Origin of the sequence: Polynucleobacter sp. MWH-HuK1, from assembly GCF_018881815.1 — a bacterium.
In the GTDB taxonomy this organism is placed as follows: Bacteria; Pseudomonadota; Gammaproteobacteria; order Burkholderiales; family Burkholderiaceae; genus Polynucleobacter.
This window is the reverse complement of the sequence record NZ_JACVPP010000001.1, coordinates 170,749-398,978: the sequence shown is the minus strand read 5'-3', so window position 1 is coordinate 398,978 and position 228,230 is coordinate 170,749. Positions and strand designations below refer to the sequence as shown.

The 228,230-nt window shown below is 45.4% G+C and carries 232 protein-coding genes, 9 tRNA genes, 3 rRNA genes and 4 pseudogenes (2 of these 248 only partly in view); 177 read left to right on the top strand and 71 right to left on the bottom strand.

Annotation, left to right across the window (positions count from 1 at the left end; genetic code table 11):
- Positions 1-616, bottom strand: partial view of an AAA family ATPase gene (locus ICE93_RS02065; protein ID WP_216185030.1) — the 5' portion only. The gene continues 50 nt to the left of window position 1, outside the view; 616 of the gene's 666 nt are visible here — the first part of the coding sequence; it begins with the start codon at positions 614-616; the stop codon falls past the left edge of the window.
- 69 nt (positions 617-685) lie between these two features.
- Positions 686-1,498, bottom strand: a complete 813-nt coding sequence (locus ICE93_RS02060) for a hypothetical protein (protein WP_216185027.1) — start codon at positions 1,496-1,498, stop codon at positions 686-688.
- Positions 1,499-1,728: 230 nt separating this feature from the next.
- Between ICE93_RS02060 and ICE93_RS02055 the strand changes: the two genes are divergently transcribed.
- The 4 genes from ICE93_RS02055 (at position 1,729) to ICE93_RS02040 (ending at position 4,197) form a co-directional block, all read left to right on the top strand.
- The gene (locus ICE93_RS02055; RefSeq protein WP_216185024.1) at positions 1,729-2,559 is read left to right on the top strand and encodes a hypothetical protein; all 831 of its coding nucleotides are present in this window, start codon (positions 1,729-1,731) and stop codon (positions 2,557-2,559) included.
- 99 nt (positions 2,560-2,658) lie between these two features.
- On the top strand, positions 2,659-3,135 hold the full coding sequence (locus ICE93_RS02050; RefSeq protein WP_216185021.1) for a hypothetical protein: 477 nt from the start codon (positions 2,659-2,661) through the stop codon (positions 3,133-3,135).
- A complete protein-coding gene (locus tag ICE93_RS02045; RefSeq protein ID WP_216185018.1) occupies positions 3,132-3,557 on the top strand; it encodes an EVE domain-containing protein in 426 nt (141 codons plus the stop codon). The genes ICE93_RS02050 and ICE93_RS02045 overlap by 4 nt, the downstream gene beginning before the upstream one ends.
- Positions 3,550-4,197, top strand: coding sequence for a hypothetical protein (locus ICE93_RS02040; RefSeq protein WP_216185015.1), 648 nt, complete (start codon positions 3,550-3,552; stop codon positions 4,195-4,197). Before ICE93_RS02045 ends, ICE93_RS02040 begins: the two co-directional genes overlap by 8 nt.
- A gap of 4 nt (positions 4,198-4,201) precedes the next feature.
- Here the strand turns inward: ICE93_RS02040 and ICE93_RS02035 are convergent, their stop codons facing one another.
- The 10 genes from ICE93_RS02035 to def all read right to left on the bottom strand — a co-directional run bounded on the left by ICE93_RS02035 (position 4,202) and on the right by def (position 14,273).
- On the bottom strand, positions 4,202-5,425 hold the full coding sequence (locus ICE93_RS02035) for a DNA methyltransferase (protein ID WP_216185012.1): 1,224 nt from the start codon (positions 5,423-5,425) through the stop codon (positions 4,202-4,204).
- Positions 5,426-5,441: 16 nt separating this feature from the next.
- Entirely contained in the window at positions 5,442-6,698 is a 1,257-nt protein-coding gene (locus tag ICE93_RS02030; RefSeq protein WP_255554444.1) for a tyrosine-type recombinase/integrase, read from the bottom strand.
- Between the two features lie 126 nt (positions 6,699-6,824).
- Positions 6,825-6,900: transfer RNA gene (locus tag ICE93_RS02025), tRNA-Phe, on the bottom strand.
- Positions 6,901-6,993: 93 nt separating this feature from the next.
- Positions 6,994-7,677 (bottom strand): response regulator, encoded by a 684-nt coding sequence (locus ICE93_RS02020; RefSeq protein ID WP_216185009.1) that lies wholly within the window; start codon positions 7,675-7,677, stop codon positions 6,994-6,996.
- Between the two features lie 2 nt (positions 7,678-7,679).
- On the bottom strand, positions 7,680-9,989 hold the full coding sequence (locus tag ICE93_RS02015; protein ID WP_216185006.1) for an ATP-binding protein: 2,310 nt from the start codon (positions 9,987-9,989) through the stop codon (positions 7,680-7,682).
- Positions 9,986-10,567 (bottom strand): DUF4390 domain-containing protein, encoded by a 582-nt coding sequence (locus tag ICE93_RS02010; protein ID WP_255554443.1) that lies wholly within the window; start codon positions 10,565-10,567, stop codon positions 9,986-9,988. The genes ICE93_RS02015 and ICE93_RS02010 overlap by 4 nt, the downstream gene beginning before the upstream one ends.
- Positions 10,564-11,880 carry a 16S rRNA (cytosine(967)-C(5))-methyltransferase RsmB gene (gene rsmB, locus ICE93_RS02005; RefSeq protein ID WP_216185004.1) on the bottom strand — a complete coding sequence of 439 codons (1,317 nt, stop codon included), beginning with the start codon at positions 11,878-11,880 and terminating at the stop codon, positions 10,564-10,566. Before rsmB ends, ICE93_RS02010 begins: the two co-directional genes overlap by 4 nt.
- Position 11,881: 1 nt before the next feature.
- The gene (gene htpX, locus ICE93_RS02000) at positions 11,882-12,748 is read right to left on the bottom strand and encodes a zinc metalloprotease HtpX (protein ID WP_216185001.1); all 867 of its coding nucleotides are present in this window, start codon (positions 12,746-12,748) and stop codon (positions 11,882-11,884) included.
- Positions 12,749-12,750: 2 nt separating this feature from the next.
- Positions 12,751-13,749: a methionyl-tRNA formyltransferase gene (gene fmt / locus ICE93_RS01995; RefSeq protein WP_216184998.1), complete on the bottom strand. Its 999-nt coding sequence runs from the start codon at positions 13,747-13,749 to the stop codon at positions 12,751-12,753.
- Positions 13,750-13,757: 8 nt separating this feature from the next.
- Complete coding sequence (gene def / locus ICE93_RS01990; protein WP_216184996.1) at positions 13,758-14,273, bottom strand: peptide deformylase; 516 nt, start codon at positions 14,271-14,273, stop codon at positions 13,758-13,760.
- Between the two features lie 71 nt (positions 14,274-14,344).
- Between def and dprA the strand changes: the two genes are divergently transcribed.
- Together dprA and ICE93_RS01980 are read left to right on the top strand one after the other, a co-directional pair.
- A complete protein-coding gene (dprA, locus tag ICE93_RS01985; RefSeq protein WP_216184994.1) occupies positions 14,345-15,022 on the top strand; it encodes a DNA-processing protein DprA in 678 nt (225 codons plus the stop codon).
- 220 nt (positions 15,023-15,242) lie between these two features.
- On the top strand, positions 15,243-17,921 hold the full coding sequence (locus ICE93_RS01980; protein ID WP_216184992.1) for a DNA topoisomerase III: 2,679 nt from the start codon (positions 15,243-15,245) through the stop codon (positions 17,919-17,921).
- On the opposite strand, the pseudogene mnmC reads toward ICE93_RS01980, so the two are convergent.
- From mnmC to rpmH, 7 genes and pseudogenes are all read right to left on the bottom strand, one after another.
- Positions 17,891-18,982: pseudogene (gene mnmC / locus ICE93_RS11360) on the bottom strand (FAD-dependent 5-carboxymethylaminomethyl-2-thiouridine(34) oxidoreductase MnmC); the annotation flags it as partial. The gene ICE93_RS01980 and the pseudogene mnmC overlap by 31 nt on opposite strands.
- Before the next feature lie 48 nt (positions 18,983-19,030).
- On the bottom strand, positions 19,031-20,896 hold the full coding sequence (locus tag ICE93_RS01975) for a phosphoenolpyruvate carboxykinase (GTP) (RefSeq protein ID WP_216184990.1): 1,866 nt from the start codon (positions 20,894-20,896) through the stop codon (positions 19,031-19,033).
- A 90-nt stretch (positions 20,897-20,986) separates the two neighbouring features.
- Positions 20,987-22,348, bottom strand: a complete 1,362-nt coding sequence (gene mnmE, locus ICE93_RS01970; RefSeq protein ID WP_216188209.1) for a tRNA uridine-5-carboxymethylaminomethyl(34) synthesis GTPase MnmE — start codon at positions 22,346-22,348, stop codon at positions 20,987-20,989.
- A gap of 42 nt (positions 22,349-22,390) precedes the next feature.
- Positions 22,391-24,064, bottom strand: coding sequence for a membrane protein insertase YidC (yidC, locus tag ICE93_RS01965; protein ID WP_216184988.1), 1,674 nt, complete (start codon positions 24,062-24,064; stop codon positions 22,391-22,393).
- A 10-nt stretch (positions 24,065-24,074) separates the two neighbouring features.
- Positions 24,075-24,296, bottom strand: a complete 222-nt coding sequence (gene yidD / locus ICE93_RS01960) for a membrane protein insertion efficiency factor YidD (protein ID WP_216861292.1) — start codon at positions 24,294-24,296, stop codon at positions 24,075-24,077.
- Positions 24,297-24,315: 19 nt separating this feature from the next.
- Positions 24,316-24,633: a ribonuclease P protein component gene (rnpA, locus tag ICE93_RS01955; RefSeq protein ID WP_255554442.1), complete on the bottom strand. Its 318-nt coding sequence runs from the start codon at positions 24,631-24,633 to the stop codon at positions 24,316-24,318.
- 8 nt (positions 24,634-24,641) lie between these two features.
- Positions 24,642-24,776 (bottom strand): 50S ribosomal protein L34, encoded by a 135-nt coding sequence (gene rpmH, locus ICE93_RS01950; RefSeq protein WP_011903922.1) that lies wholly within the window; start codon positions 24,774-24,776, stop codon positions 24,642-24,644.
- A gap of 222 nt (positions 24,777-24,998) precedes the next feature.
- On the opposite strand from rpmH, the gene dnaA reads away from it, so the two are divergent.
- The 26 genes from dnaA (at position 24,999) to priA (ending at position 51,721) form a co-directional block, all read left to right on the top strand.
- Positions 24,999-26,423 carry a chromosomal replication initiator protein DnaA gene (gene dnaA / locus ICE93_RS01945; protein ID WP_255554441.1) on the top strand — a complete coding sequence of 475 codons (1,425 nt, stop codon included), beginning with the start codon at positions 24,999-25,001 and terminating at the stop codon, positions 26,421-26,423.
- A gap of 263 nt (positions 26,424-26,686) precedes the next feature.
- Positions 26,687-27,802 (top strand): DNA polymerase III subunit beta, encoded by a 1,116-nt coding sequence (gene dnaN, locus ICE93_RS01940; RefSeq protein ID WP_216184982.1) that lies wholly within the window; start codon positions 26,687-26,689, stop codon positions 27,800-27,802.
- Positions 27,803-27,813: 11 nt separating this feature from the next.
- Positions 27,814-30,312, top strand: a complete 2,499-nt coding sequence (gene gyrB / locus ICE93_RS01935; protein WP_216184978.1) for a DNA topoisomerase (ATP-hydrolyzing) subunit B — start codon at positions 27,814-27,816, stop codon at positions 30,310-30,312.
- 2 nt (positions 30,313-30,314) lie between these two features.
- Positions 30,315-30,809 (top strand): SET domain-containing protein, encoded by a 495-nt coding sequence (locus ICE93_RS01930; RefSeq protein ID WP_216184975.1) that lies wholly within the window; start codon positions 30,315-30,317, stop codon positions 30,807-30,809.
- Between the two features lie 7 nt (positions 30,810-30,816).
- Positions 30,817-31,032 carry a DUF3717 domain-containing protein gene (locus tag ICE93_RS01925; protein WP_216184972.1) on the top strand — a complete coding sequence of 72 codons (216 nt, stop codon included), beginning with the start codon at positions 30,817-30,819 and terminating at the stop codon, positions 31,030-31,032.
- A 106-nt stretch (positions 31,033-31,138) separates the two neighbouring features.
- The gene (locus ICE93_RS01920; RefSeq protein ID WP_216184968.1) at positions 31,139-31,906 is read left to right on the top strand and encodes an ABC transporter ATP-binding protein; all 768 of its coding nucleotides are present in this window, start codon (positions 31,139-31,141) and stop codon (positions 31,904-31,906) included.
- On the top strand, positions 31,903-32,607 hold the full coding sequence (locus tag ICE93_RS01915) for an ABC transporter ATP-binding protein (RefSeq protein WP_216184965.1): 705 nt from the start codon (positions 31,903-31,905) through the stop codon (positions 32,605-32,607). Before ICE93_RS01920 ends, ICE93_RS01915 begins: the two co-directional genes overlap by 4 nt.
- A 22-nt stretch (positions 32,608-32,629) precedes the next feature.
- Positions 32,630-33,856, top strand: coding sequence for an ABC transporter substrate-binding protein (locus tag ICE93_RS01910; protein WP_216184962.1), 1,227 nt, complete (start codon positions 32,630-32,632; stop codon positions 33,854-33,856).
- A gap of 16 nt (positions 33,857-33,872) precedes the next feature.
- Positions 33,873-34,793 (top strand): branched-chain amino acid ABC transporter permease, encoded by a 921-nt coding sequence (locus ICE93_RS01905; protein ID WP_216184960.1) that lies wholly within the window; start codon positions 33,873-33,875, stop codon positions 34,791-34,793.
- Between the two features lie 2 nt (positions 34,794-34,795).
- Positions 34,796-35,725 (top strand): branched-chain amino acid ABC transporter permease, encoded by a 930-nt coding sequence (locus tag ICE93_RS01900; RefSeq protein ID WP_216184957.1) that lies wholly within the window; start codon positions 34,796-34,798, stop codon positions 35,723-35,725.
- Positions 35,726-35,849: 124 nt separating this feature from the next.
- Positions 35,850-36,587 (top strand): TSUP family transporter, encoded by a 738-nt coding sequence (locus ICE93_RS01895; RefSeq protein ID WP_216184954.1) that lies wholly within the window; start codon positions 35,850-35,852, stop codon positions 36,585-36,587.
- 106 nt (positions 36,588-36,693) lie between these two features.
- The gene (mnmG, locus tag ICE93_RS01890; protein ID WP_216184951.1) at positions 36,694-38,616 is read left to right on the top strand and encodes a tRNA uridine-5-carboxymethylaminomethyl(34) synthesis enzyme MnmG; all 1,923 of its coding nucleotides are present in this window, start codon (positions 36,694-36,696) and stop codon (positions 38,614-38,616) included.
- Positions 38,609-39,277, top strand: coding sequence for a 16S rRNA (guanine(527)-N(7))-methyltransferase RsmG (gene rsmG, locus ICE93_RS01885; protein WP_216184947.1), 669 nt, complete (start codon positions 38,609-38,611; stop codon positions 39,275-39,277). The genes mnmG and rsmG overlap by 8 nt, the downstream gene beginning before the upstream one ends.
- A 19-nt stretch (positions 39,278-39,296) precedes the next feature.
- Positions 39,297-40,067, top strand: a complete 771-nt coding sequence (locus ICE93_RS01880) for a ParA family protein (RefSeq protein WP_216184944.1) — start codon at positions 39,297-39,299, stop codon at positions 40,065-40,067.
- A gap of 23 nt (positions 40,068-40,090) precedes the next feature.
- The gene (locus ICE93_RS01875; protein ID WP_216184941.1) at positions 40,091-40,981 is read left to right on the top strand and encodes a ParB/RepB/Spo0J family partition protein; all 891 of its coding nucleotides are present in this window, start codon (positions 40,091-40,093) and stop codon (positions 40,979-40,981) included.
- A 68-nt stretch (positions 40,982-41,049) separates the two neighbouring features.
- Positions 41,050-41,544: an ATP synthase subunit I gene (locus ICE93_RS01870; protein WP_216184939.1), complete on the top strand. Its 495-nt coding sequence runs from the start codon at positions 41,050-41,052 to the stop codon at positions 41,542-41,544.
- A gap of 40 nt (positions 41,545-41,584) precedes the next feature.
- Positions 41,585-42,460, top strand: coding sequence for a F0F1 ATP synthase subunit A (gene atpB / locus ICE93_RS01865; protein WP_068320055.1), 876 nt, complete (start codon positions 41,585-41,587; stop codon positions 42,458-42,460).
- Positions 42,461-42,505: 45 nt separating this feature from the next.
- Positions 42,506-42,772, top strand: a complete 267-nt coding sequence (atpE, locus tag ICE93_RS01860) for a F0F1 ATP synthase subunit C (RefSeq protein ID WP_012357116.1) — start codon at positions 42,506-42,508, stop codon at positions 42,770-42,772.
- 63 nt (positions 42,773-42,835) lie between these two features.
- Positions 42,836-43,306 (top strand): F0F1 ATP synthase subunit B, encoded by a 471-nt coding sequence (locus ICE93_RS01855; RefSeq protein WP_068320057.1) that lies wholly within the window; start codon positions 42,836-42,838, stop codon positions 43,304-43,306.
- A 1-nt stretch (position 43,307) separates the two neighbouring features.
- Complete coding sequence (locus ICE93_RS01850; RefSeq protein WP_216184936.1) at positions 43,308-43,844, top strand: F0F1 ATP synthase subunit delta; 537 nt, start codon at positions 43,308-43,310, stop codon at positions 43,842-43,844.
- 45 nt (positions 43,845-43,889) lie between these two features.
- Positions 43,890-45,431: a F0F1 ATP synthase subunit alpha gene (gene atpA, locus ICE93_RS01845; RefSeq protein ID WP_215400575.1), complete on the top strand. Its 1,542-nt coding sequence runs from the start codon at positions 43,890-43,892 to the stop codon at positions 45,429-45,431.
- Between the two features lie 17 nt (positions 45,432-45,448).
- Complete coding sequence (gene atpG / locus ICE93_RS01840; RefSeq protein ID WP_216184934.1) at positions 45,449-46,318, top strand: F0F1 ATP synthase subunit gamma; 870 nt, start codon at positions 45,449-45,451, stop codon at positions 46,316-46,318.
- Between the two features lie 55 nt (positions 46,319-46,373).
- Complete coding sequence (atpD, locus tag ICE93_RS01835; RefSeq protein ID WP_068947672.1) at positions 46,374-47,774, top strand: F0F1 ATP synthase subunit beta; 1,401 nt, start codon at positions 46,374-46,376, stop codon at positions 47,772-47,774.
- Positions 47,775-47,786: 12 nt separating this feature from the next.
- The gene (locus ICE93_RS01830) at positions 47,787-48,203 is read left to right on the top strand and encodes a F0F1 ATP synthase subunit epsilon (protein WP_215400578.1); all 417 of its coding nucleotides are present in this window, start codon (positions 47,787-47,789) and stop codon (positions 48,201-48,203) included.
- 9 nt (positions 48,204-48,212) lie between these two features.
- Entirely contained in the window at positions 48,213-49,331 is a 1,119-nt protein-coding gene (gene hemE, locus ICE93_RS01825; RefSeq protein WP_216188203.1) for a uroporphyrinogen decarboxylase, read from the top strand.
- 266 nt (positions 49,332-49,597) lie between these two features.
- Positions 49,598-51,721: a primosomal protein N' gene (gene priA / locus ICE93_RS01820; protein WP_216184931.1), complete on the top strand. Its 2,124-nt coding sequence runs from the start codon at positions 49,598-49,600 to the stop codon at positions 51,719-51,721.
- A gap of 3 nt (positions 51,722-51,724) precedes the next feature.
- On the opposite strand, the gene gcvH is transcribed toward priA, so the two are convergent.
- Positions 51,725-52,117, bottom strand: coding sequence for a glycine cleavage system protein GcvH (gene gcvH / locus ICE93_RS01815; protein ID WP_255554440.1), 393 nt, complete (start codon positions 52,115-52,117; stop codon positions 51,725-51,727).
- A 91-nt stretch (positions 52,118-52,208) separates the two neighbouring features.
- On the opposite strand from gcvH, the gene ICE93_RS01810 reads away from it, so the two are divergent.
- Positions 52,209-52,853: an MBL fold metallo-hydrolase gene (locus ICE93_RS01810; RefSeq protein ID WP_216861290.1), complete on the top strand. Its 645-nt coding sequence runs from the start codon at positions 52,209-52,211 to the stop codon at positions 52,851-52,853.
- A 20-nt stretch (positions 52,854-52,873) separates the two neighbouring features.
- On the opposite strand, the gene ICE93_RS01805 is transcribed toward ICE93_RS01810, so the two are convergent.
- The 3 genes from ICE93_RS01805 to ICE93_RS01795 form a co-directional block, all read right to left on the bottom strand.
- Positions 52,874-53,059, bottom strand: coding sequence for a hypothetical protein (locus ICE93_RS01805; protein ID WP_041396810.1), 186 nt, complete (start codon positions 53,057-53,059; stop codon positions 52,874-52,876).
- Positions 53,060-53,099: 40 nt separating this feature from the next.
- On the bottom strand, positions 53,100-54,251 hold the full coding sequence (locus tag ICE93_RS01800) for a fatty acid desaturase (RefSeq protein WP_370624618.1): 1,152 nt from the start codon (positions 54,249-54,251) through the stop codon (positions 53,100-53,102).
- A gap of 73 nt (positions 54,252-54,324) precedes the next feature.
- Positions 54,325-54,400: transfer RNA gene (locus ICE93_RS01795), tRNA-Arg, on the bottom strand.
- A 103-nt stretch (positions 54,401-54,503) separates the two neighbouring features.
- On the opposite strand from ICE93_RS01795, the gene ICE93_RS01790 reads away from it, so the two are divergent.
- Positions 54,504-54,995 carry a cytochrome c5 family protein gene (locus ICE93_RS01790; protein WP_216184928.1) on the top strand — a complete coding sequence of 164 codons (492 nt, stop codon included), beginning with the start codon at positions 54,504-54,506 and terminating at the stop codon, positions 54,993-54,995.
- 51 nt (positions 54,996-55,046) lie between these two features.
- Here ICE93_RS01790 and rsmI read toward each other — a convergent pair whose 3' ends face one another.
- Positions 55,047-55,940 carry a 16S rRNA (cytidine(1402)-2'-O)-methyltransferase gene (gene rsmI, locus ICE93_RS01785; protein WP_216184925.1) on the bottom strand — a complete coding sequence of 298 codons (894 nt, stop codon included), beginning with the start codon at positions 55,938-55,940 and terminating at the stop codon, positions 55,047-55,049.
- Between the two features lie 103 nt (positions 55,941-56,043).
- On the opposite strand from rsmI, the gene ICE93_RS01780 reads away from it, so the two are divergent.
- The 3 genes from ICE93_RS01780 (at position 56,044) to ICE93_RS01770 (ending at position 57,701) form a co-directional block, all read left to right on the top strand.
- Complete coding sequence (locus ICE93_RS01780; RefSeq protein ID WP_216184923.1) at positions 56,044-56,646, top strand: phosphoheptose isomerase; 603 nt, start codon at positions 56,044-56,046, stop codon at positions 56,644-56,646.
- Positions 56,647-56,679: 33 nt separating this feature from the next.
- On the top strand, positions 56,680-57,330 hold the full coding sequence (locus ICE93_RS01775) for a BON domain-containing protein (protein WP_216184920.1): 651 nt from the start codon (positions 56,680-56,682) through the stop codon (positions 57,328-57,330).
- 77 nt (positions 57,331-57,407) lie between these two features.
- Positions 57,408-57,701, top strand: a complete 294-nt coding sequence (locus ICE93_RS01770) for a c-type cytochrome (protein ID WP_255554439.1) — start codon at positions 57,408-57,410, stop codon at positions 57,699-57,701.
- A gap of 11 nt (positions 57,702-57,712) precedes the next feature.
- On the opposite strand, the gene ICE93_RS01765 is transcribed toward ICE93_RS01770, so the two are convergent.
- A complete protein-coding gene (locus tag ICE93_RS01765) occupies positions 57,713-58,369 on the bottom strand; it encodes a GNAT family N-acetyltransferase (RefSeq protein ID WP_216184915.1) in 657 nt (218 codons plus the stop codon).
- Positions 58,370-58,861: 492 nt separating this feature from the next.
- Here ICE93_RS01765 and ICE93_RS01760 point away from each other — a divergent pair.
- The 53 genes and pseudogenes from ICE93_RS01760 to dsbD all read left to right on the top strand — a co-directional run bounded on the left by ICE93_RS01760 (position 58,862) and on the right by dsbD (position 98,951).
- A 16S ribosomal RNA gene (locus tag ICE93_RS01760) occupies positions 58,862-60,394 on the top strand.
- Positions 60,395-60,452: 58 nt separating this feature from the next.
- Positions 60,453-60,529, top strand: a tRNA-Ile gene (locus ICE93_RS01755).
- Between the two features lie 28 nt (positions 60,530-60,557).
- Positions 60,558-60,633 (top strand) — tRNA-Ala (locus ICE93_RS01750).
- A gap of 267 nt (positions 60,634-60,900) precedes the next feature.
- A 23S ribosomal RNA gene (locus tag ICE93_RS01745) occupies positions 60,901-63,774 on the top strand.
- Positions 63,775-63,882: 108 nt separating this feature from the next.
- Positions 63,883-63,996, top strand: a 5S ribosomal RNA gene (rrf, locus tag ICE93_RS01740).
- The 16S, 23S and 5S rRNA genes sit together here with 5 tRNA genes alongside, the layout of an rRNA operon.
- Before the next feature lie 104 nt (positions 63,997-64,100).
- Positions 64,101-64,185 (top strand) — tRNA-Tyr (locus tag ICE93_RS01735).
- Between the two features lie 5 nt (positions 64,186-64,190).
- Positions 64,191-64,264 (top strand) — tRNA-Gly (locus ICE93_RS01730).
- A gap of 21 nt (positions 64,265-64,285) precedes the next feature.
- Positions 64,286-64,360: transfer RNA gene (locus ICE93_RS01725), tRNA-Thr, on the top strand.
- 64 nt (positions 64,361-64,424) lie between these two features.
- The gene (gene tuf / locus ICE93_RS01720; RefSeq protein ID WP_216184887.1) at positions 64,425-65,615 is read left to right on the top strand and encodes an elongation factor Tu; all 1,191 of its coding nucleotides are present in this window, start codon (positions 64,425-64,427) and stop codon (positions 65,613-65,615) included.
- 11 nt (positions 65,616-65,626) lie between these two features.
- Positions 65,627-65,702: transfer RNA gene (locus tag ICE93_RS01715), tRNA-Trp, on the top strand.
- 20 nt (positions 65,703-65,722) lie between these two features.
- Positions 65,723-66,100, top strand: coding sequence for a preprotein translocase subunit SecE (secE, locus tag ICE93_RS01710; protein WP_216184912.1), 378 nt, complete (start codon positions 65,723-65,725; stop codon positions 66,098-66,100).
- Between the two features lie 10 nt (positions 66,101-66,110).
- On the top strand, positions 66,111-66,683 hold the full coding sequence (gene nusG / locus ICE93_RS01705; RefSeq protein ID WP_216184909.1) for a transcription termination/antitermination protein NusG: 573 nt from the start codon (positions 66,111-66,113) through the stop codon (positions 66,681-66,683).
- 167 nt (positions 66,684-66,850) lie between these two features.
- Positions 66,851-67,282, top strand: coding sequence for a 50S ribosomal protein L11 (rplK, locus tag ICE93_RS01700; protein WP_216184906.1), 432 nt, complete (start codon positions 66,851-66,853; stop codon positions 67,280-67,282).
- Between the two features lie 2 nt (positions 67,283-67,284).
- Positions 67,285-67,986, top strand: coding sequence for a 50S ribosomal protein L1 (gene rplA / locus ICE93_RS01695; RefSeq protein ID WP_216184903.1), 702 nt, complete (start codon positions 67,285-67,287; stop codon positions 67,984-67,986).
- Between the two features lie 233 nt (positions 67,987-68,219).
- A pseudogene (rplJ, locus tag ICE93_RS01690) lies at positions 68,220-68,729 on the top strand (50S ribosomal protein L10); the annotation flags it as partial.
- A 162-nt stretch (positions 68,730-68,891) separates the two neighbouring features.
- Positions 68,892-69,269 carry a 50S ribosomal protein L7/L12 gene (gene rplL, locus ICE93_RS01685; protein ID WP_216184897.1) on the top strand — a complete coding sequence of 126 codons (378 nt, stop codon included), beginning with the start codon at positions 68,892-68,894 and terminating at the stop codon, positions 69,267-69,269.
- Between the two features lie 227 nt (positions 69,270-69,496).
- Complete coding sequence (gene rpoB, locus ICE93_RS01680) at positions 69,497-73,597, top strand: DNA-directed RNA polymerase subunit beta (RefSeq protein WP_216184894.1); 4,101 nt, start codon at positions 69,497-69,499, stop codon at positions 73,595-73,597.
- Position 73,598: 1 nt separating this feature from the next.
- Positions 73,599-77,861 carry a DNA-directed RNA polymerase subunit beta' gene (gene rpoC, locus ICE93_RS01675; protein WP_216184892.1) on the top strand — a complete coding sequence of 1,421 codons (4,263 nt, stop codon included), beginning with the start codon at positions 73,599-73,601 and terminating at the stop codon, positions 77,859-77,861.
- Between the two features lie 176 nt (positions 77,862-78,037).
- Positions 78,038-78,418 (top strand): 30S ribosomal protein S12, encoded by a 381-nt coding sequence (gene rpsL, locus ICE93_RS01670; protein ID WP_068320100.1) that lies wholly within the window; start codon positions 78,038-78,040, stop codon positions 78,416-78,418.
- Positions 78,419-78,579: 161 nt separating this feature from the next.
- Positions 78,580-79,050, top strand: coding sequence for a 30S ribosomal protein S7 (gene rpsG / locus ICE93_RS01665; protein WP_068320103.1), 471 nt, complete (start codon positions 78,580-78,582; stop codon positions 79,048-79,050).
- Between the two features lie 27 nt (positions 79,051-79,077).
- A complete protein-coding gene (fusA, locus tag ICE93_RS01660) occupies positions 79,078-81,180 on the top strand; it encodes an elongation factor G (RefSeq protein WP_216184889.1) in 2,103 nt (700 codons plus the stop codon).
- Between the two features lie 46 nt (positions 81,181-81,226).
- Positions 81,227-82,417, top strand: a complete 1,191-nt coding sequence (gene tuf, locus ICE93_RS01655; protein ID WP_216184887.1) for an elongation factor Tu — start codon at positions 81,227-81,229, stop codon at positions 82,415-82,417.
- 122 nt (positions 82,418-82,539) lie between these two features.
- Positions 82,540-82,851 (top strand): 30S ribosomal protein S10, encoded by a 312-nt coding sequence (gene rpsJ / locus ICE93_RS01650; RefSeq protein ID WP_011901899.1) that lies wholly within the window; start codon positions 82,540-82,542, stop codon positions 82,849-82,851.
- 197 nt (positions 82,852-83,048) lie between these two features.
- On the top strand, positions 83,049-83,705 hold the full coding sequence (gene rplC, locus ICE93_RS01645) for a 50S ribosomal protein L3 (protein ID WP_216188198.1): 657 nt from the start codon (positions 83,049-83,051) through the stop codon (positions 83,703-83,705).
- A gap of 11 nt (positions 83,706-83,716) precedes the next feature.
- Positions 83,717-84,337, top strand: a complete 621-nt coding sequence (rplD, locus tag ICE93_RS01640; RefSeq protein WP_114639433.1) for a 50S ribosomal protein L4 — start codon at positions 83,717-83,719, stop codon at positions 84,335-84,337.
- Positions 84,334-84,648 carry a 50S ribosomal protein L23 gene (rplW, locus tag ICE93_RS01635; RefSeq protein ID WP_068947693.1) on the top strand — a complete coding sequence of 105 codons (315 nt, stop codon included), beginning with the start codon at positions 84,334-84,336 and terminating at the stop codon, positions 84,646-84,648. The genes rplD and rplW overlap by 4 nt, the downstream gene beginning before the upstream one ends.
- Positions 84,649-84,650: 2 nt before the next feature.
- Entirely contained in the window at positions 84,651-85,481 is an 831-nt protein-coding gene (gene rplB / locus ICE93_RS01630) for a 50S ribosomal protein L2 (protein WP_216184885.1), read from the top strand.
- Between the two features lie 19 nt (positions 85,482-85,500).
- A complete protein-coding gene (rpsS, locus tag ICE93_RS01625) occupies positions 85,501-85,779 on the top strand; it encodes a 30S ribosomal protein S19 (RefSeq protein WP_011901904.1) in 279 nt (92 codons plus the stop codon).
- A 7-nt stretch (positions 85,780-85,786) separates the two neighbouring features.
- Positions 85,787-86,119 carry a 50S ribosomal protein L22 gene (gene rplV, locus ICE93_RS01620; RefSeq protein WP_197713907.1) on the top strand — a complete coding sequence of 111 codons (333 nt, stop codon included), beginning with the start codon at positions 85,787-85,789 and terminating at the stop codon, positions 86,117-86,119.
- An 8-nt stretch (positions 86,120-86,127) separates the two neighbouring features.
- Positions 86,128-86,955 carry a 30S ribosomal protein S3 gene (rpsC, locus tag ICE93_RS01615; RefSeq protein ID WP_216184883.1) on the top strand — a complete coding sequence of 276 codons (828 nt, stop codon included), beginning with the start codon at positions 86,128-86,130 and terminating at the stop codon, positions 86,953-86,955.
- A gap of 2 nt (positions 86,956-86,957) precedes the next feature.
- Positions 86,958-87,371, top strand: coding sequence for a 50S ribosomal protein L16 (gene rplP / locus ICE93_RS01610; RefSeq protein ID WP_011901907.1), 414 nt, complete (start codon positions 86,958-86,960; stop codon positions 87,369-87,371).
- Positions 87,372-87,385: 14 nt separating this feature from the next.
- Complete coding sequence (gene rpmC, locus ICE93_RS01605) at positions 87,386-87,580, top strand: 50S ribosomal protein L29 (RefSeq protein ID WP_216184881.1); 195 nt, start codon at positions 87,386-87,388, stop codon at positions 87,578-87,580.
- Between the two features lie 12 nt (positions 87,581-87,592).
- On the top strand, positions 87,593-87,862 hold the full coding sequence (gene rpsQ / locus ICE93_RS01600) for a 30S ribosomal protein S17 (protein ID WP_216184879.1): 270 nt from the start codon (positions 87,593-87,595) through the stop codon (positions 87,860-87,862).
- A 184-nt stretch (positions 87,863-88,046) separates the two neighbouring features.
- A complete protein-coding gene (gene rplN, locus ICE93_RS01595; protein ID WP_072582069.1) occupies positions 88,047-88,415 on the top strand; it encodes a 50S ribosomal protein L14 in 369 nt (122 codons plus the stop codon).
- Between the two features lie 9 nt (positions 88,416-88,424).
- Positions 88,425-88,733: a 50S ribosomal protein L24 gene (gene rplX, locus ICE93_RS01590; RefSeq protein ID WP_015420242.1), complete on the top strand. Its 309-nt coding sequence runs from the start codon at positions 88,425-88,427 to the stop codon at positions 88,731-88,733.
- Between the two features lie 16 nt (positions 88,734-88,749).
- A complete protein-coding gene (gene rplE / locus ICE93_RS01585) occupies positions 88,750-89,292 on the top strand; it encodes a 50S ribosomal protein L5 (protein ID WP_046329383.1) in 543 nt (180 codons plus the stop codon).
- A 9-nt stretch (positions 89,293-89,301) separates the two neighbouring features.
- The gene (gene rpsN / locus ICE93_RS01580; protein ID WP_071464445.1) at positions 89,302-89,607 is read left to right on the top strand and encodes a 30S ribosomal protein S14; all 306 of its coding nucleotides are present in this window, start codon (positions 89,302-89,304) and stop codon (positions 89,605-89,607) included.
- A gap of 24 nt (positions 89,608-89,631) precedes the next feature.
- Positions 89,632-90,027: a 30S ribosomal protein S8 gene (gene rpsH / locus ICE93_RS01575; protein WP_068947700.1), complete on the top strand. Its 396-nt coding sequence runs from the start codon at positions 89,632-89,634 to the stop codon at positions 90,025-90,027.
- 10 nt (positions 90,028-90,037) lie between these two features.
- Positions 90,038-90,571 (top strand): 50S ribosomal protein L6, encoded by a 534-nt coding sequence (gene rplF / locus ICE93_RS01570; RefSeq protein WP_216184877.1) that lies wholly within the window; start codon positions 90,038-90,040, stop codon positions 90,569-90,571.
- Between the two features lie 13 nt (positions 90,572-90,584).
- Positions 90,585-90,938: a 50S ribosomal protein L18 gene (rplR, locus tag ICE93_RS01565; protein WP_216184875.1), complete on the top strand. Its 354-nt coding sequence runs from the start codon at positions 90,585-90,587 to the stop codon at positions 90,936-90,938.
- An 18-nt stretch (positions 90,939-90,956) separates the two neighbouring features.
- A complete protein-coding gene (rpsE, locus tag ICE93_RS01560; protein WP_011901917.1) occupies positions 90,957-91,475 on the top strand; it encodes a 30S ribosomal protein S5 in 519 nt (172 codons plus the stop codon).
- A gap of 24 nt (positions 91,476-91,499) precedes the next feature.
- The gene (gene rpmD, locus ICE93_RS01555) at positions 91,500-91,688 is read left to right on the top strand and encodes a 50S ribosomal protein L30 (RefSeq protein WP_216184872.1); all 189 of its coding nucleotides are present in this window, start codon (positions 91,500-91,502) and stop codon (positions 91,686-91,688) included.
- 27 nt (positions 91,689-91,715) lie between these two features.
- The gene (rplO, locus tag ICE93_RS01550) at positions 91,716-92,156 is read left to right on the top strand and encodes a 50S ribosomal protein L15 (protein WP_068320126.1); all 441 of its coding nucleotides are present in this window, start codon (positions 91,716-91,718) and stop codon (positions 92,154-92,156) included.
- Positions 92,157-92,173: 17 nt separating this feature from the next.
- On the top strand, positions 92,174-93,511 hold the full coding sequence (gene secY / locus ICE93_RS01545; protein WP_068320128.1) for a preprotein translocase subunit SecY: 1,338 nt from the start codon (positions 92,174-92,176) through the stop codon (positions 93,509-93,511).
- Positions 93,512-93,515: 4 nt separating this feature from the next.
- On the top strand, positions 93,516-93,734 hold the full coding sequence (gene infA / locus ICE93_RS01540) for a translation initiation factor IF-1 (RefSeq protein WP_068320132.1): 219 nt from the start codon (positions 93,516-93,518) through the stop codon (positions 93,732-93,734).
- A 34-nt stretch (positions 93,735-93,768) separates the two neighbouring features.
- The gene (gene rpmJ / locus ICE93_RS01535; protein WP_012357167.1) at positions 93,769-93,885 is read left to right on the top strand and encodes a 50S ribosomal protein L36; all 117 of its coding nucleotides are present in this window, start codon (positions 93,769-93,771) and stop codon (positions 93,883-93,885) included.
- 23 nt (positions 93,886-93,908) lie between these two features.
- Positions 93,909-94,274 (top strand): 30S ribosomal protein S13, encoded by a 366-nt coding sequence (gene rpsM, locus ICE93_RS01530; RefSeq protein WP_215308697.1) that lies wholly within the window; start codon positions 93,909-93,911, stop codon positions 94,272-94,274.
- A gap of 18 nt (positions 94,275-94,292) precedes the next feature.
- Positions 94,293-94,700: a 30S ribosomal protein S11 gene (rpsK, locus tag ICE93_RS01525; RefSeq protein ID WP_216184869.1), complete on the top strand. Its 408-nt coding sequence runs from the start codon at positions 94,293-94,295 to the stop codon at positions 94,698-94,700.
- 118 nt (positions 94,701-94,818) lie between these two features.
- A complete protein-coding gene (rpsD, locus tag ICE93_RS01520) occupies positions 94,819-95,442 on the top strand; it encodes a 30S ribosomal protein S4 (protein ID WP_068320135.1) in 624 nt (207 codons plus the stop codon).
- 23 nt (positions 95,443-95,465) lie between these two features.
- The gene (rpoA, locus tag ICE93_RS01515; RefSeq protein WP_068320137.1) at positions 95,466-96,446 is read left to right on the top strand and encodes a DNA-directed RNA polymerase subunit alpha; all 981 of its coding nucleotides are present in this window, start codon (positions 95,466-95,468) and stop codon (positions 96,444-96,446) included.
- A gap of 16 nt (positions 96,447-96,462) precedes the next feature.
- On the top strand, positions 96,463-96,858 hold the full coding sequence (gene rplQ / locus ICE93_RS01510) for a 50S ribosomal protein L17 (protein ID WP_114637458.1): 396 nt from the start codon (positions 96,463-96,465) through the stop codon (positions 96,856-96,858).
- Between the two features lie 69 nt (positions 96,859-96,927).
- Positions 96,928-97,278 carry a divalent-cation tolerance protein CutA gene (cutA, locus tag ICE93_RS01505; protein WP_216184866.1) on the top strand — a complete coding sequence of 117 codons (351 nt, stop codon included), beginning with the start codon at positions 96,928-96,930 and terminating at the stop codon, positions 97,276-97,278.
- Complete coding sequence (gene dsbD, locus ICE93_RS01500) at positions 97,275-98,951, top strand: protein-disulfide reductase DsbD (RefSeq protein WP_216184863.1); 1,677 nt, start codon at positions 97,275-97,277, stop codon at positions 98,949-98,951. Before cutA ends, dsbD begins: the two co-directional genes overlap by 4 nt.
- 32 nt (positions 98,952-98,983) lie before the next feature.
- Here the strand turns inward: dsbD and hemB are convergent, their stop codons facing one another.
- Both hemB and yihA read right to left on the bottom strand, forming a co-directional pair.
- A complete protein-coding gene (gene hemB / locus ICE93_RS01495) occupies positions 98,984-100,003 on the bottom strand; it encodes a porphobilinogen synthase (RefSeq protein WP_216184860.1) in 1,020 nt (339 codons plus the stop codon).
- Positions 99,987-100,652, bottom strand: a complete 666-nt coding sequence (gene yihA, locus ICE93_RS01490) for a ribosome biogenesis GTP-binding protein YihA/YsxC (RefSeq protein WP_216184857.1) — start codon at positions 100,650-100,652, stop codon at positions 99,987-99,989. Before yihA ends, hemB begins: the two co-directional genes overlap by 17 nt.
- Positions 100,653-100,766: 114 nt before the next feature.
- Between yihA and ICE93_RS01485 the strand changes: the two genes are divergently transcribed.
- Complete coding sequence (locus ICE93_RS01485; RefSeq protein WP_216184854.1) at positions 100,767-101,483, top strand: cytochrome c; 717 nt, start codon at positions 100,767-100,769, stop codon at positions 101,481-101,483.
- Between the two features lie 95 nt (positions 101,484-101,578).
- Here the strand turns inward: ICE93_RS01485 and lysA are convergent, their stop codons facing one another.
- The gene (gene lysA, locus ICE93_RS01480; RefSeq protein WP_216184852.1) at positions 101,579-102,877 is read right to left on the bottom strand and encodes a diaminopimelate decarboxylase; all 1,299 of its coding nucleotides are present in this window, start codon (positions 102,875-102,877) and stop codon (positions 101,579-101,581) included.
- Positions 102,877-103,068 (bottom strand): lipoprotein, encoded by a 192-nt coding sequence (locus ICE93_RS01475; protein ID WP_216184849.1) that lies wholly within the window; start codon positions 103,066-103,068, stop codon positions 102,877-102,879. Before ICE93_RS01475 ends, lysA begins: the two co-directional genes overlap by 1 nt.
- Before the next feature lie 17 nt (positions 103,069-103,085).
- Here ICE93_RS01475 and cyaY point away from each other — a divergent pair, with 17 nt between their 5' ends.
- Positions 103,086-103,493 carry an iron donor protein CyaY gene (gene cyaY, locus ICE93_RS01470; RefSeq protein ID WP_255554435.1) on the top strand — a complete coding sequence of 136 codons (408 nt, stop codon included), beginning with the start codon at positions 103,086-103,088 and terminating at the stop codon, positions 103,491-103,493.
- Here the strand turns inward: cyaY and aroB are convergent.
- From aroB to ICE93_RS01450, 4 genes are all read right to left on the bottom strand, one after another.
- On the bottom strand, positions 103,490-104,572 hold the full coding sequence (aroB, locus tag ICE93_RS01465; RefSeq protein ID WP_255554675.1) for a 3-dehydroquinate synthase: 1,083 nt from the start codon (positions 104,570-104,572) through the stop codon (positions 103,490-103,492). The genes cyaY and aroB overlap by 4 nt on opposite strands.
- 16 nt (positions 104,573-104,588) lie before the next feature.
- A complete protein-coding gene (locus ICE93_RS01460) occupies positions 104,589-105,113 on the bottom strand; it encodes a shikimate kinase (RefSeq protein ID WP_216184843.1) in 525 nt (174 codons plus the stop codon).
- Between the two features lie 12 nt (positions 105,114-105,125).
- Positions 105,126-106,172: a secretin and TonB N-terminal domain-containing protein gene (locus ICE93_RS01455; RefSeq protein WP_216184840.1), complete on the bottom strand. Its 1,047-nt coding sequence runs from the start codon at positions 106,170-106,172 to the stop codon at positions 105,126-105,128.
- 62 nt (positions 106,173-106,234) lie between these two features.
- The gene (locus ICE93_RS01450) at positions 106,235-106,930 is read right to left on the bottom strand and encodes a hypothetical protein (protein WP_216184837.1); all 696 of its coding nucleotides are present in this window, start codon (positions 106,928-106,930) and stop codon (positions 106,235-106,237) included.
- Positions 106,931-107,071: 141 nt separating this feature from the next.
- Between ICE93_RS01450 and ICE93_RS01445 the strand changes: the two genes are divergently transcribed.
- The 16 genes and pseudogenes from ICE93_RS01445 (at position 107,072) to hisD (ending at position 125,606) form a co-directional block, all read left to right on the top strand.
- A complete protein-coding gene (locus ICE93_RS01445; RefSeq protein ID WP_216184835.1) occupies positions 107,072-109,408 on the top strand; it encodes a penicillin-binding protein 1A in 2,337 nt (778 codons plus the stop codon).
- A gap of 12 nt (positions 109,409-109,420) precedes the next feature.
- Positions 109,421-110,125, top strand: a complete 705-nt coding sequence (locus ICE93_RS01440) for a transposase (RefSeq protein ID WP_216184832.1) — start codon at positions 109,421-109,423, stop codon at positions 110,123-110,125.
- Between the two features lie 194 nt (positions 110,126-110,319).
- Positions 110,320-115,065: a glutamate synthase-related protein gene (locus ICE93_RS01435; protein WP_216184830.1), complete on the top strand. Its 4,746-nt coding sequence runs from the start codon at positions 110,320-110,322 to the stop codon at positions 115,063-115,065.
- A 41-nt stretch (positions 115,066-115,106) separates the two neighbouring features.
- Positions 115,107-116,570 carry a glutamate synthase subunit beta gene (locus tag ICE93_RS01430; RefSeq protein WP_216184828.1) on the top strand — a complete coding sequence of 488 codons (1,464 nt, stop codon included), beginning with the start codon at positions 115,107-115,109 and terminating at the stop codon, positions 116,568-116,570.
- 10 nt (positions 116,571-116,580) lie between these two features.
- Positions 116,581-117,435, top strand: a complete 855-nt coding sequence (locus ICE93_RS01425; protein ID WP_216184827.1) for an ABC transporter ATP-binding protein — start codon at positions 116,581-116,583, stop codon at positions 117,433-117,435.
- Positions 117,432-118,220, top strand: a complete 789-nt coding sequence (gene mlaE, locus ICE93_RS01420) for a lipid asymmetry maintenance ABC transporter permease subunit MlaE (protein ID WP_216184825.1) — start codon at positions 117,432-117,434, stop codon at positions 118,218-118,220. The genes ICE93_RS01425 and mlaE overlap by 4 nt, the downstream gene beginning before the upstream one ends.
- Before the next feature lie 21 nt (positions 118,221-118,241).
- Positions 118,242-118,724 (top strand): outer membrane lipid asymmetry maintenance protein MlaD, encoded by a 483-nt coding sequence (gene mlaD, locus ICE93_RS01415; protein ID WP_216184822.1) that lies wholly within the window; start codon positions 118,242-118,244, stop codon positions 118,722-118,724.
- Positions 118,721-119,473: a VacJ family lipoprotein gene (locus ICE93_RS01410; RefSeq protein WP_255554434.1), complete on the top strand. Its 753-nt coding sequence runs from the start codon at positions 118,721-118,723 to the stop codon at positions 119,471-119,473. Before mlaD ends, ICE93_RS01410 begins: the two co-directional genes overlap by 4 nt.
- A gap of 70 nt (positions 119,474-119,543) precedes the next feature.
- Complete coding sequence (locus ICE93_RS01405) at positions 119,544-120,185, top strand: phospholipid-binding protein MlaC (protein ID WP_216184819.1); 642 nt, start codon at positions 119,544-119,546, stop codon at positions 120,183-120,185.
- An 18-nt stretch (positions 120,186-120,203) separates the two neighbouring features.
- Complete coding sequence (locus ICE93_RS01400; RefSeq protein ID WP_216184816.1) at positions 120,204-120,461, top strand: lipid asymmetry maintenance protein MlaB; 258 nt, start codon at positions 120,204-120,206, stop codon at positions 120,459-120,461.
- Positions 120,461-121,150 (top strand): annotated as a pseudogene (locus ICE93_RS01395) (ABC transporter ATP-binding protein); the annotation flags it as partial. The gene ICE93_RS01400 and the pseudogene ICE93_RS01395, both read left to right, overlap by 1 nt.
- Before the next feature lie 65 nt (positions 121,151-121,215).
- Positions 121,216-122,004, top strand: a complete 789-nt coding sequence (locus ICE93_RS01390) for an ABC transporter permease (protein ID WP_216184811.1) — start codon at positions 121,216-121,218, stop codon at positions 122,002-122,004.
- 32 nt (positions 122,005-122,036) lie between these two features.
- A complete protein-coding gene (locus ICE93_RS01385; protein ID WP_068320176.1) occupies positions 122,037-122,285 on the top strand; it encodes a BolA family protein in 249 nt (82 codons plus the stop codon).
- Between the two features lie 50 nt (positions 122,286-122,335).
- Positions 122,336-123,610: a UDP-N-acetylglucosamine 1-carboxyvinyltransferase gene (gene murA, locus ICE93_RS01380; protein WP_216184808.1), complete on the top strand. Its 1,275-nt coding sequence runs from the start codon at positions 122,336-122,338 to the stop codon at positions 123,608-123,610.
- A 20-nt stretch (positions 123,611-123,630) separates the two neighbouring features.
- On the top strand, positions 123,631-124,257 hold the full coding sequence (hisG, locus tag ICE93_RS01375) for an ATP phosphoribosyltransferase (protein WP_216184805.1): 627 nt from the start codon (positions 123,631-123,633) through the stop codon (positions 124,255-124,257).
- 26 nt (positions 124,258-124,283) lie between these two features.
- A complete protein-coding gene (gene hisD, locus ICE93_RS01370; protein WP_216184802.1) occupies positions 124,284-125,606 on the top strand; it encodes a histidinol dehydrogenase in 1,323 nt (440 codons plus the stop codon).
- A 35-nt stretch (positions 125,607-125,641) separates the two neighbouring features.
- On the opposite strand, the gene hisC is transcribed toward hisD, so the two are convergent.
- Complete coding sequence (gene hisC / locus ICE93_RS01365) at positions 125,642-126,709, bottom strand: histidinol-phosphate transaminase (protein WP_216184799.1); 1,068 nt, start codon at positions 126,707-126,709, stop codon at positions 125,642-125,644.
- A 116-nt stretch (positions 126,710-126,825) separates the two neighbouring features.
- Here hisC and hisB point away from each other — a divergent pair, with 116 nt between their 5' ends.
- From hisB to tatC, 10 genes are read left to right on the top strand one after another with little or no spacing between them, the layout of a single operon-like run.
- The gene (gene hisB / locus ICE93_RS01360; protein WP_216184796.1) at positions 126,826-127,413 is read left to right on the top strand and encodes an imidazoleglycerol-phosphate dehydratase HisB; all 588 of its coding nucleotides are present in this window, start codon (positions 126,826-126,828) and stop codon (positions 127,411-127,413) included.
- Positions 127,414-127,462: 49 nt separating this feature from the next.
- On the top strand, positions 127,463-128,119 hold the full coding sequence (gene hisH / locus ICE93_RS01355) for an imidazole glycerol phosphate synthase subunit HisH (protein WP_216184794.1): 657 nt from the start codon (positions 127,463-127,465) through the stop codon (positions 128,117-128,119).
- An 18-nt stretch (positions 128,120-128,137) separates the two neighbouring features.
- Complete coding sequence (gene hisA / locus ICE93_RS01350; protein ID WP_216184790.1) at positions 128,138-128,899, top strand: 1-(5-phosphoribosyl)-5-[(5-phosphoribosylamino)methylideneamino]imidazole-4-carboxamide isomerase; 762 nt, start codon at positions 128,138-128,140, stop codon at positions 128,897-128,899.
- A complete protein-coding gene (gene hisF, locus ICE93_RS01345; RefSeq protein WP_216184788.1) occupies positions 128,899-129,657 on the top strand; it encodes an imidazole glycerol phosphate synthase subunit HisF in 759 nt (252 codons plus the stop codon). Before hisA ends, hisF begins: the two co-directional genes overlap by 1 nt.
- A gap of 52 nt (positions 129,658-129,709) precedes the next feature.
- Positions 129,710-130,132 carry a phosphoribosyl-AMP cyclohydrolase gene (gene hisI / locus ICE93_RS01340; RefSeq protein ID WP_216184784.1) on the top strand — a complete coding sequence of 141 codons (423 nt, stop codon included), beginning with the start codon at positions 129,710-129,712 and terminating at the stop codon, positions 130,130-130,132.
- A 37-nt stretch (positions 130,133-130,169) separates the two neighbouring features.
- Entirely contained in the window at positions 130,170-130,571 is a 402-nt protein-coding gene (locus ICE93_RS01335; protein WP_216184781.1) for a phosphoribosyl-ATP diphosphatase, read from the top strand.
- A 24-nt stretch (positions 130,572-130,595) separates the two neighbouring features.
- Entirely contained in the window at positions 130,596-130,952 is a 357-nt protein-coding gene (locus tag ICE93_RS01330) for a histidine triad nucleotide-binding protein (RefSeq protein ID WP_216184778.1), read from the top strand.
- A gap of 16 nt (positions 130,953-130,968) precedes the next feature.
- A complete protein-coding gene (tatA, locus tag ICE93_RS01325; RefSeq protein ID WP_114689154.1) occupies positions 130,969-131,190 on the top strand; it encodes a Sec-independent protein translocase subunit TatA in 222 nt (73 codons plus the stop codon).
- Between the two features lie 48 nt (positions 131,191-131,238).
- Positions 131,239-131,715 carry a Sec-independent protein translocase protein TatB gene (gene tatB, locus ICE93_RS01320; RefSeq protein WP_216184775.1) on the top strand — a complete coding sequence of 159 codons (477 nt, stop codon included), beginning with the start codon at positions 131,239-131,241 and terminating at the stop codon, positions 131,713-131,715.
- A gap of 39 nt (positions 131,716-131,754) precedes the next feature.
- Entirely contained in the window at positions 131,755-132,537 is a 783-nt protein-coding gene (tatC, locus tag ICE93_RS01315) for a twin-arginine translocase subunit TatC (RefSeq protein WP_216184772.1), read from the top strand.
- Here the strand turns inward: tatC and ICE93_RS01310 are convergent.
- Complete coding sequence (locus ICE93_RS01310) at positions 132,534-133,997, bottom strand: tetratricopeptide repeat protein (protein ID WP_216184769.1); 1,464 nt, start codon at positions 133,995-133,997, stop codon at positions 132,534-132,536. The two genes, tatC and ICE93_RS01310, sit on opposite strands and share 4 nt — an antisense overlap.
- A 208-nt stretch (positions 133,998-134,205) precedes the next feature.
- Here ICE93_RS01310 and ICE93_RS01305 point away from each other — a divergent pair, with 208 nt between their 5' ends.
- From ICE93_RS01305 to ICE93_RS01285, 5 genes are all read left to right on the top strand, one after another.
- Positions 134,206-135,495 carry a porin gene (locus tag ICE93_RS01305; protein WP_216184766.1) on the top strand — a complete coding sequence of 430 codons (1,290 nt, stop codon included), beginning with the start codon at positions 134,206-134,208 and terminating at the stop codon, positions 135,493-135,495.
- A 136-nt stretch (positions 135,496-135,631) separates the two neighbouring features.
- A complete protein-coding gene (locus ICE93_RS01300; protein WP_216184763.1) occupies positions 135,632-136,540 on the top strand; it encodes an amino acid ABC transporter substrate-binding protein in 909 nt (302 codons plus the stop codon).
- Positions 136,541-136,543: 3 nt separating this feature from the next.
- Positions 136,544-137,335: an amino acid ABC transporter permease gene (locus ICE93_RS01295; RefSeq protein WP_216184762.1), complete on the top strand. Its 792-nt coding sequence runs from the start codon at positions 136,544-136,546 to the stop codon at positions 137,333-137,335.
- On the top strand, positions 137,336-138,004 hold the full coding sequence (locus tag ICE93_RS01290) for an amino acid ABC transporter permease (RefSeq protein ID WP_216184759.1): 669 nt from the start codon (positions 137,336-137,338) through the stop codon (positions 138,002-138,004).
- Positions 138,005-138,028: 24 nt separating this feature from the next.
- Positions 138,029-138,763 carry an amino acid ABC transporter ATP-binding protein gene (locus tag ICE93_RS01285; RefSeq protein ID WP_216184756.1) on the top strand — a complete coding sequence of 245 codons (735 nt, stop codon included), beginning with the start codon at positions 138,029-138,031 and terminating at the stop codon, positions 138,761-138,763.
- A 33-nt stretch (positions 138,764-138,796) separates the two neighbouring features.
- Here ICE93_RS01285 and ICE93_RS01280 read toward each other — a convergent pair whose 3' ends face one another.
- The 3 genes from ICE93_RS01280 to mscL are packed head-to-tail and all read right to left on the bottom strand — an operon-like array spanning position 138,797 to position 142,658.
- Positions 138,797-139,984, bottom strand: a complete 1,188-nt coding sequence (locus ICE93_RS01280; protein ID WP_216184753.1) for a Do family serine endopeptidase — start codon at positions 139,982-139,984, stop codon at positions 138,797-138,799.
- A 12-nt stretch (positions 139,985-139,996) separates the two neighbouring features.
- Entirely contained in the window at positions 139,997-142,234 is a 2,238-nt protein-coding gene (locus tag ICE93_RS01275; protein WP_216184749.1) for a tetratricopeptide repeat protein, read from the bottom strand.
- Position 142,235: 1 nt separating this feature from the next.
- On the bottom strand, positions 142,236-142,658 hold the full coding sequence (gene mscL / locus ICE93_RS01270; RefSeq protein ID WP_216184747.1) for a large conductance mechanosensitive channel protein MscL: 423 nt from the start codon (positions 142,656-142,658) through the stop codon (positions 142,236-142,238).
- Positions 142,659-142,795: 137 nt separating this feature from the next.
- Between mscL and petA the strand changes: the two genes are divergently transcribed.
- From petA to ICE93_RS01235, 7 genes are all read left to right on the top strand, one after another.
- Complete coding sequence (gene petA, locus ICE93_RS01265) at positions 142,796-143,398, top strand: ubiquinol-cytochrome c reductase iron-sulfur subunit (protein ID WP_216184745.1); 603 nt, start codon at positions 142,796-142,798, stop codon at positions 143,396-143,398.
- A 10-nt stretch (positions 143,399-143,408) separates the two neighbouring features.
- Positions 143,409-144,809 (top strand): cytochrome bc complex cytochrome b subunit, encoded by a 1,401-nt coding sequence (locus tag ICE93_RS01260; RefSeq protein ID WP_216184742.1) that lies wholly within the window; start codon positions 143,409-143,411, stop codon positions 144,807-144,809.
- A gap of 31 nt (positions 144,810-144,840) precedes the next feature.
- Positions 144,841-145,614, top strand: coding sequence for a cytochrome c1 (locus ICE93_RS01255; RefSeq protein ID WP_370624579.1), 774 nt, complete (start codon positions 144,841-144,843; stop codon positions 145,612-145,614).
- Positions 145,615-145,708: 94 nt separating this feature from the next.
- On the top strand, positions 145,709-146,320 hold the full coding sequence (locus ICE93_RS01250; RefSeq protein WP_068320223.1) for a glutathione S-transferase N-terminal domain-containing protein: 612 nt from the start codon (positions 145,709-145,711) through the stop codon (positions 146,318-146,320).
- Positions 146,321-146,349: 29 nt separating this feature from the next.
- Positions 146,350-146,757, top strand: coding sequence for a ClpXP protease specificity-enhancing factor (locus tag ICE93_RS01245; protein WP_216184739.1), 408 nt, complete (start codon positions 146,350-146,352; stop codon positions 146,755-146,757).
- 18 nt (positions 146,758-146,775) lie between these two features.
- Positions 146,776-146,851 (top strand) — tRNA-Thr (locus tag ICE93_RS01240).
- Between the two features lie 140 nt (positions 146,852-146,991).
- Positions 146,992-148,497: a tetratricopeptide repeat protein gene (locus ICE93_RS01235; RefSeq protein ID WP_216184737.1), complete on the top strand. Its 1,506-nt coding sequence runs from the start codon at positions 146,992-146,994 to the stop codon at positions 148,495-148,497.
- On the opposite strand, the gene ICE93_RS01230 is transcribed toward ICE93_RS01235, so the two are convergent.
- The gene (locus ICE93_RS01230; RefSeq protein WP_216184735.1) at positions 148,494-149,819 is read right to left on the bottom strand and encodes an MFS transporter; all 1,326 of its coding nucleotides are present in this window, start codon (positions 149,817-149,819) and stop codon (positions 148,494-148,496) included. The two genes, ICE93_RS01235 and ICE93_RS01230, sit on opposite strands and share 4 nt — an antisense overlap.
- A gap of 186 nt (positions 149,820-150,005) precedes the next feature.
- Here ICE93_RS01230 and ICE93_RS01225 point away from each other — a divergent pair, with 186 nt between their 5' ends.
- A complete protein-coding gene (locus tag ICE93_RS01225) occupies positions 150,006-150,590 on the top strand; it encodes a phasin family protein (RefSeq protein ID WP_216184733.1) in 585 nt (194 codons plus the stop codon).
- Positions 150,591-150,714: 124 nt separating this feature from the next.
- Here the strand turns inward: ICE93_RS01225 and ICE93_RS01220 are convergent, their stop codons facing one another.
- The 5 genes from ICE93_RS01220 to hemA all read right to left on the bottom strand — a co-directional run bounded on the left by ICE93_RS01220 (position 150,715) and on the right by hemA (position 155,700).
- Positions 150,715-151,989 carry a DNA recombination protein RmuC gene (locus ICE93_RS01220; protein ID WP_216184730.1) on the bottom strand — a complete coding sequence of 425 codons (1,275 nt, stop codon included), beginning with the start codon at positions 151,987-151,989 and terminating at the stop codon, positions 150,715-150,717.
- Between the two features lie 30 nt (positions 151,990-152,019).
- On the bottom strand, positions 152,020-152,328 hold the full coding sequence (grxD, locus tag ICE93_RS01215; protein WP_216184728.1) for a Grx4 family monothiol glutaredoxin: 309 nt from the start codon (positions 152,326-152,328) through the stop codon (positions 152,020-152,022).
- Between the two features lie 106 nt (positions 152,329-152,434).
- Positions 152,435-153,277 carry a peptide chain release factor N(5)-glutamine methyltransferase gene (gene prmC, locus ICE93_RS01210; protein WP_216184726.1) on the bottom strand — a complete coding sequence of 281 codons (843 nt, stop codon included), beginning with the start codon at positions 153,275-153,277 and terminating at the stop codon, positions 152,435-152,437.
- Between the two features lie 26 nt (positions 153,278-153,303).
- Positions 153,304-154,383 carry a peptide chain release factor 1 gene (prfA, locus tag ICE93_RS01205; RefSeq protein ID WP_216184723.1) on the bottom strand — a complete coding sequence of 360 codons (1,080 nt, stop codon included), beginning with the start codon at positions 154,381-154,383 and terminating at the stop codon, positions 153,304-153,306.
- Positions 154,384-155,700, bottom strand: coding sequence for a glutamyl-tRNA reductase (gene hemA, locus ICE93_RS01200; RefSeq protein ID WP_068320239.1), 1,317 nt, complete (start codon positions 155,698-155,700; stop codon positions 154,384-154,386).
- Between the two features lies 1 nt (position 155,701).
- Here hemA and ICE93_RS01195 point away from each other — a divergent pair, with 1 nt between their 5' ends.
- Positions 155,702-155,998 (top strand): hypothetical protein, encoded by a 297-nt coding sequence (locus tag ICE93_RS01195; protein WP_255554433.1) that lies wholly within the window; start codon positions 155,702-155,704, stop codon positions 155,996-155,998.
- Here the strand turns inward: ICE93_RS01195 and ICE93_RS01190 are convergent.
- Genes ICE93_RS01190 through ICE93_RS01175 form a run of 4 tightly spaced genes read right to left on the bottom strand, consistent with a single transcriptional unit; the run spans position 155,987 to position 160,465 of the window.
- Complete coding sequence (locus ICE93_RS01190; protein WP_216184721.1) at positions 155,987-156,742, bottom strand: uracil-DNA glycosylase; 756 nt, start codon at positions 156,740-156,742, stop codon at positions 155,987-155,989. The two genes, ICE93_RS01195 and ICE93_RS01190, sit on opposite strands and share 12 nt — an antisense overlap.
- A gap of 6 nt (positions 156,743-156,748) precedes the next feature.
- Positions 156,749-158,530 (bottom strand): M61 family metallopeptidase, encoded by a 1,782-nt coding sequence (locus tag ICE93_RS01185; RefSeq protein ID WP_216184716.1) that lies wholly within the window; start codon positions 158,528-158,530, stop codon positions 156,749-156,751.
- A 5-nt stretch (positions 158,531-158,535) separates the two neighbouring features.
- Positions 158,536-159,252 carry a DsbC family protein gene (locus ICE93_RS01180; RefSeq protein WP_216184713.1) on the bottom strand — a complete coding sequence of 239 codons (717 nt, stop codon included), beginning with the start codon at positions 159,250-159,252 and terminating at the stop codon, positions 158,536-158,538.
- The gene (locus tag ICE93_RS01175; protein WP_255554432.1) at positions 159,245-160,465 is read right to left on the bottom strand and encodes an FAD-dependent monooxygenase; all 1,221 of its coding nucleotides are present in this window, start codon (positions 160,463-160,465) and stop codon (positions 159,245-159,247) included. The genes ICE93_RS01180 and ICE93_RS01175 overlap by 8 nt, the downstream gene beginning before the upstream one ends.
- A gap of 94 nt (positions 160,466-160,559) precedes the next feature.
- On the opposite strand from ICE93_RS01175, the gene ychF reads away from it, so the two are divergent.
- Positions 160,560-161,654 carry a redox-regulated ATPase YchF gene (gene ychF / locus ICE93_RS01170; RefSeq protein ID WP_216184706.1) on the top strand — a complete coding sequence of 365 codons (1,095 nt, stop codon included), beginning with the start codon at positions 160,560-160,562 and terminating at the stop codon, positions 161,652-161,654.
- 77 nt (positions 161,655-161,731) lie between these two features.
- Here the strand turns inward: ychF and ICE93_RS01165 are convergent, their stop codons facing one another.
- Positions 161,732-162,082, bottom strand: coding sequence for a hypothetical protein (locus ICE93_RS01165; protein ID WP_216184702.1), 351 nt, complete (start codon positions 162,080-162,082; stop codon positions 161,732-161,734).
- A gap of 110 nt (positions 162,083-162,192) precedes the next feature.
- Here ICE93_RS01165 and ICE93_RS01160 point away from each other — a divergent pair, with 110 nt between their 5' ends.
- Entirely contained in the window at positions 162,193-162,762 is a 570-nt protein-coding gene (locus ICE93_RS01160; protein ID WP_216184699.1) for a hypothetical protein, read from the top strand.
- Here ICE93_RS01160 and trpC read toward each other — a convergent pair.
- The 5 genes from trpC to rpe are packed head-to-tail and all read right to left on the bottom strand — an operon-like array spanning position 162,743 to position 167,383.
- Positions 162,743-163,546 carry an indole-3-glycerol phosphate synthase TrpC gene (trpC, locus tag ICE93_RS01155; protein WP_216184697.1) on the bottom strand — a complete coding sequence of 268 codons (804 nt, stop codon included), beginning with the start codon at positions 163,544-163,546 and terminating at the stop codon, positions 162,743-162,745. The two genes, ICE93_RS01160 and trpC, sit on opposite strands and share 20 nt — an antisense overlap.
- Positions 163,547-163,556: 10 nt before the next feature.
- Positions 163,557-164,582: an anthranilate phosphoribosyltransferase gene (gene trpD, locus ICE93_RS01150; RefSeq protein WP_216184694.1), complete on the bottom strand. Its 1,026-nt coding sequence runs from the start codon at positions 164,580-164,582 to the stop codon at positions 163,557-163,559.
- Positions 164,583-164,602: 20 nt separating this feature from the next.
- Positions 164,603-165,169, bottom strand: a complete 567-nt coding sequence (locus tag ICE93_RS01145; protein ID WP_216184691.1) for an aminodeoxychorismate/anthranilate synthase component II — start codon at positions 165,167-165,169, stop codon at positions 164,603-164,605.
- Positions 165,153-166,658 carry an anthranilate synthase component I gene (gene trpE, locus ICE93_RS01140; protein WP_216184689.1) on the bottom strand — a complete coding sequence of 502 codons (1,506 nt, stop codon included), beginning with the start codon at positions 166,656-166,658 and terminating at the stop codon, positions 165,153-165,155. The genes ICE93_RS01145 and trpE overlap by 17 nt, the downstream gene beginning before the upstream one ends.
- Complete coding sequence (gene rpe / locus ICE93_RS01135; RefSeq protein WP_216184687.1) at positions 166,658-167,383, bottom strand: ribulose-phosphate 3-epimerase; 726 nt, start codon at positions 167,381-167,383, stop codon at positions 166,658-166,660. Before rpe ends, trpE begins: the two co-directional genes overlap by 1 nt.
- Before the next feature lie 49 nt (positions 167,384-167,432).
- Here rpe and apaG point away from each other — a divergent pair, with 49 nt between their 5' ends.
- The 3 genes from apaG (at position 167,433) to ICE93_RS01120 (ending at position 169,874) form a co-directional block, all read left to right on the top strand.
- On the top strand, positions 167,433-167,807 hold the full coding sequence (apaG, locus tag ICE93_RS01130; RefSeq protein ID WP_216184684.1) for a Co2+/Mg2+ efflux protein ApaG: 375 nt from the start codon (positions 167,433-167,435) through the stop codon (positions 167,805-167,807).
- 133 nt (positions 167,808-167,940) lie between these two features.
- Positions 167,941-169,071, top strand: a complete 1,131-nt coding sequence (locus tag ICE93_RS01125) for a murein transglycosylase A (protein ID WP_216184682.1) — start codon at positions 167,941-167,943, stop codon at positions 169,069-169,071.
- A gap of 26 nt (positions 169,072-169,097) precedes the next feature.
- A complete protein-coding gene (locus ICE93_RS01120) occupies positions 169,098-169,874 on the top strand; it encodes an enoyl-CoA hydratase (RefSeq protein ID WP_216184680.1) in 777 nt (258 codons plus the stop codon).
- A 22-nt stretch (positions 169,875-169,896) separates the two neighbouring features.
- On the opposite strand, the gene ICE93_RS01115 is transcribed toward ICE93_RS01120, so the two are convergent.
- The 4 genes from ICE93_RS01115 to bioA are packed head-to-tail and all read right to left on the bottom strand — an operon-like array spanning position 169,897 to position 174,443.
- Entirely contained in the window at positions 169,897-171,093 is a 1,197-nt protein-coding gene (locus tag ICE93_RS01115; protein ID WP_216184677.1) for a M20 aminoacylase family protein, read from the bottom strand.
- A 56-nt stretch (positions 171,094-171,149) separates the two neighbouring features.
- Positions 171,150-171,869 (bottom strand): dethiobiotin synthase, encoded by a 720-nt coding sequence (gene bioD / locus ICE93_RS01110; RefSeq protein ID WP_216184675.1) that lies wholly within the window; start codon positions 171,867-171,869, stop codon positions 171,150-171,152.
- Positions 171,862-173,100, bottom strand: a complete 1,239-nt coding sequence (locus ICE93_RS01105; protein WP_216184672.1) for an 8-amino-7-oxononanoate synthase — start codon at positions 173,098-173,100, stop codon at positions 171,862-171,864. The genes bioD and ICE93_RS01105 overlap by 8 nt, the downstream gene beginning before the upstream one ends.
- Positions 173,097-174,443 carry an adenosylmethionine--8-amino-7-oxononanoate transaminase gene (gene bioA, locus ICE93_RS01100; protein WP_216184669.1) on the bottom strand — a complete coding sequence of 449 codons (1,347 nt, stop codon included), beginning with the start codon at positions 174,441-174,443 and terminating at the stop codon, positions 173,097-173,099. The genes ICE93_RS01105 and bioA overlap by 4 nt, the downstream gene beginning before the upstream one ends.
- Positions 174,444-174,532: 89 nt before the next feature.
- Between bioA and bioB the strand changes: the two genes are divergently transcribed.
- The 19 genes from bioB to lpxC all read left to right on the top strand — a co-directional run bounded on the left by bioB (position 174,533) and on the right by lpxC (position 195,573).
- On the top strand, positions 174,533-175,582 hold the full coding sequence (gene bioB, locus ICE93_RS01095) for a biotin synthase BioB (RefSeq protein WP_216184667.1): 1,050 nt from the start codon (positions 174,533-174,535) through the stop codon (positions 175,580-175,582).
- 12 nt (positions 175,583-175,594) lie between these two features.
- Entirely contained in the window at positions 175,595-176,224 is a 630-nt protein-coding gene (coq7, locus tag ICE93_RS01090; protein WP_216861286.1) for a 2-polyprenyl-3-methyl-6-methoxy-1,4-benzoquinone monooxygenase, read from the top strand.
- Positions 176,225-176,526: 302 nt separating this feature from the next.
- Positions 176,527-176,955 (top strand): division/cell wall cluster transcriptional repressor MraZ, encoded by a 429-nt coding sequence (gene mraZ / locus ICE93_RS01085; protein ID WP_216188189.1) that lies wholly within the window; start codon positions 176,527-176,529, stop codon positions 176,953-176,955.
- Between the two features lie 12 nt (positions 176,956-176,967).
- The gene (rsmH, locus tag ICE93_RS01080; protein ID WP_216184664.1) at positions 176,968-177,918 is read left to right on the top strand and encodes a 16S rRNA (cytosine(1402)-N(4))-methyltransferase RsmH; all 951 of its coding nucleotides are present in this window, start codon (positions 176,968-176,970) and stop codon (positions 177,916-177,918) included.
- Positions 177,915-178,181, top strand: coding sequence for a cell division protein FtsL (gene ftsL, locus ICE93_RS01075; RefSeq protein WP_216184662.1), 267 nt, complete (start codon positions 177,915-177,917; stop codon positions 178,179-178,181). Before rsmH ends, ftsL begins: the two co-directional genes overlap by 4 nt.
- Entirely contained in the window at positions 178,178-179,950 is a 1,773-nt protein-coding gene (locus ICE93_RS01070; RefSeq protein ID WP_216184659.1) for a penicillin-binding protein 2, read from the top strand. The genes ftsL and ICE93_RS01070 overlap by 4 nt, the downstream gene beginning before the upstream one ends.
- Positions 179,947-181,497, top strand: a complete 1,551-nt coding sequence (locus ICE93_RS01065) for a UDP-N-acetylmuramoyl-L-alanyl-D-glutamate--2,6-diaminopimelate ligase (protein ID WP_216184657.1) — start codon at positions 179,947-179,949, stop codon at positions 181,495-181,497. The genes ICE93_RS01070 and ICE93_RS01065 overlap by 4 nt, the downstream gene beginning before the upstream one ends.
- Positions 181,497-182,945, top strand: a complete 1,449-nt coding sequence (gene murF / locus ICE93_RS01060) for a UDP-N-acetylmuramoyl-tripeptide--D-alanyl-D-alanine ligase (protein ID WP_216184655.1) — start codon at positions 181,497-181,499, stop codon at positions 182,943-182,945. The genes ICE93_RS01065 and murF overlap by 1 nt, the downstream gene beginning before the upstream one ends.
- Entirely contained in the window at positions 182,936-184,105 is a 1,170-nt protein-coding gene (gene mraY / locus ICE93_RS01055; protein ID WP_216184653.1) for a phospho-N-acetylmuramoyl-pentapeptide-transferase, read from the top strand. The genes murF and mraY overlap by 10 nt, the downstream gene beginning before the upstream one ends.
- A 52-nt stretch (positions 184,106-184,157) precedes the next feature.
- Complete coding sequence (gene murD, locus ICE93_RS01050; RefSeq protein WP_216188188.1) at positions 184,158-185,741, top strand: UDP-N-acetylmuramoyl-L-alanine--D-glutamate ligase; 1,584 nt, start codon at positions 184,158-184,160, stop codon at positions 185,739-185,741.
- Positions 185,738-187,009: a putative lipid II flippase FtsW gene (gene ftsW, locus ICE93_RS01045; RefSeq protein WP_216184651.1), complete on the top strand. Its 1,272-nt coding sequence runs from the start codon at positions 185,738-185,740 to the stop codon at positions 187,007-187,009. The genes murD and ftsW overlap by 4 nt, the downstream gene beginning before the upstream one ends.
- The gene (gene murG, locus ICE93_RS01040; protein ID WP_216184648.1) at positions 187,006-188,079 is read left to right on the top strand and encodes an undecaprenyldiphospho-muramoylpentapeptide beta-N-acetylglucosaminyltransferase; all 1,074 of its coding nucleotides are present in this window, start codon (positions 187,006-187,008) and stop codon (positions 188,077-188,079) included. Before ftsW ends, murG begins: the two co-directional genes overlap by 4 nt.
- Positions 188,076-189,512, top strand: a complete 1,437-nt coding sequence (gene murC, locus ICE93_RS01035) for a UDP-N-acetylmuramate--L-alanine ligase (protein WP_216184646.1) — start codon at positions 188,076-188,078, stop codon at positions 189,510-189,512. The genes murG and murC overlap by 4 nt, the downstream gene beginning before the upstream one ends.
- Positions 189,505-190,521, top strand: a complete 1,017-nt coding sequence (locus ICE93_RS01030) for a D-alanine--D-alanine ligase (RefSeq protein ID WP_216184643.1) — start codon at positions 189,505-189,507, stop codon at positions 190,519-190,521. Before murC ends, ICE93_RS01030 begins: the two co-directional genes overlap by 8 nt.
- Complete coding sequence (locus ICE93_RS01025; protein ID WP_216184640.1) at positions 190,514-191,371, top strand: cell division protein FtsQ/DivIB; 858 nt, start codon at positions 190,514-190,516, stop codon at positions 191,369-191,371. The genes ICE93_RS01030 and ICE93_RS01025 overlap by 8 nt, the downstream gene beginning before the upstream one ends.
- A 9-nt stretch (positions 191,372-191,380) precedes the next feature.
- Positions 191,381-192,610 (top strand): cell division protein FtsA, encoded by a 1,230-nt coding sequence (gene ftsA, locus ICE93_RS01020; RefSeq protein ID WP_216184637.1) that lies wholly within the window; start codon positions 191,381-191,383, stop codon positions 192,608-192,610.
- Positions 192,611-192,660: 50 nt separating this feature from the next.
- Positions 192,661-194,001 (top strand): cell division protein FtsZ, encoded by a 1,341-nt coding sequence (ftsZ, locus tag ICE93_RS01015; protein WP_216184634.1) that lies wholly within the window; start codon positions 192,661-192,663, stop codon positions 193,999-194,001.
- A 112-nt stretch (positions 194,002-194,113) separates the two neighbouring features.
- Complete coding sequence (locus tag ICE93_RS01010; protein WP_216184633.1) at positions 194,114-194,614, top strand: peroxiredoxin; 501 nt, start codon at positions 194,114-194,116, stop codon at positions 194,612-194,614.
- Positions 194,615-194,658: 44 nt separating this feature from the next.
- Positions 194,659-195,573: a UDP-3-O-acyl-N-acetylglucosamine deacetylase gene (lpxC, locus tag ICE93_RS01005; protein WP_216184630.1), complete on the top strand. Its 915-nt coding sequence runs from the start codon at positions 194,659-194,661 to the stop codon at positions 195,571-195,573.
- Positions 195,574-195,596: 23 nt separating this feature from the next.
- Here lpxC and ICE93_RS01000 read toward each other — a convergent pair whose 3' ends face one another.
- Positions 195,597-196,124, bottom strand: a complete 528-nt coding sequence (locus tag ICE93_RS01000) for a hypothetical protein (protein ID WP_255554427.1) — start codon at positions 196,122-196,124, stop codon at positions 195,597-195,599.
- A 24-nt stretch (positions 196,125-196,148) separates the two neighbouring features.
- On the opposite strand from ICE93_RS01000, the gene secA reads away from it, so the two are divergent.
- The 9 genes from secA (at position 196,149) to ICE93_RS00955 (ending at position 205,851) form a co-directional block, all read left to right on the top strand.
- Positions 196,149-198,914, top strand: a complete 2,766-nt coding sequence (gene secA, locus ICE93_RS00995) for a preprotein translocase subunit SecA (protein ID WP_216184628.1) — start codon at positions 196,149-196,151, stop codon at positions 198,912-198,914.
- Between the two features lie 164 nt (positions 198,915-199,078).
- Positions 199,079-199,555, top strand: coding sequence for a 4Fe-4S dicluster domain-containing protein (locus ICE93_RS00990; protein ID WP_216184626.1), 477 nt, complete (start codon positions 199,079-199,081; stop codon positions 199,553-199,555).
- Positions 199,556-199,576: 21 nt separating this feature from the next.
- Complete coding sequence (locus ICE93_RS00985; RefSeq protein WP_216184624.1) at positions 199,577-201,424, top strand: aldehyde ferredoxin oxidoreductase family protein; 1,848 nt, start codon at positions 199,577-199,579, stop codon at positions 201,422-201,424.
- Between the two features lie 10 nt (positions 201,425-201,434).
- Positions 201,435-202,691 (top strand): NAD(P)/FAD-dependent oxidoreductase, encoded by a 1,257-nt coding sequence (locus ICE93_RS00980; protein WP_216184622.1) that lies wholly within the window; start codon positions 201,435-201,437, stop codon positions 202,689-202,691.
- A gap of 9 nt (positions 202,692-202,700) precedes the next feature.
- Positions 202,701-202,955, top strand: coding sequence for a MoaD/ThiS family protein (locus ICE93_RS00975; protein WP_216184619.1), 255 nt, complete (start codon positions 202,701-202,703; stop codon positions 202,953-202,955).
- A gap of 18 nt (positions 202,956-202,973) precedes the next feature.
- The gene (locus ICE93_RS00970) at positions 202,974-203,270 is read left to right on the top strand and encodes a hypothetical protein (RefSeq protein WP_216184616.1); all 297 of its coding nucleotides are present in this window, start codon (positions 202,974-202,976) and stop codon (positions 203,268-203,270) included.
- A gap of 42 nt (positions 203,271-203,312) precedes the next feature.
- A complete protein-coding gene (argJ, locus tag ICE93_RS00965; protein WP_216184613.1) occupies positions 203,313-204,548 on the top strand; it encodes a bifunctional glutamate N-acetyltransferase/amino-acid acetyltransferase ArgJ in 1,236 nt (411 codons plus the stop codon).
- 15 nt (positions 204,549-204,563) lie between these two features.
- A complete protein-coding gene (locus ICE93_RS00960) occupies positions 204,564-205,421 on the top strand; it encodes an ATP-binding protein (RefSeq protein WP_216184611.1) in 858 nt (285 codons plus the stop codon).
- A gap of 13 nt (positions 205,422-205,434) precedes the next feature.
- Entirely contained in the window at positions 205,435-205,851 is a 417-nt protein-coding gene (locus ICE93_RS00955) for an NUDIX domain-containing protein (protein WP_216184607.1), read from the top strand.
- Here ICE93_RS00955 and zapD read toward each other — a convergent pair.
- The 6 genes from zapD to ICE93_RS00925 are packed head-to-tail and all read right to left on the bottom strand — an operon-like array spanning position 205,848 to position 211,155.
- Positions 205,848-206,600, bottom strand: coding sequence for a cell division protein ZapD (gene zapD / locus ICE93_RS00950; protein WP_216184604.1), 753 nt, complete (start codon positions 206,598-206,600; stop codon positions 205,848-205,850). The genes ICE93_RS00955 and zapD overlap by 4 nt on opposite strands.
- Before the next feature lie 11 nt (positions 206,601-206,611).
- The gene (gene coaE, locus ICE93_RS00945) at positions 206,612-207,298 is read right to left on the bottom strand and encodes a dephospho-CoA kinase (protein WP_216184601.1); all 687 of its coding nucleotides are present in this window, start codon (positions 207,296-207,298) and stop codon (positions 206,612-206,614) included.
- Entirely contained in the window at positions 207,253-207,753 is a 501-nt protein-coding gene (locus ICE93_RS00940) for an A24 family peptidase (RefSeq protein WP_216184598.1), read from the bottom strand. The genes coaE and ICE93_RS00940 overlap by 46 nt, the downstream gene beginning before the upstream one ends.
- Positions 207,753-208,799, bottom strand: a complete 1,047-nt coding sequence (locus tag ICE93_RS00935; protein WP_216184595.1) for a type II secretion system F family protein — start codon at positions 208,797-208,799, stop codon at positions 207,753-207,755. Before ICE93_RS00935 ends, ICE93_RS00940 begins: the two co-directional genes overlap by 1 nt.
- Positions 208,796-209,869, bottom strand: coding sequence for a GspE/PulE family protein (locus ICE93_RS00930; RefSeq protein WP_216184593.1), 1,074 nt, complete (start codon positions 209,867-209,869; stop codon positions 208,796-208,798). The genes ICE93_RS00935 and ICE93_RS00930 overlap by 4 nt, the downstream gene beginning before the upstream one ends.
- Positions 209,866-211,155, bottom strand: a complete 1,290-nt coding sequence (locus tag ICE93_RS00925) for an HlyC/CorC family transporter (protein WP_216184591.1) — start codon at positions 211,153-211,155, stop codon at positions 209,866-209,868. The genes ICE93_RS00930 and ICE93_RS00925 overlap by 4 nt, the downstream gene beginning before the upstream one ends.
- A gap of 116 nt (positions 211,156-211,271) precedes the next feature.
- Here ICE93_RS00925 and ICE93_RS00920 point away from each other — a divergent pair, with 116 nt between their 5' ends.
- Complete coding sequence (locus tag ICE93_RS00920; RefSeq protein ID WP_216184588.1) at positions 211,272-211,784, top strand: methylated-DNA--[protein]-cysteine S-methyltransferase; 513 nt, start codon at positions 211,272-211,274, stop codon at positions 211,782-211,784.
- A 4-nt stretch (positions 211,785-211,788) separates the two neighbouring features.
- Here the strand turns inward: ICE93_RS00920 and ICE93_RS00915 are convergent, their stop codons facing one another.
- Entirely contained in the window at positions 211,789-212,763 is a 975-nt protein-coding gene (locus ICE93_RS00915; RefSeq protein ID WP_216184586.1) for a squalene/phytoene synthase family protein, read from the bottom strand.
- A gap of 119 nt (positions 212,764-212,882) precedes the next feature.
- Here ICE93_RS00915 and ICE93_RS00910 point away from each other — a divergent pair, with 119 nt between their 5' ends.
- On the top strand, positions 212,883-214,298 hold the full coding sequence (locus ICE93_RS00910; protein ID WP_216184584.1) for a sodium:solute symporter family protein: 1,416 nt from the start codon (positions 212,883-212,885) through the stop codon (positions 214,296-214,298).
- Positions 214,299-214,397: 99 nt separating this feature from the next.
- The gene (locus ICE93_RS00905) at positions 214,398-215,417 is read left to right on the top strand and encodes a 2-dehydropantoate 2-reductase (RefSeq protein WP_216184581.1); all 1,020 of its coding nucleotides are present in this window, start codon (positions 214,398-214,400) and stop codon (positions 215,415-215,417) included.
- A gap of 74 nt (positions 215,418-215,491) precedes the next feature.
- Here ICE93_RS00905 and ICE93_RS00900 read toward each other — a convergent pair whose 3' ends face one another.
- Positions 215,492-216,259, bottom strand: coding sequence for a fumarylacetoacetate hydrolase family protein (locus ICE93_RS00900; protein WP_216184578.1), 768 nt, complete (start codon positions 216,257-216,259; stop codon positions 215,492-215,494).
- Positions 216,260-216,315: 56 nt separating this feature from the next.
- Here ICE93_RS00900 and ICE93_RS00895 point away from each other — a divergent pair, with 56 nt between their 5' ends.
- Positions 216,316-217,251 carry a glycine/betaine/sarcosine/D-proline family reductase selenoprotein B gene (locus ICE93_RS00895; protein ID WP_216184575.1) on the top strand — a complete coding sequence of 312 codons (936 nt, stop codon included), beginning with the start codon at positions 216,316-216,318 and terminating at the stop codon, positions 217,249-217,251.
- Here the strand turns inward: ICE93_RS00895 and ICE93_RS00890 are convergent.
- Entirely contained in the window at positions 217,248-218,252 is a 1,005-nt protein-coding gene (locus ICE93_RS00890; protein WP_216184571.1) for a polyprenyl synthetase family protein, read from the bottom strand. The genes ICE93_RS00895 and ICE93_RS00890 overlap by 4 nt on opposite strands.
- A gap of 75 nt (positions 218,253-218,327) precedes the next feature.
- On the opposite strand from ICE93_RS00890, the gene rplU reads away from it, so the two are divergent.
- The 4 genes and pseudogenes from rplU to proB all read left to right on the top strand — a co-directional run.
- Positions 218,328-218,639 (top strand): 50S ribosomal protein L21, encoded by a 312-nt coding sequence (gene rplU / locus ICE93_RS00885; protein WP_011902040.1) that lies wholly within the window; start codon positions 218,328-218,330, stop codon positions 218,637-218,639.
- A gap of 18 nt (positions 218,640-218,657) precedes the next feature.
- Positions 218,658-218,918, top strand: coding sequence for a 50S ribosomal protein L27 (rpmA, locus tag ICE93_RS00880; RefSeq protein WP_216184569.1), 261 nt, complete (start codon positions 218,658-218,660; stop codon positions 218,916-218,918).
- An 87-nt stretch (positions 218,919-219,005) separates the two neighbouring features.
- The gene (gene obgE, locus ICE93_RS00875; RefSeq protein ID WP_216184567.1) at positions 219,006-220,094 is read left to right on the top strand and encodes a GTPase ObgE; all 1,089 of its coding nucleotides are present in this window, start codon (positions 219,006-219,008) and stop codon (positions 220,092-220,094) included.
- Positions 220,095-220,115: 21 nt separating this feature from the next.
- Positions 220,116-220,892 (top strand): annotated as a pseudogene (gene proB, locus ICE93_RS00870) (glutamate 5-kinase); the annotation flags it as partial.
- Between the two features lie 13 nt (positions 220,893-220,905).
- On the opposite strand, the gene ICE93_RS00865 reads toward proB, so the two are convergent.
- Both ICE93_RS00865 and ICE93_RS00860 read right to left on the bottom strand, forming a co-directional pair.
- The gene (locus ICE93_RS00865; protein ID WP_255554423.1) at positions 220,906-221,463 is read right to left on the bottom strand and encodes a CNP1-like family protein; all 558 of its coding nucleotides are present in this window, start codon (positions 221,461-221,463) and stop codon (positions 220,906-220,908) included.
- Positions 221,464-221,480: 17 nt separating this feature from the next.
- Positions 221,481-222,071, bottom strand: coding sequence for an RNA pyrophosphohydrolase (locus ICE93_RS00860; RefSeq protein ID WP_216184561.1), 591 nt, complete (start codon positions 222,069-222,071; stop codon positions 221,481-221,483).
- Between the two features lie 48 nt (positions 222,072-222,119).
- Between ICE93_RS00860 and ICE93_RS00855 the strand changes: the two genes are divergently transcribed.
- The gene (locus ICE93_RS00855; RefSeq protein ID WP_216184559.1) at positions 222,120-223,862 is read left to right on the top strand and encodes a proline--tRNA ligase; all 1,743 of its coding nucleotides are present in this window, start codon (positions 222,120-222,122) and stop codon (positions 223,860-223,862) included.
- Between the two features lie 46 nt (positions 223,863-223,908).
- Here ICE93_RS00855 and ffh read toward each other — a convergent pair whose 3' ends face one another.
- A complete protein-coding gene (gene ffh / locus ICE93_RS00850; RefSeq protein WP_216184557.1) occupies positions 223,909-225,291 on the bottom strand; it encodes a signal recognition particle protein in 1,383 nt (460 codons plus the stop codon).
- A gap of 20 nt (positions 225,292-225,311) precedes the next feature.
- Between ffh and ICE93_RS00845 the strand changes: the two genes are divergently transcribed.
- The 3 genes from ICE93_RS00845 to ICE93_RS00835 all read left to right on the top strand — a co-directional run.
- Positions 225,312-226,160: an inner membrane protein YpjD gene (locus ICE93_RS00845; protein ID WP_216184555.1), complete on the top strand. Its 849-nt coding sequence runs from the start codon at positions 225,312-225,314 to the stop codon at positions 226,158-226,160.
- Between the two features lie 3 nt (positions 226,161-226,163).
- Entirely contained in the window at positions 226,164-226,982 is an 819-nt protein-coding gene (ampD, locus tag ICE93_RS00840) for a 1,6-anhydro-N-acetylmuramyl-L-alanine amidase AmpD (protein WP_255554421.1), read from the top strand.
- A 332-nt stretch (positions 226,983-227,314) separates the two neighbouring features.
- A protein-coding gene (locus ICE93_RS00835; protein ID WP_370624617.1) for a ribonucleoside-diphosphate reductase subunit alpha crosses the window boundary here: on the top strand, positions 227,315-228,230 show its beginning. Its footprint extends 2,009 nt past the window's final position; 916 of the gene's 2,925 nt are visible here — the first part of the coding sequence; its start codon is at positions 227,315-227,317; its stop codon lies off the right edge, out of view.

Here is a 228,230-nt window from a genome sequence, read left to right as displayed (position 1 = left end):
CGTCTAACGCACGATAGTAGGCACGATTGTCGTAATCGTTTTCATAGACCGTGTCTAACACATCACGCAACACGCTGTCGTCCAAATCAACGCCCTCACTGCGCAAGATATGCTGTGCTCGATTAAAAAAACGGTCAGGTGGAGCTGGAAGCACCTCTACTACTTCTGCTCTACTCAGCAAACCTCTATCAATCTTTTCTACTTCATTAGTAGTGAAGATAAACAACTCGCGCTCTGCCATTCCATCTAAGCACACACGAAGCGCCCCCTTTGCTTTGGGGTCGAAATTAACCTCCTCTACAACCGTGTAATTATTCTTTTGCCCATCTGTGCTGAATAAGCGGTCGTATTGAGTTGAGCGAAAGAACTTTTCTCGCACTTCCTTTGCGCTATTCAATTCTTCCGCATTGACATAGTTAATTGATACTGCGTCGCCATCTATTGCTTTAGGTATTAGCTCTGCTAGCAAACTTTTACCTGTCCCATACTCGCCGTGTAAAACTAACGGCAACATCGATTTACCATCCGCATATCGTTTGATTTGAGTTTCTAATTTTGGAGTTGCGAAAACAAACTCGTCAATTGTTTTAGGTCGATACTTGTAATTCGTGTTCATATATACTATCCTTATGTTGTGGGTTGAGTGCGCCAACACCCAACCCAAGTTTTAAAAACATTTTGTTAATTAAGCAGCCAACAATTCGCCTACCGTTTCGGTGGGCGTTTTGTTTTTTGCTGCGGACTTTGCTGCTGTTAGTGCTGCGTCTTTCTGCTTAGCATTTCCGTCTTTCTTTGCCTGTGCTTGCTGCTGACTTAAAAACAGCGCCATTTGTTGCTTAGCCCACTTAGTCATACCTGCCGAATAAGCAGGCACAGCACCCAGCGCCTTAATGTTGCCCTGCTTGTCGGCTTTACCAATCACAAATACAAAGTCTTTGTCATAGGTCTGCGCTACAAACTTGTTAGGCACTTTAAATGTTGCTAACGGCTTTGCTATTGCGTCAGCTAGTGTTTCTTCTACCAAAGTCATTGTGTTAGCAATCATTGTTTCTTTTACTACCACTTTTGATGACTTAGTAAAGCGCTTTTTACATTGCTCTACACCGCCACAATCTTCAATAAACTGCGCTAGCTGACCCGCACTAATGCCCTGCTGTAAAGCTGCTTGTAATGTTCTGCTGTAATTCATACTGCGCTGCCTATCAGTGCGAAACACATAACGCACAAATAGTGTTAGTGCTAGCGTATTAGTTTGAACACGCACCTTACAAACCTCTAAATTTAGCTTCATTTGCTTAATCGTTTCAGTTAAAAGCGTTTTACTAGTTATTGCTTGTTCATACATTGCTAAAACTTCAGCCAAAATTTCATACAAACGCTTGTTGCTGCGTGCGTATTCATTTTGCTCAAAGTGTTCGCGCTGCTTTACTAAACCGTCTGCTTTATTAACGATTGCTTGTGCCGACATAATTGATTTACTACTTACTGACTTAGCCATAATGTTTCCTTTCGATATAAATGGCGTTAATAAATGTGTGTTTGCGAAATTGCCCACACACTTCCTGCTACAAGCGTAAAAAATATTGACGCTTGCTTTACTGCTACTACATAACTTTGCTAATTTTTAAAGAGGGATACGCTGTGCTTGCCGTATCGATAGTTCTATGATACGCTGTATTAACGCGAATTATTATTACGACTTATTCTTCTTATTCTTGTTAATATTAAATGGCTAATTTAGGACGCAAACCACTTCCCCGCCTCATTAGATTGGGCTCAGATTTTGATAAAAGCGGTATTTCTGTTAAGCCCGATTTACGCTATGACTTAGTCTGCGACTACCTAAAAGCTAGTCCAAGTTATGACGCTGTAATGCGTAAGCTAGCGAATCAAAAATCGCCCTACCCATTGCCTAAAGACTACAAAGTCGTTGCTAAAGTAGTTAAAGACTTTGGTGCGATTTACAAAATGAAAGAAGCGGATTGGTGGGATAGGATAGGCAAGCAGTTATACGGCATTAGTGCGCCTTTGCCTGTTGTAAATATAGTAGGCACATTAAAAAGCACAAATAAACAGCAAATTAGCAATTGGACGGGCGTAGATTCAGTAGTTGCTGAGCTACCACTTAATCTAACTTTGCCACAGGCACTAAATCAGTTGCGTAAGCAGCTATCCAACTATCAGTTTTCTACCGTATTACCTAAACAGACTGCGCCCACATACCAACTATCGAATAGTAAGCTGCGGATTGAAACCCTTCAAAACGGACTGAGGGCATTAAAACTTTACAAACGAGGACTTCCGCTATGGAAGATAGGCAATGATCTGAGATTAATACCCGCTCAGTCATTTATTGAAAAGGATATTGATGTAAATGATCCTAATTTGGCTGATAGAAAAGAATTGCTCAGCATAGCAGCTAGTAGATTGATTAAGACTGCGGCATTGGTAGCAGAGAACGCGGCACGCGGAATGTTTCCAACAAACAAACAACATAAAGACGCAATTACAACTCCATATAAACGCAAGGCTGGCCGTCCATATAAAGTAAAAAATTAGAAATCAGCACAAATCTTTTTTATCTTTTTTTTCAATTTAGTTATTCAATTTCATTTGTTATGGTAAAACAATATTTTAAATTTGATAAGCCTAACAAAAATGCTAAAACCGCACGGAATTCTTACTTGGGATCTAAATCAAATCTCTGATTCATTAAAGCTGACACCACAAGATACAAAAGACTATTTCACAGATGGAAGAAGAGTTTCTTTTGTTTTAGAAAGGCGCTTAGCATTTGAGGTTTTAGGCGGAATACTTGCTCCTAGCGAGGGTGCTGGATTTGATTTGATAGATAAAGACGGAAAGAAATGGGAAGTTCGCTCAATTACTCGCGGCGGAATTTATTTTTGCCCGAGCTATATGGTAGGTAGCGGGAGGAGTTTTGAAGAGCAAGGCTTTTTAAATAAATTAAATGATATTGAGGGCTACATTGTTTCTGACATAGAGTGTTTTCCTAAAATACCTTTTTGGAAAATTTCTAAAACAACCGTTCAACATTGGTATTCCACTAACCAATTAGGCAGCGGCACAAAAATTTCGCGCGTTAAAGCCCTCTCATTACTGGAAAATGTATGAAATACTGGATAGGTGTAATAGGCTCACAACTTACTGCTGAAAGGTTCTCAGGCGGTTCTGATACCTGGTTTTGTATGCCAAAGTCTTGCGAGGTTAATGATTTTGTTCTTATGTATGCTTCACAAAAAGCTGCGGGCGTTAGGAGTGGAATTTTCTCTGTTTATCAAATTAGCAATAAAGATGAGTCAAAGGATGCCGAATGTCGGCGGTATGGTATTTTTTCGGGCACAGGAGAGCGACCCGTTTATGTCGATTTAAAATTATTCAACAAATTTCCAAAGCCTTTGGCATTTCAAAAAATTAAAGCAGACAGATTTCTTAGCTCCTTTTCGTATGTGCGTAGAAACTTCCAAGCCACTTACTTTCAGATTTCTGAAAAAGAATATAAGGCATTTGTAGCCTTAGGGTCAAAAGTTGAGTAATAACGATAACTTTGATTGGAATGAGTTTGAGGGCGCTATTCAATTTCTCAAAACTGGAATTAGCTCACTCTACTTTAGAGATGTTATAAAAGCTGCCACAGGTTATCAAATTGAACCTTTTAATGAAGATTCATTAAAGGTTATAACCATAATTGATAATTGGTTAAAAAATAATCTAAATCATTTATCTAATTTTGCTCAAACAACTTACATTGGGAGAGCAAATGAATTAGGTAATACGATTGAAGACGAGCTTAGAAAGAGTCTTTCAGCTATTCCAAACCTAAAATGCGCAAAACCATACCTAGCTAATGGAAACCTTCAAGCTACCGGATATCCAGATTGCCTGATTGAGATGGGAGAAGTTAAGATTTATGCGGATGTTAAAACTTTTCAAACAAAAACAATTGAATCAACTTTAAGAAGTTTTTTTTATCAGCCAACCAATAAAAGTAAGATTCACTTCAATGCTCCTCATATCATCATTGGTTTTGAAACGGAATCACTGGGGGGCGATAACAAATCTCCATTTAAGCTTGTAGGCTATAAACTAATTGATCTCTATGAGCTTAAGGTCAAATTTAAGGCAGAATTTAATGCTGGCAATATTGAAATTTACTCTCTAAAAAAACTACCTTAGTTATTTATTTTTTAAATACGACAATTCTGTTGCTGTTAGTTCCAACTTCATTATTACTTACACCCCAAATATTTGAGGTTTTAGTAAAAACCTGACTATTAATCATTACATATTCACAACTCAAACCGACCTCAATACCTAATGGCAAAATTACTTCATCTAATTTAATTTTTCCATTTCTAATCTCGCCAACCTCAAAGGCAATAATTCCGTCTTTTTTCAAAACCCTGTGAAGCTCAGACAAAACACTTTTCATTTGAGAAGCCCAAACATCAACGGTTCTTGCCATTGTTATACCTTTTCCAACTTCCTCACTATCTATTCCATTAAACCAACAGCGAAGCCAATTGTCGTCTTTATATTGAACAATATCTAAAAATGGTGGCGATGTAACTACTAACGATACCGTGTTATCTTTAATTTCATTTGTGCTATTGGCTGGCTTATTTAGATATAAAGCGCTCTGAAAAGCGTTGTGTAAATTATTAGTCTCTTCTTTAGTCAATCCACTAAGTAATTGTTTAGTTTTTTTTATGATAATTTTTTTTGTATCTCTGTATGTCGGCGTCTGTTTTCTTTTTTCATTAATTCTAATTTGACTTACAGCACTCACCGCCTGATTTGGCGGCATTGTATAAACAGAAAAGAATCCGCTTGAATGTCCTGTGAGTCTATTTGTTGCGACCATTCTTATCCAAGCATCAACGGTATCAAATGTTCCACTCTCTTCTTTATTTGAAAAATATTTTCTTAAACTAAGAATTTCATTGAATGTTTGTTCTTCATAAAACATTGAAAGATCAATATCACTTTTTAGATTTTTTTCAATCTTAATTTCAGCTAGCCTATCCTCTACTTGTCGTAAATTTGGAACAGCAAGTCTTCCAGCGGAGAAGATTGTTGAAATTGGATTAATGTCATTTTGAATTATTTTACGACCCATCAATGCTGCTTCAACAGCTGTTGTTCCCCGCCCACCAAATGGGTCATAAACAACATCGCCTTTACTGGTATATCTATTAATAAAATAATTTGGTAATTGTGGCTTAAAGCAAGCTCTATATGATATCTCCTGTATGGATGATGCCTGCCTTTGCTTGCTAGTCCAAAATTCACCAATAACTTTTTTTACCTCCAAATCACCGACGCTCATTTTCTCTTCAATGAATGAGTTATTTCTCTCAACCTCTTCATTTGGAAACATTTTTAATTGTTCAATTTTTTTCATTTAATTACTTTATTAATTAGGCTAGTTTTTCTGCCATCATTGTAGCTGTTAGCTTGCTATAGTGCCGCTCAATCATTGCGGCACTATTTCCCATTTGTTTTGCTAGCGTATGTATATCTGTTCTATTTTCAACGAGCTCTATCGTTGCGTAAGTATGACGCAGGCTATAAAGAGTTCTAGTTTGTCCTTCATTATTTTTCTCTAATCCAGTATCACGCATCAATCTTCTGAATGTTCCATTTAAACTTGGTGGTTGATATCCATCGCTGAAACGAAATAATTTATGCGGTAATCTAGTCTTCAATAATATTTCAAACTCAATATCTTTAATGTCTGCTTGTCGTTGATGTAGTCTCCGCAGCACATCTACTGCCCTATGTTTAGCAATTAACCAGCGCCCACCTGTTTTACCGCTTACCCACAAGCGTAAATATTTTTTACCCTCGTGTGTGTGCCACTCGATATTTCGCCACTCTAAGCCCATAGCCTCAGTGCCGTGTCGCATACCCGTTAGTAGCAGCAGTTCAACATAGTCTCGTAGTAAGGGGCGCATTTCTCGTTCTACTGCCAATCTGCCCGTCTGCGACCACTTGACTATATATTCAAGCAGGCAATCAATTTCTTCCCTACTAAATGCGGGACGAGGTTTGCTTTTTAAGCCACCACCACTTAGTTTGGGCACAGGCGCGCTCCCGCTTATCCAGCCTTTATTTACGGCAGTTGCTATAAGCCGATTCCACGCACTCGAAAAATTATTCAATGTGCTAGCTTTAGGCAACTTTCCCATTTGCCTATTACGCCATAGTTCAAATTCAGTTATATCGTTGTGCGTGAGTTTTTCTAAATACTTGTCTGAAAAGTAAGGTATGAAATATTTTTCAATACAACTGACATAGGAATGAAAGGCTGTCTTTCCTTTTCCCAAATCAATTTGCTGTCTCAATTCTTTTAGCGTTGCTTCAGCAATATGTGCGAAATTTTGTGTTGTGTGTGCTAAGCCTAATCGTTGCCTGTATCTTGCTTCGTCATATAAATCACAAGCAACGGCTACAGCGCCCTCTAAGCTGGCTTTGTGTGTGCTGACTCTTACCCAACCCTTATCAGCTAACTTAAAGCGGCACTGATATATTGGTGTGGAAGATCGCTTGTATAAAACAACTTCGCCATCGCGCAAATAAATTAAATTTGGCGTTGCTGAAATTAACTGCTGTAGATTTTTTTCGTGTGGCTGCGGTTGCTGTGTGGATTGTGCCGTGTCCAGTTCTTTATACATATAACAACAAAGGAACTAGCATTTGATAAAGTGCGGTGAGCGTAGATTATTTTTACGCACGCAAAGAGCAAAAGTTTGTACAAGCACAAAAGAAAACACCGCAGTCTTTCGACTACGGTGTATATATGGTGGCCCGGGGCGGAATCGAACCACCGACACAAGGATTTTCAATCCTCTGCTCTACCGACTGAGCTACCAGGCCAAGACATGGAATTATAACGAATTTGCTTTAAGCGCCCTTGATTTGGGGGATTTGCTTAATTTCATGGGCTGCACGCCCATGATTATCAGGGGTCTAGCCCTCGCCTTTATTTCGTGAGGTATCTATTCCAAGCGCCTTGAGCTTGCGATACAAATGGGTACGCTCAAGGCCTGTGTACTCAGAAATCTTGGTCATGCTACCGCCCATGATTTGCATTTGATGCTCAAAATACGCTTTTTCAAAGAGATCTCTAGCCTCTCTTAATGGCAGGTCAAAATACGTTTTTGCTATTCCACTGATGTATTCACCCTCAGCAGGTACAGGAGTCGATTCGACAAGTGCTTGCTTTGGTGGTGCTACTGGATTGGTATTGGCCTGAACTACGCGCTCTTGTTCGGGCTCGACATACTTAGGAGAAATCTCTAAAGCCTTGCTAACAGTCTTCAAAAGCTTTTGCAAAGCAATTGGCTTTTCTAAAAAGTTTAAGGCGCCAATTCGGGTTGCTTCTACAGCGGTATCAATTGTTGCATGGCCAGACATCATGACCACAGGCATCGTGAGTTGGCCGGTATTGGACCACTCTTTTAGCAAAGTAATCCCATCGGTATCGGGCATCCAAATATCTAGCAGAACTAGATCCGGACGCATTTGTTCGCGAATTGTGCGAGCTTGTATCGCACTCTCTGCGGCGTACACAGTATGGCCTTCATCTGTCAGGATCTCATTGAGAAGCTCACGAATTCCCATCTCATCATCAACAACCAAAATACTAGCCATGCTTAGGCTGCCTCTTTTGCTAGATTCATATACAATATTGATACCTGCGCACCAACCACTTCATCGCCCTGCATACGATTTCTAATTTCAATTTTCGCAGCATGGTCATCAACAATTTTCTTCACTACTGCTAAGCCCAATCCAGTGCCCTTGCTCTTAGTTGTTACATATGGCTCAAAGGCTCTTGCCAATATCTTAGCTGGAAATCCAACTCCACAATCACTTATTGTTAAACGCACTGCATTTTGAACTACGCCATTATGCTCACCATAAGGCACCAACTCTGTTTTTACCTCTACTGGACTGGTAGGATTTGGGCCCTCAAGAGTGGCATCTTGAGCGTTTTGGAGTAAGTTGTGAATTACCTGCCTCAGTTGGGTTGGGTCACCCATAATATTTGGGCAAGCTGGATCCAATTTCGTTTTCAATGGGCTGCCTTCATACAGACCCAAAATCTCTGAAGTAAGTGTATTAATGGATACCGGCTTCAATTGAGGGGTTGGTGTCTTAGCAAAATCTCTAAAGTCATTCACCATCTCTTTCATGGCTTGCACTTGGCCAATGATGGTTTCAGTACTTCGATTAATCATTTCTTCTTGCTCAGGACTCAACTTACCAGCAAGCTTATGTTGCAGCCTTTCAGCGGAGAGCTGAATGGGTGTTAGAGGATTTTTAATTTCATGGGCAAGGCGCCTTGCTACCTCACTCCAGGCAATCGATCTTTGTGCGCTCACTACGTCGGTAATATCATCAAAAACAACCATTCGTAAATCACCAGTCAACTCTGTGCCGCGCACGAATAAAGTAACGCCTAATTCATTTTCAAACTCATTTGTGCTGTGTAGCTGGATTTGTTTTTGCCATACGGGTGGGCCTGTTTGACCGGTGTTTTGCTCTGCATTACCATCACTAACTACAGCAAGCTTCATGGTGGCAAATCCCTCTTTAATGGCGCCCTCAAACTCTTGTAAAGCCGGGCTGCTACTTAAAGGTTTTCCGTCAAGCTCGGTTAGGTCTTGATCAAAAATTCGGTCGGCCCCCGCATTACTAGAAACGACGTTGTAGTTTTTATCAAAAATACATACGCCTGCGGTCAGGCTTCCCAGCACACGCTCCAAGAATGCCTTAGATTCTTGCAAAGAGGTCCGAGTATCTGCCAGCTGCCTTGTCATGACATTAAATTGGCGCGTCAGCATGCCTAACTCATCGCCAGTATCAAGCTCGGGCTTAGGAGATAAATCGCCCTGGGCAACCGCTTGCGTACCTCTCAACAACATGAGGAGTGGGCGGGCGAGCTGCCTACCCAACATGAGCGCCAGGGTAATTGCAACAAATACCGCAAAGAAGAGAGTGAGGGTTAAGGTTCCGACGAACATCTTGCGTAAGCCTGTTCGCCCTAGCGATTTTTCTTGATACTCGCTATAGGCAGATTCAACAGCAAAAATGTTCTTTGCCAGCGGAGTTGGAATATATCGCACCAGCTGTAAAAAATACTTATCGTCTGTATCTTTGCCTGAATCTAATTTGCTATGAATAGGTTTTTTACGAACAATAGGAACAATCGCCCTAATGCGATAACCACGCTGCCCACCATCCACCTCAATTTGATCTAAAAAAGTAATGCCCTTCTTTTTAAAGGCCTCGGCAACCACCTCAGCACTAGGGGCAGGAAAATATTTCTTTGGCCTTACCTCACTAGTGATAATCAAATTACGCTGTATATTGAAGAGGCTTACTTCTTGAATACCAAATTGATTGCGAATCTTCATGATTGTGGCGCCAACCTGATCGGCTGTTGCGCCTGAGGGGGCTTGCACTATCTGCTCGGCAATAAAATTGCCTTCACCCAAAATTTCTTCTTGAGCAACCCGCAAAGTCACTCGTCCTAGCTCCAAGCCAGAATTGAGCGCCGACTCTACCTTCACATCAAACCAAGTTTCAATACTGCGAGATACGAACTGCAAAGATACGCCGTACAAAATTAATCCGGGAACAATGCCAACCAAAGCAAAAATCATCGCTAGCTTAGCAATCAAACGCGTACCAAAATGACCTCGATACCAACGCACCGCAATCACGCCCACCAGGGTCAAAATAACCAAAGTCAGACAAATTCCAATAACGACATTTGCGGCATATAGCCAAATGAAATAGTTATCAAAAAACTCGGTATTGGATGAGGCTATTGCAAGTAGCACCAAAAGCAATAAAGCAAATACGCCAATTAAACCAATTGTGATTGGTATGACTTTTTTACCCAATACTTTTGATGTAAAAAAGCCCGAGTCCAGCAGGGATGCTATAGATCTCATCGTTTAATCAGATTGGGGCCATTTGAAGAGAACGGAAAGCGATACCAATCGCTAGAAACATTCCAATCACGGCTGTTTAGCGCGTTGACCTGAAATGGTTTTGGTAACTTACTGAGGTCTAGGGTCATGCGCATGCTAGCCACATAGGATTTACCTGGGTCTAGTTGTGAATTTTCCATTACACGCCACCCACCAATACTACCTACCGCTTGCAGTGCCTCAGACATTGATTTGGCTGAGAAAGTAAAACCCTCTGAAGCAATGCGGTACTGCTGCGTTAAGGGTTGATATGACAAACGGGTTTGTCTTTGCACAAAAGCTGGCTTTTCATCAAACCAATACCAGCGCGATCTCGTTAAATCAAACTCAGTCTGAAAATACAGCACCACCCCTTTTTGGACTGCATCTTCGAGACCCGGGGATAATTCAATCTGAAACGTGGCGCTCAAAAGCCAGTCGTTATCAGACCTCTCCAACTCAAAGGATTTGATCTTGATACCTTCTGCACTTACAGTGGTTGAGAAAATTCCCAAAACCATCAAGAACAAAAAGAGGAATTGTTTAATTCTTTGGCTCATGGCCCATTTTTCTTAAACAAAGCATAGTAAAAACCGTCGTTTAGTTCACCAGGCAAAAGTTGGCCTGGAGCGCCTAATCGTACCGCATCGGGGTACTGCCCAGCAAACCAAATAGCCTGATCTTCACCCTCCTCAACAAATATTGAACATGTGACATATAGGAGGGTGCCGCCTGGTTTGAGCATCTTCCAAGCCTGCTTCAGAATGCCACGCTGCCTTTCTTGCAGGGCTCTTACATCAGCCTCACGCCTTAAAAAAGGTATGTCTGGGTGGCGAGACACAATACCCGAAGCAGAGCAGGGGGCATCGAGCAAAATTTTGTCAAAAAGAATGCTGTCCCACCATGCGGCTTTAGAGGCGTCGCCACGAAGCACTTTTACCTTGTCAGAGTGCAAACGAAGGCGATCTAAATTACTGCCAATTTTTCCAATCCGCTCACCATCTAACTCCAAGGCCTGCATTGAGCAATCAGCAAGTTCTAATAAGTGCGCTGTTTTGCCACCAGGTGCTGCGCAGGCATCTAACACTAACTCGCCAGCTTGAGGGTTTAACAAAATCGCAGCAAGCTGAGCTCCCGCATCTTGAACAGATACAGCGCCACTATAAAAACCGGGCAAATCAGAAACAGGCACGGCTTCTGGAATTAAAAGTGCGCCAGGCAAAACAATGCCAGCCACCTCATCAATTGGTTTTGATGCAATACCGGCATCAGACAATAACGATTGATATTGCTCGCGTGTATATTGCCGTTGATTAACGCGCAAAATTAATGGTGCGCGCTTAGCCTGCCGAAACAAAATGGATTGCCACTGTTTAGAGTAATTGCGCTTCAAATTAGCGCGCCACCATGGAGGCACATGCATAGGAATAGGGTCGGGCGGGTAACGTTTCTCGCCTTCAGGCGGCTGCACCAAGAGGCTGACTTTACGCAGGACTGCATTCACCAATCCCTTGGCATACATGGTCTTATCGTATTCGCCGCACGCCTTTACGGCCTGATCAACAATGGTGTGCGCTGGATAACCCTTACCTTCTGTTGCATCCTGCAAAAATAAAGCGATTGCCACGCTTAGCAAATGATCAGTTTCAGGCGGCGGAGTCTTTGGAATAAGTTGCCTGATTAACTCATGCGAGCGCGCCCACTTTCGTAGCGCATCAAAACTAAGACTTTGAACGATTGGTCTCTCATGCGGCTCAAGCTGATCCAAGACTTCCGTAAGTGATCTTCCACTCACTACCTCGCTGATTGCTTGTGCCGCAATAGTGATTGCTTCTGAAAGCGGGAGACTGCGTGGTGTTTTTTTGTCGGTCAAATTAATTTGCTCCGGGGTATACCCCGTTTTTAGCCATGCGCATTAAACGTGCCACCCGCTCTTCAGTGGGAGGGTGGGTTGAGAAAAGTTGCGCAAGGCCACCAGCAGCAAGAGGATTCAGAATCATCATCTGCGCTGTTTCTGGGTGTTGCTCGACAGCCTGAAATGGAATGCCCTGAGCATAGTTATGAATTTTTTCTAGTGCGTGTGCAAGGGCCTCTGGATCAGAGCTAATTTCTGCACCACCACGATCAGCCTCATATTCCCGTGCGCGCGAAATGCTCATCTGAATCAAACTTGCTGCCATTGGCGCCAATATCGCCACCATCAAACTCGCTATTGGATTGTTAGGTCTGCCCTCTGAATCGCGACCTCCAAAAAACATCGCAAAATTTGCTAATGCAGAAATTGCCCCTGCCATAGTTGCAGCAACTGTTGAAATCAAAATATCGCGATGACGAACATGTGCAAGCTCATGCGCCATAACGCCGCGCAGCTCACGATTCGAGAGAATTTTTAGAATGCCAGTTGTAGCGGCAACGGAAGCATTATCTGGATTGCGTCCTGTTGCAAATGCATTTGGCGCATCTTCATTAATCAAAAATACTTTGGGCATCGGCAGGCCCGCCTTCTCAGACAACTCTTTCACCAATCCATAAAACTGGGGCGCAGATCTCTCGTCAACCTGTTGTGCATTGGTCATCTTCAACACCATAGTGTCAGAAAACCAATAGCTGAAAAAATTCATGCCGACAGCCATCAATAAAGCCATCAACATCCCTTGCTCGCCGCCGAGCATGCCTCCAACCACAATAAATAATGCAGTAATGGCTGCCATCAAAACAGCAGTCTTTGCAAAATTAAACATTTCTACTCCTTTGACAGAAAATGCAACTGTTTTTGACCAACACCAATTGACTGTAAGCAGGTTTTAGCATCCATTTTTTTGCCTCCAGGTTTTTGCATCTGCAAAACCTCGATAACACCATGACCACACTGAATATATACGCCATCACCACTAAACCCAAGCACATCACCAACGCTTCCGGATAAGCCCATTACTCCGATTTCCGGGATTCTGGAATTCCAAAGCTTCAACACTAGCCCGTCAACCTGACCAGTAGCGCCAGGGAAAGGATTAAATGCCCGAATACGTTGATCAATTTCTTTCGCACTTAAGGACCAATCAATTTCTGCTTCGCTCTTTAGTATTTTTTCAGCATAAGTAATGCCTTGCTTTGGCTGTGGCACCCGGTTCACATCTTTACGTTGCTGCATGGTACTTAAGACGCTCACGATCGAATCGGCGCCAAGTTGCGCTAATCGATCATGCAAGCTTGCGCTTGTTTCATCGGGGGCTATATCAAGACTAGAAATTAAAACGGTATCCCCAGTATCAAGATCGGCATCCATTTGCATAATGCAAACACCAGTCTTAGCATCTCCAGCTTCAATCGCCCGCTGAATTGGCGCAGCACCACGCCAACGTGGAAGTAAAGAGGCGTGAATATTAAAACTCCCAAATCTTCCGGGTCGCTCGCTTATGTCTAAAATTTCTTGGGGCAAGATCAGGCCATATGCAACAACAACCATGGCATCAAACTCGATTGAGGAGAGACGCTCATAGGCCTCATCAGCTTGTGCTTTTTTTTGTGGATCGGCACTAGTGCGTCTTAGGGTTTCTGGCTGCAATACCGGAATATTATTTTCTAAAGCAAACTCTTTAACCGGACTTGCTTGCAAATGCATGCCCCTACCAGCACGGCGGTCAGGCTGAGTGAAGGCTAAAACAATTTCATGCCCAGCAGCGTAGATTGCACGCATGGCTTGGGCAGCAAACTCTGGGGTTCCAGCAAAGACAATTTTCATTGGGGCGCTTAGCGCTGACCTACTAATTCTTTAGCACGCTTCTTCATTTTTTGCGAGATACGAGTTCGCTTGAGAATTGATAAATATTCGACAAATACTTTTCCCTGCAAATGATCTAACTCGTGCTGCAAACAAACTGCCAACAAACCATCGGCATTTAATTCAAACTCTTTGCCGTCAATATCTAATGCCTTAACTCGAATTTCTGCCGGCCTTTCAACTTCGTCATAAAAATCAGGAACAGACAGGCAACCTTCGCGCCAAGATTTCATTTCAGTGCTTGCCCAAACAATTTCCGGATTAATAAAAACCATCAACTCGTTTTGCTCATCAGATACGTCGATCACTACGATGCGCTCATGTATGTTTACCTGGGTTGCTGCCAAGCCAACACCGGGAGCCTCATACATAGTCTCAGCCATATCAGCGACAATTTTTTTAATGCGAGCGTCAACCTGCGCAACCGGTTTTGCAACCTTATGCAGGCGAGGATCTGGATAACAAAGGACGTTTAACAAAGCCATATAAGAATTATCCAACAGAGCTATCAGTCTGTCCTGATTGTTCTAATTCCCCTATGGCACAAAATTGATTTATGCAATTAACGCCCGTAACGACTAACGCCATCCGCATCGATCGTAAAAATGCCGACTATCCTCGCGGTCTTCAGGATTTGTATGACCCTCCAGACTCGCTCTATATATATGGAGATGCCAGTCTTTTAAAGAAGCCCATGATTGCCATCGTCGGCTCAAGAAACGCCAGTCCAGAGGGTTTAAAAAATGCTCGCTACCTTGCACAGGATCTAGCCAGGGCGGGGGCACTCATTGTTTCTGGGATGGCAATGGGCATCGATAGCGCAGCCCACCATGCGGTTATTGAACTTGGGTCGGGCCACTTTACCGCCGCCATACTAGGCACCGGCTTAGACATTATTTATCCCCGTCAAAACATCAACCTCTCCAGGGCCATTGGACAACAAGGACTTCTGATATCCGAGTTACCTATGGGGACAGGCCCAAAGGCATGGCACTTTCCCAGGCGAAATCGCATTATTGCAGCCCTGTCACTCGGCGTTGTAGTCATAGAAGCAGCAAAAAGGTCAGGCTCCCTCATTACGGCACGCTTAGCTGCAGAGCTGGGAAGAGAGGTTTTTGCCCTTCCTGGCCCTATAAGCAACCCCAATTCAATTGGTTGTCACATGCTGATTCAACAAGGTGCAAAACTGGCCTTTAGGACGAGTGACATACTTGAGGAACTCGATTTTTGCTGAAAAACCCCATTTAAATAGCCTTAAAGCAAGGTTTTGCTATAAAAATAGGCAATCTGTTGCATCCAAAATAGGCAAAAAATTGGGGTTTTTGGACTTTTCTTGATTTATCGGTTAATAATAAAAAAGGGGTATGTAATTGGCTGGGTCCTATTTAGGCATTAATCGACCCCCTGTTTTACCCAATAAAACATCATTTTTAGCTCAAATTTAGGCAAAACGCGTGGCGACTAAAGCAACTACCAAAAAAAGCAGCTCGAAGACTTCCGCCGGGGATAACCCAAAGGCGCTCATCATTGCGGAGAAGCCCTCTGTTGCCAATGACATTGCTAAGGCCCTAGGTGGCTTTACAAAATATGAAGATTATTTTGAAAGCGATGAATTTCTGATTTCTTCTGCAGTGGGTCATTTATTAGAGATCGCCGCTCCAGAAGAGTTTGACGTAAAACGTGGCAAGTGGTCTTTTGCCAACTTGCCAGTGGTGCCTCCTTATTTTGATTTGCGCCCAATTGCTAAAACTGAGTCGCGCTTAAAAGTTTTACAAAAGCTTATTAAGCGTAAAGATGTCACCGCACTTATTAATGCATGCGACGCGGGGCGCGAAGGCGAGTTGATTTTCCGTTTGATTGCACAACATGCAAAAGCATCGCAATCCATCAAGCGCTTGTGGCTGCAATCGATGACGCCAGCCGCAATTCGTGAGGGCTTTGCGAACTTACGAACTGATGAAGATATGAAGCCGCTTGCAGATGCTGCGCGTTGCCGCTCTGAAGCAGATTGGCTGGTTGGCATCAATGGCACTCGCGCTATGACTGCGTTTAATAGCAAGAGTGGTGGCTTCTTTTTAACCACGGTCGGTCGTGTTCAAACCCCAACACTCTCAATTGTGGTTGAGAGAGAAGAGCTCATTCGTAAATTTATTTCCAAAGACTATTGGGAAGTAAAAGCTGAATTCATTGCTGCAGCAGGCGTCTATGAAGGCCGTTGGTTTGATCCGAAATTTAAAAAGGATGCTTCCGAACCAGATGCGCGAGAGAATCGCTTATGGAGCGAAGCCGCTGCACAAAGCATCGTAGCGGCATGTCGTGACAAAAAAGCAAACGTAACCGAGGAAGCTAAGCCAGCCACGCAGCTTGCCCCTCAACTATTTGACTTAACTAGTTTGCAGCGCGAAGCAAATGCACGCTTTGGCTTCTCCGCAAAAAATACATTAGGTCTTGCACAGGCTTTATACGAGCGTCACAAAGTATTAACGTATCCGCGTACTGATGCAAAAGCTCTGCCAGAGGATTATCTCGATACGGTTAAACAAACCATGGAGAATCTTTCTGAGCACTCGCAAGAATATCGTGTGTTTGCAAAACAAATTCTGCAAGGTGATCCTAAGGATCCAAAAGCCAAAGCAGGCTACGGATGGATTAAACCGAACAAGCGTATTTTCGATAACTCCAAAATTTCCGATCACTTTGCGATCATTCCAACACTAGAAACGCCGAAGAGCTTGAGTGAGCCCGAAGCAAAACTCTATGATTTGGTGGTGCGCCGATTCTTAGCAGTGTTTTATCCTGCCGCAGAATTCCGTGTTACTACGCGTATTACAGAGGCTTCAGGACACCACTTTAAAACTGAGGGGCGCGTGCTCGTAAACCCAGGCTGGCTAACGGTCTACGGCAAATCCAATCAGGCAGATGATGAACTCGTTCCGGTCCAAGAGGGCGAATCAGTCCAAACAGAAACTATTACTGCTGTGCCATTAAAAACAAAACCACCAGCACGCTATACAGAAGCAACATTGCTCTCAGCAATGGAAAGTGCTGGCAAGTGGGTGGATGATGATGAGATGCGTGAGGCTATGGCCGAAAAAGGTTTGGGCACTCCAGCAACACGCGCGGCAATTATTGAAGGCCTGCTGGCAGAAAAATATATCGTGCGGGAAGCACGCGAGCTGATACCAACAGCAAAAGCGTTCCAGCTGATGACCCTGTTGCGCGGCTTAGATGTTGAAGAATTAACACGCCCCGATTTAACTGGTAGCTGGGAGAATAAACTTTCTCTCATCGAGCAAGGCAAAATGAATCGCGATACCTTCATGCAAGAGATCGCGCAGATGACCCAGCGCATTGTGAAGCGCGCCAAAGAATACGATAGCGACACTATCCCTGGTGACTATGCCACTATGACCACGCCATGCCCGCACTGTAAGGGTCCGGTAAAAGAAAACTACCGTCGTTTTGCTTGCGAAAAGTGCGGTTTTACTATCAGCAAAACACCGGGTGGCCGTGCATTTGAATACCCTGAAGTTGAAGAGTTACTACGTGAAAAAACAATTGGGCCTCTGCAAGGATTCCGCAGCAAAATGGGGAGACCGTTTGCGGCAATTATCAAGTTAAGTGAAATTCCAGAGGATGACAAAGACTATCCAAATGCTGGTTTCAAACTTGAGTTTGATTTTGGTAACGCACAAGATGATGAGACTGAAGCGGTTGATTTCACTGGACGCCAAGCTCTAGGAGTTTGTCCTAAATGCTCTGGCGCTGTTTATGAAGATGGCATGCGCTATGTTTGCGAAAACAATACTGGTCCGAGCAAGTCGTGTGACTTCAAAACAGGGAAAGTTGTTTTGCAACAAGAAATATCTGCAGAACAGGTTCAAAAGTTATTGAAAGAAGGCAAAACCGATCTTCTGACCAACTTCAAGTCGAACCGCACTGGGCGTGGGTTTAAGGCTTATTTAGCCTTAGATTCAGCAGGCAAAATCGGTTTTGAATTTGAGGCCAAAGCCCCCAAAGCAGAGGGCGCTGCTAAAGCCCCTGCGAAGAAACGGGCTGGCGCAAGTGCAGCAACTAAATCAGCCGCAAAACCCAAGCGCGCCAGCAAAGCAAATTCATCCTCTAGTAGCTGAGCGGTAATAAGCTTGGCTGCTAGAGCGGACCATAAAATTCCACGCGACCCCAAGGCGGTAGCCAAAAATATTCCTGGGCGCTGAGTGAGTGCGCCGATGATAGGCAAGCGATCACCGGCAACACAGCGAACGCCAACAAATTCACTGGCCTTCACTAACGAGCGAGCATCGCCCTCTTCATAAGCCAACAGGCCCTTTGCCTGTTGGCGATTGAAGTCATCACTTTCACCTCTTGGCTCCAGATCGTCTTGACCCTCATCAAAGCTCGAGCCCACAATCCATTGATAGCTGCCATCCTCTAAACAAGTCGCAGGCAAACAATAACCATCACCAGAAACACCAACTCTTGGCAACCTTTCAACCCAAGGATCCCCTTCTTTAACCGAGAAAATACTGAGCTGTCCGCGCACAGGCCTCAAAGGCAGGCGGATATCAATGCTTTTCATTAAAGACTTGGCATCCATGGCACAAGCAACGACCACCTTGTCGGCCGAAACAAGCATCTCATTTTTTGCGTCGAATAAATGCCAAGATTTAACACCCTTTTCAAGGCGCGTAATACGTGCATTCCAAACGCAAGTCAACCGATCATGATTCTTCAAGAGCTGTTTGCTTGCTTCGTATAAATTTAAACCGGCACCTCGCGGTAACCAAACACCGCTTTGCTCAATTCCACAAACCCGCTGTGCCTCTTTAGCATCCATAGCCATTGCCATATCGACATCAAGATCTAGGGAGCGAAGATGCTCCATCACTTGTGTGCGATCAAATACCTTATCTTTTTTGGTCGGCTGAAATATGCCATGTTGGTGCCATGTATTTTTCCAGCGCGCTTCTGCAAGCAAAAATGCAATGCGTGTTAGACGCAGTAAGCGTGGAGAGCCTTTGCCAATATGGGGATGAGCAATGGCATAAGCATGGCTTGAACAGGCGGTAGCTGGAGATGCGGCGGCGTCAATAATACAAACTGGTTTGCCGCGCTCGAGCAACTCATTTGCAATGGTTGCCCCACAAATGCCCGCCCCAATCACCACTATTTCATGGTGTTGGGGTTTAGTCATTTAATAAAACTATATAAAACGTTTGTGATTACTAAAGACTAATCAGCATTAAGCATTCAAACGTTGTTCGATCTTAGAGCGAGTTTCTTTCAACTCTTTTGGCAAACGATCGCCAAGGTGTTCGAACAATTCTGTATGAAGTTTAAGTTCATTCTTCCAGTCTTCAATTCCAACATTGATTGCTTTCATGAACTTCTCTGCTGAGTAGTCAAGCCCACCCCAGTGCATATCTGCGTACTCTGGGGTAATGCCAAACGGCGTTTCTTTGCCATTGGCCTTGCCTTCGGCTCGATTCAAAATCCAAGAGAGAACGCGCATGTTCTCGCCAAAGCCAGGCCATACAAACTTGCCATTTTCATCTTTACGGAACCAATTCACACAGTAGATCTTCGGCAATACAGCGCCTTCAGCTTCTAGCTTCTTACCAATATTTAACCAGTGTTGGAAGTAGTCGCTCATGTTGTAACCAGCAAATGCGATCATTGCAAATGGGTCACGGCGCACAACGCCAATCTGTCCTGTAATCGCTGCTGTAGTTTCTGAGCCCAGTGTTGCAGCCATGTAAACACCCTCAACCCAATCACGTGCTTCGCTAACCAAAGGCACAGTATTTGAACGGCGACCACCGAACAAGAAAGCATCAATTGGAACGCCCGCAGGATCATCCCAGTTTGGATCAACCGCTGGGTTATTGGTTGCAGCAACGGTGAAACGTGAGTTTGGATGTGCGGCTTTACGACCAGCAGCACCATCAGCAGGAGTCCAGTCTTTACCTTGCCAGTCGATCAAGTGTGCTGGTGGAGTTTCTGTTAAGCCCTCCCACCAAACATCACCATCATCAGTCAAACCAACGTTAGTGAAAATCACGTCTTGGTTCAATGAGTCGATACAGTTTTGGTTTGTTTGGCGATTAGTTCCGGGAGCTACGCCAAAGTAGCCAGATTCAGGGTTGATCGCAAATAAACGGGTTTTGCCGGTGACAGGGTCTTTGCGTGGCTTGATCCAAGCAATGTCGTCACCAATAGTAGTTACTTTCCAACCATCAAATCCTGCAGGAGGAATCATCATGGAGAAGTTGGTTTTGCCACACGCAGATGGGAACGCTGCAGCGATATGGTATTTCTTACCTTCGGGTGAAGTGACACCCAAAATCAACATATGCTCAGCGAGCCAGCCTTGGTCACGGCCCATGTTCGATGCGATACGCAAGGCAAAACATTTTTTGCCCAACAATGCATTACCGCCGTAGCCAGATCCAAAGGACCAGATCTCACGAGTTTCTGGGTAATGAACAATATATTTGTTCTTGTTGTTAGGCCATGCAACGTCTTTTTCACCGGCAGCCAAAGGCTTGCCAACTGTGTGGATGCAAGGAACGAACTCGCCGTCAGTGCCCAACTGATCAATAACCGCCTTACCCATACGAGTCATCAATTTCATATTGATAGCAACGTAAGGACTATCAGACAACTCCACGCCAATGTGTGCAATTGGTGAGCCAATTGGGCCCATTGAAAATGGCACAACATACATTGTTCTGCCACGCATGCAGCCATCAAATAATGGGTTCAATGTTGCACGCATCTCGCTAGGCTCCACCCAGTTATTGGTTGGACCAGCATCTTCTTTCTTGGCAGAGCAAATAAAGGTGCGGTCTTCAACACGCGCCACATCTTCGGGATCGGATAATGCTAAAAAGGAATTTTTACGTTTGGCAGGGTTAAGGCGCTTAAATACACCGGCCGAAACCAACAACTCGCAAAGCTCATCGTACTCAGCCTGTGAGCCATCGCACCAACGAATAGCGTCAGGCTTAGTCAGAGCGGCAACTTCGCCAACCCACTCAATTAAACGCTTGTTTTTTACGTAAGCTGGCGCATTCACATTGATTTGGCCACTGGTAGTTGAAGTCATATGTTTCCCTATGAAGATTGAATTTTTTAATCCGACAATTTTATCATTTTGGGTGAATTTTTACCCCCAGCCCCACACCGCACAAACCCTTTACTTGCCAATACAAAATTGACTGAAGATTTTGCCCAAAAGGTCATCAGGGAGCACCTTGCCGGTGATTTCGCCAAGGTGTTTTTGTGCTAAAGATAGCTCTTCTGCAAATAACTCCAGCGAATTGTTGCCATTTGCAGCAAACTGCTCAGATTTTTCAATATGTTCAGCAGCCCGCTCTATGCAGTCTAAATGTCTTCTACGAGCCAAAATTGTGCCCTCTTGAGGCCCATCCCAGCCTACAACTTCCAAAATCTTCTGTTTCAACCGATCTATTCCCACTCCAGTTTTGGCGGAAACCAGCAAGACTTGGTCGGACGGCAATTTTTGAGGGTCTGTCAGCAAATCCATCTTATTAACCACCTCAAGCACAGCGCATTTAGGGGGTAATTCCTTCAAAATCTGGGCTTTTAGCCCATCTTCTTGATTGCCCGCCTGGGCATCAATCAAAAAAATCACCATATCAGCAAGGCGAATGGCGTCCCAAGATCTCTCAATCCCCTTTGCTTCGACTATGTCGGACGTTTCTCTCAAGCCTGCGGTATCAATAATATGCATTGGCACACCATCAACGGTGATGCTTTCCTTTACTCGATCCCGGGTAGTTCCGGCAATTGGGGTAACAATAGCCACCTCTTCGCCAGCCAAACGATTTAACAGGGAGCTTTTCCCTACGTTCGGAGCCCCAGCCAAAACCAACTGGATTCCATCTCGCAGAATTTTTCCCTGTTTGGCACCGGCACGTAAAGTTTGTAACTTTTCTTTAACGGCTGCCAGGCGTTGACGCGCTTGGGCGTTTTCCAAAAACTCAATCTCCTCCTCTGGAAAATCTAGAGTCGATTCAACCAAAATTCTAAGTTGAGTAATTTCTTCGATGAGATTGTTAATGTCATCAGAAAAAGCGCCTTGCAAAGAACGCGCCGCACCGCGCACAGCCGCCTCACTTTGCGCATCAATCAAATCAGCAATTGCTTCGGCTTGGGTCAAATCGATCTTGTTATTAAGATAGGCGCGCAAAGTAAATTCGCCAGGCTCCGCGATTACAAGCCCCTCATTTTTTCCCAACTCTAGGCAGCGCTTTATTACCAGCTCAAGTAGTTGTGGCCCACCGTGACACTGAAGCTCTAAAACATCTTCACCCGTAAATGAGGCCGGTCCAGCAAAGTAAATGGCAATAAGCTGATCAATAGCATCGCCATGTTCGTCACACAACGTTAATAAGTAGGCTTGACGTGGAGAAAGTTTTTTTTGAAAGAGGGTGTTTGCGATCGGTTGCAGGTTTTGTCCACTAATGCGAACAACACCCACCCCAGCTTTACCCTGTGCGGTTGCAACAGCAATGATGGGCAATTTTCTCGTCATCATTGCTGTCTACTTATTACAAAGTTTTATGCCGCTCGCACATTACTTGGCGGGCTTTTTTCCAAACATTTGGTTAATCTGCCACTGCTGTGCAATTGATAGTAAGTTATTCACGACCCAGTACAAAACTAAACCAGCAGGGAAGAAGAAGAACATAACCGAGAAAACAATTGGCATGTACATCATGATTTTTGCCTGAACTGGGTCTGGTGGTGTTGGGTTCAACTTAGTTTGCACAAACATTGAAGCGGCCATAATTACCGGAAGGATGTAATACGGGTCTGGAACCGAAAGATCATGAATCCACAATACCCATGGCGCCCCACGCATCTCAACCGAGGACAATAAAACCCAATACAAGGAGATAAACACTGGGATTTGAATAAGCACGGGGAGACAGCCTCCCAACGGGTTAATCTTTTCCTTGCGATACATCTCCATCATGGCTTGATTGAGTTTTTGTGGCTCGCCTTTGTACTGCTCTTTCATGGCCACCAAGCGAGGTTGTACTTCCTTCATGCGCGCCATTGATTTATAGCTTGCGGCAGAAAGCGGGAAGAACACCAACTTAATTAAGATGGTCAAAAGAATAATTGACCAACCCCAGTTGCCAACATAAGAATGAATATTGTCTAGCAGCCAAAAAATTGGTTTGGCCAGAATTGTTAAGTAGCCATAGTCTTTCAGCAACTCAAATCCAGGGGCAATAGTTTCTAAAACACGCTCTTCTTGTGGACCAACAAATAACTTCGCTTTTTCCACAACAGAAGATCCCGAGGCAACCACTCCAAGGGGGGTTTGCATACCAATTCGATAGAGGCCGTTGTCAATTCTGCCGGCGTAAATATCGCGCACAACCTTGTCGCCCGGAATCCACGCGCTTGCGAAATAATGTTGGACCATTGCAATCCAGGCTGGCTCACCAGCCGCTACTTGAGTGGGGATGGTGATCTTGTTTTTATCAATTGCCGTGAACTCAAGCTTATTAAATTTTTCTTTGTCGGTGTAAGCAGCAGGTCCGGTAAAGGTACTAGCAGAAAAGGCGCCGTCGAAGGGGCCGATTTTTTGCTCTTGTGATGCATCACGCACAATCTCTGTGTATAGAACAAGTGGGTTTGGGTTGTTTGATGATTGGGTAACGCGATGCCCTACATCCACAACATAGCTGCCTGGATTAAGAATGAATGTTTTTTCCAACTTAACACCATTGCGCTCGCTAACAAAAACGGCAAACGGCCTGCCCGAACCATCTTTGCCGGATTGAGCCAGCTTAAATGTACTCGTATGGTTTGGAAGATCATTATTTCCGAGGGAAATTAATCCTGAACGTGCAAAGTATTTATGTGTTGGTGTGTATTGGAACAATTCAACCGGCTTATTTTCTGCGGTTAAAGATTTCAGTAGTTTTGCGTCAACAACGTTTGCGCCGCTTGCACTTATCTCTAGCACCAAAACGTCGTTTTGTAATGTGAATTTTTCTGCGCTCTCAATGGCGCCGCTATTAATAGTAGGGGTCGCAGCAACAGCCGGCGAACTGGAAATTTGTGCAGGAATATCAACCTTGCTGGCGGCAACCGCTTTATCGGCAGCCGCTGGGGCACTTGCTGGTACTCCACCAAATAAAGATGGCTTGCCTTCATGAACCTGCCAATTGTTGTAGAGCATAAGACCCGACATCGAGAATACAGCCCAAAGAATTGTTTTTTTAAAGTCCATTTACATTCACTTAAGTTGATGTTTTTGTATCTTTTAAAGCGGGATCATAGCCACCGTGTGACCATGGGTTGCAACGCAAGATACGCCACACCATTAATCCAAGGCTTTTCAAAAATCCATAATGACTAAAGCAGTCACAAGCATATTGCGAACAACTGGGCACGTATTTGCAGTGCATTCCTACATACGGGCTTAATGTTAGTTGGTAAATTTTTACCAACTTTATTGCCATATTGTTTAAAACGCGCACTTTAAATTAACCCTGAAATTTGAGAGCGCAGAATTTCTTTTTCTTTTTTTCTAAGTCTGCCTCGTGTTTCGCGACCAATGGGTTTTTTAAGCTTTACTACAACATCCTTTTTTAAGGTGTTGGCTTGGGCCGCCCAAACCAATTCGCGAATCATTCTCTTGAGACGATTTCGATCAACCGCTCTTTTGGCCAACTTCTTTGCTACAGCAACCCCCAAGTCAGGCTTGGCGCCCCCTTGGGTGGGTGCAGCATATACACCCCAGCACAAACTTGTCTGTGGGCGTATTTTTAGTAATTCAGAAATCCTAGCGCTATTCAATGGCTAAATTAAACAGCCAAACGCTTACGGCCTTTTGCACGACGTGCATTTAAAACCGCGCGTCCGCTTTTGGTTTTCATCCGAATGCGAAAGCCGTGAGTGCGCTTGCGACGTGTTACTGAGGGTTGGTAAGTTCTTTTCATGTTCGATCCCTGGAAAACCAAATATTTTCCTTGTTGCGGAGCAAAAGGTCAATCTATCTTGATGAATATGTAGGTGTTTTTCTTTATTTTTGGCTAAATTTCTCTTAAATCATTAATTTAAATAGAGAATTTTCCATTATTCACAAGTTATCCACAGGTTTTCCACGTTTTTGTAGCTTGTGGATAACTTTATGGGATCGCTACAATGGATCCTCCAAAAATATGAGCAACTTACATAATCCCCCCGCCTTGAATTCAATCAGCCCACTGGGATTTTGGGATGATGCTATTGGCATCTTATCTCGCGAACTGTCGCCCCAACAGTTTAAAACATGGATTCAACCCCTAACCTTATTATCTTTTATTGAAAGTGATGACTCACTAACAATAGGAGCCCCAAACCGCTTTAAGTTAGATTGGATTAAGAAAACTTTTGCCGACCGCTTTCAAGAGTTGGCGTCCCAGTATTTTGGTCGCCCTATAAATGTAGGATTTACATTGGCGACCGAGGCAAGTCCGGGGAGCAAAACAACCATTACACCCGAAGAGGCGCAACAAAAAGTGGTTGCTACAGAAGTTGTGGAGCCTGTAATTTCCATTGAAGAGGGGGGCTTTGAGATTGAGGACCACTCAAAACTAAACCCAAACCTTACATTCGAAACATTTGTGACCGGTAAAGCAAACCAATTGGCAAGGGCTGCCTCAATTCAGGTGGCCCATAATCCGGGCACCTCTTATAACCCCATGTTTTTATATGGTGGTGTCGGCCTTGGTAAAACCCATTTGATTCACGCGATCGGGAACCACCTTCTTAAAGATAAGCCCAACGCCCGAATCCGTTACATTCATGCAGAACAATATGTTTCCGACGTGGTACGAGCTTATCAACAAAAGGCTTTTGACCGATTTAAGCGCTACTACCATTCGTTAGATCTTTTATTAATTGACGATATCCAGTTCTTTAGCGGGAAATCCAGGACTCAGGAAGAGTTTTTCTATGCTTTCGAGGCCCTATTAAGCAATAAGTCGCAAGTCATTATTACTAGCGACACATACCCCAAGGAGATGGCTGGTATCGATGATCGACTTATATCCCGCTTCGATTCAGGCTTAACCGTCGCAATAGAGCCGCCAGAACTTGAAATGCGCGTTGCTATTCTGATGAAGAAAGCAATTAATGAGGGCATCCCCATGAGTGAGGATGTGGCTTTCTTTGTGGCAAAACACCTTCGCTCAAACGTTAGAGAGTTGGAGGGGGCTTTAAGGAAAATTTTGGCTTTTGTCCGCTTTCACGGCAAAGAGGTAACTATTGAGGTTGCTAGAACAGCGCTGAAAGACTTACTTTCAATTCAAAACCGACAAATTTCTGTGGAAAATATACAAAAGGCCGTTGCTGATTTCTATAGTATTAAGGTTGCTGATATGTACTCAAAGAAACGCCCAGCAAATATAGCCAGACCCCGCCAAATCGCCATGTTTATGGCTAAGGAGTTGACACAAAAGAGCCTGCCCGAAATTGGGGAGTTATTTGGTGGTAGGGATCACACAACGGTTTTACATGCGGTTCGGAAGATTGCAGATGAGCGAGCTCACGACAGTCAGTTGAACCATGAAATTCACGTTATTGAACAAACCTTGAAAGCTTAATTCTGGGTTGTGGATAAGGTTGTGGAGAACCCCGGGGATAAGTTTGGGGGTTACATGTGGATAAATTGTGGAAATCCTTCGCTTCATGCAAAAATAGGGTATTGGTAAAAAGTTATCCCCGTTTTATGCAGTGTTTATACAAAAGTTTTCCACAGGTTTTTTAGCGTTTAAGGTGTTGTTTTATAGAGAGTTTTTGACTTATCCACGTAAGTCCGGGCCCTTACTACTACTACTACTAAGATATATACAAGGATTTAAAAGCAATGCAACTCGTTAACACTTCACGCGATAACTTACTAAAACCTCTTCAGGTTGTTAGTGGAATTGTTGAACGCAGACATACATTACCAATTTTGGCAAATCTATTGTTTAAAAAGGTTGGTGAAAAAGTTTCTTTTATATCCACAGATATTGAAATACAAATTACAACTAACGCCAATTTTGGTGTTAGTTCTGAAGATGTAACAACTACTGTTGCCGCAAGAAAATTATTGGATATTTTGCGCGCCTTACCTGAGGGGCCGGTTTCCTTAAATCTTAAAGATAATAAGATGGTGGTGCAGAGTGGTAAGAGTCGCTTTTCTCTACAAACATTATCTGCAACTGAGTTTCCTGTGATGCAAAGTGTTGGCGAAGTTACTGCTGCATGGAGGATGTCTCAGAAGAGTTTCCGTCAATTAATTAGTCAAGTGCACTTTTCAATGGCACAACAAGATATTCGTTACTACTTGAATGGTATGTTGCTGGTGATTGAGGGTAAGGATGTTGTTGCTGTTGCAACAGACGGGCATCGTCTTGCGTATTCGCAAATGGAGTTAGCTGAGGCGCCATCTGGATCAGGTCAAAAACAAGAAATCATTATTCCGCGTAAAACAATTTTGGAGTGTCAGCATTTGTTGGAAGATTCTGAAGAGACTCTTGAGATTGGTTTGACCGCAAATCAAGTGAAGTTTTCTTTTGGTGATATTGAACTAATCTCAAAGTTGGTTGAAGGTAAATTCCCAGACTTCCAAAGAGTGATCCCTAAGGGACAGAAAAACTCGTTAGTGGTTGGTAGAGACGCATTGCAATCTGCTCTTCAACGTGCTGCCATTTTGACAACCGATAAATTTAAAGGTGTTCGTTTCTCTTTATCCCCTAATCGCATCACAATTCAATCAACTAATGCTGAGCAAGAAGAGGCGCAAGAAGAGATTGAAACTGAGTACGCAGGTGATGCGGTTGAGATTGGATTTAACGTAAGTTACTTACTTGATGTTTTATCAAACCTCAAGAATGACAAGATTCAAATTAGTTTGGGTGATGCGAATAGTAGCGCTGTAGTTACTCTGCCTGGCTCAGAGAGTTTTAAGTATGTTGTGATGCCAATGCGTATTTAACTTAGAAAAAAATGACTGAAGAAAAAAAAGTAGTAGAGCAGTACGGCGCTGCATCGATTCAAATCCTAGAGGGTCTTGAGGCTGTTCGTAAACGTCCTGGTATGTACATCGGAGACACTTCCGATGGAACCGGCCTGCATCATCTCGTTTTTGAGGTGTTGGATAACTCAATAGATGAAGCCTTAGCCGGGTATTGCTCTGAAATTACTGTAGTCATTCAAACTGATAACTCCATTTCTATCGTTGATAACGGACGAGGTGTTCCTACAGGTATTAAGTACGACGATAAACATGAGCCTAAGCGAAGTGCTGCTGAAATCGTTATGACCGAACTGCACGCTGGTGGTAAGTTCGATCAAAATAGCTATAAAGTTTCTGGTGGTTTACATGGTGTGGGCGTTAGTTGTGTAAACGCATTATCCAAATGGTTAAAATTAACTATTCGTCGTGATGGTAAAACGCATTACATGGAGTTTGCACGCGGCGTTATTCAAAACCGTAATGTTGTTGATGAAAGCGGTGTTTTGATTTCTCCAATCACTGTTACAGGTGATACAGAGCTTTCTGGAACAGAAGTTCACTTTTTAGCGGACGAAGAAATCTTTGGAAATATTGAATTCCATTATGAGATTTTGGTTAAGCGTATCCGCGAGCTCTCATTCCTAAATAACGGTGTTCACATCAAATTAATTGATCAGCGCACAGGCCAAGAAGAAGACTTCGCCTTCTCTGGTGGTGTTAAAGGGTTTGTTGAGTACATCAACCAAACTAAAAACGTACTTCACCCAAATATTTTTTATGCAGAAGGGGTTCGGCCTTCTGATCTCGGTGGGCAAATTACTGCTGAAGTGTCTATGCAGTGGAATGACAGTTTTAGCGAACAAGTTTTGTGTTTTACTAACAACATTCCGCAACGCGATGGCGGAACCCACCTAACTGGTTTGCGCGCAGCAATGACTCGTGTCATTAATAAATATATTGATGAAAACGAAGTTGCCAAGAAGGCAAAAGTAGAAATTTCTGGTGATGATATGCGGGAAGGTTTAGCCTGTGTTTTGTCAGTTAAAGTTCCGGAACCAAAATTCTCCAGTCAAACCAAAGACAAACTGGTTTCAAGCGAGGTTCGTGGACCGGTAGAAGAAATTGTTGCTGAAGCTTTAAGTGCATATTTGCAAGAGCGTCCAGCAGACGCAAAGATTTTGTGCGGCAAGATTGTTGATGCTGCGCGTGCTCGTGAGGCGGCGCGCAAAGCGCGAGACATGACCCGTCGCAAGGGTGCATTAGATGGTTTGGGTTTGCCTGGAAAATTGGCTGATTGCCAAGAAAAAGACCCATCAAAATCTGAATTATTTATTGTTGAGGGTGATTCTGCGGGTGGATCTGCTAAACAGGGGCGCGATCGTCGCTTCCAAGCAATTCTGCCTCTAAAAGGCAAAATCCTCAACGTTGAAAAAGCTCGGTTTGACAAAATGCTTGCAAGCCAAGAAGTGGTTACCTTAATTACCGTTCTTGGCACAGGTATTGGCATTGAAGAATACAAAGCTGACAAACTTCGCTATCACCGCATCATCATCATGACCGACGCGGACGTTGATGGAAGCCATATTCGCACGCTTTTATTAACCTTCTTCTATAGACAGATGCCTGAGTTAATTGAGCGCGGCCACATCTATATTGCTCAACCACCACTTTACAAAGTGAAGTTTGGTAAGAGTGAGCAATACATTAAAGATGACAACGAGCTAAATCAACTGTTATTGAAGATAGCTCTTGAAACAGCTTCTCTTCAAACACCTTCGGGCGAGGTTATTGAAGGCGACGCATTAAATGAGTTGGCAAAACACTATCAATTGATTCAATCGATTGTTGATCGACTTTCACGCACTATCGACGAAGATGCTCTGCGCGCCATTGCTTCTGGTACCTCATTAAATTTAGATACTGAAAAAGCAGCAAATGAGTCTGCTGATCGCTTACGTCAAGCGCTTGCGGATTCTTTAAACCCGCTAGCTGTAGCACCAGAAATTATTGTGCAAAAAGAAGACCGCACAGAGCGATTCCGCTTGCTGTTGTCTCGCCGCATTCATGGAAATCTCAAATTATCAGCCATTAACTCTGACTTTGTGCATGGCGACGATTATCAAAGCTTGGCAAATGCAGCTTCCGTTTTGTCTGGCAAGGTTGTTTCGGGATCTAAAGTTCGTCGTGGCGACCCAGACAAAAACCAAAAAGAGCAAACCGTCGGAGACTTTAGAGCTGCTTTCGCTTGGTTGCTATCTGAAGCAGAGCGCGTACTAAGTCGTCAACGTTATAAAGGTCTTGGTGAGATGAATCCATCACAGTTGTGGGAAACCACAATGGATGCAAGTTCAAGAACACTTTTACAGGTAAAGATCGAAGATGCGATTGCTGCAGATCAGGTCTTTACAACCCTAATGGGTGATGAGGTCGAACCTCGTAGAGTGTTTATTGAAAAGAACGCCCTGATTGCTCGTAACTTAGACGTATAAAAATGGCTAACAAAAAATTAAAACCACCCAAGGTGGACAGATCTTCTATTGTTGTTAAGTCCTCACCAATTCACGGCAAAGGCGTTTTTGTTGTAAAGCCAATTAAAAAAGGTCAGGCAATCATCGAATACAAGGGCGAACGCATAAGTTGGAAATTGGCCGAAAAACGCCATCCACATGATCCCAGGGATCCTAACCACACCTTTTACTTTTCGCTAGAGGATGGTCGTGTTATCGATGCGAAGTATGGTGGCAATGCTGCCCGCTGGATCAATCATTCATGCAAGCCTAGTTGCGAAACCCGTGAAGATACTTTTGACGGCGAGCCAAGGGTGTTTGTTTATGCAAAGCGCGCCCTCAAGGTTGGTGAAGAGTTGTTTTATGACTACTCACTAGATATCGAGGGGAAAATTACCAAACAAATGAAAAAAGATTACGAGTGCCGGTGTGGTGCGAAAAAGTGTCGCGGCACTATGTTGGCAACAAAAGATAAGTAAAAATTTTATGTTGTTTGTAACAATTCAAGAGTTGGAGGCAGCAATTAATTATTGGCGCAGCCAATCTCCATCAGAGGGCGATGAGTTGCGCCTTTGCCCTGAGGCCTCAGCACTAGCCAAGCCGTATGCATTAATGATTGTGCAGGGTGCCCAACGAGTCCCGGTGGATGTTCTTGATGACTTGGCCTGTTCTGCAATTCAACAATTTCAAAAAACAGCTTAAACATTTTTTGTCTATCTTCCCCGAGTTGTTTAGGGTTATTGCTATACATAGCAAAGCTATCTTGGAGTATTCTCATATCCTTGCTCCCAAGTAGGGGGTAGAGGGTATGAGATTGCAAGAAACAATATTAAAAACAATTGGACTGGGAAAATCCTTTAAGGGCTTTTCTGCAGTCACCGATGTGAACTTGGAAGTTACCCGGGGAACCATTCACGCTTTAATTGGTCCGAACGGCGCTGGTAAAACCACCTGCTTTAACTTGCTTACTAAATTTTTAGAGCCTAGTAGCGGTCAAATCTTATTTAATGGTTTTGATATTACCAATGAGGCTCCAGCACAAATTGCGCGGCGCGGCGTTATTCGATCTTTTCAAATTTCAGCGGTTTTCCCTCACCTAACGGTTATCGAGAATGTTCGTGTTGCACTGCAGCGAGGATTGGGAACCGAGTTTCATTTTTGGAAGTCCGGCAACTCTTTAAATGTCTTAAACGGGCGTGCCCTAGAGCTTCTTCATGAGGTTGGGCTAGAAGAATTCGCGCACGAAGAAACCTTAAATTTGGCTTATGGTCGCAAGAGGGCGCTTGAAATTGCAACCACGTTGGCTATGGAGCCAGAGCTAATGCTCTTGGATGAGCCAACCCAGGGCATGGGTCACGAAGACGTAGAGCGTGTAACAGAATTAATTGATCGTGTTGCCAAAGGGCGGACGATTCTCATGGTTGAGCACAACATGAAGGTTGTATCTTCTATTGCAGATCGAATCACCGTGTTGCAACGGGGTTCAGTTTTGGCTGAAGGGTCTTATCATGAGGTTTCTAACAACCCATTGGTTGTTGAGGCCTATATGGGAAGCCATGGGGGAGACAACCTATGAGCACCATGGCGTTGGAGGTTAAAAACCTAGAGTCTTGGTATGGCGAGTCACATATTTTGCACGGTGTAAATTTTGCTGTTCGAGATGGAGAGGTTGTCACCCTGCTTGGAAGAAACGGCGCCGGAAGAAGCACCATTCTGAAAACGATTCTTGGCTTAACCAGCAAAAGAACTGGATCTGTAGAGGTTTATGGCGAACAAACGATTGCAATGCCTACTTACAAGATTGCGCGCTTAGGTGTTGGATATTGTCCGGAAGAAAGAGGGATTTTTGCAAGCTTAAGCACCGAAGAGAATTTGTTGCTTTTGCCGGACATTGCTCCTGGTGGTATGGGTTTGGATGAGATTTATGAAATGTTCCCCAATCTATACGAAAGAAGAAACAGCCCCGGCACCCGCCTTTCTGGTGGTGAGCAACAAATGTTGGCAATGGCGCGAATTTTAAGAACGGGCGCCAAGCTTCTGTTGCTTGATGAAATTACCGAAGGTTTGGCCCCAGTCATTGTGCAAAAGCTTGGCGAGGTTGTAACTAGCCTCCGCAGTAAAGGGTTCACCATTGTGTTGGTTGAGCAGAATTTCCGTTTTGCGGCACCTTTGGCTGATCGCCACTATGTTGTTGAACATGGAAATGTGGTTGAGGTTGTAAATCAGAATGAGCTTGCTGAAAAAGCGGCTTTATTAAATGAGTATCTTGGTGTTTAGTGGATTTCTATAGGAGATGGCAATGAAGTTAAAGCAAATAACCGCGTGTCTGGTTGCGGCGACCATGTTTGGTTCAAACCCAGTGTTTGCGCAAAGCGCACCGAAGGTTAGTGGCGATGTTATTAAGATTGGTGTGTTGACCGATCTTTCCTCAACCTATTCTGACTTGGCTGGTCCAGGCGCTGTAATTGCTGCAAAGATGGCGATTGCGGATTTTTCTAAAGATGGAACTGTAATTGGCAAGAAGATCGAGTTAGTTAGTGCTGATCACCAGAACAAGGCTGATATTGCTGCAAACAAGGCTCGTGAGTGGTACGACAAAGATGGTGTAGACGTCATTGTTGAATTGGTTTCAACTAACGTTGCTTTGGCTGTAATGGAAGTTGCTGAACAAAAGAATAAGATTACTTTGGTTTCTGGCGCAGCTTCTTTGCCAATCACCAATGAGAAGTGTACTGCCAATAACGTTCATTGGACCTATGACACCTATGCGCTTTCAAATGGCACAGCTAAGGCTGTTGTAAAGCAAGGTAAAAAGAATTGGTACTTCCTTACTGCTGACTACGCTTTCGGCGCAGCTTTAGAGAAAGATTCAACCAATGTTGTTAATGCTAATGGTGGGAAGGTATTAGGAACCAGTAAGCATCCTTTCCCTAATAGTGACTTTTCATCCTATCTCCTGAAGGCGCAAGCTAGCGGGGCCGATGTTGTTGCTTTGGCAAACGCCGGCCAAGACACCATTAATAGCGTCAAGCAAGCTTCAGAGTTTGGTATTAACAAAAAGCAAACTGTTGTTCCTTTGTTGATGTTTATTACTGACGTTCACTCTTTGGGTTTGAATGCTGCTCAAGGCATGTACCTTACAGAGGGTTTCTATTGGGATAAAGACGACAAGACTCGTGCTTTTGCAAAACGCTTCATCTTGCAACATAAGCGCATGCCTTCTAGCGTTCAGGCAGGCGTTTATTCATCCGTTCTGGCTTACTTAAATGCCGTACAAAAAGCTGGCACTGATGACACTCAGGCTGTTATGAAGGCCTTGAAGTCTACTAATATTGACGATGGTCTTTTCAAAGGCAAGATTCGTGCTGACGGCAAGTTTGAGCATGACATGTATTTGCTCGAAGTGAAGAAGCCGGCAGACTCTAAGAGCCCATGGGACTATTACAACGTCAAGGCGGTGATTCCTGCTGCCGAAGCGACTCAACCACTTTCATTGTCAAGATGCAAGCTGGTTACTAACAAGTAATTGATCTCTATTAAGTATGTTTGAACTTCTTGGAATTACCCCTCAAGGGCTGGTAGCCCAGCTCTTGGTGGGGCTTATTAATGGCTCTTTCTATGCCATATTGAGTTTGGGATTGGCCATCATCTTTGGCCTTCTCAACATCATTAATTTTGCGCATGGTGCTCAGTACACCATGGGTGCATTTATTGCTTGGATTGGTTTAACTCAAATCAGCCAATGGCTTGGCTTTCCTGAACTATCAATCAATTATTGGTTTGCTTTAATTATTGTCCCGTTGGTTTTGGCGGGTTTCGGTTTAATTCTTGAGCGCACGATGCTGCGCCGTCTGTATCACTTAGACCATTTATACGGTCTTCTGCTGACCTTTGGTTTGGCGCTCATTATTGAGGGCATGTTCCGTCATTGGTACGGAATCTCTGGTGAGAGCTATCCAGCCCCAGAGATGTTGCAGGGCGCCATTCCACTGGAGTCTCTTGGTATTATTTTGCCGAAGTATCGTGTGTGGGTGGTGATTATTTCTTTGGTGGTTTGTTTCTCTACCTGGTACGTGATTGAAAGAACAAAGTTGGGCGCCTATTTGCGTGCTGGAACCGAAAATCCTAAATTACTACAGGCTTTCGGTATTAATGTCCCCCTAATGATTTCGTTGGCTTACGCCTATGGCGTTGGCTTGGCTGGTTTTGCTGGTGTTTTAGCTGCTCCTATTTTTCAAGTAAATCCATTAATGGGCTCCAATCTCATCATCGTTGTTTTTGCGGTGGTGGTCATTGGCGGCATGGGCTCCATTATGGGCGCCATTTTGACTGGTTTAGGTTTGGGCTTGATTGAGGGTCTTACTAAAGTCTTTTACCCAGAAGCTTCTGGCGTTGTGATTTTTGTGATCATGGCAATTGTTTTGTTGGTTCGTCCTGCTGGACTGTTTGGGCGGGAGAAATAAGCATGAACCCAAAAACAAAATTACTTTACGGAATTTTGGTCCTTATTGGACTGTTATTGCCGTTCCAAGATTTTATTTATCTTGTGTTTGCGATGAAGGTTTTGTGTTTCGCATTGTTTGCATGCGCATTTAATTTGCTTCTGGGTTTTACAGGCCTGCTATCTTTTGGTCATGCAGCATTCTTTGGAACGGCCGCCTACATCACTGCTTACTTTTGTAAGGAGGCCGGCCTTTCCCCTGAGCTGGGTATTATTTTGGGAGTTGCTGGCTCCGGAGTTCTAGGTTTCTTAATCGGCTCCTTGGCGATTCGCAGGCAAGGCATTTACTTTGCGATGGTGACCTTGGCGCTTTCGCAAATGATTTACTTTTTAGCCGTTCAACTGCCTTTTACTGGTGGTGAGGATGGTATTCAAGGCGTACCTCGTGGAATATTATTTGGCTTTATTGACCTAAAAAATGATGTGGCGATGTATTACTTTGTGTTGGCCGTTTTCTTATTTGGCTTCGCTTTGATCATGCGTGCGGTTCACTCCCCGTTTGGCCAGGTGCTCAAAGCTATTCGCGAGAATGAGCCGCGGGCAATTTCTTTGGGTTATGACGTCGATCGATTTAAATTAATGTCGTTTGTTATTTCTGCGGCATTAGCTGGTCTTGCTGGATCGATGAAGTCTTTGGTGTTTCAGTTGGCAACGCTCACTGACGTTCATTGGCATATGTCGGGTGAAGTTGTATTGATGACTTTGCTTGGAGGAATGGGCACCATTCTTGGTCCGGTGGTTGGCGCAGGAATTGTTGTGGGTTTACAAAACTATCTGGCTAATATTGGCTCTTGGAGCACAATTGCCACCGGATTTATTTTTGTAATTTGCGTTCTAGCCTTCCGTCGCGGTGTTGTTGGTGAAATCGCTGCGCACTTCAAAAACAAAAACTAATTTTTGTTTTTTCCTTTTATTATTTGGTTTCTGTGTGACGTCAATTTTTAATTGCGTCACACCCATTTAATTAAAAGAGACTCTCATCGAATTTTCAATTTATATCTGGCCATTGCTTTTAGCAATGGCTTTTTTTGCCGGCCTGGTTGATGCGGTGGCTGGTGGGGGCGGCCTAATTCAGGTTCCCGCCCTTTTTGCGGCCTATCCAGAAGCGCCCCCTGCAACCCTGCTATCGACCAATAAAGTGTCTGCAGTTGGGGGAACGCTCAATGCCGCGCGTAAATATTTGCGGCATGTGTCTTTGCCATGGGCTGTTGTTGGGCCCGCAATTGTTGCGGGTTTTGTTGGTTCATTGTTGGGCGCTAATGCGGTAAGCAATTTTCCGGCAGAACCACTTCGCAAGGCTTTGCCATTTGTACTGTTATTTCTGTTGTTGTACACCTGGTTTCAGCCCTCTCTTGGCGAGGCTCACGCGCCAAAAATTATTGGGCGCTTTCAACAGACCAAGGGGGTAATTCTTGGTTTAACCATTGGTTTTTATGATGGCTTCTTTGGGCCTGGAACCGGCAGTTTTTTATTGTTTGGATTTGTGCGGTTTTTTGGCTTTGATTTTTTGCATGCATCTGCCGCAACAAAGTTGGTAAATGTTGCAACAAACTTTGCTGCTATTTTGATGCTGGCCAGCTTGGGCCAAATTAATTGGCCCTTGGGCTTGGTTATGATGGCGGCCAATATTGCGGGTAGCCAGTTCGGAAGTCGTCTAGCAATTAAGCATGGCAGCACTTTTGTTAGAAAGGCTTTTCTGCTTATTGTGAGTGTGCTAATTTTGAAGTCCGCCTGGGACGCCTATTTTTTCAATTAAATCAATTACTTAGAAATTTACCTTTTAGTTTTCTAGATATTTGTGGTGTTTTGTTTCACGTGAAACAAACAAAATGCTATGATCATCGCCCTATCTGAGGCAAATCATGCGTTATTCCAAAAATTTCGATGTCATTGTGGTTGGCGGCGGTCACGCTGGGACTGAGGCTGCCCTTGCCTCAGCACGCATGGGTTGCGATACGCTTCTTATTACCCATAGTATCGAAAACCTAGGCGCAATGAGCTGCAACCCCTCCATTGGCGGGATTGGTAAAGGCCACCTAGTAAAAGAAATTGATGCGATGGGTGGCGCAATGGCTGCTGCCACTGACGAGGCCGGCATTCAGTTTCGAATCCTTAATTCAAGCAAAGGACCTGCCGTGCGGGCTACCCGCGCCCAGGGCGATCGCGTTCTATATAAGGCGGCAATTCGCCGTCGTTTAGAAAACCAGCCTAATTTAAGCCTATTTCAGGCCGCGGTTGATGACCTGTTGGTAAACGGCGATGATGTGCAGGGTGTTGTTACCCAAATGGGCCTGGAGTTTATGGCTAAAAAGGTAGTGCTTACAGCGGGCACCTTTTTGGATGGAAAGATCCACGTTGGATTAAATAATTATGCTGGTGGTCGCGCTGGTGATCCGGCAGCAGTTTCTTTGTCTGCGAGGTTAAAAGAGTTAAAGCTTCCTCAGGGCAGACTTAAAACCGGTACCCCGCCCCGCATTGATGGCAGAACGATTGATTTCTCGGTAATGTTGGAGCAACCTGGGGATTTAGACCCTGTTCCAGTGTTTTCGTATTTGGGTCGTCCCGAGCAGCATCCCAAACAGGCCCCTTGCTGGATTTCCCATACGAATGAGAGAACTCACGACATTATTCGCAGTGGTTTAGACCGTTCACCAATGTATACCGGGGTGATTGAGGGTGTTGGACCGCGCTACTGCCCCTCTATCGAAGACAAGATTCACCGCTTTGCCTCTCGAAACAGTCATCAGATATTCCTCGAGCCTGAGGGCCTTACAACTAACGAGTTTTATCCAAACGGAATCTCGACTAGTTTGCCTTTTGATGTGCAGTGGGATTTGGTTAGAAGCATTCGGGGGATGGAGTCTGCGGTGATTGTGCGTCCCGGCTATGCCATTGAGTATGACTTCTTTGATCCGCGCCAATTGCGCCATAGTTTAGAGACTAGGGTTATTGGCGGCCTTTACTTTGCGGGCCAGATTAACGGCACCACGGGTTATGAAGAGGCTGCTGCGCAGGGCATGTTGGCTGGTATCAACGCTGGTTTAGCTGCTAAAGGCAAAGAGCCTTGGCTGCCTAAGCGAAGCGAGTCTTACATAGGTGTTTTGGTCGATGATCTAATCACTCGTGGTGTTCAGGAGCCGTATCGCATGTTTACAAGCCGTGCCGAATATCGCTTGAGCTTACGGGAAGATAACGCTGATATGCGTTTGACTGCTATTGGGCGCGAGATGGGCTTGGTTGACAACCATCGCTGGGAAGTGTTTTGTAGAAAACAGGAGGCTGTTTCACGTGAAACATCTCGTTTGCAAAATATTTGGGTGGGCCCTAAGAGCGAGGCTGCCCCCTTTGTTTCCCAATTATTGGGACAAGACCTTTCCCATGAATGTAGTTTGGCTGAGCTTTTAAGGCGCCCAGGAATTACTTATGAGGCAATTACTGCCCTAGGCGATGGAATGTGGGCCCCAGAATCTTTGGATGAAGATCTTGGGTTGGCTGCTCAAATAAGCGACCAAGTAGAGATTTCTGTGAAGTATCAGGGCTATATCGAGCGTCAAGCGACTGAAATTGCTCGCCAAGAGCACAATGAGACATTTCCTCTTCCGGAATCGCTCGATTATTCGCAGGTTATTGGTTTATCCAAAGAGGTACAACAAAAGCTCAACTTGCATAAACCCGAAACATTGGGTCAAGCTGGTCGTATTTCAGGAGTGACTCCCGCAGCCCTTTCCCTTTTGTTGGTGCACCTAAAAAAGGGCTTGGGGCGCACTCAAGAAGCGCATGAGTGAGGGGCTCCTTGCTTTAGGAATTGAGGATCTTGGCCTCAAATTAAGTGCGACCAATATCGCAGATTTAGAGCTATTTCTACAAGAAATGGGCCGCTGGAACCAGGTTCATAATCTCACAGCAATTGAGGGCGAAAAAGATTCTGTACGGCTCCATCTCATTGATTCTATTGCCGTTTTACCTGTTCTCAGGCAGTTTTTGTCTGGGCCGTCACCCAGGATTGCAGATCTCGGTTCGGGTGGTGGCTTGCCGGCAATTCCGATTGCGATTGTTCAGACGGGGTGGCAACTTTCTTTGATTGAAGCCATACGTAAAAAGACGGCATTCCTACAGCATGTGCGCGGAAAGTTAAAGCTAAAAAACATTGAAGTGCTCTGTGAGCGAGTGGAAGATGCTGCGGTGCAGCAACCCGCACAGTTTGACGCAGTCATTTCTCGTGCATTTACCAACCTGGCACGCTTTTTAGATTTGTCACTGCCTTTCCTAAAGCCCGATGGCCTGGTATTCGCAATGAAGGCTAAGCGTGCAGACGATGAAATGAAAGATGTTTCTATGGAGGAGTGGCGCTTAGTCGCAGATGAGCCCCTTCATATTCCTAATTTAGCGGTGGAGCGACGTCTTTTGGTGTTGGCCCCCGTGAGAAAATCCACCCTCACCCCTTAAGGTAGATCCAAAGGTAGCTATGGCAAAAATATTCTGTATCGCAAATCAAAAAGGTGGCGTTGGCAAGACCACGACCGCTGTTAATTTGGCTGCAGGCTTGGCGGGTCTGAAACAGCGCGTTTTATTGGTTGACTTAGACCCCCAAGGCAATGCAACTATGGGTTCTGGAGTTGAAAAGGCAGAATTAAATACTAGCGTCTATCAAGTGTTGATTGGCATGGCATCTGTTAAAGATTGTGCTCAACGTTGCGAAAGTTCAGGCTATGACGTATTGCCAGCCAATCGTGATTTGGCTGGAGCTGAAATTGAATTAGTAGATTTGGATTTGCGCGAAGTGCGACTGAAGGATGCGCTTGCGCAAGTCGCTGATGACTACGATTTTATTTTGATCGATTGTCCACCTGCCCTATCTTTATTAACTCTTAATGGATTGTGCGCAGCAAATGGTGTGATTGTTCCTATGCAATGTGAATATTTTGCATTGGAGGGCTTGTCTGATTTGGTTAACACCATCAAACAAGTGCACACAAATTTAAATCCGGATTTAGTCATTATTGGTTTGTTGCGGGTGATGTTTGATGCGCGCATGACATTGCAACAACAAGTCTCCGATCAGTTGCTCGAACACTTCGGCGATAAAGTTTTTAAGTCCATTATTCCGCGCAACGTGCGCCTAGCAGAAGCCCCTTCCTACGGGCTTCCTGGGGTGGCTTTTGATAAGTCATCGCGTGGCGCAAAAGCGTATCTAGAGTTTGGCGCCGAGATGATTGAACGCATCAAGCAGATGTAATTTTTAAAGAGAAAATATAGATCATGGTTGCCATTAAGAAAAAAGGTTTGGGTAGAGGTCTTGAGGCTCTGCTTGGAGAAAAAATTCAACAAGCAAGCCCTTCAACTGACATTAACCGCTTGCCGCTTACAGCGCTTCAAGCAGGCAAATATCAGCCACGTCAAAAAATGGAGGCAGGTGCTTTACAAGAATTGGCAGAAAGCATTCGTGAACAAGGCGTGATGCAACCGCTGTTAGTTCGTTTGGTGGCACCCGGCAAATATGAAATCATTGCAGGTGAAAGACGTTTTCGTGCCGCTACTATCGCAGGCTTAAAAGAAGTTCCTGTTTTGGTTTCTGGTGCAGATGATCAAGCTGCTGCAGCAATGGCCTTGATCGAAAATATGCAGCGCGAGGACTTAAATCCTCTTGAAGAGTCTCAGGGCTTGGCTCGCTTGATCGAGGAATTTGGCTTCACACATGAGCAGGCTGCAAAAGCAGTGGGTAAATCCCGCAGCGCCATTACCAATTTGCTGCGCCTTGCCCAGCTGGCAAAGCCAGTCCAGGCAATGCTGCTCGCTGGCGACATAGACATGGGCCACGCCCGTGCGCTACTCTCTCTTCCAGGCTCTAGCCAGGTTGCACTAGCCCAAAGAATCTCTGCTCAAGGCTTATCAGTCCGTGAAGCAGAAAGAATGACTGCTGCTTTGGTGATTGCAGGCGGCCAAATAGGCGACCAAAAAGCTAAAAGTAAGCCTGGCAGTTCAGCAAAGGGCGCCGATCCAGATATGCAGCGTTTAACCCAGGAAATAGCAGATTTGATCGGTTTGAGCACGGAATTTAAGCTCAAAGGTAAGGGTGGAGAGCTCAGAATTCGCTTTAGCCAGTTCGACGAGCTAGATTCTTTGTTAAAAAAGTTGGGCGTTGAGTCATAAATAAGGGCAAAAATGTCCCCAAAGCCTTTGACATATTGCAGTGCACACATTAAACTTTCGGGGCTAAATTGATTCCTCAAAAAAATCAATTTTCCAAGGCAACTGAGTGGGATGAGCCCGATGAAGAAGTCATTCGGGTCTACAGCAAGGAAGAGATTGTTGCGTTGCAGCAAAGTAATGCTGCAAAGTACCGAGCGCTTTCACCATGGAAAATAGTGTTGGTCCAAATGCTGATTACAGCTATCAGCATGGTGTTTTGGTCAATTTTTGGGGAGCCGGTAGGGGTAAGTCTTTATACTCAGTCGGCCTTTTTAGGTGGTTTAATTAGCGTCTTGCCTACAACCCTGTTCTTAGTAAGGTTGGAGTTGGCAAAAAAAACGCAAATATTAAATCCAGGGAGATTTTTAGCGGCATTGGTTTCGGGTGAATTTATCAAAATCGTCGTGACCTTAATGCTGTTTATTGGGATTGCGTATTTAGTCCCGGGCGTGCTTTGGGTCCCTTTGCTGGTGACTTACCTGCTTGCCTTGAAGTGTGTTTGGCTGGCGTGGTTGTGGCGCTAAGTAGTGACGATTGAGATTGAAACAAAGGACTAGTTAAAAGATGTCTAGCGAAGTAAACCAAGCCCACGGGGCAGCAGAACAAATGACGCCAACAGCGTACATTTCAGAGCACTTACAAAACCTCAATAATTCAGGTGGACCACAAACATCCATTATTGATTTCAGCATTATCAATTTAGACACTATTTTTTGGGCATCCCTCATGGGCTTGCTCGCTGTTTTTATTTTGTTGATCGCGGCACGTCGCGCAACTCCAGGTGTACCGGGTCGTTTTCAGTGCTTCGTTGAAATGATTGTCGAAATGGCAGAAACACAGTCCAAGAGCATTGTTCACGGCGATCGTTCTTACATTGCCCCACTTGCATTATTTGTATTCTTTTGGATCATCTTGCTCAACACCTTGGACTTGGTGCCGGTGGACTGGGTATTGGGTGTAAACCATTTCATTGAAAGTTTTGGCGTGCATGTGCCACACCATAAAGTTGTGCCAACAACCGACCTCAATGCAACGATGGGCATGTCTATGTCTGTCTTACTATTAGTTTTCTTTTATAGCTTCAAAGTAAAAGGTTTTGGCGGATTCTTGCATGAGCTCGTTTCTGCCCCGTTTGGCGCCAAGTGGTACTTGGCCCCTTTCAACCTTGCTTTGAACATCATCGAATATCTTGCTAAGGGTGTTTCATTGGGAATGCGACTTTTCGGCAACATGTATGCCGGCGAGTTGGTTTTCTTGTTGATCGCATTGCTAGGTAGTGTGTGGACATTTAATTTAGATTTATCCCTGTTCGGATTGGTGGGCCATGTTATTGCTGGATCAGCTTGGGCCATCTTCCACATTTTGGTTATTTTGTTGCAAGCCTTCATTTTTATGATGTTGACTTTGGTCTACATCGGGCAAGCGCATAGCCATCACTAAGATTTTTATTTTTAACTTATCTCTTTAACTTCAGGAGTCAGCAACATGCAACAATTTCTCGCAAACATTCAAGGTTTCACAGCAATCGCTATCGGCATCATCATCGGCCTCGGCGCGATCGGTGCTTGTTTAGGTATTGCATTGATGGGTGGCAAGTACATCGAAGCTTGTGCACGTCAACCAGAATTGATGGAGCCGCTCCAAACTAAGATGTTCCTTTTGGCTGGTTTGATCGACGCTGCGTTCTTGATCGGCGTTGGTGTTGCAATGTTGTTTGCTTTCGCAAACCCACTGCTCGCAGTTATTAAGTAATTGTTTTGGCGTGGATGACCAAGGGGTCATCCAACTGTTCTCAACAATACTGAAAGGAATATCGTGAATCTGAACGCGACCCTATTCGCGCAAATGATCGTTTTCTTCGTCTTATGGTGGGTTGTTGCACGCTTTGTGTGGCCACCGCTTGTTAAGGCGTTAGATGAGCGTTCAAGCAAAATTGCTGACGGTTTAGCTGCTGCCGAGCGCGGTAAAGAAGCACTCGCATTAGCCAGCAATGAAGCTGAGCAAGAATTAACTAAAGCACGCCAAGAAGGTGTACAACGTGTTGCTGAAGCTGAAAAACGTGCACAAATGTCAGCCGATGAAATTCGCGCTAACGCACAAGCTGAAGCAGCCCGAATCATTTCTCAAGCTAAGCAAGATGCAGATCAACAAGTAACGCGTGCACGTGAAGTGCTGCGTGCAGAAGTTGCTGTTCTCGCTGTTAAAGGCGCTGAGCAAATTTTGCGTCGTGAGATTGATGCAAAAGCCCACGGCCAATTGCTTGATCAACTAAAGGCAGAACTTTGATATGGCTGATTTAGCCACTATTGCACGTCCTTATGCGGAAGCGCTTTTTCAAAGTGCTAAGCCAGCTGAGCTTGCTGGTTGTTTGGAGCAGTTAAACGAATTGGCACAGCTAGCTGCTTTGCCAGAAGTTGCTGCTTTGTCAAACAATCCAAAAGTATCCGCTGATGATTTGAGTAAGTTACTTTCTGGCATGGTTAAGACCAAGCTAGATGGCAAAGTTGCCAGCTTCTTAAATCTTGTAAATCAAAACCACCGCTTAGCAGCCGTTCCTGAAATTGCACAGCAATTTGAAGCAATGAAGAACAAGAGCGAAGGCGCAGCAGAAGTAAACATTACCAGCGCATTCCCTTTAGAGGGTTCTGCGTTAAATGATTTGTTGTCAAGTTTGAAGAAGCGCTTTGGGGGTAAAGAATTGCGCCCAACTATTCAAGTTGACCCAGCATTGATTGGCGGAGTTCGCATTCAGGTTGGCGACGAAGTAATGGATAGTTCAGTTAAGGCCCAGCTAGCTCAAATGCAAGCAAGTCTTGGCGCATAAGTGATCCCTATTAAGAACATACGAAATAAGACCCAGGAGTAAGTAATGCAACTCAACCCTTCCGAGATCAGCGAGCTGATCAAAAGCCGAATTAGCGAATTGGGCGTTGACTCCCAAGTTCGCAACGAAGGCACTGTTATTTCAGTGACCGACGGTATTTGCCGCGTACATGGCTTGTCAGGCGTTATGCAGGGCGAAATGTTGGAATTTCCAAACAACACTATCGGCCTCGCGTTAAACCTTGAGCGTGATTCTGTTGGTGCCGTAGTGTTGGGTGAATACACCCACATTAAAGAAGGCGACCCAGTTAAATGTACTGGCCGCATTTTGGAGGTTCCAGTTGGCCCAGAGTTGCTCGGTCGCGTTGTAAACGCGCTCGGTCAACCGATTGACGGCAAAGGCCCAATCAACACCAAGTTAACTGACTTTATTGAAAAAGTTGCTCCTGGCGTTATTGCGCGCCAATCTGTTAGCCAGCCAGTACAAACTGGTTTGAAGGCGATTGATGCGATGGTTCCAATTGGCCGTGGTCAGCGTGAGTTGATCATTGGCGACCGCCAAACTGGTAAGACAGCTGTTGCGGTTGACGCAATCATTAACCAAAAAGGTAAAGGCGTTTATTGCGTTTACGTGGCGATCGGTCAAAAAGCTTCTACTATTGCTAACGTTGTTCGCAAGCTCACAGAATTGGGCGCGATGGAGTACACCGTAGTAGTTGCAGCAAGTGCTTCTGAGTCTGCAGCGATGCAGTACCTCTCTGCTTATGCAGGTTGCACCATGGGCGAATACTTCCGTGATCGCGGTGAAGACGCTTTAATTGTTTACGATGACTTGACCAAGCAAGCAGTTGCTTATCGTCAAATCTCCTTGTTGCTCCGTCGCCCACCAGGCCGCGAAGCTTATCCTGGTGACGTGTTCTATCTCCACTCACGCTTGCTCGAGCGCGCTGCTCGTGTAAATGCTGAGTACGTTGAGAAGTTCACTAACGGCGCAGTAAAAGGCAAAACGGGTTCTTTGACAGCATTGCCGATTATTGAAACTCAAGCTGGTGACGTTTCTGCATTCGTTCCTACCAACGTAATTTCGATTACTGACGGTCAGATCTTCTTGGAAACAGACTTGTTCAATGCTGGTATTCGTCCTGCGATTAACGCTGGTATTTCTGTATCCCGAGTTGGTGGTGCTGCACAAACTAAAGTAATTAAGAAATTGTCCGGAGGCATTCGTACCGACTTAGCGCAATATCGTGAATTGGCAGCGTTCGCTCAGTTCGCATCTGATCTTGACGAAGCAACCCGTAAGCAGTTGGAGCGTGGTCGTCGTGTTACTGAATTGTGTAAGCAAGCTCAATACAAGCCACTCCAAGTTTGGGAAATGGCTGCATCACTTTATGCTGTAAATAACGGCTTCTTCGATGACCTCGAAGTGAAGAACGTATTGGCCTTCGAAAAAGGTTTGCAAGATCATTTGAAATCTAAATACGCTGACTTAGTTGCTCGCATTGAAGAGACTAAAGACTTGAGCAAAGATGACGAGGCTGCTTTGCGTGCTGCTATTGAGGATTACAAGCGTTCTGCCTCTTTCTAAGAGGGCTCGCATAAATCATGGCAAGCACAAAAGAGATACGATCTAAGATCAAGAGCGTGCAAAACACGCGCAAGATCACGAAGGCAATGGAAATGGTCGCCGCATCCAAAATGCGACGCGCCCAAGAGCGCATGCGTAATGCGCGCCCATATGCGGAAAAAATTCGTGAGATTGTTGCCAATCTTTCTAAAGCAAATCCTGAGTTCCGCCCTGCTTACATGGCAACTCGTGAAGTGAAGAAGGTTGGCACAATTTTGGTTACAACAGACAAAGGCTTGTGCGGCGGTTTAAATACCAACGTATTGCGTTTGATTGCCAACCAAGTGCGCGATTTGCAAGAAAACAATATTGAGATTGCATATACCGCAATTGGTTCAAAAGGTTTGCAATTTTTGAATCGCTCAAAAGCAAAACTCATTTCTCAAACAATTCAAATTGGCGATACGCCGCATTTGGATGTTTTGATTGGTGCGATTACTGCCCAATTGGAAGCGTTTGAGCGTGGCGAGATTGATGCTGTTTATTTGGCATACACCCGCTTTGTAAATGCAATGAAACAAGAGCCTGTTTTAGAAAAACTCTTGCCTTTGGAAGCAGAAGATTTGACTCCAGAAGAGAAAACGGGCAATTCTTGGGATTACATCTACGAACCTGACGCAGAGTCCATCTTGAATGGCCTGCTTAAGCGTTACGTTGAAGCAATGATTTATCAGGCTGTTGCTGAAAACATGGCTTCTGAGCAGTCTGCACGTATGGTCTCAATGAAGGCCGCTTCAGATAATGCGAAGAACGTAATTGGCGAATTGCAATTGGATTACAACAAGACACGACAAGCTGCTATTACTAAAGAGTTGTCAGAGATTGTTGGCGGAGCGGCTGCGGTTTAAGTGGTCGGCGTTTAGGAATACGAAAGAATTCAGGAATTAAAAGCGGAGAAATGCGATGAGTAACGGAAATATCGTGCAGTGTATCGGTCCAGTGGTGGACATTCAGTTCCCACGCGACAAAATGCCAAACATTTATGATGCATTGACATTAGTTGAAAGCAACGAAAAATCATTTGCTGAAAAAGGTTTGACCTTTGAAGTTCAGCAACAAATCGGCGACGGCGTAGTGCGCGCGATTGCCATGGGTGCGAGCGATGGTTTGCGCCGTGGTATGGAAGTGAAATCCACAGGTAAGCCAATTTCTGTGCCAGTTGGTCCAGCAACTTTAGGCCGCATCATGGACGTTTTGGGTCGCCCAATTGACGACGCAGGTCCGATTGCTACTGAAGAGCGTCGTGCTATTCACCAGCCAGCACCTAAGTTTGATGAGCTCTCACCTTCTGTTGACTTGCTCGAAACAGGTATTAAGGTTATTGACTTAGTTTGCCCGTTCGCTAAAGGCGGTAAGGTTGGCTTGTTCGGTGGTGCGGGTGTTGGTAAGACCGTGAACATGATGGAATTGATTAACAACATTGCTAAGCAGCACTCAGGTTTGTCAGTATTTGCCGGTGTTGGTGAGCGTACTCGTGAAGGTAATGACTTCTACCACGAGATGAAAGAATCTAACGTTATCGACAAAGTGGCGATGGTGTTTGGTCAGATGAACGAACCTCCAGGCAATCGTTTGCGTGTTGCGTTGACTGGTTTGACAATGGCTGAAGCGTTCCGTGACGAAGGCCGTGACATTTTGTTCTTCGTTGACAACATCTACCGTTACACATTGGCAGGTACGGAAGTGTCTGCGTTGCTCGGTCGTATGCCTTCTGCTGTGGGTTACCAACCTACATTGGCTGAAGAGATGGGTAAATTGCAAGAGCGTATTACTTCTACTAAGACCGGTTCTGTTACATCTATTCAGGCCGTTTACGTTCCTGCGGATGACTTGACCGATCCGTCACCAGCTACAACCTTCTTGCACTTAGACTCCACAGTTGTGTTGTCTCGTGACATCGCTGCATTGGGTATTTATCCAGCGGTTGATCCACTAGATTCAACCAGCCGTCAGCTCGACCCACAAGTAGTTGGTCAGGAGCACTATGAAGTTGCACGTGACGTACAGATGACATTGCAGCGCTACAAAGAATTGCGTGACATTATTGCGATTTTGGGTATGGACGAATTGTCTCCAGAAGACAAATTGGCTGTATCACGTGCTCGTAAGATTCAACGTTTCTTGTCACAGCCTTTCCACGTTGCTGAAGTGTTTACTGGTTCACCAGGCAAATACGTTCCATTGAAAGAAACTATCCGTGGTTTCAAAATGATCTGCAGCGGCGAATTGGATCACTTGCCAGAGCAAGCGTTCTACATGGTGGGTTCAATTGATGAAGCCATCGAGAAAGCCAAGAAGCTTTAATCTAGGGAAATTATGTCAACCATACGCGTCGATGTAGTAAGTACTGAGCAGTCTATTTTCAGCGGGGAAGCTAAATTTGTAGCTCTTCCTGGCGAAAGTGGTGAGCTCGGCATTTTGCGCGGCCACACTCCTTTGATTACACGCATTCGTCCAGGCTCAGTTCGTATTGAAAAAGCTGATGGTGACGAAGAGTTTGTTTTCGTAGCAGGTGGCTATTTAGAGGTTCAGCCAGATCACGTTACTGTTTTAGCAGATACTGCTATTCGTGGCCATGATCTTGATGAAGCTAAAGCAATTGAAGCTAAGAAACGTGCCGAAGAAGCGATGCAAAATCGTGGCACTGACTTTGATTTGGCCTTGGCCCAGTCTGAGTTTGCAATGGCGGCTGCGCAGTTGGCTGCAATTGCTCGTTTCCGTCGTAAAAAGTAATAGCCGGTCATCTCCTTGCTGTTAAATGATCGGTTTTTAAAGGCCTGCCTGGGCGAAGCGGTAGATCAAACACCGCTTTGGCTCATGCGCCAAGCCGGCCGCTATCTCCCTGAATACAACGCAACACGGGCTAGAGCTGGAAGTTTCCTAGGGCTCGCAAAAAATCCTGCTTATGCTACTGAAGTAACGCTTCAGCCTTTGGATCGCTATCCATTGGATGCGGCCATATTGTTTTCCGATATTTTGACCATTCCCGATGCAATGGGATTGGGCTTGAAATTTACGACTGGAGAAGGCCCCAGCTTTGAGCGCCCTCTTCGCACAGAAGAAGCGGTTAAGAAATTGCATGTAGCTGACATGGATCAGCTCAAATATGTTTTTGATGCTGTCTCTGAAATTCGCAAAGCATTGATTCAGGATGGTAAGCAACGAGTTCCATTGATTGGCTTCTCTGGAAGCCCATGGACATTGGCTTGCTATATGATTGATGGTTCTAGTGCTGATGATTTCCGTCACGCTAAAACCATGATGTTTAGTCGCCCTGACTTGATGCAGCATATCTTGGATATCAACGCACAATCCGTTGCCGCTTATTTAACTGAGCAAGTAAAAGCAGGTGCGCAGGCGCTCATGATTTTTGATACCTGGGGCGGCATGCTTCCAGATGGTTGGTATCAAAAGATGTCTTTGGCGTCTATGCAAAAAGTGATTACCATGTTGGGACGTGAGCATGAGGGCAGAAAAATTCCTGTGATCATGTTTACTAAAGGTGGCGCAATTTGGCTCAATGACATGGCGCAAGTTGGTGCCGACGTGATTGCTATCGATTGGACAATGTCACTTAGTCGCGCAAGAAAACAATTGCTCGCCCTAAACAAGCCTTTAGCATTGCAAGGCAATTTAGATCCGCTAATTCTGTTCGCGGAGCCAAAACAAATCGCGGAACAAGCAAGCCTCGTTCTTGAGGACTTGGCGAGTGCTCCAGCCCTTAAATTCGGCTTACATCCTTTAGATGGCCATGTATTTAATTTGGGCCACGGCATTTCTCAGTTCACCCCTCCTGAGAGCGTCACCGCTCTGGCAGAAGCTGTTATTAATCGCTCTAGAGCACTCAGGGCAAAGTCTTAATACTGAGTGACCGCTAACTTGCCGCCATAATTTTTAGCGAAAGTTATGCACAGTTAGCTACAAAATTCGAAATTCAGTGAGATTGCGATTAAAGATGAAAATTTACTTTCGAAAACATCTTTAAATTATTGATATATATACAAAATTACTAAAAAGCTTTAAAAGGGTGCAAAAAAGTAAAGCCGAAAAATTAGTTTATAAATCAGAATCCTTGGATGATATCCACAGACTTATCCACAAGCTAAATAAGAAATCAGACGCAATTCATGGCCCCTCCCATCGTTGTTCAGGTCGTCGTTGACAAGCCTCTTGTCCAGGGTTTTGACTACTTATGGGATGCGGGGTTAGGGGCCCCTCCAACTATTGGCGTCTTGGTAGAGGTTCCCTTTGGTCGCAGCTCACTCGTTGGAGTAGTTATAAAAGTAAGCGCTCACTCTGAATATGAGATTTATAAATTAAAAAGTGTCTCTAGGGTTGCCCCGTTACCCCCTTTAGATCCCGCAGTTCTGCGCCTAATGAACTTTGCAAGCCAGTACTACATCCATGGACTTGGGGAAACTATCATTCCCACCATTCCACAGATGTGGAAAAAGCCGGATGAATGGGAAAAAATTCCAAAAAAATTAATTGCAGCCGAAGAAAGGCAAAAGAAAAAAATCAAACAAGAAGCAATTGAGGGCTATGTTGATGAAGGCAATTTAAACGAAGGACAAAAACTCGCTCTAGACAAATTGTGCTCCTGCCCTTCGAATGAATTCAAGGCAATACTTTTGCAAGGAAAAACAGGCAGTGGAAAGACTGCGGTATTTTTAAATTGGCTCAGTGGAATTTTGGATGACGTAAATGCGCAAGCGCTACTCCTGGTTCCCGAGATAAATCTAACACCACAACTAGAGCGTAGAGTGCGCGCGTATTTCCCAGAAAAAAAAATGGTCGTACTTCACAGTGGCGTAAGTGAAAAGGTCAGAGGAATTGCATGGTACGAAGCAATGACTGGCAAAGCGCAAATTATTTTGGGCACGCGTTTGGCAGCTTTGACGCCTCTACCTAATTTACGCGCTATCGTTGTAGATGAGGAGCATGACCCATCCTATAAGCAGCAAGATGGCATTCGTTATTCTGCGCGCGACCTTGCAGTTTGGCGTGCTCATGACCTTAAGGTGCCGATCTTGTTGGCATCTGCCACGCCATCGCTTGAAACATGGATGGCTGCCAAGGCAGGTCGTTATGATTACATACGCTTAGATCAGCGTGCACAGGGCGGAAGTCTTCCCAAAGTGCATTTGGTGAACACGCGTGATCCACAAACACAATTTAGTCCGGGTGACGCGGAGAAAGCCAAATCAAAAAGTCTGATTACGAAAACGCTTGCGCATGCAGTCACTCAGAATTTAGAAAAAGAGCAGCAGAGCTTAATTCTTATCAACCGACGGGGTTATGCACCGGTGTTGAGTTGCAGTGCTTGTTCCTGGCTTTCAAAGTGTGAGCAATGTAGTTCATATATGGTGCTTCATAAGGCTGGCGCGTTAGCCAGAAAATCAGTTTTGAGTTGTCATCACTGTGGCTTGGCTAAGAGCATCCCCAATCATTGCCCTGAGTGCGGCAATGCTGATCTCAAGACCCTAGGGCAAGGCACCCAAAAGATTGAAGACTCCATTGAAGAGATGTGGCCCGGCGCTAGAGTGTTGCGGGTGGATACGGATTCAAGCAGAAAAAGTAAGGACGCTGAAGAGCTCTTTCAGGAAATACACCAGGGCAATGTTGATATCGTTGTTGGTACCCAGATGATCGCCAAAGGGCATGATTATCAAAATATTGGTTTGGTTGCCGTATTAGATGCCGATAGCAGATTGTTTTCACAAGACTTTAGAGCTGCAGAAAGATTGTTTGCGCAACTTGTCCAAGTGGCTGGTCGCGCAGGAAGGTCTGGCAAAGTTGGAGAAACGGGTGGCGCAATATATATCGAAACCCAATTTCCAGAGGCTGCAGTTTTTCAGTTTCTACTACGTCATGACGTCGATGGATTTTTATCCTATACGGCAAACGAAAGAAAAGAAGCAGGCCTGCCTCCATTTGCGTATCAGGCATTAGTCCATGCCGAGGCCAAAAGTCTTGATAAAGCAATCCAGTTTTTGAGCACTTTGAAGGGCTATTTAAAGTCTAGCGGCCATATAAATAAAGGCCTTCGTCTCTATGACCCTGTTCCTAAGACGATGATGCGGGTGGCGGGTTCAGAGCGTGCTCAACTCCTGGTGGAGTCTGACGACCGCAAAAATCTACAAGAGATCTTAGAGGCGATGGACCGCTATTTGCGGGAGAATTCTCAAGGGCGGATTAGCAAGAAAGGCCGCATTCGTTGGCTCATTGAGCGCGATCCAATTTCTATCTAATTTTTAGGCTCCAGGGCCTGCGTTATATTTTTCTAAAGTTAAGAGCTGGCTTAAATCAGTGGCAAGACTGTCATCAGATGTGGGTTTGATTTTGAAAAGCCACACGCCATAAGGCTTTTCATTTACGAGTTCAGGTGCTGCATCTATCTCTGCATTGAGCGCAACAATTTCACCGCTCACTGGCGCATGAATATCGCTCGCAGCTTTTACTGATTCAATCACTGCAATGGCTTCGCCCTGCTTTACTTGTTGGCCCAGCTTTGGTGCCTGAAAGAACATTACATCACCAAGAGCCTCTTGGGCGTGGTTGCTAATGCCAACCCAGATTAGGCCATCATCTTCTCGGTCCGCCCATTCGTGAGTTTCTGCAAATTTAAAAGTATCTTGGCTGTTCATTGTTTTATCCTTTGAGCTCATTTTATGCTGAGTCACATAAACTAGCTCTTTCAACGAATTCATTTATCTGTCTGATCCACTTAATTTATATATGCCAATCAAATTAGGAATTGTTCCGGTTACCCCTTATGAACAAAATTGCTCTATCTTGGTCTGCCAAGAAACTGGCGATGCAGCGGTGGTAGATCCAGGTGGAGATATTGAGAAGATCCTCGCTGGAGTTAAGCAGATGGGTGGAAGCGTTAAAAAGATCTTACTAACTCATGGGCATCTTGATCATTGTGCAGCTGCTAAAGACTTGTCTGATCAGCTGGGTGTGCCTATTGAGGGGCCGCAGGAAGACGAGCGATTTTGGATTGATCAATTACCAGAGCAAACAGTGCGTTTTGGTTTTGGACATGCCAAAGTTTTTGAGCCTAATCGTTGGTTGAATAATGGCGATCATGTAAAAGTTGGCAATGTTGATTTGGAAGTGTTTCATTGTCCTGGACACACTCCAGGACACGTAGTCTTTTTTGACAAAGAAGATCGTTTGGCAATTGTTGGCGACGTCTTATTCGCCGGCTCAATTGGTAGGACGGATTTTCCGCGCGGTAATCATGCGGATTTAATTAATGCGATTAAAACTAAATTGTGGCCACTGGGTGATGATGTGCAGTTTGTGCCGGGCCATGGACCAATGTCAACATTTGGCCAGGAGCGAAAAACGAATCCCTATGTTGGGGATGGCGCTTAAAACTTTTACTTCAGGTGAGTTTAGGTTTTTGCAGAACCGGTACGGTGTGTGCGGTTGTATAAACAACTAGCACAGATCCAGCGTTGCTTGCGATTGCTGGTTGGAATCCATGTGCCACCCTCAAGTCGTTTTTCACGGCTGCAAGAAGAGCAAAATTTAAGGCTCTGAGAAGTTTCTTGGGTAGCTGCTGGAGTCGAGGTAGTCATGGGCAATCCGGGTAAGGCAAATCTTATACAGTGATCTATTTTACCCGTTTTGTCCCGCTGGAGCAGGGCTGAGCACAACTCGGACTGAATCAGCCGTCTTATTGCCATCAAAATCTAGCCAAGCCTTGTTTTCGAAGTCATAGAGCTTGCATTTGCGGGCAGTATCGAAATACCAGCTCCAAGAGAACTTTTGTACAAAAATACGCTCTGGAAGGATGGTTTCAAGCGTTTGCTGGGCTTCTGGCAGGCGATAAAGGGGCACGCTCATGTCTACGTGGTGCGCTGTGTGCTCCATGATGTGGTGCATCAATTTGCCCCAAATCCAGTTAAAAGTCAGATGCACTGTTGTTGATACAAATGGCTGAGCGCGCAACCACTCAGATTTCTTGTCGTACCAAGAGACCTTTGGATGGGTGTGATGAACGTAGACCACAAAACCGATCATGCCGTTCCAGAACAAGAATGGAACCGCGAAACCAGTGATTAAGCCAATCCAAATTGATTGATCAGTTGCGAAAGCGCCAGCTATTAAGCAAGCAATCCAAACAATCGCAAATGCGGTAACAAGCAAATTATCTTTTAGGAAAATTGGGCGATCACCAGGTTTGTTTTTTGCATTTGGGAAGTACTCTCGTCTCCACCAAATTTCAATTAAGTAGTATAAAACAGGCCCCCAGCCGCTGCGATAAAGGCGCTCTAAAGCCTTACGCCATGAGGGAAGGGCGTCGTATTCTGATTTTGATAACGGCGCCCAAACGAAGTCAAAGCCCTTCAGATTTGTTTGTCCGTGATGCACAACGTTATGCCCAACATCCCACAGGCTATATGGTGTGAGTGACGGCAAGAACGCAATGCGACCCAATATTTTATTAAGCTCACGATTGGGCGTGTAGCTTTGGTGACATGCATCATGACCCAAAATAAAGATGCGACCTGTTACAAACCCTGCGATAACACCAAAAACGATTTTTAGCAGAATGCTTTCAACAAATATGGTTCCAGCGATACAGCCAAGCCATAAAAGGGCATCAACTACTAGGAGCATGACTGCGCGCCCTGTTTCGCCTTGTGCCATTGGAATTAACCAGCTTCGAATGATTTTTCGATGCGGCAATGGCGCCTCTGGCGGCAAAGGGTTAGTCAATGATGGCTCTGAAAGGGCGGAATTTAGATGTGTAGACACGATAAGAATCAATAAGTTAGGTGCAAATGATAGCGGTTTTCGCAATTTTTCGCATGATGTAAGTCAAAAACCCCTTTGTTTTTGGCGCGCCCGGCAGGAATCGAACCTGCGACCCTTGGCTTCGGAGGCCAATACTCTATCCACTGAGCTACGGGCGCCAGTGAAAATCTGGCCACCCGTCTATTGTAAGTGCCTATAACCCTACTCTCTAGTTATAATCACGGCAAAACAACCCTAAAACCCGTCAAACGATAAATTCTTATGAGCAACGAGCACGGAAGTCTGATTAAGTCCCCAAAACAACTCATCATCATGGTGTTTGCAAGCTTTTTTGTGCCACTCATCATCATTTTGTTGCTAATGGTTTTTGTAAACAATGGCAAGCGTAGCGATTCGTCTGCAAGTGCCGAGCAATTGATCAAGCCAGTAGCCCAGTTAAATTTTAAAGACGCTAGCACCCCTAAAGAGCTTCAAACAGGGGAGCAAGTTTATAAGGCGGTTTGCGCCGCATGTCATGCAAGCGGTGCTGCAGGTGCCCCAAAATTTGGTGACGCCGGTTCATGGGCTTCACGTTTAGATAAGGGCTATGACGGCTTGCTAACCTCTGTAATTAAAGGCAAAGGCGCTATGCCTGCTCGTGGTGGCGCCGCTCCTGCTGATGTGAGTGACTACGAGTTAGGTCGCGCAGTTGTGTATTTGGCAAATTCTGCTGGTGGCAAATTACCAGAGCCAAAAGCACCTGCCGCTAAATAATTTTTTTGTACTTATCTAAAAGCTGGCTACATGCCAGCTTTTTATTTTTGCTTATTCGTTTTTTGCATCTAAGGCAATTTGATAGGCCTCTTTTTTTGTGAGACCTAGAGTTTGTGAGAGGACGGCGGCAATTTCTTTGCTACCCATATAAGGGCTTAGCGCATTTGCCCACAACAATAGCGATGCATGCTCGGGTGCCTCATCGCCTTTGGCTGGACGGCCTGCAACCACAATTACAAATTCGCCTTTAAGGCTCTCTGCGCTTGCAAGCCAGCTGCCAACTTTGCGCGCCTCAAGTGAAACAATCTCTTCAAATTTTTTGGTTAGTTCACGACAAATCAAAAGCTGACGATCGGGCTCTAGATGATTTGCTAATAACAGCAATGTCTCTTTGATGTGATGTGGTGATTCAAAAAAGATGCTTGCTTTTTTGCTACTAGAAATATCTTGCAAGAAGGTGTCGCGATCTTTTGTTTTGTTGGGCCAAAAACCTAAAAACTGAAATCGACCTTCTGAGCCATGCATCACAGATCCTGCCGCTGAAATCGCTCCAGACACTGCGCTTGCACCAGGAATAGGTATTGCCCGTAACCCAGCTTTTTGAACTTCACTTACCAGTCTTGATCCGGGGTCAGAAACACCCGGTGTGCCCGCGTCTGAGATGTAGGCCCAACGCTCGCCGTTGGTGAGATGCTGAATAACTGTTTGAGCCCCACTGATTTCATTATGCTCATGAAGCGCTAAACATTTTTTATGTATGCCAAATTGCTGGAGTAATGCCGCGCTATGCCGAGTGTCTTCACAGGCAATTCCATCCACTGCATTTAATACGTGTAGGGCGCGTAAAGTAATGTCACCCAAATTTCCGATAGGTGTGGCCACCATGTAAAGAGCCCCAGCAGGCAAATCCTGCTGCTTTAAAAAATCAAATGAGCCAAGTTCCATGGGGTTTGCCTGAAAAAGTTAAGTAATTAGCAAGAGAATACGTTGCTTTTGAAATGAGCCTATTGCCGCTGAAATTGGACTTTCTTTGGCGCATAATATTGATATGGATAAAGATATTAATGAACGTTTACGTAGGCGCGCCTCCCAGCATTTTCTTGATAGCATTGCGGTAAAGCAAGAGGCTGAGAAAGTGTTACCCGACTCTGTTGCTTTAGGCGTATTAGCAATGGTGGAATGTTTGCGCGCCGGCGGTAAGGTCATGGCTTGCGGCAATGGCGGCTCTGCTGCCGATGCCCAACACTTTGCCGCTGAGTTAATCGGTCGGTTTGAGAGAGAGCGTCAAGAGTTGGCGGCGATTGCTTTGACAACCGACACCTCTATTCTGACTGCGGTTGGAAATGATTACAGCTATGACGAAGTTTTCAGCAAGCAAGTTCGCGGGCTTGGAAAAAAGGGCGACATTCTTTTGGGAATTTCAACTTCTGGAAACTCAAAGAACGTTGTTAAAGCAATTGAAGCTGCAAAAAAGATGGGCATCAGAATTATTGCGTTGACCGGAAATGGTGGTGGAAAAATTGCGCAATTGTTAGATAAAGATGATATTCATTTATGCGCCCCATCAACTCGAACTGCGCGCATTCAGGAGACCCACCTAGTTTTACTGCACTCCTTGTGCGATGGAGTTGATCATGTTTTGCTCGACTAAAATTTACAGATACACAACACAGAAAATATCCCAATGAAACCTTCCTCTATCGCCAAGTTATTTGTTGTGTTGTTAATTGCAGCTCAGGTGACAGCATGTGGAGTGCTCGCAGTAGGCGGTGTTGCAGCTGGGTCTGCTGTTCTTGCAGATCGCCGCACACCTGGTGTACAAGCTATCGATAAAGGGATTGAGCTAGAGGCAGGAAACGCACTGGCGAAGAAATTCGGAGATAGCGCACACATTAACGTCACATCGTTTAATCAAAAGGTCTTACTGACTGGAGAAGTTAAGGACGCCGATATTAAGGGTGAAGCCGGCGCCTACGTTAAGGCCATGAAGAATGCACGTTCTGTATTTAATGAATTAATTATTGGGCCGAACAGTAGTTACACAGCTCGCGCAAATGATTCTTATCTCGAATCAAAAATCAAAACCCAAATGATCTTTACCGATCAATTGCCATCGAATTCTATGACGATAGTTGCTGAAGGAAGTAGCGTTTATCTTATGGGCATCTTGACGCAAAACGAGGCGGATATTGCCAAGAAAGTAGCCAGCAATACAAACGGCGTTAAAGATGTTTATGTTTACTTCGACATCATTTCTCAAGAAGAAAAGGTGCGCCTAGAAAAACAAGGCAAGGCCGATCAAACACAACCTAGCAGCCCACCAAAATTTCAGTAATTTATTGAAGGCTGTTGATGTTTAAAAAGCGAGCGTCTGTAAAAATATTATTTTTGTTTCCAGCGTTCGCTTGCTTTATGTCTTTCGCACAAGCAACTACTGAAGATGAAAAAGCATTTGCAATTGCAAAACAAAATGCATGCTTAGGTTGTCATGCAATTAATAAAAAAATTGTTGGCCCAAGCTTTCAAGCGATTGCAGAAAAATATAAGGGCGATCCAAAAGCCCAAGCATTTTTAAAAAATAAAATCGCCAAAGGTGGATCTGGATCTTGGGGTGTGGTGCCTATGCCGGCGAACACAAAACTGAATGATGAAGATTTATCTACATTAGCTAGCTGGATATTGCGTGGCGCACCCAACAAAAATTAATGCAGAATTAATTAACGCGCGAGTCCAGGCCTACCTAAGAACCACCACCATGCTTGATTGGAGTGTTTGAGGTTTTTCTTTAGCTCGTAATCCAAATCAGCCCATTGCTCGTTTGCGGCTTCTTCCACAATGGTTGCAGGACTTGCGGGTGGCAATTTAAGGCAAGCGTCGGCATCGCCATAGGCGTATTCAACCGTCATCCCAGCCTTTTGTGCTAAGTGCATCATTGCCTTATTGTTTGCAAGGCAGTGAACATAAAGCGTTTCAATCCGGGTATTGCGTGAGTGCACGGCAGAACGCTGCAATAGTGCTGTCCCAAGGCCCTGAGAGCGTCCATCTGGCAGTACTGACACACCAAATTCAGCGGATCGTGGTTGCCCCTTATGCTCTGGTAAGTAGGCCAAATGAGCCATGCCAATGAGCTTTAGATCCAAATCAAACACTCCGAAAATGGCATCTTTGTTGAAATCTAAGTGCTTTACATAGTGACGAATGACTTCATCAGGGGTTTGAGTCCCAAAGCGTAAGCGCCTATCTTCTTCATTTAGCTGTAGTAGATGATGCAATATCTCTTCTTTGTAGCCTGCATGAAGTTCGCGAACGGGCACAGCCTGCCCTGCCGAATATGGGCTCGCAGGTAAGTAACTATTCGCTAATTTATTGTGCATAGCAATATATTAGCAGGAATTGGAATAATTTTCAGGGTTTTCCCTAATGTGTGGCATATGCGCAATAAGGGAGTGAGTTTGGTGATCAAAAATCAACCGAATTCATTCCTTGAGGCCAAAAAAGTCTAAAAAAATAGAAATTTAAGAAAAAAGTTGAAATTTTTTTTCAAAACTAAGCCATTGTTTTTATTGGATTAATTTTTTTAATAGGAAAAAACCCTGCCTTTTTTAAGAAAAAGACTACGAAAGGTGTTGACGACCCGAAATAAGTGCGCTATAGTCTCACCTCTCTGCTGAATGTTATTTGAAATACAAAACAATTCAGCCCTCTTTAAAAATTAGTCAACCGATAATTGTGGGTACTAAGTGAAAGCATCCAGTCCTTCGGGACAGATGTAAATAAATAGTACTCATAGACAGTAAAAAGATTTGGTTTTATTACCAAGTCAATTTCTTGAATGAGTGCGACGATCCGCAAGGATCACAGGAATTGAACTGAAGAGTTTGATCCTGGCTCAGATTGAACGCTGGCGGCATGCCTTACACATGCAAGTCGAACGGCAGCACGGGTGCTTGCACCTGGTGGCGAGTGGCGAACGGGTGAGTAATACATCGGAACGTACCTTATCGTGGGGGATAACGCAGCGAAAGCTGTGCTAATACCGCATACGCCCTGAGGGGGAAAGCGGGGGATCGAAAGACCTCGCGCGATTAGAGCGGCCGATGCCTGATTAGCTTGTTGGTGGGGTAAAAGCCCACCAAGGCGACGATCAGTAGCTGGTCTGAGAGGACGATCAGCCACACTGGGACTGAGACACGGCCCAGACTCCTACGGGAGGCAGCAGTGGGGAATTTTGGACAATGGGGGAAACCCTGATCCAGCAATGCCGCGTGAGTGAAGAAGGCCTTCGGGTTGTAAAGCTCTTTTGTCAGGGAAGAAACACCGGCTCTAACACAGTCCGGGAATGACGGTACCTGAAGAATAAGCACCGGCTAACTACGTGCCAGCAGCCGCGGTAATACGTAGGGTGCGAGCGTTAATCGGAATTACTGGGCGTAAAGCGTGCGCAGGCGGTTATACAAGACAGGCGTGAAATCCCCGGGCTTAACCTGGGAATGGCGCCTGTGACTGTATGGCTAGAGTGTGTCAGAGGGGGGTAGAATTCCACGTGTAGCAGTGAAATGCGTAGATATGTGGAGGAATACCAATGGCGAAGGCAGCCCCCTGGGATAACACTGACGCTCATGCACGAAAGCGTGGGGAGCAAACAGGATTAGATACCCTGGTAGTCCACGCCCTAAACGATGCTGACTAGTTGTTCGGGATTTACATCCTGAGTAACGTAGCTAACGCGTGAAGTCAGCCGCCTGGGGAGTACGGTCGCAAGATTAAAACTCAAAGGAATTGACGGGGACCCGCACAAGCGGTGGATGATGTGGATTAATTCGATGCAACGCGAAAAACCTTACCTACCCTTGACATGTCACTAACGAAGTAGAGATACATTAGGTGCTCGTAAGAGAAAGTGAACACAGGTGCTGCATGGCTGTCGTCAGCTCGTGTCGTGAGATGTTGGGTTAAGTCCCGCAACGAGCGCAACCCTTGTCTTTAGTTGCTACGCAAGAGCACTCTAAAGAGACTGCCGGTGACAAACCGGAGGAAGGTGGGGATGACGTCAAGTCCTCATGGCCCTTATGGGTAGGGCTTCACACGTCATACAATGGTGCATACAGAGGGTTGCCAACCCGCGAGGGGGAGCTAATCTCAGAAAATGCATCGTAGTCCGGATCGTAGTCTGCAACTCGACTACGTGAAGCTGGAATCGCTAGTAATCGCGGATCAGAATGTCGCGGTGAATACGTTCCCGGGTCTTGTACACACCGCCCGTCATACCATGGGAGTGGGTTTTGCCAGAAGCCGTTAGCCTAACCGCAAGGAGGGCGACTGCCACGGCAGGGTTCATGACTGGGGTAAAGTCGTAACAAGGTAGCCGTATCGGAAGGTGCGGCTGGATCACCTCCTTTCTAGAGAAAGATGCTGGATCTATAGTGCCCACACTTATCGGTTGACAATAAAAGCCACGGGTCTGTAGCTCAGCTGGTTAGAGCACTGTGTTGATAACGCAGGGGTCGTAGGTTCAAGTCCTACCAGACCCACCACCAGCCAGAAACAAACTTAGTGGACGTTGGGGGATTAGCTCAGCTGGGAGAGCACCTGCTTTGCAAGCAGGGGGTCGTCGGTTCGATCCCGTCATCCTCCACCAACTTATAAATGTCAAAACTAAGCGATTTAATAATTGTTTAGTTTTGCCATTTATGGCTGTTCTTTAAAAATTTGAGTAAGCAAAGTGTCAAACGTATCTTTGAGAGTGCGTTTGACAATGTAATAAGGGTAAAGATTGAATCATCAATCAGTAATATCAAACGAGTTTTATAAAGTTCTTAAATAGTACTTAAAGTTTGGATTACGGCAAACATGTCAGAAGTAGAAGTAAACCTGTAACAGGTACTAGCAATGGTGCTCGTTATAGGATCAAGTGAATAAGTGCACATGATGGATGCCTTGGCGATTACAGGCGACGAAAGACGTTATAACCTGCGATAAGCCCCGGGGAGCTGGTAAATAAGCTTTGATCCGGGGATTTCTGAATGGGGAAACCCACCACTTTTGTGGTATCCATACCTGAATACATAGGGTATGAGAAGCGAACCTCGTGAACTGAAACATCTAAGTAGCGAGAGGAAAAGACATCAACCGAGATTCCCAAAGTAGTGGCGAGCGAAATGGGAAGAGCCTTCTAGTGATAGCTCAGTAATTAACAGAATGGAATGGAAAGTCCAACAATAAAGGGTGATAGTCCCGTATGTGAAAATTATTGGGTGGTACTAGGCTAGAGACAAGTAGGGCGGGACACGTGAAATCCTGTCTGAATATGGGGGGACCATCCTCCAAGGCTAAATACTCGTAATCGACCGATAGTGAACAAGTACCGTGAGGGAAAGGCGAAAAGAACCCCGGGAGGGGAGTGAAATAGATCCTGAAATTGTGTGCATACAAACAGTAGGAGCCTCGTAAGGGGTGACTGCGTACCTTTTGTATAATGGGTCAGCGACTTACATTCAGTAGCAAGCTTAACCGAATAGGGAAGGCGTAGCGAAAGCGAGTCCGAATAGGGCGCTAGTTGCTGGGTGTAGACCCGAAACCAGTTGATCTATCCATGGCCAGGTTGAAGGTGCGGTAACACGTACTGGAGGACCGAACCCACTAACGTTGAAAAGTTAGGGGATGAGCTGTGGATAGGGGTGAAAGGCTAAACAAAACTGGAAATAGCTGGTTCTCTCCGAAAACTATTTAGGTAGTGCCTCGTGTATCACCGTAGGGGGTAGAGCACTGTCATGGTAGTGGGGTCCATTGCGGATTACTGCGCCATAGCAAACTCCGAATACCTACGAGTGCGAGCACGGGAGACAGACATCGGGTGCTAACGTCCGGTGTCAAGAGGGAAACAACCCAGACCGCCAGCTAAGGTCCCTAATATATGCTAAGTGGGAAACGAAGTGGGAAGGCTAAAACAGTCAGGAGGTTGGCTTAGAAGCAGCCATCCTTTAAAGAAAGCGTAATAGCTCACTGATCGAGTCGTCCTGCGCGGAAGATGTAACGGGGCTAAGCATATAACCGAAGCTGCGGATCACAGCAATGTGATGGTAGGAGAGCGTTCTGTAAGCCTGTGAAGGTGTCTTGTAAAGGATGCTGGAGGTATCAGAAGTGCGAATGCTGACATGAGTAGCGATAAAGGGGGTGAAAAGCCCCCTCGCCGTAAGCCCAAGGTTTCCTGTTCAACGTTCATCGGAACAGGGTGAGTCGGCCCCTAAGGCGAGGCAGAGATGCGTAGCTGATGGGAACAAGGTTAATATTCCTTGACCATTGTTAGATGCGATGGGGGGACGGATCGCGGAAAGTTGTCCGGGTGTTGGATGTCCCGGTTCTTGCGTTGGAGATGGCTATTAGGTAAATCCGGTAGCGTAATTCAAGGGCGTGAGACGAGCGAATTTATTCGCGAAGCAATTGGAAGTGGTTCCAAGAAAAGCCTCTAAGCTTCAGTCTAACAAGACCGTACCGCAAACCGACACAGGTGGGCGAGATGAGTATTCTAAGGCGCTTGAGAGAACTCAGGAGAAGGAACTCGGCAAATTTGCACCGTAACTTCGGGATAAGGTGCGCCCTTGTAGTTTGACCATGAACAATGGAAGGACGAAAGGGTTGCAATAAAAAGGTGGCTGCGACTGTTTAATAAAAACACAGCACTCTGCAAACACGAAAGTGGACGTATAGGGTGTGACGCCTGCCCGGTGCTGGAAGATTAAATGATGGGGTGCAAGCTCTTGATTGAAGTCCCAGTAAACGGCGGCCGTAACTATAACGGTCCTAAGGTAGCGAAATTCCTTGTCGGGTAAGTTCCGACCTGCACGAATGGCGTAACGATGGCCACACTGTCTCCTCCTGAGACTCAGCGAAGTTGAAATGTTTGTGATGATGCAATCTACCCGTGGCTAGACGGAAAGACCCCATGAACCTTTACTGTAGCTTTGCATTGGACTTTGAACCGGTCTGTGTAGGATAGGTGGGAGGCGTTGATAGCAGGATGCTAGTTCTGCTGGAGCCAACCTTGAAATACCACCCTGATTTGTTTGAGGTTCTAACCTTGGCCCGTTATCCGGGTCGGGAACAGTGCATGGTAGGCAGTTTGACTGGGGCGGTCTCCTCCCAAAGTGTAACGGAGGAGTACGAAGGTACGCTTGGTACGGTCGGACATCGTACCTAAAGTGCAATGGCAAAAGCGTGCTTAACTGCGAGACCGACAAGTCGAGCAGGTGCGAAAGCAGGTCATAGTGATCCGGTGGTTCTGTATGGAAGGGCCATCGCTCAACGGATAAAAGGTACTCTGGGGATAACAGGCTGATACCGCCCAAGAGTTCATATCGACGGCGGTGTTTGGCACCTCGATGTCGGCTCATCTCATCCTGGGGCTGTAGCCGGTCCCAAGGGTATGGCTGTTCGCCATTTAAAGAGGTACGTGAGCTGGGTTTAAAACGTCGTGAGACAGTTTGGTCCCTATCTGCCATGGGCGTTGGAGATTTGACGGGGGCTGCTCCTAGTACGAGAGGACCGGAGTGGACGTACCGCTGGTGTACCTGTTGTTTCGCCAGAAGCATCGCAGGGTAGCTATGTACGGAAGAGATAACCGCTGAAAGCATCTAAGCGGGAAACTTGCCTGAAGATGAGATCTCCCGTAGGTTTAACCTACATAAAGGGTCGTTGAAGACCACAACGTTGATAGGTCGGGTGTGGAAGCGCAGTAATGCGTTAAGCTAACCGATACTAATTGCCCGTTAGGCTTGATCCTATAACCAGCACTATTGTGTTGGATGTTTGCCAGATTTAATCTGCATCCTTAATACATGCTTACTCAAATAGAGTTGTTGGTGAATTATCAGCAACTCAACCCTCTACGCCCGGTGACCATAGCGAATTGGAACCACTCCTTCCCATCCCGAACAGGACAGTGAAACGATTCTACGCCGATGATAGTGCGGATTACCCGTGTGAAAGTAGGTAACTGCCGGGCACCAATGCGACGCCCAGACCCTCTTAGGTCTGGGCGTTTTTACTTGTGCAAAGCGTTAGAGTGATTGACAGAAACTTCATTTGGAGTCAGAATATTGGGTTCGCGGAGGGGTGTCCGAGCGGCTAAAGGAGGCAGACTGTAAATCTGTTGGCTACGCCTACGTAGGTTCGAATCCTACCCCCTCCACCAGATGTGCGGGATTAGTTTAATGGTAAAACAGCAGATTTCCAATCTTCGGTCAAGAGTTCGATTCTCTTATCCCGCTCCAGAATTTGTTGCATTAGATTACGCCCATGTGGCTCAGTGGTAGAGCACTCCCTTGGTAAGGGAGAGGTCGGCAGTTCGATCCTGCCCATGGGCACCATGTATGGTTTTATTAATTGTGTATTTCGTGTTTGGTTTAAGAGTTAACTAAAGGCAGATTAAAAATGGCAAAAGAAAAATTCGAGCGGACAAAACCGCACGTAAACGTAGGCACCATCGGTCACGTTGACCACGGTAAAACCACATTGACAGCAGCAATCGCAACCGTGCTATCTAAAGCATTTGGTGGCGAAGCAAAGGCATACGATCAGATCGATGCTGCTCCAGAAGAAAAAGCACGTGGTATTACGATTAATACAGCGCACGTTGAGTACGAGACTGCTGGTCGACACTACGCTCACGTGGATTGCCCAGGACATGCTGACTACGTTAAGAACATGATTACTGGTGCTGCTCAGATGGACGGCGCAATTTTAGTTTGCTCTGCTGCTGACGGTCCAATGCCACAAACTCGCGAACACATCCTCTTGGCTCGCCAAGTTGGTGTTCCTTACATCGTCGTTTTCTTGAACAAGTGCGACATGGTTGATGACGCTGAGTTGTTAGAGTTAGTTGAAATGGAAGTTCGTGAGCTTCTATCTAAGTACAACTTCCCAGGCGATGACACACCAATCATCCGCGGTTCTGCTAAGTTGGCTTTAGAGGGCGACGAAGGCCCATTGGGTAAAGAAGCCATCATGAAATTGGCTGAAGCCCTTGACTCATACATCCCAACTCCAGAGCGTGCTGTTGACGGCGCGTTCTTGATGCCAGTAGAAGACGTGTTCTCTATCTCCGGTCGCGGTACTGTTGTAACAGGCCGTATTGAGCGCGGCATCATCAAGGTTGGTGAAGAGATTGAAATCATCGGTATCAAACCAACACTCAAGACTACTTGTACTGGTGTTGAAATGTTCCGCAAATTGCTCGACCAAGGTCAAGCAGGCGATAACGTTGGTATCTTGTTACGCGGTACAAAACGTGAAGAAGTTGAGCGCGGCCAAGTATTGGCTAAGCCAGGTTCAATCACTCCACATACTCACTTTACAGCCGAGGTTTACATCTTGGGTAAAGATGAAGGTGGCCGTCACACTCCATTCTTTAACAACTATCGTCCACAGTTCTACTTCCGTACTACGGACGTCACTGGTTCAATCGAGTTGCCAAAAGACAAAGAAATGGTGATGCCTGGTGATAACGTCACGATTACCGTAAAACTCATCGCTCCTATCGCGATGGAAGAGGGTTTACGTTTTGCGATCCGTGAAGGTGGCCGTACTGTTGGCGCCGGCGTGGTTGCAAAGATTTTGGCTTAAGTTTTTTATAAAGGGGTGTAGCTCAATTGGCAGAGCGTTGGTCTCCAAAACCAAAGGTTGGGGGTTCGATGCCCTCCGCCCCTGCCACGATTTGAACTGAAAGCAATATGTCTCAACAAACAGCAAGTCAATCTGAAGAAAAAAGCAGCTGGGTCTCTGGACTCGCCGCTTTAATCGTTGTCGCCGTGTTAGTGCTCTACTACACGCTGGCTGACCAGTCTATGTTGGTTCGTCTCGCTGTTTTGTTTGGCGGCATTGCTGCTGCAGTTGTAATTGTGGCGATTTCACCAGATGGGCGTCGTTTTATTGCCTATGCAAAAGATTCTTGGTATGAAGTAAAAAAGGTTGTTTGGCCAACTCGTAAAGAGACCACCCAAATGACTCTAGTCGTATTTGGCTTTGTTCTGATCATGTCCTTATTTTTATGGATTGCAGACAAATTAATTGAATGGCTAGTTTTTTCAGTCTTTTTAGGCTGGAAGTGAGTAAGAAAAAATGACTGATTCTGAAGTAGCGGCAAATCCTCAAGCCACCGGTAATATGCGCTGGTATGTAATCCATGCTTATTCTGGAATGGAAAAAAGCGTGAAAAGAGGTCTCGAAGAGCGTATTGCACGTTCTGGCATGCCCGAGAAATTTGGTCGCATTTTGGTCCCTTCCGAAGAAGTGGTTGAAGTGAAATCTGGCTCTAAATCTGTAACCGAGCGCCGCTTCTTCCCTGGATACGTACTGATTGAAATGGAAATGACCGACGAAAGCTGGCATTTGGTCAAAAATACGCCAAAAGTAACAGGTTTCGTGGGCGGCGTTCGTAATCGCCCAAGCCCAATTTCGACAGCGGAAGTCACCAAAATCATGGATCAAATGCAGGCTGGGGTTGATAAGCCTAAGCCTAAGACCCTATTTGAGGTTGGTGAGATTGTGCGTGTTAAAGAAGGCCCATTTGTTGATTTCAACGGAAATATTGAAGAAGTCAATTATGAGAAGTCAAGATTACGCGTTTCTGTTACAATCTTTGGCCGCGGTACCCCGGTTGAGCTGGAGTTCGGTCAAGTAGAAAAGATGTAAAAACAAGGACTTAATCCAGTTTAGCAGCGTAGCAGTTTGTAGTTTTAGATGGTTATTTCGTTTTTGTATTTAACCGAGGAGCGGAGCTAGAAAGCCAAAAACTAGCGAAGCGTTTACTCAACAGCGGTCTTTCCTAATGAGGCAAGGCGCGCTTTAAGGAGCAACACATGGCAAAGAAGATTATTGGCTTTATTAAGCTGCAGATCCCTGCGGGTAAAGCAAATCCATCACCACCCGTAGGTCCAGCATTGGGTCAGCGCGGTCTTAACATTATGGAATTCTGTAAGGCGTTTAATGCTCAAACTCAGAGCATGGAACCTGGCCTGCCAATTCCAGTCGTGATTACAGCGTTTGCTGATAAGAGCTTCACGTTCATCATGAAGACTCCTCCAGCAACTATCATGATCAAAAAGGCTGCAAAGATTGACAAAGGATCACCACGTCCGCATACCGATAAGGTGGGTTCAATTACTCGTGCTCAAGCGGAAGAAATCGCTAAAGCAAAAATGCCAGATTTGACAGCGGCCGATATGGATGCAGCTGTTAGAACTATCGCTGGTAGCGCCCGTTCCATGGGCATCACTGTGGAAGGTCTCTAATCATGACTAAATTATCTAAACGCGTAAAAGCAATTCAATCTAAAGTTGATCGCAATAAGTTCTATTCATTAGATGATGCATTGAACCTCGTTAAAGAGTGTGCAACCGCTAAGTTTGATGAGTCTATCGACGTTGCTGTTCAGTTAGGCATTGATGCCAAAAAATCTGATCAAGTTGTGCGTGGCGCAGTGGTGCTCCCAGCTGGAACAGGTAAGCATGTTCGTGTAGCTGTTTTTGCACAAGGCGAGAAGGCTGAGCAAGCTAAAGCTGCTGGTGCTGAAATCGTTGGCATGGAAGATTTGGCTGATCAAATTAAGAGCGGAAAAATTGACTTTGACGTATTAATTGCATCCCCTGACACAATGAAGATTGTTGGTACTTTAGGCCAAGTATTGGGTCCACGTGGTTTGATGCCGAATCCAAAAGTGGGAACAGTTACACCTGACGTTGCTACTGCAGTGAAGAATGCGAAAGCTGGTCAAGTTCAGTTCCGTGTGGACAAAGCCGGTATCGTGCACGCAAGCATTGGCCGTCGTTCATTCGAACCAACTGCATTGAAATCCAACTTGCTCGCATTGCTTGAGGCTTTGAATAAAGCAAAACCTCCTGCATCTAAGGGTGTTTATTTGAAGAAGGTTGCCGTAAGTAGCACCATGGGTGCAGGCGTACGTGTAGACCAAGCATCGTTACAGGCAGCAGCTTAATAGCCTGTAACAAAAAGAACTTTGGGTCGACTTTTGTCTATATGGAAAAGTCGAACATCAAAGACCGTTGGTGAATTAGTTGCTAGCAAAGAGTTAATTCTTAATCGTTACGAAAGTAATAACCAGCGCAGATGGCGACCCTGAAAAGATACTCACAAGATTCTTGTGATGAAACGATCAGACGCTGGTGTGTAACCCCAACTGGAAACAGTTGGTTTTTATGGAGTTAAACCGTGCCTTTGAATGTACAAGACAAAAAAGCGATTGTTGCTGATGTCGGCGCTCAATTGGCTGGAGCCCAAACTGTCGTGCTCGCTGAATACCGTGGTATTCCAGTAGAGCAGTTGACAAAGCTACGTGCAAGCGCACGTGACCAAGGTGTATATCTTCGCGTTTTGAAGAACACATTGGCACGCCGTGCTGCACAAGGCACACAGTTTGAGCCTCTTGCTGATTCGATGGTTGGTCCCTTGATTTACGGCATCTCTGCTGATCCGATTGCTTCGGCAAAAGTATTACAGAACTTTGCTAAGACTCAAGACAAGCTAGTCATTACTGCTGGCTTATATAACGGCAAGTTGTTAGACGTTGCAGGTGTAAAAGCCCTCGCAACAATTCCAAGCCGCGAAGAGTTGTTATCGAAATTGTTGGGTGTTATGCAAGCCCCAGTTTCCGCAATGGCTCGCGTGTTGGGCGCAGTAGCAGCGCAAAAAGCAGCTGGAGCGCCTGCTCCGGTAGCCGCAGCACCTGTAACAGAAGCAGCCCCAGCAGCAGTAGCCGCTGAAGCTGCACCTGAAGCAACTGCTGAGCCTGCAGCTGCAGCTCCAGAAGCTGGAACAGAAGCAAACGAAACCCCTGCCGCTGAATAAGCGACAGATTAACTATTTAAGCATTAGGAGCTAAACATGGCGATTACTAAAGAAGAAATCATTGAAGCAGTAGGTAGCATGTCTGTTATGGATTTGAACGACTTGGTTAAGGCGTTCGAAGAGAAGTTTGGTGTTTCAGCTGCAGCTATGGCTGTTGCTGGTCCTGCTGGTGGTGGCGATGCTGCTGGTGGTGGCGCAGAGCAAACAGAATTCACTGTTAACTTGCTCGAAGCTGGCGCAAATAAAGTTTCAGTAATTAAGGCGGTTCGCGAAATTACTGGCCTTGGTTTGAAAGAAGCTAAAGATTTGGTTGACGGTGCACCGAAGCCAATTAAAGAAGGCGTTGACAAGAAGACTGCTGAAGAAGCTAAGAAGAAGCTTGAAGAAGCTGGCGCTAAGGCGGAACTCAAGTAATACAAACTCAGCTGGCGCCTCTCACAAAGGGGCGTTAGCCATGTTGGGTTTGACCTCTAGAGGTCAAACCCGATTTCATTTCTGATTGAAATCGGGTTTGCCTTCTGATACGACTGCAGAATGCAAGTTTGGTCGGACACTAGATCGAAACGGTTTAGTGTTGTCCGCCAGTGATTGGTAGTGGCCAATCGCCAAATCTTTGTACAGTCGCTGAATTCGGAGATGAAATGAACTATAGCTTCACCGAACGCAAGCGAGTCCGTAAAAGCTTTGCTAAGCGAGTAAACAACCACCAGGTTCCATACCTGATCGCAACGCAGCTGGAATCCTACGCTAAATTTTTACAAGCTGATAAGCCAGCGACTTCTCGTATTAACGAGGGTCTTCAGGCTGCCTTTACATCAGCATTCCCAATTGTGTCTAACAATGGCTATGCACGTATGGAATACGTGTCTTACCAGTTATCACAGCCACCGTTTGACGTTAAAGAATGTCAACAACGTGGTTACACATACCACTCAGCCTTACGCGCTAAAGTCCGCTTGATTATTTATGATCGCGAGGCGCCTACTAAGGTTAAAGAGGTAAAAGAGAGCGAAGTCTATATGGGTGAAATTCCACTCATGACAGAAAATGGCTCTTTTGTGATCAATGGTACTGAGCGCGTGATCGTTTCTCAGTTGCACCGTTCTCCAGGCGTGTTCTTCGAACACGATAAGGGTAAGACACACAGCTCAGGTAAGTTGCTGTTCTCAGCGCGCATTATTCCTTACCGTGGCTCATGGCTCGATTTCGAGTTTGACCCAAAAGACATCCTTTATTTCCGCGTTGACCGTCGTCGTAAGATGCCTGTCACCATTTTGCTCAAAGCAATTGGTTTAAATAACGAGCAGATTCTTGCGAACTTCTTCAACTTTGATCATTTCTCATTGACTGCTAATGGCGCATCAATGGAATTTGTTCCGGAGCGTTTGCGTGGTCAGTTGGCTAGCTTTGATGTGGTTGATAGGAATGGCGTTGTAGTCATTCAAAAAGACAAGCGTATTAACGCAAAACACATTCGTGAGCTTGAAGCTGCCAAGACAAAAACGATTGCTGTTCCAGATGACTACTTAGTAGGTCGTGTGGTTGCGCGTAATATCGTTGATCCAGATTCTGGTGAAATCTTGGCCTACGCTAATGATGAAATTACTGAAGAGTTGTTGGCCACATTGCGCGATGCTGGTATCAAGCAATTGGAAACCATTTACACCAACGATTTAGATTCTGGCGCATACATTTCTCAGACATTGCGTACTGACGAAACTGCTGATCAAACTGCAGCACGTATTGCCATCTACCGCATGATGCGTCCTGGTGAGCCTCCAACAGAAGATGCCGTTGAAGCCTTGTTCCAGCGCTTGTTCTATAGCGAAGATACTTACGATTTATCTCGTGTTGGCCGTATGAAGGTCAACAGCCGTCTTGGACGTTCCGAGATGGAGGGCCCAATGGTTCTGTCGAACGAGGATATTCTCGACACTATTAAATCCCTCGTAGATTTGCGTAACGGCAAAGGCGAAGTAGATGATATCGATCACTTAGGTAATCGACGTGTGCGTTGCGTTGGCGAATTGGCTGAAAATCAATTCCGTGCTGGTTTGTCACGTGTTGAGCGTGCGGTTAAAGAACGTCTTGGTCAAGCCGAAACGGAAAACCTTATGCCGCACGACTTGATTAACAGCAAGCCAATCTCTTCTGCAATTCGTGAGTTCTTCGGTTCTTCACAGTTGTCCCAGTTTATGGATCAAACCAATCCACTCTCAGAGATCACGCACAAGCGTCGTATCTCTGCATTGGGACCTGGTGGTTTGACACGCGAACGCGCTGGTTTTGAAGTGCGCGACGTGCATCCAACTCACTACGGACGTGTTTGCCCAATCGAAACTCCAGAAGGACCAAACATTGGTTTGATCAACTCACTCGCATTGTTTGCGCGTTTGAATGAGCATGGTTTCCTTGAGACTCCATACCGTAAGGTTTCCAATAGCAAGGTAAGCGATGAAGTGGTTTATCTCTCTGCGATTGAAGAAGCGAAGTATGTGATTGCTCAGGCGAACGCAACAATCGACAAGAACGGCAAGTTGGCTGACGAATTGGTTTCTGCTCGTCAAGCTGGTGAGACCATGATGGTTAGCCCAGAGCGTATCGATTTCATCGACGTTGCTCCGAGCCAGATCGTTTCTGCTGCTGCTTCACTCGTTCCATTTTTGGAGCACGATGATGCGAACCGTGCGTTGATGGGTGCGAATATGCAGCGTCAAGCAGTTCCTTGCTTGCGTCCTGATAAGCCACTAGTTGGTACAGGTTTAGAGCGCATTGTTGCGGTTGACTCTGGCACTGTTGTATTAGCAGCGCGTGGCGGTATTGTTGATTACGTTGATGCGAATCGTGTTGTGATTCGTGTGAATGATGATGAGACTGCAGCCGGTGAAGTCGGTGTGGATATTTATAACCTCATCAAGTACACCCGTTCAAACCAAAACACTAATATCAATCAACGTCCAATCGTGAAGGTTGGTGATCGTGTAGCCCGAGGCGACGTAGTTGCTGACGGTGCATCTACCGATTTGGGTGAATTGGCTTTGGGTCAAAACATGACTGTGGCATTTATGCCATGGAACGGTTATAACTTCGAAGATTCAATCTTGATCTCTGAGAAAGTTGTTGCTGACGACCGCTACACCTCTATCCATATTGAAGAGTTGTCAGTAGTTGCACGTGATACCAAGCTTGGTTCAGAAGAAATTACACGCGATATCTCCAATTTGGCTGAGTCACAACTCTCTCGCTTGGATGAAAGCGGTATTGTTTATATCGGTGCTGAAGTTGAAGCTGGCGACGTATTGGTAGGTAAAGTAACTCCAAAGGGCGAGACAACTCTCACGCCTGAAGAGAAGCTCCTCCGCGCGATCTTCGGTGAAAAAGCATCCGACGTAAAAGATACTTCTTTGCGCGTTCCATCAGGAATGATCGGTACTGTTATCGATGTTCAAGTCTTCACCCGTGAAGGTATTGAGCGCGATGCTCGTGCACAGTCCATCATTCAGGAAGAATTGCAACGCTATCGTTTGGACTTAAATGACCAGTTGCGCATTGTTGAAGGCGATGCCTTCATGCGTTTAGAAAAACTGTTGATTGGCAAAGTTGCTAACGGCGGCCCTAAGAAATTAGCTAAAGGCACCAAGATCGACAAGGAATATCTTGCTGATTTGGACAAATACCATTGGTTCGATGTTCGTCCAGCAGATGATGAAGTTGCCTCACAAGTTGAAGCGATCAAATCTTCTATCGAAGCGAAACGTAAACAGTTTGATGAAGCCTTCGAAGAGAAGCGCACCAAGCTTACTCAGGGCGATGATTTGCAACCTGGCGTAACGAAGATGGTTAAGGTGTACTTGGCTGTTAAGCGTCGCTTGCAGCCTGGTGACAAGATGGCCGGTCGTCACGGTAACAAAGGTGTGGTTTCTAAAATCGCTCCTGCAGAAGACATGCCATTTATGGCTGACGGACGCCCTGTTGACATCGTCTTGAACCCATTGGGCGTTCCTTCCCGTATGAACGTTGGTCAGATCTTGGAAACCCACTTAGGTTGGGCTGCTCAAGGTATTGGTAAGCGTATCGATGAGATGGTTCGTCAACAAGCTAAACAAGCTGAGTTACGTAAGTTCCTCAAACAGCTTTACAACGAAACAGGTCGCATTGAAGATATCGACAATTTCACTGATGAGCAAATCACAGCATTGGCTGAGAACCTCCGCCAAGGCTTGCCATTTGCAACTCCAGTATTTGACGGTGCTACAGAGGCAGAAATCGGACGCATGCTCGAATTAGCTTATCCAGAAGAAGTGGCTACTTCTTTGAAGATGACGCCTTCACGTCAGCAAATGATTTTGTGCGATGGCCGAACTGGCGATCAGTTTGAGCGTCCAGTAACTGTTGGCGTTATGCATGTCTTGAAACTCCACCATTTGGTCGATGACAAGATGCACGCACGCTCAACCGGACCTTACTCTTTAGTAACGCAACAGCCATTGGGCGGTAAAGCTCAGTTCGGTGGTCAGCGCTTTGGTGAGATGGAAGTCTGGGCCCTCGAAGCATACGGAGCTTCATATGTCTTGCAGGAAATGCTGACAGTGAAGTCCGATGACGTCGCAGGCCGTACCAAGGTTTACGAAAACATCGTCAAGGGCGAGCACACGATTGATGCTGGCATGCCCGAATCCTTCAACGTTCTGGTAAAAGAAATCCGTTCGTTGGGTATTGACATTGACATGGAGCGCAACTGATATGAAAGCATTGCTCGATTTATTTAAGCAAACGCAGGGTGATGAGCAGTTTGATGTCATCAAGATTGGCCTCGCATCTCCTGAGAAAATTCGCTCATGGTCTTTTGGTGAAGTACGCAAACCAGAAACTATCAACTACCGGACTTTTAAGCCCGAGCGTGATGGTTTGTTCTGCGCCAAGATTTTTGGACCAACCAAAGACTACGAGTGCTTATGTGGTAAGTACAAGCGTTTAAAGTTCCGTGGCGTTATCTGCGAGAAGTGCGGTGTTGAAGTTACTCTAGCTAAGGTACGTCGTGAGCGCATGGGCCACATTGAGTTGGCAGCCCCTGTAGCGCACATCTGGTTCTTGAAATCATTGCCATCCCGCTTGGGCATGGTTCTTGATATGACATTGCGTGATATCGAACGCGTTCTTTACTTTGAAGCATATGTAGTAGTTGATCCTGGCATGACTCCTGAAGGCGCAATGAAGCGCGGTCAGATCATGTCTGAAGACGAGTACATTGCTAAGACTGAAGAGTATGGTGACGGTGCATTTACCGCCATCATGGGCGCTGAAGGTATTCGCGATCTCTTGCGTTCGATTGATATCGATCGCGAAGTTGAGACCATTCGTGCCGACTTAAAAGCAACTGGCAGCGATGCCAAGATCAAGAAATACGCTAAGCGCTTAAAAGTGCTCGAGGCGTTCCAGACTTCAGGTATTAAGCCTGACTGGATGATCATGGAAGTGTTGCCAGTATTGCCACCTGAATTGCGCCCATTGGTGCCATTGGATGGCGGTCGCTTTGCTACCTCCGATTTGAACGACCTCTATCGTCGCGTGATTAATCGTAACAACCGTTTGAAGCGTTTGTTAGAGTTGCGCGCACCAGAGATCATCGTTCGCAACGAAAAACGTATGTTGCAAGAAGCGGTTGACTCATTGCTCGATAACGGTCGTCGCGGTAAGGCTATGACTGGCGCTAACAAGCGTCCTCTCAAGTCCTTGGCTGAGATGATTAAAGGTAAGAGCGGTCGTTTCCGTCAAAACTTGTTGGGTAAACGTGTTGACTACTCTGGTCGTTCAGTCATCGTGGTTGGTCCTACATTGAAATTGCATCAGTGCGGCTTACCAAAATTGATGGCTTTGGAGTTGTTCAAGCCATTCATTTTCAACAAGCTTGAGACTTTGGGAATTGCAACCACCATTAAGGCTGCGAAGAAAGAAGTAGAAAGCCAGACTCCAATTGTTTGGGATATTCTCGAAGAAGTAATTCGTGAACATCCAATCATGTTGAACCGTGCGCCTACATTGCACCGTCTCGGTATTCAGGCTTTTGAGCCAATGCTGATTGAAGGTAAAGCAATCCAATTGCACCCATTAGTCTGCGCGGCATTTAACGCTGACTTTGACGGCGACCAAATGGCGGTTCACGTTCCTTTGTCGCTCGAAGCGCAAATGGAAGCACGTACATTGATGTTGGCCTCAAACAACGTACTGTTCCCAGCTAACGGCGAGCCATCCATCGTTCCTTCACAGGACGTGGTGTTGGGTCTTTACTACGCTACACGTGACAAGATCAACGGTAAAGGCGAAGGCATGGTTTTCGCCAACATTACTGAAGTAGTACGTGCATATGAAGCTGGTCAAGTTGAATTGGCTTCTCGGGTTGCTGTTCGTATTACCGAGTATGAGATTGTGGACAAGAAGGCAGAAGGCGATGCCCGTTTTGCTGAGAAGACCAAGATCTATCAAACGTCAGTTGGCCGTGCAATCTTGTCTGAGATTTTGCCTAAAGGCATGTCTTTCGAGGAAATCAACAAGCCTTTAAAGAAAAAAGAAATCTCACGTTTGATCAACACATCATTCCGTAAGTGCGGATTGCGTGAAACAGTCATTTTTGCTGACCGTCTCTTGCAGTCTGGTTTCCGTTTGGCAACCAATGCTGGTATTTCTGTTGCGATCGACGATATGTTGATCCCAACATCTAAAGAGCGCATCATCACCGAAGCTTCTGCCAAGGTTAAAGAGTATGACAAGCAGTTCATGTCAGGCCTTGTAACCAATCAAGAGCGTTATAACAACGTTGTTGATATTTGGGGTGCAGCAGGTGACCAAGTTGGTAAGGCTATGATGGATGAGTTGTCACACGTTGACGTGCTCGACCGTAACGGTAAAACTGTTCGTCAAGAATCCTTCAACTCTATCTACATGATGGCGGATTCCGGTGCGCGTGGATCTGCAGCGCAGATTCGTCAGTTGGCTGGTATGCGTGGTTTGATGGCAAAGCCTGATGGCTCCATTATTGAAACTCCAATTACTGCGAACTTCCGTGAAGGCTTGAATGTGTTGCAGTACTTCATCTCAACCCACGGCGCTCGTAAAGGTCTGGCTGATACTGCGTTGAAGACGGCGAACTCTGGTTACTTGACACGTCGTTTATGCGACGTTACTCAAGATCTCGTGGTTATTGAAGAAGATTGCGGCGCAACTTCTGGTGTAACTATGAAGGCGCTTGTTGAAGGCGGCGAAATTATCGAAGCATTACGTGACCGTATTTTGGGTCGTGTATGTATCGGCGATATCGTTCACCCTGACACACAAGAAGTTATCGTTCCTAACGATACCTTGCTCGACGAAGATCATGTTGATCAAATCGTTGCATTAGGCATTGACGAAGTTAAAGTTCGCACAGTATTGTCTTGCTTAACTCGCTTTGGTTTGTGCGCTAAGTGCTACGGACGTGATCTAGGTCGCGGTGGTTTGGTAAACGTTGGTGAGGCAGTTGGCGTTATTGCTGCACAGTCTATCGGTGAGCCAGGTACACAGTTGACTATGCGTACTTTCCACATCGGTGGTGCTGCGTCACGTGCATTGGTTGCAAGCAATATTGAAGCCAAATCAAACGGCACATTGAAGTTCTCTGGCACGATGCGTGTTGTGAAGAACGCGAAGGGTGAGCAGATCGTGATTTCACGTTCTGGCGAAGCCTTGATCGTTGATGAGAATGGTCGTGAGCGTGAACGTCATAAAGTTCCTTATGGTGCAACTCTCTTGTTGAAAGAAGATGCAGCGGTTAAGGCTGGCGCAAGCTTAGCAACCTGGGATCCATTAACACGCCCGATTATTTCTGAGTACGCTGGTATCGCTCGTTTTGACAACGTCGAGGAAGGTGTAACTGTTGCTAAGCAGGTTGACGAAGTTACCGGTCTTTCCACTTTGGTGGTTATTGACGGTAAGCGTCGTTCAGCAGCAAGCAAAGGCGTTCGCCCAATGATCAACTTGGTTGATGAAAAGGGTAATGAAGTCATGATCGCTGGTACTGATCATCCAGTAAACATTGGCCTCCAAGTAGGCGCTTTGATTACTGTTAAAGATGGCCAAAAAGTCGAAGTTGGTGAAGTATTGGCACGTATTCCAATCGAATCACAGAAGACTCGCGACATTACCGGTGGTTTGCCACGCGTTGCAGAATTGTTCGAAGCGCGTTCACCAAAAGATGCCGCTGTATTGGCGAAAGTTACAGGAACAGTTTCCTTCGGTAAAGAAACCAAAGGTAAGCAACGTTTGGTTATTACCGATATGGATGGTGAAGCCAATGAATTCTTGATTCCTAAAGAGAAGCAAGTTCTCGTTCACGACGGTCAGGTTGTGAACAAGGGCGAGATGATTGTGGAAGGCCCTGCTGATCCACACGACATCTTGACTCTCAAAGGTATTGAAGAGTTGGCAATCTACATCGTTGACGAAGTTCAAGACGTTTATCGTCTCCAGGGTGTGAAGATTAACGACAAGCACATTGAAGTTATCGTGCGTCAGATGTTGCGTCGTGTTCAGGTAACTGATCCAGGCGATACATCCTTCATTACCGGTGAGCAAGTTGAGCGTTCTAAGTTGTATGACGCTAACGATGCTGTGATCGCCCAAGGTAAGCACCCAGCTCAGTTCGATAACGTGTTGCTAGGTATTACTAAGGCATCTTTGTCGACCGACAGCTTCATTTCAGCGGCTTCTTTCCAAGAAACCACCCGTGTATTGACCGAAGCCGCAATTATGGGCAAGACCGATACACTCCGTGGCCTCAAGGAAAACGTCATTATTGGTCGTCTCATCCCTGCTGGTACCGGCTTGTCTTACCGCCGTGCACGCAAGGTCAGGGAGCAATTTGAGCGTGACCGCGCTCAAATGATTGCCGCCGAAGAGGAAGCAATGGCCAATATGCCTTTAGAAATCGAGGCTGAAGTCGTTGCTCCTACTGGGGAGGCTGATCCAAGCTAATTTGGTAATTCTGGCCAGAAATGGCCAGTTTTTTCCCATTTGGTTGACGGAAAAGGCTGGCCAAGCTAGAATGCTGAGTTCTACTGATTCAGAAGAGGGTCTTTTTGACCTAGAATTTCTCTAAGTCATTGATTTTCTTGAAGAAAGCAACAAAGAAGTACTAACCGAGCTATTTTATGCCAACAATTAATCAACTCATACGTAAGCCAAGAGCAAAGCTTACCGTTAAAAGCAAGAGCCCTGCGATGCAAAACAGCCCGCAGCGTCGTGGTGTTTGTACACGTGTGTACACCACTACTCCTAAAAAACCTAACTCTGCGCTTCGTAAAGTAGCCAAAGTTCGCTTAACCAATGGTTTTGAAGTTATTTCATACATTGGCGGTGAAGGCCATAACCTCCAGGAACACTCAGTAGTGTTAATCCGCGGTGGTCGTGTGAAGGACTTGCCAGGTGTGCGTTACCACATCGTTCGCGGCTCTTTGGACTTGCAAGGCGTTAAAGATCGTAAGCAAGCCCGTTCTAAGTACGGTGCTAAGCGCGCTAAAAAAGCTGCTTAATTTTTAGTAATTAAGCAGTTGTAGTTTTTTGCGGTAAGTCATTGTTTGTCAGACTTAAAAGACAAGTAAGTGGCTGTTCCGTCTAAGAATCTTCTTAGATAGTAGGGCAGCCGGAGTGGGTGATTCATGTGAACACCCCTAACTGAACTGAAGGAGTAGTTATGCCACGTCGTCGTGAAGTTCCCAAACGGGAAATTTTGCCGGATCCAAAATTCGGTAATGTAGAAGTAGCTAAATTCATGAACGTCCTTATGTTGGACGGCAAGAAATCGGTTGCAGAGCGCATCGTTTATGGTGCCTTTGATCACATCGAGAAAAAAGCAAACAAAGAACCACTCGAAATTTTTTCAACAGCCATGGGCAACGTTAAGCCAATGGTTGAGGTTAAGAGCCGTCGTGTTGGTGGTGCCAACTATCAAGTTCCCGTTGAAGTTCGTCCATCACGTCGTTCCGCTTTGGCAATGCGCTGGTTGCGTGAAGCCGCTAAGAAGCGTGGCGAAAAATCTATGGCTCAACGTTTAGCCAACGAATTATTAGAAGCTGCTGAAGGTCGTGGCGGCGCAATGAAGAAGCGTGAAGAAGTTCACCGTATGGCAGAAGCTAACAAAGCTTTCTCACATTTCCGCTTCTAATCCAATAGTTAAGAAAAGGCACCAACAGTGGCACGTAAAACCCCTATCGACAAATACCGCAATATCGGTATTTCTGCGCACATTGACGCAGGTAAGACAACAACTACAGAACGCGTTTTGTTCTACACCGGTGTTAATCACAAGATTGGTGAAGTTCATGATGGCGCAGCTACCATGGACTGGATGGAGCAAGAGCAAGAGCGTGGTATCACGATTACTTCTGCTGCTACCACTACTTTCTGGAAGGGTATGGCAGGCAATATGCCTGAGCACCGCATCAATATTATTGATACCCCAGGACACGTAGACTTCACGATTGAAGTTGAGCGTTCAATGCGCGTGTTGGATGGTGCTTGCATGGTTTACTGTGCGGTAGGTGGTGTGCAGCCACAATCAGAAACTGTTTGGCGTCAAGCTAACAAGTATCAAGTTCCACGTTTAGCATTCGTAAACAAGATGGACCGTACTGGTGCGAACTTCTTTAAGGTTTATGACCAAATGAGAACTCGCCTCAAGGCAAACCCAATCTTGATCCAAATTCCAATCGGCGCTGAAGAAAACTTCAAAGGCGTTGTGGACTTGGTAAAAATGAAGGCTGTCTATTGGGATGAGGCTTCACAAGGTACTAAATTTACATACGAAGATATTCCTGCTGAATTGCAAGCTTCTGCTGAAGAGTGGCGCGAGAAGATGCTCGAAGCTGCTGCAGAAAGCTCAGAAGAATTGATGGAAAAGTACCTGGGCGGCGAAGGCTTGACCGAAGAAGAAATTAAAAAAGCATTGCGTCAACGCACTATTGCTAACGAAATTGTTCCAATGTTGTGTGGAACTGCGTTTAAGAACAAAGGTGTTCAGGCGATGTTGGATGCGGTGGTTGAGTTGTTGCCATCTCCTTTGGATGTGCCACCAGTTCCTTGCGAATTGGAAGACGGCACGCCTGCTGTTCGTAAGGCATCTGATGATGAGAAATTCTCAGCATTGGCATTCAAGATCATGACTGACCCATTCGTTGGCCAGCTCATCTTCTTCCGTGTTTATTCAGGTGTAATGAAATCTGGCGACACCATCTATAACCCGATTAAGGGTAAAAAAGAGCGTGTTGGTCGTTTATTGCAAATGCATGCAAACGAGCGTGAAGAAATTAAAGAAGTTTTTGCAGGTGATATTGCAGCGGCTGTTGGTCTTAAAGACGCAACTACTGGCGAAACATTGTGTGACCCAGATAGCATTGTTGTCTTGGAGCGCATGGTATTTCCAGAGCCAGTGATCTCTCAAGCAGTTGAGCCAAAGACCAAAGCTGACCAAGAAAAAATGGGTCTTGCATTGAATCGCTTGGCACAAGAAGATCCATCTTTCCGCGTGAAGACTGACGAAGAATCAGGCCAAACCATTATTTCTGGTATGGGCGAACTCCACTTGGAAATTTTGGTTGACCGCATGAAGCGTGAATTCGGTGTTGAGGCAACTGTTGGCAAGCCACAAGTTGCCTACCGTGAAACCATTCGTAAGAATTGTGACGAAGTTGAAGGTAAGTTCGTTAAGCAGTCTGGTGGTCGCGGTCAATACGGTCACGTAGTGTTGAAGCTTGAGCCACAAGCTCCAGGCAAAGGTTTTGAGTTCGTTGACGCAATTAAAGGTGGTGTGGTTCCTCGTGAATACATCCCTGCAGTTGAAAAAGGGATTATTGAAACACTGAACTCCGGTGTCTTGGCTGGTTACCCAGTTGTGGACGTTAAGGCAACATTATTCTTCGGTTCATACCATGATGTTGACTCCAATGAAAACGCATTTAAGATGGCGGGCTCAATGGCATTCAAAGATGGTATGCGTAGAGCGGCTCCAGTATTGCTAGAGCCAATGATGGCTGTTGAAGTAGAAACTCCAGAAGATTTCATGGGCAACGTAATGGGTGACCTCTCATCACGTCGCGGTATTTTGCAAGGTATGGATGACATTCCAGGCGGCGGAAAGATTGTTCGCGCTGAAGTGCCATTGGCAGAGATGTTTGGTTACTCAACAGGCTTGCGCTCGTTGACCCAAGGTCGCGCTACTTACACCATGGAATTTAAGCATTACGCAGAAGCACCTAAGAACGTAGCAGAAGCAGTTATGGCTGCTAAAGCGAAGTAATTTATTAATTTTTTGAATATTGACTAGCTAAAGAAGGCAGACAAAAATGGCAAAAGAAAAATTCGAGCGGACAAAACCGCACGTAAACGTAGGCACCATCGGTCACGTTGACCACGGTAAAACCACATTGACAGCAGCAATCGCAACCGTGCTATCTAAAGCATTTGGTGGCGAAGCAAAGGCATACGATCAGATCGATGCTGCTCCAGAAGAAAAAGCACGTGGTATTACGATTAATACAGCGCACGTTGAGTACGAGACTGCTGGTCGACACTACGCTCACGTGGATTGCCCAGGACATGCTGACTACGTTAAGAACATGATTACTGGTGCTGCTCAGATGGACGGCGCAATTTTAGTTTGCTCTGCTGCTGACGGTCCAATGCCACAAACTCGCGAACACATCCTCTTGGCTCGCCAAGTTGGTGTTCCTTACATCGTCGTTTTCTTGAACAAGTGCGACATGGTTGATGACGCTGAGTTGTTAGAGTTAGTTGAAATGGAAGTTCGTGAGCTTCTATCTAAGTACAACTTCCCAGGCGATGACACACCAATCATCCGCGGTTCTGCTAAGTTGGCTTTAGAGGGCGACGAAGGCCCATTGGGTAAAGAAGCCATCATGAAATTGGCTGAAGCCCTTGACTCATACATCCCAACTCCAGAGCGTGCTGTTGACGGCGCGTTCTTGATGCCAGTAGAAGACGTGTTCTCTATCTCCGGTCGCGGTACTGTTGTAACAGGCCGTATTGAGCGCGGCATCATCAAGGTTGGTGAAGAGATTGAAATCATCGGTATCAAACCAACACTCAAGACTACTTGTACTGGTGTTGAAATGTTCCGCAAATTGCTCGACCAAGGTCAAGCAGGCGATAACGTTGGTATCTTGTTACGCGGTACAAAACGTGAAGAAGTTGAGCGCGGCCAAGTATTGGCTAAGCCAGGTTCAATCACTCCACATACTCACTTTACAGCCGAGGTTTACATCTTGGGTAAAGATGAAGGTGGCCGTCACACTCCATTCTTTAACAACTATCGTCCACAGTTCTACTTCCGTACTACGGACGTCACTGGTTCAATCGAGTTGCCAAAAGACAAAGAAATGGTGATGCCTGGTGATAACGTCACGATTACCGTAAAACTCATCGCTCCTATCGCGATGGAAGAGGGTTTACGTTTTGCGATCCGTGAAGGTGGCCGTACTGTTGGCGCCGGCGTGGTTGCAAAGATTTTGGCTTAAGTTGTAGGTATTACTAGTAACAATATTTAGCGGTTTGCTAACCGGTGACATCAGTGCTGCTGATGTCACCGCGCTCTTTAGATGTATAACGTGGCAGCACCACAACGCTCTTTGGAATTAATATGCAAAACCAAAAAATTCGCATTCGCCTTAAAGCATTTGATTACCGTTTGATAGACCAGTCTGCAGCTGAAATCGTTGATACAGCTAAGCGTACTGGTGCGGTTGTTAAGGGTCCAGTGCCTTTGCCTACTCGTATCGAGCGCTTTGACATCTTGCGTTCACCACACGTGAACAAGACTTCTCGCGATCAGTTAGAGATTCGTACCCATCTCCGTTTGATGGATATCGTTGATCCTACAGAGAAAACTGTTGATGCGTTGATGAAATTAGACCTTCCAGCAGGTGTGGACGTCGAAATTAAGTTGCAGTAATTTGTTGTTTCCAGTCTTTTTGCTTGTCAAGACTGGCTTTTCGGGATAGAATCTAAGGCTTCGCTCAATTATTTGGGTGGATTTTTAGGCTTTATTAGCATTAAAAACGTTGTAAGTTATTGATTTAGAAGTACTTTTACTTGTAAATCACTTAAATTAATTTTGCCGACCAATCGAAGTCGGCGTGGAGCATGAATATGAGCTTAGGCTTAATCGGCCGCAAGGTCGGCATGACCCGTCTATTTACGGACGAAGGGGAAGCGATTCCTGTCACCGTAATCGACGTGAGTGACAACAGAGTCGCTCAAATCAAGACCCAGGCAACTGATGGCTATGACGCTATCCAGTTGGCACATGGCACACGTAGAGCTACTCGCGTTACCAAATCAATGGCTGGTCACTTTGCTAAGGCAGGTGTGATGGCTGGTAATGCACTCAACGAATTTCATTTAGACGCAGCAAAAATCGCAGAAATGACACCAGGACAAGTAATTCCTGCTGACACTGCATTTACTGCTGGTCAAAAAGTGGACGTACAAGGTGTGACTATCGGTAAGGGCTATGCAGGTACCATCAAGCGTTATCACTTCGCTTCTGGTCGCGCATCTCACGGTAACTCACGTTCACATAACGTACCAGGCTCAATCGGTATGGCGCAAGATCCAGGCCGTGTTTTCCCTGGTAAGCGTATGACCGGTCACTTAGGTGACGTTACACGTACAGTTCAAAATTTAGTCATCGCACGCATTGATGCAGAACGTAATCTCATCATGGTTAAAGGCGCTATTCCAGGTGCCCCAGGCGGTAAAGTTATTGTTACTCCAGCGGTTAAAACACCGTTGAAGAAGAAATAAGGAGAGCGAATATGGAACTTAAGCTTCTCCAGGACAATGGTACTTTAGGTGCAGGCGTACAAGCTTCACCAGAAGTATTCGAGCGTGAATATAACGAAGCGTTGGTACACCAAGTTGTAGTGGCTTACCAAGCAAATGCACGTAGCGGTAACCGTGCACAAAAAGACCGTGAGCAAGTTAAGCACACTACTAAGAAGCCTTGGCGTCAAAAGGGCACTGGTCGTGCACGTGCTGGTATGAGCTCTTCCCCGCTGTGGCGCGGAGGTGGTCGTATATTCCCGAATTCTCCAGAAGAGAATTTCAGCCAAAAAGTAAACAAGAAAATGTACCGCGCTGGCATGAGATCTATTTTGTCTCAGTTGGCTCGCGAAGGTCGTTTAAATGTTGTTGATCAATTCAATCTCGATGCTCCAAAGACTAAAGTTTTAGCTGAAAAAGTTAAAGCAATGGGCTTGGATTCAGTGTTGATTATTGTCGATCAAGTTAGTGAGAATTTGTACTTGGCATCACGTAACTTGCACAAAGTTGCCGTGGTTGAGCCACAGCACGCCGATCCATTAGCTTTGGTTCAATACAAAAAAGTATTGGTAAGCAAAGCTGCGATCGCAAAAATTGAGGAGTTGCTGAAATGAGCCAAGTCCGTAAAAACGATCACAACCTCATGAAGGTTCTGCTTGGTCCAGTTATCTCTGAGAAGGCCACTATGGTTGCAGAGAAAAACGAACAAGTAGTTTTCCAAGTTGCTCGCGATGCGAACAAGAGCGATGTAAAACAAGCAGTTGAATTGCTCTTCAAAGTGCAAGTTGACTCAGTTCAAATCGTGAATCAAAAAGGTAAGCCTAAGCGCTATGGCCGTTTTGAAGGTCGTCGTGACCACACTAAGAAGGCCTATGTGAATTTGAAGCCAGGTCAAGAAATTAACTTTGAAGCGGAGGCGAATTAATCATGCCTTTGATGAAGACAAAACCGACCTCACCAGGTCGTCGTTCAATGGTGAAAGTGGTCAATCCTGACCTGCATAAAGGTAAGCCTTTTGCAGCGTTGGTAGAGCCACAATTCCAAAAAGCAGGACGTAACAATAATGGTCACATCACTACCCGTCATAAGGGCGGTGGTCATAAGCATCACTATCGTGTTGTTGACTTCAAGCGTAATGACAAAGATGGCATTCCAGCAAAAGTAGAGCGCTTGGAATACGATCCAAACCGCAGCGCAAATATCGCATTGATTTTGTTTGCTGACGGTGAGCGTCGCTATATTCCAGCTGCTAAAGGCATGACTGTTGGTCAAGCCATCATGAGCGGCTCAGAGGCGCCTATCAAGTCTGGCAACAATTTGCCAATTCGCAACATTCCAGTTGGTAGCACGATTCACTGTGTAGAAATAATGCCAGGCAAAGGCGCTCAAGTGGCTCGCTCTGCCGGTGGTTCAGCAGTATTGCTAGCTCGCGAAGGCGTATACGCTCAAGTGCGTTTGCGCTCTGGTGAAGTTCGCCGTGTTCTGATTGAGTGCCGCGCCACTATTGGTGAAGTTGGTAACGAAGAGCACAGCTTGCGTCAAATTGGTAAAGCAGGTGCAAATCGCTGGCGTGGTATTCGCCCAACCGTTCGCGGTGTGGCAATGAACCCAGTAGATCACCCACACGGTGGTGGTGAAGGTAGAACTGGCGAAGGCCGTGTACCTGTATCTCCATGGGGTACACCAACCAAAGGTTATCGCACACGTCGCAATAAGCGTACAACTTCGATGATCGTTCAACGTCGTCAAAAACGTTAAGCGATAAGGATAAATAGATATGACACGTTCAGCTAAAAAAGGCCCATTCTGCGACGCCAGCTTAGTAAAAAAAGTTGAAGTTGCACAAGCCAACAAGGACAAAAAGCCGATCAAAACTTGGTCACGCCGTTCAACAATCCTCCCAGACTTCATTGGTCTGACGATTGCTGTACATAACGGTCGTCAACACGTTCCGGTATATGTATCAGAAAACATGGTGGGTCATAAGTTAGGCGAATTTGCCTTGACCCGTACTTTCAAAGGTCACGCTGCTGACAAGAAAGTAACGAAGAAGTAAGGGGATGATGATGGAAGTTAAAGCTATTCACAAGGGTGCCCGCATTTCTGCGCAAAAGACTCGTTTGGTCGCTGACCAAATTCGTGGTTTGCCAATTGCTCGCGCATTAAACATTTTGAACTTCAGCCCCAAGAAAGCTGCCTTCATTGTGAAAAAAGTTGTTGAGTCCGCAGTGGCTAACGCTGAACACAATAAAGGCGCTGATATTGATGAGCTCAAGGTTGCAGCGATCATTGTTGATAAAGGCACTTCATTGAAGCGCTTTACAGCACGTGCTAAGGGTCGTGGCAATCAAATTGAAAAACAAACTTGTCACATTAGCGTGACCTTGAGTAACTAAGGAAATATATGGGCCAAAAGATAAACCCAACCGGATTCCGACTCGCGGTAACGAAGAATTGGACATCACGTTGGTATGCAAACAATAATGACTTCGCAAAGATGCTCAAAGAGGACGTAGAAGTCCGTAGCTATCTTAAGAAGAAGTTGAAGAACGCATCTGTAAGCAAAGTTGTGATTGAGCGTCCTGCAAAGAACGCACGTATTACTATCTATAGCTCACGTCCAGGCGTTGTCATCGGTAAAAAAGGCGAAGATATTGAAGTGCTTCGTCGTGAATTACAAAAGCGCATGGGTGTTCCAGTGCACGTGAATATCGAAGAAATTCGTAAGCCTGAAGTTGATGCGCAATTGATAGCTGACTCTATTACTCAACAGTTAGAGAAGCGCATCATGTTCCGTCGCGCCATGAAACGTGCCATGCAAAATGCAATGCGTTTAGGCGCACAAGGTATCAAGATCATGTCATCTGGCCGTTTGAACGGTGCTGAAATTGCACGTCGCGAATGGTACCGTGAAGGTCGCGTTCCACTTCATACATTGAAGGCTGATATTGACTACGCTACTTCTGAAGCGGAAACAACATACGGCATCATCGGTGTAAAAGTTTGGGTATACAAAGGTGACACATTGGGTCGTGGTGCAGAAGCCCAAGTTGCTGCGCAAGCTACTGAACCAGCTGCCGAAGAAAAGAAAACTCGTCGTGCTCCAAGCAAGACAGCTGCTCGTAAACCAGCAGCTGGCACAGACAAGCCATTAGTTGCTGCTAAACCAGCAGTAAAGCGTGTGCGTAAGGTTGAGACACCTGCCGCAGATACGCAGAAGTCAGGAGAGTAAGCATGCTACAACCAAAGCGTCGCAAGTATCGTAAGGAACAAAAAGGCCGCAACACTGGCGTGGCAACACGCGGTAGTTCTGTAGCCTTTGGTGACTTTGGATTGAAGGCCGTTGGCCGTGGTCGTTTGACTGCGCGTCAAATTGAGTCAGCACGTCGTGCCATGACTCGTCACATTAAACGTGGTGGCCGTATTTGGATTCGCATTTTCCCAGATAAGCCAATTTCACAAAAACCTGCTGAAGTACGTATGGGTAACGGTAAAGGTAATCCAGAGTACTACGTAGCTGAAATTCAACCAGGTAAAGTGCTCTACGAGATGGACGGTGTTGATGAGCAATTGGCGCGCGAAGCTTTCAAGCTTGCTGCTGCTAAGTTGCCTTTACAGACCACTTTCGTGATTCGCCACTTAGGTTGATCGGGATAGAAATTATGAAAAATACAGAATTAGTTTCAAAAGATCTGAACGCTTTAAATGCAGAGTTAACCGAGTTGCTTAAGACCGGTTTCAAGCTCCGCATGCAAAAAGGCACTCAGCAACTCACAAATACCAGCCAATTGGGTAAAAATAAGCGCGACATCGCTCGTGTGAAGACTTTTATCGCCCAAAAGACTGCACAGAAATAAGGAAAAAGGGATATGACAGAATTATCTAAACCCTTGCGCCGCACCCTTGTGGGTCGCGTCGTTAGCGACAAAATGCAAAAAACTGTGACGGTGTTGGTTGAGCGTCAAGTTAAGCATCCAGTGATTGGTAAGTACGTTGGTCAATCCAAAAAGTACCATGCTCATGACGAAGCTGGTACATACAAGATGGGCGATACCGTTGAAATTGCTGAATCTAAGCCAATTTCACGTACTAAATCTTGGGTTGTGACCCGTTTGATTGAAGCTTCAAAGGGCATTTAAAGAAATTATTAGGGATTTTGGCGAAGTTTTTTCCCAAATCCCTGTTTTACGTAGTAGAATAGAAGGCTTCTCTGGTTTTATTGGAGAAGCAGTGTTTTTCATTAATTCCGGGTTTTAGCTTTCGTTAAAACCCATAGACGGAACCAAGACTGTTTGCCTTTGGCCAATAAGTTGGGGATTAGAAATGATACAAACCGAAAGTAGATTACAGGTTGCCGATAACACAGGCGCCAGTGAAGTGTTGTGCATCAAGGTATTGGGCGGCTCTAAGCGTCGTTACGCCAGTATTGGTGATGTCATCAAAGTCAGCGTTAAGTCTGCTGCTCCACGTGGCCGTGTAAAAAAAGGTGACATTTATAACGCCGTAGTAGTGAGAACTGCTAAGGGTGTTCGCCGTCCAGACGGTTCATTGATTAAGTTCGATGGCAACGCTGCGGTATTGCTTAACGCTAAGTTAGAGCCAATTGGCACACGTATCTTTGGACCAGTGACGCGCGAGTTGCGTACTGAAAAGTTCATGAAGATCGTTTCTCTCGCCCCCGAAGTTATTTAAGAGGCTGATATGAAAAAAATTCGTAAAGGTGATTCCGTAGTTCTATTGACTGGCCGCGATAAGGGCAAGCAAGGAACTGTTACAGCCGTTCTCGAGAACAAGTTAGTGATCGAAGGCGTAAACATTTATAAAAAGAGCGTTAAGCCAAATCCAGCAGCTGGTGTTACTGGCGGCATGATTGACAAGACGATGCCTGTTCACATTTCTAATGTGGCTTTGGTTGACGGTAACGGCAAACCATCACGTGTTGGTATCAAACTCGTTGACGGTAAAAAGCAGCGTTTCCTCAAAACCACTGGCGCAACTTTAAGCGCATAAGGGGCGCGGAGAAATTATGAGCACACGTTTTCAAGAACACTATCAAGCCAAAGTAGTTGCAGATTTGATCGCCAAGTTTGGTTACAAGTCTGTAATGGAAGTTCCACGTATCACTAAGGTAACCCTGAACATGGGCTTAGGCGATGCAGTGAACGACAAAAAGATTATCGAAAATGCAGTTGGCGATTTAACTAAAGTTGCAGGCCAAAAGCCAGTTGTAACTAAAGCTAAAAAAGCGATCGCAGGTTTCAAAATTCGTCAAGGTTACCCGATCGGTGCCATGGTGACATTGCGTGGTGCACGCATGTACGAATTCTTGGACCGTTTCGTTACTGTTGCATTGCCACGCGTACGTGACTTCCGCGGTATTTCTGGCAAAGCATTTGACGGCCGCGGTAACTACAACATCGGCGTTAAAGAACAGATCATTTTCCCTGAAATCGAATACGACAAAATTGATGCCCTCCGTGGTCTCAATATCAGTATTACGACAACTGCTAAAACCGACGAAGAAGCAAAAGCTTTGTTGGCAGCATTTAAATTCCCTTTCCGCAATTAAGAGGCTAACGTGGCAAAACTATCCCTGATTGAGCGCGAGAATAAGCGCGCAAAAACTGTAGAGAAGTACGCTGCCAAGCGTGCCGAACTCAAAGCGATCATTGCTGATCAATCACGCAGCGATGAAGAGCGCTATGAAGCTCGCTTGAAGCTACAGGCTCTTCCACGTAACGCAAGCCCGATTCGTCAAAGAAATCGTTGTTCATTAACCGGTCGCCCACGTGGCACATTCCGTAAGTTCGGTTTGGCTCGTAGCAAGATTCGTGAAATCGCCTTCCGTGGCGAAATCCCCGGTTTAACCAAGGCCAGCTGGTAAGCGGCGAAAGAATTAGGAGAACTCATGAGTATCAGCGATCCAATCGCCGACATGTTGACAAGGATCCGCAATGCGCAAGCAGTGCAGAAACCTTTGGTCACAATGCCGTCGTCAAAAGTTAAAGTAGCTATCGCAAAAGTTTTGCAAGATGAAGGCTATATTGAAAGTTTCGAAATCAAAGGTGAAGCAGCTAAGCCAGTGCTCCATATTGATCTCAAATACTATGCAGGCCGTCCTGTTATCGAGCGTATCGACCGTGTATCAACACCAAGTCTGCGTATCTATAAAGGCCGTCATGACATTCCAGAAGTAATGAATGGCTTGGGCATTGCAATTATTTCAACCCCTCAAGGCGTAATGACAGACCGTAAAGCACGTGCAACAGGCGTGGGCGGTGAAGTTATTTGCTACGTAGCTTAAGGAGCGAAATATGTCCCGCGTAGGTAAATCACCAATTACAGTTCCTAAGGGAGCTGAAATCAGCATCAACGGTGCAAACATTACTGTTAAAGGTCCATTGGGCACTTTGACGCACAACTTGCACCCTTCTGTTGGTTTGAAACAAGAAGATGGCGTATTGACAGTTATTTTAAATAACGACTCACCAGAAGCTGGTGCTCAGTCAGGTACTGCCCGCGCTTTAGTTAACAATATGGTTGTTGGCGTAACTACTGGCTTTGAGCGTAAGCTCAGCTTGGTAGGCGTTGGTTACCGTGCTGCTGCTCAAGGCGAAACATTAAAATTGCAGTTGGGTTTCTCACACGACATTATTTACAACCTGCCAAAGGGTGTAAAGGCTGAGACTCCATCGCAAACCGAAATCATTATTAAAGGTTCCAACAAACAGCAAGTTGGCCAGGTCGCAGCTGAAGTTCGCGCTTACCGTTCACCAGAGCCATACAAGGGCAAAGGTGTTCGCTATGTGGATGAGGTTGTGCATCTGAAAGAAACTAAGAAGAAGTAAGCGAGATTAGAAAATGAATAAAGACGAATCCAGACAAAGACGCGCTAGGCAGACTCGTATTCGCATTGCCGAAGCATTGGCAAATCGCTTAACAGTTATCCGTAGCAACTCCCATATTTCTGCTCAGGTTTATAGCCCATGCGGAACGAAGGTTGTAGCAGCTGCTTCAACTATGGAAAAAGATATGCGCCAAGTGATCAAAAACGGCGGCAACGCTGAAGCGGCAAAACAAATCGGCAAGTTAGTTGCTGAGCGTGCTGTTAAGGCAGGCGTAGTTGATGTTGCGTTTGATCGTTCCGGTCATCGTTACCACGGCCGTATTAAGGCCTTAGCTGAAGCTGCGCGTGAAGCCGGCCTGAAGTTCTAATAGGGTTTAGGAAAAAACATGGCAAAAATGCAAACTAAGATGCAAAACGAAGAGCGTGATGATGGTCTTCGCGAGAAGATGATTGCTGTTAATCGTGTAACTAAAGTAGTTAAGGGTGGTCGTATTCTCGGCTTCGCTGCACTCACTGTAGTTGGCGATGGCGACGGCCGAATCGGCATGGGTAAAGGCAAATCTAAAGAAGTTCCAGTTGCTGTTCAAAAAGCAATGGACGAAGCACGTCGCAAGATGATCAAAGTTACTTTGCGTAAAGGCACTTTGCAGCACACTGTTACTGGTCAACATGGCGCGTCACGTGTTTTGATTTCTCCAGCTAAAGACGGTACTGGAATTATTGCTGGTGGCCCAATGCGCGCGATTTTCGACGTAATGGGTGTAACTAACGTGGTTGCTAAGTCACTCGGCTCGACAAACCCATATAACTTGGTTCGTGCAACCATTGATGGTTTGAGCAAGATGAGTACTCCTGCTGAGATTGCTGCTAAGCGCGGTAAGTCAGTTGAAGAGATTCTCGGCTAAGACCAAAAGATTAGGAATCTATAAATGACAACATCTAACTCCAAAGTCAAACTGCAATTAGTACGCAGCTTGATCGGTACACGCGAAAGCCATCGTGCAACTGTACGTGGCCTAGGCCTCGGTCGGATCAATTCAGTTGCTGAATTGGAAGACACCCCAGCTGTTCGCGGCATGATTAATAAAGTTTCTTATCTAGTTAAAGTCATTGGCTAATAACTAGCAAGTAAATAGGCGAAGAATATGCAACTCAACACAATTAAACCTGCAGAAGGCTCCAAGAAAAACCGTCGTCGCGTTGGTCGCGGCATTGGTTCAGGTCTTGGTAAAACTGCTGGCCGTGGTCACAAAGGTCAAAAATCCCGTTCTGGTGGTTTCCACAAGGTTGGATTTGAAGGCGGTCAGATGCCTATGTACCGTCGTTTGCCAAAACGTGGTTTCGTGTCTTTGACACGTCGTCATGTTGGTCAAATTACATTGAACGACTTAGCAAAAATCAATTTGCCAGAAGTAGACCTATTGGTATTGAAGGCTCATGGTTTTGCTGGTGAGCAGATTAATGCAGTAAAGGTTATCAAGACTGGCGAACTAAAGATTGCTGTAACCCTTAAGGGGATCACAGCAACTGCTGGCGCTAAAGCAGCTATTGAAGCGGCTGGCGGCAAATTGGTTGAGTTGGCTTAATAGGTCTTTGAGTAGAAATGGCATTAGCACCTACCAATAACGCAAGCACCCCAGCAGCAGGTGGCAAGTTTGGCGAATTACGCCAACGCTTAGTCTTCCTGGTGTTGGCTTTGCTCGTGTTCCGTTTGGGTGCACATATTCCAGTACCTGGAATTGACCCAGACCAATTGGCACAGTTATTTTCTGGCCAAAAAGACGGCATCTTGGGAATGTTCAATCTGTTCTCAGGCGGAGCTTTATCTCGCTTCACTGTATTTGCTTTAGGGATCATGCCTTACATTTCTGCATCGATCATCATGCAGTTAATGACCATCGTTGTACCTTCTTTAGAGGCTTTGAAAAAAGAAGGGCAAGCTGGTCAACGTAAGATTACTCAGTACACACGCTACGGAACTGTGCTCTTGGCAACATTCCAAGCATTGGGTATTTCTGTTGCTTTGCAGGCTCAGCCAGGTTTAGTAATCAACCCAGGTTTGATGTTTGAGTTGAATACTGTAGTAACTTTGGTAACCGGCACGATGTTCTTGATGTGGCTTGGTGAGCAAATTACTGAGCGTGGTTTAGGCAACGGTATCTCCATTATTATTTTTGGTGGCATTGTTTCTGGCTTGCCGAATGCATTAGCAAGCTTATTAGAGTTAGTTCGCACTGGCTCAATGAATATTATTTCTGCATTGCTCATCGTTGTGATTTGCGTAGCAGTGACTTATTTTGTGGTGTTTGTAGAGCGCGGTCAGCGCCGTATCTTGGTTAACTACGCTAAGCGTCAAGTCGGCAACAAGATATACGGTGGCCAATCTTCTTACTTCCCATTGAAGTTGAATATGGCGGGTGTTATTCCTCCAATTTTTGCTTCTTCAATCATTTTGTTCCCTGCAACTATTGCTGGCTGGTTCACATCAGGCGAGCCAACCAATATGTTCAGCAGAATCATTAAAGACTTGGCAGCTACTTTGGCACCAGGACAACCTGTATACACAATTTTGTATGCGGCTGCGATCATCTTCTTCTGCTTCTTCTATACCGCATTGGTATTTAACAGCCGCGATACAGCTGAGAACCTCAAGAAGAGTGGTGCATTTGTTCCAGGTATTCGTCCAGGCGATCAAACAGCGCGTTACATCGATAAGATCTTGGTGCGTTTGACTCTGGCTGGTGCAATTTATATGGTTCTGGTTTGCTTGTTGCCAGAATTCTTGGTGTTGAAGTACAACGTGCCGTTCTATTTCGGCGGTACTTCGTTGTTGATTATTGTGGTTGTTGCAATGGATTTCATGGCTCAAGTCCAGTCATTTGTCATGCAGCAGCAATACGGCTCTTTGATGAAAAAAGCTAACTTTAAGATGGGCGCTTAACTGAATGTCTAAAGACGATGTAATTCAGATGGCGGGAGAAGTTGTAGAGAATTTGCCGAACGCGATGTTTCGCGTGAAGCTAGAAAACGGACATGTGGTTCTTGGGCACATTTCTGGAAAGATGCGGATGCACTACATCCGTATTTTGCCGGGAGATAAGGTGACGGTGGAGATGACTCCTTACGACCTAACGCGCGCCAGAATTATCTTCCGTGCGAAGTAAAGATTAAGTAGTACCTATTTTTAAGAGGTGAGTTATGAAAGTTTTAGCATCCGTTAAGTGTATTTGCAGAAATTGCAAGATCATTAAGCGCAAACGCGTTGTACGTGTTATCTGTTCATCAGATGCGCGTCATAAGCAACGTCAAGGCTAATTGGTTAATTAAGAGGAAATCTCATGGCACGTATCGCTGGGGTAAACATCCCAAATCATCAACATACTGTTATCGGTTTAACAGCAATTTTTGGTATTGGCACAACTCGTGCTCGCAAAATTTGTGAAACCACAGGTGTTGCAATCGACAAAAAAGTTAAAGACCTTACAGACGCTGACTTGGAAAAGTTGCGTGATGAAGTAGGTAAATTCATCACTGAGGGTGATCTTCGTCGTGAAGTAACTATGAGCATCAAGCGTTTGATGGACTTAGGTTGCTACCGCGGTGTTCGTCATCGTAAGGGCTTGCCTGTACGTGGTCAACGTACTAAGACTAACGCGCGTACCCGCAAGGGCCCACGTAAGTCCGGTGTGCAACTGAAGAAATAATCAAGAAAGTTTATTAACATGGCACAACAAAAATCCGCTTCCGCTGCTGCGCAGCGCGCACGTAAGAAGGTTAAAAAGAACGTTGCTGACGGTATTGCACACGTTCACGCTTCTTTTAACAACACCATTATTACGATCACTGATCGTCAGGGAAATGCGCTTTCATGGGCAACTTCTGGCGGCCAGGGTTTCAAAGGTTCACGCAAATCAACACCTTTTGCTGCTCAGGTAGCTGCAGAAGTTGCTGGCAAAACAGCCATTGAATGCGGTATTAAGAACTTGGAAGTTCAGATCAAAGGCCCAGGCCCAGGTCGTGAATCAGCAGTACGTGCATTGAACTCATTGGGCATCAAGATCACTGAGATTCAAGACGTAACTCCAGTTCCACATAATGGTTGCCGTCCTCCAAAGCGTCGTCGTATCTAAGCTTGGAAGTTGGCAGTACAACAGTTTTAGTAGTTTTTTATTAAAGCCCACTGTTCGCCTGATTTAAAAGGCGAACTCACCGCCGGTCGCAAGACTGCGGCAAAGAAAGGAAAGCATCGTGGCACGTTACTTAGGGCCTAAGGCCAAATTAGCACGTCGGGAAGGTACCGACTTATTTTTAAAGAGCGCACGTCGCGCCCTGTCAGACAAGTGCAAGTTAGATACTAAGCCTGGTCAACATGGCCGTACATCTGGCTCAAGAACATCTGATTACGGTAATCAACTGCGTGAAAAGCAAAAGGTTAAGCGTATCTATGGCGTATTAGAGCGTCAATTCCGTCGTTACTTCGCAGAAGCTGAGCGTCGTAAGGGCAACACTGGTGAAACATTGCTCCAGTTGCTTGAGTCACGTCTCGACAACGTGGTTTATCGCATGGGCTTTGGTTCAACACGCGCTGAAGCACGCCAGTTAGTTTCTCATTGCGCAATTTTGCTCAATGGCAACCCTGTAAATATTCCATCCATTCAGGTTAAGCCTGGTGATGTAGTTGCTATTCGTGAAAAAGCGAAGAAGCAAGCGCGTATTACAGAGTCTTTGAATTTGGTTGGACAAATGGCAGCTGTTACTTGGGTTTCAGTTGACGCAGCCAAGCTCGAGGGAACATTTAAGCAAGTGCCTGACCGTGAAGATATTAGCGGTGAAATTAATGAAAGTTTGATCGTCGAATTGTATTCACGCTAATTAGGCACTCTCAAGGAAAAAATATGCAAACAAATTTGCTCAAGCCAAAGATTATTTCTGTTGAAGCGCTTACCGCCAACCAAGCTAAGGTTGTTATGGAGCCGTTCGAGCGTGGCTATGGCCACACACTCGGAAATGCGTTACGTCGTGTACTTTTGTCCTCGATGGTTGGTTATGCGCCAACTGAAGTAGCTATTGCTGGTGTTGTTCATGAGTACTCCACATTGGATGGAGTTCAAGAGGACGTAGTTAACCTCTTGTTGAACCTCAAAGGTATCGTATTTAAGTTGCAGTCACGTGACGAAGTTACTATCAATTTGCGTAAAGAAGGCCCAGGCGTTGTTACTGCAAAAGATATCGATTTGCCACATGATGTAGAAATCATGAATCCTGATCATGTGATCGCTCACTTGTCTGCTGGTGGCAAGTTAGATATGCAGATCAAGGTTGAAAAAGGCCGCGGCTATGTTCCAGGTAACGTACGTCAATATAACGACGAAGCTACTAAGATCATTGGTCGTATCGTGTTGGATGCTTCATTTAGCCCGGTAAGCCGTGTTAGCTATGCCGTTGAATCTGCTCGTGTAGAGCAACGAACTGACCTCGATCGTCTAGTAATGACTATTGAAACAAACGGTGTGTTGTCTCCTGAAGAAGCAATTCGTCAAGCAGCTAGCATCTTGGTTGATCAGTTGGTTGTATTCGCAGCCCTCGAAAGCAGCGAAGTTTCTGGTGATTTAGCACCAAGCCGCTCATCAATGGTTGATCCAATGTTGATGCGTCCGGTTGATGATCTCGAGCTCACAGTTCGCTCTGCAAACTGCTTGAAGGCTGAGAACATTTACTACATCGGTGACTTGATTCAACGTACAGAGAATGAATTGTTGAAGACGCCTAATCTAGGTCGTAAATCTTTGAATGAAATCAAAGATGTATTGGCGGCTCGTGGCTTAAGTCTTGGCATGAAACTCGAAAGCTGGCCTCCAGCTAACCTCGAGAAATAATTAGAAAGGAAGCATCATGCGTCACGGAAACGGCTTACGCAAACTAAACAGAACATCATCACATCGCTTGGCGATGCTGCGCAACATGTCCAACTCACTTTTGGAGCACGAAGTCATTAAAACGACTTTGCCAAAAGCTAAAGAATTGCGCATGGTTGTTGAGCCTTTGATTACCTTGGGTAAAAAAGATAACTTAGCAAACCGTCGCTTAGCATTTAATCGCACACGTGATCGTGATATCGTTACCAAGCTCTTTACGGAACTCGGCCCACGCTACGCAACACGCCCAGGTGGCTACCTTCGTATTTTGAAGTTTGGCTTCCGTCATGGCGACAATGCACCAATGGCTTTGGTTGAGTTGGTAGATCGCCCAGAAGTTGAAGAAACAGCAGTAGTAGCTGAAGAGGCTTAAATCTCACTGTAAAAGTAAAAAGCCAGGCTTCGGTCTGGCTTTTTTCATTTACCAATTTATAAATACAGAATGTCTGAAAACGCTACAGTTAATCCCAGCAAGCTTTTGGTGGTGGTAACGAGTCTTCCTAGTCTGGAGGCCGCCAAAGGCTTAGCACGTGCCTTGGTTGAGGCACATTTGGCTGCCTGCGTCCAAATACAGCCAGGAATGACATCTATATACCGCTGGGAGGGTAAGCTTTGCGAGGAGCCAGAGGTATTGCTCTCGGCAAAAACGACGCAAGCAAAGTGGCTCGAGAATTGCGCCTTTATTCAAAAGGCACATCCTTATGACGTACCGGAAATTCTGGCATTTGAACCCGAACAATACGATCAGCAGTACGGCAAGTGGGTTGAGTCTGAGGTAAATTTGAAGTCATGAAATTACATTCTTTTTTAGCGAAAATTTTTTCGCTCTTACTTTTCATCTCAGTACAAGTATTTGCTGCGCAAGATTTTTTGCCTCCAGAAAAAGCGTTCCGAGTAGAGGCAACTTGGCTGGAAAATTCCAATCAAATTGAACTAGAACTTTTACCTGCTAAAGGCTATTACATTTACCAAGAATCTTTGAAGTTTCAAGTGGGTTCACAGGCTGGGAAGCTCGGTAATATAAGGCCTTCACTGCCACCAGGTATAGAAAAGTTTGATGAAACTTTTCAGAAAAAACTGCAGGTATATAAAGAACCGTTCTTGGTTTTTTTAGAGATCAAGTCGGTAGCTGGACAGCCCGTGCATTTGGAAGTCACTCTTCAGGGATGTGCCGAGGCTGGTATTTGCTATCCACCCATGACTCTTCAATTTTTACTTGCTGGACCTGGAGTAAAGGCAGCGCCAATTCCAGATGTATTAGGTGCTGTTCCCTCGTCTAGTGTGAAGGCGAATGACCAATTTAGTTTGGCAGATTTATGGCGTGAGCGTGATGACGTTAACGCCATTGGCCGCTTTTTAGAAAGCACTACAACTGCGTATTTATTTCTGGCCTTCTTTGTGTTGGGGCTGGCATTGGCATTTACACCCTGTGTACTTCCTATGCTGCCAATATTGTCGAGCGTTATCTTTGGAACTCAGGGTGGTAAATCCATATCCAAGGGTCGTGCAAGCGTCTTAGCGCTCGCATACGTATTGGGTATGGCATTGGTATATGCCTTGGCTGGCATACTCATGGCAGCCTTAGGGGGTAGCATACAGCGCGCCTTGCAAAGCCCCTTTGCGCTTGCTACCTTTGCCCTCCTGTTATTAGCTTTATCTGGCAGTCTATTTGGCTTGTATAACCTGCGTCTGCCCCAATCATGGCACCAGCATGTGGATAGGCTGGCAGGCCGTCAAAAGGGCGGTAGCGTATTTGGCGCCTTTGCCTTGGGGGGTATCTCCACTCTAGTAGCCAGCCCGTGTATTACAGCCCCTTTAGCTGGTGTTTTAGCATTTATTGCTCAAACCGGTTCTATGAGTTTGGGCGCAGGTTTGCTCTTTGTAATGGCGTTAGGAATGGGTCTGCCGCTGTTATTTATCGCTGTTGAAGCTCGCATTTTGATTCCGTCTACCGGAATCTGGATGGTGTGGTTGCAGCGTACTTTGGGTGTATTGCTGGTTGCTACAGCAGCTTGGATTGCATCGCCATTGCTACAAACGAATGGTGCTGAGGGAAGTGTAAAAAAAGTCAACGGTCAAAGTATTCATCAGGTCGGGGAATTGGCTTTTATGGTCATTCAGTCGCCGGCAGAACTTGATGCTCAATTAGATAAAGCCAAAGAAGAAAAGAAATTAGTACTTCTCGATTTTTATGCGGATTGGTGCATCAGCTGCAAAGAAATGGAAGTGAATACTTTTGCTAATCCAGAGGTTAGCAAGGAGCTTAAGCAGTTTGTTTTATTGCAGGCTGACGTTACTGCTAATAGCTCTGAGAACCAAGTATTACTGAAGCGCTTTGGATTATTTGGTCCGCCGGGCATTTTGATCTTTGATCAAAATTCTCAAGAGCAAAAAGATCAACGCGTGATTGGTTATATGCCACCACAGCGTTTTATTGAGCGCATAAGAAACGCATTAAAAAACTAAAGCAGCTATATGGCTAACAAGTAACTGTTTAATTAGTTAGCTGCTTTAATCAGTCGCGCTGCTTCAAGTGCAAAATAAGTCAGAACGCCGTCTGCACCAGCGCGTTTAAATCCAAGCAAAGATTCCATCATGACAGCATCATGATCTAACCAGCCATTTTGTGCCGCTGCCTTGAGCATGGCGTATTCGCCACTCACTTGGTAGGCATAAGTCGGGTAATCAAATTCTTCTCTTACGCGACGCACAATATCCAAATAAGGCATTCCTGGCTTGACCATCACCATATCGGCACCTTCGCTAATATCGAGCGCAACCTCCCGCAAGGCCTCATCCCCATTGGCGCAATCCATTTGATAGGTTTTTTTATCTGCTTTACCAAGGTTCTTTGCAGACCCTACGGCATCTCTAAATGGGCCATAAAACGCAGATGCATATTTAGCGGAATACGCCATGATGCGTGTATGAATTAATTTCTTTTGTTCAAGCGCTTCACGAATTTTCCCAATGCGGCCATCCATCATGTCTGATGGCGCAACAATATCAACACCTGCTTCAGCTTGCGCAACTGCTTGCTTTACCAGAATGGCAGTAGTCTCATCATTGAGAATACGACCCAGATCGTCGAGCACACCATCTTGACCATGGCTTGTGTATGGATCAAGCGCAACATCAGTCATGATGCCTAAATTTGGGAAACGCATTTTGAGTTCACGAACGGCAGTTGGGATAAGCCCATTTGGATTAAAGGCTTCCTTGCCATCGGGTGTCTTTAGTCCTGCATCAATCACTGGAAAGAGTGCAAGTACTGGAATACCTAAATCAACGCATTCTTGTGCAACTGGAAAAAGTAAATCTAAAGAAACACGATTCACGCCAGGCATTGAGGCAACTGCTTCAGATTTGTCCTGACCTTCTAGCAAAAACACTGGGTAAATCAAGTCATTGGCTGAAACGCTGTTCTCTTGCATGAGGCGGCGCGACCAATTATCACGACGCATGCGGCGAGGACGATGCCCTGGAAAATTAAGCAATGAATTAGCTGGTGATTTCATCTTCTTTAGTCTCTGCTTCAAATAACCACTTAATAACAATATTGTCGGCCTCTTCAAGACCAATGCGTTTGGTGCTTGAAAATAATTGTGCCGTAAGTTGTTTGGACTCACCATTGCCATCTGGCAATGCAGGGTCATATTGTTGCAATTGTTTGCGAACTGCCTCTAGCGCATGCTTGCACTCGCTTTTATTGAGTTTGTCGCATTTACTCAACAAAACGTGGATTGGCTTACCGGTTGGCACGAACCAGTCAATCATTTGCTCATCTAGTTCGGTTATGCCACGTCTAGAGTCAACAATGAGGATCATGCCCACCAACTGCTCTCGCTCTTGCAGATAGTCGCTTAGGAGGGTATTCCAGTGGTATTTGGTCTCATGATTGACGGCGGCATAGCCATACCCCGGCAAATCTACCAAATAGCCTAAAAGGTCGTCTTTTGCAAAAATCCCAAAATAGTTGATGTGTTGGGTGCGCCCAGGGGTTTTACTGGCAAAGGCAAGCCTTTTTTGGTTGCAAAGCACGTTAAGAGCACTGGATTTGCCTGCATTTGAGCGTCCGGCAAAGGCTACCTCACGCAGGGGCGTGGCAGGCAGGCAATGGGTGTCATTGACTGTGGTGGCGAAGCGGGCTTGAAAGAGTTTAGACATATCCAGAAGCTATTGTAAAATCACGCAAAATCATGAAATATCTCATGGTGTTGGGTAAAAGGTTGTAAATGCAGGGCCCAAACACTTTTAGGAATTTTTGCCAAGGTAAACATAATGCGTCAAACCTCTCAAATCTCCAAATTAACTAGCTTACGTGCTGGTTTTGCGGCTTTCTCCATTTTTGCCTTGATTGGCTTTTCTGGCACAGTTTTTGCTGCCGATGCAGCACCTGCTGCAGAAGCTAAGGCTGCCGCTCCAGCCAAGCCAAAGGTAGACGTAGCAGCTGGCGAGGCTCTTTACTCTAATGGTGATCCTTCGCGCGGTGTTACAGCTTGCTTAACTTGCCACGGACCTAAAGGTCAAAGCGCAGTTGCTACATGGCCTAAATTATCTGCCCAACATGCAGCATACACAGCTAAGCAGTTGAAGAACTTTAAAGAAGGTACTCGTGCTAATCCTGTGATGATGGGTATGGCGGCAACATTAACTGAGCAAGACATGCAAAACATTGGCGCTTATTTAGCTAAGCAGCCATTGTCACAAGGTGTTGCACAAAATAAGAACACGATTGAACTAGGTCAAAGCATTTATCGTGGTGGCATTGCGGCAAAAGGTGTTCCAGCATGTGCGGCTTGTCATAGCCCAACTGGCGCCGGTATTCCTGCTCAGTACCCACTCTTAGGCGGTCAATGGGCAGATTACACAAACGCACAATTGCTCGCATTCCGTGAAGGCGTTCGTAAAAATAGCAGCCAGATGACCACCATTGCTACTAAGCTTTCTGATCAAGAAATGAAAGCAGTTTCCGATTACATCGCTGGTTTACATTAAGTAAATTTCTTTAAATAAAAAACCCGCTCAAGTAGCGGGTTTTTTAATGCCCAAAACTTTTACATTCTTACTGCATCATTAAGACTAAGTAATTTTTAGTTCGGCAAAGTTTTTTCAGAAGAAAATAAATCGGTTGTATTTTCGCGCGCACGAATGACGTAAGCATTTTTTCCGTCAACCATAATCTCTGCAGGTTTAGGTCGCGTGTTGTAGTTTGATGCCATTACAAAACCGTAAGCACCAGCTGACAGAATGGCAAGAAGATCACCCTCTTCTACAGCAAGGTGACGATCTCTTCCTAGCCAATCACCAGACTCGCAAACCGGGCCAACAATGTCGTAAGTCAAAGCCGATACTGTTTTCTTTTGGATGGGCACAATGCCGTGATGTGCTTCATATAGGGCTGGACGCATTAACTCTGTCATGGCGGCATCGACAATACAGAAGTTCTTTTCAGCGCCTGGCTTGAGATATTCCACAGTGGTTAAGAGCACGCCAGCGTTACCAACTAAGGATCTGCCTGGCTCAAGAACAACATCTAAATGCCCAAAGCCACGTTCTGCCACTCGATTTAATAAAGTGTTCGTAAACTCAGTGATATCTGGGGGAGTTTCATCGCTATAAGAAATTCCAAGACCGCCGCCGAGATCAAGATGGTGAATGACAATACCCTCTTTTTTCAATTGCGCTACAAGATCTAAAACTTTATCGAGCGCATCTAGGTAAGGAGCGGTGGTAGTAATTTGTGAGCCAATGTGGCAATCGATGCCAACAACGTCAATTTGAGAAAGTTGCGAGGCTTCACGATAAGTTTTTAAAACCTCGTGATAGGCGATGCCAAATTTGTTGCCCTTCAGTCCGGTAGAAATATAAGGATGAGTTTGCGCATCCACATCCGGATTAACGCGTAAGGAAATTGGGGCGCGTAGATTTAGTTCGGTAGCAACCTTATTAATTTTGTGTAGTTCAGCGATAGATTCAACGTTGATACATTTAACGCCAGCTTTTAATGCTGTGCCGATTTCAGATGCGGATTTGCCTACGCCAGCAAATACCAAACTCTTTGGGTCTGCGCCGATGGCTAATGCGCGAGCTAATTCGCCGCCGCTAACCAAATCAAACCCAGAACCTAGTTTTTTAAAGCAATCGAGCACTGCTAAATTGCTATTGGCTTTCATGGCATAGTGCACCCGCGCGCGACGTTTGCCATTGGTATTCACGCATGCCTTGTCGTAAGCTTGATAGGCTTCGGTTAACGCTTTTTTACTGTAAACATACAGCGGGGTTCCAAACTCTTTTGCTAAATCTGCGAGTGGAATTTCTTCGGCATACCAGTTGCCATTACGATCTGTAAAACCGGATAACTGAGGGATTGGAAGTGCTTTACTTGTCATTACTTGGCCGTTGAAGAATTGCTTGGGCTGGCAGGTGTTTGGGGCGGGTAGAGCTTGCCTTTTGGTTCTGGCTCTGTAGGGGCGGGCGGAACCGGTGGCACATTCGGCAAATATAGAGGTCCTCTTACCCCGCATCCAACAAGGGATAATAAAAGACTAAGGCAGAGGGTTCTATTAAGAATCGCTATCATGAATGTCTCTAAAACGAATGATTGAATATAGCATGCAGGACTCCACTATGAATCCAAATAATTCAAGCGCAGAAACCATTGATGACAAGCAGTTTTATCAATTGGGAAGCCATTTGCTGCATTCTATAGAGGTGGCATTAGAGGCTGCCGATGATGCACTGGATCTGGACTTGGATGTCGAGCGACAGGGGGGCAATGTCATCAATATTCGCTTTAAAGATAAAAGCGTCATCGTAGTGAATACGCAGCCACCCTTGCATGAAATTTGGGTAGCTGCAAAATCGGGTGGATATCACTATCGCTGGGCTGGCACTATGGCTAAACCTCTGTGGCTGGACACTAAAACTGGCAAAGAGCTTTTAAGCGATTTGTCAGAGTTTGCAACGGCTCAAGCAGGTGCGGAAATAAAGGTCATCCTAATTTAAGCGGCACCTGTGGCGCTCAAGGTTTCAATTACTTGGGCATCAGCTACACTTTTAATCTGGGCTTTGCCAATCTTTTCTAAAACAACGTAACGGATTTGGCCGCCTTCAGTTTTCTTGTCAACCTGCATGAGCTCCATATAACGTTCTGCACCAAACTTTGGCGGTGTGATTGGTAGGTTCATCGACTGGATGATTTTGGTGAGACGTTGGACATCGGCTTCGCTGATGTAGTTGAGGCGGCATGATAAGTCTGCGCCTAAGACCATGCCGCAACCAACTGCTTCACCATGAAGCCATTCGCCATAACCCATGCCTGCTTCAATTGCGTGTCCAAAGGTGTGGCCAAAGTTTAGGGTTGCACGAATGCCGCCTTCTCTTTCATCTGCGGAAACTACTGCAGATTTAATTTCGCATGAGCGTAAAACTGCATGGCCCATTGCCTCTGTGTCGCAAGCAAGTAAAGGCGTTGTATTGACTTCGATCCAATCTAAAAATTGAGCGTCTGCAATAGCGCCATGTTTCACCACTTCTGCAAGACCAGCAGAGAGCTCACGTGGAGGCAAGGTCTTCAATGTTTTGAGATCTGCAATCACTGCCACTGGCTGGTGAAAAGCCCCGATCATATTTTTGCCAAGAGGGTGGTTGATGCCAGTCTTACCGCCCACTGAAGAATCCACCTGAGCAAGCAAAGTTGTTGGCACTTGAATAAAACGAATGCCACGCATGAAGCTAGCCGCAGCAAACCCAGTCATGTCGCCAATGACTCCACCGCCCAAGGCAACCAACATGGTTTGGCGATCAGCACCGAACTTTAAGAGATCATCAAAAATAAGCTGAAGGTTTTTCCAGTCTTTGTATGACTCGCCATCAGGTAAGACGATCGCTCTAACAGGCTTTCCAAAAGTATTCAGAGTCTTGGTCAGGCGCTCAGCATAGAGCGGCGCAACGGTAGTGTTGCTGACAATATAGATCGAGGTTGCATTTTCGCAGGCGCTAAATAAGTTTGGCTGATCAATGAGGTCTGTACCAATATAAATTGGATAGCTGCGATTACCTAGATCAACTTCAAGTGTTTTCATCATAGTGCCAATTTATTTAAGCTGAGAGTTCAAGTTGCATGATTAAGGTGTTGACCAGTTGATTAACGCTCGGTTTACCAGTTTCAATCACGTGGTCAGCAATTTCACGATAGAGAGGGTCGCGAATAGCGTACAAGTTCTCTAGTATTTTTTTGGCGTCACCATTTTTTAGAAGGGGGCGACCTTCGCCACCTTTAGTTCGATGCCAGAGTTCAATTGGATTGGCGTGTAAGTAGATAACAGTTCCACGCTCACTTAGTGCTTGGCGATTTTCTGGCAAGAGAATAGCGCCTCCGCCAGTTGCCAAAATAATATCGTTTTCAGAGGTGATTTCACGAATGGCATGAGCCTCGCGTTTGCGAAATCCTTCTTCACCTTCCATTTCAAATATGACAGGAATTTTTACGCCACAGCGCTCTTCGATAACGTGGTCGGCATCAAGAAATCGACGCCCTAATTTTTTTGCTAAAACTTTACCGACGGTCGACTTCCCGGCGCCCATGAGGCCGATCAGAAAGATATTGTTTGTCGAGGAGTTCACCCTTTGATTTTATTAGGGTTTGTCGAGAACGGTCGGAGTTAAAAAGACTAACAATTCAGTTTTGTCTTGTAATTTGGATTTATGGCGGAAAAAATGGCCAATTAGCGGTATATCCCCCAATAAGGGAATTTTGACTTCATCCTCTCGCTCAGTAGTTTGGAATATGCCGCCAATGATAGCTGTTCCACCATTCTCAACGGTGACCTCAGAACTAAGGCTTTTGGTATCAATCGCGTAACCTTGCTCTGTTTTCATGCCCACCGTGTCTTTGTTGATACCTACTAGCATTGAAATCTTTCCATCTGGATGAATCTTGGGAAGAACTTCAAGTCGTAAATTTGCCTTTCTAAATTGCAATTTGCTGCCATTTTGATTGGAGGTTTGATAAGGCAGCTCAGTGCCTTGCTCAATCGTGGCTTTCACTTGATCGCCTGTCATGATTCGGGGATTGGAAAGAATTTTTCCTTGGCCTGCGGATTCCAAGGCAGACAGTTCTGCCTGAAGAATGCGGCTTCCATTTTTGGAGACTAAGGTTGCAGCCATGGCTGCTGGATTAAAGCCACTTAATCCTGCGCCAGCCAAATCTATATTGCCAGCGAGTTTTTGCACGCTTTCCCCATTTGCTTGATAACCCAATTTAACCCCTAACTCCTTAGCAAAGCGTTCATCCGCCTCCACAATGCGAGCTTCTATCAGAATCTGCCTTGGGCTATTGATATGATCACCACCAAAAGGTAGCGCAGCATCCTCACGACGAAACTTCTGGAAGGCCTGGATTTCTGCATGGGGCCCAATCCAATAGATATCGCCATTACGAACGAGCCTCAAGCCGCGACTGGCAAGAATGGAATGGAGTGCAGTCTGCCAAGGGGTTTTACTGAGATCGACTGAAATTGTTCCTTTGATCGACTCGCTTAATAAAAAATTGGTGCTACCCAATTTAGCTAAAACCTGCAAAAGATCTCTCATTTCAATGTCATTAAATTGCAGGCTAATCGGACTCAAAAAATGATTTTGTGAGTCTGAGTTGCCGCTTGCTAGATTGGATGAAAACAGCATGAATAAAGCTAGCGAAAAGCAGACCTTATGGAGGTATTTTTGGAGCAGATGAATGCAGTGGCTCATTGGTTTGAGGAGGCTTTCAACACCAGAAATTTGCCCTCCGGATGAGAGAGGATTACACGGCCGTTTTCTATGCCACTAAGACGCCATTCACCTAAAACTTGACCACCTTTTTCAAAAGCAATATTGCTTTTCCCGGTATTAAAAAATGCCTGATGAGAGCCCCCCATTTGGGCTGCGCCCAAATAGCGCCAGCGGCGTAATTCAGTCTCATAGGAGGACTGCTTAGGTTTGCTGGAAACTCTGCTTTCAGGCTTTTTATTATTTAACAAGTGAATACTTACTTCTATTTTATCTATTAACGCATATAAATCATCTTGATCTTGATGCAATTCATCGCGCATTAAGACCATCTCCTTTTTTAGCTCGGAAATGAGCTTTTGAGACTCCTCTTGAGTACTTTGAGATGCCTGGTTGAGGGTATTAAAGGCTATGTAGATTGCAACTGTTGCAGCTATTGATATCCCAAAAAATAGGGCAATCATTCCGACCATTTTTTGAATAGAAATTGGTATTTGAAGCTTGCTGAGAGAGTCTGTGAAAGTGGGGTTATTGCTCCTACTTGAGACTTTGGGAGTGGCGCCTTGATGTGAGGGTGGTTTGCGAATCCCATGGGGATCGGGAATGGCAGGATCATCACCAAGATCGCTCAAAATTTCGTCAAAAGATTGGCTGGAAATATGGCGTGCAGGCATGACCCTATTCTTCAGTTTTGAGTCCTGAAAAGCCATCGGCTAAGATTGAACCCAGCGTCAGAAAGTAGGCATTTTGCATAGGCAAGATAGGGAAATTTGAGCTTTTAAGGAAATTGACCAAGCACCCTATAATTTGGATATATGGCCTTACCTCCAAAAGACAAGCCGCCGCTCAATCAGCGCCCTATTCGTTCATCTGATAGACGTCCTCAGCAAACACGAGTTCAGCCTGGCTTGCCGCGCAAAAAATCAAGCAATCCACTTGTAAAGGCTTTGTTAATTATTGGCGTGGTTTTTGCCGTGGTGATTACATTGCTGATGGGTTATGCCTTCTTAGTAGCAAAACCTAATCTTCCAAAGATCTCCGCATTAACTGCTTACAACCCAAAGACACCTCTGCGTATCTACACGGCAGATAAAGTGTTAATTGGTGAGTTTGGTGAGGAGCGTCGCAAAGTAATCCCCTTAAATGAAATTCCTCAAAGCATGCGCAATGCTGTTTTAGCAATTGAGGACGATCGTTTCTATTCTCACGGTGGTGTGGACTACGTTGGTATTTTGCGTGCCGCATTAACAAATTTACGGGGAAATCTTTCGCAGGGCGCTTCAACCATCACCATGCAGGTGGCGCGCAATTTCTTCCTTAGCAATGAGAAGACCTTTAGTCGAAAAATTTATGAGGTATTGCTAGCCTGGGAAATTGAGTCTCAATTGACTAAGGACAAGATTCTGGAAATCTATATGAACCAGATTTTCTTGGGGCAGCGGGCTTATGGTTTCTCTAGCGCAGCACAGATCTACTTTGGTAAAGAGTTAAAAGACATCACCATTGCTGAGTCAGCTATGTTGGCCGGATTGCCGAAGGCCCCCTCAGCCTATAACCCGGTTAGCAACTTCCGTCGTGCCAAAATTCGCCAAGAGTACATTCTGCAGCGCATGCGCGATCTGGGATATATCACGCCAGAAGATTATCAAAAAGCGATGATCGAGGAGTTGCACATTCGTGGTCTCGGTAACGAGTTTGCTGTTCGCGCAGATTTCCCAGCGGAGATGGTGCGCCAATTACTATTCACGCAATATGGTGAGGCAATCTACTCCCAGGGAATTGATGTTTACACAACCATTATGAAGGCAGACCAAGACGCTGCTTATAAGGCGGTACGCAAGGGAATTTTTGAATACGACTTACGTCACGCCTATCGTGGTCCAGAAGGTTTTATTGATCTTCCTGAAGATTCTGTAAAACGCCAGCGCGCTATTGATGAGGCATTACTTGCTTATCCACAGTTAGATGATTTGCAGTCTGGCGTTGTGCTTGACGTCAAGCCAAAGGAAATGCAGATCATGATAGCCACTGGAGACACTATCACCATTAAAGGTGAGGGTATGAAATTGGCGTCTGCATCTATTTCTGATAGCGCTCAACCAAAGAAGCGCTTGCGTCCTGGTGCGATAGTGCGACTCCTGTCGGACGGTGGAGTTTGGAAGTTGGCTCAGTTGCCTCAAGTTGAGGCTGCGTTTGTTTCGATGAATGCTGAGACTGGCGCAATACTCTCTTTGGTGGGAGGCTTTGATTTCCGTCGCAATCAATTTAACCATGTGACACAAGCCTTGCGTCAGCCTGGCTCCTCATTTAAGCCGTTCATCTATGCGGCTGCAGTTGAAAAAGGTTTTACGCCCAGCACGATGGTGAACGATGCGCCTTTATCGATTGGCAGCATGGAAACCGGCAGTCAAGCCTGGGAGCCAAAAAACTACGATGGTAAATATGACGGCATGATGCGCTTACGTAACGCATTAGCTAAATCGAAGAACTTGGTTTCTGTGCGTATCATCCGCGCTATTGGCCCGTCCTATGCGCAGGAATACATTCAGCGTTTTGGTTTTGAGCCAGAAAAGCATCCACCTTATTTAACAATGGCATTGGGCGCGGGTTCAGTAACACCTTTACAGATGGCCTCCGCATATAGCGTATTTGCCAATGGTGGCTATCGTGTTGACCCCTTCTTAATTGATAAGATGGTCGATTCTAAGGGTGCTGTCATATTTGAAGCAAAGCCCACTCGCGCTCGTGAAGATGCGCCTCGTGTATTAGATGCACGCACTGCATTTGTCATGGATAGCATGTTGCAGGAGGTAACTAAGTCAGGGACTGCAGCCTCTTCACGCGGCAAATTAGGTCGTAGTGATATTGCAGGCAAAACTGGTACAACCAATGATTCTCACGATGCCTGGTTTGCTGGATATAACCCCAAAGTCGTTGCGATTGCATGGATTGGCTTTGATAAACCAGCTAGCCTGGGTGATCGAGAGACTGGTGGTGGCCTAGCGCTACCTATGTGGATTTCCTATATGGGTACCGCGCTAAGGGAGATTCCTCAGGAGGCGCGTGAAGTTCCAAGTGGAGTAACGCAAGTGGATGGTGACTGGTTTATTCCAGAATTCTCAAATAATGGCGGTGTCCGCGAACTTCAATAGTTCGTTTTCAAGATGGCACGGCAAGCGCGCACTGTAATACCAGGCCAAGCAATGCATGTGATGGTTCGTGGTAACAATCGCGAAACACTATTTTTTACCGATGAAGATCGACGCACTTATTTGGAATGGTTGCGTGAAGCAGCAAGACAATTTGGTTGTGCAGTTCATGCTTTTGCTTTGATGCCGAATCATGTTCATCTTTTGATGACTCCGCAAAATGAAGACTCCCTTGCAAAAACCATGCAATCTCTGGGGCGTCGTTATGCGCAATATTTCAATCAACAGCATCGACGCTCTGGAACTATTTGGGAGGGCAGGTATCGCTCATCCTTAATTGATCCGGATTACTTTTTGCGTTGTCAGCGCTATATCGAACTCAACCCGGTGAGATCTGGATTTGAATCAAACCCTCAAAGCTCAACTTGGACTAGTTTTGCAACGCATATTGGGGGTAATGCCGAACCATGGCTAGTGGATCACCAGCATTTTTGGAGGTTAGGTAATACGCCTTTTGAAAGGCAAATGAACTGGGCTAGTTTTGTGAAAGAGGGGGCACCCCATTGGGAGGACCGCCAAATTACAGAATCATTGATTCGCTCTAAACCTTGGGTGAGTGATATTTATGCGCAAAAGCTCTTCAAAAACGCACCGGAGATAGCAGCAATACGGCATCGCGGCCGCCCTAGAAAAATAAGCCCATTAAATTCAACGACTTAGAGAAATAAACGCTTCCCCAAAATAAATTTGGCGGATTGAATATTTTGACTCTGTCCCCATATAAGTAATACATATTGGTGCGACATCAAAATAAATGGGACAGACTCATTTTATTTCTATTGCATCGGTATGGGTATTCACCTATATTTGATCCTCCAAAAGTAATTAGGCCTTTGTCGCCCCTCGGAAATACTATGACTACACAATTAAATACAGATCTTCGCCCTATCGCTCACGGTTTATATGACCCAAGTAATGAGCACGATGCTTGCGGCGTAGGATTCGTGGCACACATTAAAGGCAAGAAATCCCATGAGATCGTTTCTCAAGGTTTAAAGATTCTTGAGAATTTAGATCACAGGGGAGCAGTTGGAGCTGATCCTTTGATGGGTGATGGTGCCGGTATCTTGATTCAAATACCTGACACTTTGTATCGCGAAGAAATGGCCAAGCAAGGTGTGACATTGCCACCATTAGGTGAGTATGGCGTTGGCATGATTTTCTTGCCGAAGGAGCATGCATCTCGTTTAGCCTGCGAGCAAGAATTAGAGCGCACTGTTCGTTTAGAAGATCAGGTTGTTTTAGGTTGGAGAGATGTTCCGGTGGATGTGAAATTGCCGATGTCTCCAACAGTGCAAATGACAGAGCCATTCATTCGTCAAATTTTTATTGGTCGTGGTCGCGACATCATGACAACCGATGCGCTTGAGCGTAAGTTGTATGTGATTCGTAAGACAGCAAGTCATGCCATTCAAGATTTGCATCTTAAACATGGCAAGGAATATTTCGTAGCCTCAATGTCTGCTAGAACCATTGTTTACAAGGGTTTGCTGTTAGCAAACCAAGTCGGCGCTTACTATCAAGACTTACAAGACAAGCGTACTGTGTCAGCACTTGCTTTAGTGCATCAACGTTTCTCCACCAATACTTTCCCTGCTTGGGAATTGGCGCATCCATACCGCATGATTGCGCACAACGGAGAAATCAATACCGTTAAAGGTAACGTCAATTGGGTGAATGCGCGTGAAGGTGCAATCAGTTCCCCAGTGCTTGGTGATGACTTGCAAAAGCTCTGGCCATTAATTTATCCGGGTCAATCAGACACTGCGAGTTTCGATAACTGTTTAGAGTTGTTGGTAATGTCTGGCTACCCATTGGCGCAAGCCATGATGATGATGATTCCTGAGGCATGGGAACAACATGCTTTGATGGATGACAATCGCCGCGCATTCTATGAATACCATGCAGCAATGATGGAGCCGTGGGATGGTCCTGCAGCAATGGCATTTACCGATGGCCGTCAAATTGGCGCAACTTTAGATCGAAATGGTTTACGTCCAGCACGTTATTACGTTACCGATGATGATCTCGTCATCATGGGCTCTGAGGCGGGTGTATTGCCGATTCCTGAGAGCAAGATCGTACAAAAATGGCGTTTACAACCAGGCAAGATGTTCATGATCGACATGGAGCAGGGTCGCATCATTGATGACGTTGAATTGAAGAATGCCGTTTCTAAAGCCAAGCCATATAAGAGCTGGATCGATGCGGTTCGTGTGAAGTTGGATGAGGTTGATGCCAGCAAGGTGGACTTGGTTGATGAGAAAACCACGATTCGTCCAGCAGCTAAATTATTAGATCGCCAACAAGCATTTGGTTATACCCAGGAGGATATTAAGTTCCTCATGGCTCCAATGGCCATGAATGGTGAAGAGGCGATTGGTTCAATGGGTAACGATAGCCCATTAGCGGTTCTCTCTAATAAGAACAAACCACTCTATAACTACTTCAAACAATTGTTTGCTCAAGTTACCAATCCTCCGATTGATCCAATTCGCGAGAACATGGTGATGTCTTTGGTTTCTTTCATCGGGCCTAAGCCGAACTTGTTAGACACCAACAATATTAATCCACCAATGCGCTTGGAAGTAAGTCAGCCAATTTTGGATTTTGATGACATCACTAAGATTCGCCATATTGGTCATTACACCAATGGCAAGTTCCGCTCTTATGAGTTGGATATTTGCTATCCAGCTTCATGGGGTAAGGCTGGTATTGAAGCGCGTTTAGCTTCTTTGTGCGCAGAAGCAGCTGATGCCGTACGTTCTGGTTACAACATTTTGATTGTGAGCGATCGTCAGGTTGATGAAAAGCATGTAGCGATTCCTGCCTTGTTGGCAACTTCCGCGATCCACCAGCACTTGGTGCAAAAAGGCTTACGCACTAGCGTTGGCTTGGTGGTAGAAACAGGTAGCGCGCGTGAGACCCATCACTTTGCTCTCTTGGCTGGCTATGGCGCTGAAGCTGTTCATCCATACCTCGCTATGGAAACTTTGGCTGAAATGGCTAAAGGCTTGTCCGGTGATTTGTCTGCAGAAAAAGCAGTGAAGAACTTTGTGAAGGCGATTGGTAAAGGCTTGCAAAAAGTGATGTCCAAAATGGGTATCTCTACTTACATGTCTTATACAGGCTCACAGATTTTTGAGGCCATTGGCCTAAATCGCGACATCATTGATCAATATTTCAAAGGCACCCCATCAAACGTTGGCGGTATCGGTGTTTTTGAAGTGGCTGAAGAAGCATTACGTATGCACTCAGCTGCATTTGGTAATGACCCAGTTCTAACCAATATGCTTGACGCTGGTGGTGAGTATGCTTTCCGTATTCGTGGTGAGAACCATATGTGGACTCCTGACACGATTGCGAAGTTACAGCACTCCACACGTATTGGCGCTGAGAAGGGCTACCAGACCTATAAAGAGTACGCTAACATCATCAATGATCAAACTAAGCGTCAAATGACTTTGCGTGGTTTGTTTGAATTCAAGATTGATCCAGCAAAAGCTATTCCATTGGACGAAGTAGAGCCTGCAAAAGAAATTGTCAAACGTTTTGCAACGGGCGCGATGTCTTTGGGTTCAATATCTACAGAAGCGCACGCTACTTTAGCAATTGCGATGAACCGTATTGGCGGCAAGTCCAACACTGGTGAGGGCGGCGAAGATCCAAACCGTTATGTGAATGAGCTCAAAGGCATCCCTATTAAAAAGGGAGAGTCTTTGGCAAGCATCTTAGGCAGCGATGTTGTCGAGGCGAATATTCCATTGCAAGATGGCGACTCTTTACGCTCCAAGATTAAGCAAGTTGCTTCTGGTCGCTTTGGTGTGACTACAGAGTATTTGCGTTCTGCTGATCAGATTCAGATCAAGATGGCACAAGGTGCTAAGCCTGGTGAGGGCGGTCAATTGCCCGGTGGCAAGGTTTCTGATTACATTGGTAAGTTGCGTTTCTCAGTGCCAGGCGTTGGTTTGATCTCTCCTCCTCCGCACCACGATATTTACTCTATTGAAGATATCGCTCAGTTGATTCATGACTTGAAAAACGTCAATCCAAAAGCGGACGTTTCTGTGAAGTTAGTATCTGAGGTAGGTGTTGGAACTGTTGCAGCTGGTGTTGCGAAAGCTAAGGCAGACCACGTTGTGATCGCTGGCCACGATGGTGGTACTGGCGCATCCCCACTGTCTTCAATCAAGCATGCTGGTTCACCGTGGGAGCTTGGTCTGGCTGAAACACAGCAGACACTGGTTCTCAATGGCTTGCGCAGTCGTATTCGTGTTCAGGCTGACGGCCAAATGAAGACTGGTCGCGATGTTGTGATTGGTGCTTTATTGGGCGCAGATGAATTTGGTTTCGCGACAGCTCCATTAGTTGTTGAGGGTTGCATCATGATGCGTAAGTGTCACTTAAATACCTGCCCAGTCGGTGTTGCAACACAAGATCCAGAATTGCGTAAAAAATTCTCGGGCAAGCCAGAGCATGTAGTGAACTTCTTCTTCTTTATCGCTGAAGAAGCTCGCGAGATCATGGCGCAATTAGGTATTCGTAAGTTTGATGACTTAATCGGTCGTGTTGATTTGTTGGATACCCGCAAAGGTATTGAGAACTGGAAAGTACACGGCTTGGATTTCAGCAAGATCTTTGCTGAACCACAGGTTGCTGCCGAAGTTCCGCGTTACCAAGTGCTCACTCAAGATCATGGCTTAACCACTGCTCTTGATAATATTTTGATTGAGAAGAGCGAGCCTGCCTTAGAGCGTGGCGAGAAGGTATCTTTCATTGTTCCTGTTAAGAACGTGAATCGTACAGTTGGCGCAATGCTCTCAGGTGAAGTTGCTCAGCGTTATGGTCATGCAGGTTTGCCAGATGACACTATTCATATTCAGTTGAATGGCACGGCTGGTCAAAGTTTTGCAGCCTTCTTGGCTCGTGGCATCACCTTAGATTTAGTTGGGGATGGCAATGACTACGTTGGTAAAGGTTTATCCGGCGGCCGTGTGATTGTTCGTGCACCGCATGAGTTCCGTGGCGATACAGCGAAGAACATCATTGTTGGCAATACTGTTCTCTACGGCGCGATTGCTGGTGAGGCATTCTTTAACGGTGTAGCCGGTGAGCGTTTCGCAGTTCGTAACTCTGGTGCGACAACAGTTGTTGAGGGTACTGGCGACCATGGTTGTGAGTACATGACTGGCGGCACTGTGGTTGTATTGGGCGCAACAGGCCGTAACTTTGCTGCAGGTATGAGTGGTGGCATTGCTTATGTTTACGACGAAGATGGCTTGTTCGACAAGCGTTGCAATACCAGCATGGCTACTTTGGAAAAAGTCCTCCCTTCCGCTGAGCAGATTGCCAAGATGCCGAAGTCTGAGTGGCATGCCCCTGTCGACGTTAAAGATGGTGGCGAGCGTTTAACAGACGAGCAAATCTTGAAGAGCTTGATTGAGCGTCATTTCCGTCACACTGGCTCTGAGCGCGCAAAAGCGCTTTTAGCTGACTGGGAAAACGCTCGCGGACGTTTTGTGAAAGTTCTTCCAACTGAGTACAAACGTGCTCTCGGTGAATTGTGGGAAAAAGCTCAGAGCAAAACTGTTGCTGCTTAATCAAACAGGTAGAAATTAAGAAAAGATACTAAGGATTCGATATGGGTAAGGTCACTGGATTTATGGAGTTTGAGCGCGTCGAAGAAACGTACGAAGCGCCGGTTAAACGCCTCCATCACTACAAAGAATTTGTTGCTGCTTTAACTGATGAAGAGGCTAAGATTCAAGGTGCGCGTTGTATGGATTGCGGTATCCCGTTTTGTAATAACGGCTGCCCAGTGAACAACATCATTCCTGACTTCAATGATTTGGTATTCCATAGTGATTGGAAGAATGCATTAGATGTTTTGCAATCAACCAATAACTTCCCAGAATTTACTGGTCGTATTTGCCCGGCTCCTTGCGAAGCTGCGTGTACTTTAGGTATTAATAGCACTGCAGTTGGCATTAAGTCTATTGAGCATGCGATTATTGATAAGGGCTGGGAAAGTGGTTGGGTGAAGCCCCAGCCATCCAAGACTAAGACAGGTAAAAAAGTAGCAGTAGTTGGAGGCGGCCCTGCAGGTATGGCAGCTGCACAACAATTGGCTCGTGTTGGTCATGATGTAACTGTGTTTGAGAAGAATGATCGTGTTGGTGGCTTGCTGCGCTATGGTATTCCTGATTTCAAAATGGAAAAATGGTTGATTGATCGTCGTGTAGAGCAGATGCAAGCTGAAGGCGTGAAGTTTGAAACTGGTGTGTTTGTTGGTAAAGAAGCGATTGGTGCTGAAGTAAAAAATTACTCCAACAAAACAGTTTCACCTGAGCAGTTAATGAAAGATTTTGATGCTGTAGTGATCACTGGCGGCGCAGAGCAGCCACGTGATTTACCAGTTCCAGGTCGTGAGTTGGGTGGTGTGCACTATGCGCTGGAATTCTTGATTCCTCAAAACAAAGAAAATGCAGGCGATTTCAAAAATGAAATTCGTGCAACTGATAAGCATGTTGTAGTTATCGGCGGCGGTGATACTGGCTCTGATTGTGTAGGAACCTCAAACCGTCACGGTGCTACCAAGATTACTCAGTTTGAATTGCTCCCGCAGCCTCCAGAAGAGGAAAACAAGCCATTGGTATGGCCATATTGGCCAACAAAGTTGCGCACATCCTCTTCCCACGAAGAAGGTTGTGACCGTGACTGGTCGGTGGCAACTAAGCGTTTTGAAGGCAAAAACGGCAAAGTTGAGAAATTGATTGGTGTCCGTTTGGAGTGGAAAGATGGGAAGATGTCAGAAGTGCCAAATTCTGAATTTGAGATCAAGGCAGATTTAGTGCTTTTGGCAATGGGCTTTGTATCTCCAGTTCAGCAGGTTCTGAATGCTTTTGGCGTTGAAAAAGATGCTCGTGGCAATGCTAAAGCTACTGTGGATGGTCAAAATGCCTATCAAACGAACGTTCCTAAGGTATTTGCTGCAGGCGATATGCGTCGCGGACAGTCTCTCGTAGTTTGGGCGATTCGTGAAGGCCGTCAATGTGCCCGTTCAGTGGATGAGTATTTAATGGGGTCTTCTGTTTTACCTCGATAATGTCGAGGATATGAACAGTAGTCAGCCAAACTCCTTGGATGTAAGTAAGCAAGCTGCAGGCGAAGTTGTCGTCTCTATTAAAGACGTCAACTTTTCCTATGCTGTAGGTGAACGGCAAATTTTGTCGGGACTCAATATGGAGTTTCGACGTGGTCAAGTGGTTGCTGTTATGGGTGGCTCTGGCTGTGGCAAGACCACCATTCTTCGCCTGATTGGCGGCCAATATATGGCTCAATCCGGGCAAGTGCTTTTTGAAGGCCAAGATATTGGCAAGATGAGCGGTGCTGAGTTGATGGCAGCACGGCGACGTATGGGCATGCTATTTCAGTTTGGCGCCTTGTTCACCGACCTCAGTGTTTTTGAAAATGTCGCCTTTCCTCTGCGCGAGCATACCGACTTAAGTGAAGAGCTCTTGCATTCCTTGGTGTTGATGAAACTCAATGCGGTAGGTTTGCGTGGCGCACGTGATTTAATGCCTTCACAAATTTCTGGCGGTATGGCAAGACGTGTTGCGCTTGCGAGAGCGATTGCTTTAGATCCGCCCCTAATCATGTATGACGAGCCATTTGCTGGACTTGATCCTATTTCCCTTGGTATTACTGCACGATTAATTCGTGATCTCAATGATGCTCTTGGAGCCACGAGTTTATTGGTTACACATGATGTTGAAGAGACTTTTGCGATTGCAGATTATGTGTACTTTATTGCCAATGGTCGCATTGGCGCAGAAGGAACGCCTGAGGAATTAAGTCGTTCAACTGATCCTTTTGTCAGACAGTTTTTAGATGCTGCACCAGATGGTCCTGTGCCTTTCCATTACCCAGGCAAAACCTTGGAAGAAGATTTTGGAGTAAGGCCTCTATGACCGCGCTATTAAATCTCTTTGGCGATCTTGGGTTTTTTGTTCGTCGCAACTTAAGTAGTCTTGGATTGGCTGCCCGCATGTTTATGGCGGTGATCGTGCGCTCAGGATTCTTGCTTAAGAGACCACGCTTAGTGATTGATCAAATTTTATTTGTTGGCAACCATTCGTTCGTCATCATTGCGGTCTCAGGATTATTCGTTGGTTTCGTATTGGGTTTGCAGGGTTACTACACTCTAAATCGCTATGGATCAGAGCAGGCGCTTGGCTTATTGGTCGCATTATCTTTGACTCGTGAGTTAGGCCCTGTGATTACTGCTTTATTGTTTGCTGGTAGAGCCGGCACTTCATTGACCGCAGAAATTGGTTTGATGAAAGCTGGCGAGCAATTAACTGCTATGGAGATGATGGCGGTTGATCCTTTGGGTCGAGTGATCGCGCCACGACTCTGGGCAGGCATTATCTCTATGCCAATTCTGGCAACCATCTTCACAGCTGTGGGCGTTCTTGGCGGCTATTTGGTTGGTGTGCCGCTCATTGGAGTGGATTCAGGCGCTTTCTGGTCACAGATGCAGGGTGGCGTGGATCTATTTTCGGATATTGGCAACGGCTTAATTAAAAGCATGGTGTTTGGTGTAGCAGTGACTTTTATTGCTCTCTATCAAGGTTATGAATCTAAGCCTACGCCTGAAGGCGTTTCGCAAGCGACTACCCGTACGGTAGTTATCTCTTCTTTATCGGTTCTAGCATTAGATTTCTTGCTGACCGCGATGATGTTCTCAAATTAGAAAGAATAAACTGAGGCTCTTATGAGAAAAAGTGCAATTGATGTTTGGGTGGGTATTTTTGTTGCCATAGGTTTATTGGCGGCACTATTTCTCGCGTTAAAAGTGGGTAATATGAATGCTGTGTCATTCGCTCCAACATACAAAATTTCCGCACGCTTTGACAACATCGGTGGTTTAAAGCCTCGCGCACCGGTTAAAAGTGCTGGTGTAGTTGTTGGCAGAATTGCCAACATCTCTTTTGATGACAAAACTTATCAGGCAACAGTAGTCATGACGATCGAAGATTCTTTTAAGTTTCCAAAAGATTCTTCGGCAAAGATTTTGACATCCGGCTTATTGGGTGAGCAATATATTGGCCTTGAAGCTGGTGGTTCGGATGATATGTTGGCCAATGGTGAGAAGATTACTCAAACTCAGTCGGCGATAGTTTTAGAAAACTTGATCAGTCAATTTCTTTACAACAAAGCAGCAGATAGCGGCCAAGAAAAAGGCGCTGCAAAATGATGGTGTCTGTTGTGCACAAACTCAAGGCGGCAATCTTGCTGAGTTTGTTAGGGGCCATGGTCGGTTGCGCTTCGATTCCCGCTGGTTCAGAGCGCTCTCCTCAAGATCCTTGGGAGCCATTTAACCGTTCAGTATTTGAGTTCAATGAAGGCTTGGACGCTTATGTTCTAAAGCCAGTAGTTGCGGGTTATCGTTTTGTATTGCCTGAGTTTGTGCGCGATGGAATTTATAACTTCTTCAGCAACTACAACGATATTTACACTGCGCTCTTTAACTTGCTGCAAGGTAAGCCAGGATTCGCCTTTAATGACTTCATGCGCGTAGTGGTGAATACCACCATGGGATTGGGTGGTTTCATAGATTTAGCTACGCCTGGTGGTCTCGAAAAGCACAAAGAAGACTGGGGTCAAACTTTAGGTGTTTGGGGTGTGCCTTCTGGCCCATATGTTGTTTTGCCCTTCTTTGGGCCAAGCAATGTGCGTGATACCTTTGGTACTGTGGCAGATTTGGAATCCGACTACTTATTTAGACTCTTGCCAGACGTTGCTCTTCGTAATAGTTTGACTGGGTTACGCGTTGTTAATGCACGCAATACTTACTATGAAGCTGGTGATTTATTGGATGGTGCTGCAATTGATAAGTACAGTTTTATGCGCGATGCTTATATTCAAAGACGGGCATATCAAATTAATGAGGGTCGCGATGACGAAGAGCCTCTCATGCCAGTTTACGAGAATCCATACGAATAATTAGGTTTGGCATTCCGTTTTAGAAGGCTAAAATAAGTCTCATTGTGGATAAAGATAGCGGGCGGGAAATATGAAAAGTTTTAAGAAAATCGGTAGCTTTATTTTTGCTGGCCTGCTGTTTGCGATCGGCACTGTTTTTGCTCAGACTCCTGATCAATCAACGCCTCCAGATGCTCTTATTAAGATGGTTGTTACGGATGTGATGGCAACAGTTAAGGCTGATCCAGAGATTCAGAAGGGCAATATTCCCAAGATTGTTGACTTGGTGGAAAAGAAAATTGTTCCTTATACCGATATGCGTCGCACAACAGAAATGGCAATGGGGCCTAATTGGAAAAAAGCGACCCCTGAGCAGCAAGCCCAGCTTTCCATGGAGTTTAAGAATTTGTTGATTCGCACCTACTCTGGCGCTTTGAGTCAACTGCGCGACCAGACTGTTCAATTTAAAGCTCTGCGTGCGGCGCCTGATGATAAAGAGGTGGTTGTAAAAACTGTTGTGCTTGGCCGTGGTGACCCAGTGCCATTAGACTATCGCCTTGAGAAAACGGCAAATGGTTGGAAGGTTTATGACATGAACATCATGGGCGTTTGGTTGGTTGAAGCCTATCGCAACCAGTTTTCAAACCAAATTAGTCAAAACGGCATCGAGGGCTTAGTCAAGTTCTTGCAAGATCGCAATAAACAATTAGCTACTGCTAAGCCAAGCAATTAATTGTTAATTAAAGACACCATGCCTTTTCTTCTGCCAAAAATCGTTACGCAAAAAAACGCCCTGCAGTTACAAAAAGAGGGTTGGTTAAATGGCCCCAGTTTGCAATTGATCGATTGCTCTGAGTTAAAAGACTTTGACTCCACTGTATTGACTGTTTTATTGGCATGGCAAAAAAAGCTCCTATCTGAAGGTAAATCTATTTCGATACAGCATCCACCGGAGAAGTTAAAAGTTCTGGCTGGTGTTTATGGTGTTGCTGGGTTGCTAGGTTTGTAATGGCAATACATTCGGCGATATCTATTCAAAACATATCCAAGCAGTACGGGGCTCTTCAAGCGTTGGATGATGTTTCTCTGGCTATTGAGCCTGGAGAGTTTTTTGGTTTGTTGGGCCCCAATGGCGCTGGCAAGACTACTTTAATTTCTATCCTGGCTGGCTTGGTAAGACCTAGCCACGGACATGCAGCCATTATGGGTGCTGATGTTCAAAAAGGTTTTCGTGAGGCACGCCGTATGTTGGGTGTTGTTCCTCAAGAGTTGGTCTTTGATCCCTTCTTTACTGTTCGAGAAACTTTACGCTTTCAGTCAGGCTACTTTGGTATCCGCAATAACGATGCATGGATTGACGAGATCATGGCTAATCTTGATCTCACGTCTAAAGCCGATAGCAATATGCGTTCTTTGTCAGGCGGAATGAAGCGTCGAGTACTTGTCGCTCAAGCATTAGTGCATAGACCACCAGTCATCATCTTGGATGAGCCTACTGCAGGTGTAGATGTCGAGTTACGTCAATCACTCTGGCAGTTTATTAGCAGACTAAATCAAGATGGTCATACGATCGTTTTGACCACTCACTATTTAGAAGAGGCTGAAGCCCTTTGTCAGCGCATTGCCATGCTCAAGCAAGGCAAGATTGTGGCTTTAGATACTACCGCGAATTTATTGAGCCGCTATGGATCAGTGAAAAAAGATGGTGAAGGTAAAACTGATCTTGAAGAAGTCTTTGTCAATATTATGTCCGGGGGTGCTTTATGAAGCATGGGATCAATAGACCGGCTTTGGAATACGGCAGTGGTTTTCCGACTTTGCTGTTTAAGGAAGTAAAGCGTTTCTATAAGGTTGCATTTCAGACAATTGCTGCACCAGTTCTGACGGCAGTGCTGTACCTGATGATCTTCGGACATGTGCTTGAAGGTAAAGAAATTTATGGTCGCCTTAGTTACACAGCCTTTCTGATTCCGGGGCTAGTCATGATGAGCGTTTTGCAAAACGCTTTTGCCAACACATCCTCTTCCCTGATTCAATCTAAAGTCACAGGGAACCTAGTTTTTGTTTTGCTTGCCCCTTTGAGCCATTTTGAGTTCTATGCAGCTTATATCTTGGCTGCAGTCTTCAGGGGTATTGTGGTTGGTCTAGGCGTCTTAATCATTACCGCTTACTTTGCATTCCCGGCACTGGAATATCCACTGTGGATTTTGGTGTTTGCATTTTTAGGTGCAGCAATATTAGGAAGTCTCGGTTTGATCGCTGGTATCTGGGCTGATAAATACGATCAATTGGCTGCTTTTCAGAATTTCATCATCATGCCGGCTACGATGTTGTCTGGTGTTTTCTATTCCATTCATTCTTTACCGCCAGCGTGGCAGGTGGTTTCACATTTCAACCCTTTCTTTTACATGATTGACGGGTTCCGCTACGGATTTTTTGGGGTTTCTGATAACTCCCCTTGGAGTAGTTTAGCGATTGTGTTTTGTTTCTTTGTAGTGGTGTCAGCCATTGCATTGCGCTTACTCCAAAAGGGCTATAAGCTCCGTTACTAATTGTCAATACCCTGGTTTCATTAGGAGAATAAATGCTGCCCACCCCTGAACAGATTGAAGGTTATATCAAGCAAGGTATTCAATGTACCCATATACAGGTTGAGGGTGATGGACAACATTTTTTTGCAACTATTGTGAGTCCTGAGTTTGAGGGCAAGCGCTTAGTGCAGCGTCATCAATTAGTTTATGGTGCCATGGGCGATCGTATGAAGGCAGAAGTACATGCTTTATCAATTAAGGCGTTTACACCTGAAGAATTTGCTCAGAATTCAGCAGCGTAAGAATTAACTTCAATACATATTAATTACTAGGTTTTTACTGGAATCGTTTCATGGATAAATTACGAATGGTTGGCGGAACTGCTCTCAAAGGTGAGGTAGTCATTGCTGGCGCTAAAAATGCCGCGTTGCCAATTCTTTGCGCTTGTCTATTGACTGATCAACCAGTGGTTTTGCGTAATGTTCCTGACTTACAGGATGTACGAACCATGCTTAAGCTTTTGCAAGAGATTGGCGTCACAGTAGATTTCCCAAATGCTAGTGATCGTAGTCATATGGTGTTGAGTGCGGCAGTCATCAAAAGCTCCGAAGCCACCTACGAGATGGTGAAGACGATGCGTGCTTCCATTTTGGTACTTGGACCGCTCTTAGCCAGAATGCATAGCGCTAAGGTGTCTTTGCCTGGGGGCTGCGCTATTGGTGCACGTCCGGTGGACCAGCACATCAAAGGCTTGAAGGCAATGGGCGCCAGCATCAAAATCAAGAGTGGTTACATTCAAGCTGAAACGAAGCCTCAATCTGATCGATTGAAGGGTGCCTCGATCTTGACGGACATGATTACCGTGACCGGTACTGAAAATTTGTTGATGGCAGCTACTTTGGCATCGGGAACCACGGTATTAGAGAATGCTGCCCGTGAACCTGAGGTTGGTGACTTAGCTGAATTGCTGGTGAAGATGGGCGCCAAGATTTCGGGCATTGGTAGCGATCGTTTGGTAATTGAAGGCGTTGAAAAATTACATGGCGCAGAACATTCGGTGATTCCGGATCGTATTGAAGCTGGAACATTCTTGTGTGCGGTTGCTGCAACTGGTGGGGAGATTACTGTTAAACACTGCCGTCCAGATACTTTGGATGCCGTGATTGTTAAACTAAAAGAAGCTGGTCTGCAGATGGAGGTTGGTCCAGATTGGATTAAGGCATCGATGCAGGGTCGCCCGAAAGCAGTGAATTTTCGTACCTCTGAATATCCCGCCTTTCCAACAGATATGCAGGCGCAGTTGATGACGGTGAATGCTATCGCGACCGGTAGCTCAATGATTACCGAAACGATTTTTGAAAACCGCTTTATGCACGTGCAAGAGCTCAATCGTTTGGGTGCTGATATTGCTATTGAAGGAAATACCGCAATTGCTCAGGGGGTGGAAAAGCTCTCCGGCGCAATCGTGATGGCAACTGACCTGCGGGCTTCCGCTAGCTTAGTAATCGCTGGACTAGCAGCTCAGGGCGAAACCCAGGTGGACCGTATTTACCACTTAGATCGTGGCTATGACCGTATGGAGCAGAAGTTAACCCTCTTGGGCGCCAAGATTGAGCGCGTCAAGTAAGGCTGATGGATAATTAGTTCATGAAATTGACTTTAGCTCTCTCAAAGGGGCGCATCTTTGAGGAAACTGCTGAGATCTTGTCCAAGGTCGGCATTGTGCCGCTGGAAGATCCCGAGAAGTCTCGCAAACTCATTATTGAGACAAGTAATGCAAATGTTCGATTAATCATCGTCCGTGCGTCTGACGTCCCAACATATGTGCAATTTGGCGGTGCTGATTTTGGTGTTGCTGGTTTGGACGTCTTGATGGAAAAAGGCACTGATGGTTTGTATGTACCTTATGACTTAGGTATTGCTAAGTGTCGAATGTCTGTTGCTGTACGCGAAGGTTTTGATTACGCTGGAGCGGTGAAGCAGGGCTCGCGTTTAAAAGTGGCAACGAAGTATGTCAACTGCGCGCGCGAACACTTTGCTAATAAAGGTGTACACATCGATACGATTCATCTCTATGGCTCAATGGAGCTTGCTCCATTGGTAGGGTTGGCTGACGCTATCGTGGATTTAGTTTCTACTGGCAACACCCTAAAAGCAAATGGTTTAGTTGAGGTTGAGCCTATCGCCGATATCAGCGCTCGTTTGGTAGTAAACCAAGCTTCGTATAAGCGTAAGCGTACCCAGCTGCAGCCTATTTTTGAGCTGTTGAAGTAGTTAGCGACCAACAATAAGTCCTATCCATGTCTTCAAACATCAGCGTCAAGCGCCTTACTAGCAAAGATGTAGGCTTCAGAGAAATTCTGTTGTCGAGTCTTTCTTTGCCTAGTGCTGATGACGAGGCTATAGATGCAGCTGTAGTGAAGATTCTGGCAGCAGTTAAAGACAAGGGCGATGAAGCGGTTATTGGTTTTACAAAACAATTCGATCGTTTGAATGTTGCAAGTGTTTCCGAATTAGAGATTGCGCGTGAAGATTTAGAGCAAGCCTACCAATCTTTATCTACAGAACAAAAAAATGCTCTGGATATTGCTGCGCAAAGAGTACGTGCATATCACGAGCAGCAAAAGATTGAGGCTGGTTGCCACTCTTGGGAATATGAAGAGAAAGATGGCACACGTTTAGGTCAAAAAGTGACTCCTCTAGATCGAGTGGGAATTTATGTGCCAGGCGGTAAAGCTGCTTATCCATCTTCAGTGTTGATGAATGCCATTCCCGCAAAAGTAGCAGGTGTTGCTGAAGTCATTATGGTGGTGCCTACACCGGATGGAGCACGCAATCCATTGGTTTTGGCGGCAGCCTACCTTGCAGGTGTTGATCGTGTCTTTACGATTGGCGGTGCCCAGGCGGTTGGCGCTTTGGCTTATGGAACAAAAACCATTCCATCAGTCGACAAAATTGTTGGACCTGGTAATGCTTATGTAGCTGCAGCTAAGCGCCGAGTATTTGGCATTGTCGGTATCGATATGATCGCCGGCCCTTCAGAGATTTTGGTTCTTTGTGATGGATCTACTAACCCTGATTGGGTTGCCATGGATTTGTTCTCACAGGCTGAACATGATGAGCAAGCCCAATCGATCTTGTTGTGTCCGGACGCCGCATATATTGAGCAAGTGCAAGCAAGTATTAATAAGCTTTTGCCAGAAATGCCAAGAGCAAAAGTAATTGAAGCATCGCTAACAAATCGAGCCCTGTTGATTCAAGTTAAAGATATGGCAGAGGCTTGTGAGATTGCTAATGCTATCGCTGCTGAGCATTTAGAGATTTGTGCTGCTGATCCACGTGAGTGGGCAGATAAAATTCGTCATGCAGGTGCCATATTCATGGGCAACTACACCAGTGAATCACTGGGTGATTATTGTGCTGGACCCAATCACGTATTGCCAACAGCACGTACCGCACGCTTTTCTTCACCACTGGGTGTGTATGACTTTATCAAGCGCTCGAGCATGATTGAAGTGAGTGAGGCAGGCGCCCAAACTTTGGGTGAGGTTGCAAGTACCTTGGCTCACGGTGAAGGCTTGCAGGCACATGCGCGTGCGGCCGAGATGCGCCTCAAAAAGTAAGTGCGAAATTAATCTAAGCTTCTTAAATAAATAACTTAACTTAGTATTTCCTTCAAAGCGGTTACAAGCTCACCACTTTGTTCATCCGTGCCAATCGTAATGCGCAAGAATTCCTCTATACGCTCAGTTTTAAAGTGACGCACGATAATGCCTCGATCACGCAAGGCTTGATAGAGCTTTGCTCCAGAATGCTGTGGGTGACGGGTAAAAATAAAGTTCGCAGTTGAAGGGAGCGTTTCAAATCCCAAGGCTTTGAGCTGCTCAACCAACTTAGTCCGAGTTTGGATGACCTTGGCTGAGGTTTCTTCAAGATGTGCTTGATCTTCAATGGCTGCAATAGCGCCAGCTTGAGCTAGGCGCCCTAGTGGGTAAGAGTTAAAACTATTTTTTACTCGCTCTAGCCCTTCAATTAAGTCGGGATGACCAACAGCAAAGCCAACGCGCAGGCCGGCCAAGGCGCGCGATTTAGAAAGCGTATGAACAATTAGAAGATTTTCTGGACAGGTATTGCCACGCAACAATGGAATGCAGGATTCAGTACCGTAATCGACATAGGCTTCATCAATTACTACTACAGAGTCCTTATTGCGAAATAGCAAAGCTTCGATTTCAGAGCGGGCAATAGATCTGCCGGTTGGAGCATTTGGGTTGGGGAAAATAATCCCACCATTGGGTGTTTTGAACTCGGCAGGATTGATCTCAAAATTTGCACCCAGCGGGATCGTTTGATATTCAATTCCAAAAAGCTTGCAGTAAACAGGATAGAAGCTATAGGTAATATCCGGAAAGTTGACTGGCTTAGTTTGTTTAAGAAGCCCGGCAAAGACATGCGCTAAAACTTCATCAGATCCATTGCCTAAAAAAACTTGTTTCGGGTCTAGGCCATGTAATTTAGCGATGGCTTGTTTTAGGATTGCACCTTCTGGATCGGGATAAAGGCGCAAATCCGCAGTGTTTTGACCTTCAATGGCAGCAAGGGCCTTTGGCGATGGGCCATATGGGCTTTCATTGGTGTTGAGTTTGACCAGCCGCTGCATTTGCGGTTGCTCCCCTGGAACGTATGGGGTTAAGGTATTAACAACAGGGCTCCAAAAACGGCTCATGAGGGTTCTCAGGTCAAAAGTCAGGATCAAAGTGCTACAACGTCGATATTTATATCTTTTCTAGGAATGATATTATGAGGCTTCAATCAACACTTCGCCTCGCGGCGCAATGAAGCATGCGGCAAGCCGACGTTACCCGAAACACTTCGGAAACCAAAATTCAGATTTCCATCAATTTAGATGGTACCGGTAAGGCTGACCTAGCCTCCGGAGTTCCTTTTCTCGACCATATGTTGGATCAAATTGCCCGTCACGGCATGATTGACCTCAAAGTGGTTGCGAATGGTGATACCCATATTGATGATCACCACACTGTTGAGGATGTGGGAATTACCTTGGGCCAAGCCTTTGCTAAAGCGGTTGGTGATAAGGCTGGTATTACCCGTTATGGCCACTCTTATGTGCCTTTAGATGAGACTTTGTCTCGCGTCGTGATCGATTTCTCTGGACGCCCTGATTTGGAATTCAACGTTCCATTTACTCGTGCTCGCGTGGGTGATTTTGACGTTGATCTCAGTATTGAGTTCTTCCGCGGTTTTGTGAACCATGCTGGAGTGACTTTGCACATCGACAACTTGCGTGGCATTAATGCACACCATCAGATTGAAACTGTGTTCAAAGCCTTTGGTCGCGCTTTGCGTATGGCCTTGGCAGTAGATCCGCGTGCATCTGGCTCTATTCCCTCAACCAAAGGCAGCCTCTAATCTAGATCATCTAGTTGCCCGTTAGATAACAGCAAAGATAGGCTAAATTTTGGCGCAAACTATTGCGATCGTTGATTATGGAATGGGCAACCTCCGTTCCGTGTATCAAGCATTTCATCATGTCGCGCCCAATGACAATGTGCTGATTGCACATCAGCCTGAAGAGATTCGTGTTGCTGATCGTGTAGTTTTACCAGGTCAGGGCGCGATGCCAGATTGTATGAAGCACCTACAAGAATCCGGTTTATTACAGGCCTTGCTAGAAGCGTCTAAAAGTAAACCGCTCCTAGGTGTTTGCGTTGGCGAGCAAATGCTATTTGATAGAAGTGCAGAGGTTCGTGCCACCGAGCAATGGACACCGTGCTTGGGCTTGATTCCTGGTGAGGTGCGCCGTTTTAATTTGGCTGGCAAGAAGCAGCCCGATGGATCCGCTTTTAAGGTGCCGCATATGGGTTGGAACCAGGTTCGTCAAGATCAAAAACACCCACTTTGGTCTGGCATCCCGGACTTAACAAGTTTTTACTTCGTCCATAGTTACTATGTTGTGCCGCAGTGCAATGAAGATATTGCTGGTTCTACTGAATATGGCGATTGGTTTACTTCTGCAGTGGCGCGAGATAATATTTTTGCAACTCAATTTCATCCAGAAAAAAGTGCAGAATACGGATTAAAGCTTTATCAAAATTTTATTTCTTGGCAACCTTAATATTTATTACTATTTGCTATGCTGCTGATTCCCGCAATAGATCTAAAAGATGGCCACTGTGTTCGACTCGAACAAGGTGATATGGATAAAGCCACGGTTTTCTCTGAAGACCCTGGCGCGATGGCGGCACATTGGATTAGCAAAGGTGCACGTCGTTTGCATTTGGTTGATCTCAATGGCGCATTTGCCGGCAAGTTAAAAAACGAGTCTGCTATTAAATCCATTCTCAAGGCTGTAGGTAATGAGATCCCTGTGCAGTTGGGCGGCGGTATTCGTGATCTCGAAACGATTGAGCGCTTATTGGATGACGGAATCAGCACTGTCATTATTGGCACTGCAGCAGTGAAGAATCCTGGTTTTGTACAAGATGCTTGTACGGCATTCCCTGGACATGTCATGGTGGGTTTAGATGCTCGTGATGGCAAAGTAGCTACTGATGGTTGGAGCAAAATCACCGGTCATGAAGTGATTGACCTCGCTAAGAAATTTGAAGACTGGGGTGTTGAAGCCATTATCTATACTGATATTGGGCGCGATGGCATGCTCAAAGGCGTGAACATTGATGCCACTGTGAAGTTGGCCCAAGCTATTCGCATTCCGGTAATCGCTAGTGGCGGCTTATCGAATAATCAAGATATTGATGCACTCTGTAAGGCCGAGGAAGAGGGTGTGATGGGCGTGATTGCTGGCCGCTCTATTTACTCTGGTGATCTCGATCTCGCTGCTGCACAAAAATATGCTGATGAGTTAACACTCAAATATAAAAAGAAAATTATCTAGTGTTAACCAAGCGTATTATTCCTTGTCTCGATGTTACTGCGGGGCGTGTAGTTAAAGGTGTGAACTTTGTTGGTCTGCGGGATGCGGGAGACCCTGTGGAAATTGCTAAGCGTTATGACACGCAAGGGGCAGACGAGTTAACCTTCTTAGATATCACTGCTACTTCTGATGGGCGTGATCTCATTTTGCATATCATTGAGGATGTGGCTGCACAGGTGTTTATTCCGTTGACAGTTGGCGGTGGCGTGCGCGCGGTTGCTGATGTGCGACGCTTGCTCAACGCTGGTGCAGATAAAGTCAGCATGAATTCCTCCGCAGTTGCTAATCCAGATTTAGTTTCTGATGCAGCCGCGCATTACGGTTCTCAATGTATTGTGGTGGCGATTGATGCCAAGCAAACTGAGGCAGGTAATTGGGAAGTGTTTACCCATGGTGGCAGAACAGCTACTGGTATGGATGTAGTGGAGTGGGCTAAAGAAGTTGCTAAACGCGGTGCTGGTGAAATCTTGTTAACCAGCATGAACCGTGACGGTAGTAAGGATGGTTTTGATTTGGCTTTAACTGCTGCTGTCAGTGACGCAGTGTCTGTGCCGGTGATTGCTTCTGGCGGTGTTGGTAATTTGCAGCATTTAGTCGACGGCATTACGAATGGTCATGCTGACGCCGTATTGGCAGCTAGCATTTTTCACTACGGCGAGTACACCGTTGGCCAGGCAAAGGAATATATGGCCGCACAAGGAATCCCGGTTCGGATTTAAATCGAAGTCAGACTTTTTGCTAAGTTTGAACCATTGCCTGTAAAGTTTAGGTATGAGCAATTCTCAAAGCACCCAAAGTACTTTCACACCCGTTCAAAATCTACAAGCCGGTTCATGGCTTGATGCTGTGACATGGAACGAGCAAGGTTTGGTTCCGGTCATCGCTCAAGAAGTAGGTAGTGGCGATGTACTGATGATGGCTTGGATGAACCGCGATGCCCTTCTGGAGACATTGCGTTTAGGTGAGGCAGTCTACTGGACACGCTCAAGGCAGAAGTTATGGCACAAAGGTGAAGAGTCTGGCCACACGCAAAAGGTAAAAGAAGTCCGCTTGGATTGTGATGGCGACACGATTTTGCTATTAGTTGAGCAAAAAGATGGCATTGCTTGTCATACAGGTGAGCATAGCTGCTTTTTCCTGCAGTGGGACTCTGCAAAATCTGCTTGGGTTGATGAGTCCAAAAGTAAGAAGTAATTCAAATACCTTCTTATAAAAGACATAAAATGATTCTATGACTAGCTCCGCGAATAAACCCTCTAATCTGGATTCAGGATTAGCCCATTTGGCTGATGTGGTTGATCAACGTCGTGATGCGTTTAAAGCGGGTCAAGCGGACCCTAAAACTTCCTATACCGCTTTGCTTTTTTCGAAGGGTGACGACGGAATTTTGAAGAAGATTGGCGAGGAAGCAACTGAAGCGGTGATGGCCGCCAAAGATGCGCGTAACTCTAATTTGGCTCCCGACCAGCAAAAGTTGCTAGTCGGTGAGATCGCTGATTTATGGTTTCATTGCTTAATTGCCCTATCTCAATTCAACTTGCGTCCAGAAGATGTTATCGCCGAGCTTGATCGTCGCCTGGGAACTTCGGGCATTGAAGAGAAGGCTGCCAGAAAAGCTGCTGGCCAAGAGTAATCACGAAATAACTACGGAATCAGCATGTCACACGATCCAAATTGCCTGTTTTGCAAGATTTCACAAGGTTTAATCCCCTCCCATAAGGTTTATGAGGATGAGGAAATATATGCTTTTAAAGATATTAATCCAGCAGCGCCCGTTCATTTTCTGATGATTCCCAAAAAACATATACCCATGTTGGAGGCCACAGAAAGCGTAGATGCCCCTTTGCTGGGTAGAATGATGGAATTAGCGCCCCGTCTTGCCAAAGAACAGGGTTGTCGTCCTGGTAAGGATGGTGGCTTTAGATTGATGGTGAATAATGGTGCAGATGGTGGGCAGGAGGTTTATCACTTGCACTTGCATGTGATGGGCGGTCCCCGCCCCTGGAAAAAATAATCCAAGGAGATTAAAGATGGGCTCATTTAGCATTTGGCATTGGTTGATTGTTTTGGTAATTGTGATGTTGGTATTTGGTACCAAAAAATTGCGCAACATCGGTCAAGATTTAGGTGGTGCTGTTAAGGGCTTCAAAGATGGTATGAAAACCTCTGAAGAGCCTAAAGAGCAAATTCAACAAAGTTCTGCAGCAGCAGAAAAGACTGTTGATGTTCAGGCAAAAGACGTAAATAAATAATATTTAAAGCGCGATAGATACTTATGCAGCTTTTAAACGACTGGTTAAATGATTGATCTCGGAGTTTCAAAGCTTGCGCTAATTGCTGTGGTTGCTTTAGTCGTAGTTGGGCCAGAGCGCTTACCTAAAGTTGCCCGCATGGCAGGTAATTTATTTGGGCGCGCACAACGCTACATGGCTGATGTCAAATCTGAAGTCAACCGTCAGATGGAAGTAGAGGAGTTTAAAAAGTTTCGAGAAGAAACTACTGCCACTCTCAAAGAAGTAGAAAATAGCATCGGCTCCACCGTTCAAGAGGCAGGCGCCAACTTAAGTGATCAGGCGGATATCTTTGAGACTAGCTTCGAAAAGCCACCGCTAGATGAAAAAGAAGTCCTTCGTAAAAGTAAACGCCAGGGCCGCAATAGCTGGGGGGTCCGCCGTGCTGCAAGGCCGGTTTGGTTTAAGCGATCTGCGGGTATTCGCACCCGTGTGCAATCTGGCGCGGCCAGAATGAAGCGTTTTCACCATAGCGCTGGTAAATAAAAATAATAGTAACAAGCAAAAGAATAAAAATACTTACGCATGACTGAAAATAATTCAACTGAAGAACCGGGATTACAAGAAACATTTCTATCCCACTTATTTGAATTGCGTGATCGCGTAATTAAATCAGCTATTGCAATCATTATTGTTTTTGTTTCTTTAGTCTATTGGGCGCCTGATATTTTTCATTTGTTCGCTCAGCCTTTGCTTGAAGCTTTGCCTGCTGGCGGTAAGATGATTGTGACTGATGTCACAGGCTCATTTTTTGTGCCGATGAAAGTCACTATGCTTGTGGCATTTCTGATCGCATTACCGGTGGTGATGTATCAGCTGTGGGCATTCATTGCGCCCGGTCTCTATCTGCATGAAAGAAAGCTTATCCTGCCTTTGGTGGTGAGTAGTTATACCCTGTTCATTATTGGTATGGCGTTTGCTTACTTTTTAGTTTTTCCAACTGTGTTTAAGTTCATGGCAAGTTACAACGCTCCTCTAGGTGCGGAGATGTCTACTGACATAGATAACTATTTAAGTTTTGCCATGACAACCTTTTTAGCATTTGGAATTACCTTTGAAGTGCCTGTGGTCGTTGTGGTCTTGGTGCGTATGGGTATGGTGCCTTTAGCAAAACTAAAAGAGATTCGTCCCTACGTTATTGTGGGCGCTTTTGTGATCTCAGCAATTGTGACGCCGCCTGATGTGCTCTCTCAATTACTCCTAGCGGTTCCAATGACGCTTCTTTACGAGTTAGGACTTTTGATTGCGCGCTTTTATGTACCAAAACCTTCAGAAGATGAAGTCAAGGCTGAGGGTTCTGAGACTTAAGTGGCTTCTTCATCAACGACCTGATCGGCAAAGGTCGTCTTTAACCAGTCGGTAACTCTATCAAAGCGATATCGTCTTTGACGAAGATTACCTTCAAGATCTATTTCAGAGCCGGCAAACGCCTTCCCTGCTGCTAATAGAGCTCGGCGTTGCTGAATGGTTTCGATCTGAATCAGTCTAGGCAATATCTTCGGTAGCTCCCAGCGAATATCCACTACTACACAATGTTCATGTTGTAGTTGCCCAACTTCGCACAATAATAACTCCGCTTTGCTGAAATTAAACTGATTGGCAATGATGATGCGATGACAAAGAAGTAGCCAGTCTTCATCAAGTTTGTGCTCAGCATGATGATTTAGCGCTTGCTCAGCGTATTGCGCCAATTCAAACCATTCATTCTTTTTGGGGTTTGGACAGCTCTCCAAAATTTTGCCTAGTAAATCTTTTGCTTCTGATACGCCTTGTTGTTGTGCTTGCCAAACCCAATAGGAGGCTTGGAGACCGCGCACTTTCTCGTCACTCTTTTCGCGCTTGCGCCACAGATTGGCACCTTTGCGAAGTTGCGCTTGTGCGTGACCAAGGTCTGCTGCGCGATCAAAACAACGATCACTTTCTGCAGCGTTGTATCCAGAAAATTGTGGGCGACGATAAATTTCACCGAGTGCATACCAAGCATCTCGATCACCATCTTTGGCAGCGAGCTCTAACCAATGCGCTGCTTTTTTTAGAGAGGCATTAGATTTCGTTTCAGCAATTTCTACTCTGTCATCGAGCTGCGCAAGTCGTAAACCCAGAGTAAGTTTTGCAATTGTTAAGCCAAGCTCTGCAGCTCGAGTTAAGGCATCTTCATTTTGCTCATCAAGCCAAACTTTCCACAGAGAAGAAAGCGCTTCATTTTTGGGTTGAAGTTTGATCAGCAATTCTTTTGCATTCGCTGCAACCGAAGAGTTGCCCTCCGCTAATTCAGTTAGATACTGTTTGGCAATTTTCTGAAGACCACCAAGATCTAAGCCTGAAATTCTTTCAACCGAACTCATTCCACTAAATTTTTTAAGCCAATCTGAAAGTTGAGGTTGAATCTCTTTGTGTTGTGGATTAACCAATAAGTTGACGAGTTGCCATTTGGCTGCAGAAGATTGCTCTAAATCTCCGGCGCCCTCAGCAAGCTTCCAAAATGAATCCCACCCAAAGCCAAAAGCAGGCGAGTTAAAGGTTTCAACTAGCGGGATGCTGGCTACTTGGCTCAGAACCTTGAAAATTTCAGCGCTACTTGAGATTTGATCTTCAAGTTTCTGATTTTTAATGGAAAAATAGGATTTCTCTAACCAAATCAGTGCATTAGAGGGCTGAATGGGAGTTTTAAATGCGCCGGTGAAGTAGGCTTGAGCCAGATTTTGTTGCGCAGAAACATCACCTAAACGGGCTGCATTAAGGATTTTTAAGAATTCGCGGCTTGCCATATGACAATTTTGGCATCTAGAGTCCATAAAAGATAGAAAAGAGGGGTCTTGTTGCCGAGATACAACGAAGAAAGCCAAAAAACTACCTTTTGACAAGCAAAAAGAGCTCCTAAATACCCCGACCCCCAGTCTTATTGTGCAAAAGAAGCAAAATTCATAGGTCCCAGTTTTATTTGGGCATTACTTTTAATTTTTGGAGATTTAAAGAATGAAAAAATCGCTATTAGCAGTTGCAGCTATCGGTGCATTTGCATCTGCTGCTCAAGCTCAGTCAAGCGTGACTGTATATGGTATTTTGGACGTTGGTTACGTGGGTGGTACTGCTCGTGTTTCTGATTCCTCTAAAGGAAATACTGCTGGTTACAACGCTGGCGTTTCTAAGCAAACCGTTAGTGGTTTTGCTGGTAACGGTGCGCAACAAACTTCACGTTTGGGCTTCAAGGGTACTGAAGATTTAGGTAGCGGTTCTTCAGCTTTCTTTACAGCTGAATTTGAACTCTACCCACAAGATCAATATCTTTCAGGTAACCAGTCTGCAACTAACTCAGGCGGATTGCTTAACCGTCAAACTTTTGTTGGTTTGAAGAAAAATGGTATCGGACAAGCTGCTGCTGGTTTGCAATACACTCCGGTCTTTAATGCTGCAGCTGCAACTGACGTTGGTCAGTTCAACAACGTTACTGGTAACGTTGTTTATGTAAGCTCACGTGGTATTGCTAGTGCTGGCGCAGGTACAAACGGCCTTGGTTTTACAAACCGTACTGCAAACACTTTGAGCTTTAAGACTGATAAGTTTGCAGGCTTCTCAGCAAGCGGTATCTATACTTTAAACAACAAGAACAGCACAGAGACTTTGTCTTCTACAGCTACTTCTGGTGGCTCGTTAAATGCTAGCGGTTGGGGCTTAGCGGTTGATTACAGCTACAACAAGTTCTATATCACTGGTGCATACCAGGCATTGAAGCAATTAACTAGCGCGAACGGTGACAACACAACGCTTTGGACTAACGCTCAGCCTGCAGGTGCAACAGCAGCAGCGGTTGCTGTGCAAACAAGTAGCGTAGTTAACGCTACTGCACAAAACGTTCAAGATAACCAAGGTTATGTTGGTGCAACTTATGACTTCGGTATTTTGAAGGCCTATGCACAATATGTAACTCGTAAAGCTACATCTACTATCAACTCTGGTTACTATATGAAGCGTTCTGCAGAGCAGATCGGTGTTCGTAGCTATATCACTCCAACAGTTGAAGCTTGGGCATCTGCTGGTTTGGGTCGTTACACGACATTTGGTGATGCTAGCCAGCCTACAGTTAACTTCAACGGTTGGCAGTTGGGCTCTAATTACTACCTTAGCAAGCGCACAAACTTGTACGCTATCTACGGTCAGACTGTAACTTCCACTGGTACTATTCCAGCAGCTACATCTGGTGGTATGACAAATACAGTTAGTTCCAGCCAAAACCAGTATGCAGTTGGCGTACGTCACACTTTCTAATTGTTTGCTAGCGTCAGCTAGTTAAGAATTAGTTAGGCATTAAATTAACCCGCTGTGGAAACACAGCGGGTTTTTTCTTCTTAGGTTCAATTGATCGTAGAATGAAGCGATATTCTTGGATTAATAGGAGCTTTGAATGAAAACCTCATTGATACGTTTTTCCGTGCTTTTTATTGGCTTGCTCGGTGTGCAAGTCGTATATGCAGCCTCACCGACACTAGATAAAATTAAATCCTCTGGCGCCATCACTATGGGTGTGCGTGAATCATCCATTCCAATGTCATACACCACTAGAGATAGTCGCTTTGACGGTTATCACGTTGAGATTTGCCGCATGATTTTGGGTGACATTAAGGACAAGCTTGGTTTAAGCGCGCTTCGTATCAACTATCAGCCCGTGACTTCTCAAAATCGTGTCCCTTTGGTGCAAAACGGCACTATTGATATTGAATGCGGTACCACTACCAATAATACTGCACGTGCAAAAGATGTTGGTTTCGCTAATACCTTGTATGTGGAAGAGGTGCGGATTGCTGTGAAGGCAAACTCCGGCATTAATTCTATTTCTCAGCTGGCCGGCAAAAAAGTGGCAACTACTACCGGTACGACATCAGTGCAGTTATTACGTAAACATGAAAAAGCCAATGGCGTGAACTTCGATGAAGTATTTGGAAAAGATCATGCAGACAGCTTTTTGCTTCTAGAGTCTGGCCGTGCCGATGCTTTTGTGATGGATGGTTCTATCTTGGCTGGCAATATTGCCAACTCTAAGAATCCAAAGGATTACAAGATTGTTGGCGAGGTTTTGAGTACGGAACCAATTGCCATCATGGTTCGAAAAGATGATCCTGAATTTAAAGCTGCCGTGAATGAAGCAATTGCTAAGATTGTGAAGAATGGGAATATGCCCAAGCTCTGGAATAAGTGGTTTTTGTCTCCTATTCCGCCAAAAAATATTGTGGTCGGACTCGAACTATCTCCTGCGACAAAAAATGCTTGGGCTAATTTGAATGACAAGCCCGCAGAAGATTATCAAAAGAAATAATTTATGGCTTTAGATTTAGGTGTTTTTTGTAAGAGCACCTTAGACGGAGATGTAGTTGACCACTGCATCTCCTCGATATTTGGTCTGGACCAGAACGCAGATCCTAGTTATCTCGATTGGCTCGTAAAAGCTTGGGGTTGGACTTTGGCTGTAGCGGGGCTAGGCCTTGCAATTGCGCTGCTTCTAGGTGCCCTTATGGGAACACTGCGAACATTGCCAGAAGGCGGTGCCCTCAATAAATGCCTAGCGGGCTTTTCTACTGCTTGGGTGGAGCTTTTCCGTAATATTCCGATTTTGGTTCAGGTCTTTCTCTGGTATCACGTCATCCCTGCATTTGTTTTGCCCTTGAAAGCCCTACCGTCTTATTGGTTAGTTAGTATTGGGCTAGGTTTTTTTACTTCAGCACGAATTGCTGAACAAGTTAGAGCAGGTATTCAGGCCTTGCCAAGTGGCCAACGTATGGCTGCAACTGCTTTGGGCTTAACAACCACGCAAAGTTATCGCTACGTCATTTTGCCTATGGCCTTGCGCATTGTGATCCCGCCGTTGACTTCTGAGAGCATGAATCTTATTAAAAATTCATCGGTTGCATTCGCAGTTTCAGTGCCAGAGCTCACTTTATTTGCAATGCAGGCTCAAGAGGAAACTTCGCATGGAGTCGAAATCTATTTAGTTGTTACTTTGCTGTATGCCTCTTCGGCATTTGCAGTAAATCGTGTAATGGCTCTGATCGAAAAAAGATCGCACATTCCAGGTTTCATTACTCAGAAAAGCGAAGTTGGGGCGGTGCACTAAATGTTTGAACTCGACCTGAGCTTCTATAACTGGGAGTTGTTTACAAACTATATTCTGAAGGGCTTGCTCTTCAGCGTTCAGTTAACGATGATTGCTACTATTGGTGGAATTGTTGTCGGCACCATCTTGGCCTTAATGCGTTTATCGGGTAAGTCTGCCTTGGTTTATCCCGCTACGTTTTATGTCAATACGATGCGTTCAATTCCGCTGGTGATGGTGATTCTATGGTTCTTTTTATTGATTCCGATATTGATTGGTCGCCCTATAGGCGCAGATCTCTCAGCAACTATTACGTTCATCGCATTTGAGGCTGCGTTTTTTTCTGAGATTGTGCGAGCTGGAATTCAGTCGGTACCAAGAGGTCAAGCTTATGCGGCAGAAGCCTTGGGTATGACCTATGGTCAAAATATGCGATTCATTGTGTTGCCACAAGCATTTAGAAACATGATTCCAGTATTCATGACGCAAACGATTATTTTGTTTCAAGATACTTCGCTCGTTTACGCAATCGGAGCGTACGACTTGCTGAAGGGCTTTGAAATCGCCGGTAAAAATTATGGCCGGCCCATTGAGACCTATATCTTGGCTGCTATTACTTATTTTGTTATTTGCTTCTCACTTTCAAAAGCTGTTCGTAAGATTCAAGCTAAAGTTGCCATCATCCACTAAACACTTCTGAGTCATTAAAAAATCATGATTGAACTTCGCAATGTATCTAAGTGGTATGGATCTTTTCAGGTGCTAAGTGATTGCAGCACTTCCATCCAGAAGGGTGAGGTGGTAGTTATTTGTGGGCCTTCAGGCTCAGGAAAATCCACTCTGATTAAAACCATCAATGCTTTAGAGCCGTTTCAAAAAGGCGAGATTGTGGTTGATGGGGTGCATATTCATGATCCGAAAACGAATCTACCCCAGCTCCGTGCTCGTGTGGGTATGGTGTTTCAGCACTTTGAGCTTTTCCCACACTTGAGTGTTACGGAGAACTTGACCCTGGCACAGATAAAGGTGTTGGGGCGCTCTGCTGATGAGGCTAATAGACATGGCCTGAAGTACTTAGAGCGGGTTGGTTTATTGGCACAGAAAGATAAGTTTCCAGGGCAGTTATCTGGTGGCCAGCAACAGCGTGTTGCGATTGCTAGAGCTTTAAGTATGGATCCCATTGTGATGTTGTTTGATGAGCCAACCTCTGCGCTAGATCCCGAGATGGTCGGTGAAGTGTTGGATGTGATGGTGAAGTTGGCAAATGAGGGTATGACCATGTGTTGCGTTACTCACGAGATGGGCTTTGCTAAAAAGGTGAGTCATCGCGTGATTTTCATGGATCAAGGACGCATTGTTGAGGATTGCAGCAAAGAGGATTTTTTTGCTAGTCCAGAATCGCGCTCACCAAGAGCCAAAGAGTTCTTATCCAAAATTTTGGTTGGCTAAGTTCATAGTCCTCACCGCAGATATAGCTAGCTTTTACTGCATCATCTTTTTGGGTTTAGGCCGTTTACCAGTTTGCACTGTTAACTCAAGCTCTTTATCTTTGCGAAGAATTTTGAGCTTCGCTTCATTGCCAGGAGCAATTTGTGCAATTTGATTTAAAAGCTGCCTTACGTCTTTGGTGGGATTACCGTTGACGGTAATGAGTACGTCTCCTGGTTTGACTCCACCCTTCGCCGCAGGACCCCCTTCCAGGACTCCTGAGAGCAATACACCCTGAGTGCTAGTAGGTAAGCCCAGTGACTCTAAGAGCTCTTTGGAGAGGTTTTGTGGCTCAACCCCAATCCATCCCCTGGTAACGCTGCCATTGCTCAGGATGGATTCCATAACCTGCTTGGCTAGATTTATGGGGATGGCAAAACCAATGCCCATGGAGCCGCCATTATTGGAGTAAATCGCTGTGTTGATGCCAATGAGATTCCCGCGCGTATCAATTAATGCGCCCCCGGAATTTCCGGGGTTGATTGCCGCATCGGTTTGAATAAAGTTTTCAAAAGTGTTGATACCCACATGATCTCGACCAAGTGCAGAAACAATGCCGGAGGTCACAGTTTGACCAACCCCAAATGGGTTGCCGATAGCAAGCACGACATCACCAACATGCACTGATTCAACTTTGCCAAGCGTAATAGGAGTAGGTAATTGTTTTACTTCTATTTTTAATACGGCAATATCCGTTTCTGGGTCACTGCCAATCACTTGGGCTTTCACTTTTCTGCCATCTGATAAAGCGACATCTATTTCATCGGCGTCGCTAATAACATGATGATTGGTAAGGATGTAACCTTCTGGGCTCACTATCACACCAGAACCTAGGCTTGAACTAGGCTCTTCTTCTGGTGGCTGATCTCCAAAGAAGAACTTAAATAAAGGATCTGCAGAATTTGGATTGGCACCTTTGCGAGCCCTTGGCTTGTTGGAGGTTTTGCTAGTGAAGATATTAACTACGGCAGGCATTGAACGCTTGACGGCTTCATGATATGAGCCGGGGCTGAGTTGTCCGTCGTAGCCACTTTCTTTTAAGGAAACCGTATCAACCAAAGAATGCATTCTTGAATCCGATAACCACTCTGGCTTTAAAGTTGCCACAATAAATAATGCTGCCAACATGATGGTGACAGTTTGTGCAAATAGAAGCCAATATTTATTGAGGGATGAGTTCATGAAGGGTCTGTCTTAGTTATTTTTTTGAACTTGCTCGATTAGAAATTTTTCTAATTCCCTAATGGGCTCTAGATCATTAAATAAAACATCTTTGGACTGATTAATTTTCATCTTAACGGAGTTTAGCGACTCTCGGTTTTGGAGTAGCCCAACCACTAGGTCAATATATTCTGACTCTGAATTACAAACCAATTCCTTAAGACCCATCCTACTTAAAATTGAGCTGGCCAGGCGGCCACGCATCTGTGGGCCTGCAAAGGCGACGATAGGCAGGTTCGAAGCTAGTGCTTGCATGGCGGTATTGAATCCCGAAAAGCCTATGGTGTCGAGATAGAGATCAGACGCCTGCATTAAGCCATGAAACTCTTCCTTTTTAAGGAAGGGAATGAAGCGTAGAAATTGATTGGCATCGAGATTAGCTTTCTTGAAGCCTTCTATCAGACGCTCTTTTAAGATTGCGGTGAGATTCTCACTGAAGTTAAAAAAGACAAACTGACAGGCCCCAAGCTTTTGTGCAATTTGTACCAATACTTGATCATGGTTTGGGTTGTATTTAGATGGCGAGCCAGCACATAACAATATTGGAGATTGAGAATCAATCCCAAGGGCACTTAAATCAGGGGCCACCACTTGAATCGAAGTGTTCTCAAAGTAGGTTCCTAAATTCGGTAGACGAACCAGCTTTTCACTGTAAAGGTGGCTTGCTTCTAGGGGCTCCATTAGTTGGGCTGACAAATAGAAGTCGATTGTTGGTAGGCCGGTTGTTTCTGGATGTCCCCAACTGGCAGTCTGAACAGGGGCAAGTCGTAAGCATGCCAAAGCCTTGCTGACAGTATCCATGCCAATCTCAGGATAAAGAATGACATCAAGATGGAGATCCACAATGGTTTGAGCTGCTTTCATGACTGCAGTGCCGCAGTTTGCATAGCTCACGGCCGTCGATTTAGCTAGCTCAGTCTCTTTGTCCTCTATTCCGTTGGTATTTAAGATATAAAGTTCAAATTGCGATGCATCTAGCTGACTTACCCACCCCTTGGTAATGGCGTGCCAGACGGGGTGGTCGCAAATAAAGCTGCTAACAATACCCACCCTGATTTTGGCGTTTGTTTTTGTAGGGTTGTGCCTTACATTCAATTTTTCTTGAATTGACTTGGCTAAATCGGCGCAAATCTTCCCAAAGTGAGATAGAAGGGCCTCGTTATTGAGGTCTTGGTAGGCAATATAAAAAGGGTGTCGCGCAATTAATTTTTCGCTCAAGGCCAAGTCAATTTTTTGCTGAGGAAGGGCTTGAACAAATTGGAGTTGCTGAGCAAATGCAATTCTGGAATCACTAAATTCTTGAATACTCTTTGCTACTTTAGGAATTTGTGCAATAGAGAGTGCGACATGAGCCTCTAGTTCTCTTGGATGTAATTCTAAAGACTTAGCATAGTAAGTTTTTGCTAAATCACAGTCGCCGAGATCGTAATAGACCTCTCCCAAAAAATAAAATGTTTTTGCATGATTTGAATCTATTTTTAAAGCATGTTGATAGCAATCGATTGCCGCTTCATATTGCTTACATTTTTTTAGACTATTACCAAAATTCAGACATGCATCGAGATAGCTCGGGTTGATTTGCAGCGCTCTTTCAAAGCATTGAAATGCATCTTCGTAATATTCAATTTGAGTGAACGCATTACCTAAATTATTGTATGCAGTTGCCAAATGAGGATTCGCCTTAATTGCCCGTTCAAGCAAGGAAATTGCCTTGTCAGCCTTTCCCGCTTCTAGTAAGAGAACACCTTGATTACTCAGGGCTTCCGCGTAGTTTGGTCTTAGGGCAATCGCTCTTTCATAAGCTTTATTTGCTTCATCAATTTTCCCCAGGCCTCGTAAGGTATTGCCATAATTGTTATGGGTCTCTGGAATATTAGGATCGCAGTCAATTGCCAAAGTAAGGTATGGCAATGCTTCGACATATTCAAAAAGTGCGTTGTGGACTAAACCTAAATTGCTGAGTGTTTGGGCAGAATGAGGTGCAATTAAATTTGCTCGACCCAAAAAATCAATTGCACTTTTGTGATCTTGTTTCTGATAAGCGCGAATGCCTAAAAGATTTAATGTATCAACATTATTTGGATCTAGCTTATGTGCTTCAGAAAAAAACTGATCCGCTTCGTCAGACTTTCCTTGCTGAAGCAAACTCAAACCATTTTGAAAAATGATCTGAGCCTGCTCTCGTGTCTCTTGGGAAATGTTTTGGGACAAATTATTTTTTAAGGCTGTCACGAATCTCGCGAAGCAAAACTATATCTTCTGGAACGGGCGGGGGAGGGGGTGCATCCATCAAGCGAACCTTATTGACCACCTTGACCATTTGGAAGATAACAAAGGCCAAAAGAATGAAATTGATTGAAATGGTAATAAAATTGCCATAGGCAAAGATTGGCACGCCGGCCTTTTTGAGGGCGTCAAAAGTTCTAGGAACGCCCTCTGGGATGTGGCCAAGAACAAGAAAAAGGTTCGTAAAGTCGATATGACCCCCTAAAAGAGTCGAGATAACGGGCATAACGATGTCATTTACCAAGGAATCAACGATTTTCCCAAAAGCCCCGCCAATAATGACGCCAACTGCCAAATCGATCACATTGCCCTTAACGGCAAAGTCCCGAAATTCCTTTAAAACGCTCATAAATGCCTTCCTTTTAACTTAGATCCCGATTAACCCGAGATTAACCCCATAACTTTCTTGCTTACCCCACTTTTTACTTTAAAATCCTACCTTTAAGCAATTTCCACCCATAAATACCCTTTTTAGGAATTTTGTAAATGAGTGACAAGCCCTGTATGGACAAGGATCGCCGCAACTGGCTGATCGCCACATCGGCGGTTGGAGGCGTAGGTGCAGCCGCAGCCCTTTACCCTTTTGTAGACAGTTTTGAGCCTTCCGAGCGTGCTAAAGCCGCCGGTGCTGCTGTTGAAATCGATATCGCTGGTATGCAGCCGGACGAGATGAGAATGGTTGAATGGCGTGGTAAGCCTGTTTGGGTGGTACGTCGTACCCCTGAGCAAGTTGCTGAGTTGTCCAAGATTGATGGCGAATTAGCTGATCCAGATTCATTGCGTGATCCAGCTCAATTTACACCTCCTTATGCTCAAAACCAGTGGCGCTCTATTAAGCCAGAGTACCTCGTAGTGGTTGGTATTTGCACTCACTTGGGTTGCTCTCCTACGGCTAAATTTGAATCAGGTGCTCAACCTTCCTTGCCAAATAACTGGCCAGGTGGTTTCCTTTGCCCATGCCACGGCTCTACTTTCGATATGGCAGGCCGAGTATTTAAAAACAAACCAGCCCCAGACAATATGGAGGTGCCGCCGCATATGTATTTAAGCGACACCAAGATTCTGATTGGCGAAGATAAGAAGGCCTAAGGAGAGATAAATGGCATTTCACGAAAAAGAAGTCCCAGCAGACGCTCCGGTTGCGCAGAAGGTCCTTGCTTGGGTTGATTCCCGTTTCCCGCTTACATCATCGATTAAAGCCCATTTAACAGAGTATTACGCTCCAAAAAACCTCAATTTTTGGTACTTTTTTGGTTCCCTAGCAATTGTGGTTTTGGCTTTGCAGATCATTACCGGTATTTTCTTGGTGATGAACTACAAGCCTGATGCTGCCAAGGCTTTCGAGTCAGTTGAGTACATCATGCGCGAAGTGCCATGGGGCTGGTTGATTCGCTACATGCATTCAACTGGCGCATCTATGTTCTTCGTGGTTGTGTATTTGCACATGTTCCGTGGATTGATCTACGGTTCATATCGCAAGCCACGTGAGTTGATCTGGGTTTTCGGATGCGCAATTTTCTTGTGTTTGATGGGCGAGGCGTTCTTCGGTTACTTGCTCCCATGGGGTCAAATGTCCTATTGGGGTGCACAAGTGATTGTGAACTTGTTCTCCGCAATCCCATTCATTGGTCCAGACCTATCTTTATGGTTGCGTGGTGACTATGTTGTTGGTGATGCAACCCTCAACCGCTTCTTTGCATTCCATGTGATTGCAATTCCATTGGTATTGATTGGTTTGGTTGCTGCTCACATCATTGCTTTGCATGAAGTTGGCTCAAATAACCCAGACGGAGTTGAGATTAAAGAGAATTTGGATGCGAATGGTCATCCTGTTGATGGCATTCCTTTCCATCCTTATTACACTGTTCACGACGTGTTTGGTCTTGGCGTGTTCTTGATGATTTTTGCTTGCATTGTGTTCTTTGCTCCAGAGATGGGCGGATACTTCCTCGAGGCAAACAACTTCATTCCTGCAAATCCATTGCAAACGCCTCCGCACATCGCGCCGGTTTGGTATTTCACGCCGTTCTACTCTATGTTGCGTGCAACAACCACTAACTTCTTATTGCCTTTGTGGATCTTCTTAGTAGTCATTTTGGGAATGTTTGCTAAGAGCTCAAGTGATAAAAAAGTGAAGGGCGTGTGTGCAGCAATTGCAGTAGTTTTGGCTGCCGGCTTCTATATGTTTGATGCGAAGTTCTGGGGTGTTGTGATCATGGGCGGTTCTGTTGTGATCATGTTCTTCTTGCCTTGGCTTGATAAATCACCAGTGAAATCCATTCGCTACCGTCCACAGTTCCATAAATATATTTATGGCGTGTTCGTTGTGAGCTTCATTATCTTGGGTTACTTAGGTATTGAGCCACCATCACCAGTATTTGAAAAGATTTCTCAGGTATGCACTATTTATTATCTGGGCTTCTTCTTGGCAATGCCGTTCTGGAGCAAGCTTGGCACATTCAAGCAAGTTCCAACACGCGTTACTTTTAAGTCCCATTAATTTAGACACCAAAGAGAAACTAGGAACTAGTATGAAACGAATTCTGCAAACTTTGATGGGCGTCTGCCAAGCAACAGTATTGGTTGCGGCCCTCGGCTTTGGTGTGAATGCCAATGCAAATGAAGGTGGCTTTCCTTTAGATAAAGCCCCCGATCGCGTAAGTAGCAATGCCTCGTTGCAAAATGGCGCAAAGATTTTTGTGAACTATTGCTTGAACTGTCACGCAGCTTCTAGCATGCGTTACAACCGCTTGCGCGATATCGGCTTGACCGATCAACAGATCAAAGACAACCTCATTTTGACTGATGCCAAAGTGGGTGATTTGATGACCATTTCTATGACGCCAAAAGAGGGTAAAGCTTTCTTTGGTAAGAACCCACCGGATTTATCGGTTGAGGCTCGTGCTCGTGGTAATGATTGGCTTTATACCTACTTCCGTACTTTCTATAAAGACGACACTACACAAACCGGCTGGAATAACTTGGTATATCCAAGTGTTGGTATGCCCCACGTGCTCTGGCAGTTGCAAGGTGAGCGTGCTGCGAAGTTTGAGGAGCGTAAAGATCCTCATGACCCAAGCAGAATGGAGAAAGTATTTGTAGGCTTTGAGCAGTTAACGCCTGGCACTATGAAGTCACAAGAGTATGACGACAATATTGCCGACTTGGTTGCTTTCATGTCATGGATGGCTGAGCCAGTTCAGTTAGAGCGCAAACGTCTTGGCGTCATCGTGCTGTTGTTCTTGGCAATCTTCACAATCTTGGCTTGGCGCTTGAACAAAGCTTACTGGAAAGATATTCATTAATTGAATTGATAGACCCTTCGGGGTCTATTAGCGACAAGATTTAACGCTGTTGTGCGTTTGTTGTATTGAAGTAGAAATTTAAGGAAATAAATTTATGATGGTGTTGTACTCGGGTACTAACTGCCCATTCTCGCAACGCTGCCGTTTGGTGCTTTTTGAAAAAGGCATGGATTTTGAAATCCGCGATGTTGACTTGTTTAATAAGCCAGAAGACATCTCTGTAATGAACCCATATGGCCAAGTTCCTATCTTGGTTGAGCGCGACTTAATTTTGTATGAATCAAACATCATCAATGAATATATTGATGAGCGTTTCCCTCATCCGCAATTGATGCCGCCTGATCCAGTAGCACGCGCACGGGCACGCCTCTTCCTCTTTAATTTTGAGAAAGAGTTGTTTGTTCACGTTGCTGCCTTGGAAAATGAAAAAGGTAAAGCTGCTGAGAAGGTTCATGAAAAAGCGCGTCTAGCGATCCGTGATCGTTTGACTCAACTTGCGCCTATTTTTGTAAAAAATAAGTACATGCTGGGTGATGAGTTTTCAATGCTTGATGTTGCGATTGCTCCATTGTTGTGGCGCCTTGAGCACTATGGGATTGACCTTTCCCGCAATGCTGCGGCTCTCCTGAAATACGCTGAGCGTATTTTCAGCAGACCCGCATACATTGAAGCTTTGACTCCTTCCGAGAAGGTGATGCGCCGCTAAGCAGTTCCAGCGGTTCATCAATTGTCAGTATGTCTGACGTCCCAAGCAACAAACCCTATCTAATCCGTGCCCTACATCAGTGGTGCACGGATTTTGGTTTTACACCTTTCATTGCTGTATTTGTAGATGCTAGGGTGGAGGTGCCCATGGAGTTTGTGAAGAATGATGAGATTGTTCTCAATCTCTCCTTGGAGGCCTGCCATCAGCTGCAGATGGAAAATGACTGGATTAGTTTCCAGGCTCGATTTGGTGGGGTTCCACGGAAGATCTTGGTCCCCGTTAGTCATGTCTTGGCAATCTACGCCAGGGAGAATGGGCAGGGTATGTCTTTCCCATTTGATCCAGCTCAGGCGCGAGATTTACATCTTGCGGATTCGGCTGATCAGAGCCCTGAAAAACCCAAAACAAGCAGACCTAGCTTGAAGATTGTGAAATAGGCTAAAATATCAGCTGTTGCCCCTTTAGCTCATCTGGTAGAGCAACTGATTTGTAATCAGTAGGTGGTCTGTTCGAGTCGGACAAGGGGCACCAAATTCAAAAGGATTTACAGGTTAACCTGTAAATCCTTTTTCTATTCTGGGGTGTTTTTTACGGGGTATCCTGAAAACATATTTTGGGTGCTTCTAATTTAGCCTTATTTTTGCGACATTTAATAAATTGAGAATTTGCAGATGAATTTTGAAGCACAACTACTTCTTAATAATGCAATGCACCACCTTCAATTGAAGGAGTTTGATAAGGCGCAGACATTGCTCGATAAAGCCTTGATTTGCTCCCCAAAGGATCCAGAAATTTTGCGCATAATGTCTGTAAATTTAGCATTGCAATTTAAGTTTCAGGATGCGCTAATGCTTATTGATCAAGCGATTGCATTAGACCCTAAGAATGGGGTTGCTTACAGTAATCGAGGAAACATCTTAAAAGAGCTTGCTCGACATGAAGAGGCTCTGGATTCTATGGAGGCAGCCATTAAACTTGCGCCTGCTTACGTAGAGGCCTATAGCAATAAAGGGAATATTCTTCAGGAGTTATACCGTTACGAAGATGCTCTGGAGTGGTATGACAAAGCCATTTCACTAAACCCTAAATATGCAGAGGCCTATAGCAATAAAGGGAATGCCCTTGCCTTACTCGGTCACCCCCATGAGGCTATTCAATGCTTTGATCAAGCTACTGCAATTAATCCCAACTATGTGGATGCCTATTGGCATAAGGCGCTAACCCAATTGAATTATGGCGAATATCAAAACGGTTGGCAGAATTATGAGGCGCGTTGGTTTAAGTCAATCCCACTGCAGTTTCAATATGCTAATAAACCAAGACTAGAAAACCTCGAAAATATTGCAGGTAAAAAAGTTTTTATATGGTCAGAGCAGGGCTTGGGCGACACCTTGCAGTTTTGCCGTTATATACAGCCTCTATTTGAGTTAGGAGCACAGATCACATTTGGGGTGCCTGCTGCTCTTGTTAATGTATTGGGAGCATTAAAAAAGTTCTGCAAACTGGTTGTTATTAACAAGGGGGGCAAAGATGAGTTTGACTTTCACTCCCCTTTATTAAGCTTGCCGCTATTGTTTAATACGGACCTCGATTCAATTCCTAATCAGATCCCTTATTTAGAGTTGAATGAAGCGCGGAAGCATCTTTTTGAAAAAGAAATCGGGAATAAGCAAAATCTTCGTGTGGGTCTTATTTGGAATGGCGGTTTTAGGGTTGATCATCCAGAGCTATGGGCGGTTAATAAGCGGCGTAATATTGAATTAGATCAAATTGCAGCATTGAAGGATGTGCCGGACATTGATTTTTATAGTCTGCAAAAGGGTGAGCCTGCTGAATCAGAATTGATTGCCAGAAAACATCATATTTGGCCGGATCTTATTAATTGCGTATATTCCCTCAACGACTTCGAAGATACAGCTGCGCTTATGGGGTGTTTAGATCTCATTATTTCAGTTGATACCTCATCGGCGCACTTGGCAGGAGCGCTCGGTAGGCCAGTTTGGATTCTTAATCGCTATGATTCTTGTTGGCGTTGGTTGAGCGGTAAGGAGCATAGTCCTTGGTATCCAACAGCAAAAATCTTTCATCAAAAACAGCCGGGAAACTGGGATGAGGTGATTGAGCGCGTTAGGCGTGAATTGAATAGCCTAGCCCATAGGAAGCATGCCACGCTTTAATTGTTGAGATTAACCGTTTTAGTTTCCGGCAAATAGAAGAGTGCCGCAATACCTGCGCTTGCAAGAAAAATTGTGGGGTACCACAGGCCAGTCGTAGCCGTTCCCCATTGTTGATTTAGCCAAGTGACTATCAGAGGGAGTAAGCCCCCTACCCATCCAGCCGCTAGGTTATGTGGAAGGGTTGCAGCACTATTACGTGATTTTGCTGGAAATAGTTCTGCTAGCAGTGCGGTCTGTGGACCCACTACTAAAGCCAGCGCAAGAGATAAACAAGTAAGCAGTAAACCAATAAATAGAATATTTTCTTGATGGCTGAGTTGTAGATATTGCGCGCCAAAATACTGAAGTGCATGAAACGTTGGAAGGATGGTGAGTGCTCCCAAAAGAAGGCCGCTTACCACCACTGGTTTACGACCCATCTTATCTGATAGCCATCCCGCAAAAACTGTTAAAGGTAAAAGACATAAAGTTGCATAAAGACTTAGTTGATCAACCATTTCTGGTGCTAACTTGACTGATGTCTTCAAAAAGATCGCGGTGTAAACCTGAACACAGAAGAATAGAACGGCGCCACCAGATGAAATGCAGAAAAAAAGTAAAAACATTCTTTTGCGAGTGTCCGAATCGCGAAAATTGGTAAGCAGAGGATTTGTAGCATTCTGTTTGTTTTTAGAAAGCTCCAAAAATACTGGGGTTTCTTCAAGAGCCATGCGAGCTTTAAAAGCGATCATCAGTAAAACAATGGAAACCCAGAATGGTACTCGCCAACCCCACGCCTGAAATTCTTCAGGTGTTAAGTAGTTTCTGAGCAAGGCAATTTGCAATGTTGAAAATAAGATTCCTAGCGGGCCCATGAGTTGTAAAAAGCTTGTCTTAAATCCTCTGCTTTCGTTGCCTGCGTGTTCAGTGAGGTAGACAGCACTCCCGCCAATCTCCCCGCCTGCAGATAGCCCTTGAAGTAAGCGAAGGCTGACCAGGAAGATGGGGGCCCAAATGCCTGCTTGAGCATAGGTGGGCAAAAAGCCCACGCTCACGGTTGCGATACCCATTAAAGCAATGGTGATCATAAATACGGGTCTTCGGCCAATACGATCGCCCATGGAGCCAAATAGCGCTGCTCCAATGGGTCTCACCACCATTCCTGCTCCAAAGGTCGCTAAGCTCGCCAAAAGGGCCGTATTAGGGTCTGTGGATGGAAAGAATAGAGGGGCAAAAATAACGGCCAGAGTGGCAAAGGTTAAAAAGTCATACCACTCTAGAAAGGTGCCAAAGCAGGCTGCAATTGCTACTTTTCGATAGGAATGGGAATTCTGAATTTGCATTAAGTTATTGATTTAATTATGTTTATTACTCAAAAATGATTTATTTGCTGCAAAGCAACAAATACTTCTTGATTTGTCATTTTCATTCAGTTACAGTTTTATGGTGCAGTGCAATATTTAAGGCGTCTTAAATCTCCTTAAATGCACTTAATTGACAGTTGTACCACTTAATTTCTGGAGAAATACATGAACCAAGAACAAATCACCGCTAAATTGTCCCAAATTAATAGCAAAGGCCTTCAGGCTACATTTTCTTTGAGCGAAGCTGCTTTGGAAAATGCTCAAAAATTGGCTGAGCTGAACTTCGCCGCTTCTAAAGATGCATTGGTAAATACACAAGACAGCATTCAGCAGGTATTGACTGCAAAAGATCCAAAGCAAGTTAGTGAAATTTTTACCGCTGATTCTTTGCAAGCTGCTGGCAATCAAGCAGTTGCTTACCAAAAGAAAGTAAGCAAAGTATTGCGTGATGGCAATAAAGAGTTCGTAAATGTTGTTGATGCAAGCATCGACCAATTGCAAGATGGATTCCAAGATTGGATCAATGCAGTTGCTGCTAATGCACCTGCTGGTTCCGATGCTTTCTTATCTTCATTTAAGACTGTATACGGTAGTGCATTACAAGGTTTTGAGCAGTTCCGCGCTGCTAGTAAAGAAGCATTTGCTAGTGTAGAGAAAACAGCTGATCAAGCAATTGAAACAGTGCAAGGTCAAATTGCCCATGTTAAAAAATCTGCTACTCCTGCATCACGTAGACGCAAAGCTGCTTAATTTAGAGCTTATTCAGAACTAGATTTAGTAGTAAGTCTTATGAAAAAATCCCGCTTAGTGCAAACTAGGCGGGATTTTTATTTGTCCCAGTCTTTTAAACATTCGCTAAAACAGATAGTTGGAATTATTCAAAGTCTGAAGATGATTCAATTAGTGGCGAAGCCAAGCTCTTGCTGGGTTTGACGCCTAACTCACGAACTTTTTCAGCGGAGCGAATGAGATTGCCCTTACCAGTTCTTAGTTTATTAAAAGCATCGTGATAGCTTGTTTGCGCTTGATCCAAGCGTTGACCTAACTTCTCTAAGTCATCTACAAAGCCAACAAATTTATCGTAAAGATTGCCACACTGTTTTGCGATCTCCAATGCATTGCGATTTTGATGGTCTTGTCGCCAGAGATGGGCAACTGTTCTCAATGTAGCCATTAAAGTGCTTGGGCAAACCAAAACAATATTCTTAGCTAGAGCCTCTTGATATAAGTTTGGAGCAGTTTTTAATGCCAGCAAGAATGCCGGTTCAATTGGCACAAACATTAAAACAAAGTCCACTGAGCCTACCCCATAGAGGGAGCTGTAGTTCTTGCCAGAAAGACCTTGAATGTGTTGACGCAAAGACTGTATATGAGCAGCTAGCTCTTGCTCAGCTGCTAAAGGGTCTTTGGTTTCGGCATGTCTGGCATAAGCCGAAATTGATACCTTGCTATCAACAACTAGGCTTCTGCCCTCGGGCAGCTTGATAACAACGTCTGGCTGCAGGCGTGAGCCATCGCTCTGTGTATGGCTATCCTGAACTATGTACTCTTCTCCCTTGCGTAGGCCAGAAGATTCCAGGATGGATTCCAGCACTAGCTCACCCCAATTCCCTTGAACCTTGGAGTCGCCCTTTAATGCTTGAGTTAGGGATCGTGTTTCATCTGACATGCGAAGATTCAGATTGGCTAAGCGCTCAATTTCACTCTTCAGGGCATGGCGCTCGCGAGCTTCGTTGCCATAGGAGCTGCTTACTTGCTCTTTAAATTCAGTGAGTTTGGTTTGCAAAGGTTTAAGAAGGGCGTCTAAGCTTGCTGCATTTTGTTCGGTAAAGCGCTTGGATTTATCTTCCAAGATTTCATTGGCTAAATTCTTAAACTGATTTGTCAGCGCCTCTTTTGCTTCATTGAGTGACTCAATTCTGCCTAAACCTTGTTTGCGCTCTGAATCTAATTCAGCTTCTAGGCGTATTGCATTTTGCAAAGCTTGATCACGTTCGATGCGAAGGCTTTGGGTTAGCGCAATCTCAGTCTGGGCCTGGAGCTCAAGGCGAGCAAGAGCGGAGCGTAAGTTAAGTGCATAAACTAAAAGGCCTGCGCATAATCCCAATGGCAGGCCAAACAGTAGAAGAGAGCTTAAATCAAAACTCACAGCGTTAATAGTCCTCTACAAAAACAGTAGTTAAGCTTTGACAAGCTTTTGGAGTTCGCCAGACTGAAACATTTCAGTCATGATGTCGGAGCCACCAATAAATTCACCATTGATGTAGAGCTGTGGAATAGTTGGCCAGTTTGCATATTCTTTGATCCCTTGACGAATAGCTGCGTCTTCGAGAACATTTACAGTGTGGAGTTTTTCTACGCCACTAGCGCGTAGAATATTCACAGCATTTCCGGAGAAGCCACATTGCGGAAACTGTGCAGTTCCCTTCATGAATAGAACAACTGGGTGGTTAGTAACGATTTCTTTAATTTGAGCTTGAGTGTCCATACATTCTTTCTAATAAATTTCTACTGCAGCGGTCTTATTGCTAAGACAGTTTGAAAATCAGGTTCAATTGATTTTAAGACTTAATGCGAAAAAAGGTTATTTGACCTTATTTTCTGGCTGATGCAACACGGTAATGACCGCCCAAATCCACATGGGTTTGAATATCGCGCAAAAACGCTAGTTTCATCAGTGAAACAACTGCTTCTGATTGGTCAAAACCATGCTCTACCGCAATCAATCCATTTGGCTTTAGGCGCTTCTGAGCCCCAGAAATAATAGCTGCTAGGCAGCTAAGTCCCGTGCCATGATCGGTAAGCGCTGAAAGAGGCTCAAAACGTAAGTCTCCCTGGTTTAAGTGCGAATCTTGAGAGGCAATATACGGTGGATTACTCAAGATTACGTCAAAAGAGGCATCACCTTCCAAGGCTTCATACCAGCTGCCTTGGAAAAACTGCACACGATCCGCAATGTTTAATTGTTTGGCATTAGATTTGGCTATATCTAGTGCCTCGGTAGACTGATCGGTGGCGGTAACAATGGCCTGAGGGGCATCACTTGCAATCGCTAGGGCAATTGCGCCAGAGCCTGTGCCAAGATCCAAAATACTTACTGGAGTGTTTAAGCGCTTTATTTCTTGTAGGCCAATTTCTACAAGAATTTCTGTCTCTGGGCGCGGAATCAAAACGCCCGGAGCAACATAAAGTTCAATGTTGTGAAAACCTCTTTTACCAATCAGATAGGCAACTGGTTCACCTTGCAGTCTCTTGGATTCTAGTTTTTTCCATTCTTCAAGCGCAATGTCATTAAGCTCTAATTCATTACGTGATAGTAGGGCGGAGCGTGGAAGATGGTAATGTTTTTCCAGAACATGTGCCATAAGCACTTTTGCATCAGCAGATGCAAGTGACGAGTCTCTCAATAGAGCACGTAGGCTTAAATTTGCACTCACAGTTTCTCGGATCACCAATCGAAGACTTAGTTCTCACCAAGGGCGGCAAGCAATTCAGCTTGATGCTCCGAGGCAAGGGCATTACACAGATCGTCTAAATCACCATCCATCATTGCATCAATTTTGTATAGAGTGAGATTGATGCGATGGTCGGTAATACGACCTTGAGGAAAGTTGTAAGTTCGAATGCGATCACTACGATCACCAGAGCCGATGAGAGATTTACGAGTCTGCGCTTCGAGTTGATGCTTCTCGCGCTCTCGTGCATCCATGATGCGAGAAACTAATACTTTCATGGCTTGCTCGCGATTGCGGTGTTGGCTGCGATCATCTTGGCACTCAACCACTGTCCCTGTTGGCAGGTGAGTAATACGTACCGCGGAGTCTGTTTTGTTAATGTGCTGACCGCCAGCCCCTGAGGCACGGAAAGTATCGATTCTTAATTCGGCTGGGTTGATCTTGACCGCTTCAAGTTCATCTGCCTCTGGCATCACGGCTACAGTACAGGCAGAGGTGTGAATGCGACCCTGGGTTTCTGTTTGTGGAACGCGTTGAACGCGATGACCGCCAGATTCAAACTTGAGGCGCGAATAGACGGCCTGACCAACAAGGCGTAAGACTACTTCTTTATACCCACCCAAATCAGATTCAGCAGCACTTACTACTTCTACTTTCCAGCCTTGGCGTTCAGCAAAGCGCGTGTACATACGCAGAAGATCGCCTGCAAATAGCGCACTCTCATCACCGCCAGTGCCTGCTCGGATTTCTAAGAATACGTTACGCTCATCGTTTTCATCTTTGGGGAGTAAGAGCTTTTGTAGCGTACCTTCTAGCGCTTCCATTGTCTCTAAAGCCTGCTTCTGCTCTTCATCAGCAAAGTCTTTCATTTCCGGATCTTTGCGCATCTCTTCTGCTGCTTGAGCATCCGCTTCCGCTTGCTTGTATAGCCCGAATTGCTCAACTACTGTTGCAATATCCGAATGCTCGCGTGTAAGCTTCCGATAGGCATCCATATCTTTGGTTGCTTCTTCGGAGGTTAATAAGGAATTGAGTTCGGCTAAGCGTGTGTCTAGGTGGTCTAGCTTAGCCCGCATGCTGGGCTTCATCTAATGGTCTTCTGGCTTGGAATGCGAGGCGAATAATTTAGGTAACAACTTAATCAAGGCGTCACGCTCAGCGCCATTAGAGTGTTGTAGCGCATGAAGTGAACCATGCAAAAATTTATTTGTAAGGCCTTGGGCCATCGCATTGAGAACTTCTTGTGGGTCATCACCGCGCATCAAGCGCTTCATTGCACGCTCAAGTTCAAGCTGCCTTAAGCGTTCACCTTGCTGTTGAATATCCTGAATCAGCGGAACAGAATTGCGACCCTGCATCCAATGCATAAAGTTGCCAACACGATCTTCAATGATCGCTTCGGCCTGACTTACTGCAGCTTGACGTAAGTTGGCGCCAGTTTGAATCATGACCCCTAAATCATCCACTGTGTATAGATAGATGTCATCTAAACGGGAGATTTCTGGCTCAAAGTCTCTTGGTACTGCCAAATCAATCATCACCATCGGCTTATGGCGACGCTGTTTGAGTGCGCTCTCTACCATGCCAAGCCCAATAATCGGAAGGGATGAAGCGGTACTAGAAACAATAATGTCAAATTCATGTAAGCGGCCAGGTAGCTCAGAAAGCTTGAAGGACTCAGCCTCTACATCTTGTGCGGAAATGGAATCTGCTAATTCTTGTCCGCGCTCGATAGTGCGATTAGCAATCGCAACATTTTTAGGTTTACGTGCAACAAAATGTGTTGCACACAAGGTGATCATGTCACCAGCACCAATAAATAAAATCTTTTGATCTGAAATTTTTTCAAAGATGCGTTCAGAGAGTCTCACAGATGCTGCAGCCATTGAAATAGAGTGAGCGCCAATTTCAGTAGAACCACGCACCTCTTTAGCTACCGCAAAAGTTTTCTGAAAGAGCTGATTGAGATAGGTTCCCAAGACACCTGCATCATTTGCTGTACGGACTGCATCTTTCATTTGCCCCAAGATTTGAGTCTCGCCAATGACCATCGAGTCTAGCCCGCATGCCACTCTGAAGGCATGTCGAACTGCATCGGATTGTGGCAGTGAGTAAATGTGAGGTTCAAGACTGCTAGGCGCAAGCTGTTGAGTTTTTGCTAGCCAATCAAAAGTTGCTTCATGCAAGATGCCCGCAGCATTGTCATCATTCGCAGCGCAATACAACTCGGTGCGGTTACAGGTCGACAAAATAGTGGCTTCGGGCAGCCCAGCATGATTCGCACCAACTAAATGTTGGCGTAGATCGTGCAACGCTTCTTGAAGAAATTCAGGGTCAAAGGCGACCTTTTCCCGAATGGCGACCGGCGCTGTGTGATGATTGATGCCGAGTGTCAACAACTTCATAATGGCAATTATAGATTTGATGGCAGCATTAATGGAGGTATCAATGGGGTTTTTAGCTTTTCTGGTAATCGGGGGTATTTCTGGGGCCTCAGCCTGGATCTTTTATCCCGGACCCTCACAGGGCTTCAGGCCCGGGAAGGTCTTTGTAGCCTTCTTGCTCGGCTTCATAGCGGCTGCTGGCAGCTCGTTTTTAGGGCAATATTTAGGATTTTTTCAGTCCGGGCAGATATTGGAGTGGGCCAGCGCTATTTTTGCCTCTTGTACAGTAGCTTGTGTGTTTACCGCTTTAACTAAATAAGTCATTTTGAACGCCCTCTACCCAACGAATAGGTGAGCTTTTGTGTTCAATAAGCCACTGATTAGTTTTGCTGAAGTGATTACAACTTGCCTTAGCGCCGGGCTCCAAAAAAGGCTTATCTGTTTTATACACCCCTAAGCCTGATGGGTGTGACGATTGCAGCACTAATTGGTCTTTGCCGCCTTCAATCAAGGGCAGTTTAGATTGTGCGTGACCACCCCAGAGTATCCAAACTAAATGCGGCTTAGATTTAGAGAGCGCATTGATTAAATGATCAATCAAACTTTTCCACCCCAAATTGGTGTGGCTACCTGCTTCACCTAGCCTGACGCTTAAGGCAGTATTAAGAAGAAGAACACCTTGATTGGCCCAGCCATGCAGATCACCGCTGTGTAACTGACCAAAACCTTCTAGCGCAAGTGCTTTGCTGATGTTGCGCAGCGAGCTGGGAAATTCTCGGGAGTTTATTGCAATTTCCCCAGGAATTGAAAAAGCAAGTCCCTGGGCTAATCCTGGAGAGTGATAAGGGTCTTGCCCCAGAATCACGACCTTAACCGAGTTAACCGGAGTCAGTTTGAGTGCTTTAAAAAAGTTTTGCGGTTCTGGCCTTACCGCATCTGGATCAGAATTCAAAACAGCCTGCAAATTCTTTTCTAGCGATACCCAATCTGCCGACTCAAAATAGTTTCCTAGTAGTGCACGCCAATCACTGGGGATATCATCTTTTGAAAAAGGTGTCTTCAATTTTGATCAGACATCTTTCTTTGGCAATAGTTCGTATTGTGTAGGCGCATGTGCGGATTGCAGTGAAACCATGCGCTCATGCTCAAGATCATCTCGATAAAAAGTGATGCGTGTTTGAGTATTTTCAGAAAGGCTGCCTAAAACCCTATCCCAACGTGCGCTGGTTACCCTTTGCCCATCAACGCTAGCAAGCAAATCCCCAGGAGCTAGACCTGTTGCCTGGGCAATTCCGCCATCAAGCACATGAGTAACCTTGAGCCAACCATTCGCGTCAGCATATCGCATCCCAAATTGCAGCTTGAGTTTTTCCAGTGTTGATTGGCGCTTTATTTTTACGGCAATGAGGTTTGATCCAATCCATTTTTGCAATGGAATATCTTCAACGCCAAAAATATAACGTGCTTTTATATCTGACCAAATTTTGCTGAAACTATTACCCAGTAATTCGAGTAGTAAGTCATCCAGCCCATCCTCCGCGATGCCATCTAAGGTGATGCCATGCTTGAGCCAAATGAGACGTATTAAATCATCTAGAGAGAGTTTGTTTTTAGAGAACGCGCGGATTTGCAAATCGAGACCAAGAGCGAGCAATGCGCCTTTGCCGTAGTAGCTAACAACTGCATTGGGGGTGTTTTCATCCGCTTGGTAATACTTAGTCCAGGCATCAAATGAGCTATCAGCAAGGCTTTGCTTTTGACGTCCGGGACCACGTAAGATGCCATTCCAGTTATCTGCAACGAGCCTCAGGTACGTTTTTAAATCAATCCGCTTGCTGCGCAATAGTTGAAGGTCATCGTAATAACTGGTGAAGCCCTCGAATACCCAGAGTAAGCGGGTGTAATTTCTTTTTGCGAGATCGTAAGGTTGAAAAGCTTTCGGCTGAATACGTTTAACTAACCACGCATGAAAATATTCATGACTACATAGACCTAGAAATTCTCTATATGCAGACTCTTCAAATGGAGTGTTTTCCTGAGGAATTTGATCGCGTCGGCAAAGTAATGCAGTGCTATTGCGATGTTCAAGCCCGCCATAGCCATTCAGTGCAGCATTCACTAAAAAGAGGTATTCCCTAAATGGGGCGCGCTTGGTTTTAGGTTCAAACAATTCAATAGTGCTGCTGCAGATTGCCTGAAGATCTTCAGATAGGCGCTTAGAGTCGACAATGTGATTGCATCCCTGAATAGCCATGCGATGAGATACGCCATTCGATTGCCAGTGCACTAGTTGAAACTCGCCCATAGCGACAGGATGATCAAGTAAATCATCATAATTTTTTGCTAGATAAAAACCAAATCCACGCTCGTCAGTCTTTGCTGCTCTTAAAGTCGTTTGCACCATCCAGTGATCTGCAAAAGCAAGCTCAGGTGCAGTGACGGCGAGAGAGCAGGCTAAATGCTCTTGGCCTTTGACTGCGAGACATAAGCTGGTTGCATTGAAGAATGCGCGTTCGGTATCGAGGTAGGCTGCGCGAACTGATGAATCAAATGCGTAAACAGTCGTTAAGACTTCAATAGAGCTATTTGATGGCGGTAAACGCCAATGGTCGTTATCAATCCGCTCAACTGCAAGCTTCTTTCTAGCATCCGTCACTGAGAATGCTTCAAGTGACTCTATATGTTTGCTGAAATCTCGAATTAAATAACTGCCCGGAATCCAGGCAGGCATTTGCAGAATCTGACCGTTAGGGTCAGGGTTGGTAATGTGCAGCTTTACACGAAAACGATGACCATGGAGATCAGCCGGCCAGACCGTATATTGAATTGCAGGTAAGTCGGCGTTATTCATGATAATTATTTCAGTGAATTAAATTTCTTTTCAATGTCAGTGATTTGTACCGCGCCAGGGAAACGGCTGCCATCTGTAAAGAATAAAGTTGGCGTGCCTGTAACTCCATAGGTCTTGGCAAAAGCCATATTCTTGTCTAGTGGCGTGCTGCAATCCCCTTTGCCACTAGGTGTAATACCGTTAATCATCCAATCCATATAGGCCTTATATGGATCTGCTGAGCACCAAATTTGCTTTGATTTTTGCGCAGAATCTGGTGACAAGATTGGAATTAGATAGGTATAGATGGTGACGTTATCCAGTTGCTGTAGTGATTTTTCTAAGCGCTTGCAGTAGCCGCAATTAGGATCAGAGAAAACAGCAAGCTGGCGACTACCATTGCCCCGAACATTTTTGATGGCGTTAGCAGGTGTTAGGTCGCTCCATTTAATACGATTTAAATCTGCCTGCCTTTGTTCAGTAATGTTTTTGCCGCTTGCAAGTTCAATGATTTCACCCTGAATTATGTATTTGCCTGAGGTGTCTGTATAAAAAATATCATTACCTACCAATACTTCGTATAGGCCAGATATAGGCGCTGGTGAAACACTTTTGACTTTGGCGTTAGCGCCTAATTTCTTCTGAATTTCTGTTTTGATTTGCTGTTCTGGTTGCGCATGCGCTAATCCAGCGCAAACAAGGCTGGCGCCAATAAAAGCAACCGTAGATAAGAATTTATTCAAAATCAATTTCTCCTAAAGCGCGTTCAATTAAGCGCTGTTTTATAAAGTGGCTTTTGTTCACAAGACCTAGACCCCAGTTGCGAAGTTGTCGTTCCGTATTACTGCTTGCAGAAAAAAGTTTTTTCAGTTTATCGGTAACCCACAAAAGGGCGCTGGTATCGCCTTGCCGTTGACGTTCATAGCGACGAAGTAACACGATGTCATTTGGTGATCGGAAGGACTCACGTTTACCCAAAATATTCAGTAAGACAGAAACATCACGAAGTCCTAAATTAAGGCCTTGCCCCGCGAGAGGATGCATGACATGCGCGGCATCGCCAATGAGCACAACCTTTGGGGATGCTTCTGGCCCGATAAATCGTTTGGCTCGAATTTTTCGCAAAGGATAGGCAGCTGGTATGGAGTTCAGGGTAAGTTCGCCCAACTGCTTAAGTATGACGCCATTCGCAATCGAGGCAAACTGATCTAGCCATTGGGTTTGATCAAGTTTTAATAAATCAGCTGCACGCTCGGGGGAGGTAGACCAGACCATGGAAACTTGTTTGCCTGGTAAAGGCAGCATGGCAACTATGTCACCACCAGGTAGGAACCACTGAAATGCGGTTTCTAGATGAGGGTAGGTGCAGAGCCAATTTGCTACCACCGCGCTTTGTGAATAACTTTCTTCGCTAGCTCTGATCCCAAGTTCGTTGCGAATGGGGGAATTAGCGCCATCGGCCGCAATTACCAGTTGTGCGCGGATGCTGCCACCATTTTTTAAATGCAAAGTACTTCCATCTGCATCCACGTAGATTTTTTCTACGACATCACTAATGCGTTCTAGCTTGTTTTGAAAACGTGATGCTTGATCAAGTGTGTGTTCAATTAAGTTGGACTCTCCAATCCAGGCAAGCTGAGGCGTTCCTGCTTCAAACGCCGAAAGGTGGAGTTGGTCATTTTTTTCGCCCCGATCACCATAAATGCGCATATCTCGGACAGGCTGCAGACGACCATGATCAAGAGCATCCCAAATTTGTAGGTGGGCTAGCAATTTTTGAGTACTTGGAGAAAAAGCGTAGATTCGTTGGCCCCATTGGGTGCCTTGTGGGCTAGCAACGCTTTGTCCTAAATCGGGGGCTATTTCAATGGTTTGCAGACCCAGTTGTGCTAGACCGAGGGCGCAAGCCTTACCAGCAATGCCTCCGCCGATCACAACAACGTCTGCTGTACGCATTTGAGGGGGGTGGCCTGAGGATTTGGGCAAGGAATTTAAGTGAACTTCTGACATAACTCGATGATATCGAAACCAGCCCCTTTACAATAAAGCCATGTCTTTGAAATGTGGCATCGTCGGCCTGCCTAACGTCGGCAAATCTACCCTCTTTAATGCGCTTACCAAGGCTGGAATCGCAGCGGAAAACTATCCTTTCTGCACGATTGAGCCCAATGTAGGCGTGGTTGAGGTTCCTGACCCCCGTTTAGCTGCACTGGCTGAGATCGTGAAGCCTGAGCGCATTCTGCCGGCAGCAGTCGAATTTGTCGATATTGCTGGTTTGGTGGCTGGCGCCTCAAAAGGCGAAGGTCTTGGCAATCAGTTTTTGGCGAATATTCGCGAAACCGATGCCATTACCCATGTGGTGCGGTGTTTCGAGGATCCAAACGTGATTCACGTTGCCGGAAAAATTGACCCAATTGCTGATATTGGCGTGATTGATACCGAGTTGGCTCTATCCGATTTAGCAACGGTTGAAAAAACCCTGAATCGCTCAAGCAAGGCTGCAAAGTCTGGCAATGACAAAGAAGCGGCCGCTTTGGTTGCTGTTCTAACTAAAGTTCAAGCTCATCTAGATTCGGCTTTGCCGGTGCGTAGTTTGAACTTAAGTGATGATGAAAAATTATTGATCAAACCTTTGTGTTTGATTACAGCTAAGCCTGCAATGTATGTTGCGAATGTGAAAGAGGACGGTTTCTCAAATAATCCCCATCTTGAAGCCGTCAAGCAACATGCCGCAAAAGAAAGTGCACCGGTTGTAGCTGTTTGCGCTGCAATTGAAGCAGAAATCGCTGACTTGGATGAGACTGATAAGATTGAGTTCCTGGCTGATCTGGGGATGGAAGAGCCGGGCTTGGATCGCGTGATTCGTGCGGGTTATTCATTGCTTGGTTTGCAAACTTACTTTACCGCTGGTGTTAAAGAAGTTCGTGCCTGGACTATTCACAAGGGTGATACGGCGCCACAAGCTGCCGGTGTTATTCATACAGATTTTGAACGTGGGTTCATTCGTGCCCAAACTATTTCTTATGATGACTTCGTTCAATTTAAAGGTGAGGCGGGCGCCAAAGAAGCAGGCAAAATGCGTGCTGAAGGCAAGGAATACGTTGTGAAGGACGGGGATGTATTGAACTTCTTGTTTAACGTCTAAGCAGTTCAAATCCAGCAAAATAAAAAAGCCCTGAAAAGGACTTTTTGCTTATGTAGCTCTAAGAAGTCGAGTGCTTATTAGACGGCTTTAACTGCTTTCTCTAAGCATTTAGAAATTTCTTCATAGCGCTTTAAGGCCATCTTAGTGGGCAACACTTCTTTTTTGCGGCCATCTGCATTGGCTGCCATTTTGATATAACCCATAGCGCTGAGATTTTTCAGACGACCATGCAAGGTGGCTTGTGAGCCGAGATCAGCAATAGAAATTAAATCACCAACCAAAATCGCTTGTTTGGCATGAGCGCAGGCAACAATCTTGTCCAGCAAACTTTCTTCTATGCAATCCAGTTTTTTCCCTGGATTGATACGATCAATAGCATCAATCAGATTAAGAAACTTAATGTAAGAAGAAGTTTTTGGAGTTGTCATATGTAATAGTAATTATTGGATATTAGCTTTTGAGCTAACATGAGTGTATTCCCAACCATTGATTTTAGCAATTGACGCACATCAATTAAAAATAATCCATACTGATTGCAATGTTTAAATTCTTCACAATTTCTTCAGAATGGTTTATTGGGTGTGCTGTTAGTGCAATAGCGTACGCATTTCTCTTTTATTTTAATGGTTGGCTAACAAATAGTTTGGTATTTGGTTTGGGGGTAAATTGGATTTATCTGCCTGCCGGCTTACGTTTATTTCTAACCTTGATTTTTGGTTTGCCTGGTGCCCTGGGAATTGCAATCGCCTCTTTTCTAATTAGTTATTACGGCGACTTCCCTCACGAATTAACTCTTTGTATTGGCATTGGATTGATTTCAGGATTTGCGCCGTACTTGGCCAGATATTTTGTATTTAGCAATCTGCGGCTTGAATCAGATTTGAGTAACCTCAATTTTCCTAAGTTAATAGCCTGTATTTTGATTTATGCCCTACTTTCAGCAGGTCTACATCAATGGTGGTTTTCTACTATGGCCCTAGAAGATACTGGTAGTGTCAATCACTTTGTAGTGATGTTTTTAGGCGATGTATTCGGCTCGCTACTGTTGATCTCGTTAATCAAATACTGCTTAGATCTCTTGAGAAAAGTTAGGCAAACAGCTCACTAAGAGCGGTGCCTGGGTCGGCTGCACGCATAAAGGCTTCACCCACCAAAAAGGCATTGACTTGATGTTCGCGCATGAGTTGAACATCGGCGCGACCCAATATCCCAGACTCCGTTACCAATGTTTTGCTACTTGGAACCATAGATAGCAGTGAGAGGGTAGTTTGCAGGGTTACCTCAAAAGTCTTGAGGTTGCGATTATTAATACCAAGTAGCGGTGTCTTGAGTTCCAGTGCCTGCTCCAGCTCTGGAGCATTGTGAACCTCGACCAAGACATCTAAACCAAGTTCGTGGGCGCAGGCTTCAAGCTCTATCATTTGATTGAGTTCTAAACAGGCCACGATTAATAGAATTGCATCTGCACCAATCGCACGAGCTTCATAAACTTGATATGGGTCTATGGTGAAGTCTTTACGTAAAACGGGAATGCTGCAAGCAGCACGAGCTTGCTGGAGGAAGTCGTTGCAGCCTTGAAAATAATCCACATCTGTTAGAACTGATAAACAAGCGGCGCCATGTTTTTCATAGGACTTGGCAATTTCTGCTGGTAAGAAATTCTCGCGCAAGATTCCCTTGCTAGGGCTCGCCTTCTTAATTTCGGTAATCACACCAGCTTTGCCAGCCGAAATCTTTCTCTCTATAGACTGAATAAAGCCTCTAGGCTTCAGAAGCGCGTCTAAATTATTTGCTTCGGCTTGCTCGCGTTGATTGGCAAGCGACACTTTATTGAGACAGTTGGCAACTTCAATCTTTTTAGTTGCAACAATTTTGTCGAGGATATCGCTCATGAATAATGACTTATTTAGATTGTGTTGCCGCTACGAATTCGTCTAGCTTCTGACGGGCAGCTCCTGATGCAATAGCGGCCTTAGCAAGCCCTACTCCGCTAGTAATATCTTTTGCCACGCCCGCAACGTAAAGCGTTGCACCTGCATTGAGGCAAACAATATCGCTTGCTGGACCTGGCTTGCCATCGAGAACCTCAAGAACAATCTTCTTGGACTCATCAGCGTTAGCCACTTTGAAGCCATTTGTTAAGGCTGTATTTAAGCCAAAGTCTTTTGGATGAATTTCATATTCACGCACTACGCCATCTTTGAGCTCTCCAACCAAGGTTGAGCCCTCTAATGAAATCTCATCCAGACCATCGCGTCCGTAAACAACTAAGGCATGTTCCATTCCTAGGGCTTGCAATACGCGAGCCTGAATGCCTACGAGATCAGGATGAAATACACCCATCAAGATGCGTTTTGCATCCGCGGGATTGGTGAGAGGTCCAAGAATGTTAAAGATCGTACGAACACCCAGCTGTTTGCGGATTGGCACCACATTCTTCATGGCTGGATGATGGTTTGGGGCAAACATAAAGCCTGCGCCTACCGTTGAGATGCATTTAGCTACTTGATCAGCGGACAGAGCAAGATTAACGCCAAGCGCTTCTAAAACATCGGCGCTACCGGACTTACTGCTCACACTGCGGTTACCGTGTTTAGCAATCTTTGCTCCCGCGCCTGCTGCGACAAACATCGCCGCAGTCGAGATATTGAATGTATGCGCGCCATCGCCGCCTGTGCCTACGACATCGACTAAGTGACTGCGGTCCTCTACTTTTACGGAGGTCGCAAACTCACGCATTACTTGTGCGGCAGCAGCGATTTCACCAACCGTTTCTTTTTTAGTGCGAAGTGCAACCAATAATCCAGCAACCAACTCTGGCGACATCTCTCCGCTCATGATGAGGCGCATCATGGCCGTCATCTCATCATGGAAGAGTTCGCGATGTTCAATGCAGCGTTGTAAGGCTTCTTGCGGAGTAATTGGCATAGCGCTGTAGTTAAGGTTGCTTATTTGTTTTGTAAAAAATTCTTGAGTAAGGCATGACCATGCTCAGAAAGAATGGACTCTGGATGAAACTGCACGCCTTCAACTGCCAGTTCCTTGTGGCGTACACCCATAATCTCCCCATCAGACGATGTTGCAGTTACTTCTAACATCGCAGGCAGGGAGCTTTTCTCAATAGCGAGAGAGTGGTAACGAGTCACTTTAAATGGATCGGGCAAATTTTTAAATACACCAACACCAGTGTGATGAATGCTGTCGGTTTTTCCGTGCATTACCTTTTGGGCGCGAATGACTTTGCCGCCAAATGCTTCACCAATTGCTTGATGACCTAAGCAAACTCCAAGAATCGGAATTTGTCCGGCATAGCGCTTGATAGTTTCAACTGAGATCCCTGCTTCTGCTGGGCTACATGGCCCAGGTGAGATACAGATCCGAGCAGGATTGAATTTGGCAATATCCTCAACGGTAATTTCATCATTGCGAAATACCTTTACCTCTTCACCCAGTTCTGCAAAATACTGAACAAGGTTATAGGTAAAAGAATCATAGTTATCAATCATTAGGAGCATCAAGTCCTCCTTGTACTAAATCTGCCGCAGTCAAAACTGCGCGTGCTTTTGCCTCTGTTTCTTTCCATTCGGCAGTCGGGTCAGAGTCGGCTACGACACCTGCGCCTGCTTGAGAGTGCAGCATGCCATCGCGAATAACGCCCGTACGAATAGCAATGGCTACATCCATATCTCCGGAGAAGGAGAGATAGCCAACTGCGCCACCATATACGCCGCGCTTCACTATTTCCATCTCATCAATGATTTCCATAGCGCGAATTTTTGGCGCGCCTGACAAGGTGCCTGCTGGGAAGGTGGCTCTCAATACATCCATATTGCTCATATTGTCTAAAAGATTGCCCTCTACTGAACTCACAATATGTTGAACATGTGAGTATTTTTCGATAGACATAGAGTCAGTTACCTTGACTGAGCCCGTTTTGGCAATTCGACCCACATCATTGCGTGCCAAATCAATCAGCATGACGTGTTCAGCGATTTCTTTAGGATCTGCAAGGAGTTCTTTGGCTAGTCGCACATCTTCCTCGGGGTTTGCTCCGCGAGGACGGGTGCCAGCCAGCGGACGTATGGTCACAATCTTCTCGGCAGCGCGTTTTTCTTGGCGAACCAGAATTTCAGGAGATGAACCAACAATTTGCATATCCCCAAAGTCGTAGAAGTACATGTATGGGGACGGGTTGAGTGAGCGTAAGGCTCTATAAAGAGCCAACGGCGAATCTGTAAATGGTTTGCTGATACGCTGACCAATTACAACCTGCATGCAATCACCGGCCAAAATATATTCTTTAGTTTTAAGGACTGCATTTTCAAAATCAGCAGCCTTAAATTTACGAATGAGTTCTGTTTTGATGCTCGGTAAAGACGCAGGCATATTTGCCGATTTACCAAGACATGTCATTAGTTCTTTTAAACGCTCTTGGGCTTTTTCAAAGCCATCACTAATGCTTGGGTCTGCATAAACTATGAAGTAAATTTTTCCAGCGACGTTATCAATCACTGCTAACTCTTCAGTCAGCATGAGTTGAATATCGGGTACACCCAATTCATCAGGTAGTTGATGTTTAGTTAGGCGTGATTCGATGTAACGGACTGTGTCATAGCCAAAATAACCCGCTAAGCCACCACAAAAACGTGGCATATCTGGTTGTAGCGCAACCTTAAATCGTTTGAAATAAGAATCTACAAAGTCGAGCGGATTGTCGGTGTTGCTTTCAACGATTCTTCCATTTGTGACTACTTCATTAATCGGCGCAGTAGGTGTGCCGACGGTTCTGACGATTGTCTTAGCAGGTAGGCCAATAAAGGAGAAGCGGCCGAAACGCTCGCCACCCAAAACGGATTCCAACAGATAAGTATTTTTTGAACCAAACGCTTGGCTGAGTTTTACGTAAAGCGACAATGGTGTTTCAAGATCGGCCAAGACCTCCTTAATAAGAGGAATGCGATTGAAACCCTCTTTAGCTAGGGCATTAAATTCCTCGCGTTGCATTAGGATCTTCCTGACTTTCCTAATTCAGCACGCATTGCATCAATTACTTTTGCATAATTTTCTTTGCCATAAATTGCTGAGCCGGCAACAAAAGTATCGGCACCCGCTTTTGCAACTTCGGCAATATTGTCAACCTTAATGCCACCATCTACTTCAAGGCGAATCTGTCGACCTGTCTCGGCTTGGTAGTGATCGAGGCGCGCGCGAACTTGAGCAATCTTATTGAGGGTGCTTGGAATAAATGATTGACCACCAAATCCTGGATTAACTGACATGAGCAATACCAAGTCAATGAGCTCCAATGTGTGATCAAGATGATCTAGTGGAGTTGCTGGATTAAATACAAGACCTGCTTGGCAACCTTGGTCACGAATGAGGTTCAGTGTTCGATTGACATGCGGACTAGCTTCAGGATGAAAGCTAATTAAATTAGCACCAGCTTTGGCAAAGTCAGGAACAATGCGATCTACTGGTTCGATCATCAAGTGCACATCAATCACTGCTGGCTTGCCATCTTTGATCGCATATGGACGAATAGCCTCGCAAACTAAGGGGCCAATGGTGAGATTGGGAACATAGTGGTTATCCATCACATCAAAGTGAATCCAATCAGCGCCCGCTACTAAAACGTCTTGTACTTCCTTGCCCAGACAGGCGAAGTCAGCAGACAAAATCGATGGGGCAATAACAAATTGGCTATTTGAGGATGTTTTTTGGCTTTCCATCCCTAGATTTTAGCTTGCAGTTGATCTTAGGATGGAGCAGAATTCGACCATGAATCCCCACGAAATCAGCATAACGGTCAAAGCCCAGTATCTTCCAGAGCAATCTGACCCTGATAACCGTCAATTTGCCTTTGCTTACACCGTCACCATACGAAATACGGGCACGGCCAGTATTCAGCTGATAGCACGTCATTGGTTTATTACAGATGGGGATAACGACGTCCAGGAGGTCCGTGGCCTGGGGGTTGTAGGTCAACAGCCGCTTTTGCGCTCTGGGGAGCATTTTGAATATACCAGTTGGGCTACTTTGCCCACTCCTGCAGGGACAATGCGTGGGGAGTACTTCTGTGTGACTGAGGATGCCCAGTTCTTTCAGGCCCCTATTCCTGAGTTTGCCCTGGTGATGCCCCGTACCTTGCACTAGCGCAAGGCGGGGTCACAGAGACTATTTTTTGCCTTTGCCTGTCCAGAGGACAATAAACAACAATAGTCCTAAGGCAACGGCGCCCTCAAAGATAAACAGTAGCATTGGGTATTCATCGAGTAAATTGGCAATCATGATTTCTAAATTTAAATATGTTTCATTAAGTGTATTCGCAATATTGGTCGTTAGCTTGATTGCGGGATGTTCCACTCCCCCCACTCGCGGCACGGGATATCGCTCAAGCGGCTCTGGTGCCTCGTCACCAGGTTACAGCTCTTCTATTGCAAGTTTTAGTGCTGTCTCTTGGCAGGTGCTACCTGGATGGCAAGAGGATGATTTATCTCAAGCATGGCCTGCATGGTTAAAAAGCTGTGATGCTTTACGCAAGAAAAGTAGCGAAGTAAATTGGCGTCAAGTGTGCGCTCAAGCGAGTAGTGTTTCAGGTCGTGACACACAGGCCGTTCGTAAATATTTTGAAAGTAATTTTCAAGTTTATGAAATTCGCACAAGCTCTGGAAGTGACACGGGTTTAATTACTGGCTATTACGAGCCAGTCATGAATGGTTCACTCACTCGCACTAGTACATACAATGTACCGCTCTATGGCTACCCAAGCGCGTGGCGTAAATCAAAACCGAATCCTGGGCCCACTCGTGCAGAGCTTATGAGTTCTGGGGTTTTAAAGGGATCCGAAATTGCGTGGGTACAAGATCCTGTAGCAGCCGCCTCCATGCAAATTCAGGGCTCTGGAAAAATTCGCCTGGAAGATGGGCGCATCCTGCGTCTTGGTTTTGCTGGAACCAACGATCAGCCATTCAAATCATTTGCGCAATGGTTATTAGATCGTAAAGAAATTACGCGTAGCGAGGCAACGATGCAAGGCATTTCGCAATGGGCTAAACGTAATCCTGATCGAGTTAACGAAATGCTAAATGCTAACCCGCGTTTTGTTTTCTTTAAAGAGTTGCCTGGTAATGTGGCAGCAGATTTAGGTCCCAACGGAGCATTAGGTGTTCCGCTTACTGGTGAGCGCAGCATTGCTGTTGATTTGCAGGCTTTACCTTTGGGCGCGCCAGTATTTTTAGCTACAACGAAGCCGTTGAGTAATCAGCCTTTGCAAAAGCTGGTAATGGCGCAAGATACTGGTAAAGCCATTGTGGGCGGCGTCAGGGCAGACTACTATTGGGGATCAGGGGATTCTGCTGGAGAGATGGCAGGTCGCATGAAACAAAACGGCAGGATGTGGCTGTTACTTCCACGTTAATGAATTCTTACTACTGAAAGAAATAAATGAGCTACAAAACAATTTTGACTGAAGTGGATGGCAAGGTTGCAACGATCACTTTGAATCGCCCTGAAGTATTGAACGCCTTAAATGACCAATTGATGGAAGAACTTGGCGCTGCATTATTGGCTTTTGATGCAGATGACAATATCGGTTGCATGATTGTTACTGGCAGTGAAAAGGCATTTGCTGCTGGAGCGGATATCGCATCCATGGCGAAGTATGGATTAAAAGATGTTTATCGCGGTGACTTTATTACCCGCAATTGGGAAGAAATTAAAAAAGTCCGTAAGCCTGTAATCGCTGCCGTATCCGGCTATGCGCTCGGCGGTGGCTGTGAGCTCGCCATGATGTGCGACACCATAATGGCTGCGGATAACGCGAAGTTTGCTCAACCAGAAGTGAAACTAGGCATCATTCCTGGCGCTGGCGGTACACAACGTTTGCCACGTGCAGTATCGAAAGCAAAAGCTATGGATTTAGCTTTGACAGGCCGCATGATGGATGCTGCCGAAGCTGAGCGCTCTGGTTTGGTCGCTAGAATTTTCCCGCAAGCAGATTTATTGAAAGAGGTAAAAGTAATTGCTAAAGGAATTGCAGACATGCCTTTGTTGACTGCGATGATGGTGAAAGAAAGTATTAACACAGCCTATGAGACTACATTGTCTGAAGGTATTCATTTTGAGCGCCGTCTCTTTCATGCATGTTTCGCAACAAATGATCAGAAAGAGGGTATGGCCGCATTCATGGAAAAGCGCCCAGCTAAATTTACCAACTCTTAATTACAGAAAATCAAAAAAGAATTTAGTTTTTTTCTAGGAAGCGTTGAGCTAGTTTGACCCAATAGCTCACGCCAACTGGAATCAAAGAATCATTAAAGTCGTATGAAGGATTATGTAGGTGGCAGGGACCCATGCCATGACCTACGGAGCGATGATCACCGTCGCCATTTCCAAGGAAAACATAGCAACCTGGCTTTTCCAACAACATAAACGCAAAGTCTTCTGCGCCCATCGTAGGGTCAATTGAAGCGTTTACATTTTGCTTGCCAACCAATTCACTCATGACCTCAGTGGCAAATTCCACTTCGTTGGCGTGATTAATCAGTGGCGGGTAATTTCTAGCAAATGTGATTTCTGCTTGGCAATCGAACGCGCTCGCAACACTGTGTGCGATTTCTCGTAGGCGTTGTTCAATGAGATCTAAGACGTCCAATGTAAATGTGCGTACCGTGCCACCAATGAAGGCGCTATCTGGGATGACATTGCTAGTTTCACCCGCATGAAATTGCGTAATTGATAAAACAGCGGCGTCAACAGGACGCTTATTTCTTGTGATGATGCTTTGCAATGCAAGCACAACTTGTGCGCCAGTAAATACGGGATCTGCGCTGTTGTGAGGAAGAGCAGCGTGACCACCTTTGCCTGTGATGGTGATTTCGAAAGTATTGCTAGATGCCATCATCGGTCCAGGCGTTACGCCAAAGTGACCTTCTGCCAAGCCTGGCCAATTGTGTAAACCAAATACAGCATCACATGGGAATTCTTTGAAGAGCCCATCTTTGATCATTTCATTTGCGCCCGCACCACCTTCTTCGGCGGGCTGGAAAATAAAAATCACCGTACCTTTGAAGTCACGATGATTTGATAAATACTGTGCAGCACCAAGGAGCATGGCAGTGTGACCATCATGACCACATGCATGCATTTTCCCGGGATTTTTTGAGGCATGCGCAAAGTTATTGTGCTCTTGTAATGGCAGTGCATCCATATCAGCGCGTAGACCAATCATCTTGCCGGGCCCTAAGTCGCCATCTAAGCGACCGACTACTCCAGTTTTCCCCATCCCGCGGTAAACGGTAATGCCCCAGCTAGAAAGTGCCTCTGCGACTAAATCAGACGTACGGTTCTCTTCGAAACGCAATTCAGGGTGTGCATGAATATTGCGTCGAATTTCTTGAATGGCTTCTGCGGATTCGGTAATTTCTGGAAGTAAATGCATCCCTTCATCTTATCCGAAAGTCTTTTGATATGTCTCTAGGAAACAATTAACGCTGATTATTGATTGGGTAATTGAATGTGCTTTGCAGCAAAATGCAAAGCCTCAACTGAATATGGGCTATCAGTAGTTTTTTGTAGCTCATTTGGCAGTGACGGGATAAGGCCTAAAAATGGAGCTTCAATTCTGGCTTGCAGGGTCTGGAGGTTTTCCTGCAGAAGTGGCATCTCCTCCGCAAGGGTGTTGGCAATCCATCCGGTAATCTTTAAATTTCGTACTTTGATTGCTTCATACGTAAGCAGGGCGTGATTAAGGCAGCCTAATTTCATACCCACAACAAGAATAATTGGCAAATCAATCTTCTTTGCAAACCCACCTAAATCTTCATCTTTATTTATAGGTATTAGTAAGCCGCCAGCACCCTCAACCACAACACAGGCAGCATACTTTTGAATATCTTTAAAAGCGTTAGTCATCACGCTCATTTCAAGCTTTAGCCCTTGCTGTGCCGCTACTATGTGAGGGGCAGCTGGTTGATCCAGTACATAAGGGCATAGGCTCAATTCGTTATGACCTAAGTCAGATGCAATGCGTAGTGTTTCTAAGTCTTCATTGAGGGTGATACCACTTGTATCTTTGTAGGTGCCAGCAACAACGGGTTTAAAGCCAATGACGTTTATTTTCTGTTCGCGCAATTTCACAATGAGTGCGCCGCTGACCAAAGTTTTTCCAACTTCGGTATTGGTGCCAGTTACAAAAAATCCAGTCGACTTATTCATGGGATGTATTTTGGATTGCTATTTGCTCAATGGTTTTTAAGGTAGCAATTAGCTGACGTAAATCTGCCTCACTATGATTTGCTGAGAAGGTAATTCTCAATCGCGCACTCCCAATGGGTACGGTCGGTGGACGAATGGCTGGAATCCAATAGCCTGCCTCATCTAGCAACTTAGCGGCTAGCAAAGCATTAGCATTGCCGCCCAAAATAACAGGCTGAATGGCGGTGCAAGAGGGAACCTTTTCCCACTGAGCAAAATGCATTTCATCTTGCCAAATGCAAATGAGTTTATTGAGTTGGGTACGGCGATTGCTTCCCTCATCGCCCTCGATGATGTCTAGGCTCTTTGAGAGTGTGTGTGCAATTGCTGGTGGAGTAGCAGTACTGTATATAAAGGGGCGACCTTTTTGGATAAGCCACTCAATCAGGGTTGCATGCGCACAAACAAAAGCACCACTAACACCTGCAGCCTTCCCAAGCGTGCCGATATACACGATGCGATCTGACGAGATATTTTCTTGCTCCAATATTCCGTGACCGTGCTTGCCCAGAACCCCAAAGCCATGGGCATCATCCACCAATAGCAATGCATCATATTGATTTGCAATTTCTAATAATCGCTTAACGGGAGCAAGATCACCATCCATGCTAAAGACGCCATCCGTGACGATTATCTTAAGTGGGTTTTGATCAGCCTTTAGTAATTCACTTAATGAATTGGTATCTTCATGATTAAACAAGCGAACAAGCGCATTGGTTTGCGCACTTGCTAGGCGAACACCATCAATCAAAGACGCATGGTTTAACTTTGCTGAATAGATGCTGGTGGTTCCACGCGGCGCAAGTCTTGCAAAGGCTGTAATCGCTGTCAGATTAGCAAGGTATCCGGTACTAAAAAAGAGTGCACGTGCATCTGGAATATATTGCTTCTGAAAATCTGCCAATTTACTTTCAAGAATTTCATGCGCCATGCTGTGGCCGCTGATGAGATGAGATGCGCCGCTACCAACGCCATACTGGGTAGCACCTTCGGCAAGAGCTTGAACGAGATCGGGATGATTTGCCAGACCTAGATAGTCATTGCTGCAGAAAGCCTTTAATTCACGCCCATTAACTATTGCTTTGGTATCGCATGGAGATTCAGTCGCTCTGAGTTTTCGCTTTAGTAATTGCAAATCCAAATCTGCAATTTGTTCTTGAGCTAAATTAAGGGCATTAAATGCGTTCGTCATACCAATGTCTTATTGAGGGCAAGCTGTACTGCTTTGCCTAATTGCACCATTTCTTCCGACGACAGAATATAGGGGGGCATTACATAAATCGTATTGCCAATTGGTCTAATTAATACGCCTTTTTCTAAGCTATTGGCAAACATGCTGCGTGCAAAAGTTTTAGGATCTTTGAGGCAGTCATTTTTAATGTCAAATGCCAAAATCATTCCCTGTTGACGCCAATGCTCAATTCGAGGGTCGGTCTTTGCCCAGGCAAATGCGTTTGCTAGATCTTGCGAGCGCTCAATGTTTTTTTCTAGTACGTTTTCAGATTCGAAAATCTCAAGACAAGCTAAAGCTGCAGCGCATGCTAGCGGATTGCCAGTGTATGAGTGGGAGTGTAAAAACCCTTGTGATGTTTGGTCACCATAAAACGCTTGGTAAATCTGATTGGTAGTAAGGCACAGAGATAGTGGCAAGTAACCGCCACTAATTCCCTTGGAGAGCGTTAAGAAGTCTGGCCAGATATCAGCATGTTCACAGGCGAAGAACTTACCGCTCCGCCCACAGCCAACAGCAATCTCATCTGCAATCAGATGCACTTCATAGCGATTGCATAGCTCTCTGACTAGGCGTAGATATTCTGGAGAGTGCATAGCCATTTGTCCGGCGCATTGCACTAAGGGTTCGACAATAATGGCGGCTATCTGTTGATGCTCTTTTGCAAATAATTTTTCAAGTTGTATGGCTGCCTGTTTTGCCGCATCTTCAGGGGTCTCGCCAACTTTTGCTTTGCGCGCATCAGGGGATGTGACTGTGTAGACATCTTGTAGTAGCGACCCGTAAGCTTCTCTGAAAATAGCTACATCAGTAACTGCTAAGGCGCCTAGCGTTTCTCCGTGATAACCATTCTCAACACAAACAAATTTTTTCTTTTGTGGTTTGTTATTGAGCTGCCAATAGTGATGACTCATCTTTAGTGCAATCTCAACAGCAGATGCGCCATCGGATGCATAAAAGACGTGACCTAAATGATGTTTTGTTAGTGCTGAAAGTTTTTCAGATAATTCAACTACTGGTGGATGCGTAAATCCTGCGAGCATCACATGCTCAATTTTGTCTAGCTGCCGAATGATTGCTTGATTGATGTGTGGATTGGAATGGCCAAATAAATTAGTCCACCAAGAACTAATGGCATCCAGTAGGGCATTTCCGTTTTCGTCATAGAGCCAAGCACCTTTACCTTTTGTAATTGCAACTAACGGAAAAGACTCATGCTGCTTCATTTGAGTGCAGGGGTGCCAAACAGCGGCTAGGCTGCGATCAACGAGTGCAGCTTGATTTAAATCAGAAATAACCTTCATGTTCGGTATTTGACCACTAGTTTTCGCAACTTCAGGCCTGTATCTGTTATGTTTATGTCTTGAATCTACCTAATTTCTGGAATTTGCCCATGCAGGACACTCAAACCGTTGAAAAACCTCTAACCCAGTTCAAATCGAAGGCTGAATTGCATCAAGGTGTAAATGCCGAGATTACAGCATCTGGAAAGTGGTCGGTGGCTGAAATTGAGGCCTTATTTGCACTTCCTTTTAATGAATTGATGCTAAAAGCCCAAGAGATCCACAAGGCTTATTTCCCTGAGGGTGATGTGGAATTGGCTACCTTATTGTCAATTAAGACGGGCGGCTGTCCTGAAGACTGCGGCTATTGCCCACAAGCGGCGCGTTATGACACTGACGTTAAGGCCGAGAAGTTAATGGGCTTGGAAGAGGTTTTGGAGGCTGCTAAAGCGGCTAAAGCGGCTGGATCTAACCGTTTCTGTATGGGTGCTGCTTGGCGTGAGCCCAAGGATCGCGATATTGAAAAAGTGACCGCCATGATTAAGGGTGTAAAGGCCTTAGGCCTTGAAACCTGTGCTACCTTGGGCATGCTGGAAGCTGATCAAGCTCAGGCCCTCCAAGAGGCTGGCCTGGACTTCTATAACCATAATTTAGATACCAGCGAAGATTTTTACCGCTCAGTGATTTCTACCCGTGGTTACCAGGATCGTTTGGATACGATTTCGAATGTCCGCGCTGCCGGTATGTCCGTTTGTTGTGGCGGAATCGTAGGCATGGGCGAATCGAGGGAGCAGCGAGCTGCCTTTCTGGCGCGCTTAGCTAATCTGAGTCCATATCCAGAATCAGTACCCATTAATCATTTGGTGCCGGTGGCTGGCACACCTTTAGCGGATCAAAAGCCATTAGATCCACTTGAGTTTGTTCGAACCATTGCCGTTGCTAGGATCACGATGCCTAAAGCTCGTGTGCGTTTGTCGGCTGGTCGTCAAGAGCTCGGTAGAGCAGTCCAGGCAATGTGTTTCTTGGCTGGCGCTAACTCAATTTTCTATGGTGAGCAACTGCTCACTACCGGTAATCCTGAGGCAGAACAAGACCGCACGCTCTTGGCTGAGCTTGGCCTCAAGACTAAACAGAGCAGTAAAGCAGAGGTTTTAATCTAACTTTTGTCGCGAATGTCCCCGATAGATCGCCTCATTCTGGAGTTTGATACTGCCCTTCGGTCGATAGTTGGGGGTGCCAATGCTCAAAGACCAACCCCGGGGTCAGATTTTGCGAATCATTCCGGTCTGGATGCTGCCGAACGAAAACATGCTGCTGGACTCATGCGCATAAATCACGTTGGTGAAGTTTGTGCGCAAGCGTTGTATCAATCGCAAAAATTAGTCGCTCGAAATTCAGATATTCAAGAGATGTTAGATCACTCTGGCCGCGAAGAAATGGATCACCTGGCGTGGTGTGAAACTCGCCTACAAGAGCTTGGATCACATACTAGTTATCTCAATCCTCTTTGGTATGCGGGATCCTTTGCGATCGGCATGGCAGCAGGCTTAGCGGGCGATAAGTGGAGTTTAGGATTTGTTGCTGAAACAGAGAAACAAGTTGAGAATCACTTAGAAAGTCATCTCGAAAAATTGCCTCAAGAGGATCAACGTTCACGTGCAATTGTTGATCAAATGCGTATTGATGAGATTGCTCATGGACAGGCCGCAAAAAATGCAGGCGGTGCAAATTTGCCAGAACCTGTTCAGAAAATAATGCAGGCAATGTCTAAGTTAATGACCACTACTGCTTACAAAATTTAAAACAGAAATACGATTAACTCTTGAAAATTAATTTCTGATTAATTTTGATATATTTTTTTGATATTACTGTTTATAAATACAGTATATTTTGGGATTATCTAGCCCAATAGCTAAGATTTATTCTTAAGTATATTTTCCAAGCCATTGTTTCAAGTAGCTATTTTACTAACACCATTTTCTGAACACACGACGCTAAGTGTTTGTAAACACTAGAGAAATTCCTAAAAAAACTCCCAAAAACACTTGACCCTCTTAGTGCGATCCTCTAAAGTGGGAAGAAGTGTGAAAAAGTGGGGTAAATGGTGTTTCAAGGTGCGTCAGCTCTCAATTTAGATGCAAAAGGCCGCATGTCTGTGCCGGCGAAGCATCGTGACGCCTTGTTGGTACAAGGCGAGGGCCGAATCACGCTCACAAAACACCCCGATGGCTGCCTACTTCTTTTCCCTAGACCTGAGTGGGAAACCTTTAGAGCGCGAGTTGCGCAGCTTCCGATGGATGCTCATTGGTGGCGTCGCATCTTCTTGGGTAACGCAGCGGAAATGGACTTAGATAGTGCTGGTCGCGTATTGGTCAGTCCAGAATTGCGCGCAGCAGCTGGAATAGAAAAAGAAGTGATTTTGCTCGGCATGGGCAGTCACTTGGAATTGTGGGATGCAGCAACATACGCTGCAAAAGAACAGGCTGCAATTGCGCAAGGCATGCCTGAAGTACTCAAGCAATTTAATTTTTGATGACAGGGTGCTATGAACATATCTCATCGCCCAGTGTTGCTGGCCGAGGCGGTGACGGCGCTAGTTGGCTGCCCACTGATTCAAAATCAAAATTCAGCAAAGCAAATTTTGGTAATCGATGGAACCTTCGGGCGCGGCGGTCATACTCAAGCGCTACTCAAAGAATTGAATCCATCGGCACGTATGATTTCTTTCGACAAAGATTTAGATGCGATCGCAGTAGCGCAGCAAATCAACGATCCGCGCTTGAAAATTGTGCACGACAGTTTTGCGCAGATGGATCAGTACGCGGAAGCGGAATCGGTCGATGGAATTTTGTTGGACTTGGGAATCAGCTCGCCGCAAGTGGACGAGGCGCATCGGGGATTTTCTTTTCGACGCGAAGGTCCACTCGATATGCGCATGAATACCGACCATGGATTAACTGCAGCAGAGTGGTTGGAGCAAGCACCGCTAGAGGAAATCACACACGTGATTAAGACTTATGGAGAAGAACGCTTTGCATTTCAGATTGCTAAGGCCATTGTGGCCAAGCGCGAAGAAGGCTTGTCTCCAAAAACTACAACCGATTTAGCTAGTCTTGTAGCAAGTGTTGTACGCACACGTGAAGTAGGTCAAGATCCAGCAACTAGAACATTTCAAGCTCTGCGCATTTTTATCAATCGTGAGCTAGAAGATTTGGAGCTCGGTTTAAGAGCAGCATTGAAATTATTAAAGCCTGGCGCAAGACTAGCAGTGATTAGTTTTCACTCCCTTGAAGATCGCATCGTTAAGAAGTTTATGCAAGCGCATGCCAAAGTAGAGGTGCCTCGTGGCTTGCCTGTGCGCGAAAAAGATTTGCCGCAAAGCGCGCTTGAAATCATTAGTCGGGTTAAACCCAGTGATGCAGAGGTATCTGAAAATCCTCGAGCACGATCAGCAATTATGCGTGTCGCTGAAAAACGTATGGGGGTGGTTGCATGAATCGTGCAACATTGACCTTGCTCGCATTGTTATTAATTTGCGCCCTATCTTTAGTGGCAGCACAGCAGCGTGCGCGCAAGTTATTTATTCTGCAGGAACGCGCACAGATTGAAGAGCGCAAGTTAAATCAAGAATGGTTACGTCTTGAATATGAACAACGTAATCTTTCGAAGTCCGCACGTATTCGCGATGTTGCGCGCAATCAATTGCGGATGTCTCCAATTTCTCCTGAACGCACTTTGTATCTGAGGGAGACTAAATGAGGCCGGTTGGTTTTTCTACTACGCCTAATTTAGTGTTGCGTCTGCCAATGTGGCGGTCGCGTTTAATGCTATTCCTCTTATTCTTTGTTTTCATGATGCTTTTGCTACGTGCATTTTGGATTCAGGGGCCAGGTAATGCATTCTATGAAGCAAAAGGTGTGCGAGGTACTCAGCGTGAGCTAGAGTTGCCTGCAAGCCGTGGAAAAATTTTAGATCGCAATGGTCAAGTTATTGCAACTAGTCTGGAGGCTAAATCTGTTATCGCCTACAACGACACCGTGCCTGATGATTTGGCAGCAGATAAAGTGCAAAAGCTAGCAAGTCTTTTGCGAATGAGTGAATCTGATTTACGCAAGAAATTAAAAGATGAGCGCAAGCAGATCTTCTTAAAGCGTCAGGTGGATCCAGCGGTTGCGCAACAAATTAAGCTATTAGAAATTCCAGGCATTGGTTTAAATAATGAATATCGTCGCTTTTATCCGGAAGGCGAGGCGATGGCACACGTGGTTGGCTTTACGAACGTAAACGATAAAGGCCAAGAGGGCATGGAGCTTTCGAGAGAGAAAGATCTTGCTGGACACCCAGGGCAGAGACGTGTAGTGGTTGATCGTCTTGGGCGCGTTGTTGATGAGATGGCTATTTTGCAGTTGCCACAAAATGGCAAGGACTTGAATCTTTCGATTGATAGCAAGATTCAGTTCCTCGCCTATAACGCAGTAAAAGATGCAGTTGAAAAGCATCGCGCTAAAGCTGGTGGTGCAGTAGTGCTTGATACACAAACGGGCGAGATTTTAGCTTTGGCAAACTATCCAAGCTACAACCCGAATGATCGTAGAGTATTAACTGGTGAGCAATTACGTAATCGGGTATTAACGGACACCTTTGAGCCTGGCTCAACAATGAAACCGTTAACGATTGCAATTGCATTGGAAAAAGGTGCGGTCAAGCCTGATACCAATATGGTGATTGGCGCTAAATATTTAATTGGTCCTAAGCCAATTACCGATACGCATCCTTATGAAAATTTAACTGTCTCGCAAATTATTCAAAAGTCCAGCAACATTGGAACGGCAAAGATTGCAATGAATAGTCTTTCTGCGGAAGAGATGTGGGATTTCTATACAGCAGTTGGATTTGGTCAAGCGCCAAAAATTGGTTTTCCTGGTGCTGTAGCTGGAACGGTACACCCATTTAAAAAGTGGATGCCTACCGATCAGGCGCGTATTGCCTTTGGTTATGGCATTTCCGCTTCCTTGTTTCAGGTGGCTCGTGCCTACACAGTTTTTGCCCGTGACGGTGAATTGGTTCCGCTGACGATTGAGCGTAGTCCAGAATTTAAGCCAGGCACAAAAGTTCTTTCTCCTAAAACTGCAATAGAAATGCGCGCCATGATGGAGTTAGTTACTGAGCCTGGAGGTACCGCTATTAAGGCTCAGGCTGAAGGTTTTCGTGTAGGCGGCAAGACTGGAACGGCGCATAAGTTAGTTGGCAAAGGATATGGCAACAAATACCGCGCCTACTTTGCAGGCCTTGCTCCCATTAGTGCACCACGTATTGTGGTTGCAGTCATGATTGATGAGCCTACCGGTGGAAGTCACTATGGTGGTGATGTCGCGGCACCAGTTTTCTCGACCATTGTGAGCGAAACACTACATACCTTAAATGTATTGCCAGATAACAAGGTGAAGCAGATGGTATTGCATGACAAGAGTCTACACGAGATTCAGTCTGCAAATGCTCAAGCTCAACATGTGGTTTTAAAACGATGAGGGTGGACTTGAAAATAGACACCAATCAGTTGATTGACCACTTACACACACTAGCGAATTCCTCCGCAAAAGTGTGTGCGGATAGTCGCCAGATTCAGTCTGGCGATATCTTTTTTGCCTATCCTGTAGGCCATGGCAATGTATTTCGCGATGGACGTCAATTTATTCATGCTGCTTTAGAAAATGGTGCAGTAGCTGCGGTGTTTGATCCTGCGGGTATGGACAATCAATTTGTTGATCACCCACAATGCTTCGCAGTTGAAAATCTTGCTACAGAGGTGGGTCGGTTGTGCTCTCAGTGGTACGGGAATCCCAGCAAAGATTTGAGCATTATTGGTGTTACTGGCACTAATGGAAAAACAAGTATTACTCAGTGGCTTGCTCAGGCTTTAGATGCCAGCAATCATCGCACTGCGGTTTTAGGAACTCTGGGAACCGGCTTTCCAGGTGCTTTGGTTCAAACTGGCTATACAACTCCAGATGCTCCAAAGTTACAAACTCAGCTAGCAGAGTTGCGCAGCGCAGGTGCAAAGCAAGTAGTCATGGAAGTATCTTCACATGCACTGGATCAAAATCGAATTGCTGGTACTGAGTTAAATTGCGCGGTCTTCACCAATCTCACGCAAGATCATTTAGATTATCACGGCAGCATGGCCGAGTACGCTGAGGTGAAAGCAAAGTTATTTCAGCAGTCCGGACTTAAGCATGCGGTCATTAATTTAGATGATGCTTTTGGTCGTGAGTTAGTAATGAATCTATTGAATAAAAACGATTTGAAGGTTTGGGCATATGCTTTATCGCCATCAGCCTTTGAGAGCTTTGAAAAATTTGGCGACCGATTGCACCGTATTTATGCAAAGGAAAGTGCGTTGAGTAGTACAGGCTACGATTCCACTTTTGTTTATGGCAATGTAGGTAGTGCTCAATTGCACATCCCGTTATTGGGTGAATTTAACTTAAGTAATTCGCTGGCAGTATGGGCAGTATTGCTTACTCAAGGTATGAGCTGTGAACTTGCCTCGCAAAAAGTAAGTCAATTAAATCCGGTGATTGGGCGCATGGAGCTAATTCAGATTGGCAAGCCTCAAAAAACAGAGGGTTTATTGGCGGTTGTCGATTACGCACATACTCCAGATGCTTTAGAGAAAACTTTGCAGGCTTTGCGACCTATTGCAGACCAGCGTGGCGGAAGCATTTGGTGTGTATTTGGTTGTGGCGGTGACAGAGATGCTGAAAAGCGATCGTTGATGGGTGCTGTTGCAGAGCGTTATGCCGATCAAATTTTGATTACTAGCGATAATCCGCGTTCAGAGGATCCGCAAGCCATCATGCAAATGATCCGTAGTGGCCTAAAAGATGATGCAACAAATGTTCAGATAATTGCCGATCGTGCTGCCGCCATTATGGCTGCTGTACGACATGCAAATGCTCGCGATATTGTTTTGGTGGCCGGTAAGGGTCATGAAACGACCCAAGAAATCAATGGCAAGAAATTTGATTTTTCTGATCAGGAACATATTCGCTTGGCTGCCGGAGGTGGAATTTAATGTCCATCATGACAACGCTTGCTCAAGCACATGCCATGCTGCCTAAAAGCAAGCTAATTAATGTCTCCGAAGATGCTGCTCAGAAGTTAGCCATTTCTCGAGTGGGTACTGATAGTCGTCAAATAGAGCGTAATGAATTATTTATAGCTTTGGTTGGCGAGCGCTTTGATGCACATGACTTCTTATCTGATGTTGCGAAAGCAGGCGCAGGTGCTGCGCTAATTAGTAGTCAAGATAAATGTCCGGCTGATTTGCCAGCAATTTGTGTTTCGAATACACGTGTTGGTTTAGGAAATTTAGCCAAAGCATGGCGCGCTAATCATCCCATTCCTTTGGCTTTAGTTACGGGTAGTAATGGCAAGACTACCGTTAAGGAAATGATTGCTTCTATTTTCAAGGCTGCCGTTGGCGAACAACACACCCTGGTAACCAAAGGCAATTTGAACAATGATATTGGTTTGCCATTAACCCTCTTAAAGCTAAGTTCAACTGATCGTCTAGCAGTTGTTGAGCTTGGTATGAATCATCCAGGTGAAACGGCACAGTTAGCTGCTATCGCTCAAGCTAATATTGCGTTAATTAATAACGCCCAGCGTGAGCATCAAGAGTTTATGGCAACAGTAGCTGCTGTAGCTGAAGAGCACTCCGATGCAATTCGTGCTTTACCAAGCGATGGCATCGCTGTATTCCCGGCGGATTCAGAATTTGCAAATGTTTGGCACCAGGCTGCTGCAGGACGCAAGGTTATTGATTTTGTTCTGTCATCTGTACAGACCAAGGCATCAGCCACAGTGACTGGCACCCTATTAAATAATGGTTTAGTGCAGATTAAAACTGAACAAGGCGGCATCGAGGTTCAGCTAAATACCTTGGGTAGCCATAATGTTCGCAATGCTCTAGCAGCAAGTGCAGTAGGGATTGCAGCTGGTGTAAGTCTTGAAAAAATTAAGCAGGGTCTCGAATCTTTCTCGCCAGTCAATGGACGTATGCAAGCTAAGGCAATTGATTCCAACCGAACCCTTATTGATGATAGCTATAACGCTAATCCTGATTCTGTAAGAGCGGCTATTGATGCTTTAAAGCAATCAGGAAATTTATCTTGGTTGATCTTGGGTGATATGGGCGAAGTTGGCAATCAAGGTCCAGAGTTTCATCGGGAAGTTGGTGCGTATGCTGCTGAACAGGGAGTTACCAAGCTCTTTGCCTTAGGCGAGCAATGCCAATTCGCACTCCTAGGATTTAATGAAGTTAGTAAAGATCTTGCAACTGCATCCCAGGCAAAACATTTTGCGGATATAGATTCACTAATTGTGCAATTAAGAGATGCGCTTCATGCCCAGTCCAGTGGCAGCAATCAGCATTTAAATATTTTGGTTAAAGGTTCACGATTTATGCGCATGGAGCGTGTAGTGCAGGCCTTGTTAGAGGAGGCTAAAACATGCTCTTAATGTTGGCGCAATGGTTGCAGGATGATTTCGGATTTTTCCGAGTGTTTAACTACATCACTTTTAGAGCGGTGATGGCAACGGTGACTGCATTGTTAATCGGTTTGGCTGCGGGACCTTGGGTTATTCGCAAACTCACTGCTCTAAAGATGGGTCAAGCAGTAAGAACAGACGGACCGCAAACGCATTTAGTGAAATCAGGCACGCCGACAATGGGTGGCGTTTTGATTTTGATTGGCATCTTTATTTCATGCATGCTATGGGCGGATCTTAGCAATCGATTTATTTGGATTGTGATGATTGTGACCTTTGGCTTTGGTTTAGTGGGTTGGGTCGATGACTATCGTAAGGTCGTCTACAAAGATCCTAAAGGCATGGCATCGAAAGAAAAATTCTTTTGGCAAACTTTGATTGGCTTGTTTGCCGCCATCTACCTTGCGTTCTCTGTTTCAGAGGTCAATAACCTCAAGGTGTTGCAATTGTTCTATGAGTGGCTCAGAAGCGGATTTGCTCTAGACCTACCAGCAAAAACCAACTTGCTATTACCGTTTATGAAGGAAGTGAGCTACCCATTGGGAATTATGGGTTTCATTATTTTGAGTTACTTAGTAATTGTTGGAAGTAGTAATGCGGTGAATTTAACCGATGGTCTTGATGGCTTAGTCATCATGCCAGTCATTCTGGTAGGTGCTGCATTAGGTGCTTTTGCTTATGTGATGGGTAATGCAATCTATGCAAAGTACCTCCTCTTCCCTTACATACCTGGTGCTGGTGAGTTAATGATTTTCTGTGGCGCTATGGGCGGCGCAGGATTAGCATTCCTTTGGTACAACACCCACCCAGCTCAAGTATTTATGGGTGATGTAGGTGCGCTAGCTTTAGGCGGAGCACTCGGCACTATTGCTGTCATTGTTCGCCAAGAAATTGTGTTGTTTGTGATGGGTGGCATATTTGTTGCCGAAACCCTTTCAGTCATGTTGCAAGTGTTTTGGTTCAAAGTAACCAAAAAACATTTTGGCGAGGGCCGTCGTATTTTCCGAATGGCACCATTGCATCATCATTTTGAATTAGGTGGTTGGAAAGAAACGCAAGTAGTTGTGCGCTTCTGGATCATCACGATTCTCTTAGTTTTAATTGGCTTATCTAGCTTGAAGTTACGGTGATCCAAAAGCAAATATGTTGATCTTAGAAAATACCTTCGCTAATTCAGCTTTCATGAGTGATGAAGGCTATCAAGCACCAAGCCGGTTCCTCATTTTAGGTCTGGGTGAATCTGGCGTCGCCATGGCTAAGTGGTGCTTGCGTAATGGTGCAGAGGTGCGTCTCGCCGACACCCGTGAGCAATCATCATTAAATGAGCGTCAGAATGCATGGTTGCAGGAACTTCACATTGCTGGCCTTAAAGATATTTACTTTGGACCTTTGAGTGATGACTTACTCAAAGAGATTGATGTCATTGGTATCAGCCCAGGGCTTTCTCCGGTGCAAGATCCAACTTATTCTTTCTTGGTAAAAGCCGAGGAAGCTGAAATCGACGTCTGGAGTGAAATTGAATTTTTTGCTCGTGCAATTGCTGCTTTAGGTCGTATGGCTCAGACACAAAAGTCTAGTTATGAGACTGCGGTATTGGCAATCACTGGTACCAATGGCAAAACAACGACCACTGCACTAACGGGTCAACTCTGTGAGCGCGCTGGTAAGAAAGTTGCTGTTGCCGGAAATATCAGCCCTGCGGCTTTAGAAAAATTAATGAGCTGCTTGGACTTAGCAGATCAAATTGTCGACATGCCTGATGTTTGGGTGTTGGAGCTATCTAGTTTCCAACTGGTTTATACCCACACCTTAAATGCAACTGCAGCAACTGTCTTAAATATTACCCAAGACCATTTAGATTGGCATGGGGATATGCAGGCTTATGCAGATGCTAAGTCAAGAATATTTGGTGCCGATACGATATGCATCCTGAATCGTGATGACTCTCTTGCAATGGGCTTGCTTTCTGAAGAGCAGAAAGCGGAGAAGTCTATTGTGACTTTTGGCTCTAATCGTCCAGATGAGCAAGGCGCTTTTGGTATTGAGCATGACTTGCGTGCTGGCGGTATTGATTGGCTAGTGTGGGCCGAAGTAGATGAGGATGTAGAGCCCAAGCCTAAGCGTCGTCGTAAGACTGCGACTGTTGAGGATGATGAGCCATTGCGATTGAAGCGCCTCATTCCAGCTGACGCATTAAGAATTCGTGGTCGTCACAATGCCTTAAATGCCTTGGCTGCGCTTGCCCTAGCGCGTGCTGCCAATTTGCCAATGAACTTGTTATTGCATGGTTTACGTGATTACCATGGTGAGCCTCATCGAGTACAAAGCATTGCGATTGTGAAAGATGTTGAGTATGTGGACGATAGCAAGGGCACTAATGTGGGTGCTACTGTTGCTGCATTAAATGGCTTGGGCAATAACGAATTAGGTAAACGTATTTGGTTAATTGCCGGTGGAGATGGTAAGGGGCAAGATTTCAGCCCACTTCGTGAGCCAGCTATGCGTTTTGTAAAGGGTGCCTTCGTAATTGGTAAAGATGGCGTTGCTATTGGCGAATCATTAGGCGCTGGAATACCTGTCACTAATTGTGGGGACTTAGTGACCGCAGTTCAGGCTGCTGCAGCACAGGCAATATCTGGTGACATAGTGTTGTTATCACCAGCTTGCGCTAGCTTGGATCAGTTCCGTGACTATAAAGAACGTGCTCAAGTATTTGCTGCAGAAGTCGAAGAGTTGGGAATGCGCTTTGAGGGAGTCCAGGTATGAACTTAAAAGAAAAATTCCTTCCTGAAAACCGTCTTGGATTAAATCGGTTCTGGAATTTTTCCAGAGGCGGAATCGATAACTTCCGAACTGGCTTGCGAGATGCAGTATCTGGCGTAGAGCAAACCCGTTCACGGATGATGGAGTATGACCAGTTGCTTGTTTGGGCAATTTTGTCCCTCATGTTGATTGGTCTAGTGATGGTGTATTCGGCTTCCATTACTTTGGCTGATGGACCAAAGTATGCAAACTACAGTAGCAACTTTTTCTTGATTCGCCACATGATTTCTTTGGCGATTGCTATTGGAGTGGGGGTTTGGGTTTTCAAGATTCCTACAAAGGTGTGGGATCGCTATTCACCAGTCATTTTTGGATTTACCGTTTTACTGCTTATCGCGGTACTTATTCCTGGTGTCGGAAAAGGCGTGAATGGAGCTAAGCGTTGGATTCCTCTTGGCTTGATGAACTTCCAGCCTTCCGAGTTAATGAAATTTGCTGCAGTGATCTTTGCGGCAAGCTATACAGTACAACGCCAAGAGTATCTCCATTCCTTTGTAAAGGGTATGTTACCTATGGGTATCGCGGTTGCTCTGGTTGGTGGCTTGTTGATGGCTGAGCCGGATATGGGTGCATTCGTAGTAGTTGCATTGATTGCATTTGGCATTCTCTTTTTAGGCGGCATCAACGCCAAATTATTTGGTGGTTTGATTGCAGTTGGGTTGTTGAGTGGTGCAACGATGATCGCGCTATCACCATTCCGTCGTGGACGCATGTTGGCATTTATGGATCCATGGCAAGTAGATAACGCAGCCAATAAGGGTTATCAACTAACCCATTCACTCATGGCATTTGGACGTGGTGAATGGTTTGGTACGGGTCTTGGTGGTAGCGTAGAGAAATTACATTATTTGCCTGAAGCACATACCGATTTCATCATGGCAGTGATTGGAGAAGAGCTTGGATTTGTTGGTGTAGTCGTCATGATCTTCTTGTTCTATTGGATCGTACGTCGCGCATTCTTAATTGGACGTACTGCTTTGCAATTGGATCGTAGCTTCGCCGGCCTTGCTGCTAAGGGTGTGGCTATTTGGATTGGTTGGCAGGCTTTTATCAATATGGGTGTAAACCTTGGGCTCTTGCCAACTAAAGGCTTGACTTTGCCGTTGGTGAGTTATGGTGGCTCCGGCATTTTGATGAATGCTATTGCGATGGCAATGCTATTGCGCATTGATTATGAAAATCGGATTTTGATGCGCGGAGGGAAGCTTTGACAAAACCCTCAATTCTTGTGATGGCTGGCGGTACTGGTGGGCACATATTCCCAGGCTTAGCTGTCGCTGAATACTTGCGGATTTGTGGTTGGAATGTCTCTTGGTTGGGTAATCAAGCCGGCATGGAGTATCGCCTCGTGAAGTCTTGTGACTTTCCATTTGAGACGGTTGATTTTGGCGGCTTGCGAGGCAAAGGTTTAAAGACCAAACTCATGTTGCCAATTAATTTGATACGTGCATGCATTCAGAGTTGGAAGATCATGCGCCGCGTTAAGCCAAATGTTGTATTGGGTATGGGTGGTTACATTACCTTCCCAGGTGGCTTAGTAACTAAATTATTAAAGCGTCCACTGGTCTTGCATGAAGCAAATTCTGTTGCTGGTAGTGCCAATATTGCGTTAAGCAAAATCGCCATGCGAACTTTGACTGGATTCCCCAATACGATGGCAAATGCAGAATGGGTTGGTAATCCGATTCGTGAAGAGTTTGATCATATGTTGGCGCCGGCAGCTCGTTATGAGCAGCGTCAAGGCCCTTTATCTATTTTGGTTGTAGGTGGCAGCTTGGGAGCTGCGGCCTTAAATGAAAATATTCCAGCTGCTTTGGCGTTGATTCCAGAAGAGTCTCGTCCTAACGTTATTCATCAAGCAGGTGATAAGCATTTAGCAGATCTAGAGAAGCGTTATGCCGATCTGGGTGTCGCAGCAGATATTCGTCCATTTATTGATGACATGCCAGCTGCGTATTCGCAGGCAGATTTGGTGATTTGTCGTTCTGGTGCGATGACTGTTTCTGAAATAGCCGCTTGCGGAGTTGCTTCTTGTCTTATTCCTTTCCCATTTGCAATTGATGATCATCAAACTGCTAATGCACAGTTTTTATCTAGTGCAGATGCAGCAGTTTTATTGCCGCAGCCGTTACTTAATCCACAAGATTTAGCAATGATGATTCAAAACCTGAGTCGCAAAGAATTAAAAGAAATGGCGCTGAGAGCGCATGCCTTAGCTAAACCACATGCGACCCAGCGAGTGGCTGAAGTCTGTGCAGATTGTGCGGGAGTAGGTAAATGAAGCATATCGTTCAGCAAATTCATTTCATCGGCATCGGTGGCGCTGGTATGAGCGGCATTGCTGAGGTGCTTTTGAACTTGGGATATCAGGTTTCGGGATCAGATCTTGCTGAGGGCGCTGTTACTAAGCGCTTGAAGGGGTTGGGTGCTGTGATTCATATTGGGCATGATCCTAAAAATATTGGCACTGCTGAGGCAGTGGTCATTTCAACGGCAGTCGCTGGCAATAATCCTGAAGTCTTGGCTGCGCGAGCTGCAAAGATTCCAGTCATTCAGCGTGCTGTGATGTTGGGTGAGTTAATGCGTCTTAAGCAAGGCATTGCAATTGCTGGCACCCATGGAAAAACAACGACTACTAGTTTGGTCGCATCAGTATTAGCCGAGGGTGGTCTAGATCCTACGTTTGTGATTGGCGGAAAACTCAATTCTGCAAACGCTAATGCGCGTTTAGGGCGTGGTGACTTCATTGTTGTTGAAGCCGATGAGTCTGATGCTTCTTTCTTGCAGCTATTTCCAGCAATGGAAGTCGTCACTAATATCGATGCAGATCACATGGATACCTATCAGCACGATATGGCTCGCTTAAAGCAAGCCTTTGTGCAGTTTATTCAGCGTATGCCGTTTTATGGTGTGGCAGTGCTTTGTATTGATGATGCAAATGTGCGCGACATCATTCCGTTCGTATCACAACCAGTATTACGCTATGGCTTATCTGAAGATGCAGATATTCGCGCAAGTAATGTACGCGCTGATGGTACACAGATGCACTTCACAGTTGATCGTCGTACGATACGCAGACATGGTAATAAGCCCGGCCCACTTAATCTCACGCTGAACTTACCTGGATTGCACAACGTGCGTAATGCCTTGGCTGCAATTGGCATCGCTACAGAGTTGGGAGTGGGTGATGAAGCAATCACAAAAGCACTTTCTGAATTTAGCGGTGTTGGTCGTCGCTTCCAACGTTATGGAGAGATTCCATTAGCTTCTGGCGGCAGCTTTACTTTGATTGATGACTATGGACATCATCCAGTAGAAATGGCGGCAACTTTGGCTGCCGCTCGCGGCGCCTATCCAGATCGCCGTTTAGTTCTGGCATTCCAACCACATCGCTTTACTAGAACACGTGATTGTTTTGGTGAGTTCGTACAAGTTCTTAGAAGCTTTGATGCGTTGGTGTTGACTGATGTCTATCCAGCGGGTGAGGCAAAAATTCCAGGGGCAGACGGCAAGAGTTTGATGAAGGCTGCAATTGCTGAAGATAAGAATTCAAAAGCCTTACTAAATTCAGGCGCAGTTGCTTACGCTGCAAATATTGCAGAGATGTCAGAAAAATTGAGTCAAGTTTTAAAAGATGGGGATGTGCTAATTACGATGGGTGCAGGATCAATTTCAGCTTTGCCGCATACGTTAGCGGAGGCAAAGCATGTCTAAGGTAGGTGCTAACTTGAGCTCTTGGGGTGATCGCGTCAAGGCTAGCTTGGCTAGCGTAGACGTTAAGTCATTCGGCCGTGTCGGCGTATTGCTTGGCGGGAAATCTGGCGAGAGAGAAATTTCTCTTATGTCAGGTAATGGTGTACTGGAAGCTTTGCGTTCTAAAGGTGTCGATGCCCACGCCTTTGATACCGGTTTGCGTTGCCCTACTGAACTAGCTAAAGAAAAATTTAATCGTATTTTTATATCACTGCATGGTCGCTTTGGAGAGGACGGAACCATTCAGGGTCTGCTCGAATTGCTGGGCTTGCCATATACCGGTAGCGGAGTTTTAGCATCTGCTTTAGCAATCGACAAGATTGTCACCAAGCAAGTCTGGATTAGTAATGGATTGGCAACTCCTGAGTATGAAGAGTTGACTGCAACAAGCGATTGGAATGCTGTAGTTCAGCATTTAGGTTTGCCGTTAATTGTGAAGCCTGCGCATGAGGGGTCTTCCTTGGGTCTAACTAAGGTGAAATCAGTCGATGAGCTACCAGCGGCTTATAAGCTTGCTGCTGGTTTAGATAAAAAAGTGATTGCAGAGACCTGCATCATCGGTGACGAATTAACTTGTCCAATAGTTGGCCACGGTAAAACTGCTGAAGCATTGCCCGTTATTAAAATTATTCCCCCGCAAGCGAATTACGATTTTCATAACAAGTATTTCTCTAATGAAACTCGGTACCTATGCCCAACAGGGCTCGCGCCAGAGGTGAATGCAGCCGTTCAGGAATTAGCCTTGGCAGCTTATAAAGCCTTAGGTTGCCGGACTTGGGGTCGTGCGGATGTGATGCTGGAGCAAAAAACTGGCAAACCTTATTTACTGGAAATGAATACTTCCCCAGGTATGACTTCGCATTCTTTGGTGCCAATGGCCGCTAAGGCTGCCGGTATTGAGTATGCGGATCTAGTGCTTTGGTTATTGGGCCAAACAATGCAGCAAAAAAAGGTGCTCATGCATGAGTAACTTCATGGACCGCTTCGGTGAAATTTTCTCTATGTTGATGGCTCCAATTTGGAATCACTCAGATCGCATGGAGAAGCTGAGTCGTTTCTTGATGCGTTGCTTCATGGTAATGCTAGTAATTGGTATTTTGGTTTGGCTTAGTCAGCGTCCAGTGTTTGCTTTGAAACAAATACAAATTGAGCCAGTTGCAGGTCAAACGCTAAATCATATTAAGAGGCCTATTGTTAAGCAGCAGGTGCTAGAAACGGTACAAGGTAATTTCTTTAGTGTTCGCCTAGAGGATGTAAAGCGTGGCTTTGAGAGTATGCCTTGGGTTCGACATGCCAATGTACGCCGTGTCTGGCCAAATGGATTGGTTGTCAGTATTGAAGAGCAGAAACCATTTGGGATATGGGGTGGTGCTGAGAGCCACACTTTAATAAACACCTATGGGGAGCTATTTGCTGGACGAATCTCTGAGGTGGGTGACGACATCCGTTTAGTTGACTTCTCTGGCCCCGCAGATTCTGGGAAAGAGGTGATGAGTCTTTATGAAAAAGCGAGTAACTGGTTTAAGCCATGGGGCGTGGAAGTAACGAGTCTTGTTTTAACAGAACGCTATGCGTGGAATGTCAAGCTCTCAAATGGAATGAGAGTCGAGTTTGGGCGCGATGAAGAAAGCTCCGATAAAAATTTAACCGAAGAGCGTGTAGCGCGATTATTTAAGTATTGGCCTCAGGTACAAGAGAAGTGGGCTAATCGAGTTGATGCAATTGATTTGCGCTATGCAAATGGTTTTGCGGTTCATCTTGCTTCTGCAAGTTTGAAGAAGAATGATGTAGATGCTAATAAAAGCGAGCTGAAGCAATGAGGAATGGTAATGAGTAAAGACAATCGTGATGTGTTGGTTGGGTTAGATATTGGTACATCCAAGGTTGTTGCCTTGGTTGCTGAATTAGCTCCTGATGGTCAGTTCAATGTGGTTGGGGTTGGTCAAACTGCATCTAAAGGTTTAAAGAAAGGCGTTGTAGTCAATATTGAGGCGACAGTTCAATCGATTCAAAAGGCGCTTGAGGAAGCCGAGGTGATGGCAGATCGCCAGATCGTTCAGGTATTTACGGGTATTGCGGGTAACCATATTGTGAGTTTTAACTCTAGCGGCATGGTGGCAATACGCGATAAAGAAGTTGGCGCTGGTGATGTGGAGCGCGTGCTCGAGACTGCCAAGGCAATCAACATCCCAACCGATCAGCAGATTTTGCACATCCTTGTTCAAGAATTCATTATTGATGGACAGGAAGATGTGCGCGAGCCGATTGGTATGAGTGGTCTTCGCCTCGAGGTGAAGGTGCACATTGTTACTGGCGCTGTAAGTGCAGCACAGAATATTGTGAAGTGCGTGCGCCGTTGTGGCCTTGAAGTAAATGATCTGATTTTGCAACCCCTGGCTTCAAGTCTGGCAGTGCTCACTGAAGATGAGAAAGAGTTGGGTGTGGTGTTAGTGGATATCGGTGGCGGAACTACTGATATTGCAATTTATTGCCAAGGATCTATTCGTCACACCGCAGTAATTCCAATTGCAGGCGATCAAATTACTAATGACATTGCAATGGCATTACGCACGCCAACGATTGATGCGGAAGATTTGAAGATCGCACATGGCATTGCTCGTCAAGACATGGCAGATCCGATTGCGATGATTGATGTCCCTGGTGTGGGAGATCGTGAACCACGTCCGATGTCTAAGCAAGCATTAGCCGCAGTGATTGAACCGCGTGTTGAAGAGTTGTTTACGCTCGTGCGAGGTGTAGTTCGTGACTCTAGTTACGAAGACATGGTTTCTTCTGGAATTGTTTTAACAGGTGGCACTGCACTGATGCCTGGCATGGTGGAGTTGGCTGAGCAGGTCTTTTTAAGGCCAGCCCGAATCGGTACGCCTGAGTACCGCGGCCATTTACATGAAGTTTTGCGTAGTCCCAGGTATGCCACCAGCATTGGTCTGTTGATGGAAGGTCAAGCGCAGTTATTGCGTGGCCGTCGTGTTTCTCAATCAGGCGCGTTACAAGGTGTTATCTCGCGCATGAAGGAATGGTTTGCAGGAAATTTTTAAGTTTTTTTCGTCGTCGTCAATGTAGTAAGTTTTTTTACCTAGGAGGGTATATGGAATTTGAAATGTTAGATCAAGAAACAGCTGGCAAGACCATTATTAAAGTGGTTGGAGTCGGTGGCGCTGGTGGCAATGCTGTCCAGCACATGATCCGTCGAGGTGTTAACGGCGTAGAGTTTATTTGCATGAACACCGATGCTGGCGCTTTGCAGCGTTCTGAGGCATCTGTGAATTTGCAACTGGGCTCTAGCGGATTGGGTGCAGGGGCTAAACCAGAGATCGGCGCTGCATCTGCTGAAGAAGCGCGTGCTCGTATTGCTGATACCTTGCAAGGCGCACATATGGTGTTCATTACTGCTGGTATGGGTGGCGGTACTGGGACTGGTGCAGCTCCAATCGTTGCTCAAGTTGCAAAAGAAATGGGTATCCTCACTGTTGGCGTAATCAGCAAGCCATTTGATTTCGAGGGTGTGAAGCGTTTGAAGGTTGCGGAGAATGGTGCTGCAGAACTCGAGTCATATGTAGATTCACTGATTGTTGTACTCAATGAAAAACTCTTTGAAGTAATGGGTGAAGATGCTGAGTTCGATAAAGCATTTGCTTGCGCTGATGACGTATTGCATAATGCGGTTTCAGGCATTGCAGAAATCATTAATGTTCAAGGTTTGATTAACGTTGACTTTGAGGACGTTAAGACAGTCATGGGTGAGCAAGGCAAAGCCATGATGGGAACAGCAACCGTTTCTGGTATGGATCGTGCGCGTTTGGCTGCTGAAGCTGCCGTGGCATCACCATTATTAGAGGGCGTTGATCTGTCAGGTGCACGCGGTGTATTGGTCAACATTACTGCTAGCCGTTCATTGAAGTTGTCTGAGACTCGTGAAGTTATGGCTGCGATTCGTGGCTACGCTGCAGATGACGCAACAGTTATCTTCGGTACCGTATATGACGAGAGCTTAGGCGATGCCTTACGCGTGACTGTAGTTGCTACTGGCTTGAATAATCCTCAAGCTCGTAAAAATAACCAGCCTGAAGTAGTTTGGAGACAAGCTACCGGTACTCATGATGCAATGCCAACAATGGCTGATCTCAATAGTTTTGCCCCTGCAAGCCCATCCGCCGCAATGAGCAAGGTAAGTATGGATTCTGCTTTGGGTGCTAGCGCAGGTTTGGCAATGACTGGTGTTGGTAGTGCTCCAGCAATGGCAGCTCAGCCAGCGAGCACCGGTGTTGATTACAGCCAATATGATTTACCACGCGTTTTTCGTAGCTCTCGTGAGGCGACTCCTGTACCTACATTAGGTGCAGATAGCTCTCCACAGGCTAAATCCATGTTGGATAAAGGGGCTGATTACTATGAAATCCCAGCCTTTTTACGTAAGCAAGCAGATTAATTGACTGCTTAATACAATAGGTAATTGCAAAATGCCAGCGCGGCGCCCCTCCGGACGACGAATCCCGCGCTTGCGTTGGCATGCTTACTAACAATTATTTATTGGAGATGTCATGATTGCTGTTGGACAAAAATTACCAAACGCTACTCTTTATGAATTTATAAATGAAGAGACCGAAGGTTGCTCCTTAGGACCAAATGCCTTTGAAGTTGAGAAGTTAGCTGCCGGTAAAAAGATCGTACTCTTCGCATTACCAGGTGCTTTTACGCCAACCTGTTCTGCTAAGCATGTGCCTGGATATGTTGAACACTTTGATGCAATTAAAGCTAAAGGTGTTGATGAGATTTGGTGTGTTTCTGTCAATGATCCATTTGTGATGGGTGCATGGGGACGTGATCAAAAAGTAGGCAAGAAGATTCGTATGCTTGGTGACGGCAGCGCTGACTTCACCAAAAAGCTCGGATTAGAATTGGATTTATCTGCTCGTGGATTTGGTGTGCGATCTGACCGTTATGCCATGATTATTGAAGACGGTATTGTGAAGTCACTAGATCGCGAAGCTCCTGGTAAGTTTGAAGTAAGCGATGCAGCCTCAATTCTGAAAAAGCTGTAATTAGAATTTATTAACGAATATCCTCCGGATTTAGATAGAAACATATGATGAAGCAACGCACAATCGCTACTCCGGTAAAAACCGTGGGGATTGGCTTGCACTCTGGCCGCAAGGTGACGATTTCTATCAAGCCTGCGCCAGTAAATTCAGGGGTTCAATTTGTTAGGGTAGATACGCCTGAGCAGTCTGTTGTTCCCGCAACTGCCCTAGCTGTTTGCGATACAAGGCTAGCATCTGTAATTCAAAAAGATGGTGTACGTGTTTCAACCGTGGAGCATTTGTTATCAGCTTGTGCTGGGTTAGGCTTAGATAATTTATTAATAGAGCTTGATGGTGAGGAAGTCCCCATTATGGATGGCAGTGCTGCCTCTTTTCTGTTTTTAATTGAATCGGCAGGCATTGCTGAACAAGAGGCGCCACGTCAATTTGTTGTTATTAAAAAACCAGTTGAGGTTCGTGAAGGCGACAAGCTTGCACGATTAGAACCATTCTTTGGATTTAAGTTGGACTTTACGATTGACTTTAAACATCCAGCCGTAGATAAAACAGGACAACGTTTTGTAGTGGATTTTGCGGAACATGCTTACCGCAGTGAAATTGGTCGTGCGCGTACCTTTGGTTTTGCTCACGAAGTAGAGGCACTCCGCGAAATGGGTTTAGCGCGTGGCGGCAGTTTAGATAATGCGATTGTTTTGGATGAGCACCGCATTTTGAATAACGAAGAACTGCGTTATGAAGACGAATTTGTGCGTCACAAAATATTAGATGCGATTGGTGACCTCTATCTGATTGGCCACCCAATTGTGGGGGCTTATGTTGCTGAGAAGTCAGGCCATGCTCTCAATAACGCTCTTTTGCGCAAGCTCTTGGAGGATCCAAGTTCTTACGAAATAAGCTCTTTTACTGAAAATAAGGCTCCTGAAGCCTATTCCCAAGAAAGCCAACCCCTCTTTTTCTAAAGGGTTTGAAGCAGTCTTTTAGCTTACTTTGGCTTGTTTTTGATTAGTTTCTCGACAGAGGAACGTAAGCCTGACTCTGGCCCTAACTTTTCCAACAAAGATTCCCAAGACCTTTTAGCAGCCTCATTTAAGCCTTTTGGCTTCTCGCGGGCCTCTAAACGGGGTTTTACCTCCCAGGCTGGCGGAGCTGGTTTGACCCGAACCATTATTGCTCTGCAGACTAGTCCAGAATTAGATAACTCTCTGATTAGACTGGGTAAAATTTGCTGTAAGCGACTAGCAATGCTGGCACTGCTCACCAGTAAAAAGAGCTCATCTTCCGAGCCGGAGCGCCATCCTGCTTCAATTTTTGAGCTGAGGTGGCCCAAATCTAGGGTTGTCAGTGCCGAATGGAGTCGCCCCTTCAGTTTTGCCAGATCCTCTGTTTTGGCCAAAATCCCTCCAAGCCCATCGGATTCTCGTAGGTAATCCATCCAGTCATGAGCTGTCTGCTTGCGGGATGATTTAGGGGTGAAGTTCATAAAAAATGGGGTTGCGGGTGATAAACTCAAGGACTTAATTTTCTTCAATATCCCATGGTAATCGGTCTTCTTAAAACCCTGGTCGGCAGTCGTAACGACCGCCTCTTAAAACAGTATCGCAAAGTCGTTGCCAAGGTCGCCGCTTTTGAGGCGAGCCTGCAATCTTTGGATGATGTTGCACTTGCCGCAAAAACTGCTGAATTTAAGTCCCGTCTTGCTGCTGGAGAGTCGTTGGATGACATCGCTGCTGAAGCTTTCGCGGTAGTTCGCGAAGCGAGTGTGCGCGTGATGAAGATGCGTCATTTTGATGCTCAGTTGCTCGGTGGCTTGGCTTTACATCACGGCAAGATTGCTGAGATGGGAACTGGTGAAGGAAAAACTTTAACCGCTACTCTGCCAGTCTATTTAAATGCACTGACTGGTAAAGGTGTCCACGTTGTAACAGTCAATGATTATTTGGCGCAACGTGATGCTGAATGGATGGCCAAGCTATATAACTTCTTGGGTATGAAGGTGGGTGTGAATTTATCCCAGATGGATCACACTGCAAAGCAAGAAGCTTATGCTGCAGATATTACCTACGGCACAAATAACGAATTTGGTTTTGATTACCTACGTGACAATATGGTTCAGGATTTGGGCCAGCGTGTACAGCGTGGTTTAGCTTATGCAATCGTTGACGAAGTTGACTCGATTCTGATTGATGAGGCACGCACGCCGTTAATCATTTCTGGTCAGGCAGAAGATCACACTGATCTTTACATCAAGATTAATGCTCTGCCATCGTACTTAGAGCTTCAAATTGGCGAAGAGAAGGCCGATGGTACTGGCGTTGAAAAGCCTGGCGACTACTGGGTGGATGAGAAATCCCAGCAGGTTTATTTGACAGAACAAGGGCACGATAAAGCTGAACAAGTATTGGTTCAGTTGGGTGCACTCAATGATGGCGATTCTCTTTATGCGCCACAAAATATTACTTTGATGCATCACCTGTATGCAGCTCTGCGTGCACACTCTTTGTATCACCGCGATCAGCATTATGTTGTTCAAAATGGTGAAGTGATCATTGTTGATGAATTTACTGGTCGTTTGATGCAGGGGCGTCGTTGGTCTGATGGTCTACATCAAGCCGTAGAAGCTAAAGAGGGTGTACAGATTCAAAATGAGAATCAAACTTTAGCTACGATCACTTTCCAGAATTATTTCCGCATGTATGGCAAGTTGGCTGGTATGACGGGTACTGCTGATACTGAGGCTTACGAATTTAAGGAAATTTACAACTTAGAAACAGTTGTGATTCCTCCAAATCGCATTAGCCAAAGAAAAGATAAGCAAGACCAAATCTATAAGTCTTCTCGCGAACGCTATGATGCGGTCATTAAGGATATTCAAGACTGTTATGAGCGTGGTCAGCCAGTACTAGTTGGCACTACATCAATTGAAAACTCTGAGTTGATCGCAAAACTACTAGATCAACGCAAGTTGCCGCACCAAGTATTGAACGCAAAGCAGCATGCTCGCGAAGCGGAAATTATTGCTCAAGCAGGGCGTCCAAAAATGATCACGATCGCCACCAATATGGCTGGTCGTGGTACCGACATTGTGTTGGGCGGTAACGTTGGCAAGCAATCTTCCTTGATTGAGGCAGATAGTTCACTTTCCGATGCTGAAAAAGCAACCAAGATTAAGCAATTGCAGGACGAGTGGCAAAGTATTCATGATGCGGTTATTGCGTCAGGTGGATTGCACATCATCGGTACAGAGCGTCACGAGAGCCGTCGTATTGATAACCAGTTGAGAGGCCGTTCAGGCCGTCAGGGTGATCCTGGTTCCTCCCGTTTCTATCTTTCATTGGATGATGCACTCCTTCGTATCTTTGCAGGCGATCGTTTACGCGCTGTAATGGATCGGTTGAAGATGCCAGACGGCGAGCCGATTGAAGCTGGAATGGTGACTCGTTCTATTGAGTCTGCGCAGCGCAAAGTTGAAGGCCGTAACTTTGATATTCGTAAACAGTTGCTCGAATATGACAACGTTGCCAATGATCAGCGTAAAGAAACATATCGTCTCAGAAACGAAGTGCTTGAAAGCAGCGATATTGGCGACTTAATTGCCAATTTGCGTGAAGATGTATTGCGTTCAGTTTGTTCAGTTTATGTACCGCTGGAATCTATGGAAGAGCAGTGGGATCTTACTGGGTTAGAGAATGTCCTTGCTAGCGAGTGGGGTCTTACGGTTGACCTGAAGAACTGGGTTGAAGCAGCTGATAGCGTAGATGATTCTGAGATTGTTGAGCGTGTATTACAAGCCGCTAAAGAAGCTTACGATGCAAAAGTAGATCTTTCCGGTCGAGAGTCTTTTGCTGGTTTTGAGCGTTCTGTTCTGTTGTATAGCTTAGACAGTCATTGGCGTGAGCACTTGGCTGCTTTGGATCATTTGCGTCAAGGCATTCATTTACGTGGCTATGCCCAAAAAGACCCAAAGCAAGAATATCGTCGCGAAGCATTCGAGCTGTATGGTGAGTTGCTTAACGTCATTAAGAATGATGTTGTCAAAAGCATCATGACAGTTCAGATTCGCAGTGCAAGTGAGTTAGATCATGCATCTGAGTCGATGAATGATGATTTAGCTAAACTATCTGATGTTCAGTATCAGCACGCCGATCCAGAAAAAGAAGTTGCTGGATCAACTGGTGATGGCGGTGCTGCAGTGGATATTCAGCCTGCGCCTATTCGCACCGGGCCAAAGGTAGGCCGCAATGATCCCTGCCCATGTGGTAGTGGTAAGAAATATAAGAATTGCTGCGGTGCATTAGCTTAAATTCAATTCAGCCAAGCATTAACCAAAAGGGGACTAAGCCCCCCTTTCTTTTATCAGAGTCCTTTAATTCTTCAGGGCTTTCCCTAGCTATCTAGCGCCGCAAATTTCGATGATTATTTGCTCTAATATGCAAAAAATTGCATTTATTGCCAAAAGGAATCTACATGCAAAAGTCCCTGCTTATTAATGCAGACAAATGTACTGGGTGTCTTCAATGTGAGATGGCCTGCAGTTATGAAAACTATGGGGTTTTCAACACCTCCAAATCCCGAATCAAAGTTTTTGAATTTCATAAAACGGGCAAGAAAGTTCCTTACACCTGCACTCAATGTGATGAAGCCTGGTGTTTGCAGGCGTGCCCTGTAGATGCCATTCGAGTGGATTTGATCACTGGCGCCAAGGTGGTTTCAGAAGATACTTGCGTTGGATGCAAGGTCTGCACTATTTCCTGTCCTTTTGGAACGATCAACTATGTTCAAGAGACTGGTAAGGTGCAAAAGTGTGATTTATGTGGGGGGGATCCTGCTTGCGCTACGGCATGTCCAACGCAAGCGATTACCTATGTAGATGCAGATTGGACTGGTCTGGACAGAATGCGTGAGTGGGCCGACAAACTTGGCAACCAAGATAGCGCTATCTAAAAAAAGTATAGGAAAAATATCATGTCATGGGCTGGAAAACTACTACGCGTTAACTTAAGCAAGGGCACTTGCCAATCTGAACCTTTGAATATGGAGTGGGCCAAAGCCTATTTGGGTTCACGTGGTTTGGCATCTAAATATTTTGTTGAAGAGGTTGATCCAAAAGTGGATCCACTTTCTGCAGAAAATAAAATTATTTGGGCTACTGGTCCTTTGACCGGAACTACTGCGTCTACTGGTGGTCGTTACACGGTAGTAACTAAGGGCCCATTAACTGGGGCTATCGCATGCTCTAACTCTGGTGGCTATTGGGGTGCAGAGTTGAAGATGGCTGGCTGGGATATGGTGATATTCGAAGGAAAATCACCTAAGCCGGTATATCTTTATATAGAAAATGATAAGGCAGAGTTGATTGATGCTTCTGACTTATGGGGAAGATCAGTTTGGGAAACAGAGCCTGCCATCAAAATGAAGCACCAGGATCCCCAGATTCGGGTTTCTTGTATTGGGCGCGCCGGAGAAAATCAAGTACTGTATGCAGCTATTGTGAATGACTTACATCGCGCGGCTGGACGTTCGGGTGTTGGCGCAGTAATGGGTAGCAAGAATTTAAAGGCCATTGCAGTTCGTGGTACCAAAGGGGTTGGCAATCTTAAAAATCCAAAAGCATTTATGGATGCAGTTGCAGCAGGTAAGGCTGTATTAGCTGGTCATGCTGTTACTGGTCAAGGTCTCCCGACGTATGGAACACAAGTATTGATGAACGTGATTAATGAGGTGGGCGCACTACCTACTCGCAATCATCAAGATGTTCAGTTTGAGGGTGCAAAAGATATTTCTGCTGAAGCAATGGCAGCTCCTCGTGAGACGGATGGTAAAGCGCACTTAGTAACCAACCAAGCTTGTTTTGCATGCACGATTGCTTGTGGACGCATCTCAAAAATTGATGACACTCATTTCTCAATCGAAAATAAACCACAGCATATGCATGCTTCTGGCGGCCTTGAGTACGAGGCTGCTTGGGCGCTTGGTGCGGCAAATGGAGTGAATGATCTTGAGGCATTGCAATACGCTAATCAGCTTTGCAACGAGCAAGGCTTAGATCCGATTTCATTCGGTGCCACTATTGGTGCTGTGATGGAGCTATATGAGATGGGCGTTTTAACCAAAGAGCAAATTGGCATTGAGGCTCCATTTGGATCTGCTAAGGCCCTTTGCTATTTGGCGGAAATTACTACTGAGGGTACTGGCTTTGGTAAAGAAATTGGTCTTGGATCTGCTCGCTTAACTAAAAAATATGGATACCCAGACCTCTCTATGAGTGTGAAGGGTCAAGAGTTCCCTGCGTACGATGGTCGCGTGATTCAGGGTATTGGTTTGGCTTACGCTACATCAAATCGTGGTGCATGCCACCTCCGCGGATACACCATCGCTTCAGAGGTATTGGGAATTCCAGTTAAGACCGAACCTAGTGAAACGCAAGGTAAGCCAGAGTTGGTTAAGGCATTTCAGGATGCTACTGCTGCATTTGATTCTGCTGGAATTTGTATTTTCACCAGCTTCGCATGGACCCTGGCTGATGTGGCCCCGCAATTGCAGGCGGCTTGTGGCGATGAATTTACAGTAGAAAATTTAACGACTATTGGTGAGCGTATCTGGAATATGGAACGTGACTTTAATAATCGCGCAGGCTTTACGAATAAGGACGATAAGTTGCCCAAGCGTTTAATGGAAGAGGCTGCGAAGACAGGACCAGGTAAGGGCGTAGTTAGCGGGCTAGATAAGATGCTTCCCGAGTATTACCAAGTTCGCGGTTGGGATGTTGAAGGGCGTCCAAGTGCCGAAACATTGAAGCGCCTGGGTCTTTGAGCTTTTATATATGAAGCATGTCATCTTGGGTAATGGTCCGGCAGGCGTCATTGCGGCGGAAATCATTCGTAAGCGCGCTCCGCATGATGAGATTGTGATGATCGGGTCTGAGGATGCTCCTCCTTATTCACGAATGGCAATTCCTTATTTGCTTATGGGTAATATTAATGAGTCGGGGACTTATTTACGTAAGGATTCTGATCATTATCAAAAACTGAGAATTGAGCAGGTTCACGGAAAAGTGATCGCGGTAGATATAAAGGCGAAGAAATTGGAGTTAGAGGGTGGTCAGCCTATTCAATTTGATAAATTGCTGATTGCAACAGGCTCTGTTCCTGTGCAGCCTCAGATTCCTGGCATTGATTTGCCTGGCGTTCAGCCATGCTGGACATTGGAAGATGCTAGGGTAATCACAAATTTGGCAAAACCTGGATCCCGAGTCTTACAGATGGGCGCTGGCTTTATCGGCTGCATCATTCTTGAAGCATTAGCCAGTAGAAAAGTTGAGCTTACGGTTGTTGAGATGGGGGATCGTATGGTTCCGAGAATGATGACTTCTGTAGCCGGTGGCATGATTAAGAAATGGGTTGAAGATAAAGGCGTTCAGGTTCATACCAGCACGAAGGTGGAGGCAATTACAAAAGCTAATTCAGGCTTGACGGTAAAACTTTCTAACGGTGAGACTCTAGAAGTTGATTTGGTAATTTCAGCGACTGGTGTACGTCCGAATATCGCCTATCTAAATTCTTCCGGTCTTGAAATTCAAACCGGAATTTTGGTTAACGAGCAGATGCAAACCTCTCATCCAGATATTTATGCAGCAGGTGATGTAACCGAGAGTATTGATTTTTCGACGGGCGAGCGTATCGTTAATGCGATTCAGCCTAACGCTGCTGAGCAAGCCAGAATTGCTGCGATTGCCATGTCTGGCGGCACTGCAAAGAGTGCGGGCGCACTTCAAATTAACGTCCTTGATACCTTGGGGCTGATCTCGTCTTCATTTGGTTTATGGTCTGGCGCTAAAGGCGGCGATCATGTGGAATTAGTCGATTTGCAGGACTATAAATACTTGCGCTTAGAGTTTATCGATGATGTTCTAGTTGGCGCTACTTGCGTTGGTACAACTGAGCATATTGGTGTGCTTCGAGGTTTAATTCAAGGAAGAGTTCCATTGGGTGACTGGAAGCAAATGTTAATGAGTGACCCTACAAAGACAATGAGCGCCTATCTAGCTGCAGGTCAAGCACAATCTGCCTGGATGAATTAAGCTTCTGGCATGCAAGTTACTTTGAAGTTGTTTGCCAGCTTGGCAAGCTATTTACCTTCTAATAAAAAAAATAGCATCGAAGCGGATATCGAGTTAGTTGATGGCAGCACCATCGGTGATGTCATTAGTCTGTATAAGATTCCAAGTAAATCAGCGCATTTAGTGATGGTGAATGGGGTTTATATCAAACCGGAAGAGCGCGATCAGTATGTCCTAAAGTTGAACGATGCATTGGCTATCTGCCCACCAGTTGCTGGCGGATAATTCCCGCGTATTTACAGAATGCCGCAATTTGACAGAAATATGGGTTGCACCAGTGCAGACTTGATGCGTTGGCTACCCCAAGCCTTGGGCGAGCTCCATACCAATACAAGCCTTGTTGTGGATGGCCGGGTCTTGAAAGATGCTGCTCAACCCCAATTGCGGATTTTTGGGTCTAGTCAGCCGGTACGAAAAATTGCACTTTTAGAAATCCCGGTTCTGCAGGTGAGGCTCCAATTTCCCGATGACTGGTCACAAGGCGATTGTGAAGCTGTCCTGAATCGATTTGATCTTTATACTCGTAGGGGTGGAGGATAGGCCTCCCTTTTATTTATTTCAATTGATTGAGTATTTTTATTTATGGCCGTTAATTTACCTCTCCCCGAAAAAGCCGAACTCAAGCCTGTTAAAGGTTTTCAGATGGGCATCGCTGAAGCTGGAATTAAGAAGGCAAATCGCAAGGATCTTCTAGTGATGACCTTGGCGCCTGGTACCCAGGTAGCAGGAGTTTTTACCTTAAATCGTTTTTGCGCTGCCCCTGTGCAGGTTTGCCGTGAGCATTTGGCTCAAGAGGGTCGTAATGGTGAGATCAGAGCGCTAGTGGTGAACACTGGCAATGCTAATGCTGGGACAGGTGAATCAGGCATGAAGCATGCCTTAGAAACCTGCGCCGCTTTGGCAAAAGATTTGAAGATTAATCCTGAACAAATTTTGCCTTTTTCAACGGGTGTGATTCTTGAACCGCTGCCGATTGAAAAAATTATCGCTGCCTTACCAAAAGCGGTAGCCAATTTGGGTGAGGACAACTGGTTTGATGCGGCCGAAGCTATCATGACCACAGATACCCAACCTAAGGCCACATCAGTCACTGTTGAGACGCCTGTTGGCGTAGTTACCATTACAGGCATCTGTAAGGGTGCAGGAATGATTCACCCTAATATGGCGACGATGCTTGGATTTATTGCAACTGATGCAGGATTTGCACCAGGCCTGCTTGGTAACCTAACTCGTGAAGTTGCAGACCTTTCTTTTAATGCAATCACGATTGATGGTGATACATCGACCAATGACTCATTCATCATTATGGCAACTGGTCAGTCAGCGGTGCAGATTCAGTCTGCGAGTGATCCTAGCTACACAATTTTGAAGGAAGCATTAATTTCATTGGCTCGCAAGTTGGCTCAAATGATCGTGCGTGATGGTGAGGGCGCGACTAAATTCATGACTATTGAAGTGGTTGGTGGCAAAACCCCTGAAGAGTGCCGCTTGGTTGCCAAAGCAGTTGCCCATTCACCTTTGGTTAAAACCGCTTTCTTTGCAAGTGATCCCAATTTGGGGCGCATCCTTGCTGCGATTGGCTACGCAGGCATTTCTGACCTAGATGTGAATTGCGTACAAATGTGGCTTGGTGATGTTTGGGTTGCGAAAGATGGTGGACGTAATCCAGATTATCAAGAAGCGGATGGTCAGAGGGTAATGCAGGCTCCAGAAATTACTGTCAAGATTGATCTGGGTCGTGGCATCGCTACACAAACTATGTGGACCTGTGATTTATCCCATGACTATGTATCTATTAATGCAGACTACCGCTCATAAAAGACTACCTAAAATATGAATGAAAAATTAGATCGTCTTTTAGACCACCTTGATACTTTTTTACCCAAGCCTTTAACTGATGAGCAGTGGAAATCCTCCACTGCATTTAGATGGCGTCGTCGTGACAGTATTTTCGGCAGTGTTGGATTTTTACAGCCAGTAAAACATGTATCCGATATCACCTTCGAAGACTTACAAAATATTGACCGTCAACGCGATGCCATCCGTGACAATACAAAAAACTTTATTCAGAAGAAGCCGGCTAACAATATTCTGTTGACTGGTGCGAGAGGGACCGGAAAGTCTTCTCTAATTAAGGCAAGCTTGCATGAGTTTGCTAGTCAGGGTTTGCGCCTCGTTGAGGTTGAAAAAGAGCATTTGGCAGATTTGGCTGACATTACCGAGCTCTTAGCTGAGCGGCCAGAGCGCTTCATTATTTTTTGCGATGACCTTTCTTTTGAAGATGGGGAATCCGGCTACAAGGCTATGAAATCAGCCTTAGATGGCTCTGTTTCTGCCCAAGTCGACAATATTTTGATTTATGCCACCTCTAACCGCCGTCATTTATTGCCGGAATATATGAAGGATAACGAGAGTTATATTCATAACGATGATGGTGAGATTCACCCTGGTGAAGTAGTGGAAGAAAAGATTTCTTTATCTGAGCGTTTTGGTCTTTGGTTATCTTTCTACCCACCTAAACAAGATGAGTATCTGGCAATTGTGGCGCACTGGTTGCAGCACTTTGGTTTGAGTTCTAAAGAAATTGAAGCAGCTCGTCCTGAGGCCCTGGTGTGGGCATTAGAGCGTGGATCACGTTCTGGTCGCGTTGCTTGGCAATTTGCCAAACACTGGGCTGGTTCAAAAGCCTAAGTAAATTTTTCACATGAGTGAAATTCAGCGTCCCATTACCGAAGTCGCCGCAGGTATTTTGCTTGACGCTAAAGGGCGCTATCTTTTGGGGCAGCGACCCGAAGGTAAGCCATATGCTGGATATTGGGAGGTGCCGGGTGGAAAAATCGAAAAAGGAGAGTCTATTTTCGAGGCGCTTAAACGTGAACTTTGGGAAGAGCTTGGTATAGAGATTGAATCAAGTGAAGAGCTAACTGTGCTAGAGCATGACTACCCGCATGCCTATGTTCGTCTTCATGTCAGCATTATTCGTGATTGGAAAGGTGCGCCCAAGGGCTGTGAAAACCAGTCATTATCTTGGGAATTTTTGTCTGCAGAAAAACCTAGTGTTGAGCCATTATTGCCTGCGGCCTGGCCCATGCTAGAAAGGCTTAGAGCCCTTTTATCTTAAAGCTGGCAGAGCGTTAGTTTGAATGACACATCTGCATTTACTAACTGCGCTTTTTTATCGCTTTCCGATTTTAAGAAGCGTACTGAGAGCAAATATTTGTTCGCGCTGATCTCAGAAAATAAAGTGTCATCTTCAACGGCAATACGCATTAATTGATACACCTTGCCAGAAGGGGCTTGTTGAAATGAGCCGTTATGTGCAACCACATCCTTAGCCTCACCCGATTGACGAAGTAGTCTTAAAAATAATTGACATGCTTCTTGCCAAGGTAAGAGTGGGCCAATATATTTTTCAAGCAACCCGCGGCGTTCAGAGGTAGGACTATTTTTCCAAGCGTGATAGCTAGGCAAATCAATTGGACTTGTCCCACCTGGAATATTTAGGCGAGTACGAATTGCATTTAACCATTCACTCTCAGTAATGGCTGAGTTAGGCCTTCCAGCAGATTGGTTGATGCTAGCAGCAACAGCATCAATTTCAGAAAGAGTTTGTGTGAGCGCTTCTTGATCTACTTTTTGGGATGACTTCAATCCGTTGAGAGCATATTTTTGGCGCTCAAATTCTTTAAGTAGCAATGACTTGATATCACCACGAGCGCCAATATCCCCAAGATCAAACAAGATAGAAATTGCATTGTGGTGTAACTCAGGGTCATCCGAGCGGATAAAGTGATTAAAGCGGGCGAACAAATACTCCAGCCGAAGCATGCTTCGAACTAATTCGTTGAAGGGGTATTCGTAGACAATCACAAGCCCATATTCTATGACGAACTGGAGCGATCTTTCTGAATCTGTAAGATTTTTTGGTGCAAGCTCAAGACTTCTACTTTAAGTTGATCAAGGGTTCCTTGATTTTCAATCACCATATCAGCGTAGGCAAGACGCTCCGCTCTGCTTGTTTGGGCTTTAAGTATTGCCTCAACGTCCTTGCGGGGTAATTTGCTGCGCTGCATCACCCTTTCAATTTGGGTCTCTTCTGGGCAGTCCACTACCACTAAGTAATCGAGCAGGGACCTCCAGTTGCCTGACTCAATTAACAGTGGGACTACAAAAATAAGATAAGGAGCCCTTTTCTCCACCAATTGCTGGGCCTGTTTAATCGTTTCATGTCGAATTAAGGGGTGGGTAATGTCCTCTAGGGATTTTCGAGCCTGTGGATCTGCAAAAACTAGGCTGCGCATCTTGCTTCTATCCAGCGCTCCACTAGGATCAATAAATTCTGCACCAAACTGCTCATGAATTAAAGGAATAGCGGCACCACCTGGAGCGGTGATCTGGTGAGCAATCAGATCGGTGTCTACTATGGCCGCTCCTAAAATAGCCAATTCATCGCTGACGGCCGTTTTGCCCGAGCCAATACCGCCTGTCAGGCCAACAAGGGGTAATTGTCCTTTTAATGCGGCTAGGCTAGCTTGCTCAGCAGGAGTGTTTGTATAGTCTGCGGCCATAACAGCTCAATAATGCCAGCAATAGCAAGAAAAGGGCCAAATGGAAAAGCGGTGCGATGATTTTGTTTATTCCAAACTAGCCAAATAAGGCCACCAATCAGTCCAGTCAGGGATGCTATGAGAAGAATGCTGGGTAATAGCTGCCAGCCAAGCCAGGACCCTAAAGCTGCCAAGAGTTTTGCATCTCCCATGCCTATGCCATTCTGTTTCTTGAGTGCGCGATAAAGGACGTTTAATAACCACAGACCTGTATAGCCAAGAATGGCGCCAATGATTGAATCTTGAAAAGAGGCAAAACCTTGGTTTGAAAGGCCGTTAAATAGTAGACCCGTGAAAATGAGCGGCAGGGTGATGATATCGGGCAGTCTGAAGGTGCGCAAATCAAAATAGGCTAAATACAGTAAGACCAATATTAGGAATACTTGGATCCACTCTGAAAAAGCAATATTACCCATTAAACAATTTGTCCTAAATTAAATATGGGGAGATACAAGATTATGACTAGGCTTCCAATGATGAGTCCAACAACAATAATCAATAAAGGCTCCAAACTGTGACTAAGGGTATTTAGGCGATGGCTTAATTGGTTGCTCAATATAGTTGCGCGCCTCTCTAGCATATCAGCGAGTGCGCCACTTTCCGAGGCAATCCTTAAGAGCTGCAGTGTCTCTAGGTCAAACAATGAATGTTGAGGATCAGTCTTTGCTATGGCATCACCAAGCGACCAGCCGCGGGTCAAGTGCTTAAATATTTCAGCACTGAAATCATGGCTAAGCCAATGGTTTGATGATTGGGCGGTCACTCTGAGTGCATCAGGTAGTGGTAATCCAGATTTCAGCAGATGGCCCAATGTGCGACACCAATAACTCAGCGTAGCTAATCTAAGGAGCTGCCCAATTAAGGGTATGTAAAAACTAAGTCGATCGCATTGCTTTTGTAGTTTAGGAAGTTTGATCCATGCAAAACTAAAGACGCTGACTAGGCTGATTAGAGTTACCACCATCTCAATATAAAAAGTTTCAAACCAGGCGGATAGTTCAATTAATGCTTTTGTTGGGGCTGGCAGCTCTGCTTGAAAATGACCAAATACATCCTTAAAGACTGGTACAACCCAAATCATCATCACAATCACTAGTAGACAGGAGCTTGTTAGGGTGATGAGGGGATAACTCATCGCCTGTTGTATTTTTCGTCGCAATTCAATTTGAGCCTCAAGTTGTGCGCAGATAGTTTTCAGTGCTAGATTAAAGTCGCCTGTGCGCTCACTAACTCGAATCAAATTAATAAACTCCATAGAAAACAGATTTTGTTGGCTGTGCAGGCATTGAGAAAAGCTCTCACCCCTTTTAAGTTGCACATAGATGCCACTAATCCAGGCAAGCCAAGATTTGGGTGCGGTAGAGTAAATGAGTGCAATTGCATTCAAAAGTGGTAAGCCGGACTCGAGGAGCGTTAGGAGTTGGTCGGCAAAATGCAATTGATCTTGCTTGCTTAGTGTCATGCACCTACTTCTGATTCTAGGTCCGCCTGTGTAATGAATCCTGCTTGTACATGGGCTAAGCCAGCTGCTTGCATAGAGGTGAATGAAGGCGAGGGGTCAAAGAGTTTAGATCGACTAATTACTTCATGAACCCCAATGCGTCCAAAGTAACCGCTATCACCGCAGTTTATGCACAAGGTCTTTTCGTGCGAATTTTGATTAAGGCATTGATGGCAAGTCCTTCTGACCAAGCGCTGTGAAGTGACAATCAGTAAGCAAGACTCGAGAGACTCTTGATCAATTCCCAGATGCTGAAGTCTTGGTATGGTCCCGCGTGCATTACGGGCATGTAGGGTACTTAGAATGAGATGCCCTGTTTGTGCTGCCTGAATCGCTAAGTGTGCTGTGGCAGCATCACGAATTTCACCAATCATGATGACGTCAGGATCTTGTCTCAGCAAGGCGCGGATGATGGTTGGAAAGTCTAGTCCAGCCCGTGGGTGATAGGCAACTTGATTGACCCCTGCCAGACGAATTTCAATCGGATCCTCAATGGAGCACAAATTGCGATGAGGTTGGTTCAGATGTCTTAGGCAGCTATACAGAGTGCGAGTCTTGCCGCTACCTGTGGGTCCCGTCACGATGATTAGTCCATTGGGTTGGGCAAGTGCACTTTGGACTTCGCACAATTGATCTGGAAGCAGGCCAATTTCCTTAAGATCAAGATCTTCGGCGCAGCTTGGCAGTATTCGAATGACACCTTTTTCTCCATGAAGGGTTGGCAGAATTGAAACACGGCAATCTCTATCGGGCTTGGAGAAATTGTGCCCAATACAAAGGCGTCCATCTTGTGGAAGCCGTTTCTCTGCAAGATCTAAGCGAGCTAGAACTTTGACGCGTGCAATCAGGCGTTCATGCAATTCAATGGGGTAGTGAGAGTGAACTCGTAATAAACCATCCACTCGAAATCGAACGAGGGTGGCTTGAGCTCCAGCCTCAATATGAATATCACTCGCTCTAGTATCTAGGGCATGAGCAGCAATTTCATACCAAGTGCGAATGATTAGTGATTCATCTTGAGCAACGCTCAATCTTGTTCTTGGGCTTGGGAGGGTCGATAGAGTTTTACTGTTTTTACGCCATGTTCATGAAATTGAATAATTTCCATGACTATCCCTGCGATACGAATACTGACATCGTGATCTGGAATAGCCTCTAGCTTTTCAAGAATAAGGCCATTTAATGTACGCGGCCCATCCAAAGGAAGATTGAGATTTAGTAGGCGATTAAGGTCTCTTAGTGAGGCGCTACCGCTTGCTAGATAGGTTCCATCATCAAGCCAATGTGGATCGGTAGAAAGATTGGAGAAGGAGGTAGTGAACTCACCAATCAGCTCCTCAACAATATCCTCAAAGGTAACAAGACCCAGCACTTCGCCATACTCATTTACAACCAAGCTCAAGCGCTGTTGATTGTCTTGGAAAAACTGCATTTGCTGCAAGACTGGTGTGCCGCTCGGAATAAAGTAGGGCTCATTTAGTAGGACTCTAAAATCCTCATGCTTTAAGTCGGTATCACCCAACAATGACAAGGCTTTTTTGACTGAGAGGATGCCGACAATTCGCTCAGAGTCCTGGTCACATACTGGTAATTTGTTGTGATAGCAGGTTTCTAATTGTTGAACCACTTCATCAATGGGTCTTGATAGGTCTAAAACTTCAATTTTGGACCTAGGCGTCATCACATCATCCACCGTGATGTTTTCTAGGTTAAACAGGTTGAGCAAAATATTGCGATGATGGTTGGAAACAAAGCGGTTCGATTCCAGTACTAGACTGCGTAACTCTTCCTTGCTCATGGCCCTGCTATCGGAGGACGATTGCAGGCCAGAGACTTTCATTAGGCCTGAGACAAAGCTATTAATAAACCAGAGTAAAGGCTTTAGTAAAAATGTCAGCGGCAAAATAACCCAGCCAACATTAGAGGCAATTTTTTCCGGAAATGCTGCCCCGATAACTTTGGGGGTAATTTCACTAAAAATAATAATAAGCAGTGCAACCACTAAGGTGGCGATCGAGAGTACGAGACCACTGTCGCCAAAAATATGCAGAGCAATGCCGGTTACCAAGATAGGTAAAACAGTATTAATAAGATTGTTAGAGATCAGTAGAACGGATAGCAGTGAATCAATACGTTTTAGGAGTCTTTCAGCCAGAGCTGCTCCTGGATTACCGCTATTGGCCATTGCACGAAGACGATGACGGTTGGAGGACAGCATGCTGGTTTCAGCCATCGAGAAGAAGCCAGAGAGTGCTAGTAAAAATAGGACTAGAGCAACTTGGCCATAAATAGGCCAATCGTCAAAAAAAGTGTCCATGCGTTCCGCCTAAAAAAGTAAGGATCAGTCAATATAGCAAAGTGGCATGAAGCAAGCTATAGCCATGATGTAAAGAGTGGTCAGTTAACCTGTTTAATTATGTGAGAATGAACCCTATGACAGCCTGTCCAAAGCCATTGACTGCCAATAGTCCAAGTTACTGTGTGATTGCAGCACCTTTTGGCCGCCTGGGAATTTTGACTGAACTGGTGGACGGAAGTTTAATGTTGTCAAAAATTGACTACTTACCAACTGAAGAGGTTTTAATAGCACCAAAAAATGCACTAGCAAAAGAGGTGGCACGCCAGTGCAGGGCATATTTCAAAGATCCCACCTGGCAATTTGATTTACCTACAAAACCTACAGGTACTGAACATCAGAAAAAGGTATGGGCCAGCATTCAAGATATACCAGCTGGTAGAACGAAAACGTATGGTGAGTTAGCCAAGAAAATCAAGAGTGCTCCGCGGGCAGTGGGCACTGCATGTGGTGCAAATCCTTACCCTTTAATTGCACCTTGCCATAGAGTAGTTTCTGCTCAAGGAATTGGGGGATTTATGAAAGAGGATTCCCCGGGCTTGTATCGACAAATTAAGCTCTGGCTTTTAAAGCACGAGGGTGCTTTGTAAGGCTTTATTTAATCAAGGCTCTACTGTTGAGGTAGAAAAAAGCCCTCATCAGTACATCGCTTTTAACAGCAATCTTGGTAAAGCCATAAAACTTCATGACAGCGCTTTTTGAAAGCTTGACCTCATCTTTGCTATTAAATTCTGCGCGCTGAGCAATTTTCGTAAGCGTCATTACTGCTAAGCCGAAGGCTAAAAAGCAAAAGCGTCTCATTCCCAGCTCTTGTTTGGGAATGAGCAGAATATATTGCAGAGAGTCTTGCAATTTTTGATGGGCAATTTTTAAAAGCTCCGTTTGACTCACATTCATTGGCTTCCATGAAACTCCGCGCGCCTTATCCTCTGGAGAGTCCTTAAGAATGTTGGTCATTTGTAGTGCTTGACCAAATGCAATGGCTAAATTTTCATGTCCGACGAGCTCTCTTTCAAAAGCCCGCGAGTGATTGCTAAATATGGTGGTTAGCAGCTCGCCTACTACGCCAGCAACCACATAGCAATACTTTTCAAACTCTGCGAGGTCTTGAAGGCCAGCTTGATTCTGTTTGCCATGAAAGAAGGACATTCCCTCTGACATGATTGATACGCAGCGACTGACGGCCTGTTGGTCATTGCTGGAGCAAGTGTGCAGTATTCGTAAAACGGTAGGGGTATTCGCAATCAAATCAAGCTCATCTGGATTGCTGTAATCTTTTAATGCCTTAAGACAGGGTTCAACAAAACTTTCAACTGGCATCTTTTCAAGAACGGCATCTAAAAAAAGTGCTGAGAGTGACTGCTTGGTCTGGGCGTTTAATCCTGCCGCATCTTCAATAGTGTCAACAATGCGGCAAAGCAAATAGGTGTTGCCAACTACTTTCTCGATGCTCGGTGGCAGAAGCGGTATGGTGAGAGCAAAGGTACGCGATACAGAGCTTAGGATGGCTTTTTGGTATGCCAAATCAGCGGAGGGGTTGGATATTTGGGTTTGCTTGGGCGCTCTCACTCTTGAATTATGTCAGACCAGCGTCTTTCATGGATGGCTCCAAATGAGCGCTTTTTTGCTAACTGCCAAAAGTGACATGGCCATATAATTTCATCACATTTCAGAAGGAGCATGTAGGCGTGCTAATTTGGTTCGTCATTATTTATTGGGTAGTCTCGGTGGGAATTGGTTTGTGGGCCGCCCTGCGAGTCAAAAATACCGCTGACTTTGCTGCGGCTGGTCATAGCCTTCCTCTGCCGATCGTTACTGCAACAGTATTTGCTACTTGGTTTGGATCTGAAACTGTTCTAGGAATACCCGCGACTTTTCTGAAAGAGGGTTTGGGGGGTGTAGTTTCTGATCCATTCGGATCATCTCTTTGTTTGATTTTGGTTGGCCTCTTTTTTGCGCGGCATCTCTATAACCGTCGCATGCTCACCATTGGTGATTTCTTTCGTGAAAAGTATGGACGCACGGTAGAGGTTTTGGTAACTCTGTGTATCGTGGTTTCCTATTTGGGTTGGGTGGCTGCACAAATAAAAGCATTGGGTCTTGTATTCAACGTTGTTTCTGAGGGCAGCATTTCTCAGACAGGCGGTATGTTGATTGGTGCTGGTAGTGTGCTGATTTACACCTTGTTTGGGGGTATGTGGTCAGTTGCCATTACTGACTTTATTCAAATGATCATCATTGTGATTGGCATGCTCTATATCGGCGGTGAAATGACCTCTCAGACTGGCGGTATTGGCGTGGTCATTGAGCATGCAGCCGCAGCCGGTCAATTCAGTAATTTCTGGCCGGATATGAATTTGGCATCCATCTTGGGTTTTGTTGCCGCTTTGTGCACCATGATGTTGGGATCAATCCCGCAACAAGACGTATTTCAGCGGATTACCTCCTCTAAGAATGTCAATACTGCTGTTCAAGCTGCGTTGCTGGGCGGAGTGTTGTATTTCATTTTTGCTTTTGTACCGATGTACTTAGCTTATTCGGCAATCTTGATCAGTCCAGACTTGGTGAAGCAATATTTAAATACTGATTCACAAATGATCTTGCCGAAATTGATTCTGAATCATGCGCCATTAATTGCACAGGTAATGTTCTTTGGAGCACTTTTATCGGCTATCAAGAGTTGTGCGAGTGCCACCTTATTGGCTCCATCGGTCACATTTGCTGAAAACATTGTGCGAGGCTTTTTTAAGCATTTGTCTGACCAGGATTTGCTAAAGGTCATGCGAATTACCGTGCTCTGTTTTGCAGTAGTAGTGACATTCTTTGCCATTAATTCAAATCTTTCCATCTTCAAAATGGTGGAGAACGCCTACAAGGTGACCTTAGTGGCTGCATTTGTTCCATTGGCGTTTGGTGTGTATTGGTCAAGAGCCAATTCTTTGGGTGGCTTGTTGGCGGTAGTTGGAGGTCTTACGGTCTGGATCAGTTGCGAAACCTTGGCGCCCGATGCCATCATGCCCCCTCAATTGGCTGGCTTGGTGGCGAGTATTGCAGGTATGCTTTTAGGTAGCCTAGTGCCCAGAGACCAATTAAAGGCCATTTAAGCAAATATTGCTTAAAAATTAGGCAACTTTAATTGCTGCAGCGCAAAAACCCAATTAAAATAAATCCAATTCAAAATTTTTAGTTCTTATGGAGTTCCTATGAAAATCTGTGTGATTGGTGGGGGTGGCGCTATTGGCGGTTACCTAGCTGTCATGTTGGCGCGAGCAGGCAACGATGTTACTGTTGTTGCGCGTGGCGCAACTTTAGCGGCGATTAAAGAGCGTGGTCTTGCTCTGATTATGGATGACCAACCAGAGCCTTTAGTTGCCCAAGTAAAAGCAGTGGAAAAAATTCGTGATGCTGAAGCTCCAGATGTAGTCATTCTGGCAGTGAAGGCGCATCAGGTGGAGCCGATCATTGATGACCTAGCTGCAATCATGGGGCCAGAAACCATTTTGATTCCAATGCAAAACGGAATTCCTTGGTGGTACTTCCAAAAGCTGGGTGGCGATTACCAAGACCACTCAGTTGAAACAGTGGATGCTGGTGGTGTTGCTAAGAATGCGATTAATCCTAATAACATTATTGGATGCGTAGTTTATCCAGCAACCTTTACTCAAGCGCCAGGCGTGATTCGTCACGTGGAAGGAAACCGTTTCCCATTGGGCGAGCTAGACGGCAAGTCTACTGAGCGTATTCAAAAAATGTCCGAGATGATGGGCGCGGCTGGATTTAAATCACCTATCTTGGATGACATTCGTTCAGAGATCTGGCTCAAGCTTTGGGGCAATATGACTTTCAATCCAATTAGCTCACTAACACACGGCACTTTGGAAGGTATCTGCCAATACCCATTAACCAAAGAGTTAGCGCGCAACATGATGGCTGAAGCTCAGACCATTGCTGAGAAGTTGGGCGTTACTTTCCGTGTTGATATTGAGCGTCGTATTGCGGGTGCTGAAAAAGTTGGTAAGCACAAAACCTCCATGTTGCAAGACTTAGAGGCTGGGCGTAGCTTGGAGATTGATGCTTTATTAGGTTCAGTGATTGAGCTTGGTAAGATCACGCAAACTCCAACCCCTTGCTTGAACACTGTTTTTGCTTTGACGAAGTATTTGGATGAAAACGTCCAAGCCTCTAAAGGTAGCTTGGCGTTGCCTTCAGTATCAGGCTACTAAAAGTTAAAGTTACTACAAATAAAAAACCCTTGCTACTTAGCATAGCAAGGGTTTTTGCTTTTCTGAGTTCTAAATTACTCGAAACGATTATCGAGTTGCCCTACGCCATCAATAATGATGCTGACATTACTGCCGGGTTTCATTGATCCGACGCCTACAGAAGTGCCGCAGGCAATGATGTCGCCTGCTTCGAGTGGCACGTCTTGCGAGATCAGGCTGACCAATTTTGCAGGGGGAAAAATCATATCTGCTATTGGGTAGTTTTGACGCTCTTGATCATTGAGGATTGTCTTGATGTTGAGCTTGCTTGGGTCAACATCAGTGGTGATGAAGGGACCAAATACACCAAAGGTATTAAAGCTTTTTGCTCGAGTCCACTGAGCATAGCCGGGGTCGCGATTCAGAATTTCAATTGCAGTCACATCATTGATGCAGGTGTAACCAAAGATCGCTTTAGCAGCCTCTGCTTCATCCGCCTCATGACAGCGCTTGCCAATCACAATTCCAAGCTCGCCCTCGTAAACCACTTTTCCTGTATAAGATTTGGGTGTGCGAATCACTTGGTTTGCCGCCAAGAATGAGTTGTTTCCTTTGAGGAAGTACAAAGGCTCAGCTGGTACCGCATGTTCAAGTTTGGTGACTAAGGCATGGAAGTTATCCACCATGGCAACCATTTTTGAAGGAGTGCATGGAATATCGATAGTGACATCAGATAATTTGATGGTTTCACCAGTCGCCTTGGGTCCGCTGAACAAATCACCCTCGTACACGGAGATTTGGTCACCCTTTACCTGTCCTAAACCACTTTTTCCTTGATGCTGAAATCTAAGCCACTGAGCCATAATAAGTTCCTATGAAGTTAAATATTTGATATGCAATATCTTACAGGGATGAGTTGATGTCTAAGACTTCTGAGCTTGAATTTGCACCAGAACAGGATCAGCCTGTTCGATATATGGAGCGCACCCGAAGTTATTACTTGGGTTTGGGTTATGAAAATCCCTATGTTTGGGCTCACTACCTTGATGTGCCTTTCGCCGCCATCAAAAAGCCTCTATCTCAATCAGCATTAGGGCTCATTACTACAGCTGTTCCATATGACTCAGATAAGGGTCCGCAAGGTCAGGGAGCTCCTTACAACTCAACGGCTAAGTTTTATCAGCCGTACCAACAATCTATCGAAGGGAAAGTTGATTTACGGATTGCCCATGTCGGCATTGACCGCAAGAACGCCAATATGGAAGATAGTAATTGCTGGTTTCCGCTGGAGGCTGCTAAGAGGGCGGCGGCAACGGGAGAGATAGGTACGCTTTCACCCCATTTTTATGGCTTACCCACTAATCGCAGTCAGCGTCATACATTGGAAGTAGATGCGCCACGTATTTTGGAAATGCTTCAATTGGATGGCGTAGATATAGCGGTATTGATTCCAAATTGCCCGATTTGTCATCAGAGTCAAAGTTTATTGGCGCGGTATTTGGAGGCTGCCGGAATTTCTACTGTGGTGATGGGAGCTGCAAAGGATATTGTTGAATATTGCGGCGTACCGCGATTCTTATTTAGCGACTTTCCTTTGGGTAATGCTGCAGCAAAGCCGAATGAAGTTGCTTCGCAGGATCTCAATTTTCAATTAGCTTTGCGTCTTCTTGAGTCTGCTCCTGCGCCACGCACAACCGTTCAGTCACCATTGAAGTGGTCTGATGATTCTTCTTGGAAGTTGGATTACTCCAATCTGGATAGGCTGTCTTCGCAAGAAATTGCACGATTGCGTGAAGAGGCTGAGCAGGCACGAATTACAGCACGCGAACTCAGGGTGAAGACCTTAGGGGCTTAGGTTTGTCTTGTAAGTGAATACGCACAGAGTGCTTCTAGCGCTTGACTGGCTGGGTTTACGGGGAGATCCTTGAGATAAGACAGGGCTAGGTCTGCTTCGCGTTTGGCTGCTGCTTGTGTGTAATCTAGTGCGCCAGAATTTTGCACGGCAGCCAAAATTTGTGCAAAAACGTCATCCGGCAAATCTTGGTTTTGCTCAATTGCCGCACGCACTAAAAGTCGTTCTTCATTGGTGCCGTTTTCTAATAAGTAAATCAGCGGCAACGTTGGTTTACCTTCACGCAAATCATCACCAGCATTTTTTCCCATTTGTGCGGCATTGGCTGTGTAATCGAGAAGATCGTCCATTAGCTGAAAAGCGGTGCCGATGTGACGACCAAATGCAGCAGCTTGTTCGCGTTGTGCATCGGTAGCATTGGCAAGAATGGCGCCTAACTCGGTAGAAGCCTCGAATAATTTAGCTGTTTTATAGCGGATGACTTGTAGGTAGCTAGCTTCATCAACTTCTGGATCATTCATATTCAGGAGTTGCAGAACTTCGCCCTCAGCAATCGTGTTGGTTGCATCTGACAGAATTTGCATCACCCTTAAGTCATTTGGACTCACCATCATCTGGAAAGCTCGTGAATATAGGAAATCACCGACTAAAACGCTTGCAGCATTGCCAAAAGCGGCATTTGCTGTCTCACGACCTCTTCTGAGGGTGGATTCATCGACTACGTCATCATGAAGTAGGGTGGCTGTATGGATAAACTCAACAACAGCGGACATCTCCAAAATATGGGGGGTTTCTTTGCCGTTAGCCAGGGATTTGGCCATTAACATCAAAAGTGCAGGTCTTACCCGTTTGCCGCCTGCCTGGATGATGTAGGTCGAAATTTGATCAATTAAGGCTACTTTTGAGGCCAAGCGCTGACGAATAACCTCATCTAAGGCCTTGAAATCTAAGGTAATTGGCGCCAGGATTTGGCTTAAGTCATTGGTTTTGACAGTGCTAGGCATGCAAGATATAATAACGGGCTTAGCTGGTCCAGGGTGGATTGGCTTAAATGTAGATATTAATTGAGGTTTCAAACCATGTACGCGGTCATAAAAACCGGTGGCAAACAGTATAAAGTTGCTGCAGGCGAAAAATTGAAAATAGAACAGATACCAGCGGAAATCGGCAGCGAAATCACTCTTGACCAAGTCCTCGCCGTTGGCGAAGGCGCTTCACTGAAATTAGGTGATCCATTGGTTAATGGTGCAGCTGTGATGGCCACTGTCGTCTCCCAGGGACGTCACGATAAAGTGACAATCTTTAAGATGCGCCGTCGCAAGCATTATCAAAAGCACCAAGGCCATCGTCAGAATTTCACTGAAATTTTGATCAACACGATTAAAGCCTAATTCAGGTAGGAGAAAGATATGGCACAGAAAAAAGGTGGCGGCTCAACACGAAATGGTCGCGACTCAGAATCGAAACGCTTAGGCGTTAAGGTATTTGGCGGCGAGCATATCAATGCTGGCAGCATCATCATTCGTCAACGTGGCACACGTGTTCATCCGGGTGTAAATGTTGGTATTGGTAAAGATCACACTTTGTTTGCCTTAATTGACGGACAAGTGGAATTCGGCGTTAAGGGTGCTTTGAAGAAGGCCCAAGTTTCAGTGCTGCCTCGTTCATAAGGCGCCTGACTGAGACTCGTTTGATTCAGATTTATTCCGAATTTAACTCTTAGGAACAGGCCTCGCTAAGCGAGGCCTTTTTTATTCATGAAATTTATAGACGAAGCACGTATTGAAGTGATTGCCGGGCAAGGTGGTGCCGGAAGTGCATCTATGCGCCGTGAAAAGTTTATTGAATTCGGTGGTCCGGACGGCGGCGATGGCGGTAAAGGCGGTAGCGTTTGGGCTACAGCAGATCGCAACATCAATACTTTGATTGATTACCGCTACGCAAAAACACACACTGCAAAAAATGGTGAGCCTGGCCGTGGTGCTGATTGTTATGGCCGTGCTGGCGATGACATTGAGCTGCGCATGCCTGTTGGCACCATCATTTCTGACTATGAAACTGGTGAACCAATTGCCGACTTAACTACGCATGGCGAACGTCTTTGCTTGGCGCAGGGTGGTGTTGGTGGTTGGGGCAATATTCACTTCAAGAGTAGTACTAATAGAGCGCCACGTCAAAAGACGAACGGCAAACCCGGTGAGCGCCGTAAATTGAAATTGGAACTCAAGGTATTGGCTGACGTCGGTTTGTTGGGTATGCCTAATGCGGGTAAATCAACATTGATCACTGCCGTTTCAAATGCGCGTCCAAAGATTGCGGATTATCCATTTACAACCCTGCATCCAAATCTGGGTGTGGTGCGTGTTGGCGCTGAGCGTAGTTTTGTGATTGCTGATATTCCTGGTTTGATTGAAGGTGCGGCTGAAGGTGCTGGCTTGGGCCATCGCTTCTTGCGCCATTTGCAACGCACGGGTGTGCTTCTCCACTTGGTCGATATCGCTCCATTTGATGTGAACGTTGATCCGGTGGCTGATGCCGTGGCGATCGTGAATGAGTTGCGTAAGTATGACGAAGCCTTAGTTGAGAAACCACGTTGGCTGGTACTAAATAAAGTCGACATGATCCCTGAAGAGGATCGCAAAAAGGTTGTTGCTGACTTTGTGAAAAAGTTCAAGTGGAAAGGTCCTGTATTTGAGATTTCTGCTTTGACTGGCATGGGTTGCGATAAGCTTTGCTACTCTTTACAAGATTATTTAGATTCTATTCGTCGTGACCGGGATGATGCTGATGAGCGCGCTCAAGATCCTCGCTATCAAGACCAGCTAGAAGATAAAAAACCAGATTAAATATTCCATTTACTCTTTGCTATGAACGCTAAAAAAACTCAACGGATTGTTGTCAAAGTAGGATCTAGCCTTGTTACCAATAATGGTGAAGGTTTAGATCATGCTGCGATTGCTATGTGGGCCGAGCAAATGGCAATCCTATTAAAGGCTGGCCATGAAGTGTTGATGGTGAGCTCAGGTGCAATTGCCGAGGGTATGCAACGTTTGGGATGGACTAAGCGTCCACAAGAGATCCATCAGCTACAGGCAGCTGCTGCAGTTGGCCAGATGGGTTTGGTGCAGGTTTATGAGAGTTGTTTTGCGCGCTTCAATTTGCGTAGCGCCCAGATCTTGCTGACGAATGCGGATTTGGCTGATGCCGAACGAAATGCCAATGCTAGAGCCACTCTAGATACGTTATTGAAATTAGGTGTTGTTCCAATCATTAACGAGAATGACACAGTAGTTACAGATGAAATTAAGTTTGGTGACAATGATAGTCTTGCTGCATTGGTAACCAATTTAATTCATGCAAATCTCTTGGTTATATTGACTGATCAAGGCGGTTTATTTACTGCAGACCCACGTCATAATCCTAATGCCACATTGTTGGTGGATGCTATTGCTGGCGATCCTGCCTTAGAAAAAATGGCTGGTGGTGCAGCAAGCGAGCTAAGTAAAGGTGGAATGCTCACAAAGGTATTGGCCGCCAAGATTGCTGTGAAGACTGGTGCAGCAACGGTAATAGCTTCTGGACGTGAGCCTAATGTGTTGACGCGTTTATTAGCCGGCGAGAAAATTGGTACGCACTTAAGTGCAGACTAGTTTTTAATTAATTTCCTGGAATATTAAAGGAGTTGGTTGGTTTCTGCCCCCCTATAAAGCCATTAGGATTTAGAGAGCTCAAAATAGTTTGGATACTCTTTTCTTGATTGTTGAAGTTGCAGAATGCGCCTTGAGCTAGGGAGGCTTGATAGCGATTTGGGATATTGCTTTGAATTGCGCGCCAGGTAGATAGAGGATTTTCTCTCCAGACCCCATTTTCTAAAGTGCCATACAGACGCCACTGAAATGAATCGCAGCGAATGCCTTCGTATTGAGTTTGCACATTACCGCCAGGACTTTTCATAACGACTATATAGCGAGTTACTCCATCTGTTCCTATGAGTATTGAGTCTGTATCCACGGCAAATTTGAAAATCGTGTGTTGAGATACGTAAAAAGGCACTAGAGTCACTTGGTTGGGTGGATTCAGTGGCATTGTAGTTGTGCCCTCTTTAAATACCATTGGCGCAAAAGGATCTACGCCGCTAATCAGGGCATCTCCAGCGCATGCGGACAAGGCGATGCCAAAAATAGCGCCGCAGAAGTAAGGTAAGGTGCGTTTCATGAGAATCTTCATTTGGATTAGTCTTTTGGGTTTTCATCCTTATGGTGGTCATGGCGTTCACCGTAAAAGGACTGAATTAAATCGAGAGGAGATCCCCAGGCAAGCTGCTGCATACGCATTCCGCGTGATAGGTAGCGTGCCAATTCGGATAATGCAAGTTGATACACTTCGCGTTTGAAGCCAATAACGGCATCTAATTGAATCCAAAATGGAACCCAGCGCCATGCATCAAACTCAGGATGCTCTGAGGCGCGTAGTTGGATATCGCTATCTAAACCAACTAGACGCAAGAGAAACCAGATTTGTTTTTGTCCGCGATAGGCAGCGCGGTGTACGCGGGCGGAGTTTTGGCGGCGCAGGTATTCCTCAGGGACGTCGTAGCGAAGCCAATCCCTGGTGCGTCCAATAATTTGGACATGCTCCGGCAGTAAGCCAACCTCCTCATGCAATTCGCGGTACATAGCCTGTTCAGGGCTCTCACCATGCTGAATCCCACCCTGTGGGAATTGCCACGAATGCTGCCCAACGCGTTTTCCCCAGAAAACCTCGTTACGGCTGTTGAGGAGGACAATGCCGACATTCGGGCGATACCCTTCACGGTCAAGCATGATCGTGCCTCAAATCCTTTAAAATCAACGATTTGATTATATCCATACATGAAAGCCTCACAATCATTTCTCGCCACGCTAAAAGAAGCCCCCTCCGACGCTGAGGTGGTTTCACACAAGCTTATGGTGCGCGCAGGATTAATTCGCAAGCTCAGCGCAGGCGTCTACAACTATTTACCGCTGGGCTTGAAGGTGATTCGCAAGGTGGAAAACATCATTCGCGAAGAAATGAACCGTGCTGGCGCCATTGAGTTGCTCATGCCGATGATTCAACCTGCCGAATTATGGCAAGAAACCGGTCGCTGGGAAAAGATGGGTCCCGAGTTGCTCCGCATCAAAGATCGCCATGATCGCGATTTCTTAATTCAGCCAACTTCTGAAGAAGTGATTACGGATTTGGCTCGCAATGAGATTAAGAGTTACAAGCAGTTGCCAGTCAACTTTTATCAAATCCAAACTAAGTTCCGCGATGAGCGTCGTCCTCGTTTTGGCATCATGCGTGGTCGTGAGTTCAGCATGAAAGATGCTTACTCATTCGATCGTGATGTTGAGGGTCTCAAGAAGTCTTACCAAATCATGTTTGATGCATACACTCGCATCTTCAAGCGAATGGGTCTCCAATTCCGTGCAGTAACTGCTGATAACGGCGCCATTGGCGGATCTGGCAGTCAAGAGTTCCACGTGATTGCCGATACAGGTGAAGATGCAATTGTGTATTGCCCTAATTCTGATTACGCGGCTAATTTGGAAGCGGCGGAATCAGTTGCTTTGATAGCCAGTCGTGCTGCAGCTTCAGCGGCAATGAGCAAAGTTCCAACGCCTGATAAAACCAATTGCGCTGATGTCGCTAAGTTCTTAAATGTTCCGCTTGAGTCCACTATCAAGTCCTTGCTATTTGCTGTCGATCAAGAAAACGGACCAGCAAAGCTGTTTATGTTGCTGGTGCGTGGCGATCATGAGCTCAATGAAGTGAAGGCTAGCAAGATTCCTGGAATGGCCGAATCTCGTTTTGCAACAGAAGCAGAGATTAAACAAGCTTGTAATGCGCCTGCGGGCTACTTGGGCCCTGTCGGTGTGAGTGCTGATGTGACTGTTGTTGCTGATCGTACGGTTGCCAATATGGCAGATTTTGTTTGTGGTGCGAATGATGCTGGCCATCACCTCACCGGTGTGAACTGGGGTCGTGACTTACCTGAGCCTTTGGTTTTGGATATTCGGAATGCGGTTATTGGTGATCCTTCTCCTGATGGCAAAGGTGCTGTTGATATTTGCCGCGGCATTGAAGTTGGTCATGTATTCCAATTAGGAACACGTTATTCGGAAGCAATGGGTTGCACTTACTTGGATCAACAGGGTAAAGCTCAGTCAATGGTGATGGGTTGTTACGGCATCGGTGTGACACGTTTGCTTGGTGCAGCAATTGAGCAGGGGCATGATGACAAGGGCATTATTTGGCCAATCTCGATGGCCCCATTTGAAGTGGTGATCTGCCCCATGGGTTACGAAAAATCAGAGGCAGTGAAAGCTGCGTGCGATCAATTGCATGATGAGCTATTGGCTGCAGGTGTCGACGTGATTTTGGATGATCGCAATGAACGTCCAGGCGCGATGTTTGCTGACTGGGAGCTTATTGGTGCGCCTTTCCGAGTGGTGATTGGCGATCGTGGTTTGGCAGATTCTTTAGTGGAATTCAAAGGTCGTGCTGATACTGAATCCCAAAACATCGGGCTGACGGAGATTAAGGCGAAAGTCATTGCTGCAGTACAAGCTGCGAAAAAAGCTATTGTTTAAGCAATCGATCGCTTAAGCCATCTCTTAAATTAGCTTTTATATTTAGTTATTTCTTAAAGAGTCCGCCAATACCCTTGGCGGCTCCTTTTGCAGCCATGGTGGCCATGGTGCGCGCCATTTTTCCGCCCTTGAATTGCTTCATCATGGTTTGCATTTGCTCGAACTGTGCGAGCAGGCGATTGACTTCTTGCACTTCCACGCCAGAGCCCGCTGCAATTCGACGCTTGCGACTGGCTTTGAGTAATTCGGGTTTTCTGCGCTCTTGAGGCGTCATGCTGTCAATAATTCCACGCATGCGCGTGGTCTGTTTATCGGCATTACTTAAATTAGTTTTGGAAGCCGCATGTGCTATTTGACTTGGCAACTTATCCATCAGGCTAGCCATGCCACCCATCTTTTGCATCTGCATGAGTTGATCGCGGAAATCCTCAAGATCAAATCCGCCTTTAGAAATCTTGTTGGCTAATTTTTCGGCTTTAGCAACATCGACATGCTGCTGAGCTTGCTCAACCAAGGCAAGGATATCTCCCATTCCCAGGATGCGGTTTGCCATGCGCTCGGCATCAAACGCTTCTAGACCATCCATCTTTTCGGCGACGCCGATAAATTTAAGTGGTACACCAGTGACTTGGCGAACTGAGAGGGCTGCACCACCACGGGAGTCACCGTCTAACTTAGTCAGAACCACGCCAGTTAGTGGCAGCGCTTCGTGGAAAGCTTTAGCGGTATTCACGGCATCTTGGCCGAGCATCGCATCGACTACGAATAAGGTTTCAATTGGGTTGAGGCTGGCATGCAAGGTTTTGATTTCTTGCATGAGCGCTTCATCAATACCAAGACGACCTGCGGTATCGACTAAGACAACATCAAAGTAGTGGCGACGAGCCCAATCAAGGGCAGCTAGCGCAATGTCATTGGGTTTTTGACTAACATCGCTTGGGAAAAATTCAGCGCCAACTTGCTTAGTGACTGTTTCTAATTGCTCAATCGCAGCTGGGCGATATACGTCGCAAGAAACCGTGAGCACCTTCTTTTTCTTTTTCTCTTGCAACCATTTTGCTAGTTTGCCAACAGAAGTAGTTTTACCCGCACCTTGTAAACCAGCCATCAAGATCACTGCAGGTGGCTGAGTTGCTAAATTGAGTTCACCACTTTGATTGGTGTCGCCCATCATCACTTGGGATAGCTCACGCTGAACTACGCCAACAAGGGCTTGCCCTGGACTTAAGCTTCCAACCACTTCCTCGCCAAGGGCTTTAAATTTAATTTGCTCAAGCAAAGACTTCACCACTGGAAGTGCTACGTCAGCCTCCAATAGGGCTAAACGGATTTCCCGCAGCATTTCTGCGGTATTGGCTTCAGTAAGGCGGGCTTGGCCCCGCATTGTTTTAACAACGCGAGATAGGCGGTCGGTGAGGTTTTCTAGCATTTATCGATTAGACTTTCCAGATGGATATTTTAGGTTACTCAAGTTACGGATGGCTTCCTTCTGCACTTTATTTGGCGCTTTTGCTGGTTTTAAGCTTCAAAGCCAAGAGCGGCGTGGAGTCTAGGTTCTCAATAGCCATGGTGCAGGCCGCTATTTTTGTAATTTTGGTGATTCACGGGGTACAGCTTCACGACTCTGTCTTCACTCCTGAGGGCTTTGTATTTGGTTTTGCGCAAGATTTATCCTTAATTGCATGGGTTGGCCTAGCCTTTTATTGGTTCCAATCTTGGTTTTTGCCCATCTCCAGTCTGCGTTGGATGGCTTTAATGTTTGCGCTTATTTGTGCATTCCTTCCCAATCTATTTCCCGGAGTCTTAATTTCGCCTAAGGCAGTTTCAGACCCCTGGTTCAAAGGTCATTTTGTTGTGGCGACGGTTGCGGTGGGCTTGTTGAGTTTGGCTGCTATGCACGCCATGCTCATGAGCGTGCAAGATCGTGCCTTGCATCGTCAGTTGGCTATTATTCCAAATAGTCGTTTCGCGCATTGGTTGGAAGATCTTCCGCCATTAATGACGATGGAAAGTCTCCTATTCAACCTACTCTACGTTGGTTTTGCATTGCTAAGCTTGACGGTCTTCTCCGGTTTGCTCTTTTCTCAAACTCTGTTTGGTAAGCCGTTGGTGTTTGATCACAAAACGATATTTGCTTTGGTCTCGTGGGTTTTGTTTGCGGGATTGCTTTTGGCTCGCTGGCGAGTAGGTTTGCGCGGTAGAGCTGCAATTCGTTGGGTATTAAGTGCTTACACAGCATTACTACTTGCTTATGTAGGCAGCCGTTTTGTGCTTGAAGTTATTTTGCAAAGAGCGTAATTCTTGTTTAAGTGGCTTTTATTAATTGTAGGCGCTGGCCTTGTATATCTTTGGATTAAAGGTAAAAAGCAGGCTAAGCTCAATGCTGAAAATCCGCCAGAACCCAGTAAAGATAAGCCTAAGAAGGCTGCCGATCCCGAGGTCATGGTGCAGTGTCAATATTGCAAAGTGCATCTTCCGCAACCAGAAGCAATTGCTTATGACGATCGTTTCTACTGCTCGAAAGAGCATCTGCATGCCCTCGATTCTGACGGCTGGATTGGTAATGCATATTGGCGCATTTCACCTAACCAAGATAGTAGGCCTGAAAATATTCAACCAGATCTTGCGGTAATTCATCACATTAGTCTGCCACCTGGCGAATTTAGAAAGCAGGATTCCAGCGCATATATCGTAGATTTTTTTCAAAACAAGCTAGACCCAAATCAGCACCCTTATTTTGGGGAAATTGCCGATCAAAAAGTATCAAGTCATTTTTTGATTACACGCTCCGGATCGTTGGTGCAGTTCGTATCTACTCGCAAGAAAGCTTGGCATGCTGGAGTTTCTGCATTTCTTGGTAGAGAAAAGTGCAATGACTTTTCGATTGGGATTGAGCTAGAGGGTGATGGCGATACACCATTTGAGGCCGCTCAATACCAGACCTTAACAAACCTCATTCAAAAATTGACAAGCTCATACCCTTGTTTGCAATTTGCTGGACACAGCGATATCGCCCCTGAGCGTAAAACAGATCCTGGAAGACATTTTGATTGGAAAAAGTTCCAAAAAGAGACAGGAATTTCTGCCAAAAAACTGCCCTTCGGTTTGGATTCTCGATAAGGTATTTTTGTATGTGAGCGTCCGCTTACTTTTGCAGCCTTTGTCTAAAAAGGGCTAAAAAATCCGCACCAAAATGAGCCAAAAATAACTAGAAAAGTTAGTAAAAATACTAGTAAATATTTGTCATAAATAGCTTACCAAATACTAAATATTTCCCTATACTTAGTGCCTAATGCACTTCAAGACACTAGATGTAGTGTTTGAATCCAGCAATACCCCATTGTTTTTTAACGATATTTTGTCCAAATAACTCTATATATAGACGCAGGAGCAACATGACATACGCTAATCCACAGACAGCAGACCAATCCTCTGGTGTTAACAACCCAGGAATGACTCCTGCAGGGGCAATGAATCAAGCCCCTTCCGCCGGCTTTGTGGCTGGTGGTGTTGGTGGCACTCAGGCAACGCAATTGTCTGATTACAAAATCATTCGCCGCAACGGTTCCGTTGTTGCATTTGAACCATCGAAAATTGCCATTGCAGTAACCAAAGCATTTTTAGCGGTTAATGGTGGTCAAGGTGCTGCATCTGCACGCGTACGTGAGCAGGTTGAGCAATTGACGCATTCTGTTGTGCGCGCATTATTGCGTAGCCGTCCAAACGGTGGCACTTTCCACATTGAAGATATTCAAGACCAGGTTGAGTTGGCTTTGATGCGTAGTGGTGAGCACAACGTTGCTCGTGCCTATGTTCTTTATCGTGAGAAGCGTAACCAAGAACGTGCTGCTCAACAAGAAATTTCACAAGAAGCACAATCCGCGAATCAGGCTGGTGAGTCTGGCATCAAAGTGACGGATAACGGTGTTGAGAAGTGGCTTGATATGGCTGCTTTGCGCACGGTAATTGAGGCTGCTTGTGAAGGACTGGGCACGCATATTGATGCAACCCCAATCATCACTGAAACCATTAAGAATTTGTATGACGGCGTACCAATGGCTCAGGTCTATGACTCTGCGATCTTGGCATCCCGCACGCTGATTGAAAAAGATCCCGCATACAGCCAAGTAACTGCACGCATTTTGATGCACGTGATTCGTAAAGAAATCTTGGGCAAAGAAGTATTGCAAGGTGACATGCAGGCTGAGTACAGCACCTATTTTGCCAAGTACATCAACGAAGGTATTTCTGCTGAATTGTTAGACCCACGCATGCGTGAGTTTGATTTGCCACGCCTAGCCGCAGCCTTGAATGCAAGTCGTGATTTGCAATTTAACTATCTCGGTTTGCAGACTTTGTATGACCGTT

Excerpts from the sequence above, each read along its gene's own strand:
- argJ (WP_216184613.1), top strand. The coding sequence starts at position 203,313 with ATGGCCGTTAATTTACCTCTCCCCGAAAAAGCCGAACTCAAGCCTGTT.
- rplC (WP_216188198.1), top strand. The coding sequence starts at position 83,049 with ATGAGCTTAGGCTTAATCGGCCGCAAGGTCGGCATGACCCGTCTATTT.
- gyrB (WP_216184978.1), top strand. The coding sequence starts at position 27,814 with ATGACTGAAGAAAAAAAAGTAGTAGAGCAGTACGGCGCTGCATCGATT.
- rplL (WP_216184897.1), top strand. The coding sequence starts at position 68,892 with ATGGCGATTACTAAAGAAGAAATCATTGAAGCAGTAGGTAGCATGTCT.
- ICE93_RS01920 (WP_216184968.1), top strand. The coding sequence starts at position 31,139 with ATGAGATTGCAAGAAACAATATTAAAAACAATTGGACTGGGAAAATCC.
- ICE93_RS00920 (WP_216184588.1), top strand. The coding sequence starts at position 211,272 with ATGACAGCCTGTCCAAAGCCATTGACTGCCAATAGTCCAAGTTACTGT.
- rsmH (WP_216184664.1), top strand. The coding sequence starts at position 176,968 with ATGAACATATCTCATCGCCCAGTGTTGCTGGCCGAGGCGGTGACGGCG.
- ICE93_RS00955 (WP_216184607.1), top strand. The coding sequence starts at position 205,435 with ATGAGTGAAATTCAGCGTCCCATTACCGAAGTCGCCGCAGGTATTTTG.
- ICE93_RS01070 (WP_216184659.1), top strand. The coding sequence starts at position 178,178 with ATGAGGCCGGTTGGTTTTTCTACTACGCCTAATTTAGTGTTGCGTCTG.
- ICE93_RS01475 (WP_216184849.1), bottom strand. The coding sequence starts at position 103,068 with ATGATAGCGATTCTTAATAGAACCCTCTGCCTTAGTCTTTTATTATCC.
- ICE93_RS01185 (WP_216184716.1), bottom strand. The coding sequence starts at position 158,530 with ATGAATAACGCCGACTTACCTGCAATTCAATATACGGTCTGGCCGGCT.
- ICE93_RS01290 (WP_216184759.1), top strand. The coding sequence starts at position 137,336 with ATGTTTGAACTCGACCTGAGCTTCTATAACTGGGAGTTGTTTACAAAC.
- hisG (WP_216184805.1), top strand. The coding sequence starts at position 123,631 with ATGAAATTGACTTTAGCTCTCTCAAAGGGGCGCATCTTTGAGGAAACT.
- ICE93_RS02060 (WP_216185027.1), bottom strand. The coding sequence starts at position 1,498 with ATGGCTAAGTCAGTAAGTAGTAAATCAATTATGTCGGCACAAGCAATC.
- ICE93_RS01425 (WP_216184827.1), top strand. The coding sequence starts at position 116,581 with ATGAACAGTAGTCAGCCAAACTCCTTGGATGTAAGTAAGCAAGCTGCA.
- ICE93_RS00925 (WP_216184591.1), bottom strand. The coding sequence starts at position 211,155 with ATGGACACTTTTTTTGACGATTGGCCTATTTATGGCCAAGTTGCTCTA.
- rplX (WP_015420242.1), top strand. The coding sequence starts at position 88,425 with ATGAAAAAAATTCGTAAAGGTGATTCCGTAGTTCTATTGACTGGCCGC.
- ICE93_RS01485 (WP_216184854.1), top strand. The coding sequence starts at position 100,767 with ATGCGTCAAACCTCTCAAATCTCCAAATTAACTAGCTTACGTGCTGGT.
- ICE93_RS01025 (WP_216184640.1), top strand. The coding sequence starts at position 190,514 with ATGAGTAACTTCATGGACCGCTTCGGTGAAATTTTCTCTATGTTGATG.
- ICE93_RS01385 (WP_068320176.1), top strand. The coding sequence starts at position 122,037 with ATGCTGCCCACCCCTGAACAGATTGAAGGTTATATCAAGCAAGGTATT.
- ICE93_RS01225 (WP_216184733.1), top strand. The coding sequence starts at position 150,006 with ATGAACCAAGAACAAATCACCGCTAAATTGTCCCAAATTAATAGCAAA.
- trpE (WP_216184689.1), bottom strand. The coding sequence starts at position 166,658 with ATGCAACGCGAGGAATTTAATGCCCTAGCTAAAGAGGGTTTCAATCGC.
- trpC (WP_216184697.1), bottom strand. The coding sequence starts at position 163,546 with ATGAGCGATATCCTCGACAAAATTGTTGCAACTAAAAAGATTGAAGTT.
- rplD (WP_114639433.1), top strand. The coding sequence starts at position 83,717 with ATGGAACTTAAGCTTCTCCAGGACAATGGTACTTTAGGTGCAGGCGTA.
- grxD (WP_216184728.1), bottom strand. The coding sequence starts at position 152,328 with ATGGACACTCAAGCTCAAATTAAAGAAATCGTTACTAACCACCCAGTT.
- obgE (WP_216184567.1), top strand. The coding sequence starts at position 219,006 with ATGAAATTTATAGACGAAGCACGTATTGAAGTGATTGCCGGGCAAGGT.
- hemB (WP_216184860.1), bottom strand. The coding sequence starts at position 100,003 with ATGAAATCACCAGCTAATTCATTGCTTAATTTTCCAGGGCATCGTCCT.
- ICE93_RS01925 (WP_216184972.1), top strand. The coding sequence starts at position 30,817 with ATGTTGTTTGTAACAATTCAAGAGTTGGAGGCAGCAATTAATTATTGG.
- mraY (WP_216184653.1), top strand. The coding sequence starts at position 182,936 with ATGCTCTTAATGTTGGCGCAATGGTTGCAGGATGATTTCGGATTTTTC.
- ICE93_RS00990 (WP_216184626.1), top strand. The coding sequence starts at position 199,079 with ATGCAAAAGTCCCTGCTTATTAATGCAGACAAATGTACTGGGTGTCTT.
- coaE (WP_216184601.1), bottom strand. The coding sequence starts at position 207,298 with ATGGCCGCAGACTATACAAACACTCCTGCTGAGCAAGCTAGCCTAGCC.
- atpE (WP_012357116.1), top strand. The coding sequence starts at position 42,506 with ATGCAACAATTTCTCGCAAACATTCAAGGTTTCACAGCAATCGCTATC.
- ICE93_RS01880 (WP_216184944.1), top strand. The coding sequence starts at position 39,297 with ATGGCAAAAATATTCTGTATCGCAAATCAAAAAGGTGGCGTTGGCAAG.
- priA (WP_216184931.1), top strand. The coding sequence starts at position 49,598 with ATGGCCCCTCCCATCGTTGTTCAGGTCGTCGTTGACAAGCCTCTTGTC.
- atpD (WP_068947672.1), top strand. The coding sequence starts at position 46,374 with ATGAGTAACGGAAATATCGTGCAGTGTATCGGTCCAGTGGTGGACATT.
- rpmH (WP_011903922.1), bottom strand. The coding sequence starts at position 24,776 with ATGAAAAGAACTTACCAACCCTCAGTAACACGTCGCAAGCGCACTCAC.
- ICE93_RS02050 (WP_216185021.1), top strand. The coding sequence starts at position 2,659 with ATGCTAAAACCGCACGGAATTCTTACTTGGGATCTAAATCAAATCTCT.
- rpmD (WP_216184872.1), top strand. The coding sequence starts at position 91,500 with ATGACAACATCTAACTCCAAAGTCAAACTGCAATTAGTACGCAGCTTG.
- rpoA (WP_068320137.1), top strand. The coding sequence starts at position 95,466 with ATGCAAACAAATTTGCTCAAGCCAAAGATTATTTCTGTTGAAGCGCTT.
- atpG (WP_216184934.1), top strand. The coding sequence starts at position 45,449 with ATGGCAAGCACAAAAGAGATACGATCTAAGATCAAGAGCGTGCAAAAC.
- ICE93_RS01775 (WP_216184920.1), top strand. The coding sequence starts at position 56,680 with ATGAAACCTTCCTCTATCGCCAAGTTATTTGTTGTGTTGTTAATTGCA.
- yidC (WP_216184988.1), bottom strand. The coding sequence starts at position 24,064 with ATGGACTTTAAAAAAACAATTCTTTGGGCTGTATTCTCGATGTCGGGT.
- ICE93_RS02035 (WP_216185012.1), bottom strand. The coding sequence starts at position 5,425 with ATGAAAAAAATTGAACAATTAAAAATGTTTCCAAATGAAGAGGTTGAG.
- rplF (WP_216184877.1), top strand. The coding sequence starts at position 90,038 with ATGTCCCGCGTAGGTAAATCACCAATTACAGTTCCTAAGGGAGCTGAA.
- ICE93_RS02045 (WP_216185018.1), top strand. The coding sequence starts at position 3,132 with ATGAAATACTGGATAGGTGTAATAGGCTCACAACTTACTGCTGAAAGG.
- hisB (WP_216184796.1), top strand. The coding sequence starts at position 126,826 with ATGCGGCAAGCCGACGTTACCCGAAACACTTCGGAAACCAAAATTCAG.
- ICE93_RS01330 (WP_216184778.1), top strand. The coding sequence starts at position 130,596 with ATGTCACACGATCCAAATTGCCTGTTTTGCAAGATTTCACAAGGTTTA.
- bioA (WP_216184669.1), bottom strand. The coding sequence starts at position 174,443 with ATGAAGGTTATTTCTGATTTAAATCAAGCTGCACTCGTTGATCGCAGC.
- rplV (WP_197713907.1), top strand. The coding sequence starts at position 85,787 with ATGATGGAAGTTAAAGCTATTCACAAGGGTGCCCGCATTTCTGCGCAA.
- ICE93_RS02020 (WP_216185009.1), bottom strand. The coding sequence starts at position 7,677 with ATGGCTAGTATTTTGGTTGTTGATGATGAGATGGGAATTCGTGAGCTT.
- ICE93_RS01310 (WP_216184769.1), bottom strand. The coding sequence starts at position 133,997 with ATGGCAAGCCGCGAATTCTTAAAAATCCTTAATGCAGCCCGTTTAGGT.
- apaG (WP_216184684.1), top strand. The coding sequence starts at position 167,433 with ATGAATCCCCACGAAATCAGCATAACGGTCAAAGCCCAGTATCTTCCA.
- ICE93_RS02055 (WP_216185024.1), top strand. The coding sequence starts at position 1,729 with ATGGCTAATTTAGGACGCAAACCACTTCCCCGCCTCATTAGATTGGGC.
- ICE93_RS01875 (WP_216184941.1), top strand. The coding sequence starts at position 40,091 with ATGGTTGCCATTAAGAAAAAAGGTTTGGGTAGAGGTCTTGAGGCTCTG.
- tatC (WP_216184772.1), top strand. The coding sequence starts at position 131,755 with ATGACTGAAAATAATTCAACTGAAGAACCGGGATTACAAGAAACATTT.
- rpsC (WP_216184883.1), top strand. The coding sequence starts at position 86,128 with ATGGGCCAAAAGATAAACCCAACCGGATTCCGACTCGCGGTAACGAAG.
- ICE93_RS01975 (WP_216184990.1), bottom strand. The coding sequence starts at position 20,896 with ATGACTTCAACTACCAGTGGCCAAATCAATGTGAATGCGCCAGCTTAC.
- hisC (WP_216184799.1), bottom strand. The coding sequence starts at position 126,709 with ATGAGCCGTTTTTGGAGCCCTGTTGTTAATACCTTAACCCCATACGTT.
- rplW (WP_068947693.1), top strand. The coding sequence starts at position 84,334 with ATGAGCCAAGTCCGTAAAAACGATCACAACCTCATGAAGGTTCTGCTT.
- tatA (WP_114689154.1), top strand. The coding sequence starts at position 130,969 with ATGGGCTCATTTAGCATTTGGCATTGGTTGATTGTTTTGGTAATTGTG.
- rpoB (WP_216184894.1), top strand. The coding sequence starts at position 69,497 with ATGAACTATAGCTTCACCGAACGCAAGCGAGTCCGTAAAAGCTTTGCT.
- ICE93_RS01810 (WP_216861290.1), top strand. The coding sequence starts at position 52,209 with ATGCCAATCAAATTAGGAATTGTTCCGGTTACCCCTTATGAACAAAAT.
- rplO (WP_068320126.1), top strand. The coding sequence starts at position 91,716 with ATGCAACTCAACACAATTAAACCTGCAGAAGGCTCCAAGAAAAACCGT.
- ICE93_RS01165 (WP_216184702.1), bottom strand. The coding sequence starts at position 162,082 with ATGACAACTCCAAAAACTTCTTCTTACATTAAGTTTCTTAATCTGATT.
- ICE93_RS01915 (WP_216184965.1), top strand. The coding sequence starts at position 31,903 with ATGAGCACCATGGCGTTGGAGGTTAAAAACCTAGAGTCTTGGTATGGC.
- ICE93_RS01440 (WP_216184832.1), top strand. The coding sequence starts at position 109,421 with ATGGCACGGCAAGCGCGCACTGTAATACCAGGCCAAGCAATGCATGTG.
- ICE93_RS01805 (WP_041396810.1), bottom strand. The coding sequence starts at position 53,059 with ATGACTACCTCGACTCCAGCAGCTACCCAAGAAACTTCTCAGAGCCTT.
- ICE93_RS01335 (WP_216184781.1), top strand. The coding sequence starts at position 130,170 with ATGACTAGCTCCGCGAATAAACCCTCTAATCTGGATTCAGGATTAGCC.
- ICE93_RS01410 (WP_255554434.1), top strand. The coding sequence starts at position 118,721 with ATGATGGTGTCTGTTGTGCACAAACTCAAGGCGGCAATCTTGCTGAGT.
- secY (WP_068320128.1), top strand. The coding sequence starts at position 92,174 with ATGGCATTAGCACCTACCAATAACGCAAGCACCCCAGCAGCAGGTGGC.
- murC (WP_216184646.1), top strand. The coding sequence starts at position 188,076 with ATGAAGCATATCGTTCAGCAAATTCATTTCATCGGCATCGGTGGCGCT.
- tatB (WP_216184775.1), top strand. The coding sequence starts at position 131,239 with ATGATTGATCTCGGAGTTTCAAAGCTTGCGCTAATTGCTGTGGTTGCT.
- ICE93_RS01390 (WP_216184811.1), top strand. The coding sequence starts at position 121,216 with ATGAAGCATGGGATCAATAGACCGGCTTTGGAATACGGCAGTGGTTTT.
- ICE93_RS01065 (WP_216184657.1), top strand. The coding sequence starts at position 179,947 with ATGAGGGTGGACTTGAAAATAGACACCAATCAGTTGATTGACCACTTA.
- mnmE (WP_216188209.1), bottom strand. The coding sequence starts at position 22,348 with ATGACGAGAAAATTGCCCATCATTGCTGTTGCAACCGCACAGGGTAAA.
- rplE (WP_046329383.1), top strand. The coding sequence starts at position 88,750 with ATGAGCACACGTTTTCAAGAACACTATCAAGCCAAAGTAGTTGCAGAT.
- dsbD (WP_216184863.1), top strand. The coding sequence starts at position 97,275 with ATGAAATTACATTCTTTTTTAGCGAAAATTTTTTCGCTCTTACTTTTC.
- ICE93_RS01285 (WP_216184756.1), top strand. The coding sequence starts at position 138,029 with ATGATTGAACTTCGCAATGTATCTAAGTGGTATGGATCTTTTCAGGTG.
- rpsS (WP_011901904.1), top strand. The coding sequence starts at position 85,501 with ATGACACGTTCAGCTAAAAAAGGCCCATTCTGCGACGCCAGCTTAGTA.
- bioD (WP_216184675.1), bottom strand. The coding sequence starts at position 171,869 with ATGAATAAGTCGACTGGATTTTTTGTAACTGGCACCAATACCGAAGTT.
- ICE93_RS00860 (WP_216184561.1), bottom strand. The coding sequence starts at position 222,071 with ATGCTTGACCGTGAAGGGTATCGCCCGAATGTCGGCATTGTCCTCCTC.
- ICE93_RS00890 (WP_216184571.1), bottom strand. The coding sequence starts at position 218,252 with ATGCCTAGCACTGTCAAAACCAATGACTTAAGCCAAATCCTGGCGCCA.
- ICE93_RS01770 (WP_255554439.1), top strand. The coding sequence starts at position 57,408 with ATGTCTTTCGCACAAGCAACTACTGAAGATGAAAAAGCATTTGCAATT.
- nusG (WP_216184909.1), top strand. The coding sequence starts at position 66,111 with ATGACTGATTCTGAAGTAGCGGCAAATCCTCAAGCCACCGGTAATATG.
- cyaY (WP_255554435.1), top strand. The coding sequence starts at position 103,086 with ATGATTGAATATAGCATGCAGGACTCCACTATGAATCCAAATAATTCA.
- rpmA (WP_216184569.1), top strand. The coding sequence starts at position 218,658 with ATGGCACAGAAAAAAGGTGGCGGCTCAACACGAAATGGTCGCGACTCA.
- ICE93_RS01245 (WP_216184739.1), top strand. The coding sequence starts at position 146,350 with ATGTCTGACGTCCCAAGCAACAAACCCTATCTAATCCGTGCCCTACAT.
- rpoC (WP_216184892.1), top strand. The coding sequence starts at position 73,599 with ATGAAAGCATTGCTCGATTTATTTAAGCAAACGCAGGGTGATGAGCAG.
- ICE93_RS01195 (WP_255554433.1), top strand. The coding sequence starts at position 155,702 with ATGGCAATTATAGATTTGATGGCAGCATTAATGGAGGTATCAATGGGG.
- rpsK (WP_216184869.1), top strand. The coding sequence starts at position 94,293 with ATGGCACAACAAAAATCCGCTTCCGCTGCTGCGCAGCGCGCACGTAAG.
- infA (WP_068320132.1), top strand. The coding sequence starts at position 93,516 with ATGTCTAAAGACGATGTAATTCAGATGGCGGGAGAAGTTGTAGAGAAT.
- rplA (WP_216184903.1), top strand. The coding sequence starts at position 67,285 with ATGACTAAATTATCTAAACGCGTAAAAGCAATTCAATCTAAAGTTGAT.
- atpB (WP_068320055.1), top strand. The coding sequence starts at position 41,585 with ATGTCTAGCGAAGTAAACCAAGCCCACGGGGCAGCAGAACAAATGACG.
- rsmG (WP_216184947.1), top strand. The coding sequence starts at position 38,609 with ATGAGTGAGGGGCTCCTTGCTTTAGGAATTGAGGATCTTGGCCTCAAA.
- rpsH (WP_068947700.1), top strand. The coding sequence starts at position 89,632 with ATGAGTATCAGCGATCCAATCGCCGACATGTTGACAAGGATCCGCAAT.
- rplU (WP_011902040.1), top strand. The coding sequence starts at position 218,328 with ATGTACGCGGTCATAAAAACCGGTGGCAAACAGTATAAAGTTGCTGCA.
- rpsM (WP_215308697.1), top strand. The coding sequence starts at position 93,909 with ATGGCACGTATCGCTGGGGTAAACATCCCAAATCATCAACATACTGTT.
- mlaD (WP_216184822.1), top strand. The coding sequence starts at position 118,242 with ATGAGAAAAAGTGCAATTGATGTTTGGGTGGGTATTTTTGTTGCCATA.
- ICE93_RS01260 (WP_216184742.1), top strand. The coding sequence starts at position 143,409 with ATGGCATTTCACGAAAAAGAAGTCCCAGCAGACGCTCCGGTTGCGCAG.
- gcvH (WP_255554440.1), bottom strand. The coding sequence starts at position 52,117 with ATGAACAGCCAAGATACTTTTAAATTTGCAGAAACTCACGAATGGGCG.
- ICE93_RS00975 (WP_216184619.1), top strand. The coding sequence starts at position 202,701 with ATGCAAGTTACTTTGAAGTTGTTTGCCAGCTTGGCAAGCTATTTACCT.
- ICE93_RS00980 (WP_216184622.1), top strand. The coding sequence starts at position 201,435 with ATGAAGCATGTCATCTTGGGTAATGGTCCGGCAGGCGTCATTGCGGCG.
- ICE93_RS00940 (WP_216184598.1), bottom strand. The coding sequence starts at position 207,753 with ATGGGTAATATTGCTTTTTCAGAGTGGATCCAAGTATTCCTAATATTG.
- petA (WP_216184745.1), top strand. The coding sequence starts at position 142,796 with ATGAGTGACAAGCCCTGTATGGACAAGGATCGCCGCAACTGGCTGATC.
- ftsZ (WP_216184634.1), top strand. The coding sequence starts at position 192,661 with ATGGAATTTGAAATGTTAGATCAAGAAACAGCTGGCAAGACCATTATT.
- rpsJ (WP_011901899.1), top strand. The coding sequence starts at position 82,540 with ATGCAAAACCAAAAAATTCGCATTCGCCTTAAAGCATTTGATTACCGT.
- rpsL (WP_068320100.1), top strand. The coding sequence starts at position 78,038 with ATGCCAACAATTAATCAACTCATACGTAAGCCAAGAGCAAAGCTTACC.
- rplN (WP_072582069.1), top strand. The coding sequence starts at position 88,047 with ATGATACAAACCGAAAGTAGATTACAGGTTGCCGATAACACAGGCGCC.
- dprA (WP_216184994.1), top strand. The coding sequence starts at position 14,345 with ATGCAATTAACGCCCGTAACGACTAACGCCATCCGCATCGATCGTAAA.
- ICE93_RS01765 (WP_216184915.1), bottom strand. The coding sequence starts at position 58,369 with ATGCACAATAAATTAGCGAATAGTTACTTACCTGCGAGCCCATATTCG.
- ICE93_RS01900 (WP_216184957.1), top strand. The coding sequence starts at position 34,796 with ATGAACCCAAAAACAAAATTACTTTACGGAATTTTGGTCCTTATTGGA.
- mscL (WP_216184747.1), bottom strand. The coding sequence starts at position 142,658 with ATGAGCGTTTTAAAGGAATTTCGGGACTTTGCCGTTAAGGGCAATGTG.
- ICE93_RS01300 (WP_216184763.1), top strand. The coding sequence starts at position 135,632 with ATGAAAACCTCATTGATACGTTTTTCCGTGCTTTTTATTGGCTTGCTC.
- rsmI (WP_216184925.1), bottom strand. The coding sequence starts at position 55,940 with ATGGAACTTGGCTCATTTGATTTTTTAAAGCAGCAGGATTTGCCTGCT.
- ICE93_RS00895 (WP_216184575.1), top strand. The coding sequence starts at position 216,316 with ATGTCTAAGACTTCTGAGCTTGAATTTGCACCAGAACAGGATCAGCCT.
- dnaN (WP_216184982.1), top strand. The coding sequence starts at position 26,687 with ATGCAACTCGTTAACACTTCACGCGATAACTTACTAAAACCTCTTCAG.
- fmt (WP_216184998.1), bottom strand. The coding sequence starts at position 13,749 with ATGAAAATTGTCTTTGCTGGAACCCCAGAGTTTGCTGCCCAAGCCATG.
- murA (WP_216184808.1), top strand. The coding sequence starts at position 122,336 with ATGGATAAATTACGAATGGTTGGCGGAACTGCTCTCAAAGGTGAGGTA.
- ICE93_RS01850 (WP_216184936.1), top strand. The coding sequence starts at position 43,308 with ATGGCTGATTTAGCCACTATTGCACGTCCTTATGCGGAAGCGCTTTTT.
- htpX (WP_216185001.1), bottom strand. The coding sequence starts at position 12,748 with ATGTTTAATTTTGCAAAGACTGCTGTTTTGATGGCAGCCATTACTGCA.
- lysA (WP_216184852.1), bottom strand. The coding sequence starts at position 102,877 with ATGACAAGTAAAGCACTTCCAATCCCTCAGTTATCCGGTTTTACAGAT.
- ICE93_RS00855 (WP_216184559.1), top strand. The coding sequence starts at position 222,120 with ATGAAAGCCTCACAATCATTTCTCGCCACGCTAAAAGAAGCCCCCTCC.
- ICE93_RS01435 (WP_216184830.1), top strand. The coding sequence starts at position 110,320 with ATGACTACACAATTAAATACAGATCTTCGCCCTATCGCTCACGGTTTA.
- ICE93_RS01830 (WP_215400578.1), top strand. The coding sequence starts at position 47,787 with ATGTCAACCATACGCGTCGATGTAGTAAGTACTGAGCAGTCTATTTTC.
- bioB (WP_216184667.1), top strand. The coding sequence starts at position 174,533 with ATGCAGGACACTCAAACCGTTGAAAAACCTCTAACCCAGTTCAAATCG.
- rpsQ (WP_216184879.1), top strand. The coding sequence starts at position 87,593 with ATGACAGAATTATCTAAACCCTTGCGCCGCACCCTTGTGGGTCGCGTC.
- lpxC (WP_216184630.1), top strand. The coding sequence starts at position 194,659 with ATGATGAAGCAACGCACAATCGCTACTCCGGTAAAAACCGTGGGGATT.
- rplP (WP_011901907.1), top strand. The coding sequence starts at position 86,958 with ATGCTACAACCAAAGCGTCGCAAGTATCGTAAGGAACAAAAAGGCCGC.
- ICE93_RS01405 (WP_216184819.1), top strand. The coding sequence starts at position 119,544 with ATGAAAAGTTTTAAGAAAATCGGTAGCTTTATTTTTGCTGGCCTGCTG.
- ICE93_RS01295 (WP_216184762.1), top strand. The coding sequence starts at position 136,544 with ATGGCTTTAGATTTAGGTGTTTTTTGTAAGAGCACCTTAGACGGAGAT.
- ICE93_RS01790 (WP_216184928.1), top strand. The coding sequence starts at position 54,504 with ATGAGCAACGAGCACGGAAGTCTGATTAAGTCCCCAAAACAACTCATC.
- ICE93_RS01455 (WP_216184840.1), bottom strand. The coding sequence starts at position 106,172 with ATGCTGTTTTCATCCAATCTAGCAAGCGGCAACTCAGACTCACAAAAT.
- ICE93_RS01910 (WP_216184962.1), top strand. The coding sequence starts at position 32,630 with ATGAAGTTAAAGCAAATAACCGCGTGTCTGGTTGCGGCGACCATGTTT.
- ICE93_RS01280 (WP_216184753.1), bottom strand. The coding sequence starts at position 139,984 with ATGAACTCATCCCTCAATAAATATTGGCTTCTATTTGCACAAACTGTC.
- ICE93_RS01305 (WP_216184766.1), top strand. The coding sequence starts at position 134,206 with ATGAAAAAATCGCTATTAGCAGTTGCAGCTATCGGTGCATTTGCATCT.
- ICE93_RS01895 (WP_216184954.1), top strand. The coding sequence starts at position 35,850 with ATGGCTTTTTTTGCCGGCCTGGTTGATGCGGTGGCTGGTGGGGGCGGC.
- trpD (WP_216184694.1), bottom strand. The coding sequence starts at position 164,582 with ATGCCAATTACTCCGCAAGAAGCCTTACAACGCTGCATTGAACATCGC.
- hemA (WP_068320239.1), bottom strand. The coding sequence starts at position 155,700 with ATGAAGTTGTTGACACTCGGCATCAATCATCACACAGCGCCGGTCGCC.
- ICE93_RS00935 (WP_216184595.1), bottom strand. The coding sequence starts at position 208,799 with ATGACACTAAGCAAGCAAGATCAATTGCATTTTGCCGACCAACTCCTA.
- ICE93_RS01115 (WP_216184677.1), bottom strand. The coding sequence starts at position 171,093 with ATGCATTTACTTCCAGAAATTACCGAATCCGCAGAAGCCATTCAAGAA.
- ICE93_RS02015 (WP_216185006.1), bottom strand. The coding sequence starts at position 9,989 with ATGAGATCTATAGCATCCCTGCTGGACTCGGGCTTTTTTACATCAAAA.
- hisA (WP_216184790.1), top strand. The coding sequence starts at position 128,138 with ATGCTGCTGATTCCCGCAATAGATCTAAAAGATGGCCACTGTGTTCGA.
- rplB (WP_216184885.1), top strand. The coding sequence starts at position 84,651 with ATGCCTTTGATGAAGACAAAACCGACCTCACCAGGTCGTCGTTCAATG.
- ICE93_RS01235 (WP_216184737.1), top strand. The coding sequence starts at position 146,992 with ATGAATTTTGAAGCACAACTACTTCTTAATAATGCAATGCACCACCTT.
- ICE93_RS01930 (WP_216184975.1), top strand. The coding sequence starts at position 30,315 with ATGGCTAACAAAAAATTAAAACCACCCAAGGTGGACAGATCTTCTATT.
- ICE93_RS01010 (WP_216184633.1), top strand. The coding sequence starts at position 194,114 with ATGATTGCTGTTGGACAAAAATTACCAAACGCTACTCTTTATGAATTT.
- yidD (WP_216861292.1), bottom strand. The coding sequence starts at position 24,296 with ATGGCAATAAAGTTGGTAAAAATTTACCAACTAACATTAAGCCCGTAT.
- rpe (WP_216184687.1), bottom strand. The coding sequence starts at position 167,383 with ATGGAAAGCCAAAAAACATCCTCAAATAGCCAATTTGTTATTGCCCCA.
- rpmC (WP_216184881.1), top strand. The coding sequence starts at position 87,386 with ATGAAAAATACAGAATTAGTTTCAAAAGATCTGAACGCTTTAAATGCA.
- ICE93_RS01160 (WP_216184699.1), top strand. The coding sequence starts at position 162,193 with ATGTTTAAATTCTTCACAATTTCTTCAGAATGGTTTATTGGGTGTGCT.
- ICE93_RS01250 (WP_068320223.1), top strand. The coding sequence starts at position 145,709 with ATGATGGTGTTGTACTCGGGTACTAACTGCCCATTCTCGCAACGCTGC.
- tuf (WP_216184887.1), top strand. The coding sequence starts at position 81,227 with ATGGCAAAAGAAAAATTCGAGCGGACAAAACCGCACGTAAACGTAGGC.
- rplK (WP_216184906.1), top strand. The coding sequence starts at position 66,851 with ATGGCAAAGAAGATTATTGGCTTTATTAAGCTGCAGATCCCTGCGGGT.
- mlaE (WP_216184825.1), top strand. The coding sequence starts at position 117,432 with ATGACCGCGCTATTAAATCTCTTTGGCGATCTTGGGTTTTTTGTTCGT.
- murD (WP_216188188.1), top strand. The coding sequence starts at position 184,158 with ATGAGTGATGAAGGCTATCAAGCACCAAGCCGGTTCCTCATTTTAGGT.
- ICE93_RS01120 (WP_216184680.1), top strand. The coding sequence starts at position 169,098 with ATGAGCTACAAAACAATTTTGACTGAAGTGGATGGCAAGGTTGCAACG.
- cutA (WP_216184866.1), top strand. The coding sequence starts at position 96,928 with ATGTCTGAAAACGCTACAGTTAATCCCAGCAAGCTTTTGGTGGTGGTA.
- ICE93_RS00900 (WP_216184578.1), bottom strand. The coding sequence starts at position 216,259 with ATGGCTCAGTGGCTTAGATTTCAGCATCAAGGAAAAAGTGGTTTAGGA.
- ICE93_RS01125 (WP_216184682.1), top strand. The coding sequence starts at position 167,941 with ATGATTTCTAAATTTAAATATGTTTCATTAAGTGTATTCGCAATATTG.
- ffh (WP_216184557.1), bottom strand. The coding sequence starts at position 225,291 with ATGCTAGAAAACCTCACCGACCGCCTATCTCGCGTTGTTAAAACAATG.
- atpA (WP_215400575.1), top strand. The coding sequence starts at position 43,890 with ATGCAACTCAACCCTTCCGAGATCAGCGAGCTGATCAAAAGCCGAATT.
- rpsE (WP_011901917.1), top strand. The coding sequence starts at position 90,957 with ATGGCAAAAATGCAAACTAAGATGCAAAACGAAGAGCGTGATGATGGT.
- dnaA (WP_255554441.1), top strand. The coding sequence starts at position 24,999 with ATGAGCAACTTACATAATCCCCCCGCCTTGAATTCAATCAGCCCACTG.
- ICE93_RS00960 (WP_216184611.1), top strand. The coding sequence starts at position 204,564 with ATGAATGAAAAATTAGATCGTCTTTTAGACCACCTTGATACTTTTTTA.
- ftsL (WP_216184662.1), top strand. The coding sequence starts at position 177,915 with ATGAATCGTGCAACATTGACCTTGCTCGCATTGTTATTAATTTGCGCC.
- ftsA (WP_216184637.1), top strand. The coding sequence starts at position 191,381 with ATGAGTAAAGACAATCGTGATGTGTTGGTTGGGTTAGATATTGGTACA.
- ICE93_RS00985 (WP_216184624.1), top strand. The coding sequence starts at position 199,577 with ATGTCATGGGCTGGAAAACTACTACGCGTTAACTTAAGCAAGGGCACT.
- ICE93_RS02010 (WP_255554443.1), bottom strand. The coding sequence starts at position 10,567 with ATGAGCCAAAGAATTAAACAATTCCTCTTTTTGTTCTTGATGGTTTTG.
- tuf (WP_216184887.1), top strand. The coding sequence starts at position 64,425 with ATGGCAAAAGAAAAATTCGAGCGGACAAAACCGCACGTAAACGTAGGC.
- mnmG (WP_216184951.1), top strand. The coding sequence starts at position 36,694 with ATGCGTTATTCCAAAAATTTCGATGTCATTGTGGTTGGCGGCGGTCAC.
- rplQ (WP_114637458.1), top strand. The coding sequence starts at position 96,463 with ATGCGTCACGGAAACGGCTTACGCAAACTAAACAGAACATCATCACAT.
- secA (WP_216184628.1), top strand. The coding sequence starts at position 196,149 with ATGGTAATCGGTCTTCTTAAAACCCTGGTCGGCAGTCGTAACGACCGC.
- ICE93_RS01400 (WP_216184816.1), top strand. The coding sequence starts at position 120,204 with ATGCCTTTTCTTCTGCCAAAAATCGTTACGCAAAAAAACGCCCTGCAG.
- secE (WP_216184912.1), top strand. The coding sequence starts at position 65,723 with ATGTCTCAACAAACAGCAAGTCAATCTGAAGAAAAAAGCAGCTGGGTC.
- hisD (WP_216184802.1), top strand. The coding sequence starts at position 124,284 with ATGTCTTCAAACATCAGCGTCAAGCGCCTTACTAGCAAAGATGTAGGC.
- ICE93_RS01145 (WP_216184691.1), bottom strand. The coding sequence starts at position 165,169 with ATGCTCCTAATGATTGATAACTATGATTCTTTTACCTATAACCTTGTT.
- ICE93_RS01450 (WP_216184837.1), bottom strand. The coding sequence starts at position 106,930 with ATGCCTGCACGCCATATTTCCAGCCAATCTTTTGACGAAATTTTGAGC.
- ICE93_RS00845 (WP_216184555.1), top strand. The coding sequence starts at position 225,312 with ATGGATATTTTAGGTTACTCAAGTTACGGATGGCTTCCTTCTGCACTT.
- hisI (WP_216184784.1), top strand. The coding sequence starts at position 129,710 with ATGAGCAATTCTCAAAGCACCCAAAGTACTTTCACACCCGTTCAAAAT.
- def (WP_216184996.1), bottom strand. The coding sequence starts at position 14,273 with ATGGCTTTGTTAAACGTCCTTTGTTATCCAGATCCTCGCCTGCATAAG.
- ICE93_RS02030 (WP_255554444.1), bottom strand. The coding sequence starts at position 6,698 with ATGTATAAAGAACTGGACACGGCACAATCCACACAGCAACCGCAGCCA.
- ICE93_RS00970 (WP_216184616.1), top strand. The coding sequence starts at position 202,974 with ATGCCGCAATTTGACAGAAATATGGGTTGCACCAGTGCAGACTTGATG.
- ICE93_RS01255 (WP_370624579.1), top strand. The coding sequence starts at position 144,841 with ATGAAACGAATTCTGCAAACTTTGATGGGCGTCTGCCAAGCAACAGTA.
- prfA (WP_216184723.1), bottom strand. The coding sequence starts at position 154,383 with ATGAAGCCCAGCATGCGGGCTAAGCTAGACCACCTAGACACACGCTTA.
- ICE93_RS01905 (WP_216184960.1), top strand. The coding sequence starts at position 33,873 with ATGTTTGAACTTCTTGGAATTACCCCTCAAGGGCTGGTAGCCCAGCTC.
- ICE93_RS00905 (WP_216184581.1), top strand. The coding sequence starts at position 214,398 with ATGAAAATCTGTGTGATTGGTGGGGGTGGCGCTATTGGCGGTTACCTA.
- rplR (WP_216184875.1), top strand. The coding sequence starts at position 90,585 with ATGAATAAAGACGAATCCAGACAAAGACGCGCTAGGCAGACTCGTATT.
- ICE93_RS01230 (WP_216184735.1), bottom strand. The coding sequence starts at position 149,819 with ATGCAAATTCAGAATTCCCATTCCTATCGAAAAGTAGCAATTGCAGCC.
- ICE93_RS01105 (WP_216184672.1), bottom strand. The coding sequence starts at position 173,100 with ATGACGAACGCATTTAATGCCCTTAATTTAGCTCAAGAACAAATTGCA.
- aroB (WP_255554675.1), bottom strand. The coding sequence starts at position 104,572 with ATGAAAACACTTGAAGTTGATCTAGGTAATCGCAGCTATCCAATTTAT.
- coq7 (WP_216861286.1), top strand. The coding sequence starts at position 175,595 with ATGTCCCCGATAGATCGCCTCATTCTGGAGTTTGATACTGCCCTTCGG.
- ICE93_RS01445 (WP_216184835.1), top strand. The coding sequence starts at position 107,072 with ATGGCCTTACCTCCAAAAGACAAGCCGCCGCTCAATCAGCGCCCTATT.
- murF (WP_216184655.1), top strand. The coding sequence starts at position 181,497 with ATGTCCATCATGACAACGCTTGCTCAAGCACATGCCATGCTGCCTAAA.
- ICE93_RS01030 (WP_216184643.1), top strand. The coding sequence starts at position 189,505 with ATGTCTAAGGTAGGTGCTAACTTGAGCTCTTGGGGTGATCGCGTCAAG.
- yihA (WP_216184857.1), bottom strand. The coding sequence starts at position 100,652 with ATGTCTAAACTCTTTCAAGCCCGCTTCGCCACCACAGTCAATGACACC.
- ICE93_RS01175 (WP_255554432.1), bottom strand. The coding sequence starts at position 160,465 with ATGCGTACAGCAGACGTTGTTGTGATCGGCGGAGGCATTGCTGGTAAG.
- ychF (WP_216184706.1), top strand. The coding sequence starts at position 160,560 with ATGTCTTTGAAATGTGGCATCGTCGGCCTGCCTAACGTCGGCAAATCT.
- rpmJ (WP_012357167.1), top strand. The coding sequence starts at position 93,769 with ATGAAAGTTTTAGCATCCGTTAAGTGTATTTGCAGAAATTGCAAGATC.
- ICE93_RS01430 (WP_216184828.1), top strand. The coding sequence starts at position 115,107 with ATGGGTAAGGTCACTGGATTTATGGAGTTTGAGCGCGTCGAAGAAACG.
- rpsG (WP_068320103.1), top strand. The coding sequence starts at position 78,580 with ATGCCACGTCGTCGTGAAGTTCCCAAACGGGAAATTTTGCCGGATCCA.
- ftsW (WP_216184651.1), top strand. The coding sequence starts at position 185,738 with ATGAACTTAAAAGAAAAATTCCTTCCTGAAAACCGTCTTGGATTAAAT.
- ICE93_RS01780 (WP_216184923.1), top strand. The coding sequence starts at position 56,044 with ATGGATAAAGATATTAATGAACGTTTACGTAGGCGCGCCTCCCAGCAT.
- ICE93_RS00865 (WP_255554423.1), bottom strand. The coding sequence starts at position 221,463 with ATGAAACGCACCTTACCTTACTTCTGCGGCGCTATTTTTGGCATCGCC.